This is a genomic window from Trueperella sp. LYQ141, from assembly GCF_046599555.1.
Lineage (GTDB): Bacteria > Actinomycetota > Actinomycetes > Actinomycetales > Actinomycetaceae > Trueperella.
Genome location: NZ_JBKIWQ010000001.1, coordinates 288,358 through 519,043 on the forward strand (window position 1 = coordinate 288,358; position 230,686 = coordinate 519,043).

Below are 230,686 nucleotides of genomic sequence, written 5' to 3' on the forward strand. Positions count from 1 at the left end.
GTGTGGGAACTAATCCTCATATTGGCGATACGATCATTCCCGGCGAGAATGGCCGTTTCACTGCCAGCTACGACATCGCGATTACGAATACCTCCGGTTTTACCGTTGATACCGGCATGATTCGCGATCAATTTACAGTTCCTGCTGGTCTGGTATGGGATACGGAAACCTCCACTACTGCGACGTTACAGGTTGTTTCCTCACCCGATGGCGTCACTGTTGATTCACTCGCCACGGATCTAACTGAAGATAAACTCAAGGCTAAAGAGGGCGCTGCGCTGGCGGACATTAAAGGTCTGGCTAATGATGGGAACGTCGTCTTGCGATTGACGATTCCTCTCAAGCTGGATAATTCCAGCGATAGCCAGAACAACGCACAGTCGCATGCTCAGCAGCTTGGACGCTGTGAAAACCTTGAGACTTCTGGGCAAAAGCACACCTCGAAAGCAAGCGGTATCGCCAATAGCGTGGATCTGGATAATGAAGATCTGAAGTACAGTGCAATTCCGATTGCCGACAATATCGCTTGTATTCCGGTGCGTGTGCCGCCGCCGTTTACCCCTGAGTTGCCTTCTCTGCCTTTGACGGGTGGCGGAAGTGCTCGCGATCTCTTCATCCTCACTGGTATGGCTCTTGCTGTGCTTGGCGGTGTCACCCTGATTTCCACGTCAGGTCTCCGTCGGGTGGTACTGCGTACCAATGGGAGAAACGGAAATCGCTAATCTACCTTACCTGCGTTGCCGAGCGCTATCTCACCACGAAATACGGGCACGGCACGCCTCCATAGCAGCCGAACAGGAGAGGTTGCTGAAACACACAGATGTTGGCCCCTCGGTCAACACCAAAAAGAAAGGATAATCCATGGCTCTTACATGGATGAAGCGGGCTAAGACGGTCGCTCTGGCGGGCGTCTTGACCCTCGGCCTCGGTGGCGGTACTGCCCTTGCCATCTCTGCCGGAGATTTAGGTCCGGGCAATATTGATTACACTCGCACCGGCTCGATTACTATTTTCAAGCACGAGAACCAAAGCTCTGCGTCTCCCGTTGTTGGTGACCCAACCAAGGAAGAGGATCCGATTACTTCTGCTCCGGTTGCTGGAGTAGGTTTTGCGGCTTTCCCCTTCTCAAATCTGCCACTTGCTAACGACGATAACGCCAATGCGAATTGGGGTAAGCTGAGCGCTTTGAAAGAAGCGGATATTGCTAATGCATGTTCGACAGTCAACGCAGACGGCACGGGATCGCCGACTCTTTCGGGCTTCACTTTCGATAAGGGTTTGACCTTCGATCCAACCGATACTGCTGGCAAGACGAAGCTCAGTAATCTCGCCGTCGGCGCCTACCTCGTGTGTGAGTACAAAGCTCCGGAAACGGTGAATAAGAAGGCTGCGCCTATTCTCGTGACGATTCCATATCCGGATACGGAGCGCGAAGGTGCAACCAAGCAGTGGATCTACGACGTGACTGTATTCCCGAAGAACACGGTTTCCAAGCTCTCCAAGAGCATTGAACAGCAGACCGAGCACGGTTTAGGCCAAGGATCTGAGGTTCACTTCCCAGTGACGGCAACGATTCCTGCTATCCCGGCAAATGAACAGTTCCAATACTTCGTGGTTGAAGATCCGATGGATAGCCGTTTCGACCTGAGCACTGTTGATGTTGCGTCTGTGACCCTCAATGGTACTGCGTTAGACAAGGCCGACTACACCGTTACTAAGGACGGAACAAAGGTTACCCTGAGCTTGACGCAGGCTGGTTTGACCAAGATTAAGGCTGCTGCAGGGCAAGATCTCGTGGTGACGTTCAAGGGCGTCCTCGCGTACATTGGCGACGGTAACATCAAGAACAAGGCGAATCTCTACTTTGATTCCAAGCCGGGCGACACCCCGCCGACCACCCCGCCGCCGCCGACCACCCCGCCGATTCCTTCTAACGAAGTTGAAGATCACTGGGGTAATTTCCGCCTCTACAAGCACGACGGCAATGAACCTTCCAAAGCCCTGGATGGTGCTCAGTTCGAGATCTATGACGCAAAGGATCCGTATCCAGCAGATGGTCAGTGCAAGGCTGAGCGCGCCGAGGATGCAAAGCCAATTGAGGTTAAGAACGGCTATGGATCGCGCACTGTCTTCGTGACCAATAGCGATGGTATTGTCGAGATCGATGGTCTGTTCGTCTCCGACTCGATCAACCCCACGGTTAACGCCACGAGCCGATGCTACGTCCTCGTTGAGACGCAGGCCCCTGACGGCTACATCGGCTTGAAGGACGATATGGCTGTCAAGGTTACTGCTGGTCTGACTGCTGAGGATGCGTTCGACGTACAGGTTGCCAACGAGAAGCCGGTTATCCCAGGCTTGCCGCTGACGGGTTCGCAGGCTCGCGTCATCATGGAGATCGCCGGTGTCATGCTGATCCTCGGTGGTGTGGCGATTTACGCTGCTCGTCGTATGCGTACGAATAAGGCGTAACACATTGTTATGACTGTCAGGTATGCAGATATGACCTGCATTATCTGAGGTCCTGACGAGGTGGCGAGGAGTCTGCACTCTTCGCCACCTCGTTTCATTGATTCTGCGGCTATTGGAGGGCAATGTGAGATTGCGCATCAGAGGCTACCGACCAGCACATCGCACTGATTTGCGGATACGTGCGGAAAATGTTGAGAGTGTCGAGACGGCAAAGAGGCACGATAAGCGCGGATTGCTGCGTCGAAATCAGCAGGTTCGGCGTCAGTGGCATTGGCCGTGGAGTACGTTTATTGCTGTCCTCCTGGTGGTTTTGGGGGTCGGCTCGATGGTGTATCCGAGTGCTGCGAGTTGGGTCGATCAATACAATCAGTCGCATATCATTTCCGGATACGAAAATGAGGTGCAAGCAGCCAAACCAGCAGCCAGTGAGCAGTTGGCGCTGGCGCGGCGGTACAACACATCTTTAACGTTCGGGGCAGAGCTTGAGGCACATCATAGGCTTCCCAGTGGAACCGGAACGAGTAATGACAATCAGCTCAACTATAACGATTTACTGGTGACGTCTCCGTCGGGAATGATGGCACGTCTACAGATTCCATCTATTGATTTGGATTTGCCGGTTTATCATGGCACCTCGGATGACACTCTCCTCAAAGGCTTGGGGCATTTGGAGGGGACGTCATTGCCGGTGGGCGGGGCGGATACTCATGCGGTTATTACTGGGCATCGTGGTTTAGCCTCGGCAACGATGTTTACGAACCTAGATAAAGTTGAGGTTGGCGACGATATTCGGATTGAAATTTTTGGGGAGATCCTGACGTATCAGGTACGCACTATTGAGGTTGTAGAACCGGAGGAGCAGGAGAAACTGCGGATTGTGCCTGGTAAAGATTTACTTACTTTAGTGACGTGTACGCCGCTGGGAATCAATACGCATCGTATTTTGGTGACGGCTGAGCGGATCCCCACTCCGGAGGCTGATGCAGTGACGGGCGAAAAGCCGCAGGTGCCGCGCTTTCCGTGGTGGATCGTTATTTATGTGGTGACTTTAGTTGCTGGTGGGATCATTATATGGCGTGCTGGATATAGCACCCCGACGCGGCCGAAGAAAGCTCGATAGCTCTTGATTATCAGATCTATATGCGGCCTTCCATATTCCTGTATTTATTTGAGAAATAAACATAAAGTCCGCATGTTGATATGCTGGTGATAATACCGAATTTTAGGATTCAGTGCGATATCCTGCAGCGATAATGTAAGTAATCGCAGTGAGAAAAGTTTCAATATAGAGATTTATTAAATTTATAGACCCATAAAAAGAGTTGTGGTAGCCTTCGCTTACCGCGGTTGTAATGTGAAGAATATTACATTAGGAGTAGTTGTGGGTCGTAAAAATATTGGAAAAATGGTCCTGACGGGAGTCCTTGCTTGCGGTGCGATCCTGACTACGGGGTTACCTGCACTGGCAGGAGGCATGAGTTCCACTACTCATGGCTGCTATGCACAGTGGTACAACACCTATAGTAAGGGTATGTGTGAGCTGGCGAGTACTAATGGTCGTGTGCAGCTTTGGGCAGATCAGGGATTCCAAACTGATTATTCAGGACCTTTTGTTCGCGTAGTTGCAAATCGCTATTATCGTCCGTTTGACGATAATGAAGCTCGTTTTACTGTTCGTACTGCAGAAGTGAATTGGCGAGATAACTAAAATAAGTTGGTTTTGGGTAACCCTGCGTTACCCAAAACTCGCCTGTAATTGTGAGAGGGGCTGGCCATGCAACGCTCTATATCTTCTGCGGCACATGATGAAATCCTTGGTGTCAAAGATGTCTCGTTTTCCTACGGTAAGAAGCGAGTTTTAGATAATGTTTCTTTGAGCTGCGGGCGCGGTATCTACGGGATACTCGGGCCAAATGGTGCAGGTAAAACGACGCTACTGCGGATCTTATCGACGGAGCTTGCAGCCGATAGTGGCGAACTGAGGATTCTTGGTCGATCCGTCGTCAGCTATAAAGACGCTTTAGCGGTGCGCCCACATATCGGCTATCTTCCCCAGCGTGTTGATGGCGTGGATACGTTAACTGTTCGTGAGTTAGTCTCCTATGTGGCCCACCTTCGTAAAATAAGCCCATCTCAGCAAAAATCTGACGTGATGGACGCGATCGAGATTGTCGGGCTAACAGATCGCGCCGATTCTAAAGTTAAACAACTCTCCGGTGGAATGCGGCAACGTGCAGGATTGGCATGTGCTTTAGTCGGTCGCCCGCAGTTACTTATTTTAGATGAGCCAACCGTCGGTCTGGATCCGGCTCAACGCTGGGATTTTAAGCGAATTCTACGAGAATATAGTGACGCGAGTATCCTGCTGAGCACACATATTGTTGAAGATGTTGCGGCAGTGGCTGAGGAAGTCATCGTCATCGATCAGGGCACGGTCAGATTCATTGGTTCAACAACGGATCTCGCTAGCCGTGGCGGTGATGCGCGCTATGGTGATACGGCTTTGGAGCGCGGATACTTGGCCCTGATTGATTCGGCAGCGGGGCAGCGCGATGCGTAAGATCTGCCAAAAATCTGTGACCTGGGTCGTGCTGGTCACGGTTATTTTAGAGGTTGTTATCCTGGCGATTCGCGACGCGGAATCGTGGGTTGGAATTTGGCCGAGAATGGCGGTTATCTGCCAGATTCCTCTCGTGTATATCGGGCCTATTTGGGCAGTATTCGCCGCTTTTTATGCGGTGCGAACGCAGGAAAATTCTTTCTTTGCCGTCAGTGCGGCGCTGCGTCCCTGGCGAATGCATATTGTGCGTATCGTGCGATGTTTTTGCTATTCCGTCGTGCCGTATCTGGTTGGCTGGATGTACATCCTAGCCGTGAGCTGGAATCGCTTTGGTACGGGTGGAATCTGGTGGTCGTATGTGCTGCTTGCCCTGCTGGAGCTTCTTGGAAGCGTGACGATTGGCTACGGATGTGGCATTTGGATCGGTGGATGGTTTGCTCAGGCAATCGCATTCTTCCTGAGTTACTTGTGGCTGACGGTGTCATGGGATTTTTCCGGAGCGATCGTCAATCAGACGTATGGCTATCCTGATACGGACGTCAACCGTTATAAAATTGCTGCTCTTGCGCTCTTTGTTGCCGTTGTGCTGCTCAGTGCGTGCCTGACGGCTTATGTGAAAGTCTTGGTAGCGTGCAGGTGGAAAAGTTTTTCACTGCTTGTGGTCGGCGCCAGTGGATGTGTACTTGCGATCATCGCGGCAACATTCGGCGTATGGCTGCCAGGAGATTATCTGACGCTGCGCACCGATCCACAGGCTATGCAATGCTCACATACACATCCACAAATATGCGTATGGCAAGAAAATAGCCAAAAAATGCCGGAGCTTTTATCCTACAGTGCGCAGCTTGCCACGCTTAAACAGGAATTCGGGTTCGCAATTCCCGACGTGATAAGCGAGCAAGGTTTGCCAACCGCCACCGGCGAGGCGCTTATCTTTTCGATTCGCGGTGGAACGATGTGGTTCACTACGCATGAGTGGGCATTCGGCATTGTGGATGCGTCATTCACGAATCGTTGCCCGGCAAGCTCGGAGCAAGCCTTCGCCGAACAGACGCAGGCATATCACGAACTGGTGAGTTGGATGGATTTTCGCATGCATGGCGGTCAGCCGTCACCTGTTCACGGAGGGCATCCAGACGTTGATCCGCAGGCAATGCGCCGCATGTCATTAGCTCCGCTAACTGAGCAACACCAATGGGTGAGCCAACATCTGGCAAAATTAGGTGATGCGAATGGCTGCCAGTAGCGTCAACAATTTTCTGCTGTTGTGGTGGAAAGCCCGCCGTATGAATCGAGCATGTGCGGTGGTTGCGGCGGTGGCAGTTATTGCAATCATTTTCTCGGGATCTAGCGTCGTTGTGCCTATTGTGGGCGGTCTAGGGAGTGTCCCGTTTCGCTCGTTTTCCCTGATTGTAGTGGTCGCAATTTTGGCGCGAGCAATTTTTGCTCGAACCTCTTTTGATCCGCAAGATAGCGGGCTGCTTCGCCGGATAACGATAGCGGCGGCGACGTTGGCTGTGGTGCTCGGTAGTGCAATGGCGGCTGTTGTCGAGATTATTATGCGCTTGCCTTACGCGCCAGCCTGGGCAGCTATTTTCGCTCTTTTCTTCTTTATAACAGCGCTATCGCTACGATGGATACCCGCCGATAAAGTGTGGGTCGTCGGGCCGGTCAGTTATTTTGTTGTGCTTTTCGTGGTGCTATCTCTGGTGGAGCTCTCCGGTGATGCGCATACCTTTGATAACTACAATATTTTCCTTGCGACGAGTTGGAATTGGACGGTCATTGCGGTTATCACGGTGAGTGTGATTGGTACTCCGCTTGCCGTGGCGTGGCGATATACCGCGCGGCGCAATCGCTAAAAACATTTAGTTGTTAAAACTGTGCCGGTGCTGGCTATCGGGTAATCGGGAGATTAATTGGCTTATTGCACGGTAATAAACGGCTACTGTATGGGCAGATGTCAGTTGCGGGTGCGGGTCCATTAGTTAGCGGTATGTGTGCCTGGTGCTAGAAAGCGGGCGTGATCTTCTAGTAAAGAGAGGTGTGGGGCTTACCTGCCTAGCTGCTGATCGTAGATCGCCCTCAGGTCAGCGAGTACCCCTTGCTCAGTTAAGGCAATAGGGGCGGCGGGTACTTTGCCGGTGCCGTGGCGCTGGCAGCTTGTTGCGTGGGGTGTTGGAGGGAAGATGCTGGTCAGATAGCTGCCGTATCTGGCGCTAAAAAATGTCTTGACACGATCTGTGGCAGGTGCTAAGTTCGTCAAGAACGAGGATTGTAACTCTATGGCAGAGGCAAGACCTGAGCACGCTTCGCGTGTCTCGGGTCTTTTTTTGTGCCTAAAGACGGGCACAAAGAATCTGGGCTATAACCCGATAGTCCAGGAATCTCGGCGGCAATGTTGCAAACCTATGCACCACAAGAATAGGAAAACGAATGTCCGTTACTTCGAACACTGATTGCGCTGGAGCAATCATTCGTGCCGTCGGCTCGGCAAGCAACATTAAGAGCCTGACGCACTGTGCAACTCGACTACGCTTCGAACTAGTTGACTCCGCTAAAGTTGACCAAGCGGCACTCGATGCCATCCCTGAGGTATTAGGAGGAGTCCCGCAAAGCGGTAACCGCTACCAGGTTATTATCGGTGGCGCGGTCCAAAGCGTCTTTAATCAGATCACCAACCATCCGGATTATCGGGGAGCGGGCGCGCTGTCAGACGCTGATATTAAAGCGCAAGCTCGTGCCAAAGCTAAGGGCAAGTTCCACGCAGTGGACGCCTTCTTCGAGTACCTGTCGGATTCTTTCCGTCCGATCCTGGGTGTTCTGCTCGGCGCCTCCTTGATTATTGCGTTCGCAGCCGTCATGGACGCCTTGGGCTACGTCGATTTCCGTTCTCCGGATAAGGCAGCAAGCTGGGTATTCGTCGATGCGATGTGGCGCAGCGTGTTCTACTTCCTGCCGATCATGATCGCCTACAACGCCGCAAAGAAACTCAATATTGATCCGTGGGTGGGCGGCGCTGCTATGGCAGCATTGATGACCCCCGAGTTCATGAAGCTCTCAGACGCCAAGCAGTTCACCGAGCTAGTGTGCTCGAAGAATGCCGTCCTGGGTACGGATGCGTGTACTGCTAAGATCTTTGGTCTGCCTATGCAGCTCAATGATTACGGCGGCAACGTGTTCGTGCCACTTATCATGGTGGCTATTTTGGCGGTGTTCTACAAGCTATTGAAGAAGATTTTCCCGTCGAACGTCCAGATGGTGTTCGTCCCCTTCTTCTCCTTGCTTATCATCATTCCGTTGACCGCTTTCCTCATTGGCCCGCTCGGTATCTGGCTCGGAAACGGCCTGGGCGCTGGCTTGGCCTGGATGAATACGCACGCTCCATTCGTTTTTGCGATCTTCATCCCGATGCTTTACCCGTTCCTCGTGCCACTGGGTCTGCACTGGCCACTGAACGCACTCATGCTCATCAACATCGATACCCTCGGTTACGACTTCATCCAAGGCCCGATGGGCGCCTGGAACTTCGCCTGCTTCGGCGCAACTGCTGGTGTTCTCTTCTTGTCGATCCGCGATAAAGACGTCACCATGCGCCAGACGGCAATCGGCGCTCTAGCTGCCGGCCTCTTCGGCGGTATCTCCGAGCCATCCCTCTACGGTATCCACCTGCGGTTCAAGCGTATCTACCCGCGTATGCTGGTCGGCTGCTTCGCTGGCGGTCTGACGATTGCACTGCTCAGCTTGCCTTACCACGGGGTAAAGACGAACGCCTTTGTGTTCACCTCCTTGCTAACCATTCCGGTATTTAAGCCGATGTGGGTGTACGGCGTCTCTATTGCGGTGGCCTTCTTCACCGCAATGGCTCTGATCGTCATTTCTGGTTACCGCGATAAAGAAGAAGCGGCAGCGGCTGCCAACGGTGCAGGTAGCGTTCCTCCGGCTTCCCAGGGCGCTCAGAGTACCGTCAGTACTGTGCCAAGCAAAGCAAATGATGGTTCGCCAGATGCCGAGCCGACGAATGTGGTTCTTGCTCCGGTTAGCGGGGATGTGATTCCGGTTAGCGATGTCGCCGATCCGGTCTTTTCGACCAAGGTATTAGGTGACGGAGTGGGAATTACCCCCACTGGCTCCCAAATCCTTGCCCCGATTTCTGGTTCCCTAGTCTCCGTCACTGGAACAGGTCACGCCTTCGGTTTGAAATCCGATGACGGTATCGAGGTGCTCGTCCACGTCGGTATCGACACCGTTAAACTCAACGGAAAAGGTTTCGAGATCTTGGTAACGCAAGGCAATCGCATCGTGGCCGGTGAGCCGTTGTGTAACGTTGATTTCGGGCTGATCGCCGCAGAAGGCTTCGACACCACAACGATCGTCACGGTTACGAACAGCGCTTCGCTGACGAGCGTGACGCCGTTACCGGCAACAAATGTCGCTGTCGGCGCTCCAGTTATCGACATCCAGCGCTAAACTTGCGAACAGATAACAAAAACGAGCCTGGATAAAGCGAATGAAGATCCTCCGAGTTTTCAACAACAATGTTGTTTTGGCCAGCGATGAGCAAGGCCAAGACGTCATTGCGACGGGTCGCGGTCTGGGATTCCAGGCCCGACCGGGGGATCTCGTCGATGAGACGAAACTGTTCCGGGTTTTCATTCCGATGGACGGCAGAGACTCTGACCACATGGCCCAGCTATTGTCAGATATCTCTGCCGACCATCTCTACATTATTGGCAATGCGCTCAAAGAAATTTGCGCTAGTGAGCGCATGCAGGCCAGCCCGACGTTAGTCGTGGCACTCGCCGACCACTTACAGTTCGCGCTAAAGCGGATCGAAACCGAGATGGTGGTGGAATACCCGCTGGAAGCTGAGGTTCGTCACCTCTATTCGCGCGAATACGCACAGGCTCGGCATCTGCTGGAGATCTTTAACCGTCATCTTCCCACGCCCCTTCCCGATAGTGAAGCGGTAGCAATTTCCTTACATCTCGTTAATGCGGGCTTTTCGAGTGGGGATTTATCGCAGACCTATCAGATGACCGGAGTTATCCAGCAGATGCTGTCTGTGGTGGAGGCGACCTGGGGAATGAGTTTTGATCCCAGTTCCGTCCACGTTGCGCGTTTCATTACTCATTTGCGCTATTTATTTGTGCGTATCACCCAACACCGGCAACTCGTCAGTGATCATTCGATATTGGCGCAAACCATTCAGGAAACCTACCCGCAGGCCTTCCAATGTGCACAACACCTTGGTGCGATTATGGAACTGCGGTTAGGGGCTGCGCTGACGGATGATGAATTGTCCTATTTAACCTTGCACGTTGCCCGATTGGCCTTTGATAAATAATTCCAGTTATTAAAAATGACGTTACCGCGACCCTGGTAGTGAAGCTGCCGGTTGTGGCGACCGCTGGGCTAGCAGGTGGGAGGATAAGCCGGCGTAGGCGGCGGATATACAAACCTGCACCGCAGTATAAATAAAGCGGTGCGGTGTGCCGGATAATGTCTGCCGGCACACCGCACCTGGTGCATTAACAGATAGTGCGATGCTGCTCTATGCCACGCTCACCATAGAACGCAGTAGCTCCGTCCGGTTGATCACGCCAACAAGTCGATCACCATCAGTAACCGGCACCTTCTTGACGTGGCGATCCGAGAGGGTTTCACACACCGTCTGCAAAGGCGCATCCTTATCGAGGGAGATAACCCGACGGAAAGCCAGATCCATAATCGGGATTTCCTTTAGCTCCGCGACTCGATCACTCATTGCCTTACCTTGTGCCCACAGTGCAAATACGTAGGCCATATTGATCTTGTCTTGAGATTCGCTGGAGAGTGCTCGCAGGATTGCCCCGTCGGTAACAAAGCCGACGAGTGCGCCGTTATCGTCAAGCACGGGCAGACCCGAAGTGCGATGTGAGACCATGAGCGCCAAAACATCATAGGCCGTTGCCGACGCCGGAGCGTAGAACACGTCAGTTTCCATTACTGACGCTGCCGTGGAATAGGGAGCAAGACCAATAGATGTAGAAAGCTCATCAGAAGCGCTTGGCTGTGCAGAAATTGAGGCAGAGCCACTATTGCCCTCAGGCGAAATATGCACGACGTGCGAGGGGTGCTGTGTGTGAGAGGCTTGAGCGCCCCGAGATTCGGTACGAGCCAAGGCGAAGGTCAGCAGCAAGCCGACGAAAGTTAATGCGCAGGCCACCATACACGCAACGCGGAAACCATTCGCAGCAGCTACGGCAGCCGAACTGCTTGCCGCAGAACGCTGAGCCGCCATAGAAAAGACGCCCATAAACAACGACGAACCGAAACAGCCAGCCAACTGGAAACTCGTGCCGACGATTGTGGTGCCATGCGGATACTGGTGGGTATCCAAGCGAGATAAGGCAAAGGACTGCGAAGGCCCAAGCACTAACGCGCATCCGGCAATAGTGGGCGCATACAGTGCAATGAGCATTGCTGAAGTCGTCGATGCGCTGCTACGCGATAAGCCAAAGACGCACGCCACGATGACGATCATCCCCAGTGGGACCATGATACGCAGCCCATGCTTATCGAAGATCTTGCCCGCCACCGGAGCAAGCAGACACGAAACCAGGCAGGCGGGCAGCAAGGTCAGGGCGGCCTTCAACGGGCTAAAACCGAGAGCAGATTGCATAAAGACCGGCAGGATCATATTCATCGAGAACACCGTCATCAGTGCAATAACAACGACGAGAAGCCCCAAGTTGAATCCAGTAATACGGAACGGCGACAGGTGCAACAGCGGGTGAGCACAGGTGCGTTGCCGCAAGATAAAGGCTGCCAAGATGATGATTCCAAGGAGGAAAATAATTCCGCCGGTCAGAGCCTGACCAGAGAACAGGATGGACGCCCCGTACATCGTTCCAATAAGTCCAAGGGAGGCCAAAACCGTGGAGATCACATCCAGCGTGGGATTGCTCAACTCAGCAATATCCGTCACGGCAACCATGCTCAGGGCAATGACCAAACAGATCATGATGGCAAAAGCTACGAACAGACCATGCCAGGAGGTGAACTCCAAAATACCGCCAGCGGCAATTGGGCCAAAAGCTGGGCCGAGGGTCGTCATCGCTGAGACGATCCCCATGTACGTGCCGAGTTTTTGTGGCGGCGCAACCGCGAGAGTGAGATTCATGCCCAGCGGCACAATCATGCCAGTGCCAGCCGCCTGAATAACCCGTCCGAGAATGAGGATCGGATAGCTCGGAGTAAAAATCCCGATCACTGAACCGGCAAGCAGTAGCCCGAGAGAGGTGAGCATGAGCCGACGGGTGGGGTATTTGCGGTACAAAAATCCGGTTAACGGCACAGCCACGGCGGCCACCAGCATGTATGCGGTCGTCACCCATTGAACCGTCGCCTCGTTGATCGAAAACTCGCGCATAATCGGAGTTAGCGCAACATTGAGGAAGGTTTCATTAAAGGTGGCCAGGAAGCTGGAGGTGGCAACGGCTGCCAGGATAAGTCCAGGATGCGCGGTGCGTGGACGGTGCTGCGTGTGCGAAGCCGCATGGGTCATATAGCGTAGTTCTCCTTGTTACAAAGAAATAACGCCGCAGGTAACTACGACGTTAACGCGCAAAAAATGCGCGCGTGGCACAACGTAGCATTTTTGTTTTGCGCTTCGTAAGTCAGCTATATGCCCTAAAGAAAAGCAGTTTTTCCGCTAAAAGACGCGGAATTTTCGGGATGAGGGCAAGGTAGAAAATGTGTTCTTCTTCATTTTCTATGGGGGTTGGGAGTTCGGAGTTCGGAGTTCTTTGAGGCGCCGGGAATTGCTCGTAGGCGAGAGCTATTTTGAACGACGGCAAACTACTCGTGCCGCCAGCGAACATCGCGATATTTGTAGTAATTTGCAAATAATGCAAGGTGACTTTCAAACCGAGAACTGCATATCGTCAAGTACAGCGGTTCTTCACGCGAAATGCTGACTATTCTCTAATTATTCCAGTAGCACCCGCATTTACCAGCGAACATCGCGATCAAATCCCGCTAAGGCCGCCAAAGAATCTGGATTGTGGATAAGCTCGTGAGCAGTCTCCGGGCTGACGGTAAAATCACGAACTCCCCGCGCCGCTAAATCCCCAACAATATCGGCATTACGCAAACTAGCTGCTAACACACGTGTACTACTGCCACTTAAAATATCTGCCATCTTGCCGATCGTTACAACAGGGTCACGCCCCATATCGCTGAGCCGCCCGGCATACGGCGCAATTCCCCAGCAGCCAAGTTCACAGGCAATAACTGCCTGCGCCGGATGATAGACCGCCGTCAGAAGAATAGGAGCGGGAAACTCCTCAGCAGTTAACGCCGCGATTGTCTCATAGCCAATCGGCGCAGCCGGAATTTTAACAATGACGTTCGAGCCTAGCTGTGCAATATTGCGGGCATGCTGGCTCATCTCCAAGGCGCTACTCCCAACAGCTTGGAACATGATGATCTCTATATGCAGCTCATTCAACGCGGCATAGAGATCAGGGATTTCCCGCAGGTTGCGCCCCGCCCGAGCAAAGATGGTCGGATTCGTCGTCACACCGCGAAAAATCCCGCTCCGTTGTAAAGCAGTAATGGCCGCTATATCGGCGCTATCAATGAACAACATGGCTCACTCCAATCCCTGCAGCATTGCAACAACACGGGGGTACTGGCGCCCGACGACAACGCAGTGAACCCCAGCCTGCTCTAGAGAACGTAACTGTGCCAGACCGATTCCACCATCAACACAGATCTCTTTCCCGTGGCATAACCCCTGCTGGCGCGCTCGCTCAATCTGCTGATACACCGCCGGGCAGAAGCGTTCGCCAGCCACTCCGGGCACGACGGACATGAACAACAGTTTATCTGCCGCCTCGCAGTAGCTCGCCACGATAGCGAGATTCTCCGTGTCGAGAAGATCCGTCAGTTGCACAGCAATTCCCCACCGCGCATGCTCAAGCTCGGGAAGCGAGGCATGTGCCAGCAAATGCGGATGAACAATAATGCGGTCAACTCCCATATCGTCTAACTGGCAGGCGATACGGGCACTCTCATGGGTCATGACGTGGACTTCAAGAAAACCGGCAAACTGATTACGGATTTGCCGAACCTCAGTGATTGGCCAAGAACGCGCCGGAACGGCATGCCCATCCATAAGATCCAGATGGAGATGGCTGACCCCCAGTGCGGCATATTCCGCCAGAACCTCCCCCAGCGGGTCAGCTATACGGGCATAAAGCGAAGGCCAAATCTCCAGCTTCGCGTCTCCCTCTGGCTCCGGCTCGTCATCTCTGCGTGCCTCGTCGGTTATGCGTACGCCGATAGCCCCCGCCAGCTCGCCACCGTCTGCTGGTTTCTCACAGAAATCTGACATAGCAACAGCCGGTATGCGATGAGCCACCGGCATTGAAGAAACCCGTGGCTGAAACTGAGACGGCTGCGCATTAACCGGCATGGGATTAACCGGCATGGGATTAACCGGCATGGGATTAACCGGCATGGGATTAACCGGCATGGGAAGCACCCTCGGAACAAAAAGCGGCCGATAGCTCACAGGCGTGAAGATATGAAGAAAAGGCCTCAGGCCAGGGGAGCGCTCGCGGGTGAGTTCGCGTTTTCTCCTCAGGGGCATACTGACGGCACATCTGCGTCATGGATGTGCCATGCAGTACCGCCATAGCTTGCAGCGCCGCACCGCGCGCAGTTGCTTCGGGCACGTCAACGCTCGCAACCGTGCGTTGCAGATGATCGGCAAGGAGCTGGCGATAAGCAGCAGATCGGGCACCACCACCGACGGCCAATACGCGCCCATCCGTGGCAATACCGTGATTATTCATATTTCGTACCCCGCGCAATAGCCCAAAAATAACTCCCTCGAAAGCGGAACACGCCAGCTCGGCGCGGCCGGTATCGGAGGAAATTCCGGCTAATAAACCGCGTGCATTCGGGTATTGCGGAGAGCGTTCACCGCCAAAATATGCAGCCATCACCGGGCGTGGAGCGCTAATATCAGCCGCCAGTGCATATTGGCCAAGCTCGTCAACATCAACACCAAACAGTTGCGCTATATGGTCAGTAATAAGGGTGCAATTTAAGGTGCAGACGAGCGGTTGCCAGGTACCAGTTACGCTTGCAACACCATCTATCATGCCGGAGGGGTCAATAATCGGAGTATCGCTGATCGTAAAGACGACACCTGAGGTCCCTAAACTAAAGCACAGATCTCCAGGGGTTAAGCCGATTCCGGCGGCAGCTAAATGTTGATCTCCGCCGCCGGGAGCGAGGCGAACCCCGCGGCTCAAACCCAGCTCAGCGGCGGCATCGTCACTGACCGTCACGGAAATATTCTCGACAGAACGTATCTCAGGTAAAGTAACACGCTCAGCGATTTGCTTGGCCCACTGATCGGCTATTTCCTCAGTATTGTGGCTGGCCAGATGGTTTTCATCTGGTGGCAGGCAGGTGCGCACATCTTCGCGTTCAAGGTTGATACGTAATCCGGCACGCAAACACTGCGCGATGACCTCGCGGCGATATTCGTTGGCCCGTGAATCGAAATAGCCAGTGCCTGATGCTTCGGAACGATCAGTAAAAAATTCTCCGCTGAGTCGGAAGTTCAGATAATCATGGGGCAGTAATATACGGGCAAGACGGTGGCAGGTATCGGGCTCATGAGCTGCTAAATAGGCGAGTTTGGCGACAGTAAATGCGGCCGTGGGGACGCTCCCGCAGATATTCGCCCAATAATCCGAGCCATATTCGCGAACAAGCTGTTGAATATATGGAGCGCCGGTCGTATCGTTCCAGAGCTTTGCCGGGCGAATAACCTCCTCGTGCGAATCGAGCGCGACAAGCCCGTGGCATTGCCCGCCCACCGCGATAGCGCTGATAGCGCGGGTATCAATACCATCAGCGCGCAGCCTGCTCAAACATTGGCTCAGGGCTGCCCACCACGAATGGGGATCTTGTTCTGAGCAAGGCGGAACGGCCCGTGCCAAGGGGATACGCGCCGATCCGACCACAGTAAAATCCTCGCTGCGTCGGGCTTCCACCGTAACCGATTGGGTGGAAGCATCCACCCCCAGCACCAGCGAACCTGGATTGCTCATGATTTAGCTCAGCTCCTTGCGTAGCTCATCGGCCCGTTTTCCCACCCCGCCAGCCGGATGCATATCAATAGAATCGCAGATATTCCACCCGCGTTCGGCCATGACCGCCCGCGCCACGCAATCTCCCCACAGGCTCGCAGTCAACGTCGATCCCATCCCAAGAACATTGCCCGGATCTGCCTGATCGGCAGTGTGAAGAGTGACGACAATATCGGCAACCTGCCCGAGGGAGGAATGAGTATTTTCAGTTACAGCCACAACCGTCACCCCCTTATGTTGCGCAGCCTGGCACAGTCGGACGAGTTCATCAGATTCCCCGCTCTTAGAAAACATGATGAGTAAATCCGTGGCTTGTAAGGCCCCCATCGTGCCATGCAGGGCGTCCATAGAGTGCATAAATAAGGCAGGTGAGCCGGATACGGATAACAGATGGGCCATGCGTCGGGCCACAAAAGATGAAGTGCCGGCGCCTGTGATAATAACTTTTCCGGCTAGGGCGATAATCCGACGGGCGATAGCAACAGTCGTATCGGTTAGCTGGTTAGCGACATCGCATAGAGATGCTGCTTCAATACGGGCAGCTTGCTGGGCAATCGCTAATAGTTCGTGGTCTTCCATAAGGATCGCGACCTTTCTTAATGGGTGGATGAGGCCAAGGGTGTGGGGGTTTCCGTCCACGACAACTCTCGGAGCGTGGCCTGCGTCATCGTGGAGGTGGGAACTGGGCCGTGAATGACTTTTCCACCAGCAAAGACGCAGACGGAATCGGATACCTCTAAGATCTCTTCTTCTTCGCTGGAGACGACAACGACGGCGAGCCCTTCTTGGTGGGCGAGTCGGCGCAAGAGGTGGTATATCTCGCCTTTGACGCCAATATCGACGCCTTTGGTGGGTTCGTCAAGCAATAAAATTCGAGGATTTTGCATGAGGGCGCGAGCCAGCAGCACTTTTTGCTGGTTGCCACCTGATAGGGAAACGATGGGCTGACGGGCATCGCCGCGTAATCCGAGTTCATTCAAGCGCTGCGAGGTGGCGTTACGCATTCGGCGGGTGTGTAGATAGAAATTAGTGGTGAACTGATTGAGCACAGGAAGTGCCGTGTTCTGGTAGGAATTCATTTGCGGCACAACACCGTCGTATTTTCGTTCTTCGGTGACGAAAGCTATGCCGTAGCGCATTGCATGCCGCGGGGTGCGTGGGCGGTAAGGCTGCCCAAAGACGCGGAATTCTCCGCCAGTGATTTTATCCAGACCAGCGATTGCCCGTAGGGTTTCTGAACGCCCCGAGCCGGAAAGCCCGTAGATGCCCAGGATTTCTCCGGCGCGAATATCTAGGTCAACTCCGTTCAGTGCTGGCGAAGTCACATGAGAAATCGCCATGGCTTGTTCTAAGGTGTCGCGCTGTGTGGGTGTGATCGTCCTGAGGTGTGTGCCGCTGCGAGATTGGGCATTTTCGCTGCCAGGTTCGGCGCTGCCGGCATGGGATGTAGCTATCGTGGTGTGGGATGTTGCTGCTTTGGTTTGAGATTCTGCCCCACTGCCATCACCGCCGGGTGCGCTCGCATTAGCGCGGGATTCGGCTTCACTAAGCGGATCTGTGGCATGATGGTCGGCCTGGGCATAAGCATGCCCGGCAATGGCGGCAACGACTTGGCGGCGATCAACGGTGGCTGCTGGGGCATCAATGACGACTTGCCCGTTCGTCAGGGCAACGATACGGTCAGCTACCCCGTATAACTCATCAAGTTTGTGGTTGACGATGAGAACCCCAATATTCTTATCGGTGGCCAGGTTTCGCACGTAGGAAAGTAAGTGGCTGACCTGCTCACCTTCTAGGGAGGTGGTTGGTTCATCCAGCAGCAGGTAGCGAGTTTGGCGTGAGGCAGCTATCGCGATTTCTAAGAGCTGGCGGGTCGCCATCGGGTAACTGGAGACTTTCCGGTCAACGTCAAGATCTAAGCCGAATTCTTGGATAATATCGCGTGCTTGTGCGCTCATGCGCCGCTTATCCAGGCCGCGTAGGGAGCTAATTTCTCGACCAAGAAAGACGTTTTGCGTCACGCTGAGATTACCCAGTAGGGAAAGCTCTTGATAGACGGTGGACACTCCGTGGTGGAGGGCGTGGGCTGGGCTAGTGAAAGTGACCTCTTTGCCGTCAACGATCAAATGTCCCCCAGAGTGTTTGTGAGCGCCGGAGAAGATCTTGAGCAAGGTGGATTTTCCAGCGCCGTTGTGCCCAACTAATCCAAGGATCTCCCCGGGAGCTAGCGAGAGGCTCACCCCCATGAGAACGCGCACTCCGGAGTAATCTTTCGTGATGTCGATGGCTCTCAGTCCACGGGTGCTCATGGGGGTCACCTTTCTGTTATCTCTTGCGGTGTATCGGGTTCCGTAATGGGTATCTGGCATGTGGTGGCACGATCGAGGCTGTTGAAGGAGTGTTCCTCGCAGTGCCACCAACGAGCCGAGATATGTTGCCGTTGCTCTGCAGGGTTGCGGCTTTCGCTTTGCTGCGGGACTTTAGCCCTGCAGGGCGCGGGCGGGTAGGAGAAATGACGGGTAGGCGGCGATCAGCCTACTTCGCCGGGAGCAGGGGTCTGCCCCTTGACGTATGCCTTCAGCGGGCGCAGAATCTCAGATTCGATCTTTTCGCCGTTAACAAATTTGCGGATCTGTTCGACGACGCGCATGCCGTAATCTTTAGGTTCTTGGGCTACGCAGCCGGGGTAGGTAGCCGTCAGCGGTAGTTCGGGGGCGCAGAAACCGTAAACTTTCACGTCGCGGCCGGAGGCTTGGACTGCTTCCAGTGCGCCTTGGGCTGCCGGGCCAGTGGAGGCGAAGATGGCGTTCATATCGGGGTTGCCCTGCAACATTTCCGAGGTGACGTTGAGGGAGTCGGTGACTTTGACGTTGCCGTCTACCTTGGCGACGATTTTTGCATTCGGATCGCTGGCGATTTTCTCAGAGAATCCTTCGTCGCGAATCACGACGGGCACTTCGTCTGGTTCGGTGACGAAACCGATATTGAGTTTTGCGTCTTTGCCAAAATCTGTGAGGATCTGTTCGGCAACTTGCTCTCCGCCGGCGCGGTTATCGGCCCCGAGGTACTGCATAATGCTGCCGCCCTGAGCTTGGAGGGCTTTGGAATCGACGAGAACGTTGACCGTAAAGACGGGAACTCCAGCGTCGTTGGCGGCTTTGACGATAGCTGCTGCGGGCTCAGATTTCACCGGATTGAGTGCCAGTGCGCAGGGTTTCTTTTGCAGGAGGGCTTCAGCCTGGGCGAGCTGCTGGGCATCATCGTCACCAGCGATTTGCACTTCAGCTTTGAAACCGTGGGTGGTGGCGGCTTCTTCGAAGCCTTCTTTCATTGCGACGTAGTACGGGTTCGTCTGATTGGGCAGTAGGACGGCGAGTAGGGCGCCATCTGCTTTGCACTGTTCGGGGACGCTGACCTCGCTGCTGGCTGCGCCGGTTTGTTCTTTATTGTTGCCGGTGCCGGTATCGACAGCGCCGCAGGCGGCGAGGCTGGCGAGGGCGAGGGCAGATGCGGATGCGGCGAATATGGTTTTGCGCATGTTTTCTCTCCTTGTAGGTGATGGTTCCGGTGCGGGGGCACTCGGATGAGTCGCTATGTTGGTCGTATGAGGATTGGGTTGTGAGGAGGGGTGGTATCTGTTTTGGTAGTGCGGGATTATTTCCGTGATCGTTTCGCACTGGCTGGGAGAATGGTCGTTTCCCTTTGCCTTAGCTGCGGTTCGCCCTATCTCGTGCTATCTGAGCGTTTGTGGCGGTTCCGTAGTGCTTGGCATGGAAGCGTATGTGCCGATCTGGCCTAGTAGGCGTTATGTGCCGGGCGTTGGGGGTTGTGCCGGCGGGGTTTGTGTTGTGGAGTGGGTTTCGCGAGGCGTTGGTGTGCGCTGCGTTGTGGGTTGAAGCTGCGCCGAGTCGCCTGAGCGTTGTTGGGTTGATTCGGCAGCTTGTGAAACGAGAGCGAGTGACCGACTGCCGCTTGCTGACTGAGTGGATGAGTGGGAGGTAACTCCCGTGGATGGGGTGGTATCGGGTGCGGGGATTTCGGCGGAGGTGTTTTGCCCTCGTTTGCGTCGGGCGGTCAAAGCGGATTTGTTAGTGTCGATAGCTACTCCGAGGAGGATGATGACGCCGATGACGAGGGGCTGCCAGTAGGAATCGACCCCGATAACGTTCATGCCGTTGGAGACTTCTGCGATGAGTAGTGATCCGAGGAAAGCGCCCAGCACCGTGCCGATGCCACCGAATAGGGAGACGCCGCCTACAACAGCAGATGCGATGGAGTAGAACTGCTCTGTTCCAGATCCTGCGGTGGGGTAGCCGACCATGAGCCGAGAAGCGGTGATAATGCCGCCGAATGAGGCGCATACGCCGGAGATGACGTAGACCAAAACAGTGGTTCGGGCGATGTTGATGCCGGCGAGGCGGGCGGTTTCTTTATTGCCACCGACGGCATAGATCCGAACACCAGTAGCTGTTCGTGTTAGGAGCAGGCTGATGGCAATGGCGGCAACAATAACCATGATGATGGGGATGGGAATGTGAAAGAGGGAGCCTCTGCCAAAGAAAGCAAACATGGGGTCTTCGACGGTGATGGATTTTGCGTTCGTCAAAATTTTCGGGATGGACGCAGAAATGCCGAAGGTGGCAAAGGTGACGATGAAGGGTGGCATTTTGCCGTAGTGAACGGCAAGGCCGTTAAATAGCCCGACGACGATTCCGGTTGTTATGGCAAGGGCAGCTCCGGCCCACCAGGGGAGTCCGGCTTTCATGGCGAGGGCGGCGATCATTCCGGTGAGGGCGATATTGGAGCCGACAGATAGGTCAATTCCGCCGGTTAGCAGGACGCAGGTTTGCCCGAGTGCGAGGAATGTTACCACGCTGCCGTTGAGGAGGAGGACGCTCAGGTTTCCCGGGGTGCGAAATTGTGGGGACAGCAGACCCATGATGATTGCCACCAGGATAACAACACCGAAAACGCCTAGTTCTTGAGGTACTCGTCGGCGAGCCTTCATTTCGACTCCTTCGTTATGACGTGCAGCTTCATTGCTGTGGATTATCTAGAGCATAAGCTCGCTCACATCTAATGTCAACAATTGAGCAAATATATTACGCTCATTTGAGCGCTGTAGAATAGAAGATGCTACGTATAGTAAGTAGTTCCGCGCGTATCTTGTGGTCGAGGTGTGAGTTATGGAAGCAGATGATTCCCTAACGGAAGTGGCATTAATGGTTCAAGCCGCCCGTTCGTTTTATCTTCATGGGCAGAGCAAAATTGCCATTGCTGAGCATATGGGGATTTCTCGATTTAAGGTTGCACGGTTATTAGAGGCGGCGCGCGAACGCGGAATTGTTCGCTTTGAAGTCGTTGATCCGACGGTGCAAGCTGAAGATCTGCATCGCTATCTAGCGCAAAACCTACAGGTGGAAAAGGTTATCCTGGTTCCCGATCCCGCAGGGCCAGATGAGCTGCGCGAAGAACTGGGGCGAGCCGCTGCCGGATTTCTCGGGGCATACGTGCGTGGTGGAATGAGTATTGGGGTGTCCTGGGGGCGCACCCTGGCATGTATCGGGCGTTACCTCCCACTACTTCCCCCCATTAATTTGGTGCAACTGACGGGCATGTTGGAAGCAGATGCTCAGCAGTCGCCCTTGCGTATCATCGCGTCCATTGCGGATAACCGCCCGTATCGCACTTTCGCCTTAGCTGCGCCGATGTTTGCCTCCAGTGCTCAACTGGCAGAGCGTTTGCGCAGAGAGCCCAGTACAGTGCAGGTAATGGAGCGTTATGACAGTCTCGATGTTGCCCTGCTGTCGGTTGGTTCGTGGACGGAGCGTATCACGCAGCTTGATAAAGTGCTGCCAGCAGCCGATGTGGCAGAACTAGATCGGGCCCAAGTCGTGGCGGATTGTGCTGGATTGTTTTTCGCCTCCGATGGGACGGCGGTTAAGACGGCATTAGGGCGTCGGCGCATTTCCGTCAGTGTTGAGCAGCTACGCCATACTCGGCAGGTTGTGGCGGTCGCTGGCGGGGTGGAAAAAGCTCAGGCTATCTTGGCAATGGTTCGCTCGGGAGTGATAAATACGCTGGTGACGACCACGGCCACGGCCGCCCGCATCGTCCAACTTGATAAACTCGACAGGGCGCAAAAGAAATCACCAGAACGAGCCTAACGGCTGTTTGTGGCGGTCTGTATTGCGTTATGGGCGTGTGGTTAAGGTGGGGATGAGATAGATAATGGGCGAGGTGCTGGCGAGTTCCTGCGGCAGGGTAGCTACTCAGAAAGATAAATGCATTGCAGTGCTTTCTCCGGCAATGGCAGGGCCGGCATACGGGCTGCGTGTGCATGAGCAAGCCGTTCGTCGTTTGCAGGAAATAACTGGCTGTGAGGTTGTGGAGTTTCCGACAACCCGAATGTTGCAAGCTCCTGCTGCTCAGCGAGCGCATGACGTCAATATGGCTTTTGCCGATCCGGCGATCACGGCAATTATGACCAGCGTGGGCGGCAGCGATCAGATCACCATTTTGCCTTATCTTGATGCGCAGATTATTCAGGAAAATCCGAAACCGTTTTTCGGCTATTCGGATAACACTCATTTGCTTAACTGGCTGTGGCGCCACGGGATTCCATCAATCTATGGTGGTTCGACGCAGGTGCAGATTGGGCCTGGCCCGCAGGTGGATTCCTGGCATGAGCAGTGTTTGTGCAGTGCGCTCGCTGGTGTAGATCTGGTGTTGGAAAATCCTGGTGAGAGTGAAGATCATGGTCATGATTGGGCTGATCCGCGAGCGCTGACGGAGTATGGTGTGCGCCAGCAGGTTGGCCCGTGGCAATGGGCTGGATCCTCGCGCCAGATTCGTGCGCGCACCTGGGGTGGGTGTGTCCAGGTTTTGCAGGAGATCTTTCTGGCCGATCATGCTCCGGTGGATGCGGAGTTGGATGGGGCAATTTTGTTGCTGGAATTTTCCGATGATCTGATGGAGCCGCTTGCTTTCGGCTATTTCTTGCGGGCTTTGGGGGAACGTGGTTTGCTGGAGCGATTTTCTGGGGTGATGTTGGCGCGCGTTCCGGCAACGACCTTGGATTACCAGCCGACGCTTGCGGAGCAGGAGCGGTACCGACGGGCGATGGATGAGGTTCTTGTGGGGGCGTGCCAGCGTTATGCTCCCGATGCGGTCATTTGCCTGGGTGTGCCGTTCGGGCATACGCGCCCGCAACTTCTGCTTCCGTATGGCGGGGAGGTGACGCTCGATCCGCGGGCGCAACAGGTGTGTGCACATTACAGGCGCTAACTGTTTGGGGTGTTGAATGGTCGCGAATAGCCTGTCTTGTGTAGTGGTTAATAGCAAAATTCTTGGCGGAATGGCGGATAGCGTGCGTAGGGGTCTTATGGTGTGCGGTGCTCTACTGTGGCCTATGTGTGGTGCTGGAGCCCCTCTTGATATGCCTGAGAGAAGGCGATGAGTTCTCCGGATGGTGAAGCGGTGAATCTCATTTGCGTATTTCTTATGTGATGTGCTGGGTGTGCCGTGTGGTCGGGGCTAGTTGCTGCTGTTCATATCGGCGGCGACGCAGGTGACGTCGGGAATAAATTGTGTGCTGTTCACTATTGCGATTCATCGTTAGCATGCTAGTATACTAATATGGTTGCAAAACAGCAGTTCAATATCTATCTCGACCCAGAGCTAATTAGGCAGGTCAAACATCGCGCAGTTGATGAGGGCATATCGCTATCAGCATTAGTGACGGCCGCATTGACGCATTATCTTGCCAGTGGCGAACAAACAGTGAGCGAGGAATAGTTATGAATATCAGTGTGTGCCCCTACTACTTCACCACTCAGCCCCAGCGCATGACGGATTTTCTGCGCGCGATTGGTCTGAGCCCAGTTCGCACCAGCGGTGAAGAATACACCGTCCTGCGCGGTAAAGCTGGGTCGGTTGCCGTGCACGGCGCTAGCGGGGCAGATTTTGGGCATCCTGGCGAGGCGCATCTCGTCTTACTGGTTGATGATGCCCAGACGTATGCTCAGGAGATGTGTGCCCGTGGCGTCGAGATCGAGGTGTGGGATGAAGCCTGGGGAAAGCAGGCAGGCATTATTGATCCATCTGGTGGTGGTATATGGATCAATGAATGGTGCCATGATCTCTATGGATACACCGATCAGGAAAACGAGTCACCATCGAATGAGTCGTCATCGGTAGAGGTCATGATGGTACGCTACAGCGTTGATTTTTCCGCAGATCGGAAATTCTTTGAACAGCTCGGCTTCCATAGTGCCCCAGGAGCAGATTCGTGGTGGGAGCAGATGTCTGCTTCGGATAGTTCGGGGTGGATCGGCCTGCATCACGGTGATGCGGGGCAGCTCGTTGTCCGTGAAGAAGCTGCCAATCCTGTTGGTGGCGCAGTCCCTCTCGTTCACCTGAGCTTCCAAACAACACAACCCTTAGCGGAAGTTGCCCGTCGGCTCACTCAAGCCGGTTACCCAGCGCAGGTAGTGACGGATACGGCGGCAACCAAAGTACACGTTCATGATCCAGACGGTCACCACGTGGAGATTCACCCGGCTGAGGAAAGATAGGTCCATCAGACCATTCCGTTAGAAGAGAAAACTCGTTAGGCTGTCGCCATGAGTGACACTATTTCTCGTCCAACGAAAATTTCCATCCTCGGGGCAGGGGCAGTCGGTGCCACGCTTGCCTATGCGTGTCTTACCCGAGGATCAGCGCGCGATATCGCCCTATACGATATTAACCGAGCCAAAGTTGAAGCGGAGGCTTTGGATATTGCCCAGGGGCAGACCTTTGCCCATGTATCCAATGTGTTGGGATCGGATGATCCAGAGGTATGCCGCGGGTCCGATATTGTTATCGTGACGGCCGGAGCAAAGCAAAAACCAGGTCAGAGCCGGTTGGAGCTAGCTGGTGCGACGATCGGCATTATGGAAAAAATGTTGCCCAGTATTCTCGAAGTAGCGCCCAATGCGATCTACCTGATGGTGTCTAATCCGGTTGACGTAGTGACGTACGCATCGATGAAAATCACGGGCTTACCCCGCGAGCGCATGTTCGGATCGGGAACCGTGCTGGATACCTCGCGGTATCGACTCCTGATTGCCCAAGAACTAGGTGTTGCCCCGCGCTCGATTCACGGTTATATCGTTGGGGAGCATGGCGATTCAGAGATTGCCTTGTGGTCCTCCACGAATATCGGTTGTGTGCCAGTTAAGGAATGGGGCGGTATTACCCAGCAGCGCTGTGAAGAGATAGCGCATGACGTGATGGCCTCGGCATATCGAATCATTGAAGGCAAAGGTGCGACGAACTACGCGATCGGTCTATCGGGGGCGCGTATCGTGGAGGCAATCCTGCGTGATGAGCGCACGATCCTGCCGGTATCCTCCTATATTGACGGGATCGCTGGCATTAATGATGTGTGCCTATCGATGCCGACGGTTGTCGGGCGCTCGGGCGTTGGTCGCCTAGTTGTTCCGGCGATGACGCAAAATGAGCTAGATGGCTTGCATGCCTCCGCCCAGTCGGTACGTCAAGTCGCGGCGCAGTTCGGGTACTAACTGAGGATATTTGGGTATCCCTCTTTTCCGCCCTATGTGGTTGAGGAGGGAGAGGGGTAATAGCCTGCTTCCTAAGGGGCTTTGCCTGCGGCGTGCCATGTTGTGGTCTGGAGCGGGCAGAGGGCCAGGGTGTGGAGTGGCAAGGGTCAGACCGCTCGGTATGTGGCCTCGAGTCTAGGTTTGGCGGTGGCTGCTCTCGGCTGTGATCGCATTCCTCCTGATCGGTATCGCGTGGTAAGGCGAAAGAACGACGTTCGCGGCACGATGTATGCTACATGAGCAATGCCCAGGGTGCCGCTACCAAAAGCGAATAACTGAATAACTGCTACGGCTCGCCAGTACGGATAATTTTCGCCGTGCTGGCGAGCCGTATGGTGTGGACGGCTAGGTGGGCGTCATGCATTGGGAGGACTGGCATACGCCCACCTAGCCCCGATTAGGGATACCTCAGGAGCGTGCCGGTTGCGCACCAATCTGAGATACCAACGAGCGGCGATCTTCTGGGGCAGCACCAGGGAACGCCAGAGCTGGATCATAAGGCATTGGTTTAAGCCCAGTGCGTCGGTATGCGCCAAACAAGGTGACGACAATGCTGACGAGCATCCACACGAGCAAGACGCTTACCACGCCCGTCAGCGAAACAGAGCCGCCAGCAACCAAGGTGCGCACTCCTCGGACGGTATAAGGCATGGGCAAAATGGCATTGCATACTTGCAGGAACTTCGGCAAGGTTTCGGAAGCGAATGTGCCTGCGGCAGCGCCGAGCTGCAAACACATCAGCACAAGGGAGAAGAAGCGTCCACGGAAGCCAAAGACCGCCAGGCAGGCCTGATTCATCGCCACATACGTCAGGGATGACAGGATGCTGATGAGAAGCAGGCCCATAATATCGGCCGCATGCAGATCGAGGAGCAACTCAAGGGCGAGAACGACGATAGCTGCCTGAGCGATACCGAAAAGGCATGCAGTGCTGGCTGAACGCGCTGCCGACTTCCAAAATGGCTCATGGCCAGAGCGGCGTAAATCTAAGGCAGGAATGACGAAGAAGATACCGATAGCCCCGACGTACAGTGACAGCGACATGAAGAAAGTGGAAAAGCCAATGCCGTTCGTTGATACCGGATTGAGGCGAGTGGCTTGCACGTCAATGGGTTGTGCGGCAATCTCGGCAGTATGGGCGGCTTGGGTGGTGCCCAAAACCGGAATCTTATTCGCTCCTTCGGTGAGCTTATGTTGCAATTCTTGAGATCCGGCCTGCACCTGTGTGGAGCCCTCATGCAGGACCTTCGCTCCGTCGGTTAACTGGCTCGTGCCCTGCGCTAATTGTTGTGCGCCAGAATGGGCAGTAGCTAATCCAGAATCGAGCTGTTGCGCACCGGCGGCCAGACGCTGGCTGCCGGATTCGGCAGTAGTTGATCCGGCAGCCAGCGCCGCTGCGCCACTATGAATCTGATTAGCGCCGGAGATCAAAGCAGGGGAGTTATTGTTGAGGGTCAGAGCGCCGAATCGCAACTGTTGAATTCCGGGAACGATCTGCCCTGATAGGGCGCTAGCTAGCTGATCGGCACCAGCTCCAGCGGTATCAATGCCTTGGTGGAGGGTATTTGCCCCGCTGGCGAGGGCGCTGGTGGCGTCCTTCAATGTTGTTGGATGGGCAAGACCATCGGCAGAGGGCTGCGTGCTCGTTACGATGCGCTGCACCCCGTCAAAGATAGTGGGATGAGCAGGGTCGTTTCCGGCGGTCAATGCGGAAGCAAGCTGCTGAGAGCCGGTGGCTAGTTGTGTTCCTCCAGCGGAAATCTGATTGGCCGCATCTGAGGCGGCACTAACTCCAGCAGACATCGTATCGATAGCGCGGGAGAGGTCAGCTATGCTCATACCTTTCACCGCTAGTTTGGTGCTGATTCCGATACAGACCGGATCAATCTTGCCAATGCCACTACAGGCTTGATTGAGCCCATCCGTCAGTTCTTTCAAAGACGCCAGCCCGCCGTGCAGGGATTGAGCGTCTGTGGCGCCGAGCTTATTAGCAAGTTCTTGTGCGCCAGCGCTGAGAGTGGTAGCGCCGCTGTGCAGGTCATGTGCGCCTTGACTGGCTTGGGTGACGCCAGTCAGGAGCTGCTGTGCTCCGGTGTTGAGCTGCGTGAGGCCGTTATCGGCTGCGGTCGCACCAGTTGCTAGCGCGCTAGCTCCGTCCTTCAATGTGCTAGCCCCGCCAGTTCCTGGGTGGAATTGGGCGACTAGTTGGGTGAATCCGGTGAGGAAAGACGGACGGGTTGTGCCGTCGGGGTTGGTGGAATCGACGGTTAATCCGGTGTTAACGGCATCGAGGCCGGCGGCAAGTTGTGCGGTGCCAGCAGTGTATTGCGTAATGCCCGTATCCAAACCGGCAGCACCTGTGGAAAGTCGGCGAGCGCCGTCGGCGATTTGCCCGACGCCTAATACCAACGTATCAGCACCGGAAGATAGCGCGGCGGAGCCATTTTTAAGTTCTCCGGTGCCGCTGGCCAAGGATTGTGCGCCGGTGTTGAGTTTGGTGGCGCCGGTATCGAGATCGTTTGCTCCAGCGGCAAGTTTCCCGCTACCTTCGGCTAGGGCTCCGGCGCCGGCAGCGGCCTGAGAGAATCCGTCGTGCAGTGGTCCCATAGATAGGAGGAGGGAGTCGATATATTTGCTTGCGCCTTGCGAGGCGGCGGCTTCTTGGAGCTTGAGGGCGACGGAGGAGGCCATTGTGCCGGTCAGGTAATTGACTCCATCGTCGGTATAAAGGTGAATCGTTGAGCTGACCTGTTGGGTTTGGGTTGGGTCAGACATTGCTGCCAGATGTGCTGAGAGATCTTCGGGGATGAGGAGCATGGCTTGATATGTGCCAGCTTTCAGCCCGGCTCGGGCGGATTCCTCGTCGGTGATATGCCAATCGAAACCTGCTTGGGTTTCGTCGGAGGTTAAGCGTTTGACGAGTTCGTCTCCGGTGGCGAAGGTGTGTGTTGTGCCGTCAGCAGAGCTGGATTGGGCCTCGTGATCGAGATTGACGATTGCCGCGGGGATGCGATCCATTCGGTCAAGGGGCGCCTCGTATGCCCAGGTGAGGATACCGGCGTACATAAAGGGGACGAGCGCAAGAGCGATCACAATGACGATGTTGGCAATTTTGTTACCAGCAAAACGAACCATGGCGCACCTTCTTCTGTCGGTATCGGCAAGGATATGAGAGTATCGACGATACGTAATGATACACCCCTGTATCAAGTGTGTTCGTGTTACAGTTGACACAACGGCGTGGAAGGAGCGCACAGTGGGGAAAATTGCGGAGGCCCGAGCCAAACGGCTGGCGACACCTCCCACGGCGCGTCGGCAAGATACCGCCGAAAAATTGCGCGAAACAGCAGCCCAAATGATCGCGGAAGAAGGAATGGCGCAAATCAGCGTTCAGCGAATCTGCCGGCGAGCCGGATTCACCCGTGGCGCGTTCTACTCCTCCTACCGCGATCTCGACCATATCCTGCAGGCCATCGTCGATAACCGGCTTGCCCAACTCGAAAATATCCTGTCTCGGGCAGAACAAGAAGTAGTCTTTCACTCGCCGCCGCACAATCAAGACGAAGCAGAGGCGCGCCTCATGGAAGCGGCCGAAAGAATTAGTTGTGCGCTACCATTAACCCGCGATTTTTACCTCCTGCAAGAAGAACTAAATCTGTACGGAGCACGGCACGAGATAATCGGCAAACTGATGTCCTCATACGAAGAGCGGCTAGCCCAGCACATCGCGCAGGTCGTCGATCACTCCTTGATGGACAGCGGATACCGGCTCAATATGCCCTCGCACATGTTGGGCCACTATGTATTAGCCTTTGCGGAGCGGCTCTACCGTCGGTTACTCCTCCAACATCATCACGATCAATCCGTGACGCGAGCCTCTATTGCGGTGGCGGTTCGCGGCTCTATCCCGATGTTTTTGAAGATGATCTCGGTTTATGACGGCCCAGTTGCACCCGCTGTGGAAAAATCCGTTTAGCTCGCTTAGCCAATCCGCGTAGTCATTCACTGTGCTCGCCTGGTCGGGCTATCTCGCTATCGTAGGGCAAGCTCTGGCTATGTTGCCGGTGGTGAAGCTGTGTAATAGGCATGGATTAACGCTATTGGAGTAATTCTTGCCTACAGAATATGGCTACAGATATTACGAAAGTTCTGAATTCCTTGGTAGATAGGGTATTTGAGCTAGGTAATGACGGGGGGGGGTAAGCGAGATGGTATATGTCGAATGGCGTGTTGTATCTGAGAGTAGGTGAAGCTGGTTATCGCCGGAAGCCAAGATCGTGCGGTGAAATTATCGACGTTTCCCGAAGCAGATCGTTGCTACTGGGTGTGAGTTTGGGCTGACGTAAAGCGGGCAAAAGCCGACGTGCTGTGTCGTAAATTCGGGCAAACAGGTGAACTACTGCAGGGGCACGCGGTGTGTGGCTACTGAACGGCGGTAACGGTCATCGCTAGGAAAAATTGAATAGTGCATGCTTAATAAAAACGGTGGTGGAGAGTTTCCTCTCCACCACCGAGCCAGATAGGGCGAACCGCGTGATGAAATCCCTATCTGTGGCTATATCCGCCTCCAGCAATGCGGGTATTGCTAAGAGCATGCCCTCGGATACTGAGCGTAATACCGGCTATGCATAGCGCGGCAGCGGCAGAAGCGATAGCAAAGAGTGATGCTCCGGTGTGTGGCAGGGTTGCGCCACTGACTTCTGGTGTGGCGTTACTGTGCGCCGGGAGGGTGTTGATAATGTGCGGTGTGCCAGGTGTAATCGTGTTTGGCACTCCACTGGGATGTGGCGTCGGGGATGGAGTTTCCCCAGGAGTCGGTGCAGGCTGTGGCGTCGGTACTGGAGAAATTGGTGTTGGATTAGGCGGTTGCGGTAATCCTGAAACGGAAAATGGTATGCGAACTGTCCCAGCAAACGATGCGTTGTCCATGCGTAAACCCGCTCGGTAAACGTTCATGAATATGGGTGCTGGATCTTCTCCAAGGTAGAAAGGCTGGTTTTCCAAGTTTAATGCGAGTTCAGCGGTGCTTGAATCATTGGCAGCGGCAGCGACTTTGCTGGTGACATCGCCGCGGATGACGCCGAGGAGCATATGTGAATCGCGATAAGAGCTGGTGCTGGCGAGCTTGCCATAGATTCGGATATCTTTCTCGAAACCTTGTGTGTAGTCGTTCGGATTGAGCGGGCGCAGATGGGCTTCGATGTCGCCTAGGGCAATATCAAGTAAACCGCCATAGGCATTCCATGAAGCGTTCCCGCGGAATCTCAAGACGATAGTGCCATTATCCAAGCGTTGTGCGGAGGTGTTATTTGCTGCTGGCCATATGTAATTCTTATTGCTGAATTCTAGGCCGTCAGCGAGTGTGCCACGCCCAATGTAGCTTTGCCAAGATCGCTTGATACCCCAAATGAACTGCCCATCATGGGCGGCTGGCGCAGGTGAATCTTGCCATGCGGCGTTTTCTTCCTCGACGCTTGGTACAACGTCATCATGGGGTACCTCAGGTCGGTAGATTGGCGTTGTTTGAATGAAGATAGGCCAACGTTTCGTCCAATCGGGGCGGGGTTCGTCATATATTGCATGGAATGTTTTAGCGCGTTGGTCATCATCGGGAGAGAGCCAGTCGAAGTTGATTCGGAAGTTTAATGGGGCAACATCGTCGGAAGTACCGAGATATGGCAACTCCAGGCGGGCATTATCATCCAGGCGAACAGTGGCGTTGGAAGCGTGTATGGTGAATTGCCCCCAATCGGTGTATATCGGGGCATAGAACGTGCCAAAATGTATTTCTTCGGCTGCTCCTGCGTCGCGCGATACCGTCATATAGATTTCGCCGCGGTCATGTCGGGAAATTTCTAGGCGGATTCCTGACATGCTAAAGATAGGTGATTTTTTGTCGGCTTCTGCCCCGTTCTTGTATAACGTCAGTTTCCCGGGGTACGTCACTTTTAAAACGCCGTTTTCCATAACTCCGGTGGGATCCTTGAACTCGATGTAATTCGAGACGGGGGATGCTCCGGAATCGGTTTGGAAGAGGAGATTGTCCTTAGTGGCTTTTGGTAGAAAATCTTTGATGACGGACCACTGCAAGGCATTGACGTCGATACGGTCGGTGTCTTGTTGTTGTTCTCGGATGATGCCTTGGGCGTCAGGAGTGTTGGGTTGGTATGCCTCGGCGGTTAGTGTGAAAGCACTACCTGCTTCACCGCCGTAGTTTCCGCCAAAATAAGGAGCGGCATCTTGGGTGATAGTGGGGGTAATGCCGTTGAGGTGTAGCTGATTATTTTCGATGCTGACAGGGGTGGCGAGCTCGAAAGTTGCCAGGCGAAGATCAGGATTTTCGAGATATTGGGAGGGGTTGTTCATATCTCGCGAACGGGTGTGGGCGAGTATGGAGCCGTGATTACCTTCTGTCGTGATGCGCAGATTTTGTATGGTGATGTCGAGGAAATACCCACCTTGAGAATCGGAGTGTTTTTTAAAAATATATGTGCCGGGATAGGTGATAGTGCAGTTTCCTGACGTGCTGCAGTTTCCGTAACCAGTGCCCCAATATAGTTGCTTGCGGATGATGCGAGCGCCGTTGCGTGGAGTGACGCTACCGGGAGCACCACCGTGTGGGCCGGTTAAATAGCTGTACCAGCTGTCGCGAATATTCCAGGTGAAGGTTGCTTTGGTTATGGCGTAGGGCGCTTCGTTTGCGGGGGAGTCGTCGGCGGATGCTGATACTGTATATGCGCTTAATGTGAGGATTAATGCGAGGAATAGAGTCAGGGCTGCGGAGATAAAGCGCCATACCCCGGCTTTTGCGTGTCTCATTCTTTCTCCTTGTGGGTAATGAGTTGGTGTGCATATTTCCAACTTAGGCGATCCTAACTTAATGGCGGCTATCGTGGCAAGGGTTACCTAATTTTTATAGGTAAATATATTTTTCGGCTGTGACCAGGGGGTACTGTTCTCTTATAGTTATTAAGTTAGCGACAGTGCGACAGGGAATTGTCGCGAATATTTAGGTGTACTAGCGCGGGCATGTGCATAAAAATACCCCTGGCGGCCTGGGCTGCAGGGGTATTTAGATATGCGGAATTAGTTTCGCGATTTTTGCGCAGGCAAAACTCGCGACTTTGGAACGTAGGGAATAGCGCTCAGCTTCGGATCGGGCTGATGCAAGGTGCGGAACGCCGACCAAGCAATCGCCATGATAGGAATAGCGATAACCGCACCGACGAGCCCTCCGGCAAAACCACCCGCCGCCACGCCAATAGCCACAACGACCGGATGGAGGGAAACCTGATTGCCCATAATGAGCGGCTGGAAGATATGGCCTTCAATCTGCCCGATACCGGCAATACCTAAACCGACGATAGCCATCTTGATAGCGCCCCCCGAAGCTAAAGCGACGATCATGGCAATGAACATGGCAATGGGAGCGCCAACTAGGGGAATGAATGAGCCCATTACAACCAGGACGGCAAGCGGGGCAACGAGAGGGACGCCGACGAGCAATAAGAAAATGAAACACATCGTGCCGTTTAACAGCGAGATGATAACGGTTCCGCGAGCGTAGCCGGAGAAAGCAACCCAGCCGGCATACGCGCCAAGATTGATGCGCTCGCGATTGCGCTCTGGCAGGCAGTTTAAGAACCAGAGCCACATCTTCGAGCCTTGGGCAAGCAGGCAGATGGTAACGAAAATAGCGAGAGCTAAGACGGTGGCAACCACAGCAAGTTGGCTGGCGTTCGTCAGAATAGTTGTGGCAATCGTACCGGAATTATTTTGTACCCATTCAGTACTCTCCGCAACGGCATTCGATAGCGCTTGGGTGGCTTGTTCGCGGGATATGTGCCACGGCAATGGACCGTTGCTCAGGAAATTAAAGACATCGTCGGCGCCATGTTGGAATTCGGTGGCTAGATCATCCCATTCATTTGCCACGGAAAATACGACGTAGCTAACCAGCCCGCCGAATACGGCGAAACCGCCGATGATGGCTAGCGCGGTTGCCAATGGGCGCGGCATGAAACGGTCCAGGAAGTTAACGATCGGTAGGAGAACGGAGGTCAATACACAGGCAAGGAAAACACCGAGAAATACTTCCGTGATGGTGGATAACACCAGGCAGATCCCGAAAGCGACGATCGCTATTCCGATGATGGCCCAGGAGGCTAAGCCGTATTTTGCTAACCAGTGGGGGATCCCTAAAGCGCCAGGTCGTGAGGTTGGTGGAGCGACCATGCCGTCCCAAACGCCAGCCTGTTTTTTATCGGCGATTGCGTCAAGCTGCTCGTCGGTAATTGCAGTAGATAATGGGCGCTGCTGAGAGGTATGGCTGGTCTTAGGCTGCTTGGCACTCGTATGTCTGGTTGAGCGCAGACGAGCAAAGAGTCCCATAGTTGTTGATCCTTGTCGTGATCGCGTTTCGTTTGGCTCATTCTAGCCCACCAGAGTTGGGCATTAGCTGAATAAAACTTGGGAAATATAAAGAAAAGTTGAGCCTTTTCTAAGGGGTGGCAGTGATGAACAGATCGCTGCGTTTGATCCCGTCTATATTGGCTCAGCGAGGCCTCATGTGTGTTGTGGAAAACAGGTATGCGAGGCAATCCGTCGTGAGATAATAAAGACATGGCAAATCAAAATTATCTCTCTCCAAAAGATCAATGGTTACCAGCAAAAACACGCTATGAGGATGTGCCGATTGTGCGCTGTGGGCGCTCTGGCTTGATGTTGCCGAGAATTGCTCTGGGCTTGTGGCATAACTTCGGTGATGATCGTCCGTTCCAAACGCAGCGTGAATTGGTGCGTGCGGCGTTCGATCGGGGTGTGATTCACTTTGATTTGGCAAATAATTATGGTCCACCCTACGGTTCGGCAGAGGAAAACTTTGGTCGGATCATGCGCAAAGATTTGCAGGCGTATCGTCATGAGATCATTGTTTCGACGAAAGCGGGATGGGATATGTGGCCAGGGCCGATGGGCTTTGGCGGATCTCGGCACTACCTATTGACGTCCTTAGATGAATCACTGGCTCGTATGGGCTTGGAATATGTCGATATTTTCTATCATCATCGGCCGGATCCAGATGTGCCCTTGGCAGAAACGATGGGGGCGCTCCACGATGCTGTTCGTTCAGGCAAGGCGCGATATGCGGGTATTTCTTCATATTCGGCAGCCGCAACCGCACAAGCTCAGGAGATTATGCGCGAGCTTGGCACGCCATTAGTTATTCATCAGCCCTCGTATTCTATGCTCAATCGTTGGGTTGAGGATGGGGAGCCGTCGCTGCTGAATACGGCAGCAGATGAGGGGATGGGAGTGATCGCCTTTTCCCCGCTCGGGCAAGGGCTGTTAACGAATAGGTACTTGAGCGGTGTGCCCAGCGATTCGCGCCTGGGGCGGGGTAACGTCTCAAAGGATTTATTTACCGATCAGGCTCTCGATCATGTTCGTCAGCTCAATGAGTTAGCGGCTGAGCGGGGGCAGAGCCTGGCGCAAATGGCAATCGCCTGGGTGCTGCGTGAACAATCGCATGGTTCGGTAACAACTGCCCTTATTGGTGCATCGAGCGTCGAGCAGCTTCATGATTCTTTGGGAGCAGTGGAAAATCTGGAGTTTTCCGCCGAGGAGCTGCGGGCAATTGATGAGCACGCAGTGGAATCGGGGATTAATCAGTGGTGGAGCGCGACGGCCTCGCGGAAGTAGTCGATTCTCCGGTTTCGGCCTGTGATCGGCTCATTATTCAGGTAGCTAGTGAGGAGATCGCTGATCGGCGCGGGTTGCATATTGTGGTTGCGGATGATCCTACAGGTGCCTTGTGTCGGTGGGCGTATTCCTTGTGTGTTGACGGGCGGGCGCTGCGGGTGACGATCGCGTCGCGGAGTTTACCGCAAGCTCGCCAGGCGCAGCTCTATGCTCAGCACCTAGGGGTGCAATCCCATGTGGCGGTATGTGGGATAGACGCACCGATGCGCCCCGATATGGCACTCGTTGCTCAGTCAGTGGACGTGATGATTGGGCGAACGCCGAAGTCGCACGCTGAATTGCACTATCTTGCTAGCGCACTACAGATGAGCTATTCCAATCTAGGAGCGGGCGATATTGCCGATGTGCATAGGCGAGATGTAAAGGCGATCTTCGGGGCACACAACAAGCATATGGATCGTGGGCACAATGCCGCGCTGGCGCAACACTTTTCACAGGTCTATGCGAGTCGCGGGCGCGGGAAATTTCGGGCTTTGATTGCTCGGGAGCTCAAAGTGCCTGCTCGGCCCTATCGCCCGGCGCAGGCTCACACTGCGGTGGGGCAGGTGTACGGGGTTGGTGGCGTCTTTCATGGGGCGGGCGCAGATCCTGGCGGGCAACTATTGGCGCGATGTGTCTCCCAGGAACTACCCAGGCTGCTCAATCCGCCACAGAGCGATGGCGCGGTGAAACGGGCGCTGGCGTGTGTTGATTTAGGATGCGGAAACGGCACTGTCTCGCTGGCGCTTTTGCGAACCTGGCAGGATATGCGCGCCGAAGATTCCCGACTGCGCGCATTGGAGATACTCGCTACTGATATACATTCGGATGCTGTTGCTTCGGCGGAGTTGAGTTTAGCCTCCGAGATTCGTGCGGGGCATGCGCGGGTAACCTGGGATGATGCGGCGGCGAGTGAATTATCAGGCAGCGCTGACGTCGTGGCCTTAAATCCGCCGTTTCATGCCGGATCAGCATTGGATATGACCTGCGTTCAGCCCTTGCTTGCGGCCGCAGCTCGTCTCCTGCGCCCTAAGGGCGAGCTGTATATCGTGTTCAATAGTCATTTACGCTATCGGGCAATCGTTCAGCGCTATTTTGTGGATGTATCACAAATCGCGCGGGATCGCCGCTTCACAGTGTTGCGAGCAGTGCGCGATGCGGATGATGAGACTGGGAGTGAATAGATAGCGTAGCTAAGCTACCTGCACATATAAAGGGGAGCCGAGCTACTCTTACGTTGCTCCTAGACCTCCCGCCTCACAGGTAACAGGTATCTGCGCGGCTGCTGTTCGCCATAGCTGTATTGCTGCTATAGCTGGGCGGCGTAGTGCCCCACAACAACTTTGTTATACGGCGGCAGGAGATTGCTCGGATGAAGCTCGGTAAAACAAGTGGTGGTATAAAGCCCTTGCAGTTTCCGGTAGCTGCGTGTTTTGGTAGGGCGACGGAGAACTGATAGTAAAAACCACTCAACAGGTGTGCCGAAGAAAAATGTGGTCCGGCTGGTAGCCGGACCACAGTGTCATCTAGTGAGATGAGGGGTTATGCCTTGACGTAGCCGTATCCCTCGCTTTGCAGGCGCGCAATTTCAACGATTCCAGCGGGAACGACGGTGACGTAATCGGGAATGAGCTCCCGTTTGACTTGGCGTTCCTCAAGGGCGATGGAACATACTACGAATTTCACGCCCTCATTTTCTAGACCGCGAATACGCGCCATACGGTTCGGATCGGTGTCGAGCTGAGAGAAGGATCGAACAGCGGCACCATTGGCAACGACGGTTGCTTCGTAACTTGGGTTGGCTCGCACGAAATTGCGTACAGAGCGCAGTGTGAACGGCCAGCGATCATTTTCGTTGACATGGAAGACGAGCTTGTAATCCGACATGTATCTCCCCTTTGAACAATACATTCGCACGGTATAACGACCGTGATTTCCGTTACCTCCATGGTGTAGCAAAATTAGCTTTGCGTCAAGATATTTTGGTGACTTGCTTTATGCAAATGTATAGGGTGCGGCTCGGGTAAACCGAGCCGCACCCTAGATAAATACTATGAAAACTCGCCCTACGTCAGTTGGCTCAGGGCGTAGTCTAGATCCTCCAGCAGATCCCGCACATCCTCTAATCCGACCGAAATACGCACCAATCCGGCAGTGATACCAGCGTCGATAAGCTGTGCATCGGAAAGTTGGCGGTGCGTTGTCGAAGCTGGATGGAGGACGCAACTGCGCGAATCAGCGACGTGAACCTCACGTGCAATGAGCCGCAAAGAATCCATAAAACGCACGCCAGCTTCGCGCCCGCCTGCCAGATCGATACATAGCACGCCGGAATAGCCGCCCGATAGATAACGCGTAGCTATCTCGTGATATGGCGAGGACGGCAAACCAGGATAACGCACCTCTTTAATGACGTCCGTTCGACTCTCCAGGTACTGCGCAATCTGCAGAGCGTTCTCACAATGGCGCCGCATACGGACGTCCAAGGTCTCCAAACTCAAATTCAGTAAAAAGGCCGAATGAGCAGCCGGATAAGCGCCGAAATCGCGCTGCAATTGCATGCGGGTGCGGATAATATTAGGCGCTTGCGGATAATCTCGGGTGTAGACCACGCCATGATACGTCTCGTCCGGCTCAGTAAAACCAGGAAAACGCCCGTTTGCATAGTCAAAACGCCCGGAATCGACGATCATTCCGCCTACTTGTACCGCATGACCATCTAGATACTTTGACGTGGAATGGATGACGAGATCTGCCCCATAAGCGATCGGTTTACATAGAACCGGAGTTGCAAAGGTGGCATCGACGATTAGCGGCACCCCATGTGCATGTGCGACCTGGGAGAACTTCTCAATATCTAATACCGCCATAGAGGGATTGGCGATCACCTCAGCGAAAACTGCTTGCGTGCGCGGCTCGAAAGCGGCAGATATTTCCTCGGCTGAGGCATTCTGATCGACGTAAATAACGCGAATACCGAAGCGCTTGAGAGTGTGGGAAAACAGGTTAATTGATCCGCCATAGATCTGACTTGACGCAATAAAAGAATCGCCAGCAGAACACAGGTTGACAATGGCCATGAGTGTGGCTGCTTGCCCGGAACTTGTCGCCATTGCGGCGGCGCCACCTTCTAAAGCGGCAATCTTTTCTTCCACTGCCATCACGGTGGGATTGGCAAAGCGTGAATAAATCAGCGCATGGGTTGGTTCATCGAATACGGCAGCAATTGCTTCTGATGAATCGTAGTCGTAGGTGGTGGATTGGATAATCGGCAATTGGCGAGGTTCGCCGTTGCCAGGGCGGTATCCTGCATGAATTAACTCAGTGGCATCGTACATGGCACGCTCCTTAGCGACGGGGAAAAGAAAAGTATCGTCAGTTTAATGCGCGCGTCCTGGCGGTGAATGAGATGTTCACAGCGCGGAAAGATTTGCATTGACCTTCGCCTGTGGCTATATCCATGACGGGAACCACATGTGCATATGCCAGAACCGCCACGGAATCGGAATCCCCCACCACAGCGGCAGCCAGAAAATACTTAGCGCTATGACCAGTCCTAGTGTTAGGGCAATAAGGTATCGGGCGCTTCGGGATAAGGAACGCCACGTTCGCCACTGTGGATAGGGATGGTGCTGCCCGGCGCTGGTAGCTGTTGCCCTTTTGTGTCTTAATGCGCGTGAGCCTCGCGTGGGTGATGTCAAATCGGGTTGAGATAGCAGCCAGATAGTAGTCGGGGTGGGTAAAGGGGCAGTTCGGTGGCCTGTTTCGGAATATGGCGTCGGTGCAACCAGGCGGCGGGGTAAGAAGAAAATCTGCTCAATATCGCGCAAAGTGTGAGACCGAGTCGGCAGGGATTTAGTGAGAACGGCTATCGCGAAAGTTAAGGATAGAGCGACAAAAGGCAGAATAGCCACCGCGTAGAACTGGTAAATCGTGCGTTGACTGTAAAGGAACCACGGAAGATACATCGCGCCATAACCGCTAAGAATGGCCCAGGCTCGCCAATCGCGTCGGTGCAATGCCGCCCAGATAACGCAACCCAAAGCAACCAACCCTAACCACCAGATAGCTGGATTTCCGATTGACGTGATTGCGCTAACGCAATGATCCCAGTGGCAGGAGCTGGCGGATAGTTGCGTCTCGTCGCGCCAGAAAAAACTTACCGGACGCCCCTGGATTAGCCACAGCCACGGCTGGGATTGATAAGTGTGTGGCGTGGTTAGCGTGGTGTGAAACTGCCAGGTTTGGATGTGATAGTGGATAAAAGAATTGACGACGTCCGGTGCCCAGCTAATCGGAAGCGGATCAAGAAGAGGCGGTGTGTGGGTCGCACCAATGTGCGTTACGTGCTCCAGTGCAAGACGCTGACTATGCGCCCACTGGCGCCCCCATCCATGAGGATTGATAAACCACGGCAACCAGCCAAGCAGGTATGCAAGGCAGGCCGAGGGGATAAACCAGAAAAACGCTGCAACCCCTTCGCGCACTACGCTCACCGGAAGCCACAACTGATGGTGGGTTCGCCGTCGGGCCGCGCTGCCCCACACAAAAACGGTTATCCCAAATACGGCTAAGGCATAGATACCGGACCACTTTATCGCGCAAGATAACCCCAAAAATAGCCCGCTCGCCAGCAGCCACGGGCGCGGACCACCAGGCACACCCCATCTGGGCGCTGGTTGCAGGATACGTCGATGGTTTCCGTCGGGTAGCGGGATATGGTGCACAACCACCGGACCAGCGGCGACGCGCTGCGCTATCTGACGTAAATGACTCTCTCGATCTCGCAGTAGCGCCCAAAATCCGAGGAGAACGAAAAAGGCTAACAGGTTATCGAGTAGACCACAGCGTGATAAGACGATACCCATGCCGTCAAGCGCAACAAAAAGGCCAGCACAACCCGCCAGAAAGACCGCATGGAACAGCCGCAAGGCAATACGTACCACCAGCATGACCGCCAGAACGCCGCATAGGGCAGTGGCACAGCGCCAGCCGTATCCGTTGTTATCGCCGAATAGGCGCATTCCTTGGGCGATGAGCCATTTACCGAACGGAGGATGCACCCAATAGTCTGGTTCGTGGCGCAGCGCAGAGAGGTCGCCGTGGATAAAAAGATCGTTCTGGTTATCGCCCTCCCAGCGGCGTTCATAGCCGTAATGCAGGAGCGAATATGCCCCTTTGACGTAGTAGGTTTCATCAAAAACTAAAGCGTGCGGGGAGCCGAGCCGAATGAAACGGGTAAGAGCGGCAATGACGCCAATGAGCACAGTCATCAGCCAGCCATGTAGTTTCACTTGATATGGGAGAGTGACCCCACGCGGGGCAATCCCCAATCGAGCGCATAATTCATTTTCGTAACGCTCGCGTTTCCCGCTACCAAGGAGGAAAGGCTGAGTTGGCGACATGAAGCCAGTCTAATGGTTGAGTGATTTTTCGCTGCCAAAGAACGGTAGCTTGTAATGGGCAGTAGGAGGCGGGCGCTTAGCTCGTTACACTGTCAGGTAGGACGAGGGGAAGAATCTATGGGGAGACATTCGCAGCAGCCATCCGATCATGCTGAGCGCGAGGGAGAAAATCGTGCCGAGCGTAGTAGGGAAAACTATGGATGGGACTATGCGTCGGACAATATACGCAGTGGGCAAAATCGCGGGGAAAGAAGCGAGAGTCCACGTCGTGTTGCGGCGCGAGGTGATGAGGAGCCGTCAGTTGCTATGACGCATGTTGATACGCTGCAAGCTGGGGTGCGCCTCTTTGAGGAGGGGCACACTGGAGTAAGGCACGTGGTGGCGGATCAACCATCACAGCCGGATCAACTATCACAGCCGGATCAACTATCACAGCCGGATCGCGTACCTCGCTCAGCTCAACCAGTCCACTCAGATAAGCCTCGTTCGCAGTTTGACCCCTATGGGGTGGCAGATGTTGCCGATAGTATTGGCTTGCCTGAGCTAAGTGATCCGTCGGTCAGTTCCTCGGAGATCGCGAACGCTATGGCAGATAGCGAACTAGGGGCAACTAATATTCCACCCTCGCAATGTTGTGCACCAGAGGGCGAGTTACCTAGCGCCAGCGGTGATATGCATGTTGATGCGCCGCATCGCGGCAATCCCTACCCGTGCGAGCATAATGATGAGATACGTGTAGGTGAGCACGAGGGTAATGCGTTTCCAGGTGGGCAGGACGGATCATTGTGCCTCGAAGATGCAGGCTCGAACACAACATGTATGACGCAACCATCGTCTGATACGGCATCATCGTCTGATACGGCGGAATGTTCTGATGAGCTATGCGACGACGAGCGGTATCCCGATGGGATGTTCCCGATGAGCGCGCAACGATTTGAAGAACTCGTCGGGGAGGCTCTCGACGAGTTGCCGGAAGCCTTCGCCCAGCAGCTCGACAACCTCGTCTTTCTTATCGAAGATAACCCGCTACCTGAGCATACGCCCCGCGCTGCCGGAGAAGAATTGCTTGGCTTATACGACGGGCGGGCATTGACCGATGGGGATTTCTTCGGTTATGCCGAGCCGAATCGAATTTGGATTTTCCGTGAGCCGACTTTGCGGATGTGCCGATCAGAGGAAGAAGTCGCGGAGCAGGTTCGTATCACGGTGTTTCACGAGGTAGCGCACCATTTTGGTATTGACGATGAGATGTTGCATGAAACGGGGTGGGCATAGTCCTCGCCAGAGTGCGGAGGCGTCTGCGCCGGCAGAGCAGCTAGGCCTTTTGCGAGTAGGCGAGGCAAAACGGTTGAATTGTGGCTGGTCGAGACCGTTAGGGTAATTGGGTAATTGCTGGTCAAAATGGCTGAACGGTCAAACCGCGAATAGGTCGTTACGGTTGCACGAATAGATCGTTACTGCCGGTAGGAGGGGGGCATACTCCTATATAAGCCCGCGATGATTGAGAGATGGTTGCGGGCTCGGATCCCGCAGGCATTTACCAGGTAATGCCCGCTATCCTATTTAGCTGATACTGCGGGCAGGTGTCGCTCGGCTGTCACGATGGATAGGTGTTTTATGTAGCCCTCCGTCAAGGAATCTGGTCAGCATAGTGTTGGCACAGTAGGCTACTGCCATGATCGTTTTAGCTGCCACGCCCCTAGGGAATGACGATGATGCCTCGCCGCGGCTGCGCCACGAATTAGCACACGCGGATGTGATTGCTGCTGAGGATACTCGCCGGTTACTCAATCTGGCTGGGCGTTTGGAGATTCCACTATCAGCTCGGGTGCTTGCCTACCACGAACATAATGAGCGAGAAACCAGTGCTGCCTTAGTGTCGTATGCGCAAAATGGTCAGCGCGTTGTTGTGGTGACGGACGCGGGGATGCCCTCAATATCAGATCCGGGATATCGTTTGGTGGCGCTAGCTGCGCAGGTGGGAGTGCCGGTAACAGTCGTGCCTGGGCCGTCAGCAGTGTTAACTGCGCTGGCGCTATCCGGTCTGGCTTCAGATCGCTTCACCTTCGAGGGTTTTTTGCCTCGTAAAGACGGCGAGCGTGAACGGTACTTCGCCGCTATGCGATCAGAAACCCGAACGATGATCTTTTTTGATTCCCCGCGGCGAATCACTGGCAGTTTGCGTGCAATGGCTGCCGCTTTTGGCGCAGATCGGCAGGCAGCAATCTGCCGCGAGATGACGAAAACACATGAGGAGATCCGCCGCGGTTCTCTTGGAGAGCTGGCCAGCCATGCAGACGATATTCTCGGGGAAGTGACTGTGGTGGTGGCTGGAGCGGATCCAGTTCGCCTTGCCACCGAGGAACACGTTGCTGAAGTGCTTGCCTTACATCGCGCCGGGCTGCGCCTCAAGGACGCAGCAAAACACGTTGCCCATCGAGAAAAGATAGCAGCTAACGAGCTGTATCGGCTGGCATTGGCAGCTAGCGAAGATCGCACGGCGTAATCTTTGCGAAGATCCGGCCGTACACAATCACTAGCCGGCGTTCTGCCTTCGCTCGCCTCCGTTTGCGCGTTTCTTTTTGTTTCCCCGTATCCTGCTTCCGCTTTTCGTTCCTTTCCCATATCCCAGCTTTCAGCAGATGGACGCAAGCTATTGATAGTTTCGACCTTAGGCTGGTGAGACTCTTAGATCCTGAAAGCGTCAAGCGTACAGAATGTAGCGTCGGCTCCTTAGAAGCGGTAGCCGTCGGGCTTTTAGAAAAGCTAGGCAGTAGACCTTTTGGAAAGATCTCCTAGAAGTGCTAGACGTTGAGCCCTTAGGAAAGACAGACACCGAACTTTCCAGAAAAGTAGAAAAGATAGGTAGCGCCCCCTAGAAACGCCAGACGCTGCCTCTTTAGATCCGTTAGAACTCCCGTTCAATGTCTCCGAAATCAAAATCGGCTTCATCAACGTCATCCGAGAAATCAAACTCATCGTCAACGTCAATATCAAAATCCGATAGGTCGTATGCCGATAGATCTTCGCTCAACCCAATCTGGTTAGCAATGACCTCTAGTTCGTCGTCCTCGCCATCGACAGTCAGCTCCGGATCAGATTCGTCATCGTAATCATCCATAGCGAAATCGTCGAAGTCATGCGCAGGGGGAAGTTCGTCATCTTCAAAATCTGCGGCCCCGTACTCGTCATCTTCGAGATCGTCTGGGATGCCATCGCCATCGAGATCGCCGATCTGCATATCTGACCAGTCTTCCGGATGCCAGTGCCGTGACTCGTCAGCCATCGGCTCTAAACCTGGAACGGGGATATCCTCGCCTTCGACATAAAAACCAAAAGCATCCTCAGAATCGAGCTGCTCAATACCAGCCTCATCCATCTCCTCGCGGGCAGCCTCACCAAGTTCAGGTGAAACCGGAGCAGTCAGATCGGAAAAGACACGCACCCGGAATCCCGCCCGTAAGGCATCGAGCGCGGTTTCTTTCACGCAGTGTGATTCGGCTAATCCAACAATATCCACGGCAGAAATGCTGTATTCTCGCAGAATTTGCTCTAGCGTATCACCCTCGTCGTTTGTTCCCTCAAAACCTGAGTATGCAGCAGAGTATTGCCCTTTCTTCACGGAGGCGTCCAGCGCGAGTGACGCTATTGCTTCGTGCAGCTCGGCTTCGGCAGTGTCGGCGATAGCGTGCGGCGGCCAGGAGTCAACGAAATCTGGTTCGTCACTGAAATGTTTGCCAGGATCAACGTGCCAATCCTGAGTGGTGACGATCAGGGCGTACTCATCCTCGTTATCCGTCACAAAGTCAGCAATGCGCTCGGCAACGGCATTTCCGCCGCTCACCGGCAATGAACCGCCCTCACAGAACGTCGGTTGGACATCGACAATCAAAAGAGCACGACGTGAATCAGACATGATCCCTGCCTTTCCGTAGTTCCGCGAATGTGGGGTATAACAAGTTTACGCCGCTGGCTCAGGTTTCACGCAATGGGGAGAAACGTTCTAACCTTGTATCATGGCTAAGATCCTTTCCGCAGTTGCATGGCCGTATGCAAACGGCCCGCGTCATATCGGTCACGTCGCCGGATTCGGCGTTCCCTCAGATGTTTTCTCGCGCTATATGCGTATGGCTGGTCACGAAGTGCTGATGGTATCGGGAACAGACGAACATGGCACCCCGATCCTGGTCGCTGCGGAAAAAGAGGGCTTAGATCCGCAGGAACTTGCTGATATCAACAATCGGATCATCGTTGAGGATCTGGTTAAACTCGGCTTGTCCTACGATTTATTTACCCGGACGACGACGAAGAATCACGAGCATGTAGTGCAGGAACTCTTCGTGGCGTGCCGCGATAACGGCTATATGATCGTTCAGGAAACTGCCGTCGCTATTGACCCTAAGACGGGTAATACCCTGCCGGATCGGTATATTGAGGGCACCTGCCCGTTGTGCCATTGTGCGGGAGCGCGCGGGGATCAGTGCGATACCTGTGGAAACCAGCTTGACCCGCAAGATCTTATTGAGCCAATTTCCAAAGTCTCCGGATTGCCGCCGCAATTTACCTCCACGGAGCACTATTTCCTGGATTTACCTGCGTTGGCACAGGCATTAGGGCAGTGGCTCGATGGTGTTGAAGAATCTGGTTCGTGGCGGCCAAACGTCATTGCATTCTCCCAGCATCTGTTGAAAGACATTCGTCCACGGGCGATGAGCCGCGATATTAGCTGGGGAATTCCGATCCCGGGATGGGAAGATAAGCCGAATAAGCGGCTGTACGTCTGGTTTGACGCGGTGATCGGCTATCTGTCTGCAGCTATTGAATGGGCGCGCCGCCGTGAAGCCGCAGGTGAGGGCAGTGCAGAAGATTGGAAGCTGTGGTGGACGAATCCACAGGCTCAGTCGTATTACTTCATGGGCAAGGATAATATCGTTTTCCATTCGCAAATCTGGCCGGCTGAGCTATTGGCCTATAACGGAGCTGGGGCGCGCGGCGGTCAAGCAGGTGCGCTTGGTCAGCTTAATTTGCCGACGGAAGTCGTGGCTTCTGAGTTTCTGACGATGGAAGGGCGCAAGCTCTCTACCTCGAAGAATGTTGTGATCTACGTGCGTGACGTGTTGGAACGCTACCAGCCAGACGCACTGCGGTATTTCATTTCGATCGCTGGGCCAGAAAACCAGGATGCAGACTTTACGTGGAGTGAGTTTGTCCGACGGAACAACTCGGAGTTGGTGGCCGGCTGGGGTAATTTGGTCAACCGCACAGCGGCGATGATCGCGAAGAATTTTGGCGAGATTCCTACGCCGGGCGTGCGTGAAGATATTGATGATGCCCTGCTGTCGGCTATCGAAGCTGGATTTGCGACGGTTGGCTCCTTGATTGAGGCGCATCAGCAGCGGGCGGCACTGGCGGAAATCATGCGTTTGGTGTCTGAAGCGAATACGTATGTGGCGCGCACTGAGCCGTTCAAGTTGAAAGAGCCGCACCAGCGCGAGCGTTTGGCAACGGTTTTGCACACGCTGATTCAAGCAGTGGCAGATCTCAATACGATGATGTGCGTATTCCTGCCTCATTCGTCGAACACTATTGACGCAGTGTTGGGTGGCAATGGCGATATTGCGCCTATGCCGCAGCTTGTTGAGGTGGAAGATCTGGATAATGGTCACCCGTATCCGATCATCACTGGCGATTACCGGCAGGTTCGCCCGTGGGGGCGGCAGTGGGTCGTACCCGGGGCGCCGATTGCTAAGCCGAAGCCGGCGTTCGTCAAACTTGACGAGTCAGTAGTGGCTGAAGAGCTGGCGCGCTTAGGGCTATCAGACGATACATCTGCGCCGAAGGCGTGAGGTGGCGTGCCGTTGACTACCTCGCAAAAGGATCGCAAGCGGGCCTTCCCGGATATTCCGCAGCCGCTGGCGGTCCCTATTGTGGATAACCACACGCATATCCGACGTGATCCGCCAGTTGGGCCAGATGGCGTTATGCGTCAGGCGTGCAATGAGGCGGGCATGTGGAAGCCACCGCTATTGCTGAGCAACCTCCTGGAAGCAATGGAGCGTTGCGGCGTTCGGGCAGCGATTACTTCTGGGTGTGAGTGGCCTGAGTGGGAATGGACGGTGGAGCTGGCACGTCAGTACCCACAGATTTGGGCTGCCATCGCGATTCACCCGAATGAAGCCGCAATGCACATGGGGGTGCGGGAGATTGCCCCAGATGGTTTAGAGCCGCGCGTATGTGAACATCACGCCATTGATTTAGATACTGCGCTCGCGCGGGTTGCTGAGCTGGTACGCGACGATGCGGTGTGTGCCGTCGGGGAAACGGGATTGGATTATTTCCGGACGGGTCCTGCCGGGCGGGAAGCCCAGGTGCAGGCATTTCGCGCGCATATTGAATTAGCGAAAGACGTCGATAAGCCCATGCAGATTCACGATCGCGACGCGCATGAAGATGTTGTGGATGTGCTACGTGCGGATGGTGCTCCAAGCAAAACGGTTTTTCACTGCTTTTCCGGTGATGTTGAGCTAGCTCAGATCTGTCGGGAAAATGGGTGGTACGGCTCTTTCGGTGGTAGTGCCACGTATCCTGCAAATACTGCTATTCGGCAGGCTTTTTGTGAGCTGCCTGATGAGTTGATTTTGTTGGAAACTGACGCGCCTTATCTGACTCCAGTACCGTTTCGCGGGCATCCGAATGCGCCGTGGGCAGTCGTCTATACTGCGCAGTTCTTGGCGGATTTGCGGGGGATGGATGTGGCTGATTTTTGTGCTTTGGTCGATGAGAATACGCGTTGCGTCTACGGGATATAAGTGGCGCTGTTTGCTTGCGATGTCACTGATTTAATTACTGGTAATCCGGCTTTTTATCGTTCAATGTGCGTGCTGTTTTCTTTGCTATATCCGTGAAATATTGGCGTTATATCTGGCCGGTATTGTCAGGTATCTGAAAGAGCTCAGCGGGAGCGACACGCATAGGTGAGATGTCATCTTGCACACTTTGCGTTGCAGAAGATAACGATTTGATTACAATCTATGTCGGAACACTATTCGTGACCGCTAGGAATATGCCTAGTCGATTCATGAGGAGAATACGTGGCAGCTCATAGCTCCAACCGCACCCCGAGCGTGGATTTTGATTCGTCCCGCCTTAGCGTGGCTCCTAAGCCAGGCTCGCGTCGTGCCCGTCGTATGGCAGAACGCGCCGCACAAGCGCAACTATCCACGCCATCTGCTGACACCGCTGAGATTCCCGTTCTCAATCGCGTTATCGTCGCCGGTGGGCCATCGTATGCGGAGAAGATGAACTTTGAATTGGTGACCTCCGGGGCGCGCAATCTTCACACGGGTCGGCGGCCACGCTCGAAGAATCTGCAATTGATCGGTACGGCGTCAATCGCCGTGGTTGCTGCCGGAATCGCGGTGGCTGCTCCGTTAAGTTCTGTTTCCGGGCCACTCCAGTTAGAACCCGCGCAAGCTGCTACATCTGATGCTGGGCAGCCTCAGGAAACGATGACTCCCAGTTCGACGATCTCTTTCCCTGTTACCGTCGATGGGGCGACGAAGACTTTACGCGCCACAGTTGGTCAGACGTATGCCGCGGCATTTGCCCAAGCCGGAATCTCAATCGGTGCGCGCGACGAAATCTCGGTGCCGTTATCTAGCGAGGTAACCGATCAGGCAGTTCAGATCGTCCGAGTGACGACGGCGACGGTAAATGAAGCCTTTACCGATCCGCATCCAACTCAGCGGGTAGAAACGAATGAGCTGGAAGTGGGCAAGGAAGAAGTGGAAAAGCCAGGTGCTGATGGTCAAGGCACGCGCAGCTTCACGGTGACGTACCGTGACGGTGTGGAGAGCTCACGGGTACTCACGATGGAAACCGTGACCCAAGCCGCCGAACCTCAAGTGGTTCGGGTGGGAACTCGGCCAGCCGGCACTCCCGCCCCCGTTGGTGGCGTCTCCGTGCCGGCGAACGCCACCCCCGTCTCTCCGGGATCCTCCCGAGCCATCGCCCAGAGCATGTTAGGCGGATACGGCTGGGGAATGGATCAGTGGGGTTGCTTGGATGCACTCTGGCAGCGGGAATCCGGCTGGAATTCGCTCGCGATGAATCGCTCCTCTGGCGCTTACGGGATTCCGCAGGCACTGCCTGGAACGAAGATGGCATCGGCTGGTGCGGATTGGCAAACCAACCCGGCAACCCAGATTGCTTGGGGATTGGGATATATTAGCGGTCGGTACGGCACGCCGTGCGGGGCGTGGGGCCATTCGCAGTCAGTTGGCTGGTATTAATGCCCCTGTTAGGGCCAGCGCAGATCCGTCAGCTCGCAGATATTGCGGGAATTCGACCAACAAAAACTCTCGGTCAGAATTTTGTGCATGACGGTGGAACTGTTCGCCGTATTGTGCGAGATGCTGGGGTAGGTCCCGCAGATCGGGTATTAGAGATCGGCCCTGGGTTAGGATCGCTAACTTTGGCTTTGCTGGAGGCCGGAGCTGTGGTGAGTGCGGTAGAGATTGATCCGCCGCTGGCAGCCCTGTTACCTCAGACGGTGGCGCAGTACGCTCCGCAGGATAACGAGCGGTTTGCGGTGTGCCAGGCAGACGCCTTACGGATAACTCCAGAGCAGTTCGCAGTTCCGAAAGCGTGCTACCAGGCGGCTGAGAGCGCCAGCACTGCCCGAGAAACAGGGGTCACTCACCACTTCGATCCGCAGTTTTTAGTCGCGAATCTTCCCTACAATGTGGCAGTTCCGGTTCTCCTGCGGTTAATCGAGTTATGCCCGACGATTAACCGTGTGACGGTCATGGTTCAAATGGAGGTGGCACAGCGGCTGGCAGCTAGCCCAGGATCGCGGGTGTATGGTGTGCCGTCAGCTAAAGCCGCCTGGGATATGGAGGTTCGCCAGGGGGCGAAGATCTCGCGCTCTGTTTTCTGGCCGATTCCCAATGTTGATTCTGCTCTGGTGCATTTGGAACGACGTGCTACGCCACGTCCGGAACGTTTACGGGAGTCAACTTTCCGAGTGATTGACGCGGCATTTGCGCAGCGGCGAAAGACGTTGCGGGCGGCGCTTTCCTCCTGGGCTGGCAGTGCCCAGCGGGCGGAAGAGATTTTAGTGCAGGCAGGGATTGATCCGAGTGTGCGTGGAGAGCGGCTCGGAGTAGATGACTTCATGGCGATTGCCCACACAGCAGATGCCCTTGGCAATGCCAATTCGCTACCATAAGCACGTGAAGCGCATACAAGTCTGTGTTCCCGCAAAAATTAATCTTGCCTTGCGGGTTGGAGCTCCGCGTCCAGATGGATTCCACCCGCTCGATACCGTCTTTGAATCCTTAGATATTTTCGACGATATTGAGGCCACATTGGCGCCGGATCTGTCGATGTCGATAACCGGCTTAGGCAGCGATTTGCCGTGCGATGAACGAAATCTGGTTATGCGAGCCGCCATATTATTGCGCGAACGCTATGCCAGTAGGGCGGCAGATCAGGGGTCAAGCTATGGGGCTCACATTCAGGTAACAAAACGTATTCCGGTTGCTGGCGGGATGGCTGGTGGTTCAGCCGACGCGGCTGGCACGTTATTGGCTTTGAATGAGCTGTGGCAGTTGCAGTTATCATCGCGCGAGCTCGCTGATATTGCTGGTGAACTTGGCTCGGATGTGCCTTTTGCTTTACATGGCGGCTTGGCGCATGGCACAGGTCGTGGGGAACTATTGCATGCAATTCCTCCGGGTCATATGCATAGCTGGGTGATCGTCTTAGCTCATGAGGGGCTATCAACTCCGCAGGTATTTCGGGAGTTTGATCGGCTCTACCCGCAGGCGGCAGCGCCCGCGTCCACTCAGGAGCTTCGTCAGGCTCTATCAGGCACGGATCTGCGCGCAGTCGCGGCGCTACTGCGCAATGATCTAGCTCCGGCGGCATTCTCCTTACGCCCGGAGTTAGAGCAGATGTGCCAATCCCTAAGCGATATTGGTCATGGGGTTATTGTTTCGGGTTCGGGGCCGACTATCGCCGTGCTTGTTGAACCACATGAGCTAACGGATGCTGTGAAAATAGCGCGGATGAGATTTCCAGAGCATACGATCTTAGGGGCAACTGGTCCGGCTGCCGGTGCGCATGTGCGCTAGATGGTTTCTTGCCGTGGGGCGAGTGTAATAGGGCAGATTTTTAACGAAAGGATGACAGCTAGTGGCGCATATTCTCAACTGCGAGGATGTTGCTATTTCACGTGGATCGCGGCCCATTCTTGGTGATGTCAACCTTTCCTTAGCTGACGGTAATCGGATAGGTGTCGTCGGCCCGAATGGCAGCGGAAAATCTACCTTATTGCGGTTACTGACACGGCAGTGGCAGCCAGATTCCGGGCGGGTGACGGTGACCGGTGGCACCCGAATGGCGGTGCTCAGCCAACGTGATGATTTCGCAGATGAGATCACGGTACGTGAGGCGATTCATGGGGATAGTGCGACCTTTGAATGGGCTTCGGATGCGCGGATTCGGCAGATTCATGAGGGATTAATGCCGGATGTGGATCTCGATTGGCGGGTCAACGAGCTTTCTGGCGGGCAGCGGCGGCGGGTGGCACTCACTGCCACCTTGGTTCAGGACGCGCAAGTGGTGGTATTGGATGAACCGACGAATCATCTCGATGTCTCGGGTATTGATTTCTTGGCACGTTATCTGAATGATCGCTTTGGTCGTGGGGTCGGAGCGCTGGTGGTCGTCACGCATGATCGCTGGTTTTTGGATACGGTATGCACGCAACTTTGGGATGTTGTTCCTGGGCACGATGGCCCTGGCGGTCGAGCGCCAGTAGCCGGCACTGTGCAGACCTATGAGGGTGGGTATGCGGCATACGTGTTGCAGCGTGCCGAACGTTCCCGTTTGGCGCAACAAGCACAAGAAAAACGAGCGAATCTACTGCGTAAGGAATTGGCTTGGTTGCGTCGGGGTGCGCCAGCGCGAACCTCAAAACCGAAATTCCGCATTGAGGCTGCTAATGAGCTGATTGCTAATGAGCCGCCACCGCGTGATTCCATTGAGTTAGCGAAGTTGGCGACGGCGCGACTCGGTAAGAAAGTGATCGACGTCGAGGATGTCGATTTCTCCTGGACGAACCGCGATCCGATGGTGTTGCGTGGGGTCACTATCCGGCTAGCCCCAGGGCAGCGCATAGGGATTCTGGGAGCGAATGGAGCAGGAAAATCGTCGTTATTAGGGCTGCTGAGTGGGCAGTTACAGCCGACTCGCGGGATGATTACCGTGGGAAAGACGGTCATCAGTGCCGTATTGGATCAAGATACGAGCGCGATTGATGAGATCGCTGATCGTCGGGTTGTCGAGGCGGTTTCTGATATAGCTCGTTACATACAGGTCGGGGATAAGACGCTTTCTGCGGCGCAACTTGTTGAGCAGATGGGTTTTACGCGCGAGCGGGCCTGGACTCGGGTGGCGGAGTTATCCGGCGGGGAACGTCGTCGATTGCAATTTATGCGGTTACTGCTTGGTGAACCGAATGTGCTCATTCTTGATGAGCCGACGAATGATCTGGATACCGATACTTTAGCGGCGATTGAGGACGTATTGGATTCGTGGGCAGGGACGTTAATCGTCGTTTCGCATGATCGGTATTTTTTGGAGCGCGTGACGGATACTTTGTATGCGGTGATTGACCACCAGTTGCGCCATTTACCTGGGGGTGTGACGCAATATCTGGAGCTCAGCAGCAGCGCGACCTCTCAAGCAGAGATGACGCCTAATGCGCGCACGGCAACTCAGGAAACTACGGATAAGACTCAGGGGCTGACCCGCTCGGCCTATGAACGTCAGCAGCGTAAACGTTTAGCGACGTTGGAACGCAAAATGGAAAATCAGCGGGCACTTCTTGCGCAGAATGGGAGTGCTCAGGCGCAATGTGTGGCGCAGGGGCAATATGAGGAGATTGCTGAGCTGGGGCGTCGGGCCAGGCAGATCGAGATGGAGATTGCTGAGCTGGAAACTCAATGGTTTGAGATTGTGGAAGATCTTGAGGGCTAGGCTACCGTTTAATCTCGAGGTTAAGTAAAATTTGATATATGGCTCGAGAAGAATACCCTCCAGCGCCGCGAGATGAGGTGGACGATGTCGTTGCAGCGTGGCATGCGCAACGTCCTGATTTTGATGTGGCGCCCCTTGCAGTGTTTTCCCGGTTGCTGCGAATTCACCGGCATTTTATGAAGATCCGCCGATCGGTCTATGCTCAACATGGGCTGGAAGCCTGGGAATTTGAGATGCTTGCTGCTTTGCGCCGTGCGCCCGACCATGTGCTTACGGCTGGTCAGCTGATGACGGATACCTTTGTTTCTTCTGGGACGATTACGAATCGGATTGATCGGATGCAGGCCAAGGATTTATTGCGTCGTGCGTCATCCCCACAAGATGGTCGGGTAGTCCACGTGGTTGCAACTGAGAAAGGGCTGGCGGCGGTTGATAACGCTATGCAGCAGTTACTGGAAACGGAACGTGAGATTCTGCGCCAGTTTGCCCCGGAAGATAATGTGCAGGCAGCGAACTGGATGCGTCAGATTCTCTTGGCTTTGGCTGCGCGCAATGCGCCATGTGAGGATGAATAGCTCTACCTATTAGTGTGTTTTAGCGCCTTAAGGAGCAATACTTCCTGCGCTCGGTATTAGTATCACGACGGATATAGATAAAAGATCGTGGGGTTGTCTACGGAATATTCCGTAGACAACCCCACGATCATTTTAGGTCGGCATTGGTGAGTTAAATGCTGATCTGGTTAACCGAGCTAACTTGTTGATGTGCGTTCGTGAAATTCAGTTTTGACCTGACCGACTTGACCGTTGAGTACGCTTGTGCCTGCCACGGTAGGCACCTCTTTCGGTGCCGCCTTGGGAGAGAATAAGGCTTTGCGCAAGGACATCCGCTTACCCATATGCAATACCGAGTGCGAGTACACCCGCCCGGCAAATGCTGCGAGCAGGAAAATGGCAACCACAGATATCGCCATAGAGATGATGACTTCGGTAGTCGTTGAGATTCCGTATGCGGATCGGTTCGCCATTATGAATGGTGCAAACCCAGGGATGAAAGACATCCCTTTGGTCCATATAGAATCTGGACTGTTCGGTACGAAGTACAAGGCAAGATAGAATGGCACGAACAGGAAGAGGGTTACCGGGGAGACCGCCGACGAGACTTCTTCGGCACGGCTGACGAGTGAGGCCAGTGCTGCGGTAATAGAGGCGTAGCAGAAGAATCCGAGTATCACCCAGATGATAATTTCTATCAGGTATCCGCTGATAGAAATTTGCGTCCATACTCCGGCAATATTCAGTGCCGCAACGGCACAGAGGACCAGAAGAGTTACCTGAGAGAGGACGACAATTCCAATCCCCAGGATCTTTCCAAGCAAAAGAGTCCGTGAGCGCACTGTTGACAACAGGATTTCGACGATTCGAGAAGATTTCTCTTCGACGATTCCCAGTGCCACCGTGTTCATACCCAGGATGATGGAGTAGATCAATATCATGCCTCCGGCCATGCCGACGAAGTATCCGACGGGATTGGCGGCCATGAGGTTGGTTGATGGCAGTACAACTTCACGCTCAGGAATATTGATCTGATATGCAAGATCTTGGTAGTTCTGCGCGCTGACGGTCGCTCCCTTATCAGCCATTAATCGGGCGACTGCACCAAGTTCGACGTACGGGGTGAGCTTATTGTTGCTCGATAGGGACGATTCGTGGACGATAACCGGCTGATCGAGGGTGCCGCTCAGACCAATAGCGTCGCTACCGGATTTCTTGCTCCATTCGATAATTGCCTTTTCAGAGCCATTTTCCGCAATTGGCGTCAGTGTGATGTGTGCTCCGTTAATGGCCTGTTCGAGGTACGGGGTCAATGGCTCCATTTGTTTTTCAACAAAGATGACGGGCTGTTCCGTAACGCTTTGTGGCGCTTGTGAGGAATTGTCATCGCTGTCTTTATGGAGCAGGAATTGCCCGAGGAAACCGCCACCGAGAATGAGTAGCGCAAAGACGACTGTTGAAATAATAAAGGATTTTGTGGCTGCAAGAGCGCGCATTTCGCGCTGGATAATGAGTCGCAACATGTTACTTCTTCCTCCTTCCGCCCAAGCGAGCAAACAATCCGGTTTTCTTGGGTGTTGCTTCCTCGGTTTCGGAGGATGGCACAGTGACGATTGAGCCGAAAAGCTCACTGAGTCGCGGTAAATACCTGGTAAAGGAATGTACTGGCCCACCAGCTAATGCGGCATGAAGCAGCGCTTGATCCTCGTTTCCGCGAAGCTGTGCGCGTAACGTATGGGCGTCGATAATATCGACCGATTCCGTCAGTGCTGCGATAGCCTCGGCGGTGGCGCGGGCGTCGGGGGATTGAATCTCAAAAAGATTTTCTGAGTTTCGGGTGCGCAGTTCGGTAGGTGTTCCCTCTGCGGCGATCTTCCCCATGGAGGCGATGCCGATGCGATCGCAAATACGCTCAACTAAATCAAGTTGATGGGAGGAGAAGATGACGGTTGTGCCCTGGGCGGCTTTTTCGCGTAGGGCGGCACCCATCATTTCAACGGCGAGGGGATCAAGCCCGGAGAAGGGTTCATCAAGAACGAGAACTTCGGGGTCGTGAATCAGGGCAGCGCATAACTGCACGCGCTGTTGATTGCCGAGGGAGAGATTTTGGACGTTTTCTTTGCCTCGATGATGGATACCGAGCTTTTTCGTCCAATACTCTACTTGTTCTTTGGCTCGTTCTACCGGCACTCGGTGTAGCCGAGCGAGGTAAATAAGCTGATCGTTAATTGCCATTTTGGGGTATAAACCGCGCTCCTCAGGCATGTATCCAAATCGAGCGCGATCAGCGAAACTCAGGGCTTTCCCGTCGCGAGTAACGCTTCCGTAGTCGGCATTGAGAACACCGAGCATGATACGCATTGTTGTGGTTTTTCCTGCCCCGTTAGAACCAACGAATCCGTATAGTTCACCGGGGTTAACAGTGAACGTCATTCCGTTGAGAGCGGGAACTGAACCGAATGTTTTATGGAGCTGATTGACTTCAATTGTCATTATTTGTCTCCCTTGTCTCCCTTGTCTCCCTTGTCTCCCTTGTCTCCCTTGTCTCCCTTGTCTCCCTTGTCTCTATTATACAATAGGAACGGCTCGTGCTCTAAGCCGCGCAAGCCATTCCACATCAAGTTTACCAAGTGAGCTGCAAGTTTCTCTTTGGGAACCTCCGGATTGTGAGCCCACGTCTGCCCAGTAATACCAACCGTCCCAGCGAGCATGTGTGCGTACAGCGGGGCGCTATCGACGTCAAATCCTAATTGGGTGAAGTATGCCGAGAGGAGTTCGGTTAGATAGTCGCTAATATCTGAAATGACGGTGGCGAATCGCGATCCGGCAATACCGTCCGGGGATTGGTGAAGCATGAGCCCAAAACCGTAGGGATTATCGGCAATATAATCCAATAACGCCAGAATTGTTCCCTCAAGCGCGGCGCGTGGATGGACCTCCGGGCAGAGGTTCTGATCGAGCAGTGCGCTTAATGCGCGAGTCTCGCGATCGACAATTACCTGATAAAGCCCCTCTTTTCCACCAAAGTGTTCGTAGATGACGGGTTTTGATACGCCGGCGTGTTGCGCGATCTCTTCAATAGAAACCGCATCAAATCCGTGGCTAGCAAATAGCTGACGGGCAATTGTGATGAGTTGCTCGCGGCGTTGCACTCGCGTCATGCGCGCGCGTTTAGGGCGGGAACAATCCTGAGATATAGCCGCCGTTGTGCCGTTTGCGGCAGATTGCTTCGCGGGCTGATCTGCGGAAGAGGAGATGGTTGTCATAATGGCTATTATCGCAAAATTAACAAGATGGGTTTTTGGATTGGAAATTAACGGGGAATCACTGGCACAATGTAGAGGAATCCGCCATGGTGTAACGGCAGCACACGGGTCTTTGGAACCCTTAGTCTAGGTTCGAATCCTAGTGGCGGAGCGAGAGGTGCGAGAGTCCTGAGGAGGCATCGTGGGAGAGCTGACGGCCGCGATTGTGCTCGCTGCAGGTAAAGGCACTCGAATCAAGTCGCAGATTCCCAAAGTTTTGCTTCCCATGAACGGGCGTTCCGTTCTTCAGCACGTCAACTCGGCAGTTATTGGTGCTGGGGCGGAGTATGTGGTCTACGTCGTCCGTCATGAACGCGAAAAGGTTGCCGCTCATATTGCGCAGATGAATCCTGAGGCGCTAATTGCCGATCAAGACGATATTAAAGGCACTGGGCGAGCTGCATGGTGCGGATTGGCGGCGCTTCCCGAGGGATTAACCGGATCAGTTCTCGTGGTCGCTGGCGATTCCCCGATGTTTACCCCGCAGGTCTTGCAGGAATTAGCGGGCGTCCACGCCCAAGGCAATAATGCGGTGACGGTGCTCTCTACATACGTGGCTGATCCATCGGGATACGGGCGGATTGTGCGTAAGGCGGCTGGTCCAGATCAGCGCGATGAGCGCGCCGGAGCAACAGGTGAGATCCTTGCAATTGTCGAAGATCGCGATCTACTTGACGATCAGCGGGATATTACCGAGATTGCGACGTCCACCTACGTCTTTGATATCGCTTTCTTGCGCGATTCCCTGCAAACATTGGGCACGGATAATGCCCAAGGGGAAATGTATTTGACCGACGTCGTACAGCGAGCTCGTGAGCTTGGCCAGGGCGTCGGTTCTTTTGTTTTGGATGATTCAGTTCAAGCTGAGGGCCTGAACGATCTTGTGCAACTGGCTAACCTACGTGCAGAAAAGAATCGTCGCATCGTGGCGGCGTGGATGCGTCAGGGAGTCTTTGTTGTCGATCCCGAGCGAACGATTATCGAATCTGACGTCACGCTTGAGCCAGATGCGGTTATCGAACCAGGGTCGATATTGCGAGGTCGTACCCATGTTGCTGCATTTGCGGTGGTAGGGCCATACACAGAGTTAACTGATGTTCATGTGGGTGCTCGTGCTCATGTGCCGCATTGCGTGGCGCAAGGAGTCGAGCTGAGTGCTGATGAGTGCGTTCCACCATTTAGCGTGCTCGGATCATCACTGGCAATGAAAGCTCCCGATTCGCTATCCGGGGCGATAGGGTAAAGACGCAGGCTCTGGGCCGTGCAGTCGGCCAGGAGAGAGGGATGAGAATGACGGGTATCCACACCAGCGGAGAAAAACATTTGGTCCTGGCCAGCGGGAGAGCACATCCTGAGTTGGCTCGGGCGGTCGCCGAAGAGCTTGGCATTGATTTGTTGCCAGTGACGGCGTATGACTTCGCGAATTCTGAGATCTATGTGCGCTTCGATGAATCCGTGCGCGGGTCTGACGTTTTTATCTTGCAGTCGGTAGCGGTGCCGGTAAATAAGTGGATTATGGAGGCTCTCATTATGGTCGATGCGGCCAAGCGCGCCTCCGCGAAGCGAATTTCGGTCGTTGTCCCGTCATATCCATACGCTCGTCAGGATAAAAAGCATCGCGGTCGAGAACCAATTTCCGCCCGTCTGATGGCAAACCTGTTTAAGACTGCAGGGGCGAATCGCATTATGTCCGTCGATCTCCATGCAGCTCAAACGCAGGGCTTCTTCGATGGGCCGGTCGATCATTTGTGGGCGATGCCAACGCTTGTTGAGTATGTGCGCACTCGCATTGATTCCTCGCGCTCGGTTGTTGTTTCCCCAGATGCCGGGCGCATTAAGGTGGCCGAGCAATGGGGCGCACGCCTAGGTGGAGTGCCGCTCGCATTCGTGCACAAGACCAGAGACATTAATCGTCCGAATGAAGCGCGCTCGAATCGGGTGGTTGGCGATGTGGCTGGGCGAACGGCCGTCATTGTTGACGATCTGATTGATACGGCTGGGACGATTGCCGGTGCTATCCGAGTGGTACTAGAAGCCGGTGCGAAAGACGTTATCGTTGCCGCAACGCATGGCCTGTTCTCTGATCCGGCGGTTCAACGGCTGGCAGAAAGCGGTGTGCGGGAGGTCGTTGTGACTGATACCCTCCCCATCCCGGTGGAAAAGCGCTTCCCGCAGTTGACGATTTTGCCAATTGCGCCGGTGTTGGCTAGCGCGATTGAAGAGGTATTCAACGACGGTTCAGTCACGTCGCTATTTGATGGCGCTCACTGATAACCGCAACCCCTCGGCTCGCTGCGCGGTGCAGGGCTGAGCTATACGAGGGAGCTGTAAGGGAGATAGGCAGTAGCATGGCATATCATCCGGTTGATATAGCCGATGTTTTCCGTGATGATCCGCGCTCTCAACGCGAACGTATGCTCGCTGGCGATATGTATATTGCCGATGATCCTGAGTTAGCTCGTATGCACAGGCGCGCCTTGGAATTATCCGAGCGATTTGCTGCTGAATTTCCGGCTGATCCGCAGGCGGCACAGCGTGTTGTCCGCCAGTTGCTCGGTTCGTGCGGCGAGGACGTATATATCCGGGCGCCAATATGGGTTGATTATGGCGTCAATATCCATATCGGTGCTCGGACTTTTATTAACTGCAATTTGACGGCACTTGACGTCGGGCGAATCGAGATTGGATGCGATTGCCAGATCGGGCCGCAATGCCAATTAGTGACGCCGACCCACCCTATTGATCCCGATATGCGATCGGCGAAGCTGGAGGCAGCACAGCCAATCGTCGTGGAAGATAATGTGTGGCTCGGTGCTGGGGTAATCGTGTGCCCAGGGGTGCGTATCGGGGAAAACTCCGTTATCGGTGCGGGCTCAGTGGTGGTGCGAGATATTCCGGCCAATGTGGTTGCAGTTGGCAATCCGGCCCGCGTGATACGGGTTATTTCTCCTCAAGCGGATGGGTGACGAGATAGGCCACTGAAGCGACCAGTCCGCCCCAAACGGAGGCAATAGAGATGACGAGCATAATGATGGCGGGAGTTGTCATAACAGGCTCCTTTCTTCTTCGGTTGTTGTCGTGCGATTGCTGTGGGTATGAAGGGCAAGGGCGTCATATCTTATGCTGACGGGGATTATGCGCCAGGGATTCAGTGCTACCAGATAGAGCGCCTGCGTTACTGGGCATCTTGGCTAATGTCAGAGTTCTATCGCGCTGACGTTGCCGCATAGAGTGCCCGGCAATGGCGGATTCACTATCGGATTCTGGGCGGTCGTGGAAAGCGACCGGATCGAAATGATCGACGGGAGTGCGCCACGGGCATACCACAAGAATAAAACTTGCCACCATGACTCCCGATAACATGAGCCAGCCCATCTTGTAGATGAATGATGTGGGGTAGTCGCCGTACCCGTCACGCAGTAATGAAACCAAGATGGCAACAAAGATGGTTGATAGCACGGCAGGGGCGAGTACAACCACCAGGAAGTTCCACAGTCGCGGGGCTTTTAATGTGGAAGTTCGGTTGAGATGCCCGCGCGGGATGGAGAGTTCGGGGCGACGTAGCTCACGAGAACCGTCATCGCGATGGCGGAGACGACAATGCCGATTTCGTTAATGAATTTATCCACGACGTCTAGCACATTTAATCCGTCGGTGGTGGAAAAGACGAAGATCGACAAAATACTCGTCAGCCCGCACGTGATGAGGGAGGCCAGGCGTCGGCGTATCGCAAATTTTTCCTGGATTGTAGCGGAAACGACTTGGAGCAGTGAGATCAATGACGTGAACGCTGCGATGGAGAGTGAGGCGAAGAACATGACACCAAAGATTGGTCCACCAGGCATCATGGAGATGATCTTGGGGAAGGTGACGAAAGATAGGATTGGGTCGGTTATGCCTTGTAAATCGTTGACGCCGCTCGACTGTGACTGCGCCATAAAGCCTAATGTGGCAAATACTCCGATGCCGGCGAGGATTTCGAGAGAGGAGTTGGCGAATCCGGTAACTAAGCCGGTTGGCACGAGATTGGATTTGCGCTTGAGATAGCTCGAATAGGTCAGCATGATGCCGAAGGCGACGGATAGGGAGAAGAAAATTTGGGAGTAGGCGGCGATCCATACTTGTGGGTTGCGTAGGGCGCCCCAGTTGGGGGGGTGAACAGAGCGTTTAGCCGGAGGCTGGCTCCGGGAAGGAATAGTGTGCGGATGACGAGTGCAGTAAAGATGACGACGAGCAGGGGCATGCAGATTCGGTTAATTCGCTCTAGCCCGCCGGTGATTCCTAGCGCCATGACGATGCCAGCGGCAAGCCATAGCAGAACGAGTGGCCAGAAAATTCCGGGAACGATCTCCGCTTCTGCGCCAGGGGCGGATACTTTGAGGAAAGAGGAGAGGAAAACTCTTTTGTATCGGATCCCCATGATTGGTTGACGGAGTAGAGCATATAGCGCAAGACCCATGCCAAGATGACGGAGTAGTAGGTGATGATGACGAAGGAGATTATCACCTGCAGCCAGCCGAGGACTTCAAAATTCTTGTTAATCCGGCGGAATACTGCTGGCGCGGAGCCGCGGTAGCGGTGGCCGAGGGAGTAGTCGAGAAGCAGGATGGGGATACCGGCGGTGACGAGGGCGACGAGATAGGGAATAAGAAATGCGCCGCCGCCGTGGGAGTGGGCAACGCCCGGGAATCGCCAAATATTGCCCAGGCCGATAGCAGAACCAATGGCAGCCAGGATAAAGCCGTATTGCCCCGACCACTGTTCTCGGTGGTGTGATGCGTGAGGCGTGAGTGCTGGAGGTGGTTGTCGATTTTGATGCCATGACGTACTCCTTGCGTGCTCCATAACAGTTGGTCTGACGATAGAAGAAATCCCACTCCTTGAAACTCTTGTCCAAAAAAAATGAGACACTGCCTTGCCTTGCCTTGCCACGGGCTGTTTCACCCCTGCCTCGCCGCGCGTAGAGTACCTTCGGGTATTGCGCAGGGGCGTTACAATAAGCCGCGTTTGTCTTGATAGCCGACGAGAACTGCTGGCATTACCTATTGCGAAATACCCGAAGGACTAGCGCTCGCTCGCCTCCGCATATTGCTGCTGGTTGCCAGCTTGGCTACATAGCCGCCGCAACTGACGCGCGAATAATGAATATGATGGCGATCTTCGTCGGCGCATACGCCTATGCTGAGATGTCGATGCAGCGAACAGTATCTGTGCTAATACCGCAAGAAACTGTGCTCGCTAGCCTGCCAATGCCGATTTCGTAGATAATGCCCGCAATAGCCGTCGTGCACCTGTGTATTACCCAGTGTTGGGTGTGAGATTCGCCGGCAAGCTAGCTGATTATTTGAGGGGCGCGATATAGTAATAAGGCCTCGGCGAGGGAACGTCTTGTTCCGTAATCGACGCGGTTGCCTATACTCCTCGGGTGTAGTCGCCGGTTTGCGAGGCGCTATCGCGCAGCACTAGCTGCACAGTTTGAGATACCAAGGAGTAAAGAAATGGCGTCGAAGCCAGTATTGGAAGCCACGCGGCGAGAAGAATTTGGTAAGGGTGCGGCACGTCGCATGCGCCGCGAAGGTCTTATGCCGGTCGTTGTCTACGGTCACGGTCAAGATCCGGAGCATTTCGCCGTCGATTACCATGACGCATACATGCTCGTTCGTTCCAACCCGAACGCCCTGTTCACCCTGAAGGTTGATGGCGCAAACCAGCTCGTTATGGCCAAGGATGTGCAGCGCAATCCGCTCTCGCGTCGTATTGAGCACCTGGATCTGCTCCGCGTGAAGGCCGACGAAAAGGTTGACGTGGATGTTGCAGTAGAGCTTTCTGGTGAACCGCAGTCCGGCGCAATCGCCACCGTTGAGATGATGACCATCGCAGTGAAAGCACCGGCAACGGATGTGCCGACGGCTATCGTCGTTGACGTTGAAGGCATGGAAGACGGCACCCAGGTGCGTGTTGGCGATCTAGCCCTGCCCGAGGGCGTCACCACGGAAATCGACGCCGAAGAAATTGTTGTCGTCATTGCTATTCCGCAGGAAGTAGACCTTCCGGAGACGGAAGAAGCTGACGCTGAAGAAGAAGCAGAAGAAGCTGCTGAATAATTCTGTCCGTGCGAGGGTCCAGCTATAATGCCTGGACCCTCGCATGTTTCCTACGCACGAAAACCGCGTGTGAATAAGCGGAAACACCGATTCTGCAGGAGATATGCATCCGCACAGAAGTTTTGACGCATAACCGCCGTCGTCGATAGAGCTGTGCTTGTGGAAAGGAACCCCGATGTATGCAGTAGTTGGGCTAGGTAATACCGGCGCACAGTACGAAGCTACCCGACACAATATCGGTCAACACGTCATTCACGCCTTAGCTACACGTGCGGGAACCTCCCTCTCGCTGCATAAGCCCTCCCAGACCCGTGCCGCGAGCGTACTCTATGGGGTAGCCCCCGGCAATCCCGGGCAGCGCCTGATCTTGGGGATAACCAATGGATATATGAATACTTCCGGCGGTCCGATCAAATCGTTAATGAGCTACTTCAAGATTCCTACCGAGAATCTCATTGTGGTACATGACGAACTCGATCTGCCCTTTGGGGTTCTCAAACTCAAACGTGGTGGGGGAGAAGGTGGGCATAACGGTTTGCGTTCCCTCAGCGGTGCGTTAGGCACAAAAAATTACATTCGATTGCGCTTTGGGATTGGGCGTCCCCCCGCTGGGCGGGATGCTGCCGATTATGTGCTGTCCAACTTCACGACGTCTGAACGGCGAGAACTCGATATGCTGATTGACGCTGCGGTCGACGCGGTTGAAGACGTCCTGATGCGCGGTTTGGATAGTGCCCAACTGCGTCTGCACTCTACTGCGGCGCGCTCATGATACATTGCGTTCTGGAGGTTCTTGCTGAGAGCCTAGGCAGCGGATATGCGGATGGAGTGACCGCCAATCTTGCGATGCCTCGCGGGGCATTCGCACCGACGCTAGCTCATTTTGTTCACGAGCAGCCACACACATTACAGGTGGCAGTGACGGCTTCCGGGCGTGAGGCCGAGGAACTGCAAGCTGCGCTGCGCGCTTACCTTCCGCACAGTGCGGTCGCCCTTTTCCCATCCTGGGAGACGCTCCCCCATGAACGGCTCTCGCCGCGTTCCGATACGGTCGGTACGCGCATGATGACCTTGCGGCGATTGGCTCATCCGGAAGAATTCCCACCTTTACATATCCTCATCGTTCCCATCCGAGCATTCTTACAACCGATTGCCAGCGGATTAGGGGATATTGAGCCGGTACGGATTCGTCGGGGCGATGAGTTAGACCTTGAGGATCTCATCCGTCGGCTCACTGCTTTGGCATATACCCGAGTAGATATGGTGGAAAGCCGTGGGCAGTTTGCCATCCGTGGCGGTATTGTCGATATTTTTGTGCCAACGGCAAGCCATCCAACTCGATTAGAGCTATTCGGGGATGAGGTCGATGATATTCGGATGTTTTCAGTATCCGATCAGCGTTCCTTGGAGACCTTGACGCAGGTGTATGCCTCCCCGTGCCGGGAATTGCTCCTAACCGATGCGGTGCGTTCGCGCGCCTCGCAGATCATCCCAGAATTACCTGGTGCGATCGACATGCTCGACAAAATCGCCAACGCAGTGGCAGTGGAGGGAATGGAATCTCTCCAGCCGATTTTGGTTGACACCATGCGGTTATTTCTCCATGAGCTGCCACAGCAGGCGCGGATTGCACTTGTTGAGCCAGAACGCATAAGGGCACGCGCTGAATCTCTGCATGAGACAACGGAGGAGTTCCGGCAAGCTGCGTGGAATGCGGCGGCTGCGGGCGGGCCGATTCCCGTGGAAGCTAAAACAGCGTCTTTTGCACAGATCGACGATGCGCGTAGCCAAGCGCAGCATCGCGGGCTGGGGTGGTGCGCTATTGGCGGATTCTCAGGTGCCGATAGCATATCGCTGCCATTGAATGAACCGGATAACTATGCCGGCGATATGGAGGCGGCTATCGCTCAGCTTGCCCAGTGGATTAAGGGCGAGTGGCGCGTCGTCGTGGCTGTGGAAGGCGCTGGTCTGGGGCGGCGTCTGGTGGAAAATCTTGCCGACGCGGAGATTCCCGCAGTCCTGGTTGACGATATTGACGAGCTGAAAGCTGGCGTTGTTCAGGTGCTTGTTGCCCCGATCAAGCTGGGCTTTATTGCGCCACGCGAACGCTTTGCGCTACTGGGGAGTGCCGATATTATTGGCCGACGACGAACGCGCAATGTTGAGCAGCACGCGATGCCTAAGCGTCGCAAGAATGCGGTTGATCCGCTGCAGCTTAAACCAGGTGATTATGTTGTCCACGCGCGTCACGGGGTGGCTCAGTTCGTCAAACTGGCCAAGCGGCAACTTGGATCGAATGGGACGCAGCGAGAGTATGTCGTCTTAGAGTATGCGGCGTCTAAGCGCGGGCAGGCTCGCGATGAGTTATGGGTGCCAACCGATCAGCTCGATCAAGTATCGAAATATGCCGGTGGGGAATCGCCGACGCTCAATAAAATGGGCGGGGCAGATTGGGAGCGCACCAAGGCAAAGGCGCGGGCAGCCGTCAAGCAGATTGCCCGCGAATTGGTCCGGCTCTACGCCCAACGTCGGGCAACAAAAGGTCACGCATTTTCTCCAGATACTCCCTGGCAACGCGAACTAGAAGATGCCTTTGAGTTCGTGGAAACTCCTGACCAGTTGGCAACGATTGATGACGTCAAACGCGATATGGAATCGCCAGAACCGATGGATCGCCTCATTTCCGGGGATGTGGGCTACGGAAAGACGGAAATTGCTGTGCGGGCTGCTTTTAAGGCGGTTCAAGACGGGATGCAGGTGGCGATCTTGGCGCCGACCACGCTCCTCGTCCAACAACATTTGGAAACCTTTGAAGAGCGTTATGCCGGTTTTCCGGTGCGAGTGGCGGCTTTGTCGCGTTTTGTCACCGACGCGGAGGCAGAGCGTATTCGTCAGGATCTACGTCGGGGAACAATTGACGTCGTGATTGGCACGCATCGACTTATTACTGGTGATGTGCGGTTTAAGAATCTGGGTTTGGTGATCGTTGATGAGGAGCAGCGTTTTGGGGTGGAGCATAAGGAAACCCTCAAGCAGCTCTATCCAACGGTTGATGTGCTGTCGATGTCGGCAACCCCGATTCCGCGCACCTTAGAGATGGCGGTGACGGGGATCCGGCAGATTTCGACTCTGGCCACTCCGCCGGAGGAGCGTCATCCTATTTTGACTTACGTCGGTGTGCATGAAAATAAGCAGGTCGCGGCCGCAATTAAGCGCGAACTTTTGCGTGACGGTCAAGTGTTTTATGTGCATAACCGCACGCAGTCTATCGATCGAGTGGCGGCAGAAATCACGGATATGATTCCTGAGGCTCGCGTCGGTGTTGCTCATGGAAAAATGAGTGAACGCCAGTTAGAAGAGGTCATTGCGGCTTTTTGGAATAAAGATATTGACGTCCTCGTGTGTACGACTATCGTGGAAACTGGGCTGGATATTTCCAACGCTAATACGTTGATTGTAGAAAACGCCCATCAGCTTGGTTTGTCTCAGCTTCACCAGTTGCGTGGTCGCGTCGGGCGTGGGCGAGAGCGGGCTTATGCGTATTTCTTGTATCCGCCGGAACATTCCATGACGCAAACTGCGATTGAACGCCTGCGCACCATTGCCTCCCACACCGAGCTGGGGGCAGGTTTCCAGGTGGCGTTGAAAGATTTAGAGATTCGCGGGGCAGGAAATCTTCTCGGCGGGGAGCAGTCGGGGCATATTGCCGGCGTGGGATTCGATTTGTATATTCGGATGGTTTCGGAAGCCGTTGCGCATATAACGGGGCAAGATAAGCGGAGCGAGGCGCAAAAGAGTGCGGATGTGCGTATCGAGTTGCCGGTGGATGCCTATGTGCCGGAGAGTTGGGTGACGTCCGAACGGCTACGGCTGGAGATTTACACGAAAATTGCGGCTAGTACGAGTCAAGTGCAGCGTAAGGATGTTAGTAGTGAATTGCGCGATCGCTATGGGGAGATCCCAGATGAGGTGCGCCGACTTTTCCGGCTAGCTCAGTTGCGGAATGTGTGCCGAGATGTGGGCATTGAAGAGATCACTATGCAGGGGCGAAATCTAAGATTTGCGCCAGTGGAGTTATCAGACGCGCGCCAGTCGCGATTGCGTCGGCTGTATCCACGGGCGACGGTTAAACCGGCGATTCGCACGATGCTTGTTCCGGCGGGCAGCCAGCCAGCGCGCAGTTTTAACGCGAATCATGTGCTGACGAATGACGAGTTGCTAGATTTTGTGGAGCAGGTTATCTCCTCTGTCTGTGTGGCGTCACTGGGTTCGTAGCCCTGCTTCGTGAGGGTGCGGGCGTCGTGCTCGTGCTTATGTGCGGCTCGTCTGTGTGGATATGTGATAGGACGAAAGACGGACACGAGGATGCTAGACGTGCTCTGCGCCATTCGTCCCAGAGGTGAAAACCTCCATGAGGTGTGGATAGAGAGTGTTTTTTGCGGCCATTCGTAGGACAATAGATAGCGAGTGGCTGCTTCCCCGCAGCACATGAAGATAACCCTCAACGAAGGAGTTCTTGTGGCAAATATTGAAGCCGTACACGCACGTGAGATTCTTGATTCGCGTGGTAATCCGACCGTTGAAGTCGAGGTTTTGCTCGACGATGGCCACTTCGGCCGCGCTGGCGTGCCGTCGGGCGCATCTACTGGCGCTTTTGAAGCTGTGGAGCTGCGCGATGGTGATTCCTCGCGTTACTTGGGCAAGGGCGTGACGGAAGCCGTCGCTAACGTCATTGAGCAGATGGAAGAAGAAATCGTTGGCCTCGATGCCTCGGATCAGCGCCTGGTCGATCAGGTACTGTGCGATCTTGATGGCACGGCAAATAAGGGCAAGCTTGGCGCAAACGGCATCCTGGGTGTTTCGCTGGCAATTGCGAAGGCCTCGGCAGATTCGGCTGGCTTGGCTCTCTACAGCTACCTCGGCGGCCCGAACGCACATGTTCTGCCGGTTCCGATGATGAACATCCTTAACGGTGGTTCGCATGCCGATTCCAACGTGGATATTCAGGAGTTCATGATTGCTCCTCTCGGTGCTCCGACCTTCAAGGAAGCTCTGCGTATGGGCTCGGAAGTTTACCATGCGCTGAAGTCTGTGCTTAAGAGCCGTGGTCTGAACACTGGCCTGGGCGACGAGGGTGGTTTCGCACCGAACCTCGAATCCAATGCGGCAGCTCTCGATCTCATCATTGAGGCTATTGAGAAGGCTGGCTACAAGCCAGGTGCCGATGTTGCTTTGGCTTTGGATGTCGCCTCCACCGAATTCTTCAAGGATGGCGCATACCAGTTCGAAGGTGGCGCAAAGTCCACTGAAGAGATGGTTGCGTACTACGAGAAGCTCGTCAGCGATTATCCGCTCGTCTCCATCGAAGATCCGCTCTCCGAAGATGAGTGGGATGCTTGGGCGGCGCTCACCAAGGAGATTGGCGATCGCGTCCAGCTCGTCGGTGATGATCTGTTCGTGACCAACCCGGAGCGCCTGAAGAAGGGTATTGCTATGGGTGCGGCTAACGCCCTGCTCGTGAAGGTCAACCAGATTGGTTCGCTGACGGAAACCCTCGAAGCTGTTGAGTTGGCACATCGTTCTGGCTACAAGACGATGACCTCCCACCGTTCCGGTGAGACGGAAGATACCACGATTGCTGATCTCGCTGTTGCCACCAACTCCGGCCAGATCAAGACGGGTGCTCCGGCACGTGGCGAGCGCGTCAATAAGTACAACCAGTTGCTGCGCATCGAAGAAGAGCTCGAAGATGCAGCAGTGTACGCTGGTGCCTCGGCCTTCCCGCGTTTCTCCGCCAAGTAAGTAGCGAGAGTAATCGGCGAGGCGATGTACCTCGAACATGCCTGAATGTCGCGTTGTTGCGGGCGTAATCTTGCAGCGGCGTAACCGCTAGGTAGGTAATCGTACAATGTGGGCCATAGCTTTGAAGCTATGGCCCACATGCGTATCTTTATAACCAAAAAAAATGACGAGCGATCTGCTCGTTGTAGGTATTCAGCCAGGTATATGCTCAACTAAATAGGTAAATCTGGGTGGTATCTGTGCCGTCTTGGCAGTCTCGTGGCGAGCTACGTGGTGCAAACAGTGCCCGTTGTTTGGTGCAGACAACGCCGCACCACGCATACTGTGTATGGATACGGATGTCTCCAGAGACTCGTGGTACTTTGACGTGCAATTCTGATCGCGGTTTGGAGTCTTGGGCACTAGCGCGGTGTTACAGATTGTGCTGTGGTCTTTCCAGTTCACCGTCGGTACTCAGCGTTGAGATGAGGTGCAAAACGGGAGTGCCCTGCGAATTATGCGAGATCTCTAGAGCGAGTTGAGCGGCTAAGGAATGTTCGGCTCGATATGTTCCCGATACCTCAAATAGCTCGCGGCCTATCCCGCTCAAGGTGATGACCCAGCCATATGGACCTCGGTGATATAGTGCTCAATCGTATATGTGAGTTCATCTTCTTTCGATGGGGTATCGATCTAGCCAATAACACAGGTTAGGATCGACTCCTTGGGTATCGAGAGCAAAAGTGAAGCTTGGAAAGTCAACGAAGGGTTCAGTGTGCTCTAAAAGTAAATATTGATATAAAGCGCCGATTCGTCAGGCGGCTGTCATGACGAAAATATGTTATTTGCGCTCTTTGTAACACAGAGATGAACGCAATCATGCCCTAGATTCGAGATGGCTATATAGTGCGCGCGGATGTTTTAGCAAAATGTGCGCTAACCGATAAAAGCTCGGCTCACCGTGGGGCTTCACGCCGAGAGTGCCTACAATCCGTAGACTTAGCGCTATGAGTCCTCGACGTCCAGTTCGCAAGCCTGGTGCTACCCGCCCCGGCAATGTTCGTCGTGCCTCTAGCTCACTCAATAATCCGGCTGATTATCGCGAGAATACCTCGCAACGTGAAAGCGCCAGCGCTCGCAGTGTGGCAATGAACCGCTCAGCTATTGGTGGCAACCGCCAGCGAGGCGAGGAGCCGATGCGAACGGCGCATACCCCAGGCAAAGAGGGCGATTCGCCGCGAAAGATATTACGAGGTCGTCGGCTGCCGTGGAAACGTCATCGCGCACCAGCTGCGGTAACGTCACGAAAAGCTGAAAAACCAGCGAGTTCTTCCCGTTTTTCCCGCAAATTCACTATCTCTTTTACTGATGGGGAAAAGACGCGGCAATTTTCCTTGCGGGCGCTATCCGTCATTTTCTTTGCCTTGCTGGCAGTGGTCATTATTGCGCATCCGTTGAGCCAATATCTCGATCAGCAGCAACAGAAGCGTGAAGCTTTGGCGTCTTTAGAAAAAACGACGGACCGGGTTGCCAGCCTGGAAAAGGAAATCGCTCGATGGAATGATCCGGCCTTTGTGCGTAGCCAGGCGCGGGAGCGTTTAGGTTACGTTTTGCCAGGAGAAACCCTATATCTCGTTTCTGATCCGGCGAAAGGCACAGCCGATCAGATCATCGCAGAACGCGCCAAAGAGGTCAATGACCGGCGACGTCAGGCAACTCCGTATTATCTGACGATGTGGGAATCTATTGAAATCGCAGGAAATAGTGCTGGGGCAGTGAACCCGTCGAACGTGCCACTGATTCAACCTGACAGTGAAAAATCTGAGCAAAATTCCCCACAACCGGCCCCAACGCCTGCTCAGCCCCAAGAGGCTGAGCCAGAAAATTCTCCAGCTCCGGCATCGCCTGATTCTGCTGGGTAAATCGCTAGTGGGCGATACTATCCGCTGACGCGCGCCGCGCATACGCCTGATAAGTGGCGGAAGCGTGCAGAAATGCGTGCGAGTATAGGCGCGGTAGATAGTGGTATGCGTGATGGATTTGCGTTGGTATATCTGGGCAATCGTATGTGGGTGGGAGCCATAGTTAACAGTGCATGATGATAAGCACACCATGAGCCGAGTTGCCGAGTGAGAGCCAAGACGGGGAAGCGGGTAGGCTACGTGCTATGACTACACCGCTGCACGAAATCCCAGACATTGATGAATCCACTTTGCGTAGGGTGGCCGCTCATGCGAGTGCGCTTCGTCCGGATGATGTAGCGATTCTTCGTGCGCAGTTAGGGCGTTTCCCGCGCGGTTTAGTCGGGATTGGGGCGCGCTGCGTATGCGGTAATCCAGCAGTGACGATCACCTATCCGCAGTTGCCAGATGGATCGCCGTTTCCCACATTGTTTTACCTGACCTTGCCGGAGCTTGTTCGAGATATTTCTCGGTTGGAAAGCACTGGGCAGATGGTGGAATTCAATGAACGTCTCGCTGTTGATGAGGACTACCGGCACGCTCATGAACGCGCTCATCGCAGCTATTTAGAGCGACGGTCCCTCCTGGCCGACGTTCCTCAGATTGCGAATTTCTCTGCGGGGGGCATGCCAGATCGGGTGAAATGTCTGCATGCGCTAGCGGGCTATGCTTTAGCGGTGGGAGCAGGGATCGTTCCGGTGGGCGATGAGACGCTGGCACGAGTCGGATGGGATTCGAAGGTGTGCCGTTGTGAAAAGCCGTACGGTGGAAAGGATGAGGCGTGAGGGTCGCTGGTATTGACTGTGGAACGAATTCGATTCGGTTGCTGATTGCTGACGTTCCAGGTGAAAGCGGCGCACCGCTGCGAGATATTGTTCGGCAGATGGAAGTGGCCCGATTAGGTCAGGGCGTTGATCGCACTGGAATATTCGATCCTAGTGCTTTGGAACGGGCCTTAGCCTTTGTTGAGGATTATGCGGCGCAATGCCGCGAGCACGCAGTAGAGTCCATCCGTTTTGCGGCAACGTCGGCAACCCGAGATGCCGCTAATCGGGATATTTTCCTCGTTGGCGTGCGCGAGCGTCTGGGGGTAGCTGCCCAGGTGTTATCTGGGGAGCAAGAAGCGCGAGCGTCTTTTACGGGGGCAGTATCGTCTTTGCCGGAGGGTGCCGATGATCCGATTCTGACGGTAGATTTGGGCGGCGGATCAACGGAATTGGTCTGCGGTAGCCGCAATGGCGATATATATGCTGCGGTGTCAATGGATGTTGGATGTGTGCGAATGCGTGAGCGGCATTTAACGTCAGATCCGGCAAGTGAGCAGCAGATAGCCGCCGCTCGACGTGATGTGCAGGCAGCTCTTGATGCGGCAGATATTGATTTATCGGTGCCGCGCACAGTTATTGGATTAGCTGGTTCAATCACAACGATTACTGCGAAAGTATTGGGATTGGCTGCCTATGATCCTGCTCGGATTCATGGAGCTCGGTTATCGGTATCAGATATGGATGCGGTCTGCGAATGGTTTATTACCTCTACGGCTGAGCAGCGGGCGAAACTAGGGTTTATGCATCCGGGGCGAGTTGACGTTATCCAGGCAGGCGCTTTGGTGTGGCAGGAAGTTTTGCGTCGGATTTGCCGTGATGCGGGAGCAGACGTTATTACTCATACGGTGACGTCGGAGCACGATATTCTTGACGGTTTGGCGCTGTGGGCGGCACGTGAGCCAAACCCGCCACAGCACTGAAAATTTACGCTAGCTGCACCGCGTAGTGACTACCAACCGTATAAAAAGCAGTTTTGCAGGCTGCTGGCATGCGGAAATAGTGGTCGAAAATAGGCGCTGAGTGGCTAGCTAGAATTTTGAGGATTTCCGCTTAACGTGTGCCAAAACGGTAATACTGTGTTGCTTTGGCAGATTCACATAGGAAGCGGTAACCACGTTGATCTGCTACCTGGATTGCAGCAGGTAGCTACGGCAAACCTAGCTCCTCAGTTTCTGGCGTCAGTTTATGCATTGGGAACGCAACAGGTTATACCCGCCGGCATATAGGCAGGTAGCGCCAATCCTGAACCGTTAGCGATCGTAGTGCCCTGGCCCAACTTCTGGTCTGCCGCCAGGTACTTCACCCCACGTCTCGTCAATATCGTCATTCGAGGCAATGACGCCGTGTTCTAGAACATCACGACGATGAGCGAGCTCCTCCTCGCTAGGCTTCGCGTCGTGGCTCATATGCCATTGGGCTCGCCAGCGCAACAAGAAAGCGCCAATGAACAGGGAAATCGCTGTTCCTAACAGGACGGCTACTCGGGCATGCGGGCCAGCGGGATTGTTCGCATCGAAGGATAATGTGGCGATCAAGAGCGAGACGGTAAAGCCGATACCGGCAATCATTGACACCGCCAAAATATCTCGCAGATAAAGCCCTTTTCCTAACCGGAGCTTAAAGACGTAAACCATGATCGCAACTCCGAGAGAAATTCCCAGCGTCTTGCCGACTGGCAACCCGAGGTAAATACCCATTGCGGAAGAATCGCGAAGCATTGCGCCGACGCCGCCGGAGTCAATGACGTTCACGCCAGCCGCAAAGAAAGCGAAAATCGGCAGAATGAAACCGGCAGAGTAGAACTCAAGATGCTCAGTGAGTCGCTCGGTAAGGGGGAGCTTTTCTGAGGTGCGCTGGATGGTGGGGATCGTCATTCCAAGCGCAACGCCAGCGATAGTGGCATGGATTCCTGAGGCATGCATGAAATACCAGGCGATGATTCCTAGGGGCCACAGCACATACCAGCGTAAGATACGCTTCTGGGCACACAGCCCAAAGACTGCGATCGTAAGGAAAGCCAGAGCAAGGTAGCCAAAATTCAGGTTTGATGAGAAGAAAATGGCAATGATGAGAATGCCGAGGAGGTCATCCACGACGGCAAGCGTCATCAAGAATGTGCGTAAAGCGATAGGCAATCCGCGGCCAAATAATCCTAGGACGCCTAATGCGAATGCAATATCGGTTGCTACTGGAACAGCCCATCCGTGCCAATTCGCGCTTTCCCCGTGGAAAAACTGGGTGATGACGTATACCCCCATCGGACCGGCCATACCGCATACGGCAGCCAGAATAGGGACTAAGGCTTGCCGAATATCGCGTAGAGAGCCAATAACGAATTCCTGTTTAAGCTCCATGCCGATGATGAAGAAGAATAACGCCAGAAGGAAATCAGAAGCCCAGTGTGAGACGCTCAGGTGAAGATGTAAGGCTTGCGGGCCGATATGGGCTTCAGAGATCGTGGCATATAGCTCGCGCACTTCAGAGTTGGGGAAATTTGCCCACAACAAGGCGAGAACAGCTCCGAGGATAAGGACGACACCTGCGAATGTTTCGTTCTTTAGTGCCTTGTGATAGCGGCGAGTGATTCTCATGCTGTTCCAATCCCTTTCGCGTTTCTGCTTGCCCGATTGGATTCATCGTTTCTACCTGCCATATTAATCGAACTACGCAAGCTGCGCCGAGTCAGTTTTTGATCTGGGGCTTTGGCGGGTACTCTTAGACATGGACGTTGTCGTGTGGACCTGCACGAACTGCGTTTGTGTGCTGAGCGAGAACATCGCGTGCGGCACGCCCCCATAGCCCAACGGCAGAGGCAGTCGACTTAAAATCGATCCAGTCTGGGTTCGAATCCCAGTGGGGGCACCGAAAGTGATCCCCGTGAATCTGGGGTGTGCCGGGCACATCGTATTGATCTTATGTATGGCGCGCAGGTGTCATGTGTGCGTGCTTTCCTATCGAATTTGCTCGCTGGCTATGAGGAGCTGTTCGATGAGCGCACTCGGTTTTGTGCGCAATACCAATCTTTCTTTGCCAGGATTAGCGCGTATGCTCGCCTATCGGGCTCAGGTATCGGCCTGTAATTGTGCCAGATAGGCGAGCATACGCTGCCTGTTGTATCAGTTGATGTTGTATTGTGTGCAGCCAGGTTTACCTGCGAATTAGCGAGTTATGGGCAGGTGACCTGTAGTTCAACAGAGACGTTACTCCCTTGGGGTGTGCTGGCATCGTGTTGGGTCATTGTGCCAGATATGGTGTAGCTTTTGCCGTTTTGTTGGGCTGTTATTGTGCCATTCGGATTTCCGTTGTTCCAATGCAAAGAGTTGTTCTCGTGATCGGATAGATCAAGTGCTAAAACATGGAGTTGGCTATCAATAACAGCGACATAGGGATTCGCGTTTGGGCGTTCGATCAGAATTTTCGTCTTGTGTGGGCCTTCGCTTATGCAGCGGAGGGTGTATTGCCCTGGATCTCTGCGCTGACCATCTATGCTCAATACGAAGTTTTCCGTAGCTGTGGAACTATTTGCAGGTGAGGTTTCTGCTGGTGTGCTGCCGTTCGTATTAGCGCTATCATCGGTTTCTGGCGTGTGGGTTGCGGTATCGTTCGCGCTGGCGGCAGGTGAGTTAGTTGACGTTGCAGGTGACGTAGTGCCAGATGGCGTTGATTGTGAGCATCCGGCAAATGTTGCCACGAGGGCGGTCATTGCGATTATCGCCATGCGTCGAGTCATATTCCATCCTCTCTTGTAACAATATGCGCCGCCGGATTATCCAGCGGCGCATATCGCTTTACCCTACCAGGTTTGGCGTTAACCCTGAGAGAAAATGCGCTAGGAGCGCATACTCTCCATATTCATCACATATCTATCGGTCTTAAACGTCACTCTTCTTAAAGCGCAGGAAACCAATAGCGCACATGACGACGGTGTAGCCAAAGAATATGAGAAGTGCCATCCAGCGTTCAGAAAGCAACGGGGTTCCAGTAAACGTGCTTACGCGGGAGAACCCGGTGATCGCATACGTTCCGAGGGCGGGAATCGTGAGATCTGCGAGGACCTCATGGCAAAATCTCAGCGGAATTACGCTAATCAAATCGCTTAGAGAAAACACCGCAAGCATGAGGAAGGTTGTTCCCACGGTTGAGCGCAATAGGTACCCGAGCCCTAGAGTGAATAAGGCAAGGAGAATGAGGTAGATCGTTGCGTATGCATACGGTGTAATCCCGTCAATCGCAAAATCAAACTGTTCGTTCTTAGCGGCGAAAATAGCGGTAGCAGCGCATAGCGTCGGAATAATTGTTATGAGGGATACGACAACTGTGACGAGAGCTTTGCTGCAAAACAGCCTGAGGCGTCGCGAATCACTCAAAACGGTTTGCCGCATCGTGTTTTGCGAATACTCTGAGGTGACGAGCAAGCTCCCGATGACAATGAGAACCATTGCAATGATTGAGTAACCGCCGAGGACATGCTCCCCACTGATGGTGCTGGTGTATTCGCCCTGACGGCTCATAAATGAGCCAAAAACATAGAGCGCAAAAGCGATGATGATGGAGTTACGCACTGCCGGGATTTTCGCTTTTTCCAGCTCTGCTTTGACTACCCGAGCAAAAGTCGGATGATAAGTCGATCCAGGTAAGGAGACGCTGTTGTGAACCATTGATGTCATGAGAAGCTCCTTACTGTTGGGATCCGTCGCGCGGAATCGGTGGGCTGAAATGTTGTGGCATGGTGGGGGTGTTGGTAGCCGGTGGCATACCCCCAGGAGGTGGATAGCTACCAGGTGGTGGATAACTGCCCTGCGGCGGATTGTGATACCCAGCCGCTAAGCCGGCCCCTGCACCGGGAGCACCAGCAAAGGGGGCGCCAACAGATCCGGACGCATATTCCACCTGATCGCCGGTGAGCTCCATAAATACATCCTCAAGGGAGGAATGTATCGCTGTTAGCTCGTGAATCTCGATGTTGTTGCTGAACATGAGATGGCCAATAGCTCCGCGATCATTACCAGGAATCTCAAAAGCGCCGGTGGGATAGTCGTTTGAGGATGGCAGTTCGCGAATATCGAAGTTCGCCTCTCGTAATACCCGACGAATAAGCTCGGCATCGGGGCCGGCGAGGCGAATCGTGGAATGTTGAGAAGAAGCAGTGAACTGGGAAATTGGACCATTGGCGATAAGGCGGCCACGACCAATAATGACCAGATCATCTGCCGTCTGTGCCATCTCGGACATCAAATGCGAAGAAACAAGAATCGTGCGCCCTTCAGCCGCTAGGTTGCGCATGAGCTGACGGATCCAGCGTACGCCGTCGGGATCGAGGCCGTTAACTGGCTCATCAAAGATGAGTACTCTCGGATCGCCTAGCAAGGCGCTGGCAATCCCAACTCGTTGTGACATGCCGAGGGAGAAACCGCGGAGCTTCTTACGGGCTACCGATTCAAGACCAGTCATTGCAATGACTTCTTGGACCCGTGACATAGGGAAACCGTGCGTGGCAGCGATAATCTTCAGGTGACTGTAGGGTGTGCGGCTCATGTGGAAGGCTTTACCATCCAAGAGGGCACCGACAGTCGTTAGTGGTGACGTCAAGTTACAATATTCTACTCCGCCGACCAAGACGCGACCTTTTGTTGGTTGATCCAGCCCGACGATACACCGCATCGTCGTTGATTTGCCCGAACCATTAGGACCAAGGAAGCCAGTTACTGCGCCCGGGCGAAGGGTAAAGGATAAATCGTCTACCGCCCGCGTCTTGCCGTAATCCTTAGTCAGGTGTTCAACGGTAATCATTGATACCTCCTTCAGTGATGGATGTATTCAGTCTATCGGGCGCTAACATCGGGTAAATGCGCGTCTGGGGTTAACTCCCGCTGGTCAGAGTCCTCCTGTGGGTGGATATTGTCTGTAATGGTGACGTGGGGAATTATCCTGTCATCGAACAATGAGGCGCGAGTATGGACAGCGACCATCCCGCCATTAGAATAGAAAGCAGGATGGTCGCAAACCCGTGACCAAGAATGTACAGGAGATGCTCGTGAGCAACCCGATTACGACTCGTAACCCATATTTCGCGACGCCGCAGCAGCGTCCGAACAACTATGGGGAGCAGCAGCGTGTTCAGTATGAGACTGGGTACGCCGAGCAATATGCTCCCTCAACGTATTTTGAGCAGCAGGCACCGCGCACAGATATGTTTGCTCAGGCTGATCCGTCTCGGATGACGTACACCGATGCAATGAACAAGGTGGCCATCCTGTTGGGGACGGCCCTGCTATGTGGCGTGGCGACGGTGATTTTGCTACCCGCTCAGTTATGGTATCCAGCCGCGTCTGTGACGGTCATCGCTGCGGTTGTCGTTGGTCTGATCTTGGCCTTCCAGCGTATGGTTAGCCCCGTTCTTGCCATGATGTATGCCGTGCTAGAGGGCGTGGCTCTCGGCGCTATTACTGGTGCGTTAAATCAGATCATCCCCGGTATTGCTCTGCAAGCAATCCTCGCAACGGCAATCATTGTGGGTGTTACCCTGGCCTTGCATTATTCAGGGACGATTCGCACGACGACGAAGGGTCGCAAGATGGTCCTCGTTATCGGCATGGGATACTTCTTCTTCTGCATTGCGAATATGCTACTTTCGGCTTTCGGCGTCTTTAAGAATCAGGCATGGGGCGTTCGTAGCTACGAGATCATGGGGATGCCGCTTGGCGTTGTCATCGGCGCAGCAATGATTCTTGTTGCCGCTTACATGCTGATCGCTGACTTCGAAGATGTCAATATTGCGATTGCTAATGGTGCGCCTAAGAAGTTCTCCTGGACGTGCGGTATCGCCATCGTAATGACGATTATCTGGATTTATGTTGAGGTTCTGCGGATCATCGCGATCCTGAATTCACGGAACTAGCCTTAGGGCTCTTCGGCTGTGAAGAGTCAAGGTAGATCGCTTATATGTAATGGTTTGGGTGGGTCAGCTCCGTGCTGACCCACCCAAACCATTAGTGTGTACTATCAGAATTCCTATTTCAGCTCGCGTTAGCCGTGCGCCACGGAGAGACTTTTGGCGCGAGATTGGCATGAACTGCGAGAGAAATCGTCGGTTATTCAAGAGAACAATTGGTTATCCAAGAAAGCAATCGGTTATCCAAGACAGAAAAGAGCCTTAGATAGCCGACGATTTCTCTCGGATAACTGCGTGCGGCGGCAAGGAATTAATTATCGTGAAGTGAGTTGAAATCGAAAGCGGATTTTGCCAGCCCCTTGATGTCGACGACAAAGACCAATATATCTTCGCCGGTAATTCCAGCGCGCGGATTGCCTGCTTTTCCATAGCCCTTAAATGGTGGAACTGAGATCAGCAGACGAGAACCAACCTGCTTGCCGACAATTGCTTCATCCCAGCCCTCAATGACCATGCCAACCCCGATAGGGAAGATCGACGGGGTATCGCGGTAGTAGGAGGAGTCGAAAATCTCGCCATTCCAAATCTGACCGTGATAGTCCACCTCAATCTCGTCACCGGCGCGAACTACTGGCCCATCGCCTTCAATAAGCACCTGCACGCGCAAGCCGCGAGGTGGTTCGCAATCTTGTGGGAAAGTCAGTTCTGGCAGTTCGCCAAAGTTTCCGGCTACGCTTGGCATTTTGACGTCCATATTTACCCTTTCATACGTGTGGCATTTTAAGTGTAGCGGGCGTCGTTCCAGGTAGGGGTATTGGACTAGCTGGTATGGCGTCGGATCAATCACCAGCGGCTAGCCGCCAGGATAGCTGGGAGATACGGTACGGCGAGCGGTAAATGTACATCGTCGTGCTCAAAGATAGCAGAGGGCTAATCTAATCAGCCAACGCGAAAAAAGTAGTCTTATATGCACGAGTCTTTTATACGGGAACAGCCTCTGACAGGGCGATCGCCAGTAACGCAGCTACCTTATAGCCCAGTTGCGTTATGTAGTCTGTTTGCCAGCAGTTCAGCTACCTATGGCTCAGTTGTCTTACAGTTCCCTCCGGCAGCAAGGGCATTATTGTGCTGTGGGGTAAATGGCGTGAAAAGAAGATACGTAAGACCGGAGGAAAGACGCAGCGAAAATACTGTTAACGCAGGGTGATGCTGTGGTGTCACATCCGAATAGCGATACGGTGGTGTCATATCCGAGTGCCGATCCGTACCCGCCACTCATATCGCGCAGATTTTTGCCATCAAACTCGGTATCCGAAATGATTGCCGTCATATCTCTGACAGCACACCCTGCAAGTAACACGCGGATACTAACGAGCGCGCACCACCCTGCTCAGCCGCAGAGGAGAAAAAGAAAAGAGGAGAAAGGGATCAAGGCAAACGAAAGACATGCATGGATTAATGAGGCATGGGAAAGCCCTACGGTTTAGCCTGCTATTGGCGAGCTTCTCGCTGGCGCGGCGATCTCTTAGATAGTTTCCTGCTGCCTAAGTTTCCCGCTAGCTAACCATCTATCAGATACCCCAATTACTAAGCTCATGGTCGGTTAGTTCCCGGCATGGGGCACGCTAATCCCGTTCGAACATGGCAGCGATAGCCATGCGGCACTTTGAATAAATACTGTTGATGGCTATCCTCAGCCGGATAAAAGCCGCTGGTTTGTTCCGCCGGAACGATATCCGTGACGATCGGCGTATGCCCGGCAGTACGCAACACCACGTCATACTGATCGCGACTCCACCGTGCCATCTCTGCTTGCCGCGTCGTCGTCGGAAAAATAGCCGAACGGTATTGGGTGCCGACGTCATTGCCCTGGCGGTTAAGTGAGGTGGGATCGTGGCACTCCCAAAAAGTGCGGAGAATATGCGCAAGCACATCAGGATCACGGTGGCGATAAACCACCCGCACAGTTTCTGCGTGCCCGGTCATGCCACTACATACTTCGGAATACGTCGGATTAGATGTAACCCCGCCCATGAAACCGACGCAGGTATTCTCCACGCCGGCTAACTGCCACATGATTTCTTCAAGCCCCCAATAGCAGCCGGCAGCGAGAAAAATCTCGGCCTGATCGGCGGAGATCGGATCAAGCAACGGGCAGGCAAAGATAGCGTGCAAACCAAGCGATCGCGCAATGGGCGAGGTGCGACCAACTGCCACGGGATCCATAAAATGATCCGTCCTCGGCATGTCATCGGGGAGCTCACTCAACGGCTGATCCTTTGCGTGCGGCATCTGAGCGTCATCAGCGGGCTGACGGGGAATCGGAGTATCGCCAGAGCTGGGATTAGCACCCCGCAATTGAGAGGGGTGGGAGCGAGAAACAACGCTCTGCTGCTGGGGGAGGGAAGATTGCGGATGAATCCCTTGATCTTGCGCAAGAGCCGACGGCTGACCGGTTATAGATAGCCGATCAGCGTCATCAGCCCGAGAGAAGAAATCTGGGATTCCTGCCATTACTGCAAAGGCTCGATATTGGTGATCTCCACCGTGAACTCTTTGCCGTTAGGGGCAACATAAGACGTCGTATCGCCCACTTTCTTCCCCATGATTGCTGCACCTAAGGGGGCATTTTCTGGATAGACGTCAACATCAACCCAGTCGTTCGATTCTCGCGATCCCAATAGGAAACGCTTTTCCTTGCCGTTAACCGACGCAGTAATCACCAGACCAGGAGCAACTACATCCGTCTCAGTGGGAGCCTGACCAACCTCGGCATTTTCTAGTAAGTAAGTTAGTTCCTGGATCCGCCCCTCAATCTTCGACTGCTCCTCGCGGGCAGCGTGGTAGCCGCCATTCTCCCGCAAGTCGCCTTCCGCTCGCGCAGCAGCGATACGCTCAGTGATTTCTTGCCGGCGTGTCGTCTTTAACTCGTGTAGTTCCTGGGAAAGCCGATCGTATGATTCCTGCGAAAGCCACGTCGCCTCAGCCATGATCTCATCTCCTTGAATTTCGGCCGTGAGTGTGAGTGCAAGCTTATCTTATCCTGCTCGCATGCCTAGTGCCGTGAGGGTATCACCGACACGAGGACATAGCCAACTGTGATCCCCAAGTTTTGCCCACAGCGGTCTAACTGGGTCGTACAGACACGATACGCTAAGCCTCCTATAATCGGGGACAAGAACCATGCAGGCAAACGAATCTCAGGTTCCCTGCCCTCGTCGTGCGTTATGCAAGGAGGCTCACTATGGTTAACGAACGTCGGCTTATGGCAATTCATGCTCATCCGGATGATGAATCATCAAAAGGCGCGGGCATGATGGCGAAATACGCAACTGCAGGTCGAGTACGTGTGGTGACGTGTACTGGAGGAGAACGCGGAGACGTGCTCAACCCGCATTTACGTGACGATCCACAGATTGCAGAAAACTTACCTCAGATCCGCCGGATGGAAATGGCACATGCGGCACGCGCTTTAGGTATTGAGCACGTATGGTTAGGTTTCGTCGATTCCGGGCTGCCCGAAGGTGATCCGCTACCAGAACTTCCGGCTGGATGTTTTGCCCTTACCCCGATTCATGAGGTCGTGCAGGCACTTGTTCGGGAGATTCGCGCGTTCCGCCCCCAGGTTGTAACCACCTACAACGAATACGGCGGATACCCACATCCGGATCACATTCGAGTACATACCGCTTCAATGATGGCGATTGCGGCAGCACACGATCCACATGCATATCCAGAATGTGGCGATCCGTGGCTCGTATCAAAGGTCTATTACGATTTATCCTTCACCTACGTTCGATATATGGCGTTACACAACGCGCTATGTGCCTCGGGGCACGAGAGCCCCTACGCTGACTGGCTCGCCCAGCGCGAGGGCAGCGACGGTGAGGCATGTGCTCGGATCTATGTCGCAGACTTTTTTGCCCAGCGCGACGCCGCCTTGCATGCGCATGCGACACAAATTGATCCGGAGGGCTTCTTCTTTGCCGTCCCGCGCGATCTGGAAGCGCAAGTGTGGCCCTGGGAAGACTTCTGCTTAGCATGGAGCACAGTTGGGCGGGCGGAGGCCCAAGAACGTGATCTCTTTGAACGGATTCCAGGTGTAAAACTTCTTATGTAAGCAGGCGGCAGGTAAATGGGCGCGGCGCTGTTGCGTAACTAATGACGGCGAGTAAGCCAGATTGCTGCGCAACTAAGCGTCGGATAGCCGAGAATGCTGGGCGTATGGCGAGTGCGGCGGGAGGCGGCGCGATGAGAAATTTTATCGCGCCGCCTCCCGCGAGCTATCGCAGCCCAGCTTGCACACTTCAAGCGTGAGTCAGCCGCATGGGACGCAGCCAGCCTATTTTCCTGACTCAATGAGGCGTAGCCGGTCTATTCTCCGGCGTTAGGAACCATCCGTCAGTGGCTGGGATGCGCGGCGCTTGAAGCGCCTTTGCTAGCATTCAGTTCAGCTCAGTTTAGTTCGCCTCTGTATCTGGATCGTCAGCTTTTTCTTCCTCATTCCCGTTTGGGGTAGCACGACTAGATTTTTCAGCCAAAGCGCGGGCTTTCTTCAACAGTTTCTTCGCCGCGCGCGAGGGCTTAGGGAGAGTCTCCGTCAATCGGCGAATTTGCACATCCAAATGCCAACGGGGCACCGGCCAATTCTGCTGATAGGCTTCCAGGGCTTCAATAATGAGCTCGGTGACAGCCAATCGGGCATACCACTTCTTATCCGCAGGGATAATAAACCACGGAGCATATGGCGTATTGGTACGCTCAAACATGATCTGATACGCCTCCTGATAGGCGTCCCACTTTTTACGGGTATCAATATCTCCCGAGCTGTACTTCCACCACTTATCTTTTCGGGCAAGACGTTCAGCAAGCCGCAGACCTTGCTCATGATGAGAAATCATCAACCCCACTTTAATGAGCGTAAACCCGTCATCAATAAGTGACTGCTCCCAGGTGTTGATCTCCTCGTAGCGCTTTTCGATCTCTTCCGCGGGCGCTAGCTTATCCACCCGACCGATAAGGACGTCCTCATAATGCGAGCGGTCAAAGTATCCAATCTTTCCAGCCGGTGGCAGCTTGCGGGTAATACGCCACAAGAAATGATGGGACAGCTCTTCTTCGGTTGGTTTACCAAAATTAGCAATATGTACGCCCTGCGGGTCAACCAGCCCAAGAACATGCCGGGCAAGACCGCCTTTGCCTGCGGTATCCAGACCCTGGACGATGACGAGAAGTTTGCGCGTATCCCCACTGCGAGCCTGCGCAAAGAAACGTTCCTGGAGAGCGTCAAGCACCTGACCCCGAGCAGCAAGCACTTTTTTGCTGGAGGACTTCGATCCCGAAAAACCTGGGGTGCTTGCCCGATCAAACGTCGATAGATCGAATCCTGCTGGCATGCGCAGGGCTTCACTGGCAGGGGTATTCCATGAGCCGGTACGTTTACGTGATGACATAATCATCTCCTTTGACGGTCAGTTAATGCCCCTTAATCTACTCCCTCGAATGTGAAGCGGAAAGAGGGATCGCAATATCAGAAAATGCCGATGTGAATACGGTAGGTAAGTGGGCGCTTTCGTGGAATACCTTGTGCGTGTAGGTAATGAGGTCCGACGGTAGCCCCTGTTCGGTGCTGAGAGAGAAATATGTAAGATCGTTATCTGGTAGCGCAGGCAGTGTGGCATCAGATGGCGGGCTATCAGATAGTTGGGTGTGTAGATAGTGGGCTATCGAAGTGCGGGCTTTAACGTCTGTTCTCCTATAACTCGAGAAAATACATGTGAATATATGTGCAGGGCACATAACGAAAGCAGATGCATCCGCCAGCTATATGCCTGGCGTTTTGCGCTAATGAGAGCTTTTATGTGGCATAAAGGCACAAATACGTATGCTGGCCACTACAAAAGGCTAGAACATTGCGAGAACGGAACACCCGCGCAGCAATACCGCCACCGGCACCGCTTATCGTATTCCTAATGAAAAATGGCCAGCCATACGGCAATCGAATGGCAGATATACCCCACGACGGTGCCCACATGGAAAAACTCGTGAAACCCAAAATGAGCCGGCCAAGGATTCGGCCACCGCATCGCATAAAACACCGCGCCAACCGTATATGCCACCCCGCCACACAACAGCAAAACCAAGATGGCCACCCCGCCGCTGTGAAGAAAATCTGGAAGGAAGAAAACAGCGACCCACCCTAAAAGAATATAGAGCGCAACGAGAAACCAACGCGGAGCATGAAGATGGAATACATGAATGAGCGTCCCGGTGATCGCCCCAGCCCACACGATCGTCAACACTAAAACTGCACGTCGGGCCTCAAGCAGAGAAATAGACATCGGGGTATATGTGCCAGCGATAAGAAGGAAAATATTGGCATGGTCAATTCGCTGCAATACAGCGCTGACGGAATCATTCCAGTTCCCCCGATGATAAACCCCCGAGTTACCAAAAAGGAGCACTGCTGAAATAGCAAAGACGAGGCAGCCGAGGCGAGTAGGGATCGTTGGTGCGAGAACCACCAGAGTAATACCATTGGCCAGTGCCAGCGGCGCAATTAACGCATGAATCCAGCCACGTGCGCTCGGTTTGGGCAACGCGGCATAAAACGCTTTCCGCTCTGCTCGGGTTGCCGGTGGGTGTGCCGGCGCAGTATCTTGCGTGGAGCCTTTTTCCATCACGCGGGTAGCTCTACCTGTGAGCGTGGGAGTAGCCGCATCGGGCATGACCTTGGGCGGAGTTGAAGTATGCCGAGGAGAGTCGGCGGATGAAAACGAAGAAGGTGTGCTGTCCATGATCCTTGATCCATCACGTCGGTTTGAACTGGGAACGTTGTATTTCACTGTAGTGTGTTTTATCTGCTGAGCACAGTGCGGTCTTACTCGGTAGACTATTTTCGTGGAGGGCTGATTTTGTTGACGGTTGCCAGCCGCAGAGCAGCTCGATAGCCGGCAAGGGAGCATGGATGAAAGTTCCTGAGTTTCTGTACTCAATATACGAACGCAGACTAGCGCGGGAGATTGCCCGTCCGAATATTCCAACACATGTTGGCATCATTTTGGACGGAAATCGCCGCTGGGCAAAAGCTCTCGGATCATCGGCTGCGACGGGTCATCGTCGCGGTGCAGACCATATCAGCGAGGTATTGGGCTGGTGCGAAGAAGCCGGAATCCAGATCGTCACCCTATGGATGCTGTCAACAGATAACCTCAAACGCAGTAACGCCGAATTGACTGAACTCATCGGCATTATCTGTGACGCGGTTGAGAATCTGGCGGCCAGCCAGCGCTGGAAAATCCGCATGATTGGCGATCTGACGCTAGTTGATTCCCAGGCGGCGCAACGATTACAAGCATCACAACAGGAAACATCCCAGATTGAGGGCATGACGGTCAACGTCGCGGTGGGATACGGCGGGCGGCAAGAAATCACGAACGCCGTGCGAAGCTACCTTGCAGAATGTGCACAACGCGGGGCCAGCCTAGAGGACGTCGCCCGCGAAGTAACGATCGCCGATATTACTGACCACATGTACACCAAAGGGCAGCCTGATCCAGATTTGATTATCCGTACCTCTGGTGAGCAGCGTATGAGCGGATTCATGCTATGGCAGACGGTACATACGGAACTGTACTTTTGTGAGGCGTACTGGCCAGAGTTCCGGCGAACTGACCTCTTGCGGGCTTTGCGAGATTACGCAGCGCGAGAGCGCCGTATGGGAAAGTAGCTGAACAGCCTGAACGGTACAGCGCAGACGTACTCCCGCACTATGCTTGGCCGTCAGGGGTACGCCTGGCAACTGGCAGAAATAAGGATCCCACTGCAGAAAATGCTGGCAGGTAACATTAGATCGTGAAGTAGCGCCCCAGCTCGATTAGCTCGTCGCGAGTAGGGGGATTAGCTCCGGCTCGCGATACCGTGATCCCCGCAGCGGCCACCGCATAGGTCGCTACTGAAGTTAACGTCTTTGCGGAGATTGAGCTGAGAGCATGCCCGTCGGTCCCTAATACACTCACCCGTGCTAACCCGTCAATTAAAGCTGCCATAAGGGCGTCACCTGCGCCCACGCAATCGACAACCGTTACCGAGGCAGCGGGAACACTTATGGAATGAGTGCCAGTGTATATGCGCATTCCATCAGCGCCAGTAGTGATAGCGACGAGCTTGACGCCAGCATTAAGGAATCGGGCGGCAGCCTCGTCCGGATCAATGGGATGACCGGCGAGTTCTGCTAAATCCGCAGCGGAGGCTTTAACCACATCGAGATACGGCACAAGACGAGCAATATCATCAATCACAGCTTGGGCTGAGCGGAGAATGGAAAGCCGCACATTCGGATCATAGGAAATCGTGGAATATGGGTGGAGAAGTTCAATCCACCGCCGGACGGTATCCGCGCCAGGGTGCAGGTGAGCGCCGATGGATCCAATATGGACGTGCTGCGGAGGGGCTGCAAGGAGCTCGGCAATCTCTTCAGCGCTCGTCGGTGGCTCTCGGTAAGCACAGTGGACATCGAAACGATATGTTGGCGCGCCATAGTCGTCAATTGTCGCTAATGCGATGGAGGTTGGTTCAACGACGATGGAATCAGGGAGCAGATGTACACCGGCGTTGTCTAGGTAGCGCCGAATTGTTAGCCCGTCAGCGTCATCCCCTATTCGAGTGAGCAGGTGGGCGTTGCGGCCGAGCCGTGCCAGACCGACGGCAACATTCATCGGAGATCCACCAGGATGGCGAGTCGTTGTTCCGTCTGCTCGTTTAACGACGTCGATCAGGGATTCGCCGATGACCAGGCAACTCATGACAGCCCCTCACCCTGACTCTCAGGTGTGGCGAAGTTGTGAGGATGATTCGACGCCGAGGATTGCGTTGGGGTCTTAGATGGTGAATCTGGTGCGTGCCCATTTGAGATTGGGGAGGTATTGCCATTGCCAGAGGATTCCGCTGAATGATCCGAGGTATCGAGGGCGCCAGCGGAGGTTATCCGAGCGCGATCTTGGGCGGCTTGTAAGCGTTGGCGGGCGCTATCGAGCCAGGCTTCACAGCGGCGTGCAAGGGCTTCTCCGCGTTCCCATTGGGCGATGGCCTCATCCAGCGATAAATTCCCTTGGTCAAGAATGGCGACGATACCCGCTAGCTGCGAGCGCGCCTCCTCGTAGCTCAATGCGGCTACTTCGGCATCGAGCTCGTCCGGCGTGCGAATGGCAGATTGTGGAGTGCTCATAGGCGTTCCTTTCGATCCGCAGGGGTGATCCGGTCGATAGTGATATCGAAAGACCCGTCAGCCAACGTGGCGTGGGCGACCATGCCGACGTTAGCGTCGCGCACGCGAGAGAGAACTCCGTGCGGGGTACGTAATACAGCGTACCCTCTTTGCAAAGTAGCCAGCGGAGAAAGCGCGCGCAAATGCGCAATATCTGAAGCCAGTGAGGTGCGTTGCTCGGCGGTGAAGCGGTTAATAAGCTCAGTGAGCCACTGACGCTGGTAGCGTAAATCTTCACCGCGCATATCGACCAGGCGAGTTGGCTGCGAGAATGCCGGATGTGAGCGCAAAAGCTGGACGTCGTGTGCGGCCGTTGCCAGGCGGTTCGTAATAGCGGAACGTCCACGCTGGAGGGCAGCAGCGAGCTGTTCTTTTTCTTCGCTCATATTTGGGACGACGTTTTTTGCCGCGTCGGTCGGGGTTGACGCACGGAAATCTGCAACCAGGTCTAGCAGTGGGCAATCTCCTTCATGGCCAATTGCAGAGACGACGGGAATCGGTACGGCACTGACTGCGCGCAGGAGCCGCTCGTCAGAGAATGGGAAGAGATCTTCGACGGAGCCGCCGCCACGGGCAAAGATGATGACGTCAACCTCGGCTTGTTGGGCGAGAGTGTCTAATGCTCCGAGCATCTGGTCAACGGCAGTGGGACCTTGAACGACAACTTCGCGAATATCGAAACGTGCGGCAGGCCAGCGACGGACGACGTTTTCCACGACATCTTCTTTTGCTTTGGTGTTTCGACCGCAAATTAAGCCGATTGTGCGTGGAAGAAAGGGCAGTGGGCGTTTGCGGGAGGCATGGAAGAGCCCTTCGGCGGCGAGTTGGGCGCGCAGTGCTTCGATGCGAGCCAGGAGATCGCCGGTGCCGACCGGGCGGATGTCGAATGCTTGGAGGGTGAATTCCCCTTTTCCGTCCCAAAAATCAGGTTTGACGCCGAGAACGACTCGCATTCCTTCGTGTAGTCCGGCAGGGATTGCAGTCGTCCAGATCTTCACCTGCATACTGCGGTTATCAGATGGATCTTGTAGCCGGAAGAATTGCACTTTCGCCCCAGGGCGCATGGTGAATTGGGTGATTTCCCCCTCTACCCAGAGTCGGGAAATGTGCGCAATATATTCTTTCATCTTCACAGCGAGCAGCCCTAGTGGCCAGGGGTGTTCGGGCGTGGTGAGATCAGTGCGCTGTGGAAGATGTGGCGGAATAGTGACTGGAGTCGTCATTCTTTAAGAATACGCCATTTGTGGGTGCGCCAAACAGATAGCGGCTTATCGAGATGGCAGTGCGCATTGGTGCGCTGCGATGGCAGTGGATCCGCGCTTTAGGATAAGAGCGCGTGCTGTATGCGGCGGGTAGTTTTTCTGCGATGTGTGGTAGCAAAATGCAATTTGGATAGCGGAGCAAAAATAGAAGGGGTGGGCGTCCCCGTTTAGCTTTTAGTGAAGGTGTACTGGTGAGAAGGTAGTGGTAGCACGTGAGGAATAGTGGGAGCGTGAGCATTGGAAAGTACTGCTTAGGCGGGGGCGGGCGGAGAAAGGAAATAGCGGGCGCATAATCAGGCTGTCAGGTGCAGATAGCTGAAAATGTGAGTCGCTTGGATATGCGCGGCCATGAGCGTCGGAAGTCTATTTCCTATGAAACAGGTGTAGCTGTGGATAGCTCACGGTGTGGAACCTGGCTAGGGGTATCATCGACGTTGACGCTGTGGGTGCGTAGGCTATGTCGGTAAATAGCTATGTGCTGTTGGGCAGGAATTGTTATTGTGGCTAGGAATATGTGAGGAGATGACGTCGATGGATAAAACTGCTGAGCAGGTAACTCCGATGAGCTTAGCTGGCGCTTCGGCATTTCCGCAGGATATTCCGTCGTCCCCTGCGAGGGATGGCAAGCGTATTCTCGTGGCGACTCCACGCGGATACTGTGCTGGAGTGGATAGAGCTGTTGACGCGGTGGAAAAGGCCTTAGAGCTTTATGGGGCACCGATTTATGTGCGTAAAGAGATCGTGCATAACAAATTTGTGGTCGAAACCCTCTCGCGTCGTGGGGCAATTTTTGTTGATGATACCGATGAAGTGCCGGAGGGTGAGCGCGTCGTTTTTTCCGCTCATGGGGTTTCCCCGCAGGTGCATGAACGGGCTGACGCTCGTTCCTTGCTGACAATCGATGCGACCTGCCCATTGGTGACGAAGGTGCATAAACAGGCCATTCGTTTCGCGCACGATGATTACGATATTCTGCTGATCGGTCATGCTGGGCACGAAGAAGTGGAGGGGACGTACGGAGAAGCTCCGGCTCATATTCAGATCGTTAATGGCCCGCAAGACGTCCCGAATATCCAGGTTCGCGATCCACGTCGGGTGGCATGGATTTCGCAGACGACTTTATCGGTAGATGAAACGCTGGAGATCGTCACATTGTTGCGGGAGCGATTCCCAGAATTAATTGATCCGCCTTCGGATAACATCTGTTATGCCACGCAGAATCGTCAAGGGGCCGTGAAAAAGATGGCGCCGGAATCTGATGTGGTTATTACCGTCGGTTCGGCAAATTCCTCGAATTCAATGCGGCTCGTTGAGGTGGCCTTGGAAGCAGGCGCGAAAGCGGCATATCGGGTGGATAAGGCTGAGGAGTTGCGCGAGGAGTGGTTCAGTCAGGCGCAGACGGTAGGGGTGACTTCAGGGGCGTCCGTCCCGGAGATTTTGGTTCGCGATGTGGTGGATTGGTTGAAGGTCTTAGGTTATACCGAGGTTATTCCGGTGACGACGGTCCAGGAAGACGTCCAGTTCTCTTTGCCGAAGAATCTGCGGGCAGACTTAAAAGCGATTGGTGTTGAGCCAGATCGCCCACATAAGGTGCGAGCGCGAGAGCAGCGCCCACAGACTTCTAATGCGCGCCGGACGGAGAATATCGTAGGGCATAACCGATCAGAGACGACCGCGTCTGAGTAGAGCACTATGCAGGGCTATGCTCGTTTTGCGTATCTTCCTTATCTAATTACTTTCGCGGAACTGCCGATTTTTACTTGGCTATTTTGTTGCAGAAATTGCCTTTAGTGTTGGTGCGGGCATTGAAGATCGTTCTTCTTTCTCTCATGCTGCCAGCAGTTATGTGATAGCGTTGCGGGTAACGCCCTGTTTTACGCATGTTTATATATGTGCGCACGCATTCATCGGGGAATGTGAACGTTAAAACACGGCGGCGTAGCGCACTGTTGCACACCACTAAATAGTGGAAAATTACTGCTCTCGTGTGCAAAGTTGCGCGGAAGAGGAGAATAAAAATGAGAACAAATCAGAGCGGTCATGCCGCTCGATGGAGTCGAATAATATCGGGGATTGCTAGCGGGGCACTGTTGGGCGTCGCATTAGTTGGAATCGGTGGGCACAACGCGGTGGCGGCCGATGCGACGGATCTCGTCACGAATGGTGGTTTTGAAAAAGGTCTTGACGGCTGGAAATCAGGAAAGTTTTTCCAAGAATCGGCGTCAACCATTGAGATTGTCAGCGATGACGTACATTCGGGCTCTGCGGCCGTCAAAGTGAGTAACCGGAAGGCAACTGACGCAGGTATCGTCCAGTCGCTTGCTGGAAAGTTTGTCAAAGGTGAGGAATACACGGCGACGATGTGGATTAAATCCACAGAAGACGCCACCTTTAACATGACGGTATGTGCTGGTGATTTCTCTGGATGTGGCCAGTTGGCCTCCGCTGCGGTGAGCGCGGGCACATGGACGAAGATTACCGGCAGTGCTGCCTTGCAGGTTAACGATGAGAAGCCGTCGCTTGTTATTGAGACGGTGTACAACTCAGGCAAGACGGCGGATTTCCTAGTTGATGACGTCTCTATTATGGGTACTCCGCCGCAGCCTGTGGTGCGTCCCGTTGGAAAGGCGCAAGCTGCCAAACAGATTGGGAAATCTAATCCCATTATCGACTACTGGTATGGTGCCGATCCCTGGGCGATGGAATACAACGGGCGAGTGTATGTTTATACGACGGGTGACGCCACCAAGATTAATCCTGATGGTTCCTTGACCTATGACTATGAGTACGACGCTAAAGGGAATATCAAAGATAATTCTTTCGCAGATGTTAAGACCATCAATGTGTTATCCACCGATGACATGGTGAATTGGCGCAATGAAGGGTATATCCGTGTGGCGGGTCCGCAAGGGGTTGCGCCGTGGGCAAATAATTCTTGGGCGCCTGCCGTAGCACACAAGACGATCAATGGTGCGGAAAAGTTCTTCCTGTATTTTGCTAATGGCGGCTCGGGTGTCGGGGTGTTGACTTCGGATAGTCCGGTTGGACCGTGGTCTGATCCAAAGGGAGAGCTGCTTATTAAGTGGGGAACGCAAGCGTCAGAGGGCGTGGTTTGGCTCTTTGATCCGGCGGTTCTCGTTGATGATGACGGGACGGGTTACCTCTATTATGGTGGCGGCGTGCCGGAGGGGAAGAAAGAGCATCCGAATACGGCTCGCGTCATCAAACTGGGTGAGGACATGATTTCCACGGTGGGTGAGGCCCAGCCTATTGATTCTCCGGCAATGTTTGAAGATTCGGGTATCGCAAAAATTGGGGATACCTACTACTACACGTATTGCACGAATTTCAGTCATGAAAAGACGATTGACTCTCATGATATTGGTTATGGAACGATTGGGTATATGACCTCGAAGAGCCCGATGGGTCCGTTCACCTATCAGGGAGAGATTATGCAAAACCCTGCCAAATATTTCGGGGTGGGTGGTAATAATCATCATGCGATGGTCAAGCTCGGTGATTCATGGTACATGGCCTACCATGCGCAGACGGTTGCGAAAGCCTTAACTGACGGGGGAAATCTTGATAAACCGCGAGGCTACCGCAATACTCATCTGGACCCAATCACTATTAATGCTGACGGTACGATCGCCGATATTGTCATGACGTATGACGGCTTGCCGCAGGTGAAGAATATGGATCCGTATGTTGATGGCGGTATTCCGGCTTCGACGATTGCTTGGGATTCTGGTATCCGTGACGTTTACCAGCTCAGTTCCGGGGTTCGCGTCGTTGATATTACTCCCGATAACAGCAAGGGGCAGAAGCTCACGAATATCAATAACGGTGAGTGGACGGCTTTATCTCAGGTTGATTTTGGTCAGCCAGGAGCGGCTCAAATAACTATTTCGGCGGCTGGTAAGGCTGGCGGTAAGGTTGAGGTCCGGTTAGATTCCTTGGATTCCGCGCCGGTGGCAACGGTGAATATTCCAGCCGGTGACGGTTCGACGCCGGCGGATTATCACGCGCCAATGACGGCAACTGGGGTGCATAATGTGTTCTTCAGTTTTGTGGGTGGTGCGGAGCGTGCTGCGGCGCCGGAGGCAGCAGAGCTATTTGACCTGTATTCTTATCGCTTCGCTAAAGGTGCCGCTGTAGATACGACGCAACTTCAGGCTGAGGTGGATAAGTCGCAGACGCTAAACAGCGCAGATTACACGGAGGGCTCGTGGAAGCAGTATATGGCTGCAATTGACGCGGCTCGTGATGTTTTGCGGCGGGCAGCAGAGAATAATGCAACCCAGGCGGATATGGATGCGGCGCTCGCAGCAGTTCGAGCTGTTGTGTTAGAGCCAAAGCCTGCTGATCCAGGGGATAAGCCAGTGGTTCAACCGGATAAGCCAGGGGGAACGCCGACGCATCCGGGTACTCCGACGCCGCAACCAGAGGGCACAGTTATTGCCTCAAGCCATTCTGGTGCTTCGCTCAGTCATACCGGAGCGGCAGTTTCGGTAATAGGGCTGGTTGCTGTTGCTTTGCTGATGGGTGGCGTCTGTATGACGGTAGCGCGTCGCCGTTTTTAATAGGCGGATAGCTGGATCGTTGGATGTTGAGATAACAGAGGTTATGATTCTCCGGCGGTAACAACAAGGAATCCGGTGGGGTGTGGGCAGGAATAAATTATGTGCCCCACCCCACCGCCTCATATTTGGGCATGCATCTTGCTTTAGTGAAGTCCGGTTATGCGCTTTGTGGATTGGTATTCGGGCAGGCGTCGGGGCATGATTCGCGTTCTGTGAGGAGTGCCAGTGACGCATTGAGGAAATAACTGCGCAGCTCAAAATGAGAATCTCTCTGGATTCAGTGTTTAGCTATGTCAGTTGCCTAGTAGATCGTCTCAAGATGTTATAGGGGTTTACGGCTAATGATTGGGCGTGGGTCGTATATGAGTATCGTCTAGGTGTGACGGGCAGGGCAGACCGTCGTGGTTGATTGCCTGGAACGAACGGGCGGTAGCCAGTAAGCGAGATTCTAATGATCCAATGGTTTTGTTATATTCCGATACTGATTGCCCTAGAGATTTTCCGAGTTGGTGTAGGTGCTGTAATACAACGGATAGGCGATCAAGCAATGTTTGACCGAGCTCGATAATATCGTGAGCTTCGTGGGAGATTGCGTCTGCTGCCCAGACGGCTGCAATGGAACGTAATAACGCCAGTAGCGAGGTGGGGGAAGCTAAGACGATATTGCGAGTCATTGCGTATTCCAACAACGTGGCATCGTTATGTAAGGCGTGAGATAGCAATGATTCTGCGGGTAAGAAGAGGATCGTTAATTGAGGAGAATGTGGAAAATCATTGGGGTAGTTGCGCTTTGCCAGGGAATCAATATGCCGACGTACTGCTTTGGCGTGTTGTGTGAGTAATTCGTTACGCTCGGCAGCGGCAGAGAGATCTTCGGCAGGGATCTCCATCGCTTCGAGATAGGAATCCATTGGAACTTTGGAATCAAGCGGGATATGCGCATCTCCAGGCAGATGAACGATGGCATCTGGGCGACCAGCAGAACGGGCACTAGATGAGACTTTGCTGGAGCTTGTTTGCATATCAAAATCAACATGTTCCATCATGCCGGCAGCTTCAATAATGCGCCGCAATTGCACTTCTCCCCAGGATCCGCGAGCAGATCCACTGCGCAAGGCTGCATTGAGTGAGGATGTTGTATGCGCCAGATCAATATAGAGCTGCTCTTCTCGGCGTAATTGCGCCACAATCTGTGAGTGTTGGCTGGCGGCGGTATTCTCCATGCGGTGCATGTGCGTCGTGACTTGCTCAAGTTGCTGGGTGAGAGGAGCTAAGACCTGTAAAACCTGCGTGTCGTAAGCGCTCTGTTCGCTGAGCTGCTCATTATGGCGGCTCAGCGTTTCGGCTCGGGCAACGGCTGCTGCGGCTTGAGCGCGGTATTCACTTTCACGTTCGGAGGCCTGGCGAGCCTGAGTGGCGCAACGAGAGATACCAATGAGGTATCCCATGACGCCACCGCAGACAAACGCGATGACGATAAAGAAAATTGAGAGGAAAGAAATCGTCATATCGTCAGTCTACTGGGTGTTCCATTAAGAAATTTTTACGTCAGCTCGCGCATAAGTCTGTGGATAAGCCTATCTCCTGTGCATCAACGACATACAGTATTCAGGCGCTAATTATCCTGGAGAGCACGAGTGAGTGTCATAAAGATGAACAGGAGAATAGGAGGTGACCGCTAGATGTAGGAAGCTTCGCCATCGGCGGGATTAGTTGTTGCCGCACAAGGGCGGATACTAGCTAGTCGTAACAGCTACACGGTTTCAGGGTCAGGCTCCGAGCCAACAGTTACCCGATAGCACGTATCTACTGCGCCTTGCATCCAGCCAACGAATACGCCGGTCATGATGGCTGCTACCAGCGTTCCTTCGCGCACTCCTTCAATGCCGGATAAGAATAGAAAGGAGATAGCCAGACCTGACAGAACAAAGATGACGTCATTACACACTTTGATGGTGGGTACCTTCATTCGCGTTACTTGCGAAACTGCCACCAAGATTCCTTCAGTAGGGAGGAAATACTTTTTGGTCGATACTTCGCATGCGATCCCCAGTGCCATAATGGCAACCGCGATAATCATCTGAAGGATCTGCAGTGGATAGCTTGTAGGAGTCAAATGCCAGGAGCGGCATATTGCCATGCAGCCATCAAGAATAACGGATTGAAGTAATGCTAAGGGGACCTGCACCCAGTACCATTGGGGGAAATCTTTGCGCAGCAAGGCCCACTGCAGTACCACAAGTAGTGCACAAATAATGAAATTCCAGGTGCCGAAGCTCCACCCCGTCACAAGATACAGGGCCCACATTGGCGAGCCAATAGGGGATGTACCTAGGCCGGCAAGGGTCAACAATGCAATGCCGAGGGATAGGAAGGTGATACCGACAGTAAAGAACGCAATATTTTTTATCTCACGAAGCACTCTCATACCATAGCGGGCATTTTGCGTGATGGTAACGAGAAGCGGCAGAGGTGAGCGAGATTACCATCGAGTCCGGTGCGTGGCGGTATCCACCGATAATCGTTGCGGTATGCGATGCCGGGAAGATTATATTTCATAATATCTGGCATGGTTCTGAGGAGACGCGCTGGAGTCCGGCAATGTTTTGCAGGTCAAGCGACACTCGATTACGCATTGATAGGTGAGTCTTCAAATATCAGAATTCTTTCGGAAATAATCCAGATAATTACCGCTCTATTCCCATGATCTTTCATGGTTCTCTCAGTTGAATTGTTGTGGCGGAGTGCACTAGCGTCGCCGCGATTTGATGAGAGGACCGAACGTGACACTCATGTCGAAATGGTGGCCGATAGGGGCCGGAGTTATCACCGTAATTTTGATAGCTCTAGCCGCTATGCTGCTCATGCGCAAAGGGCTATGGCGGCGCTGTGGTGCTGCGGGCGTTACCGTGCTTGCCGCAGCCAGTGCGCTAGCTGCCATCGGGCTGACGTCGAATCTTCAAATGGGCTTCTTCTCCAACACCTCAGCACTCTTTGCTCTGGCCGACGATGATACCCAGGCCTTAAAGCCGGTGGCTCAACCAGCCACCGAGGTGGCCGATGACGGGCGGATCAGTGCCGATACTGATCCAAGCCCAGATCCGCAGTGGCATATGCAAATGGTGCCTAGTGATGATATGACTAACGTCTACCGTGCGGACTGGACTGGTCCGAATTCTAAAGTGTCGTCCGTGGTAGCTGTATGGTTGCCACCGGGATACTCGCCAACTGACGGAAAGACGTATTCCGTCATCGAGTTCATGCACGGATTCCCTGGATCGTGGCGAGGGGTAGTGCGGGCATTGAACTGGGAAACCACGTATAGCAGTCTTATCGCTGACGGCACGATAAAACCCACCATTTTTGTTGTGCCTGATTTGATTAGCAATGAAGGCGAACCGGACTGCCGCGATTTCCCTGGACGCCCGCAAGTCGAGACGTGGGTGACGCGCGATGTGCCAAAAGCGATTCGATCTACGTTCCCCAACGTATCTAGTGAACGTCAAGATTGGGCCATCTACGGCATCTCGTCGGGCGCTTACTGTTCGGCGAATCTGGCGCTGCGTCATCCGCAACTGTACGGCGCAGGGATCTCAATGTCAGGCTTTGATCAGCCTTTGATGGGGGCGCTCTCACACGCCGACGCGGCAACGCAACACGACAACGTCATCTCACAGATGATCGCAACACTCAACCACCCCGCGGCACTCTACCTAGCGTCCACAGCCTCCGATCCGGATGCGATGGCTATGATCAACAATGCGAAAGCATTGAAAAACAATAACCTCAACCTACAAACCGTCGTCCAAGACGAGGGAGGGCACACGTGGAAGACATGGACAAAACAGCTACCTGACGCGTTGCGATGGTGGCGTTCAGATGGCGTACAGAACTGGGTTAAAACCGTGGAAAACCCGGCTGCACATTCCTCACAAGCTGCGGCGGCTGCCACGCCACAACCGCCAGCGGCATCGACAGCAGCTCCAGCTAATGTGACCGCCAACAATCCGGCTAATGCTACAGCTAATACCGCAGCAGGCGAAATCGACCCCGCCACAGCGGCCAACCAATTAGACGCTATTATCCCGCCATGTCCACCGTTTAGCCTGATGGGGACTGGAACCATCATCCTTGCAAGCCTCATCGCGCTCGCGCTACTACTCGCGGTGACGATACTGTTTCCTGGCTACACCCTTCGCCCGGTACGCCACCGATCCGTGCCCGGTGCGCCGCCACCTTCGCGCACCCGCACCGCACGGTTAGCGTCAGCCCATTCATCCAGCGTATCGGTTGTCTCACGGTCTCAACGGCCTCACTCCAACGCTGCGTCTATTCCGGTTGATCGTCTCAGAACGCCGCTGAGACGCCAACGCCCGCAACAACACGTGCCAACAGTGAAGCCAAAGGCATGGCGACGTCGATACGCTGTGGCTCTTGCAGCAGTCCTCATTGTGGTTATTGCGCTTGTGGTGGCGGCATTGTTGAAGTTCAACGCAGATGAACGATTCTTTACCTCATTGCCAGAGCTGATCAGTGGTCTGCCGACGATGTTCCCGTAACGGGCGTTCAGTGGTCTAAACTAGAGGGCGTGGCTTTAACAATTGGTATTGCAGGCTTGCCCAACGTCGGCAAATCGACTCTTTTCAATGCGCTCACGCGAGCAGACGTCCTTGCTGCGAACTATCCGTTCGCAACAATTGAACCTAATGTTGGTGTCGTTCCCTTGCCTGATCCGCGCTTGGATACGCTGGCACAAATGTATGATTCGGCGCGGGTCGTCCCGGCAACAGTGTCATTCGTTGATATTGCCGGAATCGTCCGTGGCGCCTCGGAAGGTGAAGGACTTGGAAATCAATTCCTCGCCAACATTCGTGAAGCTGACGCAATCTGCCAGGTGACGCGAGCATTCGCCGATCCCGATGTGACCCATGTGGATGGGTGCGTCAATCCAGCCGCCGACATCGAGACAATCACAACCGAACTTGTGCTTGCCGATATTCAGACATTAGAAAAGCAACTCCCACGGCTACGTAAAGAAGTTACCGGCAAGAAAATTGGTCCAGAGTACGTCGCCGTCGCTGAGCAGGCGTTGGAGATTTTGTCTGAAGGAAAAACTTTATATTCAGCGGGGCGTGATCTCGATCCGGCAATTTTGGCGTCTTTCCAGTTGATGACCACTAAGCCCTTCATCTATGTCTTTAATACTGACGACGAGGGGCTGGCTAATGAGGAAATGCAGCGAGAGTTACGCGAACTCGTTGCACCGGCACAGGCAATCTTCCTCGACGCGAAATTTGAATCAGAATTGGTGGAACTCAGCGGCGAGGAGGCTCGCGAACTGCTGGAATCGACGGGGCAGACGGAAGCTGGTTTGGATCAGCTTGCCCGCGTCGGCTTTGAAACGCTGGGACTGCAGACGTATTTAACTGCTGGTCCGAAAGAAGCTCGCGCGTGGACGATTCGCAAAGGCTGGACGGCACCACAAGCAGCCGGGGTCATCCACACCGATTTCGAGCGCGGCTTCATTAAAGCGCAAGTGATTTCTTACGATGACCTCATGGAATACGGTTCAGAGGCGGCGGCAAAAGCGGCAGGCAAGGTCCGTATGGAGGGCAAGGATTACGTTATGCGTGACGGAGACGTCGTTGAGTTCCGATTCAACGTCTAGTTGTGCGATGTTGTGGGGATTCTGAGTGGTGGCGTGCGCTAAGAATCATCGCTAATCCTGTGGACATGATGCCGGTACGGAAATACGTGGCATCGTGCCAGGATTAGCGGCCTATGAGGTTAAACGCAGAGAGATCTGGTCTGTTCGTAGAGGGATGTGGTCTGTTATTGCGCTGAGCTTGTGGCGTCACAGCAATAGTGCGGAGTAAGACCGGCGATATTTTGCGAAAAATTGCCGGTAGTCGGATAGAAGAACTATCCGACTTGATCTCTTGCGTGCGGTGAGTTGATCTTTTGCGCGTGGTGAGGTCGCTTTTTTGTGGGTGCCTTGATATGTGGATTTGCCTTTAGCGCACGAGCAGAGCGAGCGATACTGCTCTAATATCTCCCTTTCGTGCGATAGTTTTGCACGAGACCTTTTCGTTCGTAGTAAGGGGAAGATCGAATCCATCTTGAAAAGATACTAAGGAATTAGCCTAAGGGAATGACGAGAGGGAGTCCGAAGAGCTGGCATAACTGGAAGATAGTGACGATTAGGAGTGATCGGTACCAGTTAGAGGACCCTGCGGGTTGTGGTGTGCGTTAAAGACGGCAGCGATGTGCTTTTTGACCTCGCGACCGAAGCGATGGTGGTTAAAAATGCGATTCGATATTTTCACTTGGCGACCATCAGCGGTGTGAACTGTTATATGTACTTCGCCTCGGCTCCAGCCGCTGTCGTAGCTCAATTGTTCAATCTCGTCGTAGCGAACTCGTTCCTCTTTCTTCCGCCAGCCACTGACGTAGACGAACTCGTCTGCATAGAAAAATACTCGTTCATTCCGGACCTCTATGACCGTTGCTATTAATGCCGCCAGGCCCAGCAGCAGTAAAAGAATCGTGATGGTGATGGGTAGGAAGTCGTGGAATACATTTTTCCAGGTGCCTTTGATAATCCCTACGGTCGGTACGCCGATGACTAGCGCGGCCAGGACGAGGATTGTCAGATAGGGAGTGAAATTTGGTTTGAGGACGAACTGTGGAGTCTGTGATGTCTGTGGGGTGCTCCATGTGGAAAAAGGCTCAGATTCTTTGCTTCGGAACGGACCGTCTTGTGTATTCATGTGCTGTCACCTCGTATCTGATTGTGCTCGCCGTCTGCTGATGAGAGAACGCGCCGCCTAGGAGTGAGTTTGCCGTGCGCGCAGCGAAAGTCGGAAACGCTTCACAGTATCCAGTATAGGAGTTTACGTTCTGGCACTAGTGCATGTGGGTTTATATGAACTGACGCAGGAAGTCCGATGAATCGGGGGGGGGAAAAAAAAGAGGAGAGAGAAAGCAATACGTCGATCATTATGGGTGACGAAAAGGCGCGGCAGGATTACTGCTTGAGCACGATTTGTTGCAAATGCTTGGTAGCTGCCGGTTTGGTGTGATGAAAATGTTATAGGTGAGGTGATGACGGCACCTGGCCTCCCCGTGAAGGCGAAACGCTATCCGTTGATTGTGTAGCAATAGATGTGAGTTGCCATAGAGATAGTTGTGATAGATGCAAGCCGTAATGGCGGTAAACCTAGAGGGAACTATAACGAGGATGAGCTATCGTAGCGATGAAACGCGATAGTCGCAGGTGAAACGGCCTATATTCTAGCCCGAGATGTTCACTCATCATGCCCTCATAATTATGAGAATCTCTAGATAAATACGCAACTATATCGGCAATTGCGGTATCTTCACTGTAGAGAATGAATGATGTGGAGGTAGAAAAGTGGGTGAATCTCAAGATTTTGCTGCGTTAGCGGCAGATCCACAGACGCCATTAGAAACATTGCACTATATTGCAGCTCAGTATCCGCAGTTACGTCCGGCAATCGCATTGAACCCATCGACGTATCCGGCCTTGTTGGAGTGGTTGGGTCAGCTGGGTGATCCAGCCGTAGATGCGGCCTTGGCGCAACGAGGGAGCGAGGGTGCTTCGTATCTGAATGCCGATGAGGGTATGAGAGAAACAGCAGTTGACGCTGCAGGTAGCTACTGGGAATCTGAGAATACGGTTGTAGATTCGGCTGAGGTAGCAGGCGAAACGGCAGATACGGATGGCATGACGGAGACGTCAGTTATGCCTGCTGCTGGTGAATACTCCACAGATGATCGGTCGCTGGAAAATCTCCAATCGGCGAACGAGGGTGTAGATTCGGTTGACGCGGTGGCGTGGGAAGATGAAAAGCCTAGTGGAGCTGACGAGATGGCACATACGATGGTGAATGCCGTCGTGGCTGATGTTCCAGATATGCCAGCCGAGATGGCGACGAGTGCTGCATTAGCGGGTATGGCTCCAGATACCTCAGATATGTCGGTGGGTTCGGCAGATGTGCCGCCGCTAGGGGTGCCCTCAGCTGATATGTCAGCCGATATGCCAGTCGAGATGTTGACGGCGCACTATGCTGGGGAGGCTTCACACCAGGAGTTTTCACCCGATGAAGCGCATATAAGCGACGCTGGGGCAGCACAAACGGGTGCGCCGCAGTCAGATTCGGACTTGGAGTACGACGCACAAACGGCTGAAACGGGTAACGCCGACGTGGAAATGCTGGAAGCGGAGGCTGCCAGAGCGGGGGCGAGTCAGATAGCTGCTGCCGAGGCAGATACGGTGCAGGCAACGAGCGTTGATACTGCGACAGATACGGCACATATTGACGCTTTAGATACTGCAGAAAACACGGCAGAAGATACCGCTGAGGCAGGCGCACCCAGCGCTACCGAATGGCAGGATTACCCGCAGACCTCATATATGGCAGGCGCTATGCGAGCTGAGGAGCCGGCGAGCGCTGAGAGCACGCCGGATGCCTCGAACCGATCCACGGAATACATCCCGAGGTATTCTCCCGGATATTCAGAATCTGCGCCGATCAGCTATCCGGTGGCTGGCTCGCCGGTTGCTGCTCATGAGTACTCGGCGTCTCAATCCTCGGCACAGAACCATGCGCCAGCTAATGCAGTGTTGGCGGAAGAAGCTAGCGTTCCTGCATATCAGCAGGCGGCGTATGTGCCGCAAACGGTTAACCCATCTCCGGCATATAACGAGCAGAAAAAAGATAACTCTCGCAAGGGCCTGGTGTGGTGGATTCTGAGCGGGATCGTCATTATTCTGGGTCTGCTGTTAGCTGCGTGGCTAATTTTCGGAGGCAAGGGTAAAGATGCTGAGGATCCGAATGCGTCCCAGCCTAAGGCCACCTCATCAGTGGAGAAAACCGAACCTAAGGAAACGAAGCCAGCGTCTCCTAGCCCGTCTGCATCACAATCAAGTGATGGCAAAACAAAAGAAGATGCTGATAATGGGGATAAAACGACGCTGACGGAGGCTGACTACGCTCAGCAGATGCATTCGATTTCCTGCGTCGATATGCAGAAAATTACCCAAACGACGATGAAATATGCGAAACAGGCTGGCGATATTCCGGAAAGTGAGTTCCTCGCTTCGCCCTATGCTCAGACGATCACGAAAGAAGTGCATGAGCTAGGGGCGCGTTGTGGATCGGCGAGCGCGGAGTATCTCAGCGCTATGCTGCAAGCTCAAAGCTCTAGTAAGAATCTCGCTGAGCTCGGAGAAAAGATCAGCGCTGATTTCAAGCCGGCGACGCCGACGCCCAGCCCGAGTTCGACGAGTCAACCAGGGGCATTAGCTGGCGGTTTTTATACCCCGACAGGAAATATCTCCTGTACGTTCCCGCAAAATGATCCGCATATCGGGGTGCAGTGCACCATCTATGCCGATCAAAATGGGCAGTCAGCCAGTTATGTTCTCCAGCCGGGAACGGGAGGTACGGATAACGTCAGTGGTGGATCAGTTGTTCAGCTTGACCAATCACAATATGGGTCAACCTTTACCCATGCTGGTGTGACCTGCTCGGTAGCACGTGAAGGCGTCACCTGTACTCGCAACGGCACTTCGGATAGGATCTTCCTTTCCCGTGAAGGGCATGGAGCCTTCTAGCCGTAGGCGCGAAGAACGAGCTTGTAGAAGAACGGCAGGAGCGCTAAAAATACGACGGTAAAAAGTGGGCCGCCCCGAGAATCTCTCGGGGCGGCCCACGTGCTTGATCCGGCGTAAGCGATTATGCCGGATCAAGCACCGTTTATATCGCCAGCATGGGGATTACCGGCGACGTTGGCGCAGGGCAACCATGATGACGCCAGCGGCTGTCAGACCAGCAGCGATCAGGATGGGCATACCCACGGCAGCGCCGGTATTCGGTAGTGCGCTGGGGGCGTCGCCCTCTGCAATGATCGGCTGGCTCGGTGTAGGAGCTGGCTGTGGTTGCGGAGTCGGTTGCGGCTGAGGCTGCGGCGTCGGGCTGGGGTTAGCAAACAACACAACAGCGGTGCGTCCCGGTACGCTTATCGTGCCGGTGGCCGCATCCCATGAAACCTTGCCAATAACCGAGGCGTCCACACCGTTCGCCTGAATGTCATTAACGGTGTAGGTGCGCCCAGCAAGTTGCGCGATAGTTTGCGTCTGCGTCTGTGGCGTGGCATTAATCGCGATTAATGCGCCATCGTGAGCAGAATCAATATCGGTTGCAACTGTGCCCGGCTTATCCTCGATATGCATCAGGAGCAATCCGGGGACGGCCTGCGGCCCTGATCCGGGGAAGGTCACGCGCTCGCGAATCAACGCAGCAGATCCCAGTGAGAACAGCGGCGAGGAGGAACGTACCTTGAGTAGCTCTTGGGCCATCAGGGTCGATTTCTCCATATCCGCGTGCGTCGGCTTAAGGTCGGCGTTGCGCAGTAACGGAGCCATCCACGACCACTTTTCACCGTTCTTTGATTTAACGGGTAAGCCGTGGCCGAAGCCGTTATCCTGCATCGTCCAGTCAATAGCGTTGAAGTAGTCACCGGAGTTGTACGAATCGCGATCTAAGGACTTCGAACGCAAAATATCCGTGCCGGCATGCCAGAACACTGGCGACTGCCCCCAAGTGACCGGAGCGAGAGAGATAATGTTCATCCGCACTCGATCGTTCATTGAGGTGCTCGTCGGTAGCTTCATGACGTTCAGATCGAAAAGCGTCTCGTTGTCATGCGCATCGACGTAATTGACGTTCTCGGCCGGTTCGCTCGCAAAGCCAGCGTGCTGGCCGTTGTAATCAATCTCTTCACCGCGTTTCGTCGTGCCGTCGGCAGTGGTGAAGGAGTAATCCTTCAGATTTCCAGCCATTCCGAGACGAATGAGATCGGTGGAATGGACCAGACGGGCCTTTTGCTCATCTGGGCTGAGCTTGCCGATCCCGTTTGGATCACTGAACAGCCCGTTGCCGAAGCCTTGGAATTCGCGCACGTCGGAATCGAAGGGGCCGCCACCGTGAACAGCATCGCGCAAACGGTCATTGAATGATCCGATGCCTGTGCCATCTAGCTGCCCTTGCTTTGCTTGGATGAAGCGAGCGTTATCCGCAACTTCGCCGAAATTCCAGCCTTCGCCGTACATGTAGATGGACTTGCCATCCACGCCGTCTTTATCCAAGGTCAAGGCATCCAAGGCCGCCCGAGCCGCCTGCATATTCTTTACTGAATGGTGTCCCATAAGGTCGAAACGGAAGCCATCAACGTGGTAATCGCGTGCCCAGGTTACCAGGGAATCGACCATGAGCTTTTCCATCATGACGTTCTCAGTAGCGAGGTTGGCACAGCACGTGGAGTTTTCTACCTTGCCGGTGTTCGACAGGCGGTGGTAGTAGTCCGGCACGATCTTATCTAGGACGGATTTCTCGTCATCGCCGGAGGCTGAGGAGTGGTTATATACCTGATCGAGGACCACTTGATAGCCAGCAGCATGGAGCCCGCCGACCATAGCACGGAACTCGTACGTGCGTCCGTCACCGTTTTGGTTTTCGTCGGTGGTGTAGGAGCCTTCTGGCGTCTGGTAGTGGTACGGGTCGTATCCCCAGTTGAATCCGTCCGTATCGGCAACCTTGCTGACCGCTTCCTGCTGGTCAGGTGAATCTGGACCAGCTGCAGGAATTGTTGGAACGGCCTGGTTGGCGCGCAGTTCAGGAATGGTGGTGATGTCGAAGCTGGGCAGCAGATGAATGGTGTTCATCCCGGCAGCCGACAGATCGCGCAGGTGCTTCATTCCGGCAGAATCTGCGTAAGTGAAAGCCATGTATGTGCCACGATCTTTCTCTGCCACGCTTTGATCGGCGATAGAGAAGTCGCGAATATGTAGCTCGTAGATATTGCGGGCAGAATCGTTGCGAATCTGCGGGGCTGGCGTCGTGGCCCACTGTTGCGGGATGAGGCGCGCAGCGCTGAGATCGGTGACGACGGATTCTTTGGAATCTACCGTCAGAGCCTTGGAATATGGATCGGTTACATAGGAGTTCAACATCTTGTTTTCCACTGGGGAGTAAACCGAGACGTTCCACAGGTATGTCTTACCGAGCATATTCTCGTTTTCCGGGCTCTCTACCGTCCAGATACCGCTCTGGGCATCTTTGGAGGCCGGGATAATGATGTTGCCGTGGCCAAGATCCATCTGGATGCCCACTGTCTGTGCGGTGGGCGCCCAGAGTCGGAAAGTTGCTGAACCGTTGGGCTTTAGCGTTGCGCCAAGTTCGGCGTTGCGGGCCTGGCCAGCATAAAGAGCGTCGAGTACTGGCGCGAGCTGGATACCCGTGAATGCCACAACCTGCCCGGCTCGTTGCCCAGCGATCATGTTCTGGCCGATCAGTAGCTTTTTCACATCGTCGGTGGTCACTTTATCGGGCAGCGTGTAGGCGGTGTAGCCAGTCAAATGCGGATATTGCGCTACCGTTGCGGCGTCAAGTGGGCCTGCCGAGGTCAGATCCAGGCTTTGTGTATCTCCGGTGATGCCACCATCAACGAGTGTGGCATTGGCGTATGGGGAGTTGACCAGGGAGTATGCCACTGCCGGGTCGCCGTCCTTGGAGGGGACGAGATCTGCTGGTAGGGCGATAGTGCGCTCATTGACCCAGTAGGCGCGCAGTTGCCCGAATCCGGCGACGGATGTGGCCGAAGAGGCAATGGAGAGCACGTGGGTCTTGGGGTCATATACGAAAGTCACGGGTTTCCCGTCGGCAATTTGGAATTCATAATTTGCTCCTCCGGCAGCTCCGCCTTGCCCGTAGTTGACGTCCCAACTGCCGCCGATAGCTACTTTTGCTTCGTAAGCACCAGCGGGAATGCGGTCGGTGCGCCACAGGTATGTGCCGTCGGTTTGCGGGAAGAGGATAGGCATGCGGCAATCAGGTGCCCAGTCACCTGAGCAACCTAGGGCTTTCTGCATGGATCCGGCGACAACGACGGTTTGGTTGTCGGGAACAAGACCGGCTAGGCCGGTGGCGGGGTCAAAGTAGATATGGGCTGGAGAACCATCGGAATGGACGGCAATATTTGATCCGTTTGCTTGCCCGTTAGATCCCCAGTTTTTGTCCCACGATCCGCCTTGAGCGATCTTAAATTCGTAGTCCCCTTCCGGCAGGGTGATAGGTAGTGAGTAGATGCCGGTGGGCTGTGCCTTGAGGACTGAGGCTTCGCAGGCGGGGTCCCAGTCTTTTGCGCAACCTAATGCGGTTTGGATGGTGCCGGGGGCGGTGTAGTCGTCAGCGCCGACAGCGCCATACGCGCGTGATGTTACGCCCGTTCCCACTGCAGTGGTGGTTAGGGCGAAGATGCCGAGGCATGCGAGCCAACGGCGGCGTGTTCGCCGAGTTGTGGCATGTGTCTGCTGTGACAAAAGATCCTCCGTACTTCGTTGTTCGTCGTTGGATTGTCAGCCGTCGGTACGTTTCATGCCGGAGCCGACAGCAGTGGCGGCGGATGAAATATGCCAGACGGATTGATGCCAGCCTAAAACAGTGGGGACGGGTTTTCGAGACGGTGAAGCGAAGTTGTTATGGCTGGGTGCGTGCGCAATTGTGCCGATACGGCCACTAAAATAAGATTTTTTCTTAAAATATGCCTCTGACCTGCGGAAATAATAAAAAATCGGGGCTGTGCGGCGAAAATTATCGCACAGCCCCGATCGCGTTTCAGCAAATAATAGCGCTAATTCTGCAAGGAATGGCGCTAGTGCTCCGGCGAGTTTCTAGCTCTCGCGAGCCTTGAGGAGATCGCGGATTTCTTCGAGCAGGATGGTTTCGTCGGTCTTGACGGGGGCGGCCTCGTCTTCGCCGCGCTTCTTTGCCTCTGCCATCTTGTTGATCGGGTAGACCACGAAGAAGTAGAGGGCGGCAGCGACGATCAGGAAGTTGACCGCGGCTGTCATGATTGCGCCGGGGAGGATTTCCGTCTGGCCACCGTTCATGTGGATCGTCCACACGCGATCGAAATCTGGCTTGCCGAATAGGCCGCCGATCAGCGGCATAAGGACCTTGTCGTTCAGTGCGGCGACAATTTTAGAAAATGCGCCAGCGATGATAACGCCAACGGCTAAGTCAATAACGTTTCCACGGGCGATAAAATCGCGAAAGCCTTTCAGCATGGATAGCCCTTTCTGGGTGCATAAGTTAGTAGTGGGCGCCCGTTGCGTGCGCGATGGCCGAGATGGCATCTGGGGTGCCCAAAAATGACAATGTTGATCCTAAGGGGTGGGGTATCTCAGCGGAAGCCAGACATAGTGTGATTCCGCTTTCAAGTGAGTTTTGCTCGGTCTGTATGCGAAATCTGTTTCAAGTAAAACAGAATCGTTCTAATCTACCTGGATGTTATGAGTTTTCTTAGGCACGAAGTTGGGTGTTATCAGGCGTTTTATTGGTGTGTACTGACGGCGAATCGTGCAGTATCGGCGGAGGCAGGTGCAGGGGGGGGGAGAATAGATCAGTAGCCGGAATTGGAATCCCTGGTAATTAGAGTTAGAAGCCCCAGTAGCTGGAATTGGATGCCGGTGCTTGTAGATAGCTGGTGATTGCAAATAGCTGATGATTGAGGCCGAGCCGACGGTTGGGGTGCGAGTTGCTGACCAGGGCTACTGTCGAAGCTTGCAATATATGCCGAGGGGCGAAGTTGGGTATTTAATGCCGGCGCATAGGCGGTTGTGAGGCAATAGTAGAACGGTGATGGTAAGGAGGAGGGTGTGTGTGGGGGGGTAAGGAGAAGGACGTGAGGGCAGGGGAAACCTGGCCGCGATAGCTGCGATAAGACGAACTGCTAGTAGTCGGATCTATCTGCGCACCAGCGCTATGGGCAGCTCTCGTCGCGCTCATACTGTTGTTGTTTCTAGTGTGTACCGTTGTCGGTCCTAGTATGTACCGTCGTCAGCCCTAGTGCTTATAGGTTCTTCTTTGGTGATGTGGGCGGTACAGTAGCAGTTATGATTCACCCCATTCACGTTTATGGTTCTCCGGTTCTTCATCGCGATGCTGAGCCTGTCACTGTCTTTGATGACGAGTTAGCTCAACTTGTTGAGGATATGTATGAAACGACGATTGCTGCCCCTGGTGTTGGTCTAGCTGCCCCACAAATCGGGCTCAATAAGGCGATGTTTGTGTGGGTCTACGATGAGCATGATGGGCCGGAGCGAGGGGTGGCCATTAATCCCACTTTGCTCATTGAGCCAATCGATACCTGCGATCCAGATGAGGAGGATGAAGAGGGGTGCTTGTCATTCCCTGGGTATTCTTTTGCGCTACGCCGTTCGCCCTATGCCTTGTTAGTTGCGCAGGACGAGACGGGTCAGTGGTATGAGCTGGAAGCGGAAGGCTGGTTTGCTCGAATTTTGCAACATGAATACGACCACCTCAAAGGGCGAATCTACGTCGATCGGTTACACGGCGCCGACGCTAAAGCAGTGCGCAAGATTATGACGAAAGAGCGCTGGAACGTCCCCGGAGTGACCTGGATGCCAGGAAGTGATGAGTATGAGTGATCTGTTGGTGGCGGCGAGTAAGGCGAGTAATAGGTTGGAATAGGGCACGAGTAGGTGTTCGTGCAAATAGGGAAAACAGGAAAAGGGCAGGAGTAGCAAGGGCGGCAAAAAAGAGCAGCAAGCAGGTGTGAACAGCGGCGATGCCTCCTAGCGGTGAACTGAGAATCGTTGGCAGTGAGTGACAACTGATAGCCGAGCATGAGTGAGCAGTAAACTCGGCACGGCGCGTGCGCGTGGCGGTAACGTTCGGGAGCGGGTCCAGAAAGACTGCTACTTCTCGTTAAGTACGGGTGATTCAGTTCTAAAATATGGCATTTTTCCTTGCTGTATCAAGGAAAAGTTAAGGTGAAATAAAATACCTAAGTTTTACCCCTCCCGCAAATCTGATGGGTATGTTAACGTTAGACATAACCATTACTCCGCTTTCAATGATGAAGGTCAAACCTATGAGTATTCAGATTGCTGGAAGCCAGCAGAGCCTTGAGCTGACCCCAATCGGCGCAGCGATTTTGAGCTGGGATCCGGGCGTCGGGTATTCCGTGATTGACGGATACCGAGGCGAACAGGAAATTGCGGAGCTAGACGGCTATCGCAATGCCGTTCTAGCGCCGTGGTGCAATCGTATTCGTGATGCCCTCTGGCGTGAAGGAGAAACGCAATACGATACCCGCCCCACCTCAGGTCCAGAAGGTCTGCACGGCATGGTTTACGATCAGCCGTTTACAGTTACGCAAAGCGGCGAGGGATACGCAGTGCTCGAATGCGCCGTCGAGAATCCCACCGTATTTCCTGTTCCTGTGCAGGTATCTGTGCGCTACGATCTGACAACTCCTCGGCAAATCGGGATTCGTATATGCGTGCGCAATGACGGTGACCGCCCCGCTCCATTAGGGGCAGGATTGCATCCCTACTTCCGGATTGCTGGTCTGGATCAGGCGCATGTAGAAGTGCCCGCTGCCAAGCGTATCGTCGTCAATGAAGCCCTGATCCCTGATCCAGGTAACGCGCCCTTTGTGGATTACGAACCGGCGCCCTTTGAATTGGATGACGATTTCGCAACCACTGATCTACAGGCAGGGGAAGACGGATGGGCGCGCGCTCGTCTCGTCACCGGCTTAGCGGCTGACGTAGAAGTCGGGATGGATGTGCGCCAGCATCCCCTGGCGAACTTCCATGTTTACAGTGGCGGAATGCTTGCCCGCGATACCAATCTATCCGTCGCGTTAGAGCCGTGTACGCAGTGGGCAGACGTATTCAACCGGCCCGAGTTAGCCGAACGTATCATGACCCAGCCGGGTCAATCGCTGACCTTAGACGTCACCTATACGGCGATCTTTTAAGGCGATCCCAGGTGGCATAGCGGATCACTCGACAGAGCCAACCGCAGTGCCACCATCTAAACCGATGTGTTAAAGAACTGTTAACTATAACGAACGCAGGCCGAGGGCTTGCAGAATGGAGACAATAGATGCAGGTATTACGTGAAATGCCTGAGGAGATCCAGAAGGCCGTCGCAGCGTGCCGTCAGCGCGTAAGTGATTTGCACGGCGAGCTGGTCAAGTACAATCTCGTCGTCTGGACTGCCGGAAACGTCTCCGAACGAGTCCCAGGGGCAGACTTGTTCGTCATCAAGCCATCGGGCGTGCGCTACGAAGAACTCAGCGCCGATAAGATGGTGGTCTGCACCCTTGACGGCGAGAAGATCGACGATGGGACTCCAGCGAGCCTCGTGCCCTCCTCAGATACTGCTGCCCATGCCTATGTGTATCGCAATATGCCAGAAGTTGGCGGCGTCGTTCACACTCACTCCACTTATGCGACCGCTTGGGCAGCCATTGGCAAGCCCGTTCCGGCGATCCTGACGATGATGGGTGACGAGTTCGGGGGCGATATCCCCATTGGCCCCTTTGCGCTAATCGGTGACGATTCTATTGGTCGCGGTATCGTCGAAACCTTGCGCAATTCCAATTCTCCGGCTGTACTGATGCAAAATCACGGCCCATTCACCATTGGAAAGAATGCCGAAGCCGCAGTAAAAGCCGCGGCAATGTGCGAAGAGGTTGCTCGCACAGTAGCCATTGCTTACCAGCTCGGTGATCCGATCCCGATTCCACCTGAGAAGATCGCCAGCTTGTATGACCGGTACCAAAACGTCTACGGACAACACGATAGTGAGGAAAAGTAATGCTTGGAAACCCCTTTGAGAGCCGGGAAATTTGGTTTCTGACGGGATCGCAGGACCTCTACGGTGAGGACGTCCTCAAGCAGGTTGCTGAGCAATCGCAGACGGTGATGGGCGTTCTGGAGGATTCTCCGGCTATCCCCGTGAAGCTGGTGTGGAAGCCAGTGCTGAAGGAGCGCTCGCAGATTCTCGATGCGATTTTGCAGGCAAATGCGACGGAAGCGTGCGTCGGTGTGATTACCTGGATGCATACCTTCTCGCCAGCCAAGATGTGGATTCATGGTTTGGATGCGCTGCAGAAGCCGATGCTTTTGCTCAATACTCAGCTTGAAGAGCATCTGCCGTGGGACACCATCGACATGGATTACATGAACCTCAACCAGTCTGCTCATGGTGATCGCGAATTTGGCTTCATGGCAGCTCGTCTCGGTGTGCCGCGCACGGTCGTCGTCGGTCATGTCTCCCATGAAGACGTACAAGAGAAAGTTGGCTCGTGGGCACGTGCCGCAGTGGGTCGCGCTGAATTGCGTTCGATGAAGCTGTGCCGCTTCGGAGATAACATGCGCAATGTTGGCGTCACCGACGGCGATAAGGTAGAAGCGGAGCTGCAGTTTGGGCCGGCAGTAAATACCTGGGGTGTTAATGATCTCGTTGAGGTTGTTGACAACGTTGAGCAGAGCGCAATCGATGCCTTGCTCGCCGAGTATGAGGCAGAATATGAGCTCGCTCCAGAGTTGCGAGCTGGTGGTGAACGCCGCGAATCCTTGGAGTATGCCGCTCGGCTAGAAGCTGGTTTGCGCCAGATGTTGGAAGCTGGTGGCTTTACCGGATTCACGACGAACTTTGAAGATCTTGGCGGTCTGCGTCAGCTTCCAGGTTTGGCTGTGCAGCGTCTGATGGCTGAGGGCTATGGCTTCGGTGCAGAAGGTGATTGGAAGACGGCTGTGCTTGTCCGTCTGGCAAAAGTCATCGGCTATGGCCGCGAGGGTGGCGCGTCCTTAATGGAGGATTACTGCTACGAGTTGGGTAAGGGTCAGGAAAAGATCCTGGGTGCCCACATGCTGGAGATCTGCCCGTCCTTGACGAAGGCAACGCCTAAGGTTGAGATTCATCCGCTGGGAATTGGCGGTCGCGAAGATCCGGTTCGTATGGTCTTTGACGCCGATTGTGGCCCAGCTATGGTGATCTCGATGGTTGATATGGGTTCGCGATTCCGTATGACGTTGAACGAGGTTACGGTTGTGGGTCCGGATAAGCCGATGCCGAAGTTGCCGGTGGCCAGCGCTGTGTGGGAGCCAGCTCCGTCCATCCAGACGGCGACTGCCTGCTGGATTTATGCCGGCGGGGCGCATCACACCTGTATGACGACGAATACCACTCGCGAAGAGTGGGAGATGTTTGCGGAAATGACGCAAAACGAACTCGTCGCCATTGATGAGTCCACCACGGAAGCCTCCTTTAAGTCGCAGATCCGCTGGAACGATCTGTACTACACGCTCCTCAAGGCGTAACTGTGTATTGCTCCCCCGCTGCTAATCGCTAGATGCGGGGGAGCAACTGCACTTTAGGCACCTCGGTGCATGACAGAGAAAGAGAAATCAATGACGATTGACAAAGAGAGCGCCGCGCGGGCAATCAGCGAGGGGCAGACGAGCCTAGGTATCGAATTTGGCTCAACTCGAATCAAGGCAGTGCTCGTCAATACTGCAAACGAGATTTTGGCTGTTGGAACCTCTGACTGGGAATCAAAGCAAATTGACGGCGTATGGACGTACACGATGGAGCAGATCCACGGCGGTCTGCAGGCATGCTACCGCGCCCTATGTGCCGATGTGGATGAGCGTTATGGCGTGCCAATCACCTCGGTGGGGTATCTTGGCTTCTCGGCATTGATGCACGGGTATCTGGCTTTCGATGAAGCTGGATCACTATTAGTTCCGTTCCGCACCTACCGCAATACGATGACGGGCGAGGCTTCGGCGGAACTGACGAAACGGTTTGGGATTACGATTCCGCAGCGCTGGTCGGTCGCTCATCTATATCAGGCGGTGCTCAATGATGAAGAGCACGTATCCCGTCTGACCTCAATGACCACTCTGGCTGGTTATGCGCATCGTCTGCTCTCTGGTGAGAACATCCTCGGTATTGGGGACGCCTCAGGCATGTTCCCAATTGACGATGCGACGAGGCAATACGATGAGCGCTGTGTGGCGATCTTCGATGAGCTAGTTGCACATCGCGGATATCCGTGGAAAGTTACTGATCTGCTGCCAATAATTAAGTGCGCTGGCGAAGACGCCGGATGTTTAACCGCAGAAGGCGCAGCGATTCTCGATCCTTCGGGGGTATTGCAGCCAGGCGCGCGGATGTGCCCGCCAGAAGGCGATGCTGGTACTGGCATGGTCGCGACGAACTCGGTTGCGGTGAGCACAGGCAATATCTCAGTGGGAACCTCGGTTTTCGCCATGGTGGTTTTGGATAAGCCGCTGACCTCCTCCCATGAAGAACTTGATCCGGTGACGACTCCGGCCGGTGATCCAGTGGCCATGGTGCACTGTATTAACGGCACGGGGATACTGGATGCCATCGTCAAAGTCTTTGTCAATTTCGCCGAGCTGATCGGCACGGATAAGAAGAAGGGGGAGCTCTACGATCTGCTCTATGAGCACGCTCTTACTGGCGATCCGGATGGTTCACAGATGGTAGCTTTTAACTACCTGGCTGGGGAGCATGTGACGAAGGTTGATGAGGGGCGACCGTTGATGTACTGCACCTCAGATAGCACGATTTCCTTGGCGAACGTTATGCGCGTGAACATGATGTCATTGTTCGCTTCGCTGCGTATCGGCATGGATATTCTTACCGAGGAAGAGGGCGTCCATATTGAGCACTTCCTCGCACATGGCGGCATTTTCAAGACGCCGATCGCCCCGCAGCGGATTCTGGCTGCGGCGCTGAACCGCCGGATTGTGGTTTCCGAAGGTGCAGGTGAGGGTGGTGCGTGGGGTATCGCCATGCTCGCTAACTATCTGCGTCCCGAGTACGCCGGCAAGATGGACTTGGCACAATACCTCAAAGAGACTGTCTTTAATGACGTCGAAGAGACGGTCTTAGAGCCAGATCCGGCTGATGTTGCTGGATATACGACCTTTATTGAACGCTATCGTGCTGGGCTTGATGTTGAGGCCAGTGCGTTGCGGGCACTTCCTAAGGAATAGTTCGCGCGTCAGGGTGGGTGGCGCTGGTCGTCCACCCTGCTATTCCTTATCATGTTAACGAGAACATTTACTGTGTAGTGCGGCAACGGAGCAGCGCTACGAGGGAATGGCATTATCTGGGTAAACTGCACGGCGCATACTAGCTGCTTTCCAAGCGCTCAGTCTCAGTTCGTCTCTGTCGTCCTCACCGATCGGGATATACACAATGACAATTCACCATCGCTGGTCAATGAAGATCACGAGCTTAATAACAACTATCCTTCTTACGTTTGCCGGATTACTGTGTCTGGCTGAATCTGCACATAGTGCACCGCCATCTGGGGCAGTAGCGGAGTATCTCTTTACTGCTAAACCGGCAGATGGCACCACGGTTCCCAATACCGCTACCGGTTCTGCTTTCGGACCGGCATTAGTACAAAACCCACGCGATGATCTGTGGGGAAAAGAAGCTCTAACCTTAACTGGTGGGGCAAAAGAATCGAACGGATCATGGGTTAAACTTCCAGAAAATCTGCTGACGAATGCCTCTGCGGCAACAATTCAGATGGAACTAACCGCTTCCAATGCGATGCTCAGCGCTTTCCATTTCCTGTGGAATATCGGCAATGATCGCAATGAAGAATACCTATTCGCCTCACTGAACTGCGCCAGTAATCGTCATCCCTTAATGGGAATTCGAGTAGCCAGTGGTGAAGAGCTTATCCAATCGAGTGGATGCCCGATTCAAGCAGATACCTGGAGTTCGGTGACGATAACCATTGATGGCGACGCAGGGCAGGGGGCACTCTTTATTAACGGTAAAGAGGTCGCGCGAGGAAGCGTTCCCGCTGGCCCAAAGGCAATCGCGAACCAGTCTCTCAACACTATTGCTCGCTCACCGTGGCCCGACCCGCTTTTCGAAGGGAAGGTCGCGACTTTCCGCGTTTACGATAAGGTGCTTTCCGCGGCAGAAATTGCTCAGCTTTCAGATAGCGATGCCACATTACACACCCAAGAAATCCAAGCGGCAGCCGCAGCAACGCTAGAAAAGATTGAACTGCCTAACGAGGTAACGACCAGCTATATTGGATTGCCGACGGAAAACGGAACAATCACGTGGACCTCGGATAATCCCGCTGTTATCGAGCCCAACGGCAAAGTTAATAGGCCGATGGCTGGGCAGGGTGCCGTTGCTGTGACGCTTCATGCGAGCGCGACCCTACGGGGAATCACTGCCACGCGAGATTTTCACCTCAGCGTCCAGCCCTCGGATCAAACTCCGGAGGATTACGCGGCAGAAGTGGCCAGCTCCTACGCTATTCCCACTGTGCTGCGTTCTGGTATGACGCTTCCTACCGTCAGTGATGGAATGCTGAGCTTTGCTGCCGGCGCTGGACTACAGATTGACGCCCAGGGTGTTATCCGAGCACAAAGTACGACCGATTCGACTATCACGGCAACGATTGACGTCCGTGGCGTAAAAGTGAGCAAAACCTTTGCGGTGCGGGTTCTTGCCGAAGCAGATTCGCAGCTCCTCATCAGCTATGACCGCACCCCAACCTCAGAGATGACGGCAAATAACGCCGATATTGCCTACTCGATGCACATGGCATTGGGAAGTGATGGCACGACGTGGCAGCCACTAAATGAGAATTACGGCATTTTCTTTGCGCGAACGAATATCGCGCCAGCGAATGCAACCGACGTCGATCTGAAATCGCATCGCTCATTGCGCGATCCGGCCATGTTCTACATGAAAGATGGCAGTTACGGCATAGTGGCAGTTCGGACCAATCGCGGCAGCGACGTGCGTGACCCCCAAACGGATAACGCGATCTTATTTGCGAGTTCAAAGGATCTGCTCAGTTTTGATGAGCGGGCAAACTCTCGAGCAATCATCACTGTGCCGGAGACGAACGGGGTTAATAAGCCGAATGCCGTCTACGATTCTGCTGCGGATCGCTACATTGTGAGCTGGGTAGACGATTCGGGCGTACCAAAGTGGACGACCTACACCTCGTTATCCTCTCGGGCTGAATCATTGCCAGGGCCAGTACACGTCGGCAGTATCGACATGATCGGAACGGTGAATGCGGCCAAGATTGAGGATTTCCGTAGTGGTCACATTATTGCCGTGGAGGGGTCGCGGGTTCAGCCACTTATGACGCGCTATGGTCGTATTACCAATACTGGTATGGCGCCATTAGCCGATCAGAGTGTGCGTATTGGGGCAAGCTCGGCAGATATTGCGTTGCCAACGTCGGTGACCTTAACCTACTCCGACGGCTCAACGCGGCAAATGCCCGCTATTGATTGGGACACCTCTAAGGTCAATTTCAATACTCCGGGAACATACGAGGTAACCGGAAAGATCAAGCAGACGAACTACCCCCTGCCTTTCGCTGAGGAACGTGCCGATCCGACGGTGCGGGAATGGATCTGGAAGCACAACGGCATTGAGGAAAAGAAATTCCTCATGATCGCCACGAATGATATTTATGGCGATAACGTCTGGCAGCGCAAGCATCCACACATGCCGATTCGGATGGCGGATTCGATTGCTGCCTTGGCAGATACCCCGGGTGATCCGCAGGGATTAATTGATAAAGAAGGATTCAATCCCAAAGAATCCATCTTGCGCAAGGCAGGCGATAAGAATACTGACGGGCAGCCAATCACCGGATCTTTCTGGGCGCCAGAATTCCATGAAATCAACGGGACGCTATCCATCTTGTTCATGCCTAGCTACAACTCCAACTGGGCAGATGGTGCCTCGGCAATTATGCAGTTGAAGAAGGACGCCAACGGCGACGACATGGATCCAACCAAGGCCGAAAGCTGGACTGATCCACGGACGGTGACGCGCGCAGATGGCTCCCCGCTTTCCCAGCGTATTGACGGCACAACTGGAATGTCCCTCGATATGACGTACTTTACCGATGCTAAGGGTGCGGGCTATTACGCCTGGCAGCAGCTTGGCGCGGTGTACATTGCGAGTGTCAATCCGGCTGATCCATACCACGTCACGAGCGATCCAATGTTGATTGTTTCGCCAGAATATGCCTGGGATAACGCGATCGCCGAAGGTCCGAACGTGATTATGCGCGATGGCAAGCTGTACATGATCTACTCGGGGTCAACAGTTGGCCGGACGTACACGACAGGCCTCGCAGTAGCCGATGCCTCCGGTGCGACGAATCTGCTCGATCCGGCAGCCTGGAAGAAACTGAACTATCCAATCCAGAAATCGGGAATCTTCAACGGTGAATGGCAACTCGGAACGGGTCACGGCATGTGGTCCACTGATGAGGATGACCAAACCATGTATGTATTCCACGCCTACGCCAATAAGACGGAAGGCTACTCCAATTTCTCTGGGCGGGATACCTTTGTGCGGCGCGTACATTGGGCGGCTGACGGTATGCCAATTTTCGATATGAGTCTCGACGAGGAAGTGGCTCCAGGAACGATTCCGAGTTTCCGCGTTATCGTTACGGATACCTCGCAGCCAACTCCACAGCCGCAGCCCCAACCACAGCCGACACCGCAACCGGAACCTCAACCGCAGCCGGTGCCAGGGGCAGATCCGCAGCCGCAACCGGCTCCCACTCCGGGTAAGGAATCTCCGGTTGAGCCGGCACAGCCCACCCATCCGGAGACTCCTGGTTCGACGCTATCACATACCGGAGTTGCCGCACTACCCATAGCACTTCTCGCGTTCAGCCTGCTGCTGGCAGGGGCCGTTATGCACGGTCGGGCGCGCAGACACTGGTAAATAGCGGCGTCTGGCTCGCCAAGACGCCTACCAATGCCTGCTCTGCAAGGCATATAGAGGAGAAAAAATATGAGAAAACTACGCACGATTGGCGCAGTATTTGGCGCTAGTGTCGTGTCATTGAGCGCGATGGCAGCGCTGCCACATGTCGCTTTTGCGCAGACGGATATTCCTGAGCCGTCAGCACATTACGATATGTCGCGCGAAGGTGGCGTCCTGAAAGATGTTTCTGGGCACGGTTACGATGCCAAACTGGTAGACGTTCCAGATTCAGCTTTCTCAACGTATTCTGGCGGGAACGCGATGACGCTTGCTGCTAACGGATACGCAGTCCTCCCACAAGGTCCGGTGACAGCAACGGACAACGACTTCACGGTAGAGTTCACCGTCGGCAAAGTCGCAAATGCCAACCACTTTGCGTGGGTGATTGGCGATGGCGTCGGCCAGTGGAATACCACCAAACTCGGTAATCACGTTTTCGTCAATCCGCTCGCGCGGGATTGGAATGGAGAGATCCTTTCTGGTATTCGGGTGAAAACCGACGGCGGTAACGGGGAGATTCGGGTTAAGCGCAATGGCGTATCGATGCCCTCAGGTGAGTTCTCGACCATCACGATGACCTCCCATGCAGATACGATTCGCCTCTATCTCAACGGCAAGGAATTCACCACTGCGACCCATCCGTACCAGATGTCCAGCATTATTCCCAGCGGTCAGGTTATGGGCTATCTCGGGCGCTCCCTGTATGAGCCGGACGCGCTCTTTAGCGGCACATACTTGGATGTGAAATTCTGGGATCAGACCTTGACTCCTGAACAGGTTGCAGCCTCGGTTAAGCCGGAATCAGACCGTAAAGCAGTCTATAACGAGATGTTTATGCCGGCTGATTTTGACCAGCAGATCCGTAAGGCTTTGCTGGGAGAAAATACCTCAGCCGATCAGATTACCCATAACCTGACGCCACCGGCCTCAGTTGCGGGCTTCGATCTGACGTGGGCGTCCTCAGATCCGGCAGTGATTGCTGTTGATGGCACGATCACTCGTCCAACGGATATCGATAAGAAAGTGACGATGACAGCGACGGATTCCTCAGGAAAGACGTACGCCTACGAATTGACTGTTCCGGCCATTTCGAATGCGTCGCGCGCGCAAGCTGACGCGGATGCCTTGCGTATTTCTGCGGTAACCTATGAGAATTTACCGCTGGTTACCACCGGATCTCAGTTCGGGTCAAAGATTGCGTGGAGTAGCTCTGCTCCTGAGGTGGTTACCCCCACGGATGGGACGTATGTTGCTCCGGCAGTGGGCAGTGCAGATCCTTTCCAAGGTGGCGGGCGGGTTGTCCGTCCGGCATACGGTTCGGGTGATACCACAGTGACTGTGACGGCAACTGTGACTAACGGTAGCGAATCAGTGACGAAGAGCTACAACGTCGTGGTAAAAGAAAAGTCGCGAAAAGTTCCAGATGCGGGATATGCCGCCGCCTACTTTAAGGCTGACAATAATGAACGCATCTACATGGATTACACCAAAGAAAATAATTTCTTTACCTTCACTCCGGCGAACGAGGGCAAACCTGTTATCGTCTCAACCACGGATGATAAGGGGTTGCGCGATCCGTACATCCTGCGTTCGGTTAACGGAGATCGCTACTACATGGTGGCCACAGATCTGTGCGTGCAGTGTGGCGGCTACGATTGGGGGCGCTACCAGCAGTGGGGCAGCTTGAAGATCCATGTTTGGGAATCCACGGATTTAGTGCATTGGAATCGGACGACCGATCACGACGGTGCGTTGACGATTAATCAACCGGCTGCGGGTATGACGTGGGCACCGGAAGCCTACTGGGATGACGAGTTGCAATCTTACGTCGTGCATTTCGCCTCCCGCCTCTATGAGGATGCGGCGCATACTCGTACCGACGGGAAAGCGCGTATGTTCTACGTCCTTACTCGTGATTTCAAGACCTTCACCTATCCGCCAACCGAGTGGCAGAACACTGCTGGCGCGCGCATTGATTCGACGGTTATCAAGGTCGATGACATGTACTATCGCTTCACCAAGGCAGAAGCTGGTGATACGAACATTCCGCGCAAGGATATTATTCTGGAGCGCTCAAAGGTTCTGACGTCAAAGACGACAACGCCTGATCCGAACACTAATCCGGCAACGGGCTGGCAGTTACTGGACGCTGAAATGACGCGTCCCAAGACGGGCAACGACGGTGAAGGTCCACAGGTCATTAAGCTCAATGCCGGAGATCCGCAGAACGTTTCCGGTAATGACTACCTCCTACTTGTGGATAACTATGGTGCTGGTGGCTATCGGGCCTTCCGAATGTCCGGTGAACAACTGACGTCATCGTCGTGGGAAAACAGGCTATCGCGCCAAGATTTCTGGAAGGTGCTGCCCTCAAAGGGCTTGCCGGAAAGCCCACGTCACGGTGCATTCGTCTCCGTACCGGGGACGGTGTTGACCGCTATTGCGCATCAGAGCGATATTGCGCCGGTTGCTTCTACGACCAGTGCAACCGCAGATGGGCGGGACGTGAAGATAGCGGTAACGGCTGCTGATGGCGGGGAAGTCGTCGGAAAAGTCCATGTGACCTTCACGCCCGAGGGAAGCGATCAAGTGCAAGACCTCGGTGATGTGACTTTGGTTAACGGCGAGGCTGCGATCACTATTCCGGGTAACGCTGCCGGGAAGGTAGTGGTTGCCTACACCGGCTATACGGATGGCTTGGTGTCGCCCTCGAATACCACGGTAGAGGTGGCTAAGGGTAGTGATCCTGAACCGACGCCGACGCCAGATCCTGAACCGACGCCGAATCCGGTGCCAAACCCGGATCCAACGCCGCAACCACAACCCACTCCTGAGCCGACACCAGTTCCACAACCAGTGCCGACTCCACAACCACAGCCCAGTCCGGCTCCCCAGCCGGTGACGCCGCAGCCCACACCCCCTGCGCCATCACCCACCCCCGGACTCGTTCACACCGGCTTGGCCAGCGGTGGCATTGCCGCTATGTCGGTCCTGCTCGTATGCGGCGGTGCACTACTGGTGCGGCGCTCGCGGGCCTATAAATAATCACGGGTAAGGAAACGCACGATGTTACGTATGAAAAAAGTGCTATCCGGCATCTCGGCAATTGCCCTAGGCTGTACTGCCATAGTGGCAATGCCGCAGATTGCTCATGCTGAAACGACACCGCCCCCACCGTCGGCTTATTACGATATGAGCCATTCGGGTACAACCCTGACGGATATCTCGGGTAACGGGCATAACGCGACACTCGTCAACGTCCCCGAGGATGCCTTCACAACGATTGATTCTGGCCATGCTATGCGCCTATCCGCCAACGGGTATGCGGCTCTGCCGCAGGGAGCAATCACAGCAACGGATAACGATTTCACGGTGGAAGCCACCGTTGCGAAAGTAGCCAAAGCCAACCATTTCGCCTGGGTTATTGGCGATGGGGTCGGCAACTGGAATACGACGCAGCTTGGCAACTACGTATTCGTTAACCCGCGCGATAAGAATGACAAGATCCTCTCCGGAATTCGCGTCAAGAAAGATGCCTCCAATGGTGAAGATCGTCTTGCGCCTTACGGTGGCGCGGCGGTCACGCCAGCAGACGGTTTTTCCACCCTGACGATGACGTCTTCCGGGAATACCCTGCGCTTGTATCTGAATGGAGAACAAGTCGCGAGCGTTACCCATTCGAAGAAGCTGTCCGAGATTATCCCCTCGGGCAACGTGCTCGGATATTTGGGGCGCTCGCTGTATGCGGAGGATTCCCTATTCACCGGCACGTATCTGTCAGTGAAGATGTGGGATCAGGCGTTGAGCGCTGACGAAGTTCGCGCGTCTATGCCGAGCAAGGAAGCCCGCGACAAGGCATATTACGAGTTGTATGTGCCAGCAGATTTTAACGATCAGATTTTGCGGGCATTATTGGCATCAAATTCAGCAGCGGACAATATCACTGGTCCGGTTGCGCCACCGGCGTCAGTGGCGGGGTTCCCATTAACGTGGGCCTCCTCTGACCCTAAGACCATCGCAACGGATGGGACGGTTGTGCGTCCGGCAGACGCCGATAAGGTCGTGACGATGACGGCGACCGATCCGGCGGGCAAGACGCATGATTTCGCGCTCACGGTACGTCGGGCTATCACCGGCAATCAAAAGCTGGACGAGGCCTACGATGCGTTGACGATTATCAACGATAAAGATATGCGGTCCAATTTCTCTGTACCGCTAGTTGGTAAGCATGACGCAGCGATTAGCTGGACGGTTGTTGATGACGGTAACGGCACAATCGCCTTGGAAAAAGGGGTGCGTACCGACTCCCAGCGGGTAAAGGTTACCCGACCAGCCACGGGCGCAAATCCGGTTCAGGTCACGTTACGGGCAACCTTGACCTTGGATGGCAAGAGCATCGATAAGACCTTTGTGGTCACTGTTCAGCCGCTGCCGACACCGGCAAGCGAGCCGCAGGCATATTTCTGGTCGTACTTCACCGGAGAGGGAATGGGAGCGGAGAAAATCTCCTTCGCGGCCTCGAAGGGCAATGATGCGCTAGATTGGAATACGCTGAACAACGGGCAGCCCTATTTGGAGTCAACGCTCGGCACGGGCGGTTTGCGCGATCCGTTCATTATCCGCTCGGCAGATGGCGATAAGTTCTATCTCCTGGCAACCGATCTGAAGATTGCAGGTCTAGCAGGTGGTTTTGATACCGCGCAGAAGTCTGGTTCGCTTTACCTTGAGATCTGGGAATCGACGGATTTGATTCACTGGTCGGCGCAACGCCATGTGAAAGTATCGAGCGACTATGCGGGAAATACCTGGGCGCCAGAGGCGTTCTACTTGCCGGATATTGATAAGTATGCGGTGTATTGGGCCTCAAACTTGTACCCGACGACGAATCCAGCAGATCGCAAGTCGGTCACGTATAACCGGATGATCTACGTCCTCACGGATGATTTTGTGACCTTCTCCGAGCCGCAGGTGTGGATTGATGTCAACCAGGGGCAAGGTAAGGGCGTCATTGACGTCAGTGCTGCCAAAGAAGATGGCATGTTCTATCGCGTCTATAAGGACGAATCGAGCATGACCTTGCGCTTGGAGAAATCCACGTCATTCTTGGCTACCCACAATGGCGAATTGACGTTGCCGACCAAAGACGAGGGTGCGGGCAAGTGGAACCTGATGATTGACCAGTTCGCTGCCGGGTTGCCGAACGGGGTTGGTAATAACACCTTCCGCCAAGGGGAGGGGCCAAACTTCTTCCCGGCCAATCCAGGGGATGTCAACGGATATGCCTGGTATGTATTCATTGACCAACCCAATTATCACGGTGGCCCGAACCATTACGTTCCATTTGCAACGAAGAACAAACTTGCCGACGCTGGCGAGCGCTCGGCATGGGTTTCAGCCGCAGAAAAGCTGAAGAACAATCTTCCGCAAAATGCTGATGGCGGTAAACCGCGGCACGGCACGGTATTGCCGATTACTCGTGCAGAGTATGAGAAAGTACTGGCCGCATATCAGCCTAATCTGGCAGTGACGGCGGTGGCACCAGTGGAGGTGACGACGGAAGCTGGCACAGCTCCCGCGATGCCGGATCAGGTGCAATTGACGAAGGCTGATGGCTCGCAGGAAACTGCGAAAGTTGCCTGGGAAACGATTGCTCCAGAAAAGTACGCAAAGCCAGGAACCTTCACCGTTACTGGCGTGGCTCAGGATGCTTCGCGCTATCCGGTGACGGCAACGGTAACGGTGACGGGAACGCTTGCCGATTGGGACGGGCATAACCCGAAGATCACGACGCAGAACCTGCTTGCCGAGTATCTCTTTACTCAAAAGACGGGCACGTCGGTTCGTAATATCGTTCCAGGTGGGCAACCAGCGACGGTCGTCAACGGTACAGATTCCTTGTGGACGGGCAATTCCTTGCGGCTAACTGGTGGGGAGAAAACCTCTAAGGGGCCGTGGGTGCAACTGCCGTCGAATATGTTGACGAAGGCGCAGTCGGCCACCATTCAGATAGAAACGAAGATTGATCCAAGCGTGCTTGATAAGAACCACTTTATGTGGAATATCGGCTCAGATTCGACGGAGAAGTATTTCTTTGCCTCCACCCGTCAGACCTCGCGTACTGCGATCACCACGGGAAGTTGGAAGAACGAGTACAACGCTCAGGCGAAGAAACTCGATCCGAACCGCTGGTACTCGCTGACTGCTGTTCTCGACGGTGACGCCGGGACGCTCGCATGGTACATCGACGGGAAAGAAGTGGCGAAGGTTGCTACAGATCTGCGTCCGTCCTCGATTACTGAGCAGACTATGAGTGCCATTGCCCGCGGTCCGTACCCAGATCCGTTGTTTGCCGGTGAAGTGGCAACGTTCCGTGTTTATGATCGGGCGTTGAGCGCGCAGGAAATCGACACGATTAATCTCGAGGATGCCAAGCTTCATGCCACAGATCTGCAGGCTACGGCTGAGAAGATGCTCGCTGGCGTGTCGGCATTGACCTTCGATGATTCGACGGTGGCGCTCAATGATAAGGGCGGCGACGTGGTGTGGAGCTCGCAGTGGGATAAAGTCACGGTTGCCAACAATATCGCTCAGGTTTCTCAACCGGCTACGGGAGAGCAGCCGGTGACGGGCGAGATTCAGGCTGCGGCGACGGTGCGCGGGCAAACGGCTCAGCGCAATGTTCCGGTGACGATCACAGCAGCGCCAGCCGCGAATGATCCCTACGGCTACTTGATGGTCCACTTTATTGAGGATTCCCAAGGATATGCCGAGAAGATCTATCTGGATATTTCGCGAGGAAATAATCCGGAGCAGTGGGATCCGCTCAATGACGGAAAGCCGATTTTGGCGTCCCAGTTGGGGACGACGGGTGTGCGCGATCCGTATATCACCTATAACCCACAGACGCAGACCTACTACATTATTGCCACAGATCTACGTGTCTTTGGTGGCGATAACGGTTCAGGGGATTGTACCTCGTGGTGCCAGTGGTCTTTGCATGGTTCGACGAAGCTCAACATTTGGGAGTCGAAGGATCTGGTTCACTGGTCAGATTTGCGTCAGATCGAGATGAATCGGACCTCTGACGGAAAGCCGGCTGGTCAGTGGGGAATGGCGTGGGCCCCGGAGGCAACCTGGGTTCCGGATTATTACGGTGACGGTAAGGGGGCATTCGTCGTCTACTGGTCAACAAAGACCTTCGCCGATGACGATGTGAACCACACTGGAAAGACGTATTCACGGATCATGTGGGGTGTCACGACGGACTTTACCGAAGCCACCTACTCCTACGGCGGTGTCTTATTCGATACTGGCGGTGAGGCGATTGATACGACGATTATTCAGCACAATGGCGCAACCTATGCCGTGACGAAGGATAATTCTTTCGGCAGGGGCCTGTACCTGGATAAGACGACGGATAAGCGCTGGTGGGAGCCAACAGCTAAGTGGACGCGCATCCAAGATAAGATCGCGGCCAATTACTCTGGCGGCAATCCTGGCGGGGTAGAAGGTCCGGCCATGTTCAAGAAGCATGGTGAGGATACGTGGTATCTCTACGCCGACGTGATTCCAACCGTGGGCTACAAGCCGATGGTGACGCATGATCTCGATGCGGGCTTCCAGTACCTGAATTCGCCAGATTTCTACATGAAGGAATCGACGAAGCATGGTGGCATTATTGGTCTGACGAAGGCGCGCTATGACGCGATTCGCAATGCTGATGGTGTGCGGGTTGTTCAGCCGGAGATCTCGGTTGATGTGCCGCATAATGCGACGGATGAGCAAATTGTGGCCGCTTTGCCGCAGACGGTTGCTGTGGAATTGGCCTATGGGCGCGGTGTTACCCAGCGTCCGGTGAGCTGGACGCTGACCACTGATGAAGCTGGTACGCGTTACGCCGTGGGGGCGGTTGATGAGATCGGAGCAAATCTGAACTCGTGGACGTCTCCGGGCGTGGATCCGGAGAAGAGTTGGGGTGGGCCGACGGCTGAACGCACGCCGGTTTCGGTCACATTGCTGACGGTTCGGGCTGATCTGGTTGCCGGGGTGCCTAGCCCGCAGCCGCAACCTGAGCCAACGCCGCAACCAAATCCGCAGCCACAGCCGGTGCCGCAGCCATCTCAGCCTGCGCCGGTTACCCCGCATCCGGCTCCGAATGCGTCCGTTCCGGTGCCGCATGGGACGATCCTGGCATGGTCGGGTGCGTCGGTGCTGTGGGTAATGGCATGCGCAGTTATCTTCCTTGGCGCTGGGGCGGCGATGGTTCGTCGTCGGGAACAGAGCTAATTGGTAATGTGACGCTATAGTGCCGATGTTGGTGGTCATGGGAATCCCCATGACCACCAACTTTTTCCGCGGATGATCCACCGTTATCAAACTGTGATCTGAATTTCTGAATTTGGAGGAATAAAGGGGTAGCGGAATGCAAATGTGAATGTTAACATCGGTATAAGCCGAAAAGCTCGTCGTAGGTGATGTGCCTTTCGAAACCAGTGATTACGTCAAAAATTACTGGTTTGATCTGGTGAGGAGCTAGATCCTTCGATCACCGGGACATCGGGGTCCGGGTGAATGAATACAATGAGGAGAATTTGATGAAGAGTTCGAAGTTCCGCAAGCTCTTTAGTGGTGTAGCGGCAATCGCCCTGTCTGGTGCAATGCTCGCAGGTTGCTCCGGCGATAAGTCCGAGGGTGGTGAAAAGAATGACACCGGATCGAGCTCGTCTCAGAGTTCCGATGATGGTGGCAAGAAGCTGACGGTCGGCTTCGTTGCTGTGGGTCCGGAAGGCGGCTTCCGCACGGCGAACGAAAACGATATTCAGTCGGCATTCAAGGAAGCTGGCATTGATCTTAAGTATGCTCCGACGCAGAACAACGATCAGCAGAAGCAGCTCCAGGCTTTCGCTTCCTTCGTTGATGAAGGCGTAGACGCAATCGTCTTGTCTGCAACGGAAGCAACTGGTTGGGAAGCCTCGCTGAAGGAAGCTCAGGAAGCCGAAATTCCGGTTATCCTCGTTGATCGTGGTATCGAGCCAGATGATGACTCGCTGTACACCTCCCACATCGGCCCGTCGAACATCGATGCTGGTAAGTCGGCTGGCGAGTGGGCAGTTGCCAAGTACCCCAACGGTGCAAAGGCAATCGTTCTTGAAGGTCCGGCTGGTCTGTCGGTGGTTAACGACCGCAACCAAGGCTGGGATGAGGCTGTGAAGGGCTCGAAGATCCAGGTCCTCGAGAAGCAGTCGGCAAACTGGTCCACTGAAGAAGGCAAGACCGTTACCGAAGGTCTGCTCGATAAGTACAAGAACGATATTCAGGTTATCTTCGCTCAGAACGACGAGATGGGCCTTGGTGCTATCCAGGCTGTCGAAGCTAAGGGTCTGAAGCCGGGGCCGGAGGGTGACATCAACATCATCACCATCGACGGCACCAAGCCAGCTCTGGAAGCATTGATCGCTGGCAAGCTCTCCTACGTCATCGAGTACAACCCGATCTTCGGTAAGGAAGTTGTTGACGCAGTGAAGAAGGCCGTGGCTGGTGAGACGGTTGAGAAGCACATCATCGTTAAGTCGGCGTCCTTCGAGAAGGCTGATGCTGAGAAGGTTATCAGCACCCGTCCGTTCTAATCGGCGAGCGCAATAAAATCTCTGCTGGCTAGGGGGAGGGTGTAGAGTCTCTACCCCGCCCCCTAGCCCTATTTTGTGGGCAGTGTTGCCCCCTCGGGTACGGAGTGCGAGATGCAAGATAAAGACAGCAAAGTTGCTGTAAAGCAAGCGCAGCCAATCGTCCAAATGACGGGAATCTCTATTGAATTCCCTGGTGTTAAGGCACTAGACGGAGTTAATTTCCGACTGTTCCCCGGCGAAGTTCACGCCATCATGGGAGAAAACGGTGCTGGAAAGTCCACTCTGATTAAGTCCTTGACGGGCGTGTATCGTCCAGATGCGGGCGAAGTTTTGGTCAATGGTAAGCGCTGTCGTTTTAATGGTCCGGGCGAAGCCGAACAGGCCGGTATCGCCACGGTGTACCAAGAAGTTAATCTTTCGGCGAATCTCTCCATTGGAGAGAACATCATGCTTGGCCGCGAAGATCGCGGCATCCTCGGCATTAATTGGAAGTCTACGTTCCGCAAAGCGCATGAAGCGCTGAAGCAGGTTGGGCTAGAAGATCTCAACGTCAAAGCGCCGCTGTCTAGCGTTTCGCTAGCAGTCCAGCAGCTCATCGCGATTGCGCGCGCCACCGTTGTTAATGCCAGCGTCCTTATTCTGGACGAACCGACGTCATCCTTGGATACGAACGAGGTTGAGCGTCTCTTCGACATCATCCGCCGGTTGCGCGATCAAGGGGTGGCAATCCTCTTCGTTTCGCACTTCCTCGATCAGGTCTATGAGATCTCCGACCGTATCACCGTGTTGCGCAATGGTCGCTTCATTGGTGAAGGTGTGATTGAGGATATGCCGCGCGGAAAGATGATCTCTATGATGATCGGCCAGGAGAAATCTGCGGGCCTAATCGGAGAGAAGAAACTTACCAACGTTGCCAAGGATGCCCCCACGAAGTTGGCAATCGTTGACTTGGGACGTAAGGGTATGGTCAATCCGGTGAACTTTGAGGTTCGCCGTGGTGAGATTATGGGCTTCGCCGGATTGCTCGGTTCTGGTCGCACGGAAGTTGCCCGTCTCATTTTCAGTGCAGATAAGGCCGATTCTGGTTCGGTCACGCTCAACGGTAAGGCGCTCAAGCAAAGCTCCCCACTGACCTCACTCAAGCAGGGAGTGGCATATTCAACGGAGAACCGTCGTGACGAAGGCGTGATTGCCGCACTATCTGTTCGGGATAACATCACGATTGCATTGCAGGCAACTCGGGGATGGATGAAGAAGATCCCGACCTCAGAAGCCAATGAGATTTCGGAGCGTTTCATTAAGGCGCTCGGAATCAAGACTCCTAGCTGGCGTACTCCGGTTGGTTCGCTCTCTGGCGGTAATCAGCAAAAAGTACTGCTTGCTCGCTGGTTGGCAACGAATCCGGAGATCATGATTCTCGATGAACCGACCCGTGGTATTGATATTTCGGCAAAGACGGAAATCATGAACACGGTCCACGATTTAGCAAACGATGGCATGTCAATCATCTTCATCTCCGGTGAGATGGAGGAAGTATTGCGGGTATCGAACCGAGTAACGGTCATGCGCGATCGCAAGCAGATTGCGCAATTGGATAATACTGCGGATCTCCAGCAGGCTGACGTCGTTGCGGTTATTGCCGGTGGGGAGGTAGCGCAATGAGCAAAGAAACACAGAAAGTCTCGCGTATGGCGCGTCCCATCAAGATTGACCGACGGATGATGTTCACGGTCGTTGCCCTGGTACTCCTGATCGCGATTTGCGCTATCAAGGATCCACGGTTCTTGCAGATCGGATTGTCTGACGGGGCATTCACTGGGCCGCTAGTTGATGTGCTTCGCGACTCTGCCCCCTATTTGATGATCGCTACCGGCATGACCTTCGTTATCTCAACGGCTGGTATTGATCTGTCCGTTGGTGCGGTGATGGCTGTTGCGGGTGCCGTGTCGATGTCCTTCTTGAACAGTTCAGGTAGCGGTGTCGGTGGAGCAATTACCGCCGTCGCTTTAGCCCTGGGGGTGTCGGCGCTTATCGGCGTATGGAATGGCATGTTGGTCGCAGTTGTTGGCCTGCAAGCCTTCATCACGACGCTGATTATGATGCTCGCTGGGCGTGGTATTGCCAAGGTGATTACCTCTGGTCAGAACGTCGCCGCACAAAACGATGCCTTCGCATGGATCGTCAACGGTCGCGTCCTCGGCTTGCCGGTTGCCTGGTTGCTGGCTACCTTGATCGTTGTCTTGGTAGCAGTGCTCATGCGTCGTACCGCCTTGGGAACGCAGATTGAGGCCGTCGGTTTGAATATGGAAGCCTCCCGCATGGCGGGCATCCAACCCAAGCGGATCATCTTCTCGGTCTACATCATCTCGGCAATGCTGGCCGGTATGGCAGGTATCTTCTCCGTCGGTAACGTGATGCGTGTCGAGCCTGCGAATACGGGTATGTCAAACGAGATGGACGCTATTTTGGCTGTCGTTATCGGTGGCACCTCCTTGTTGGGTGGTCGTTTCTCGATGTTGGGTTCCTACCTGGGCGCAATGATTATTGCCATGCTGGGCAAGACGATTGTGTGGCTGGGTATTCCCAATGCTGCAACGCCAGCGTTCAAGGCGCTCATCGTCATCCTCGTATGCGTATTGCAATCGTCCTTGCTGGGTAAGCTCATTGACATGCGGAAGAAGAAGAATCCGCAGCCAGTTGAGAAACATGTAGAAAAGGCGCCGGAGCGTCAAGCAGGCAAGCATCTGGATGTCGCAGGGGATGAACCCGCTACACCTGCCGCAGTGACGAGTGGGGAAGGAGGAGCAAACGATGCGTAAGCAGCAAAAGACTTCAGCAGATAAAGCTCCGCACAAGTCAAATGTGACGTGGTCGTGGACCGTTCAGAATATGCCTAAGTTGCCAACCTATGTGGCTTTGGCAGTGTTCGTAGGTATCTTCATTGTTGGGCACGTCGTGTACGGCAACTTCTTCACGCCGCGTACCATTTCCTCGTTGCTCAATGACAACGCCTATCTGATTTTGCTCGCCGTGGCAATGACGATTCCGATTCTCACTGGCGGCATCGACCTCTCAATCGGTGCAATTATCGCCTTGAGCTCGGTCGTCGGTGCAACGATGGCAAATAAGGGAATACCGTGGATTGTGGTCGTTGTGGTCATGATCGGTATTGGCACAGTATGTGGTCTGCTGTCTGGTACATTGATCCGATACTTCGATATGCAGCCATTTATCGCGACCCTTGCCACAATGTATCTGGCGCAAGGTATTGCAGCGATGATCTCCTCCAAGCCGATCGTTATGGATAAAGAGTATGGTCTGCGATTGATCGCGACGAAGATCATGCTGTACGACGGTCCAAAGAATCAAGATCTGAAGATCTCGGTAGGTTTCTTCCTCAGCATCCTGGTGGTTGCAGTGATCTACCTGGTTATGCACCGCACGCTAACGGGTCGGACGATCTACGCAATGGGTGCTCCCGCCAAAGACTCAGCGAACCTCATGGGTCTGCGCTCGGGACGAGCACTATCATCGATCTACCTGTTGTCGGGTACGTTGGCTGGCGCCTCTGCCGTTGTCTTCGTTTCCGCAGTGGGTAAGGGGCAAAACATCCTGGGTCAAGGATGGGAGCTCAGCGCAGTTGCGGCTGCTGTTATTGGTGGAACGATTATTACGGGTGGATACGGTTACGTCCTTGGCTCTGTTGTTGGTGCTTTGGTCTACGCCACGATGAACCTCATCATCATCCGTGACGGTTCAGTCAATCCAGAAGCCACGACGATTATTACTGGTCTGCTCTTGCTGCTGTTCGTTTTGATTCAGCGCGGTATTACTACTGCGGCGAATAAACGAGCGCTACGTGGTAGCGATGCGCAGTCCGACGGACTCGTCGAAAGCACTGAAGCCGTCGGTGCTTATGAGGAGTCACAACCATAAATGCAAGGAGCATAAAACTCTAAGCAATTTCTCTCCTTTGAGGTGCGGGTACGCGCAATGATGGCGAGCAAGCCACGCGGTGCGTACCCGCACCGATATAGTTAATACAGAATTGTTAATAACTTCAGTACGATCACAGTGCGTGGGAACGCCGAATGAGAACGGAAGGAAGGCCGAGCATCGTGAAAGCTAAAGGACGTCCACCTGGGATGATGGATGTAGCGAAATTGGCCGGAGTTTCTCATCAGACTGTCTCACGAGTGCTAAATGGATCGGATAAAGTTGCTCCACATACGCGCGAAGCGGTAGAGCAGGCCATCGCAACCTTAGGCTACCGCCGTAACTCAGTGGCGCGTGCGCTTGTGACGAGCCGTTCTGGAATCATCGGGATCATTTCTTCGGCTGAGCCAGCGTATGGCCCCTCGTCGATACTGATGGCAATTGAAGTGGCAGTACGCCGTGCCGGATATTTTACAGGTGTGGCCCCCATGCTGAACTGGGATGCGGCCTCCTTGGAAGAAGCGTGCGACCATCTGCTCTCTCTAGCGGTGGAGGCACTCATCGTTATTGCGCCATTTGAGGTTGCTGGCGGAATTGAAGCCCTGCACAATATCAACGTTCCGGTTATTGTGGTTGCCGCCCAGCCAGTAAATATTAATGCCGGTCAAGTGAGCGTATGCGTCGATCAGGTCAGTGCCGTGCGGCAAGCAATGCAACATTTACTGGATTTGGGGCATCGGAAGATCGCACATATTGAAGGCCCGCAAGAGTGGTATGAGGCAGTGTGCCGCAAAGAAGCCTGGCGCAATGCGTTGAACGACGCGGGTATCTCCACGCAGTATTCCTGCGGTGGCGGTTGGGATGCGGTCACCGGCTATCAGGCCGTTGAACAGCTTTTCGCCCAGGACGCGCCGACGGCAATTTTCGCGGCGAATGACGTATTGGCTATGGGGGCCATCCGTGCCTTGCATGAGGCTGGATTGCGCGTCCCACAGGATGTATCAATTATTGGTTTTGACGATATTCCTGGTATTAGCCATCTCGTGCCGCCGTTGACCACTATTCATCAAGACTTTGAACGCCTGGCGAAAGCTGTCGTGCGAACGATGACCAGTGCTATTGATGGGGAGAAGATTGGGCAGGTCGAAGCCGTGGCGGCAGATCTCGTCATTCGGCAATCAACGGCCGCTGTGCGCAACGATTAATCGCGCACAGTCACGATTAATCTCGTATCCACACAGCGACCGTCGATAATATCCAACCGTATATTGCCAATGGAGGTTACGGGTCAATATACGGTTGCCCTATCCACCCTTGCTTCATGCACCGAGGTTATGCACGGGATCTTTTAGCCTTTAGGCCTTGCCCCTACGGCAGGCTCGCATTCGATCAATGATGGTGTTCAACGTCGCTGATGGGCGCATTGCACGGGCAAGCTCCTGGGGATCAGGATGGTAGTAGCCGGTGATCCCTGAGTGTTTCCCTTGTGCGGCCAACAGCTCCGCATTGATCGTCTCTGCCTTGCTGTTCAGTTCGGATGAGATAAGAGAGAACATCGCACCAAGCGCATGATTATCGGTTTGCTTGGCCAGCTCGTCAGCCCAGTAAATTGCCAGCCAGGCATGCGAGGATCGGGTATCTGGTTCGCCGGTGCGCCGCTGTGGGGAGCGTCCGTCATTCAAAACCCGTTCGGTGGCGCGATCTAGCGCATCGGCAAGGACCTGCGCATCTGGCTGATTGCAGGTGCGAGCTAAATGGCGCAAGGATTCGGCCAGAGCCAGGAATTCGCCGAGGGAATCCCAGCGCAGATGGTTTTCTGTGATGAGCTGCTCCACATGCTTGGGGGCGGAACCGCCGGCGCCAGTTTCAAACAAGCCGCCACCGGCCATGAGCGGAACAACGGAGAGCATCTTGGCTGAGGTGCCCAGCTCCATAATGGGGAATAGATCTGTGAGATAGTCACGCAAGACGTTTCCGGTGACGGAGATCGTATTTTCTCCGCGCCGCACCCGATCAACGGTTGCTTGCGTGGCCTCTTCAGGGGACATAATCGAGATCTCTAGCCCGTCGGTATCCTCATCAGCGAGGAATCGTTCAACGTGCTCGCGAATACGCTGGTCGTGTTCGCGGAGTGGATCGAGCCAGAAAATCGCTGGCGTTTCGCTAATGCGTGCGCGTCGAACAGCGAGTGATACCCAATCGCGGATTGGATCAATCTTGGCGATACAGGTGCGGTAGATGTCACCGGCTGCGACGTCCTGATAGAGCAGGACGCTACCATCTGAGCTGCGCACTTCGATGCGTCCGGCAGATTCGGCGATGAAGGTCTTATCGTGCGAGCCGTATTCTTCAGCTTTCTGCGCCATGAGGCCCACATTCGGAACAGTGCCCATCGTCGTTGGGTCAAATGCGCCGTGGCGCTGGCAGTCTGCAATAACGACCTGGTACACCCCAGCGTAAGAGGAGTCAGGGATGACGGCGATGGTGTCACCGGGTTGCCCGTCTGGCCCCCATACGTGCCCGCCATTCTTAATCATAGCTGGCATGGAGGCGTCAACGATGACGTCCGACGGCACATGCAAGTTGGTGATTCCGCGATCAGAGTTCACCATTGATAGTTGCGGGCCGCGCGCTAGTTCATTGTGGAAGGATTCGAGAATATCCTCATTACCCTCAGTGGCGGTCAGCCCAGATAAGATCGAGCCAAGCCCGTCGTTTGCGCTCAGGCCTAGGGCGGCAATGCGCTCGCCGTAGGTTGCAAAGGTTGAAGCGAAATAGGCGCGAACAGCGTGACCGAAGATAACCGGATCGGATACTTTCATCATGGTGGCTTTGAGATGAACCGATAAGAGGAGGTTTTCTTCGCGGGCTGCGCGTACCTGCTCGGCGAGGAATTCATCGAGAGCGACAACATTCATGGTGGCAGAATCAACCACGTCACCGCGCCCGACCGGAATACCGTCACGCAATAGTTTTTCTCCGTCTGCACCGACGAATACAATGCGCAGCGTATCGTCGGTATCGCAGATGATAGAGGTTTCGCTGGAGCGGAAGTCACCGCTGGTCATAGTGGCGACGCGGGTGCGAGATTCTGGTGACCACGCTCCCATCCGGTGTGGATTCTTCCGAGCGTAGTTCTTTACGGCAATGGGCGCGCGACGATCCGAATTTCCTTCGCGCAGCACTGGATTGACGGCAGAACCTTTTACTGCGTCATAGCGCCGACGGATTTCGCGTTCTTCGTCAGTGCTGGGATCTTCAGGGTAATCCGGCAGTGGGTAGCCGTGTTCTTGTAGTTCTGCGATGGCCCGCTTGAGTTGTGGTACCGAAGCGGAAATATTTGGCAGCTTGATGATATTGGCCAGTGGGGAGGCAGTCATTTCGCCGAGTTCTGCGAGCGCGTCAGGCTGGGCTAGCTCGGGAGGTAGCCGATCGGAGAAGGCTGCGATGATACGTCCAGACAGCGAAATATCGCGAATCTCAACGTCAATATTGGCTAATGCGGCAAAGCCGTCAATGATAGGAAGGAGTGAAGCGGTAGCCAGCATGGGGGCTTCGTCAGTATGGGTGTAAATGATCCGTGCCACGGTAATCTCCTGTGATCTTCCAGAACGCGATCTCTTGACTTCAAGATTATCGAATTTCTTTTCGGTATGTGGCGAAAAACTAATTTTTCTTGGGGTGGCAATGTGAGATTGCGCTATAAACATGAAAATAGGGGGAGAAGGTTCGCCTTGGCAATTGCTCGGTTGGTACGGTAAAAGGCGTTAAGTAGGTAAGCCTAAGCCGGAGGGATATAGATGAAACAGTGGGAGCATGGCCCTGGTGTTGTCGAATTTCCTTCCGGGCGTCGTATCCGTGGGCGGTCATGGCGCACGCCGGTTGATGAACATGCTTCCCTGTGTATCGTCCTGACCACTGGGGTTGGATCGAAATATGGTCGCCCTGGGGTTACGGGGGATGCGGCGCAGACGATCACGATTGATTGGCCGGATTATCGCCTCCCGCGTCGTGCCTCCCATGCGCGCGATGTGTTGCGCGATGCGTGGCAGCGAGCTGCCCATGAGCGAGTGGAAATCGTGTGTGGTGGCGGAGTGGGGCGCACTGGAACCGCGCTCGCAATTATCGGTGTGATGGATGGAATGGATCCGCAAGAAGCGATTGATTTCGTCAAGGAACATTACGACGAAGGATCTATTGAGAATCCGGCGCAGCGTGCTTTTGTGCGCGATATGGGTGCAGAGCGAAATTAATATACGTTAACGACGCACTGGGTGAGCTAGGTAGCTGTTGCGTGCAAGCTAGTTGTTGATGTGTGGCTGTGGGGTGTCGATACCTTGCCGTCGGTGCTTTTTGTTAATGCTGCTGGCTATTGTTTTGTTGAAGGGCGCGCCTGTTGAGGCGATGAGTATAGTTCTATTTATTACCTGCCAAATATGGAATGAACTGACGTTGGCTGTGGCTGAGGGTAGTGGGGTTTAGATCCGCGGCGGGTCTGGGCACTCGCTACACCCTTAGGTCTCGTAGAGCTCTCGTCATAGGATTCTGTAGAGTTCTTATGCTGATTTCTTATATTGGCTCGTGTAGTGCGTCCTCATATGTCGATTCTTCCTGGGTAATCAGGTTCTGCGTAAGTTGGGTAGACGGAAACCTTGGGTTGGGTGAGAGGTATAGGGCAGGGCGTCTGAAGGTTTGATAGGCGGGTCGCCTACTTAATTTGATAATGAGAGTCAATCGCTATTAGTCGGCAATCGACAATCACGGTTATCGGTCCTAGACTGAAAGGCGTGTGTAACCAGGTAAGTGAATATTTGTCTTTTCTTTCCCAATCACCGACGTCATTCCACGCTGCTGATGTACTAACTCGCCAGCTTGCAAATGCAGGATATACCCAGCAAGACGAGTGCGAAGCCTGGGCGGGGCATGATCGAGGATATATTCAACGCGGTGGATCAGTCATTGCCTGGCGAATATCAGAAGTCACCGATTACACCGGATTTCGTATTGTTGGATCGCACACAGATTCTCCTACTTTTCGCCTCAAACCGGTATCGGCAAGTGCCTATGGATTCAGCCAGGTTGCCGTGGAAGTCTACGGTGGCCCGCTCCTTAACTCCTGGCTCAACCGCGATCTGGGGATCGCTGGATTATTAACGGAGATTGACGGGACGACCCATTTAGTTCGTACTGATCCGTGTATGGTCATCCCGCAGTTGGCCCCGCATTTAGATCGCGAACAGAACTCCACCCTCAAGCTCTCTGCGCAGCGCGATTACAAGCCAATCTGGGCTTGCGGAGAACATGACATTATGGAATACATCTGCGCACAGGCCGAGGTTGACCCGCAGCGCGTTGCGGCAGGCGATCTCTTTGCCTATGAAGCTAGTGCGCCGCGCCAATTCGGCGGTCCAGATGGGACGGATTTCGTGGCAGGTGCTCGGCAGGATAATTTATCCTCGGTTTATGCCGCTTTGCGCGCGTTCTTAGGGCAATCCTCCAGCGAATCGTCGCACGATATTCAGATTTTCGTCGCCTTCGATCATGAAGAAGTCGGATCAGAAACCTTTGCAGGTGCGGCGGGCCCCTTCCTAGAATCGGTTTTGCGTCGCCTAGCCGTCCACTTATATCCGCAGGATCATGGGGATGAGCGGTTTGTGCGGATGATGGCGCTATCGTCATGCATTTCCGCCGACGCGGGCCATAGTATCAACCCCAACCGCCCGCAAAAGCACGACCCTGAGCATCAGCCAGTCTTGGGCAGCGGCCCGATGCTGAAGATTAATGCCAGCCAGCGCTATGCCACTGAATCTCAAGGCAGTGCGCTATGGTTGCGCGCGTGTTATTGGGCGCAGATTGCCAGCCAAGAATTCGTTTCGCACAACGACGTCTCATGCGGATCGACTATCGGGCACATTACAGCCACCCGACTCGGAATAACGACGGTTGACGTCGGGGTGCCGCTGCTATCGATGCATGCCGCCCGTGAGCTATCGGCCTTTTCTGACATTCTTGATCTATCTCGCGCCCTAGAAGGGTACTGGGCAGGTGTCTAAGAAGCCGATCTTTAACGCGGCCCACGCGCTTGACCGCGCGGCCCATGCTCACCCGCAACGCATCGCGATTCACTACGGATCGCGAGAGATCAGCGTCCGTGAGGCGGCTATTACGAGCCGAAAGATCGCGCAATTGCTGGCCTCAGTTGGGGTATGCCAAGGTGATCGGGTCATGCTGATCTCGCACAATTCGCCGTACCACATGCTGTTACATGCTGGGTGCGCGCGTCTCGGCGCAGTGTTTGTACCGATTTCTTACCGGCTTACCCGCAGCGATCATCAGCGCATTATTGATTTCTGTGCCCCGCGAGTGGTCATCCTGGAGGCAGAACTGGCCGATGGTGGGCCTTTTGAATCAAGCGGAACGCTCATGCATTTCGTCATTGATGACGATGAGCAGTCGCCAGCTACCGCGCAGGCAATTGCGGCAGGATTTTACTCGTGGTCTGCTGCTATTGAGGCTCATACCGGACGATTCATTACGATTGATCCGGCGGGCGCTTCGGCGCTCAACTCGCGCAATTATCCAGAAGGGCCGGCGGTTATCTTCCTGACCTCGGGTTCGGCTGGGGTGCATAAGGCCGTTGAACTTAGCCACGAGCACTTATGGTGGGCCTCGCGCAATTTCCGGGAGGGATTTGAATACAGCTCGCGGGATACCATTGCCGTGGCCGCGCCCATGACCCATATCGGTGGTTTTAATGGGGCAACCTTAGATCTTTTTTCACATGGTGGCACCCTCGTCATCTGTCGAGAATTTGATCCGCCAGCATTGGTGGAGTCACTAGCTCGCCATCGTGTTTCCGTCATGTTTGGTGTGCCAACGATGTGGCGGGAGCTGCTACAGATTCCGGAATTCGATCGGGCGCATCTGCCGGTATTCCGTCTGGCGTTATTAGGGGGTGCTCCGGTTCCCGCGCCACTATTGCAGGAATTAGCTCGACGGGGATTTGAGCCGTTAACGGTGTGGGGGATGACGGAGATCGCTGCTTCTGGCACGTATCTGCCTGCAGAGTATTTGCCGGATTATGCCGGATCTATCGGGCGCCCCTTTGCCTATATTGAAGCCAAAGTTGTTGATGATACTGGAGAACTTAGCTCAGAAGGGGAGCTGTGGGTGCGCGGGCCAAGCGTGGTCGGATCGTATTGGCATAACGACGAAGCCTCAGCCGCTCATTTTTCGGGGTCGTGGTTGCATACTGGGGATTTGGTCCGGGTGGACGAGGCCGGCATGATGTGGGTGACGGGCCGAATCTCGAATGTGATTATTTCCGGCGGAATAAAGATTAACGCCGAAGAGATCCAAGAGGTCCTGCTCGCCATGCCTGGGGTGCGTGACTGTGTTGTTCTTGGCGTGCCGGATGAGCGCTGGGGAGAAACTGTTGCGGCGGTATTCGTCATGGAAACAGGTAGTGCTATTCCGTCCCTTGCCGAGGTTCAAGAATATGCATTGCGCTCGCTCGCTCGATACAAGGTGCCGCGTGTGATGATGGTGGTAGATAATTTCCCGACGAATTCCGGTGGCAAACCTGATCGTCAGCAGATCCGGCGAATGTTTGCCGAGCTGAGCGCCGAAAATGAGCAGAGCCTCCAATAACGGGACGCTAATAAATAGTAGACAGCTATTTCTCGGGGTATTAGGTCAGGCAGTAGCGAGAAACGCTACAGGAAGTTTTCCTCACCTTTCCATGTACGGGTTGGGTACTACCGTAAAACGTCGGGATGAGGAAAACTAACCCTCCTGTTTTAGTAACCGCGATTAATGATTCAGCAACCGCGGTTAATGATATTGCGCGCTTCTTGACGAGCAATCAACGGTTTATCTGCGTCCCCTCCGACGGCGTTCAGATGCTGAGGAATCGGCCAGCCCTTGTGCCGCATGGCCCGCGCCCATAACGCACCGGAACGATATGAAGAGCGCACCAAGGGGCCGGCCATAATACCGGCAAATCCCATCTCGTATCCGATCTTCGACAGCTCCACGAACTCTTCTGGTTTGACCCACCGATCAATAGGGTGATGGAAAGCAGAGGGGCGTAGATACTGCGTGATGGTGAGAATATCGCAACCAGCCTCGCGTAAATCCTGCATAGCGGCGATAATCTCGTCGGTCGTTTCTCCCATGCCGAGGATGAGATTGGATTTGGTGATGAGATCGTGCTCGGAGGCAAAAGCGATCAGATCAAGTGAGCGATCGTATCGGAAAGCTGGTCGAATCTTTTTGAAGATACGAGGAACGGTTTCGAGATTGTGGGCAAGCACCTCGGGGCGCGATTCAAATACTTGAACCAAGGCCGGTGCGCCACCGCGCATATCGTCAATGAGGAGCTCAACGCCAGTATTCGGGCAGGTCTGATGGATAAGTCGGCAGGTTTCGGCATACAACCAGGAGGCCCCATCGGCCAGATCGTCGCGGGTCACTCCGGTAATGGTGGCGTAATTGAGCTTCATTTCCCGCACTGATTCGGCGATCCGGCGTGGTTCGTCGGTGTCGTAGGAGGTGGGCTTGCCGGTCTTAATAAAGCAGAAATCGCAACGTCGGGTACAAATATCGCCACCGATAAGGAATGACGCTTCCCGATCCTCCCAGCACTCGTAGATATTTGGGCAATTGGCTTCCTTGCATACCGTGTGCAGCGAGGCGGCGTTCACGCGGTTGCGCATATCTTCGTATTCTTTGCCGACGGTTGCGGTTGTTTTGATCCATGAGGGCTTGTTCTCGATGGGGGTTTGGGCGTTGCGTTGTTCAATGCGTAACAGTGGGCGCGAGCCAGGGGTGGGAGTTTGCGCGGTGCGCGGGTCCATAGTCATTGTTCCTCCCGATAGTCAGAAACGGTATGCGGATGCCAGGGCGTGCCGGTGGCGTTAGGAAGATTGAGCGGATGACGGTGAGCGGCCGCCCATAATTGTGAGATAGATTGCGGCGAGGCGATTGTCAGATCCTCGTGCGTTCGCTGTTGGAGCGGGGCGTAGGCCTGAGATAGCTGTGGGATGAGATACTCGGCGGCAGCCGTAAGTGAGGTCGATATTCCGAGTTGTGCCAGGGAAGTGACGCCTGCGTCGGCTAGCCCACACGGAATAATTCGCTGGAAATGAGCTAGATCAGTGCTGACGTTCAAGGCCATCCCATGCATGGTGGTATTGTCTGCGAATTTTATTCCGATAGCACAGATTTTCGCGTCTTGCTGCTGCTTTTGCAGTATCCATACGCCGGAACGGCCGGCAACTTGGGCGGTATCAAGCTGGTAGCCGAGGCGTAGCGCCGCCATGATGGCCTCTTCAGTACGGCGAACAAAACGTACAACATCTGCTGGTGGCTGGACGGAAACGATGGGGTAGATAACGAGTTGACCAGGGCCGTGATACGTTACAGAACCGCCACGATCCATACGGATGACGGGGAGATCGGTATGGGGAATATCGGCGTCGGCAGTTCGGCGTCCGGCCGTAAAGACGTGATCAGCCTCCCAGACGATCAAGGTATCTGGTTCGCGATGACGGGATACCTCGTGATGGAGGTAACGTTGGAGACGATCTATCGTCATATAATCCTGGGGTCCGTCGGCAAGAAGATTCACGATACGCACGGTAATTAGCCTAGTTCGCACGGGTAAATGAATTCGAGTCTCGAAATGTGATACTTGCCCAATGGATTTGGTGAATAGGTGATCTTGAGCAAAGAATTAGTAAAAATAGTCTTACTGAAGTGCAATCGAATTCCGTTCCGGTATAGACTTCCACAGCAGAAGAGACTATATCTATTGCATCTAGACACAGACCGACATCCGAACGTCCAGCGAGGCGCCGGGTGTCGAACGGGAGAAAGCCTCGCATGACAAAATATCTTTTACGGCGACTGCTGAATTATGTGATTCTACTGGCAGTTGCAGTGACTATTGCGTACTTCCTAGCTGGTACTCAGCTAGATCCGCGGTCAATGCTGATTGAAAACGAGCTGACCAAGATGGGCAACAAAACCTATCTTGAGGTTGTCCAATCGGTTGATGCGCGGTTGAACGGATGGAATATCAATCCGCAAATGCCAATTCTTGAGCGCTACACCAATTGGCTGGGAATGGTATTTGGTCATTGGGATTGGGGAACCTCCCCACTGGGTGCTTCGGTTAATGAGCAAGTCTCTAACCGTATTTTGCTTTCCCTCCAGCTCGTGTTCCTGGGTTTCTTCATCGGCATTGTCGGTGGCGTGTCCATCGGTGCGTGGGCGGCTGTTCACCAGTACTCCATCCCGGATCGCATTATCACGATCGTTGCGATGCTTATTATCTCCACGCCGTCAATGGTTATTGCGGTGTGTTTGCAGATGATGGCGGTGTGGATCAATACCACCTTCGACATCAAATTCTTTGAGTTCATTGGGCCGATCTCGGCTATTCCGCCAGACGGTTTCTTCCCGCAGCTTCTGAATCGACTCCAGCACTTGTTGCTGCCGACGATTGCAATTTCGGCTGGCGGCTTGGCAACGTACTCGCGCTATCAGCGCAACCTCATGCTCGATACGTTGGGCGCGGATTATGTGCGCACGGCGCGTGCCAAGGGCCTGCGCTTTAGCACTGCGATCCGCAAGCATGCGCTACGCACCTCGCTCATCCCGATCGCGACCTACTTCGCCTTCGGTATCACCGGCCTCGTGCTCGGTGCCGCCGTCACCGAACAGGTCTTTGGCTGGGAAGGCATGGGTATCTATGGCGTGAATACGATCCAGCAGCAAGATATCAGTGGCACAGTGGCGGTCGTCGCCTTCTCGGGCGTCGCAACCTTGAGTGGAGCATTCCTCTCTGATGTTTTGATTGCAGCCGTCGATCCGAGAGTGAGGGTTTCCTAATGGCACACAGCACTCCTGAAGAAGAGCTTGTCGTACACAAGCAGCTATCCCCGATGGCGGATGCAACGCAATTGGAAGCAGTTCGTCAAGAACTCGCAAACCAGGTAACCCAGCGCAATGCCAAGATGAAGCGTTACTCACGTCGGCAGATCGTGGCACGCCGATTCTGGCGTAACCGCACGGCTGTCCTGGGCGTTATCGGTCTGATTTTGATTTTGGCATTGGCGATCTTCGGTCCAATGTTCTCTCACTGGTCATTCATGGAACGTGACCGAGGTGTCTATCTCGTTGAACCGGATTCGGTGCATTGGTTTGGTACCGATAAGCGCGGTCGCGATATGTTTGCAATGACGCTGGAAGGTCTGCGTAAGTCCATTGTTATCGGCTTCGCGGTGGCCTTGATCCAGACGGGATGGGCAGCGCTATTTGGCTCTGCAGCGGCGTACTTCGGCGGGTGGATTGATCGGGTTGCCACCTGGATTATTGATTTGATGCTCGTCGTGCCGTCCTTCTTGATGATCGCTATTATTTCTAACCGCTTTGGTACGCAAAAGTCGGGCGTGTTCTTGTTCGTTTTGCTACTGGCTGGTTTTGGCTGGATGCTTACCGCTCGTGTGGTTCGCTCGCTGACGATGGCGGTCAAATCGCTGGATTATGTTTCGGCTGCGAAGTATATGTCCGTTCCGTCGTACACGATCATTACGCGCCATATCTTGCCGAATATCTCCTCGCTGTTGATTATTGATTTCACCTTGGGCGTGGCCTCAGCCGTGTTGTCAGAGACGTCACTGTCCTACTTCGGATTTGGTGTGAAGGATCCGCAGGTGTCACTGGGCTCGCTCATTGGTTTAGGGCAATCTGCTGCGCTGACGCATCCGTGGTTGTTCCTCCCACCAGCACTCGTGCTCGTCGTCATGCTGGTATCTGTGAACTTCGTGGGTGACGGTCTGCGCGATGCATTGGATCCGTCCTCGAAAGCTGGGGGAGGCAAAGCATAATGGCAGGTAAGGAAACCACCGAAACGAAGAAGACGACGATGAAGAAAACCCGTTCGCGTGAGCACAATGATCCGTTACCGGAGCCGAAGCCAGGTGTGCCGGTTGTTGAGGTAACCGATCTGCACGTTCGTTTCCCCTCTGAAGATGGCATCGTACATGCGGTGCGCGGCGTAAACCTGTCGGTGAATGCCGGTGAAGTGCTCGGTATCGTGGGTGAATCCGGCTCGGGTAAGTCCGTAACCTCAATGTCTATTATGGGATTGCTTGATCCTTCGGCCCGGATCGAAGGATCGGTAAAGGTCTACGGCACGGAGATCTTAGGCAAGCGCGATTCGTACATGTCGAAGATCCGTGGCAAGACGATTGCGATGGTTTTCCAGGATCCGCTTTCGGCATTGACTCCTGTGTACACCATTGGCGATCAGATCATCGAGGCCTTGCAGGCGCATTCTAAGATCTCCGATGAGGACGCCCGTAAGCGTGCAATTGAGCTACTCGATACGGTTGGTATCCCGAATCCAGAGATCCGCGTTCGGGCTTTCCCACACGAGTTTTCTGGTGGTATGCGCCAACGAGCCATGATCGCTATGGCTATTGCCAACAATCCAGATTTAATTATTGCTGATGAGCCGACGACTGCTTTGGATGTGACGATTCAGGCGCAGATTCTCGATGTATTGCGCAAAGCGCAGCGGGAGACGGGTGCTGCCGTCATTATGATTACCCACGATCTCGGTGTGGTTGCTGGTATCGCTGATAAAGTTGCGGTGATGTACGCCGGTCGTGTGGTGGAACGCGGATCAGTAGACGAGATTTTCTATCACTCGGCAATGCCGTACACGATTGGTCTGCTTGGTTCCTTGCCGCGTTTGGATTCGCGCAAAGAAACCCAGCTTGCCGTGGTGGAAGGCAATCCGCCTTCAATGCTTTATGAGCAGACAGGATGCCCTTTCGCTGCCCGCTGCCCAGTTGCAGTGCGGGAATGTTTGGATGGCGAGCCGGAGCTGACGCAAGTTAAGAATGACTCTCCGGGGGTGCCGCACCAGGTGGCATGTATCCGTGCGCATGAGATTCGTGATGAATCGAAGAAGTACATTGATATTTATCCGCTGCCCGATGCGATCCTTCCGCCCTTTGACGGTACGACGCGTGAAGAACGCGAAGAGGTACTGCGCATTGAGAACATGAAGAAGCATTTCCCGCTGATGAAAGGCTCGGTATTCCGCCATCAGGTGGGAACGGTACATGCTGTCGATGGCATTTCGTTAGATATTCGTGCCGGTGAAACCCTGGGTTTGGTCGGTGAATCTGGTTCCGGTAAGACGACCACCCTGATGGAAGTGCTTAACCTGGTCAAGCCGCTGGAAGGAAAGATCGTCGTTCTTGGCGAAAATACCGAGAATATGACGAAAGCTGATCGCAAGCGGGTGCGCACAGATCTCCAGGTCGTATTCCAAGATCCGATGGCTTCCCTCGATCCGCGTATGCCGGTGTTCGATATTATTGCCGAGCCTTTGAAGTATGCGGGGTGGAAGAAAGCGGATATTGAGCCGCGCGTTAAAGAACTGATGGAGATGGTGGGTCTAGAGCCTGCTCACGTCAATCGGTATCCGCGCAACTTCTCAGGCGGTCAGCGCCAGCGTATTGGTATCGCGCGTGCCTTGGCAGTTCAGCCGAAGTTACTGGTGCTTGATGAGCCGGTTTCTGCTTTGGACGTTTCCATCCAAGCTGGCGTTATTAACCTGCTAGATGAGCTGCGGGCAAAGCTGAACTTGTCCTACCTGTTTGTTGCCCACGATCTTTCGGTGATCCGCCACATCGCGGATCGGGTAGCAGTGATGTACCTCGGCAAGCTGGTTGAGGTCGGCGATGTGGATTCGGTATTCGAATCGCCGCGTCACCCGTACACGCAAGCTCTGCTTTCGGCTATTCCGATTCCGGATCCGGTCAAGGAACGTAACCGCAACCGAATCTTGCTCCAAGGCGATTTGCCTTCGCCAGCAAACCCGCCAAAAGGTTGCCGTTTTGCTTCCAGGTGTCCAGTTTATGAGACGCTTGGGGAGGCAGATCGGGGTCAGTGCGATAGTGCACATCCGGATTTTGTTACCGAGGGTCCGGATCACAAGGTAGCGTGTTATTTCCCGCGAGAAATCAACGTTTTCTAAGGGAAGAGCCGGGGAGTTAGCCGATGATGAAATCGAGCTAGCTCCCCGCTTTTTTGTTTGCTATCTCACCAAAATTTGGCGAACCGACGATAACACTTCGATAACGGCGCGGATGGAGCTTTGCTGAAAATCGGAAGTTTACTAACCTAAAAGTCATGTACTTTCACATGTCCGGTGAAAGTGGGGTCCTAGAGGAGGACAGATATGCGAAAGATGAAAGCAGGCTTTGCTCTGCTCGCTGTCGGAGCTTTGGCTCTGAGCGGTTGCTCGGGCTCTAAGGGCGGCTCCGAAGGTGGTAAGGGTGGCAGCTCCGAATCGAGCAAGGAACTGCCCGTTTCCGATTACAATAAGGTTGATCCGGCTGAGCTCCAGGATGGCGGCACGTTGAAGCTCGCCTTCGATGCGTATCCGGAGCAGTTTAATCCGTTCCACGTGGATGGCAACACGGTTGATATTGCTTCCACTTTGGCTGCTTTTGTTTCCCCGATGAACTGGCTTTACTCCAAAGATGGTGGTTCGTTCGAGCCGAACAAGAACTACGTTGAGTCTTACGAGTTCAACGACAAGGGCGAAGGCGATGCCGCTATGGTTGTTAAGCTCAAGCTCAACCCGTCGGCAAAGTGGAACTCGGGTACGCCGATTACCGTTAACGATTACATTGCTACCTGGAAGGCATGCTCGCACCAGGTAGAGGGTGTTACCTGTGCATCTGACGATGGTTGGAAGCAGATTTCCTCCATCGAACCCGGTGCTAATGAATTTGAAGTTGTGGCCAAGTACTCCGAGAAGTACCCGGATTGGTCCGCGAACTTCTCCACGGTTGGTCCGGCTGCTGGTTTGTCCGATCAGGCAACCTTCGATACCGGCTGGCTCGATGCTGTTGCTTCGGAGAAGTTTGGTACTGGTCCGTTCCATATCACCAAGGGCGATCCGGCTACCAACGTCATCACCTTGGAGCGCAACCCGAACTGGTGGGGTCCCAAGGCAAAGCTTGACACGGTGACCATCTCGATTCTGAAGCCGGAAGCTAAGGCTCAGGCTTACGCCAACAAGGAACTTGATGTGCTCGACATGATCGTCGATTCTTCCACCTATGCGACCGCAAAGGGACGCGACGATGGTGCAATCAAGATGTCCACCTCGGTGCAGTGGCGTCACCTGACCTTCAACTCCCGTGCAGAAGCACTCAAGGATAAGAAGGTTCGCCAGGCCATTCTCAAGGGCATTGACACCAAGGACATCACCGCTTCGGATTTGGCAGGTTTGCCGTCTGCAGAGATGAACATGCACTTGGGTAATCACTTCTTCATGCCAGATCAGCCTGGTTACGAGGATAACTCTGTCAAGTACGATCCAGAGGGCGCAAAGAAGGATCTTGAGGCTCTCGGCTACAAGCTCAACGCTGCTGGCTACTACGAGAAGGACGGCAAGACCCTGGGCTTCAAGTTCCTGCGTATCCCAGACGTTCCGACCTCGGCAAACGAAGGCGCTATGCTCACCGATATGATGAAGGAAATCGGCGTTAAGGTCGAATACACCGACATCGAGAGCAAGAAGTTCTTCTCCAAGGTTATTGGTGGCGAATATGAAGTAACCGCATTCGCATGGAATGGCACCCCGTACCCGATGGCAAACATTGGCCAGATCTACGGCAACCCCTTCGATGAGAAGGGCGAATTGGTCAACTCCAACTTCACCGGCTTGGACGTTCCGGAGATCGACAAGCTCGTGGGTGAAGTCGCGAAGGAAACCGACGTTGAGAAGCGTCGCGCGCTGACCAACGAAGCGGATAAGTTGGTGTGGGAGAACGTTATGAACGTTCCGCTCTACTACCGTGCGAACATCACCGCTATTCCGGCGAACTTGGCGAACTACGGTTCGACGGCGTTCGAGTCTCTTCCGGTTGAGAACATCGGTTACACCAAGTAATTGATCTGGCTAACGTTGTAAAACGTAGCGAATAGTGAACCGGCCCGCGTTAGCGGGCCGGTTTTCTTATGCGCTGTGAAGTATTAGACGCTGAAATCCTTTGACCATGAGAATCAATCTCACTAGTATGTGAGAATGGTTCTCACCGTATGGGCAGGTGCCTAATCTGCGATGAGGGCTGCATGGCATGAAACATATAGCTAGAAAGGCCCGCTGTGCACACGCTATTCAGGAAGTCTCCGCGATTGAGCGGCGCAGTAGCGCTCTGTTCTGCGTTACTACTCGCGATGTTTACACAGACGGCACACGCTGCTGACAAGCTCATTATCGACTCTGGTCACGTCGATGCCTTTAACGTCATCTCGGATGACAACGGGGCATTGGTACTCAACCTGAAAGAAGATGTTACGGGCCTGCATGTCCAGCGTGATCCACAATCCGTCATTTTGCACGTCAAGCCGGAAGCCTGGACGGAAGAGAGCGCCTCTCTGCCGGAAATTGGCGAGCCAGGATACTATCTCCCACTGACGCAAAACCCGAACCTCGTCTGGCCCGGATGGGATACGCTGGGCGTTGCCAAAGCAGGGTATAACACGATCAACATTGACTTCGTGAACGTCACTGGCCCGGGAAAGATCTATCTGTTTACGAACCAGACTCTAGGCGGCATTCGCCCGATCCTCGCCGATAACGGCTACACGCTGGAAAGTGGGGATAAGATCGTCCAGCAGCAGCCAGCTCACACCCATGCCCACTGGTTATTCACCAAAGAGGGCACCTACACCATGACGGTTAAAGCGCATGGCGAGCTAAATGGTAAGGACGTTGAATCTAATACTGCGACCTACACCTGGACGGTGGGTAAGGAAGCAAACCCGCAGCCGAACCCAGCGCCACAACCCACCCCGGATCCAGCTCCACAGCCAGATCCGAAGCCGCAGCCGGCTCCAAATCCGCAGCCGAACCCCGCCCCGCAACCACAGCCTAATCCGGCCCCGCAGCCGGCTCCTGCTGCTCCGGCTCCGGCAGCAAACACCCCGGCGCCCTTGCAGCCTGCGCCACAGGCGAATCCAGCTCCCGCTGCTACCTGTTTCCCCAAGCAGGTCGGTGGCGCTGGGTCGGATACACTCTTGCCGCGCGTGAAAGATGATCGGAGCGTTCCGGCGGTGTGGCGTGATCCCAAGGAGCTAACCTTCGGGCTAACGGATACCGCACAGGCAACGACCCCGAGCAATATTGGCAACATCCCTGCCAATACAAAGGTATGGATGATTAGCTCGACGCAACAGCGCGGAGTTCCGTGGCTGGGCGCAAATACGCAATCGGAAAGCCTGCTGACCAAGACGACCGGCACGACTACTTTCACGCTGTCGTCCTTCTCGGGCCCGGGCGCAATGGAGGTGTACACCTCCGGTAACTTCGGTACCATCGTCGGTCAGCGCTGGTTTAGCGCAAGTAACGGCTCAGGAAGTGGCTCTATTACCATCCCGCGCAATACCCACGTCCACCCCAACTGGGTGTTCACCCAGCCTGGTACCTATCGCGTCGGTATTACCATGACGACGACAACCAGCTCAGGAGCAAAGCTCTCTGGATCAACCGTAGTGACCTTCATTGTCGGAGGTTCCGGCAACGTGACGGAAGGGCACTTCGATCTGGGCCCAGAAGTCGGTGCGGCTGGTTCAAAGACGGTATGGCAGACTGCTGACGGCAAGCCCTGCCAGCCTACGGCGGTTGATCTCAAAGCCGCTGGAATCAAGGGCGGCGCTGCCGGAATGCCGAGCACTGGCGCTAACTCAATGACCGGCCCGTTAGCTGTTTTAGCGATCGGCCTAGCCGTTCTCGGTATCGGTATGCTGCGTTACCGTGGTGCGGTAGAAAAGGTAGTGGTACGTGCTTTCTAGACGTATCCGAGGAATAGCAGTAATTGGTTCACTCGCGCTGGCATTAAGCGGCTGTGCCTCTCAGGCTATACCGCAGCGCGATGACGGCATTACCGACGTGGTTGCCACCACGCCAATTATTGCTGACCTGGCACGTCACGTAGCTGGGAATCGCGCCCGAGTAACATCACTGATGCCCTCGGGCGCCGATCCCCACACCTATGAGCCGACGCTGCGCGACGTGCGCAATATCGCCAATGCTGATTTAGCGCTGACGAACTACATGCTGCTTGAAGAGCACTCGCTCATCCGTGCGGTGGATGCGAATGTGCGCGATGGCGTGCCAGTGATTACCCTCGCGGAGGACGCTGCCCGCTATGGAGCAAACCTCATTCCACTTGTTGAAGATGTATCGCTCGATACCATCTGGCTGGGAATGCGCGTTATTGGGAACGGCGCAAACTTAGGGGCAAATCGTGCCTCCGAGGTTCGACTATCGGTTCGCGATGTGCGCGGGCCAGGAGATGCGGCGGCATTTTTGACGACCACGTTTGGCCAGCCAGATATCATGATGAACTCGGCTGACGGTTTTGATGCTTCTGACGGATATGAGTCGGATACTGCCACCTTGCCCGTAGATGCCCATACGCATTTATCCTGGTCGTTTTCCGAGCCGGGAATCTATGAGATGGATTTTGCTGCCCAACTCGTCGTTGATCGGACTGAAAAACCCATTGATATTGCCCAATCGACGATTACGTTTGCGGTGGGAGTAAATCCGCCAGCCGGTAAGACCTTGCTCGATCATGGGCACGAGGACGTCTCCGTCGATCTGAACAACAAATCGATTGTGTTGCACGGCGATTCAATGGAATCAACGGCAGCAGCGCCCGCGTCCGTGGCGACGAGCTACGATCCGGCAAAGACGGTTGTGGTTGTGCCCTCGAAAGCACTCCAGGAAATCCCTGCCAGCGCCGATTTTCGTTTCCTTGGCCGGCCTGGCACGCAGACGTACATGTTGCCGCAGGCGGTTTTGGGCAAGCACGTCCACGGAGAGATTGATCCGCACCTGTGGCATGACGTCTCCAACGCCATTGCCTACGTCAAGCTCATTCGCGATTCCTTGATTTCGGTTGATCCGGAAGGAGCTGCTGAATACAGTGCTAATGCTGACGCCTATTTGGCTACCTTGTCGCAGCTTGACGAGGAGGTTAGGGCAACCATCCAATCCATTCCGCCGGAACGTCGGCACCTGGTGACAACCCATGATGGCTATGCCTATCTAGGTAAAGCCTATGGAATTGACGTGGCGGGCTTTATCACCCCGAATCCGGCGATTGAACCATCTGCGCGGGATCTCATTGCCCTGACGAAAACCTTGCAAAATCTGCATGTGCCGGCAGTGTTCCTCGAACCGAATCTGCCTGCCCACGCCACCGATCTGGTGGAAATCGCTAAACGCCTCGATATTAAGGTGTGCAAGATTTACGGCGACGCTTTTGACAGCGACGTCAACTCCTACGAAGAACTTATGCGTGCCAATGCGCGCAGTTTGAAAGAATGCTTGGCGCCGTAGCGCGCATGCACAACAGAAAGCAGAGAAAGACGTGAGAAAACGATCCGCTCGATGGTCTATTGCCGGCGTACTCGGCGCCACATGTGCCGTTTTGGTTGGAACGATTGGAACGCCAGCGCTTGCTGCGCCGAACGGGGAGGGCGACGATCCGGCCTTAGCCCAGACGGTAACGAATGATGAAGTGGTTGCGCCGACGGGGAGTGCAACAGTGATCTCCCAGGGGCACGTCGATATGGGTCCGTTGATGGTCGATGGCAAGCTGCAGTTCTATGCGCGTGACGATACGGCCGATCATCCAGTGTGGCGCAACCTCGATGATGTGGTGTTTTCCCTGGGGGACGCAGCAAAGCAGGTCCTGCCGGAATCTGGAGAATATAACTTCACTGGCGCCCAGCCAGGGCAGACCGTCTATGCTGTGCCGCAAAACCAGATCCCTGGTGTGGTGTGGTTGGGATGGAATACCCAATCTCCGGCGGTGACGGAAAACGTCCAGCGGGGTGTGACTTTCGAATACGTCGGGCATCAAGGTCCGGGGGCGTTCTCGGTGTTCTTGCAGTCCGGTGGATTTGGCCAGCCGCAGTTGCTGTGGGATTCCCAGAAGAATGAACTGCAGCCTATCTGGGTTGATCTCAAGACCCATACCCACGCTAACTGGGTCTTTACTGAGCCAGGCGTACATCTCGTCCGGATGCAGATCAAGGTCAAGATGCTTGACGGTACGGAAGCGAGCGCGCCAGCCACGTTACGCTTCGCCGTCGGGGTAGATCCGGCACAGGCCCGCAACGCTACCTGGGATGAGAGCCAAACTCAGCCTAAAGCGGCCGACGACAAAACCGCCACCGAGACGAAGCCGAGCGCACAAGAGCGCAACGAACATTCGATGAACACCGTCACGATGGTCACGATCGGGCTATTTGCGGCAGCACTCATCCTGGCGTTGGCAGCGATTATCATCCGCAAGCGCAATGCGGCAGCTCGGGAAGAAGCTAGGAGAAATGCATGACGGCTCATCCGATGGAGATTCGCGATATCGCCGTCGATTTATCGGGGCGCCCGGTTTTGCATGATATTACGGTCACGATTGAAGCCGGTTCCTTTGTGGGCTTGGTGGGTCCTAACGGCGCTGGAAAAACGACCCTACTGCGCACGATCTTGGGGCTTATCCCAGCGCGTTCCGGGCAGATTCGCGTCTCTGGCATTCAGGGAAAGAAAGCCGTAGAAAAGATTGGCTATGTTCCCCAACGTCACGAATTTGCGTGGGATTTTCCTATCAATGTTCATGACGTGGTGCTCACCGGCCGAACGGCACGTATCGGCTGGCTGCGCGGAGCAAAGAAAGCCGACTACGCCGCGGTATGGGCAGCCCTGGAGCGGGTGCGGATGACGGATTTGGCCACTCGGCCCATTGGGGAGCTTTCTGGTGGGCAGCGTCAGCGAGTTTTGCTGGCTCGGGCGCTCGCCACAAATCCTGATATTTTGCTGCTTGATGAGCCGTTTACGGGCTTGGATATGCCTAGTCAGGAACTGTTGCTCGAACTGTTTAATACCTTGGCCGCCGAGGGAACTGCTCTGCTGATGTCCACACATGATCTTGGGACGGCAATGGATGTGTGCTCGCACCTTGTTTTGCTCAACCGCACGGTTATTGGGGCGGGGACGCCTGCAGAGCTATCGGATCCGAAGTTATGGATGACGACCTTTGATGTGAAGCCGAATTCGCCGTTGCTGCGGACTGTGGGGGTGACGCGATGATTTCGTTCATTGATTTCTTCTCTGATTTAACTAACCCCGTCCTGTCTTTCTTGCCGAAAGCGCTACTGGTATCTGTGCTTTCCGCTATCGTTTGCGGCGTTGTGGGGACGCACGTGGTCTTGCGGGGAATGGCCTTTATCGGTGACGCAGTTGCGCACGCAGTGTTCCCTGGTATTGCGATTGCTTTCGCGTTACAAGGCTCGATGTTGCTCGGTGGCGCTGTGGCCGGTATTGCGATTGCCTGCCTCGTGGCCGTCTTTTCGCAAAATCGTCGGATCAGAGAAGATACTATTATCGGTATTTTCTTCGCGGGCGCTTTTGCCTTGGGCATGATTATTATTTCCCGAGTTGACGGTTATAGTGCCTCGCTGACCTCGTTCCTATTTGGATCTATCACCGGCGTTCCGGATTCAGACATTATCTTGGTGGCGGTTGTTGGATTTATTGTGGTGACGACGTTACTCGTCCTGAATAAAGAAATCGTTACTGTTTCCCTGGATCGGGAGACGGCTCGCGCCCAAAATCTGCCAGTGTTCTGGCTGGATTTGGTCCTGTACTTTACCGTGACTGCCGCTGTGGTGATCTCCGTGCGCACAATCGGCAATATTCTCGTCCTCGCGTTGCTGGTTACTCCAGCCGCTGCAGCGCGGTTATTAACGGACAACCTGAAGTTGATGATGCTGTATTCAGCCATTATTGGTGCATTGTGCTCCTTCCTCGGGTTGTATCTATCCTGGTCGCTCAATCTCCCCACGGGAGCAACTATCGTCTTGTGCGTGACGGTGGTTTTCCTGCTGGCGTGGGTGTTTTCACCCAAGCAGGGGCTGATTGCACAACTACGAACATCTTCCGCAACCACACCTATTGCGCGGTTTTCGCGTATTAGAAAGGCATGATCGTGACCTCTTATCGTTCCTCCTCTCGCTGGTTAGCCGCACTAACTGGCACGATGAGTCTCATTCTTGCCCCATTTTTTGCCCAAGCTGATGACACGAACCGACCGGAGCATCGCCCAGGTGAGCCGGTTCCCGGTGTCCAGTTACCCGCCGATCTGACGATGACTGTCAACGGCAAAAAGGTTCCGCATCCGTGTGCGGGAAAGAAGCTGCTGTATCAGGCGCATATTGATGCCACCTACGTCACTAAGCACAATGGCAAGCTCGCGGTGATGACAGTGGATGGCACGCAGGTTCGCCCATCTAACGAGGTATGTCTCCGGTTGGCTCCCGATGCGGTCAACGGGGAAGAAGTCTCGCGCATGGTGGTATCCACGGATCCAAAGACGGCTTTCCTCGGGCAGCCTGGTCGTATCCTGTGGCATGCGCCGTTCCAACGCCAGCAGGATTGGCGGCCGATTTGGGCGGGATTCGGGGCTTTCGATCCTGAGCATGAATGGGAAGTACCGACGGATTACGTCGGCAATACCGTGGATTTCAACCTGGCCGGTTTTGATGGCCCGGGAGATATGGAAGTCTTTAATTATGAGGCCGGTTGGGCAGAAGCTGGCCGTTCATTCTCCTCGCGTGATATTCGCCGGACGACCTTCAATGTCGGCGGTCATGTGCACACGAATTGGACTTTCTCCGAGGCGGGTATCTACCACCTGACGTGGGTCGCTGAAGGTAAGCATTATGATGGCACGATCGAACGCAGTGATCCGACGGATCAATATTGGCTCGTCGGCCCAGATGAAGCGGTTGGTTTGCCAGCGGGAACGACAACTCGTTTGAACCAGATCAGCCATTCGGCAGAAGATCGTCGGGCGGAAATGGGCTTGAGCCAGCCGGAGCATCCGGAGCCGGTGGCGCCTAAACCTGCCGATAAGCGCTATGAGTCGAATCCAGAGGCGGATAAAGCTGCCATTGAGAATAACTGGTTAGGAGATTCGAGCGCGAACACCGTCACCTCAGGGGTTAATCATTTTAAGACGGCGATAGACGCGGCAAAGAGCACGTTGACTATGAGCGTTATGAGCGCTGCTGGTCATAATTACGGCGATTCAACGGTTGTCGAAGTTCCGGATAGTGCCATCCAATGTCTATCGCAGGACGATCCCTATTTAGGGAAGTTTGCCCGCCGCAGTGGCGGTAACCAGGCATGGATCACTCCAACGGTTGGTAATGCCACGACGCCCAGTTTAGGCGTGGATCTATCTGGAAATGATTTCTCTGGTTTAGGGTCGATGAAGGTGACGTTCAACTTTGTCCCCGAAGGTCCAGAAGGCAGCATGGCTATGGTTGGTCTGGATCAGGGCAAGGGTCTGATGCCGTTGACAGTGACGAATGATCCGCGGTCAAAGCCGGTTCAGATGATTGAACCGAAGGCGTATCCGCTTCAGTTCGGCTTTACTCGCCCGGGTGTCTATCCGGTGAGTGTGGATTCTCAGGCATGGAAGACGGACGGGCAGAAGGCCTATAGCTTTGCCAATCTCTATTTTGTGGTAGGTAATTCCGCGATTAACGAGCTGCGTAAGGCGCAAGGGCGTACTCCTTTGCTGGAGGTGACCCCTGCTGGTAGCTGCTCGCAGCCCACTGTGCATGGTGCGAACCCGGATGAGTATCCGATTCCATCAAAGGGGGATACGCCTAATCCGAATCCAAACCCGAACCCAAATCCCAATCCTAATCCGACGCCAGATCCGAAGCCGGATCCAAATCCAAACCCCAATCCCAACCCGAACCCTAATCCGACACCGGATCCAAAGCCCAATCCCAACCCGGATCCGAAACCGCAGCCGGTAGAACCAGATTCTCCGGAAGTTGCCGCGCTCAAGCAGCAATTCATTGATGCGTGGTCGGATATGATCCCGCAGCATGTGGTTGAACGTGGGCATATGGATATGGCAGCGGCAACGGAGGGTGATACTATATCTACCTTCCTCAATGATGGGGAGAATCCGGCGCATGTTGTGCGGCGAGAATCCGGCACATTCGCCTTTGCGGTGCGCGATCGGGCACGAATTGCTCCGAAGGATACCTTGACGGCAAAGTATCCAGAATTTGCTGAGGGGTTGTGGGCGTTACCGCAGACCCAAGATCAGGCGTTGCCGTGGCTCGGGTTCTCAACTCAGGAATTCGATCACTCTCGATTGCAACCGAATACCGGAACAACGATTCGACTGCAGAATTACACGGGTCCTGGCCGTATGGTCATGGGCTACATGGGGGTTACAGATTTTACCCCGACGATTGATTCCGCTGATCCGCAATCCCATCTGGAATATGTTAAGCCGACGCATGACCATCAATACTTCCTCTTCTCAAACGAAGGGGTGTATCAGATGAACTTCCTCTACGAGTGGACGGACGCCACTGGGCAAAAGATCCAGCAGCCATTGCGGGTGACCTTCTTAGTTGGCAATAAGACGGTCAAGATGGGTAGCCAGATTATCGCTGACCAAAAGTTGCCCGAGATTGTCAACCCGGACCCACAGCCGGCGCCCGATCCGGGGCCTGATCCGACGCCGGATCCCACTCCAGATCCGCAGCCAACTCCGGATCCAGCACCTCAGCCGAATCCGCAGCCAGCGCCCAACCCGACGCCGGCACCGCAACCAGTGCCGAGCATACCGGCACCTGATAATGCCAATGGTGCGAATCTCGCTCCGGTTCCGACCGCCGAAGCAAACAATGCGGTGAGTGCGCCACTTGGTGGTGGCTTCGTTGCTACCTTGCCGACAATGAGCGGTACGCTACCGAATACGGGCGGCACCTTGCCTAATAATGCTGACGGTCAGGCGCCTCAGGCGGAAGGGCAACTCTTGGCTCAGCCCAATCCATCAGGTATGCCGCAGCCGATGACCGCCAGTGCCGAGCAAAACGGCAGTAGCGCAGATGGTCAGGCAACTGCGGCGAGCGCGCCAGTCGTACAAGACAATATGTTCTGGCATGGTCTGGTACTCGGTGTCGGTATCATGTGTCTACTATTTGGACTATTGTTCTTTGCCTTGGCAGTACGAAAGAATCGTCAAAGCTAAGAAAATCGGCGAAAAATAGCGAATGCCACTGAGGCGCTGGGCTCTATGTTAAGAGTCACAAGGCCTCGGTGGCTTTGCTTTTAGGGGGGGGTGATACCCTGATGGACATGAACAATGAGATCTCACAGTAGCATTTCGCTGCTGTACTAAAACCGGAATTGAACTGCGTATTTATCGCAGGTGGCGGTCGGCACGCCATTTCCTTGCTCCGTACTGAGGTCTTTTATTATGTCTGCTTTTTCTCACTATTTTTCTCGTTGTTTCCCGTTCGCGAAGTCTCGCAAGGTAGAACGTCGCCCCCGTACAATCGCTGATCGCGTCGTGGTTATTGGGCGCGAACCGCGCTATCGCCTGCGATTCTTCTATATGTGGTCCTCGGATGGTCTTGAATTATCTCGGCCGATTCACTCATTCTTTTGGAATAACATTCGATTCTTCTGGTTCTCCACCATCTTTGCCTTGTGCCAATACATTGGCGGCATCCTCATGACGTGGAGTTTTGCCCTGCTAATTGACGCTGGTCTGCAAAATGGATTAACCAGTCAGCTCATTGAGCCACTGGGAATCTTCTGCGTCTGTTGGATTATCCGTCTGATCGGAATGGGTGCGGAGCTAACAAACCAAATATATTGTCGTGGGGGTGGCACCGGCGTATGCCTTAACGTCACGAAAAAGATTCTTGGTATTCGCCGCGGCGGTCGGGAAAAGATTCCCTCCGGCGAGATGGTCTCGGCGATCTCCACCGACGCGAACCGTATCTCTTACTTCCTATACTCCTTGCCGGACTGTGTGGCGCAAATCCTTGCGTATATTTTTGCTGCCGTGTTCATGCTGCGAGTCTCGGTTCCGCTCGCCCTTATCGTCTTAGTGGGTTTCCCATTGGCCGTCCTCGGCATATCTATGATTATGAAACCCCTCCAACGGCACATTAATGCGCTTCGCACGGAAACCGGGAAATTGACGACCTTGGCCACCGATGCCGTTGTTGGTTTGCGTATTCTGCGAGGTGTCGGCGGAGAAGATGTCTATGTTAATCGCTATGAGAAACAGTCTGATCGGGTTGCCCAACACGGTATTGCCGCCGCGCCCCTGCGATCCTTACTCGTCGGTTTGAAGGCCTTTGCGCCGGAACTCATTATCGTCATCGTCGTTAGTTATGGAATCTGGCAGATCTATCTGGGGAAAATGACGCACGGCGAACTGGTGCTCTTCTATGGGTATTGCGCGTATATGGCTGCGCTTTTGGAATATCTGACCATGATAATTCAGTCCTATACCGACGCACGTGTTTCGGCAAAGCGACTGCAAAAGATTGCCAGTATTACTCCGCTCGTGGACGATTCCCAGGTAGATACTGAGCTGACGCGGCACGTGCCACGAGATACGGATGGGAATATTCGCTGGCAAGAAGCCCACCTGGTTGATAGCACCTCGCATGTGAAGATTACTCCTGGGCGCTATACCGTTGTGGTTTGTGCTGATCCGGATATTAGCGGGCAGTTAGCGCAGCGGCTGGCACGCACGGACGATGAATACCTCGTTACAGCCCGCTGGTCGCAATCGGCGGATATTCCGCTGACGGCCTTTTCTCTCGCTGAGGTTCGTTCGGGGATTGTGCTTTCGGATGCGGTTGCCCAGCTATTCCAAGGGCGGCTGCGCTCAAATCTGGAGGGCAATAATGCCGCTTGGCCAATTGCCCGTGACGTCTCCCATCAAGTCCGAGATAACGGGGATGGCTCAGGTGTGGCGCAGCGGCAACATAAGGATAATCCGGTGGCGCTGCCGGAAAATGAGCTCCTTGCCGCTATGCATACTGCCGACGCCCTCGACATTATTCATGGTTTAGACGGCGGCTTAGACGGGCATATTGCTGAGCGTGGTCGATCGTTATCCGGTGGGCAGCGTCAACGAGTGGCATTGGCTCGAGGGGTTGCTCGGCAAGCGCCAGTATTGATCCTGATTGAGCCGACCTCTGCCGTGGATTCTCATACGGAATCGCGTATTGCCGAGCGCTTGTATCAGGAACGATCCGGTCGTACTACGGTGGTTATTTCGGCGTCTCCGTTGCTTTTATCCTGCAGTGATGAAGTGATTTTCCTGGATACCGACGGGCGAGAAGTTGCTCGCGGAACGCATCATGAGCTGCTGGCTCGTTCTGATTATCATGCGGTCGTCAACCGGGCTGCGGCTTATACCTCTGGAGACGAGAAGGACGGTGAGAACTGATGAAGCGACTCCCTATCGCTCAGAATTACACGATTATGCGCCGCATGCTGGCGCTGTTCATGCAGTTCCGCCGCGAGTTCCTGATCGCTACCTGCTATCAGATTATTGTCGCGGTAGCGGCGGTCATCACCCCGTGGGTGATCGGTAAAACTTTCGATGCGGTAGCTGAAGGAACCTCGTTATCCGTTATTCGGGTCTATATTTGCGTACTCGTCGTCGCGATGGTGCTGAATTTTGTTTTCACCTGGTTAGGGGAATATCGCAGCCGAGTATTAGGGGAGAAGGCCTTTTGCGTTATTCGCGTGGATCTAGTCCGCACTCTGATGCATTTGCCGCTATCGGTCGTTGAGGAGGCGGGGACGGGCGATCTGCTGGGGCGGTCAACGACGGACGTCAGTCGAGTGGAAGGTATGGTGCGCTACGGCCTGGTGCGCTTATTGGTTACCACCCTGGAGGTGGTGGTGATTGCCATATCGTGTATTGCTATTGATTGGCGTATTGGTCTAGTGGCAATGATCGCTTTTCTTCCGCAGTACTTCGTCGCCCGTTTCTATCTGCGCCGTTCAATTGCCGGATATTTAGCAATCAGCTCGATTCATGCGGAACTTGCCGGGGATACTGCTGAATCGGTAGAGCATTCAGCCAGTATTGATGCTTTCGCTATGCAGGAGTATCGAGAACGCCGCACGCGCGTTATCATGCAAGAAATCTGGGATAACGACCGCTATACCGCGTGGATGCGGGTGATGTTCTTGGTGGGGACTTTCTTCGTCGTTAACGTCCCGACGATTATTGCCATTGTGTGGGGAGCGGCCCTGATTGGTTGGGGTGGAGCGAGTATCGGAGCGGTTGTGTCGATTGCGCTTCTCGTGCGGCAAGCTAATACGCCAGTGGAAATCTTCTGTTGGTGGATTGACGAATTGCAGTACAGCATGGTGGCATTAGCGCGGATCTTTGGCGTCAGTGAGGTACTGCCAGATCGCACTGTGACGCAGGCAATTCCCGACGGTGATCGCATTGAGATACGTGACGTCAGTTTCTCCTATCATGAGGGCGATCCGGTATTACACGAGGTATCCTTGGCAATTCGGCCAGGGGAGCGGTTAGCTATTGTTGGCCCATCGGGGGCTGGAAAGACGACTCTCGGGCGTCTCATTGCCGGTATTAATCCGCCAGATCACGGTGAGATCTGTGTCGGCGGAGTCAACGTCATGGAATTAGAGGAGAAGCTTCTTCATTCGACCGTCTCGCTCGTCACCCAAGAAAATCACATCTTTTCTGGGACGATTGCTGATAATCTGCGATTTGCTCGCGCGCAGGCCACGGATAGTGAGTTGCGTGAGGCGCTATTGGCTGTGCATGCTCAGTGGATTGACCAGCTAGAAGATGGGATAGAAACCGAGGTCGGATCGGGTAATTATGAACTGACCCCTGCCCAAGCTCAGCAGTTGGCATTGGCGCGCATCGTATTGGTTGATCCCGACGTGGTGATCCTCGATGAGGCTACCTCTTTGCTTGATCCGCGTTCGGCGCGTTCTGCCGAGCAGGCCTTGAATCAGGTATTGACAGGGCGAACCGTGATCTCGATTGCGCATCGGCTCTATACCGCTTATGACGCTGACCGTATTGTGGTCATGATTGATGGGCGGGTTACCGAAGTTGGCTCGCATCACGAGCTCGTTGCGCAAGGCGGGGAATACGCTAAGCTCTGGCAGATGTGGCAAAGCGAGTGAGGTCGCTATATAGCGGCTAATCGCCATACCAAGACGGCAAGGGTTACGCCCAGTAAAGCCAGTGGGATGATCTGCCAGCGCGCGGTTGTCTGCGTCGGCCACGGGGTATCAAGCTGCGCGCTGAGCTCTCGGCGTAGGGAGGAATGGCGAGCAATCTGTTGAGCGCGCATTGTGATGAGATCGGCGGCAAAGGGGACATCGCAGTATCGGTGTTCTGCTCCGGAATCTGCCCAGGTTAATGACGTGGGATCCTTGCGTTGTTTTTTGCGATCTCGCCACGAGTTCGAGAATAAACCGACGTTTGAGGGCACTGCCCATACGCTGATTTTGCGATGTGAGCGGGAGTAAAGATATAGCCCCCAACGGTTTTCGGCATAGGAGAAATCTGCCCAGGGGATGTGGTGCTCGCGAAATAGGTTGATAACGTGGAGCCCGCCTGGCCCAATAACAAGACGTGGATTCCAAAACATTACCCAAGCCAGGGCAAGCATGAATAGAGTGGCAGGCAACGTCCATATAAGTTCATGTATGCCACCGTGGATCATGCCGGCGATGAGTAAGATACCGGCGGCTACTGCAATGAAAATGCTGTAGAAGCGTGAGGATGTTCCACGAAGAGTTACGGTCATAGCTCTTATCTTTCAGGTCGGATCTACCTGAGTCAATAATCTCGCAATAATGTGCGATAGTGTGCGGTGATAAGTGCGGTATTACTGGGGCTCGCGCCGCCCCGGCATTTTCTCGTGGTATGCGCGTATGTGTGCGTTACTCACGGCGTTGTTTGAGAATTTTAGATTTAGTAGCCTGTGCTCTTTTGCGTTTGATTTGTTTTCTGTTCGGGGTTATCAGGGCTGCTCGCGCTGTAGTTGATAGCAGGAAAAAACGAGTGCTCGCGGCCGAGATCGGGCGGGTGCTTGGGTCGTAGGTAAGGAAAGCAAAGGGCGGTATTGGCCAGGCGGCTCCTTGGCGTCGGTGATCTCAAAAGCGTTACCCTGCCGATAGCGCTGCATGCGTCTGTAAGCGCAACTGTGGACGACTCCCTATGGTAGATGAGCCTTAAGCGGGGCGGGGAGTGAATATAGCGCATAGTTGCGGATGAGATGTGCTACTGCGCGAATACCGCTGATAGTGGATGTGGCCCTTGGCATAGCCGCGATTCTCGATGGGGTAACGGGTGAGTGTTAGTCTCAAGAGAGAAGTTTGACAGCAGCGGAGGGCTCATTTTATGCGTACACGCCCCTGGTTTCAGGTAATTATTGGCTTGCTGTGTGGTGTCGTTGCTGGTAGTGCGGCAACGATTGTTCATACTGGCCCGATTGATCGGCCGCTCTATGGTTTGGCTTTAGCGACGGCGATCGTCATGTGTGGGGCGTGGTTCTGTATGGAGTTGGGGGCGCGTTGGTGCTTTGCTAGTTATACCCTGACCGCCTATGCCACGGTGGCATGGTGGTTATATCTGCCGCCACGTGACGATCTTTTTCAATCCACGCAGGCATGGGTGTCAAATGCTTGGATTGGTTTGTGTGTATGCGGGTTACTACTGCCTGCGGCAATAACTTATATTGCGGCATATCGTCGTAGCTCGCGAGTATCTGGGCAGCGCGGTAGTGAACCAACCGCGCCATCAGATATTTCCCGTTCTGATTTTTCCTCAACTGCTCTCCCCTCGGAATCTTTCGGAGCTTGCGGTGGTTCAACGGAAAATCCTTCGCAGGGCAACAGTTCGGTATCGTAGCTGATCATCCGCGGTGGAAAGTGGAGGCGTCAGAGCGTGATTCTGGTGATACAATGCGGTTTTTCCCACTCTGATCGGTAGAATCGTAGCTGGCGATAATAAGGAGTATGCATCGTGAGTGAACTATCCGAGGCGGAAGCTGCAGTTCCGCAAGAAAACAGTTCAAATCGGCCACGGCGGAAGCGGCGTCTTAAGATCTGGCTGTTTGGCAGTTTGGCTGTTGTGATCGTTCTTGCGGGGTTGTACGTCGGTGCTGCGTATCTGTGTCGGGATCGCATTGCGGCTAATGTTTCGGTTGCCGGAGTGAACCTGGGTGGAATGACGCGTGAACAGGCCGAAAATGAGCTTCGTCAGGGATTGAGCCAAAAGTTGACGGCTCCTCGCCAGGTGGCATTTACCGGAAATGCTAAAACGGAAACGATTGATCCTGCGTCTTTTTCGCTTGCGGTTGATTATGACGCAACCTTAAATAAGCTGGTGGGTTTCTCGTTTGATCCGCGGCGGCTTTGGGCGCATGTGACTGGATCACAGAACGTGGATGCCGTTGTGACGACGGACCGTGGGCAGTTGGACGCTCAGCTTGTTCGAGTGGCTGGAACCTTTAACGTCGCTCCAGTTAATGCACAGTTAACGCTGTCTGGCGGGAATGCGACGGTTACTCCGGCTACGGACGGGGTTGAAGTCGATGTTCCAGCTTCGCGCGAGGCGATTGCTCAACAGTGGCTCACCTCGGATGGTCCGATTACCCTGCCGCAGCGAGCCGCGCAGGCAGCTATTACGACTGCCGACATGGATGAGTTCGTTCGTTCGCAGGTGACGCCGTTGTTCTCTGCTCCAGTGACGGTCAATGTTGAAAGCAAGCAGGTATCGGTTTCGCCTGAGCAGATTGCGCAAATGGTGAGCTATTCGCCGCAGGCGGATACCCCAAAGCTGGCAGTCGATCAGCAAAAATTGGGAGAGATTCTCAATCAAGCGGCGAGCGAGGTTTTGACTCCGCCGATAGACGCGAAGATCACGATTCAAAATGGCGCTCCGGTTATTACTCCTTCGCAACCGGGGAAGGTCATTGATATTGCGAAAGTCGGTAATGATTTACTGGCGGTATCGGCCAATGCGCAGCGCACGATAAATGCTGCCGTGACTGAGCAGGACGCGGCATTTAGCACGAAGATGGCTGAGTCTATGGGAATCAAGGAGGTCGTCTCGGAGATTTCCACCCCGCTGACCTCCGATTCGGTGCGAACGATTAACCTTGTTCGCGGTACTGCCGTCATTAATAACACGCTTGTTAAGCCAGGGGAGCGGTTCAATCTTGGCCAGGCGCTAGGGCCCGTTGATACGGAACATGGGTTTGTTTCCTCTGGTGTGGTTGTCAACGGGTTTAACTCTGAAGCGATGGGTGGAGGGCTTTCACAGCTATCGACCAACACCTTCAATATTGGGTATCGGGCGGGAATGGTTGACGTCGCGCATACCCCACACTCGAAGTATTTTTCTCGCTATCCGGCAGGATTAGAATCCACTCTGTGGGGCGATCAGATTCAGATGATTTGGGAGAATAACACCCCTTACGGTGCGTTGATTGAGGCGTGGGTTTCGGACGGTCAAGTTCATACTCGGCTGTGGTCAACGAAGTATTGGGACGTCAAAGTCTGGCAGGGCGAGAAGCGGAACTTTGTTAAACCGACGACCCGAGTTAATCCGGCAGCCGATTGTGAGCCGTCGGGCGCCGGTGGCGATGGCTTCACCATTACGGTGGGGCGCACCGTCTCGCTAAATGGGGCTGTGCATGAGGATTCTCAGTACACTTGGAGATACGAACCAGTTGATGCCGTCAGGTGTGGATAATAGCTCGCGGATTACCAGTAGGTAATTTCCTGACGCGGCAGCAAGGAAGAAAAATAGCTAGCCAGATTTTGATGGTGCGGCAAACAAAGGAAGGTTCTTATGACGTACATCATCGCCCAGCCCTGTGTTGATGTGAAGGATCGGGCTTGTGTGGATGCGTGTCCAGTGGATTGTATTTACGAGGGTCTGCGCAGTTTATATATCCATCCTGATGAATGTGTGGATTGCGGGGCGTGCGAGCCGGAATGTCCGGTGGAGGCAATCTATTTTGAGGATGATTTGCCGAAAGAATGGTCGGTGTACCACCAGGTCAACGAGGAATTCTTCACTGATCTGGGATCGCCGGGTGGCTCTATGATTTCTGGGCCAATTGAGCGCGATCATCCATTTATCGAGGCTTTGCCTAAAGATATTAATAAGCAGTAGTAGAGAACGGCTGATTCTGCGGGGTTGCCGGTGAGTGTGCTATGACGTTTTATCCAGATAATGTGCCGGATTTCCCGTGGGATACCCTGGCTGAGGTTCGACGCCAGGCAGCCCGTTATCCCGAGGGGGTCGTCGATTTAACGATTGGCACTCCAGTTGACGATACCCCGGCAATGATTCAGCAGGTATTGGCTCAAGCAAGCAACGCCCCTGGGTATCCGCCGGCTATCGGGATTGAACGCCTGCGCGAAGAGATTATTCGGTGGCTGGCTCGTCGGCGCGGTATTACCAGCTCAGTGGGCGTTATCCCCACCCTGGGTTCGAAAGAGCTGGTGGGGCTACTGCCAGCGCTGTTGGGTATTGCTGTGGGCAGCCGTATCGGTATTCCGGCAATTGCGTATCCGACCTATGAGGTTGGTGCGCGGCTAGCTGGCTGTGAGCCGGTGATTGTCGATACGGAAGCAGATCCGGCGAGTTGGCCGACGGATCTCGCGCTCCTATGGGTGAACTCTCCTTCGAATCCGAGTGGGCATGTGCTTGATGTGGCGCAACTGCGGGCAATTGTTGCTTGGGCGCGTGCCAATGGGGTGATTATTGCCAGCGATGAGTGCTATGCCGAGTTGTGTTGGGATGTGCCCTATTCTCCCTCGCTTTTGGCGGACGAGGTCTGTGGCGGTGATCCGAGCCAGTTACTGATGCTGTATTCGTTATCGAAGCAGTCGAATCTTGCGGGGTATCGAGCCGCGTTTATGGCCGGTGATTCACAGCTTGTTGCGGGCGTTATCGAGTTGCGCAAGCATTTGGGTTTTATGATGCCAACGCCGGTACAGCAGGCGATGGCGGTGGCGCTCGCCGATGATGAGCATGTGCGGGTGCAGCGAGAGCGGTATCGTCGCCGTCGTGAGGTGCTTTTGCAGGCGATGCCGGAAGCGGGATTGCGTCATGATCCAGATTCGGTGGCGGGTCTGTATGTGTGGGCGCGTGTGGCTCAGGCGGATTGGGCGTGTGACGGCTGGGATATTGTGCGTGCGTGTGCTCAATTAGGTATTGTCGTCGCCCCAGGTCATTTCTATGGTGATGCTGGTCGTAGCTGGGTTCGGATGTCGTTAACGGCCAGTGATATGGATATTGCGCGAGCAGCTGAACGACTGAATTTGCTTTCACACCTTTTGCAAAACGCAATTTAGATATATCTTGATTCTAAGAGAGTTTGTCATTCGCACTCGCGATATGGCTGACACTGGATATTTACTCTCCATATCTGCCGGTGGCATGTGGAGAAATAGCGCGAAAAGGAGACGCCGATGTCTGAAAACGCGACTTTGCATATTGACGGCACTGATCTTGAACTCGAACGCGTCCGTGCAGTAGAAGGCAATGACGGTTTTAAGATCAACACGATGTTGGGCCAGACGGGAACCGTAACCCTCGATCCGGGCTTCACCAACACTGCTTCATGTACCTCTGAAATTACTTATATTGACGGGGACGCGGGTGTGCTGCGCTACCGTGGCTACCCAATCGAACAGCTTGCAGAGAAATGTTCTTTCCTGGAAGTGGCCTATCTGCTGATTTACGGCGAGTTACCTGACGCGGGATCACTGTCCGCCTTTATTCGTCGGATCAAAAAGCACACGCTTCTCCATGAGGATTTCCGCAGTTTCTTCACTGCCTTCCCCTCGTCTGGTCATCCGATGTCGATTCTGCAAGCCGGTATCGCTGGTTTAGGAACCTACTATCAGGACACTCTCGATCCGAACGACGGCGAGCAGCGAGATCTGGCCTCCGTGCTGTTGATGGCTAAAGTGCCGACGATGATTGCCTACATCTCTAAGCGGGCAACCGGGCTTCCGCTACTATATCCAGATACGACGAAGTCCTATACGGAAGATTTCTTGCGTATGACTTTCGGGTTGCCGTATCAGAGTCACGACGTTGATCCGACCATCGTCAATGCGCTCGATAAGCTACTTATTTTGCATGCGGATCATGAGCAAAACTGTTCTACCTCCACTGTTCGTCTGGTCGGTTCCTCGCGGGCCTCAATCTACGCCTCGGTTGCCGCTGGTGTAGGCGCACTATCTGGCCCCTTGCATGGTGGCGCGAACGAGGCTGTCTTGCTCATGCTTGATCATGTGCGTGAATCGGGAATCAGTATTAAAGAGTTCGTTCGCCAGGTTAAGGATAAGACGAATGACGTGAAACTGATGGGCTTCGGTCATCGCGTTTACAAGAATTATGATCCGCGGGCGAAGATCGTTAAGGGCTTGGCAGACGATATCCTAGGCAAGCTCAAAGGCGATTCGGAGCTATTTGATATGGCTCGTGAGTTGGAGCAGGTCGCACTGGAGGATTCCTACTTTGTTGAGCGCCGCCTCTATCCGAACGTGGATTTCTATACGGGATTGCTCTACAAGGCAATGGGCTTCCCCACAAAGATGTTCACCCCGTTGTTTGCCCTGGGGCGTCTGCCTGGCTGGATTGCACAGTATCGCGAGCTGATTCTCGATCCGGCACAGAAGATCGGTCGCCCGCGGCAGGTGTATGTGGGCAAGGCGAGCCGAGATTGGATCTCTATGCAGGAACGCTCCAAGCAGGGGCGTCAGTTTGAAGAGGATATGGATTACATCGTCTAGTCGCTGACGCGTCACAACGTGGCATAACGTAAACGGTGGCTGTGCAATATCATTGCCGATTGCACAGCCACCGTTTACATATGTGGTTGTTACCTGCAGGTAGCCGCGCCATCGCTGGCGATATGAGCCTGTGGAGCGGTGTGCTGCTGGCGGCGCGAGGCGGCATAGTTTGCTGTATGCGTTAGGGGAGGTAGTAGGCGCGGTTATCCCAAAAATCTAGGATGGAATATCCTAGCTCGGTGAGTAAGGAGCGCAGCAGGGGGAGCGAAATCCCAACGACCCCGTGGTGATCTCCTTCGAGTCGGTCAATAAAGGGGCCGCCTAGCCCGTCAATGGTGAATGATCCGGCGACTCGTAAGGGTTCGCCGCTGGCAATGTAGGCCTCAATTTCCACATCGCTGAGTGTGCCGATGTGGACGGTGCATTGGGAGACGCCCTGAACGGTCGTGCCACTGGGAATGTCGATGAGGCAGTGCCCAGTGTAGAGTACGCCGCTGCGCCCGCTCATTGCCCGCAGGCGCTCGCGGGCAATGAGCGCCGTGGCAGGCTTGCCGACGATCTGCCCATCCATGTCGAACATCGAATCGCATCCGAGGACGACACGGGCGCCGGGTAGCTCCTCGGCGAGCTCTGGGGTTGCCGTCAATGTTTGGTAGACCTCGCGAGCTTTGGCGCTAGCGAGCGTGCAAACGACCTCCGCCGCGTGGTGGGGTGTGGGTAGCGAGTTGATGATGGTCTCCTCGTCCACGTTGGAAACGTGGACGAGGGGAGTCATGCCGGCGGCGCGCAGGGTTGCGCGCCGTGCGGGTGAGGCCGAGGCGAGCAATAACCGATAGGGAGGGGTATTGCTCGCTTCGTGAGTGGCTTCGGCTAGCTGTTCAGATGTGACCATGTGTTAATTCCAGTTACCTGTTCCGGGGCGGTTACTCTCGGGTAGGTGGCTGTAGTCAAACAGACAGCCACCTACCCGTCTAACTCGTCGGACTACAGAGAATCCGAAGTGATTACCGCCAATTGTGTTGCTGCTGTCGGGAGTGGTGGATGGCTCGTGGGAATATGCCCCGTCCCACGAGCCGTTGTACGGTTGGATGAATATTTAGGCGCGGTTTAAGGTGTCGCGCAAAATATCCAGACCAACAGATCCCACGCGCAGGGCAGACATGTGCCAATCTTTCAGGTTGAATCCAGGCTTCTTTTCCGCTTCGGCGCGCAGTTGCTTCCACAGCCGATGCCCGATCTTGTAGGCGGGAGCCTGCCCGGCCCAGCCGAGATACCGATTCAATTCGAAGCTGAGGAAGGAGTGGTCCATCGCTACGTTATCCTTGAGGAATTCCCAAGCTACGTCGCGGTTCCACGTCGGATTAATATGCTCATAACCAGCAGGGGCAGGCTTTTCCAGATGCACTCCGATATCGAGAACGACGCGAGTTGCACGCAAGCGTTCCCCGTCTAGTACGCCGAGATAGTCACCAGGATCGCTGTGATAGCCCAGCTCAGCCATTAGACCTTCAGCATAGAGTGCCCATCCTTCGCCGTGACCGGAGTTCCAGCACAGGAGGCGACGCCAATCATTGAGGCTGTCGCGAATATAGGTGGCCATGCCAAGCTGCAGGTGATGCCCAGGGACCCCTTCGTGATAGACGGTCGTCTTTTCTTGCCAGGTGTGGAATACCTCCGTGCCGTCTGGGACGGACCACCACATGCGCCCTGGGCGCGAGAAATCATCGGAAGGTCCGGTGTAGTAGATTGCTCCAGTTCCGGAGGGAGCGATCAGGCACTCAAGTTTTTGCAGTTCGGTAGGAATGTCAAAATGGGTGCCATTGAGATCGCGGATTGCCTGGTCGGAGGTTTCCTGCATCCAGCGGGTCAGCGCCTCCGTTCCGTGAATTTGCCGGTTAGGATCGGCGTCAAGCCGCTTCATTGCTTCGGGGATGCTGACGTCAGGTCCGTATAGGTCACGCACGATAGCTTCTTGGGCGTGGATAATGCGCTCAAGCTCGCCGATACCCCATTCGTAGGTTTCGTCAAGGTCAACGTGTGCGCCGGTGAATGAGTAGAGTCGGGGCGCGTAGCGTTCATATCCGAAAGCCTCGGATTCGACGGCGCTGGGGAGGATCTCGGTGCGCAAAAACTCGGCCAGTGAGCCGTAGGCGGCTTGAGCCTGACGAGAGTTTGTTTCTAGTTCCTCCGCCAATTGAGGGAACTTCTTAGCCCCTCGGGCGGCTAAGCTGGCCAATGCGGAGCTGTCGCTGGCTTTGCCTTCGGCTTGGGAAATTGCGAGCTCTACTTGTTTGCGCGCTTGTTTGGGGCCGTGTTCGCGCCGTTCAATAAGGGTTTCTTGCCATCCGCTTAACGCTGGGCCGATGTTGCCCAGGCGGCGGGCGATGAGCTGCCAATCCTCAAGGGTTTCGTCGCCCATCATGTCAAATATCTCTTGGCAGCCTTGTAGCGGGGTAGCGATGACGTTGATTTCACCAATTTCGCCATGTTCGTATTGGGAAATCTGGTATTCCAGGTCCTCGGTTAATGCGGCTTTGGTAACGCGGTCAATCTCGTCAACCGGATCGAGCGCGCTGAGGCGGGCGAGGGTGTCGCGATATACGTCGTTGTCTTTTTGTAAGCCAGCGGGGGAAAGATCCGAGAATGTTCCTTCGTCGGCGCTACCGCGACCGAGGGAGGTGACGAGTTCGGGGGAGATCGTAGTCAGAGTTTCTACGTACTGGTTAGCACATTCATCAATTGGCGTTTGAGCGCGAGATACTGTTGTCATATTGCCAGTGTAGTGCGGTGTTTGCAGGCAGCCAAAGGGGCGTGGGTATTGGGTGTTTACGCTCATGTTGGGTGCTCTAAGTGAAGCGGATAGCAAGGGAGGCGGATGTGCTTAGGTGCGCCAGATTGGAAGCGGAATAGATAAGACGGGTTTACAAGGGTGCCGTAGTGGGAGCTATCTGTGGGCGCAGGCCGTCATTTTAGTAAATGAGCTGGTCATAAGGATGATAAGTGAGTGATAATGCCCTGACGAGCTGTATGGAAAGTGGTAAAATCCCAGATCGTCATATAAAAAATTGCTTCGTATTTGCTCTTGGAAACAAGACGACAAAGCATTAAGGTATTACTGTGACCCAGAACACAACAGAATCGGGCTGTGGAGAGGATGAATTCGCTGCGTCGGCGCAACCAACCACCGTCGAACGCCATGTGAATCGCCTACTGGGCGGCCCGGCAAAATATCACCTGCGTGAGGCGGCAGAGCTAACAGGTATGGATACCGACGCCACGCGCAGATTTTGGCGTGCCATGGGATTTCCGTACATCCAAAACATTGATACGCGGCAATTTACCGAATACGACATTGACGTCATGCGTGCCCATCAGGAGATGGTCAATGAAGAAAAGATGGACGAGGATACCCAAAACTCGCTCATCCGCGCCCAATCCCATCTCGCTGATCGATTGGTGCTCTGGCAGTACGAAGCCTTAGTAGAGGACGCAGAATCGCGCTACGACCTCGATGAGGTTGCCGCTCGCTACTGGGTGCTCGATCATATCGACGAATACGAAGAATTCCTCATCTACCAGATGAAATATGCCTGGCGACGGCACCTGGCCGCCTTTGTACGTCGCTCTGAAGTTGAACTGGAAGATATGCGCGTCGATTCAGATACTATGCCGTTGACCCGTGCCCTAGGATTTGTCGATCTGGTTTCCTTCACTGATCGTTCTGGGCAGCTTTCTCCCCACCAACTCGTCGATTTCATTCAGACCTTCGAATTTACCTGCCGCGACGTCATATCCTCCTTGGGGGCACGAGTAGTCAAAATGGTAGGAGACGCCGTACTCTATATCGCTGACGATCTTGCCACCGGAGCAGAAGTCGTCTCAGGGATCGTCGATGCACTGCACAGTACCCCGAATATGCCCGAAGTGCGCGCATCATTGGTGTGGGGCGGGATCGTATCGAGATTCGGTGACGTCTTTGGGCCAAACGTCAATCTGGCCTCTCGGCTGTGCTCTGTTGCCCCTGAAGGAGCAATTCTGGTTGATCGCGGGACGGCTGAGGCACTACGAGAGCTAAACCCGCACAAATACCAAATCGTCGAATTCGTCGCGGCAGAATTACAAGGAATCGGCTACATTGAATCGGCGCGGCTCTACGTCGCCAAAGAGGAATAGCTAAAGCTATCGAAAACGCATCCACGCGAAGAAGGATGCAGCACTTGCCATCTTGCGCACCGGCTGATTTTTCTCGGAAACTGGCTAGAGATAACTCTTTCCTTACTTTTGCCACAGAGAATCATTGACTACCATGGTTGTTAGTAGCGGAAAGTGAGGCAGCAGCGTGACCAAAATTCTCCTTGTCGAAGATGACTATGCAATCTCGGCCCCGCTTGTGCGGGCATTTTCCCGAGAAGGCTACGAAGTACAGCCAGTTGAAACTGGCCAAGCGGCGCGCGAGGCGATGAGCAACCCGGTTGATCTCGTCGTGCTTGATCTCGGATTACCGGATATGGACGGCCTAGATGTTGCCCGTGCCGCGCGGGCAGAAGGAAAAACCTTTCCGATTCTCATCCTGACTGCACGTTCAGAAGAAGTAGATATGGTCGTCGGGCTCGATGCCGGCGCTGACGATTACGTGACGAAACCATTTAGGCTCGCTGAATTACTTGCCCGCGTGCGGGCCCTGCTGCGGCGCTCCCGAACCCAAGAAGGAGACTCACAGATTCTCACCGCCCAAGACGTATCCGTCGATATTGACGCGCATCGCGCCTACGCTGGAGGAAACGAACTGCAATTAACGGGCAAGGAATTTGAGTTATTGACGGCCCTACTGCGCGAAGCTGGCAGCGTCGTCAGCCGAGAACAGCTCATGCGTCAAGTATGGGACACAGAATCTGATACCTCCACGAAGAAATTGGATATGCATATCTCCTGGCTGCGTCGCAAACTCGGCGATGACGTCAACGCCCCGCACTACATCACCACAGTGCGCGGGATGGGATTCCGTTTCGAGGTGTAGGCAGCAGTGCGTCGGCGGGCAATCGTCATGACCACAACGGCAGTAGCCGTGGCGGTACTTATTCTGGGGATTCCCGGCGCAATATTTGCAATGTCACTCAGTTGGCATCAGACGCAATCAGAACTCAACGATCGGGCTATCTCTGTTGCCAGTGTCGTCGATCGGCTTGATAAAGAACAGACCCATATCACCGCTCGTCTGCTCGACCGTATGACAGAGCAAAGCCGAGAAGACCTGTATATCGAAGTCGAATACCCAGATACTGTGGTCGTAGTTTCCGGTGAAAACCCCGGAGAACAATCGCTACATGCAGAAGTATTCAGTGCAACCGGAGCAGTTGTCTGCGTCGCCTTACCCCGTGCCGTACTCATACGCTCAATGGTGTGGATGGGAATAATGGCATTAGGGCTAATCACCTTAGCTTTTGCGGTAGGTGTGCTCGTGGCGCTGCGGCAATCTCGGAAAATCTCGGCACCGCTGATATATCTCGCTGCCGCTGCCGAACAACTGGGCGCAGGAAAAGTGCGCCCACACATTAAAAAATCTGGGATTGAAGAAATTGACCTGGTGAACGCGGAGATCTCCCGAACGGCAGAACGTATGGCCGGGCGTCTTGCAGCAGAACGCCAATTTGCTGCCGATGCCGCCCACCAGTTGCGCACACCCCTGGCGGCCCTGTCAATGCGAATCGAAGAGATTGAATACCTAAGTGATGACCCAGCAATTGCAGAGGAAGTTCACAAGAGCTTAGAGCAGATAGACCGGCTCACCGGCGTCGTTGACGAACTGATGGCAACCTCGCAGTCAGAAGCAGGCGGCACAACCGAGGCAGTCTCCGTCAGCCGGCTATTCGCCCGTCAAGACGATGAATGGAAGAAAGCCTTTAGCCGTGCCGGGCGCAACCTGGTATTCGATGCGGCAGACGTAGGGGCAGTACTGGCAACGCCCGGATCACTCGCCCAAATCCTTGCCACATTGATCGAAAATTCCTTGAAATACGGGGACGGAACAACTACCGTGCGGGCATTGCGCGCAGGAAAGACCGCCATGCTCAAAGTCAGCGATGAAGGTCGCGGCATTGACGCAGAGCAAGACGAAGACATTTTTGAAAAGGGATACTCTACGGGCGGATCAACCGGAATTGGTCTTGCAGTAGCCCGAGAACTCGCTGAGATTGATGGTGGTCGTCTGGAATTGACGCGCCGCACCCCAGCAGAATTCACTCTGACTGTGGCGGCGGTGCCCATCTCATTCGACCCAGATCGCATTTTGCCGCAGGGCGCAGTGCTGACGGTGGGAGCGCGGCGCACCCGACGCTAGCGGAATAACCACGAAGGAATACTCGCTACTGTGCAACAGAGGCAGCCAGCCGGAGCTATTTACGGCTGGTGAAGAAGCGCTCCATTTTCACAAGCTGATAGGTGAAATAGACGGGTGCCGCAAGCCATACCGGTGATAAAAGCCACTGAATGTTGCTCGTGAGCGTGATAGTGAGTCACAGCGATAGTCGCTTAGGAAAACGTGGCAAAGCTGAAGCAAAAATGCGAATGTGCCGATCATACTGGCATGCCGAAACTGGTCTGCGTGCTCCCAGCGGATTATCGGGCAAGGCGCTTAGTGAATATCAGGTAGCGATAACACAGATACCGAAAGATCGTTCCGAAAAACAATCCGACAATATTGGCAGAGATATTGTCAGCAAGTGGCGTTGTCAGGTGGAGAACATAGCGAGACACTGCCAAACATCCGAGCGCAATGAGTAAGCCGGCAATATTGACGAGGAAAAACAAAGCGAACTCTGTGTGTGCCGGTTTATCGGAGCGGGATCGGAACGTCCAGGCGCGGTTCGCCAGCCAGGAGAAGATGATCGATATGATGACGGAGATCGTCTTTGCGGTCATCGGAGGATCGCCGGGTAGGTGTATCCGATGCGAATATGCCAATAGGTTGAACAGTCCAACATCGACCACATAGCTGCCCAATCCAATAAGGCAGAACTGGGTGAACTCCCACAGCCATTGGCGGTTAGTTTGCCCGCGCGCCAGACGTGAAAGACGCAATGTGAACCGAGGCATAAGCAGAATCAGCGCAGATTAAAAGGACGCGAATTCGTCAGCGCGAACTGTTCCATCGCGAACATCTGCCCAGAATTGTTCTGCCTGTGGAGCGAGAAGCACTGTGGATTGCCCATTGCTTAACACGTACGACAGATCAGCAATCGGAGGAGCGCCAGATAAACCATCGGGGCCAATAGCCTCGCGCAGTGCAAGCCCCGCTTTTGCAACGGTCATAAGTGAAGCGTCATTATCCACTGTCAGGACGCCCGCGGCAGCCCCCACAAGCTCGCGTTGCTTTCCAGGATTGAAGAACAGCCCAGGAGAGAGCGCGGCGTCAATAATTTTGGCAACCACTTGGCGTTGACGTTGATTGCGGCCAATATCCCCGAGCGGATCAGAGTAGCGCATACGTGAGAACGCCAGTGCAGTTTTTCCGTCTGCGTCATGGCATCCAGCCGACCACTGCAAACCAGAAAGCTCGTCATTAACGTCGTAATCTAAGCACAGATTGATTCCTCCGACGGAATCCGCCAGGGAGGATACGCCGTCCATGCCGATCAAAATGAAATGGTCAATTGTCAATCCGGTTAAGGATTCGACCGTCTTGACCAAATATTCAGGACCGCCATAGGCATACGCGGCATTCAGTTTGCCCATATCCTGCGAATCGGCATAGGTGACGAGGGTGTCACGTGGCAACGAGACGAGAACCGTCGGACCAGATTCGGGCTTATGCAAAAGCATGATCGTATCGGCCCGCATGCCAGTTGTGCCATCATTGACAGCGGCATCGCGCTGATCTGATCCAGCGATGAGATACGTTGTTCCCGGGGTATCTGGTGCGTTTGATAGCGCGGCAACGTGATGTAGATGTGAGTTACCGTAGCGGTACAGATAGATTCCCCAGCTAACGGTTGCAATGACGAATACGAGAAGAACCGTCAGCGTGATCTTAAGAGCCCGGAATCGGCGACGAGGCCGTGGGCGTACCGGCTGTGGTGCACTGTGATCGGGGTTGGATTCCGAAAAATCAGGTGAAGTAGAGGAGAATAGCGCGGCTCCTGAAGCTGGCCCGTGAGCATTATGCGACGGTGGATAGCTGACGGGTGTGCTGCCGGCTTGTGAGTGTGCGTAGCTTCCGCTTGCCGCCCCGCTGTGCCTAAAGGGAGAGGTGCGCGGGGGGATAGCGCGGGGAGGATTTTCTGGTGAATAGGCCGGCGGATAGGCTGAGGAAGACGAAGGCGCTGAATTATTGCGCCCCTGTGGAGTGAAAGATGGGGGTTGACTCGTAGGAAGATCTGAGCGTCGGTACACTGCAGTATGCTCCGGCGTGCTGGAGGAGGAAACACCTGAACGCTGACCAGATAACATAGACCGACGGATCGGGCTTTGCGGGCGCTGATTCTGGGCGGGATTCTCGAATCGCTGCGAGCTGCTCTGCGAACGCATAGCGCCATTATCGCGTGAGACGCGAGGTGCGCTCTGTTCATTCCCGCGCGAATCATTGCGATGGAAACGGGCAGGATCTCCAGTGCCGTGTGGATCGCGTGCAGAACGGATAACAGGCGGTTGGGCTTGTTGGGATTGCGCCCGCGTATGACTGCGCGCGGCGTTATTGCGCGGCAGGTTTGTGCCTATTATGCGCGGAGAAGAGACTGAATTTGCCTGCGATTGGGGATGGTCTGCGGAGCGCTCTGAGCGGTTGGGGTGCTGTGAGCGCCCTGAGCGTGAGAAAAGAGACGAGCCATGTGAGCCGGTGCCCGCCGAGGCAGATGACGCTGAGCGTCGAGAAGCTGGAGGCTGAGGGCGAGAGACAGGCGCAGAAGCGTTCGGTGAATCCTGGCGCGGTGAATCTTGACGCCCCACGGATTGAGCGCCATCACCGGATGGTCGTGGTCGACGTTTACGGGGCTCAAAAGATGGAGGCTGATTCATCGCGGCTCTTTCAAGGTGCTACCGATAGACTGAGTAAACTCATTCAGCTCGGCTTCTGTGCCGTTAATAATTGGGCTTTGCCCGTTAATATCTGTTGTTTCAGGAAGCGGCTTATCTTGGGCGAGGGCCTGCCAAACTTTTTCCGCTTCTGGCGTCGGTGCAACTCGGTTGCCATCTGCTGCTGGCCCATACGGCATAGTGATGAAGTTGAGATCGTCAATCTTTAGCCCGCGCAGCGAATATAGCAAACCACCGAGGAAAGTAATATCTCCCATGCCGTCGGAAGTATCGAGATTCTCTGTGACGTTGTGCAGAACGCGGTACAAACTCGGCAGGTCAGAAGCTAAATTCATATCAAAAACTTTTTTCGCAATCGCTTCGAGGAGCTGATGCTGACGGGTAATGCGTTGCAGATCAGAGCCATTGCCGATTTCTTTACGTGCGCGAGCAATCGCAAGCGCCTGATCCCCGTTGAGGGTGTGGCAGCCCTTGCTTAAATCCAGCCCGGCAGCGTCATCATGCAGATCTTCTGAGAAACACATATCGACTCCGCCGAGGGTGTTGACAACCTGTTTGAAGGTAGCAAAATTGACGACAATAAAGCCGTCGATAAATACGTTCGTCAGTTTTTCCACCGTGCGGATCGTGCAGGCCGCGGCAGCGCCGACGTCATCGCTTTGCCCGCCGATAGCGAATGCGGCATTGAACATGGTGTCATACTGCGGGGAGGTTACTTTCCCGTTGGGTAAGGTACATGAGGGAATATCTACCAGGGTGTCGCGCGGAATAGACACGATATCGACTCGGGAGCGGTTTGCAGAAATATGCATAATCATTGCGGTATCGGAGCGCATGCCTGATACTTCGCCAGCCGCACCAGCACCGTCAATATCGGCAGCACCTTCGCGCACATCGGAACCGAGCAGCAAAATATTTAGCGGTTTGCCCGCTTGCTGATCGGATGGAGCAGCAACCGTGGGGCGTTCACTGCTGGTTAGATATGATTCCACTTGATGTTCAGTGATAGATGATTGCAGACCGTGATACAGCATGCCTACTGCTGTTCCGACGCTCAACGTCACCGCTAAGACGCATAAGAGAAAGATGCGCAGGAATCGACGTGGGCGCCGCGCGGCGTGACCGTGACGGACGGCGCGATGTGATCGTGCAGAGGCTGCATTTTTGGTCATACCCTCGATCTTAGTTGCCCTATCGCTCAGGGGTGAGAAGCAAGGTAGGAGTGCGTTGCGATTAACGTTTGTCGATATACTGCTAGGGGTTGTTGCGATTATTCATTGAATGTGATGGGGTGCGCTGTGCAGATTCGGCTCGTGACGGTGGCCTTTAATCCAGGGCCAGAACTGGTGACCATGTGTGAGTCAGTGCCAGCGGCATGTGGATCGGCGCAGTTATCGGTAGAAATCATTATTGTCAACAATGGTGATAGCAACGAATACTGTGATGAGTTGGAACGTCGTGGCTGCCAGGTCATTAATGCTGGGGAGAATTTAGGTTTTGGTCGTGCTGTCAACCTCGGTGCGCGTGGCTGTCAGGCAGAGTGGATCCTCGTCGTCAATCCTGATGTGGTATTCGCTGAGGATGCGATTGCAGCGATGCTTGCGGCTAGCCAGTTTTACCCGCGCGCGGGGGTGTTGGGGCCCAAAATTTTGACGCCTGAAGGTGAGATTTACCCGTCGATCCGGCATTTTCCGCGTTTGATTTCGGGTACGGGGCATGCGGTGCTAGGGCGAGTTTGGCCAGGAAATCCCTGGTCGAAAAGCTATCGTTCGCATGGTGCAGTGGATGCGACTCATGCGGTGGATTGGCTATCGGGTGCGTGCCTGCTCATTCGCCGCCTGGCTTTTGAGCAGATCGGCGGATTTGATACGGATTTCTTTATGTTCTTCGAGGACACCATGTTGGGCGAGGATATGCGCCGCCACGGGTGGGAATCGATTTATGTACACGACGCGACGATCACTCACGATCAGAGCGTCTCGTGGCGAGATCACCCGGAGCCGATGATTCGCGCCCACCATGACTCGGCATACACCTATCTATCGAAAGTGTATGCCCGCCGTGCGCATGCTCCGTTGCGTGCAGCCTTGCGTACGGGTTTGAATGCTCGCCGATCGCTGCATATTCGCGCTGCTCGTCGGCATCAATCGCAGGAAGATCCTGGTAACAACCGCTCACGGTAAGCGGGCAGAACCCCACGTATTGATGCGAAAGCAACCGCGTTAAGAGTAAAGCGATCGTGGAGCTCGGCGGTAGGCGGGTATGTGGAGGATACGGTTCAGCTTATGCCGTGGGGCGTACTTTTCGCTTAACAAAAATATTTGCCAGGTGTTCCGTCGCTCTCCGGGTCATAGTGGCGCGGCTATGCGCAGCACGGCAATAGTTATGCGGTGTGTTTTGGAGCGGCAGCGTCATTGGTTAAGTGGCATGCGCCGGTGTGAAACGCCAGCGAAGCGTGGATTGGCGAGAGCTGCGAGCCGAGCGCGGGGAGCTGGCGTGGAATATTGGGCAGAAGAAGCGCTGACGGCGGGCGTTATTCGGGCGAGTAAAATATGTGGAGGATACGAGTGGCTGCGAGGGTGCGAATCGAGGGCATTGGCTCGCCAGGACGATAGCGGTAGAGAAAACTGGTTGATGACACGTGCAGCGATACGGCATCCGAAGAAAATATGGGCTGCTCGTAGGGCTGGTAGCGGATAGCGGTGAGGGATAGTCGCGGGTTCGCGCCAATTACTGCAGGTAATCTCTGAGCTGCCGTTGTGCTGATTAGGGTTTTCCGTAGCCGAGAAAGTGCCAAGGCGAGAGCACGGTCGGAGAGACCATGAGCAAAGATGATGCGACCGGTAGATCTGTATATGCCCTCCCGATAGCAACTACCTCTGATCGGGAGAGGCTATTTCTGATTTGGGTAACGCCCGCCACGCCCAAGCAGACCATCGCGCAACCCACGTATCAGGCAACGAGTGCGCTCCCGACGCTGATCTGCCAAAAGAGCATTAAATGCGCTGTACTTTGCCATAAAAATGACGTATCCCATGCGCCACGGCCAGGATAAGAAATCGGAGCGGATAAGAAAAATGGTGTTGCGCATGAGATAGTAGCAGCGCACCGGGGAATGAATATGGACGGGCTGGTTTCGCCCTGGCAACATCACGGTTTCCTCGCCGAGGCTATGTTGCAGATGGGCATTAGTATCGACGATTGTATGGTAGCCGCGCCGCTGCGCTCGCAGGCACCACTCCAGATCGACATGGTCGATAAAATACGACTCATTCATCGGGCCAATATCGAGAGCAGCTCGAATATCAATCAAACAGCCAGAGGCTAATAGGAAGGCAGCATCGATTGAGCTAGCCGCGAGTTCCTCGGCACGAGCGCGGCGAGGGCCAAGACGACGAGAAACGTAGACGAGCTCATCGCCGCCAGGTTTATCTTCGCGAATATACGGCCCGCAGGCGGCTGCGTGCGGATGGCTGCGTAAGTGCTGACGTAAGCGCGTAACCATATCGGCCGCCGGCAGGGAATCCTGGTCGAATAAAATGACATATCGGTAACCGGCATCGCGCGCCCACAAAATCCCGAGATTTTGAGCATGCGCGATGCCGGTATTTTCCGGTAAAGCAATGAGGTGTGCGTCGAGCTCGACGCACACTGCCTCCAGTTGCTCGCGATTGCGAGAACCGTTGTCAATGACGACGAGCCCGCCAACTTGTGCGCGCAAGGCGCGCAGGAGCGCTGCGGTGTGCTCAGTGGGCTGGTAGGTGACCACGAGCCCCGCAACGTCATGCGTCATATCAGTGGCCTGCCTCGCGGTACTTTGCTTCGACAGCTTCTTTCTGCGGGCGCCACCAGGATTCATTCTCGCGGTACCAGGCGATCGTATCGCGCAGACCATCGCGGAAATCAGTGAAGCGCGGCTGCCAGCCCAGCTCGCTAACGAGCAAGGAGTTATCGATGGCATAACGCTGATCGTGACCAGGGCGGTCGGCAACATGCTCGAAATCGTCGGGCGAGTACCCAAATTCTTCCAAGATCATCTGGGTAACCTGCAGGTTCGTCAGTTCGCCATTAGCTCCAATGAGGTAGGTCTGGCCGATACGCCCGCGCTCGACAATATCCCAAACAGCGGTGTTGTGATCGAGCACGTGAATCCAATCGCGAACCTGTTCGCCCGTGCCGTACACGCGCGGTTTGATTCCGTCAATCAAATTAGTGATCGTGCGCGGGATGAACTTCTCGATGTGCTGGTAGGGCCCATAGTTATTGGAGCAGTTCGAGATCGTTGCCTGCACGCCGAAAGAGCGAACCCAGGCGTGAACGAGATGATCTGAACCAGCTTTTGAGGCCGAATATGGCGAGGAGGGGATATACGGATCGCCCACTTGGAATTTACGATCCTCGCCGAGTTCCAGATCGCCGTAAACCTCGTCGGTCGAAATATGGTGCAACCGCCCGCCATACTTACGCACAGCCTCCAAAATCCGGTATGTACCGATAAGGTTGGATTGTATGAAGGGCCACGGGTCACGCAGGGAGTTATCGTTGTGCGACTCAGCAGCGAAGTGGACGATAACGTCAGCCTCAGCTACCAGTGGATCAATAACATCCGGCTCGGAAATATCGCCTTCAACGAGCGTGACGCGATCCAAACCAGCAATGGAATCCGGATTTCCGGCGTATCCAATTTTATCCACGACGACAACCTCGGCCTCTGGACGGGTGGATACCGTGGTATGGACGAAGTTTGCGCCAATAAAGCCAGCGCCGCCGGTTACAAGAACTTTCATGAGCGTTCCTTTTCTGTTTCAGGGTTCTGCAGATGGTGTCCTGGAATCTCAGGGTAGTCGGTTGGGACTGGATCGGCATCCATATCAACCTGGTTCGTCGAATTATCGTGTTCGACAGTCACGACGTCTACTGCTAGCGTCCCCTGCGGAGCAGCTCCATGTAAGACGGCATGCGCAGGGTCAGGATCGACGTGGAATTGCCCCTCGCGCGTCAGCGTGTGCGGATGCGTGCGGGCAATAGCAAGTTCGCGGGAGAGATCAACGATCCGGTTTTCTAAGATATTGACCCGTCGGAATGACACGACGGAATATGACAAAAACGCGATGACCAGCAAATACAGGAGTAGATCCGTCCCGCGCCCAACCCCTAAGAATTGGGCAACGCTGGTCATAATTTGCGGATAAATAATAGAAATGACGGCCAGCAATACGAATACCAACAGTAACAGCCGCCGTAGTGCAACATTTCTCGTCGTTTGTGTGCCGCGGATAAGAGGAATACAAACGATAAGAACAACAGTGATCAAGATGATCTTTATAAGCATTTATCGACTTTCATTTGGCGCGAACAGCATGTCGGTTATGATGTTGACTCCGTTGAGAAGGCTTTGACCTTTAGCGCGAGAATAATCCGTGTAATCGATAGTAACGGCTTCTTCTGCCCAGGGCACATCAATTCGGGCAAGCTGGTGAATGATCTGCGAAGCGTGAGCCATGCGATGCATTGTGAGATGAAGCTGGGCGGCCACATCGCGGCGTAAGACCCGCAGCCCGTTGTGGGCGTCACTAAGATTCATGCCGGTGCGCCAGCGCGTCACCCGCGCGGCGGTAGTTAAGACGCTTTTCTTGATAAAACCTGCTTGGTGGGTGTCGGTCAGAAAACGTGAACCAAGGACGAAACCAAGCTGTTCGCGATCTGCACGTTCCACCATGCGTTGCGCATCGGAGGTGCGGTGTTGCCCGTCAGCATCAAAAGTGACGAGGTAGCGGGCATCGGTGTACGTCAACAGCCAGGTGATTCCCGTCTGCAGAGCGGCCCCTTGCCCCAGATTGATGGGGTGGTCAATCACAATAGCTCCAGCTTGTCGGGCGCGTTGGGCACTGGCGTCGCGTGAACCGTCATTGACGCACACGATATTAGGGAAAATATGCCGAGCTGCACGGACCACATCGCCGATTACTTGAGCCTCGTTGTAGAGCGGAATAACGAGCCAACTCACCTGTGAAAGGTCCCGAAAAGTCCCGCTATTCATGCACTATATTATGTCATAAGGTTTGTCCGATCATGGCATGGAAGGAAACCTATGGGGCAAGGGCCACGAATCGTTGATTCTGCGGATGTCTCCGAGCAAGCTGTTATCGGTGATGGCTCAGCTATCTGGCATTTAGCTCAGGTGCGGGAGCACGCGCAGCTTGGCCGTAACTGTATCGTCGGTCGCGGTGCGTATATTGGCGAAGGCGTCCATATTGGCGATAACTGCAAGATTCAGAATTACGCCTTAGTTTATGAGCCAGCCCAACTAGCCGATGGGGTGTTCATCGGTCCGGCTGTGGTGTTGACGAACGATCACTACCCGCGAGCGATTAATCCTGACGGGTCAATTAAATCCGCAAGCGACTGGGAACAAGTTGGCGTGACGATTGAAAGCGGAGCAGCTATTGGTGCTCGGTCGGTGTGCGTCGCTCCCGTGCGTATCGGGCAGTGGGCGCTGGTTGCCGCCGGATCAGTTGTGACGCGGGACGTCCTTCCACATGAACTTGTCGCGGGAGTGCCGGCTAAACATCTCGGATGGGTCGGTCATGCCGGAGTGAAACTAGAGGAACAATCTGACGGCACACTGCGTTGCCCGCATACTGGAGATATATACGAGCGCTCCGGTCAAACAATTCGAAAGGTAACAGAATAATGGATCTCCAGATGATTCCGGCTGCAAAGCCCATTATTGGCGAGGAAGAACGGCAAGCAGTCGATGCTGTATTAGCCTCTGGAATGTTGGCGCAAGGCGAGCAAGTGGCTGCCTTTGAGGAGGAATTCGCTACGCAGCTCACTCCCGGAGCGGACGTTATTGCCGTCAATTCTGGAACGTCGGCGCTCCATATCGGCTTACTTGCTGCCGGTATTGGGGCAGGTGACGAAGTAATCGTCCCCTCTTTTACCTTTGCAGCGACGGGAAATTCGGTGGCACTCACCGGCGCACGTCCCGTCTTTGCCGACATTGAATTGGATCACTATTGTCTGGATCCGCGCTCTATTCGCGAATCGATTACGGAGCGAACGAAAGCCATTATGCCGGTGCATTTATATGGGCATCCGGCAAATATGACGGAGATTCGGCAGATCGCCGACGAGTATGGGCTGATGATTTTTGAAGACGCGGCCCAAGCTCATGGAGCTAGCCTGCATGGGGAAATGGTGGGTACCTTTGGAACGTTTGCCGCTTTCTCGCTGTATCCGACGAAGAATATGACCTCCGGTGAAGGTGGCATGATCTCCACCGCTGATACCGATGTTGCCCGTCGTTGTCGTCTGCTGCGCAATCAAGGTATGGAAACGCAATACCAAAATGAGCTTGTGGGGCTGAATAACCGAATGACGAATATCCACGCCGCAATTGGGCGTGTTCAGCTCGGTAAACTTTCCGGATGGACGCATCAGCGCCAGCGCAATGCCGAGTTCTTGACGCAGAACCTTGACGGGGTTATCACTCCGGCGGTTGCTGAGGGAGCGGTACACGTCTATCACCAGTACACCATTCGGGTGGAGGACGATCGCGATGGTTTCGCGGCAGCCTTGCGTGAGGAGTATAAGGTCGGCTGTGGCGTCTACTATCCCATTCCGAACCATCGCCTGCCATCGCTTGCCCCGTATGCGCCTGGGTTGGAGCTGCCGCACACTGAAACGGCCGCCCAGCATGTTATTTCTTTGCCGGTTCATCCTTCGCTCAGCCAAGACGATCTTGAGCGTATCGTCAGGGCAGTTAACGCGCTGGCAAAGGCTGGTGCGTAGTTATGACCTTGCGCTATGGTCTGATCGGTCTTGGCTCGATGGGGCGTCATCACGCTCGAAATATTCGGGCGATGGAGGGCGCACAATTAGTCGCGGTCGCAGATCCCTACGGTGATAAGTTCAACGTTGCGGGGGATTTAGAGGTTTTACCAGACGTCGAATCCATGATCGCAGTGGGGATTGACGCGGCAATGGTGGCTGTGCCCACGGGGCAGCACGCCGAGGTTGCCTTAAAGCTGGCAGCGGCAGGCGTTCATACGATGGTGGAAAAGCCTTTAGCTTCAACCATTGAAGAGGGTAAAGCTCTTGTTGATGCCTTTGAATCCGCTGGGTTAATTGGGGCAGTGGGGTATGTGGAGCGTTGTAATCCAGCCCTGTTGGAGATGCGCCGACGGATTGCCGAGGGGCAATTAGGTAAGGTGTATCAGATCACGACGCGCCGCCAGTCACCATTTCCGGCACGGATTGCCGACGTAGGAGTCGTCAAAGATCTCGCCACTCACGATGTGGATTTGACCGCCTGGGTGGCAGGATCGAAATATCAGACGATTTCCGCACAGACCGCATGCCGAGCTGAGCGAGAGTACGAGGATCTGGTGTGTGCCTCGGGTCGGTTAGAAAATGGTGTTTTAGTCAACCACCTCGTCAACTGGCTAACCCCATACAAAGAACGGCAGACGGTTGTTCTCGGGGAAAAGGGCGCATTGGTTGCCGAAACGGTGATGGGCGATCTGACGTTCTACGAGAATGCTGCCGCGCCGCTCGGATGGGATCAACTCAAGACGTTCCGTGGAGTTTCCGAAGGGGAAGTTGTTCGATACGCGCTGAATAAGCGCGAGCCGCTTGCCGTTGAACATGAGCATTTCCGCGATGCGATTTTAGGTAAAGCCTCCGAACACGTCACCATGCGCGAAGCCTTGGAAACAATGCAGGTTATTCAGGCCATATTAGATTCGGCGCGAGAAAACGGAAAGGCAATCGCGCTATAGAACCTCAATAGCTGGATACGAAAACTCGATAAACGAAAACGGGCGAGCGACGAGCAGATCGTATGCGCGAAATATGCTGTGTTCAGCGCTCACTCTTAGCCGAGATTCGAGTAATCAGATCATGGGCTGCCCGACGAGCCACCTGAGTTAAGGACAGGTTCTGGGCAGCCCATTGTGATACTGCGCGACGCCTAGAGGCATTGATAGGTAGGGCTGCCAGTTCGTGCATTGCCTGAGCGATTGCGTCGGCGTCGTATTCCACCCCGTATCCGATGGGGTGGTTAGCGACACGTGTTTCCACAAATTCTCGCCCCACTCCAATGCCGGCATATAGCAGCGGCGCGCCGCACACTGCGCCCGAGTAGAGCTTGGTGGCAAAAGCGAAATCGTATCCAGCCCCGGGGCGTACTGAAGCCAGCGCGGCGGTAGCGCCTTGCAAGATCGGGGCACATTCACGGGCCGGACGGGTTGGCTCGATGGTGACCTGTGAGCTGATACCGAGTTCCTCAGCGCGCTGGCGGATCGTGTCAATATGGGCGCCGCCACCAATAAATCGCAGTCGTGCCGGTAACTGATCCTGCGTCGGTACTCCGCGTAGGAATCGGGCGAACGCCGTGACGAAGATTTCTGCGCCATGCCATTCGGAGGCCGTTCCGGCATAGACGAACTCGATAGGAGCTGGGGTGCTGGCAGTCGTAGCAGATGATTCCAGGGCTTCCCAGGGGCGTAATCCGGCGCAGAATTGCCTGACGTTGACGCCATTTCCAATCATCGACACACGCTCGGTGATGCCTAATTCTGCGAGCCGTTGTGCAACCCCAGGGGAGACGGCGAAAACGAGGGCGGCACCCCGCCAGGCGAAGCGTTCAATACTGCGTACTACCTGGCAGACGATTCGAGGTGCACCAGTTTGTGCGGCAGCATCGGACCAAATATCTGCAGCATAGTAGGCGTATGGGGTGCGCTGCAGCAGGCAACCAAGGCGGGCAAAAAATCCGGTTGTTGGTGGCGGTTCCACGATAACCGCGTCAAATCGTCGCGATGTGATAAGGCGGAAAAACATTGGAATGTCAAAAGAAAGATATGGCAGGTATCCGCGAACATAATGCTGGGCGTCCCGTAAAACGGGGGCTCGCCGCACCCGATATCCGACGTTTGAATCAGTTGTTTCCATGCCGCGAGGTGGGCGAACCGTAATGACCTCAACGTCATGACCGGATTCGTGGAGATATTCAGCTAAGGCTTCTAGCCGAAAAGAGGCAGCAGAGGTTTCCGGCGCGAAAATACGGCTGACAATGGCAATACGCATGGCAGTCCTCTCAACGGCGAGTGCTCGTAGCGGCAGGAAATCTCATCTTTCCCAAGGATAGCGAGTCTAACTGCGGCTCGCTACAGCGGCATGGCGCTCGCACATAAGATGGAATGTGATGATTCTGCTCAGCCAAGAGCAAATCCCTCTCATGTGGGTGATATACGATGTGTATGATCTCGCAGCGAGGCTGCGATAATAACGTGAGGGCGACCTTTTCTGTAATGAACAGACGGCGGAAAGCGACGACAGATGAAAGACGGTTATCTTAACCTTAAACGTGCCTTACCCTATCTGCCGGCTGGGGCCTCACGCTACATGGTGGTCTACATGATTATCGCCTCAGTGCTCAACGTGATGGATATTGCAGCGCTGATGGCTTTAGCCTTTTCAGTTACCTACATTATGAATCGGGAGCCAATCGTCGTCCCGATGCTGAAATGGGAGTTCGGGCCGGATGCATACGTCTGGGTCATCGTGGTGATTTCCGCCGTCATTTTGGTAAAAGCTCTGTTGTGTTTGGTGCAGCAATGGTTTGCCACCCGCAAATTTGCCAGTTTTGAAATGCGTTTAGGTGAGCAGCTTTTTGACGCGTATCTTGGCGCGCCGTGGGTCGAACGTTTGGGTCGATCTACCTCAGAGTTGGTACGAATGGCTGACGTGGGAGTTGCGGCGATTAATGCGGGATTATTACTTCCTTTCATGAGCTTGCCGGCGATGCTGGTGTCGGCTGCGGCAGTGATCGTCATTTTGCTGGTTGCCCAGCCAGTGACGGCCCTGGTGACCCTGCTGTATTTAGGGGTCATTGCCATGCTTATCTACTTTTTGTTGTCTCCGCGCACACTCGAAGCAGGAAAAGTAAACAAACGCTACTCCTTTAAGGCTGCCGGTTTAATGACGGATATGGTGGGGGCCTTAAAAGAGGTCACTTTGCGGGATAAGTTCGCGGAAGTGGCTGGCGTTGTGCAGGAGTCACGATTCCGTGCCACGCGCGCGCGAGCCAATATTCAGTTCCTCGGCTCGGTGCCGCGTTTCATTATGGATTTCGCTCTGATTGGCGGGTTACTCGTCATCGGCGGCGCACAGATGCTGGTGACGGGTGATATTGATAGCGCTATTAATGCAGTGGTGCTGTTTGCAGTGGCTGCGATTCGGTTAATTCCGTCCTTGGTGTTTTTCCAAACGACGGTGAACCTGATGAACTCCAATGCCTCGCAGGTGGCGGCAATCTTGGGTGATATTGCCGATGCGCAGCGGTATATGGCGCGGGCAAAGGTGGCTGGTAAGCAGCCTTTGGCGCACGAGCCGCGAGAGTTGGTTCTCGATGGCGTCTCTTTTACCTATCCGAATCGCACTGATCCCGCTATTGAGAATATCTCTATGCGTATCCAGATGGGCAGCTCGGTGGCTTTCGTCGGGGAATCTGGATCGGGTAAATCCACCCTCGTGGATGTGATACTCGGCTTGCTAGAACCACAGCAGGGCACAATCCGGATTGATGGGCAAGATATTGACGATGTAATGGCTGACTGGCGCTCGCGCATTGGGTATGTGCCGCAAGATGTTGCACTATTTGACGGCACAATCGCCCAGAATGTGGCTTTAACCTGGAAGGGTGAGATTGATCGGGAAAAAGTTATTGCGTGCCTGAAGAAAGCCCAAATGTGGCAGACGACTCTGGCGCGCCCCGGCGGTTTAGATGCCCCTATTGGGGAGCGCGGTATCGGGTTATCGGGTGGGCAGCGTCAACGCCTCGGCATTGCTCGGGCGCTGTACTCTGATCCAGATATTCTGATTTTGGATGAAGCGACCTCGGCACTCGATACAGAGACGGAAGCAGAAGTAGCAAAAGCTATCTCGCATTTGCGAGGAGAGATGACGATGATCTCTATTGCGCACCGATTGTCCACAGTAAAGGATTGCGATGTGCTGTTCTTTATGGATCGAGGGGCAATCGTCACCAGTGGAAGTTTCCATGACGTTGTGCGGGCGGCACCGGCCTTTGCTCGCCAGGCTGCGCTCGCTGGCCTATTAGGTGAAGGCGATCCAGGCCTTAATGAGTAATCGCTGTAGCGAATGATATAAGCAGGGATAGATAACAGTGTATGTGCCACCCGTCATGGGCAATACGCCAGCAAGAAGGAATAAGGAGCGCGATGGGCATTACGACGGAAATCGTTATTCCGGTTCATGACGCAACTCGCCCGATTCGGCGGGCTGTGAATTCCGTGTTGGCGGCTTCGGGGGCGCGCGCGATCGTTGTGGCGCACAATATTGATCCGACCTTGCTGGATATTCCAGATGGGGAACGGGTGCGGGTTGTGCCGCTATCTGGGGATGTTGAACGCCCAGGAGCGGCTTTCGATGCGGGTATTGCTGCTGGTGATGCGCCCTGGGTGGGCATTATGGGATCGGATGACTGGTATGCCGACGGGGCGCTATCAGCTATGCTTCGCCGCGCACGCTCGGATCGGGCGGATGGGATTATTGCCCCGCTACGGTATCAGTTTGCGAAAAGTAACCAGATCAAGCCTGTGACGGTGCGGCGTCGGAATCTGGAAGCGGTGCGCGATCGCCTGTTTTATCGCACTGCGCCGTTGGGGATTTATCGTCGGGATATTCTGGCAGATCCGCAGTTACGTTTTGGGAATCGCTATCCTACCGGCGAGGATATTCGAGTTAGCACGCAGTTGTGGACGGCGGGGTTATCCCTGTCCTATTACTGGAATGACCCCGCGTATGTGGTAGGGCGAGACGCGCAACGGCGGGTAACCTTCACCCCGCGTCCGGTAGCTGTTCTCGGTCAGCCGTGTCGGGATCTTTTTGATGAGCCTGCTGTTCAGGTATTGGGGGCAGAGCAGATCCATGCGCTTGCAGTAAAAATTGCCCGAGTGCATATCGTCGGCATAGCGGTTCAGCGCGATAGCGAAGCGATGTGGGCGCCTGACGATATATGTTGGCTGGCGGATTTTACTCGCCAGTTGCGCGAGATTGATCCTGACGTATGGCGCCCTTTGAACCGTCGGGATACTGCGGTTCTTGCGGCAGTGGAATCAGGGGAAATCTCCCAGATTATGGCGGCAATTCGCGCATGGAATCAGGGGGCTTCGCGTAAAGATCGCATATTAGCCAGATCGTTGTGGGATTCGCTGCGCCAACATGATACGAGTGTGCGTTGGTATGCGGCAGTTGCCGGAGTGCGTATGCGCTCTGTGGGCTATGGGCGCGCCAGGACTGAATAAGAGTGCGGAAATATCCGGTGGGGTGCTGGAGTTAACGGATAAGGCTAATCCTTAACAACAGCAGGAGCACTCATGGGAGGCGGTTAGTTGCTAGCCGAATACGCCGATAACTGGTGAGATACCTTTGCCTCTATCCAGGACTAGCAGCCAAGCGTATATAGGGGAAATCATGGGTGGCGCGGCGAATGTTATCTATTGGTCAGATGCGCTAGGGCTAGGAATTGAGCACGAGTAATCGGCAAATGATACACGCCTATACGTGGCAGGGCGTGAGAAGCCAAACAGATCGGTGCGTGTGGATAGCACCGGCAGCGGCGCGTGGATTACGCAGCATTGCGCGTAGTAGACGCTATACGCCGGTTGCACAGCACGGATATGTAGTGGATGAATCGGCGGCGCCAGCCTTAGTTAATGCCGAATAGCTAATCAGTTAATGGCGAATACGGCCAGCCTGCTGTGCTGCAGCACGGTAGGCCGACTGCAGGATGGGAACATAGGGATCGGCCACGTGGTAGCGCAACGCCCAGGTATCGGCGCGCATGGCGAGGCTCGCAGCAAGCGGATCGTCCAAGGCAATCCGCACTTGATCGATCATCTCGTCGATAGTTCCGCCGTATATCGGTGGTATCTGCCCATCATTTGGGCGGGGGATTCGGTGCCCTAAGGCACCAATAGGAATTCCCATTGCCATCGCTTCAAACTCAGAAACACCGAGCATGGGGCAGGCTTGACCAATAGCGACGGTGGCGCGAGCAATCCAAGAAATAAATTGGGCGTGGCTCAGTTTGGGTAGCAGATGCACGCCAGCGCGGCGGGCTTGTGCAGCGGCGACCCCCCAATCAAGACCCTCCAGGCGAACCTGTGGAAACGCAGAACGCAAGGCAGCAGCAAGCTCAATATTTGCCGATGCCCCTTTAATATCTTCCCATCGGGAGACGAATACGATGGTTGGCTGTTGGGTGGCAGAATACTGCCAGGGGGCGAGAGAATCTGGCTCAATAAATGCAGGCATGAACTCTGCATCGCTACGAGCGGTTTCGGCATTTTCGCGCGTATCAATAGAGGTGTAATAGACCTTGACGGCCTGATCTATTGCGCGCTGTAAAGTAGATTTTCCGTTTTTCTGTTCGCGTTTCCAATGCACCCGAATATCCGTCCCGTGCAAATGCAGAAAATAGGGGCGTTTAGGGGTGAACAGGTTTTGCGCTTGGGCGAGGGCAGTGCCGAAGTGGACGTGGAGGACGTCGCAGCGCTGCACAGCGAGGGAGTTGCGAGGTAGCAGGGCCATCTGGTGGGCTGCCGCAAAATAAGGATGATGTGGGTGAGGTGGGCGTACCGCGTCGGCACTCAGATAATCCCAATGTAAGGATTGACGTGCGGCAGCCCGCACAAGGGCAGCGCCGACGCCAGCGCAGTCATGAAAATGTAATACCCGTGGTTCGCCCATTATTGGCCTTCTCACTGTATATGTGGATGACGCTGCCTCAGCCGCAAAGAGGTGGATGAGGCGGAATATGATCGTATCGCGATCATAGAGTTGTGGATTGTTGCCACGACTGTACCACAGCCGTGACCGGATCCCAGCGCGCCGTTCGGCTTGTGGATAACAGGGCGTATTGCGGTGCGCTAAACCGATAGAGTTCGTTGAGATAGATGTAGTGTTATCGGTATTGGTCTAGCAGGGGAGATAGAGAGAACATGACGTGGTTAAGTCATATACCGTTGCTTCTCGCAATGCTCATCATCTCCTGCTTTCCATGTTGGGGGTGGCTGCGTACTGTCCTTCCTGATAATGCTCGGTATTCGCGATCCCTCCTGGCTTTTGCGGTTGCCCCGCTGGGAACTTTTGCGCTGATTTCTGTCATTGGTTTTATCTGCACTCCTGCTCGCGGTTTAGGGTATGTGCCTAAATATGTGCTGGCAGGGCTGTGCGCTTTAGGCGTGATGGGATTGGCAGTGCAATGGTGGCAGCGGCGATCGGGCGGCTCGGGTGGGCATGCACGTCGTTGCCGTATCTCAATACCGATTATTGCTGCTATGGGTGCGGGAGTTGTTGTAGCGATACTCCCGTTGCTCATTGCGGCGCGTATTACTGACCCGCTGCAACAGTGGGATCCGTCATTCCATTACAACGGGGTATGGACCATCCTGCACACCTCCAATGCGTCAATGACCTCTGCTATGGGGCCGCTGTTTGACCTCACGGGGAAAGCTGCGGTGTATTACCCGGATGCGTGGCATGCGTTTGCGGCATTATTTGCTACGCCGCAAACGGTGATCTCCACGGTGAATCTTACGTCGATTTTGTTGTGCCTATGGTGGGTCGTGGGTATGGTTGCCCTGGCTGACGTCATTCTTGGCCCGAAAGCTATGCCAATTGTGGCGATCATCAGCGGAATCTCGCTAGCTTTTCCAGCGGATTTCATTTCCAGCTATGCGCAATGGCCAAATGGAACATCTATGGCTCTCCTGCCAGCTCTCCTCGCCTTCGCATGGGTTATTGGGCGGCAGTGGCGGGACGTGTTGTGTGGGAACGCGCCAGTTCGCCAGGTAGCCGCTGGGAGTGTGTTATTTGCCGGTGCGGCAATCGGTGCATTATGTGTTCACCCGATTTCTTTCTTCAACGCCGTAATGATCGCCGTTGTTCCTGCTGTGGGAGCGACGGGGAAAACCTTGTATGCGGTCTATCGGGAACACAGATGGCCGGCCGCTATTTTCGGCACGGCGGCTCTCATCGCCGCGCTTGGCTTGTGCGCCTATGCCATGTTTAATCCGCGCACAGCGGGGGTATCGCGGTTCGTGCGGTCAACGTCCTGGATAGACGCCATGTATCACCCGATCGTGCCGGTTCCCCCGTTGCCGGTGCGACCGGGATTGATCGCTGCAATGATATGCCTGGTTGTCATGCTGGGCTGCGGAATCTGGTATGCCTGGTCTGCTTACCGTTGGCTGTGCGGGAGCTGGCTAGTATGCGTCATTATCCTGGTATTGGCCTATGCCCCAGATTTCGGGATGAAGTTCCTTTCCGGGCCGTGGTATTCCGATCCGCGCCGGATCATGGGCGCGATGCAAGTGGTTGTTGTCCTGCTATCTGGCTATGGTCTGGTAAAGATTGCTGAGATTGTGCAGCGCATTGGCAGCCAAAAGCAGAAATGGTCGATGCTGCCTGGGGTGATCCGCCGAGTTGGCGCCTCAACCGTAATAATAGGATGTTTGCTTATCGCAAGTGGCGGTGGGGCACTAGATGCTCGAATCGCTGGGGTTGCTCGGGTTTATGATCCGCAACAGTTAGGGCCAGCGGGGATGGCATCGCGCGCAGAATTAGAGATGATTTCCCGAGAAGGCGCACAGCTTCCAGCAGATGCGCTTGTCGTGGGAGATCCGTCATCGGGTGTCGTATATTTTCCGGTGTTAGCGCAACGCCGGACCGTTTTCCCGCAGCTAACTTTGGCGGAAAAAGATGCAGATGTGCGCGAGCTATCCCAGACTTTCCGCAATATCCACAGTGATCCGTCGGTATGCCAAACGATTCGTCGCGTCGGAATTACGCATTTCTATGCCGATACGGACGCGCCATATTACGCCAAAATGCGCTCTGTACGTATGCCTGGTTTTTATGGGGTTGATGTGACGCACGGCTTCCGGCAGATTGCCCGCGTTCCAGATGAGCACGGCGGATATGCGACGTTATATGAGATCACGGCGTGTTCTGGTAGCGAGGGGAACTAGTGCAGGGCTAGCGGAAAGTGCGTTGAGTAAAGCGGTGGAAATCACCGCATGGAATTGGCGGGCTAGTTCAGGGCAGATGCGCGATGACGTATTCTGGAATTACCGACGTATGAGGAGTAATAAATGCGTATTGCCGTCGTTGCGATGGGAAAAATTGGCTTGCCGCTGGCAGTGCAGTTTGCGGATGCGGGTCATGAGGTGATCGGAGTAGACGTCAATGCCGATACGGTAGCGCAGATCAATAGCGCTCGCGAGCCGTTTCCGGGGGAAGCTCAGTTACAGGAGAAGCTCTCGCAGCTAGTTCCGGCTGGGAAATTACGGGCGACGACGGATTATGCCGAAGCGATTCCTGGAGCTGACGCGGTTGTTGTCGTCGTTCCACTGTTCGTTAACGACGAGACGTGGCAGCCGGACTTTACCTGGATGGATAGCGCCACCGCCTCGCTCGCCGCACATTTATCGGCGGGAACGCTGGTTTCTTATGAGACGACTTTGCCGGTTGGAACGACTCGGAATCGCTGGAAGCCAATGATTGAAGAGATCTCCGGTTTGGTTGAGGGCACAGATTTTCATGTGGTGTTCTCCCCAGAGCGAGTACTGACGGGTCGGGTTTTTGCGGATCTGCGTCGCTATCCCAAACTGGTTGGAGCTTTGAGTGAGCAGGGTGCGCAGCGGGCGATTGAATTTTATGAGTCGGTTTTAGATTTTGATGATCGCCCAGATTTATCTCGGCCTAATGGGGTATGGGATATGGGGTGCGCCGAAGCGGCCGAAATGGCGAAACTTGCAGAAACCACCTACCGGGATGTCAATATCGGTCTGGCGAATCAGTTTGCAGTCTATGCCGATAAGGTGGGAATTGATGTGCAGCGCGTGATTGAGGCGTGTAATTCCCAGCCGTATTCGCATATTCACCGGCCAGGTATCGCGGTGGGTGGGCACTGTATTCCGGTTTATCCACGGCTATATTTATCCACAGATCCGGATGCGACCATCGTGCGCACTGCGCGGCAATGTAATGCGGGAATGCCAGAGTATGTCGTCTCGCGAGTAGCGCAGGTCTTGGGGTCGCTACAGGATATGAGGGTTGCTGTCCTTGGGGCCTCGTACCGTGGAGGGGTAAAGGAGACGGCTTTTTCTGGGATTTTTGCGACGGTTGCTGCGCTGCGGGAACGTGGCGCTCGGGTGCTGGTGCATGATCCGATGTATTCGGCTAGTGAGTTAGCGGATTTCGGATGGGAAGCCTATGAGCTGGGGCAAAGTGTTGACGTGGTTATCGTTCAGGCAGATCACCAGCAATATCGAGAGATTACGGCGGAGCAATTCCCTGAGGTTAAATTGTTGTTTGATGGCCGTGGAGTGACGAATCCCCAGTTGTGGCAGGGAACGCCTCGTCTGGTGGTAGGTAACGGGGCTGATCGTTAGCGAGTACTCGCATTGCCGCCAGCAGCGGGTAGTTTTGCAGGAGTGGCAATACGGGCAGCCGCTCGTTGAGTAGATGCGCTAATCGTTTATTTTGTTTACTCGGGTCGCTTATATAGCCTCATAGCTCGTAGCGCTCATAGCTGCGCGTCATGTTTTACGGTGTTATTGCTGCTGATGATGCGCATAACCGGAGGCTGCTATCCGCATGATTGCTGTTGCAGATTGCGCGGCGGTGGCGGGAAGAGAATGCATTGAGCAGTTTTATGACTGGTGCAGTGCGGTGTGTTATCGCTGATTGTGGTTCACTAGCGAAATGACGTGGGCATCTTGTCGTTATTTCGCTATCAAAGGTCTCGTGGATAGAGCGGCGATTAATCGCTTGTTTCCGCGTTGTCAGCTGCTCGGCGGCCACGCCTTTCTGAAGCGGCCACGTGTTATGTGAGTGAGGCGCATGTGGTGAGCTGTGTGCCGTGTGGGCGGCGTGGATGGCGTTTTCATCTGCTGTTGTTGCCGGTTCAATGCGTGGCAATATGAAGAATACGCAGGTGCAGAAGAGCGCAAAACTCATGGTGCTGATTGTTGCAACTACGGTAAATGGCGGCGCCCATTCGGGCCACCACGTTTGACCTGTAATGGGGTCGTGATAGAAGCGCTGATAGATAGCAATGAGGGTGATGAGAAAAGCCATAGTCAGTGCTCCCACACACACAATCGCGTGATTGCGGGTGAGGAACGCGGGGCGAGCATTCCAGCCAATGAGCACTACCGCCAAAATAATCATAGGAGCGAGGTAGCGAGATTGGACGAAATATTCGATTGGGATATTCCGTGATGACGCTATACTCAGTGGCCAGATTGCTATATTGACGATAATGACAAGAATTCCAAGGAGCTGAGTCCAGCGTATCTGGCGAATTCCGTACCATAAGACGGTTATCGTGACGAATCCTGTGAGGATAGGAATAGTTATAGGTACGGGCAGATCCATCCAAGAGAGATTGGTTGTCCCGAAGATTCCCGTCCATAGGGTTACTAGATTGATGGCATTATCATGCAAAAGCCCATGTGAAGACGAATCTTTGGAGATGGCTGTGGAGAAAAGATTAAAAACATTGGACAGATCCACGTATGCAGCAATAGTTGGATGTTGTAGTGCGGCAATGCAGATTAAAGCAAATATGGCTATCCCGACGGCATAAAAGCGTAATGCCTGACGGGTAAACCGTATTCCGGCGAGCACGCCAATAAGGACGGCAACCATGCAGTACATCCCGGCGTCGGTGCGAGTTCCAGCGGTAACCAGCAATGTGATGGCGGCAAAGAAAATGAGTGCCCATTTTCGCCATCCGTGTTGTTGGAACATTGAAGCGATGGCGGCGAAAATGATGAGTGGACTATAGAAAGCCCAGGCACTGGGGTTGATAGATGCCACGGTGAAAGCAGCTAATGGGATCATCGTTATGGCAACGCTTATCCACACAATAGGGCGGCGTCGGGCCGGAAGTAGGGCGATGAGAGTGGCTAATGCCAAACTGACGGCGATGATATTGACGAATCGAATATTGCGGAAGGTTTCGCTTGTCTCGTTGCCGACAAAGAAATGTTGAACGGCATAGTACACCTGCGGATAGGATCCCTGAAAGTTTCCTATGTCAGTCTCAATTAAACCATTGCGAGTATAGGGCGGAAGTAGTTTGGATGCTGAGGCGGAATATGAGGAAGAATTTGGGGGTTGGGCTGCGGCTGATTTTCCGGAGCTGGCGGTGGAATCCGTCTGGGCTCGGGGAGTGCCTGCAGAGTCTGCGGAAGCCTCATCGTAAGAGTAGAAAGCGTCATTATTTTCAAATAGGCAAACTGATCCCCGATAGGGCTTAAAAGCGAAGCAGACAGATCCGGTGGCGTCTGCTCGTAGGTATCGAGTATGGGGGCTGTTTCCAGCTTCGCACATCCCTTTTTCGGTCCCTTGACCGCAATAGATGGAGGCAAGGTGATATTTAGAATCCGGCTCACCAAATGGGGGAGTGGTGATGGCGAAAGCCCCGAGGGCAATGATGAGGAATGTGGGGATGCTGAGATAGATAGCGCAACGCCACCACAGGTGGTGATGTGACGTTGTTCGGGGGCGGCTCGCGCAGTCACCGCGTTCTATCTCAGACATGCCCTCCCCTTTAGATGATTCTTTAGCTTAATCAACTATCAGGGATTTTCCTAGAAGTAGCGATATGTGTATGAATACAGTTGCCCAGTGTTGGAAATGGCGTAGAAGCGATGTTCGTTGCCTGAGGAGCTGGCTCGGGCGATCTGAATATAGTTAGCAAAACCACGTCCGATCTGGGTTTTTGGATCGCTTCCGCGAGCAATATCTGGGTAGAAGAATAGGCGTCCGGATGGTTCGATGACGATCGCGTCGGATAAACCGCTGTCATTCCAGTCCCCGACGCCGAGTGCTCCGGCAAGGTCGCGATAATTGCCGGAATCGACGCGCGAGGTAGTGAACATGCCCGCGCCATTGGTGGCGTAGGTGTGGCGAGTACCGTCAGGTTTAATGCCGATAAAGCTCGGCTTGCCATCAATTCCAGCCGACACCCCAAAGATGTAGGCAAAATTCCAGCCGTGGCCAATTTGCCGCCCGTCTGTGACGGTGTTGTTTGCCGTTCCGCGGTAGAGGTAGAGCCGGTTGTTCGAGTGCAGGCCGATAATGTCGTTGTAGCCGTCGCCGTCGAAGTCGAATCCGGTAAATAGTTGGGTCATTCCGCCCCAGCCGCGCCCGATTTGCCGCGGGCGATTAAATAGGTCGCGCCCGACTCCTTCGTAGAGCATGAGCTCGCCGGTGGGGGTACGCAAAATGAGGTCATCGTATCCGTTCCGGGTGAAGTCGCCCATTGACCATACGCCGCTGGCTGGCCAGCCGCCACCGATAAAATGTGCTGAATCGAAGTGTAGGCTCGCTGGAGTTCCCGCAGATCCGCCAGTGTTCGTGGCATTAATTTTTGCGGCTACCTGCGCGCGAATCTGGTCGAGGTAGTTATAAATTCTTCCGGGGCACGCTGTCGGGCTGATATCGCGATGCCCGTTAATTGCGGGAATGGAGGTGCGCTTTCCAGAGTAGGCCGTGAACGTGAAAAGGCCATAGGGATTGACGTGGGAGCGGCTGAATTGCCACGCGATCACGTCGGATATGCGGTTAAGAACGATAGATGAGGGGTCAATGAGGGTGTAGTCGCCCATAACGGAGACGCCCACTGATCCGGTGTTTCCGGGGGCGGCATGCCCGCCGATGACCATTTTTCCAGCTGGTGCATTGAGGGAGCCAGTGCGTCCTTCGTAGACGGTTCCGTACTTGTCAATGAGGAAGTTGTAACCGATATCTCCCCATTCTAGGACGTTCGTGTGGTAGTTCCAGATGGCTTTGACGATCCCTGGTGCTTGTTGCGGGGTGTAGTCGTTGGAGCCAGCCGTGTGGTGTACGACAGCTCCGGATAGGGGGACGTAGTTGGCTGGCCAGGTCTCACTCACGGCAGGTCCGCCCCATTGGGTGCGCGTGACGATTGCGGGGGCGCGCACTGTGTTCTGAGCGGCCAGAGGGCGGGTAGTTTCAGGGCTGGTGAGCAGGCTTTCTGAGGCGAGAGAGCGATGCGATTGCGCTGACAGGGATGGGGAGGCTGAGGAATCTGCGTGCTGGGTGGCCGGATGTGTTCCCAGTGGGGCAGGTGTATTGGGCGAGTCGAATGTGTAGGCGGGGCGCGGGGAGCTGAGAAGTTCAGAAACCGCGCTGCTGTTTTCTGCTGCCGATAATTCGGTATGTGGTGCGGGGAGGATCGGTGCCGGAGTGATGGTGGCGTGATCGGTTGTTCCTTCGCTACCTGCTCCGGTGTTGAGGGCGACGGTGGTGTGCTCTGGATCTAGTGTGCCTCGGGTGCGGATTTGGATACCTGTGGCACCGGCTGCCATGAATGGTTCAGTGGCGGTGACGCCGTTTTCTCCTTGTTCGATTTCTAGGGTGTACCACTGGGTCCAGGTGCGATTGATGAGAACGCGCAGGTCTACTTGTTGGGGGCCGATGCCTTGCCAGTGAATACCAGCTACTGCGAATTCGTCGGTTTGTAGCGGTGCGGTGATAAAGGAGTAGTCGTCGGTGGTGAGGCAGTGCCCGTCATTTTCTGTTGTGCTGACGGGGGCTGGGGCAGGTGCTTGGGGTGCTGAGGCTGTGGAAGTGGTGGATGGGGCTTCGGGATCTGGTGTTGTTGTGTTTGCGTTGTGTTTTTCGGAGGTTGTTTGTGAGTTGGATGTGCCGAGCTTTTCTGAGGGGTGTGTGGTGCTCTTAGGGCTGGTTGTGGTGGTGTCCGAAGGTTGCGGGTTAGGGGTTTCTGCCGTGGTGGGGGTAGGTGGTGCTGGTGGAGTGCTGGCGTCATCCTGCGTGGCAGGGGTATTAGGTGTTTGCGCGGATTGTGCGTCTTTTGTATTGAGTGGCGCGGATGCTGGGTTGTTGGCGTGAGGTGCCGAAGATGGCGGTGAACCGGCCGAAGAGCTGGTGGTATCTGGAGTGGTGGAGGTATCTGCCGGCGTGGATGTGCGTGGCGGGGTGGGATCCGAGCTCTGAGGGGTGGGCGCCGTGTTTAGTTCTGGCTGCGCCAAAAGGGATGGCGAGGCTGGCGGTGCAGGCGGTGCGGATGGCGTAGTCTGCGGTGTGCGTGGCGTCGTATTCGGCGTGATTGGTGGCATGCCTGTTGCCTCGGGGTGTTCTGCTCGATGGGTGGGCGTCTCGTTAGAGGCGCTGCTCGCGTTTTCGGTCAGATGGAGTTGTGTAACCGAGTTGAGGCTGAACGTGTATGCAGCCGGTTCTTCCTCTGCGTGGGCGACGCTGCCCAATGTTGGCAGGAGGAGAAGGGTTGACGCCAGAGCGAGTGTGCGTTTCATGCCAAGACCTTTTGTGTGTGGGTAATAGGCATGCAAAAGCGGGTAAAACCCCGCAAATTGCCTACCTTTAACAGCAATCACAATAATAACGTATGTAACAGTCTTGAGCTAGGGGAGTGTGAGGATTGCAATGCCTGAGACGCGGTGTTAGCGATCCGTCCGATTCACTGGGATCTACGCTAGGATAAGCGCAGAAGTTTAAGGAGAATAAAACATGCGTTGGACGGTTATTGGAGCTAACGGAATGCTCGGCACGGACCTCGTACACATGCTCAAAGAGCGCGGGGATGACGTGGAAGCACGAGATATTGACACTATTGACATCACTGATCCGGCTTCCGTAGAGAGTCTGAGCGAAACCGACGTCATCGTCAACTGCGCGGCATATACCGCAGTGGATCCGGCAGAAGAGCATGAAGATGTGGCATTCCACGTCAACGCCACCGGCCCACAGCTTCTAGCTCGGCGAGCGGCACAAATTGGTGCGCGTCTGGTCCATATCTCGACTGACTACGTTTTTGCTGGCGACGCTGACTCGCCCTACGGGGAATACGCCCCGATTGCGCCACGCAGTGCCTACGGGCGCACGAAAGCGGCTGGTGAATGGGCAGTGCGGTGTGAGACTGCTGATTTCCTCATCGTGCGTACCGCCTGGTTATACGGTGAGCATGGAAAATGCTTCCCGAAGACGATGGCAACCCTCGCACAGTCCCATCCGACGCTATCGGTTGTCACAGATGAAGTAGGCCAGCCGACATGGACGTGCGATCTAGCGGATCTCATTATCCGCTTGGTCGATGCGGGAGCGCCGACGGGAATTTATCACGGCACCGCATCGGGGCAGACGAGCTGGCATGGCTTTACTCAGGAGATTATCTCCTCTATCGGAAAAGATCCCCAGATCGTGACGGAGACAACGGCGGCGGCATTTAATCGTCCGGCGCCACGTCCCTCATACTCCGTCCTCGCCCACGATTCGATCAGCGCAATTGGCCTAGAGCCCATTGGTGATTGGAAAGAGCGCTGGGCAGTGGCAGCTCCCGTGGTTTTGGGAACCCGCGGCGAATAACTGCGCACTATCTTGCTCGCGCACCGCGACATAGGATAAACCGCGACGAAACTCAAATGGTGGGTTGGGTTTGGCAAAATTATGAGGCCAAACCCAACCCGCCATTCATATAAAGCGATGTGCCGGTGCAGCTATGTCGCATATAGATACCTACATGCGACACGAAAAGAAAAGTGGTTGTCTGCCCGCGCTAATGAGCGGGCAGACAACCACCGGATCACAATATCTAGCTGCACCGGCACTCCTTATTGGTACATGGTGCAGTGCAAAATGTGGTTTGTGGGTGTGGTTCTCAGCCGAGAACCACACCCACAAACCACAGGCAATCTGCCGATCTCAACCGTCATTACCGGCTGAGATCCTGCGTCGTTAACTAACGATGCTATTTAACAACGGCAATCAACGATTAAGCAGCCCTAATAAATATTCGCCATATCCAGACTTGCGCAAAGGCTCTGCCCGCTCGGCAAGCTCTTCGTCAGTCAGGAATCCCATATGCCAGGCCACTTCCTCAGGAGCGCCAACCTTCAAACCCTGGCGTGCCTCAATGGTTCGCACGTATGAAGTGGCGTCGGCCAAGGAATCAAAGGTGCCGGTATCCAACCAGGCAGTCCCTCGGGGGAGCACCTCTACTGAGAGCTTCCCACGCTCCAAATAAACCTTGTTGACGTCGGTAATCTCGTACTCTCCACGCGGGGACGGCTTGAGATTCTTCGCAATCTCCACCACATCATTGTCGTAGAAATATAGACCAGGAACAGCATAATTCGACTTCGGCTTAGCGGGCTTTTCCTCAATAGAGATCGCCATATGATTTTCATCGAATTCCACGACGCCATAGCGCTCTGGATCGTTGACGTGATAGGCAAAGATAGCTCCACCGTCGGGGTCGGTGTTGCGGCGTAACTGAGTACCCATGCCCGGACCGTAGAAGATATTATCGCCAAGAACCAGCGCCGCCGGCTCATTACCGACGAAATCCGCACCCAATACAAAGGCCTGAGCAAGACCATTGGGATTCTCTTGGACTGTGAATTGCAAGTTAATACCGAACTGTGATCCATCGCCGAGTAACCGCCGGAACTGGTCGGCATCTTGCGGGGTTGTGATGACGAGAATATCGCGAATTCCAGCAAGAATTAGCGTACTCATCGGATAGTAGATCATCGGTTTGTCATAAACAGGTACTAACTGCTTGGATGTACTAATAGTAATGGGATGAAGACGAGTGCCGGATCCGCCGGCCAAAATAATTCCACGCATAGGTCCATTGTGACCTAAAAATTATTCTTATGGGTAGCAACATACATGTGTGGCGGAAGGAAAGTTGCTGTTATGCGCGAAGCACAGGCTAATGTTCAGGAACGTTCTGCGCTCATTGCCGTGACGCTTTTCCCGCTTATCATCGTATCGGCTGCTATCTGGGGATATTTTTTCCCAGCCACTGCGCAACATTTGAGCCCTATTATTGCGCCAGGGTTGGGATTTATCATGTTCACGATGGGGCTGACGTTGACGCTCCATGATTTCGCCTTAGTTGCCCAACGTCCGGTGGCGGTCGTGCTTGGCGTGGCGGCGCAGTATCTCATTATGCCGCTGGCTGCCGTTGCTGTTGCTCGTGTGCTCAATTTGCCGTCGGGGCTCGCGATTGGGGTTATTCTCGTAGGATGCTGCCCTGGTGGGACGGCCTCGAATGTGGTCACCTACCTGGCACGAGCCGATGTTGCCTTATCCGTCACCCTCACTTCGGTGACCACCTTGCTTGCTCCAGTGATGACGCCACTACTGATTCAGCTACTAGCCGGAGAAATGACGGATATTAACGCCGGGCACATGGCACGCAGTATTGCAACAACGGTTGTTATCCCAGTGCTAGGCGGAGTGCTGCTGCGCTGGATCTTCCCAAGGGTTATTACCTGGATGCTGCCGATTCTGCCGTGGATTTCGACCATCGGTATTTCGATTGTGGTTGCCGCACTCGTCCCGCCGGCGGCGCCGATCCTTAAACAGGCTGTAGGGGTCGTCATTATCGCGGTTGTCGCACATAATCTACTAGGGCTTGTGTGTGGGTATTTTTTGGCTAAAAGCGCGAGATTTTCTCCGTATGTGGCGCGCACAGTGGCAATTGAGGTGGGAATGCAGAACTCCGGGCTGGCTGCGACCTTGGCAAAAACCCATTTTGTGACCACTCCGGAAGCGGCCCTACCGGCAGTGATCTTTTCTGTGTGGCATAACATCTCCGGGGCAATATTTTCCTGGTGGAGCCGATACCGCGATACGGTTACCCCTGCGCATTAATAGCCGCGTTAACGCTCCGGCTGGTAACCCCTATGGGCGGTACCTGAGCTATTACTGCTAATAGCCAGGGCACTAATAGCTCAGCTATTAATAGCTTCTGCCTATATTAATAACTTCTGCCTATATTAATAACTTCTGCCTATATTAATAACTTCTGCCTATATTAATGACCCTGGCAGTACTCATACTCCCGCGGTAGTGGTCTACACATTGTAAAAGCTACGATTTATCGCCGCCCGCGTCGGTGCTGGCATAAACCAAAAAAATGGCGATCTCGCACCGCGAGATTACGTTAGATAGATACATCTACTCGGCGGCACAGCTAAACAAAACTAACCGTCTGAGAGTGACGAAAGCCAATCTGCACAAACCCCTATGCTGGCCGGTAATTAAGCGCGATAGCCTGTTCTGCATGGCAAATATCGGCGATATTGCGCGAGGGGTCAAGGATGATGATCGTGCTGGCACTAGCCAATCCAGCTAGGGTGAGGCAGATACTTTCGGTAAGGCACCCGGTGCTCATGGCATACCTCCGTGGCTCAGGGCGCCAAGATGAAGCACCGCTGCCTACCTGCTCAGCGTGTTGAGCTAACGCGAGCGGGATCGTAACCGATAGTGGCACACTGCTCGGCTCAATTAGTGGAACGTCAGCATAGCCATATACATCGGCGATCCCATCCCAGATGCCACGTGGTAACTCATCAGGCCACTGCAAAGCAAAAGGATGACGCGAGTCAAGTGCAACGATAGGGGCGTCAGTATATAAATCCGCGCGGGCAAGATCAGAAAGAATATATACCGATGACGGTAACTGTGCTGACGGGCTAGTGCCGTCAGGAAATATGCATAACGGGAAATCTTCTTGGAGCTGACCGGAAACCTCGTTGGTAACTGGCGGAACAATGCGCAACGGAGAACCACACGACAACGCGGCGATGGCCCACAATACGGATCGCCAGTACGGCACAGTTGCAAGAGTGACTGCACTATCGCCGCCTATCTCGCACTCGTCACTGAGGAAGTTCATCACCTTAGCCAGGTGATTGGCTACGACTTTGCCAGATAACTCGATGCGCTCATATTCGTTGTACCAGATGAAAGCCGGGCGACTACCCAGGGCAAGTGCCCCGCGATAGCAGGCTGCTGGGGTCACTGTGAGGCAGGCAGTATCGGGCAGCGATTGTGCTGATGACGCCGCCGGTATAGTGACTGAATCTGGTATCGAAGCAGGACTTGACGTTGCGGGTAGCGCGGTAGTTTCTGCTGAAGCGGATTCGCACGGGTTGGAGCTCATGCGTCCTCCTCCGGTGCAAAATACGGAGTCTGGAGGGGTTGGGCGGCAGCGCAACACATCGCCTCAAACATGAGATCGCAGACCTGCGGGGTGCCACCGGCGAGATAGGAGGCGTAGGCAAAGGGGCGGCGATGGTGGATACGACGGGCATCGTCAACGCCGCGGAACACGCCACCGGCCCGCTGAATAAGGGCAATACCGGCGCCAATATCCCACGGCTGCGTCCCCATTGCGAATGTGCCGCCGCACACCCCCTCAGCAACATACGCAAGGCTCAATGCGGTGGATCCAATACGGCGCATAGATTTGGCGTGAGTGAGAAGCAGATCGTATCCACGCGCTGCACCAACCCGATCCTCAAGGCGTTCAGAAGGGAAAGACGTGGTGATGAGCATATCGGATATGGGGGCTTGAGAAGCGGTAATAGTGACGCCATTGCGGTACGCACCGGAATTGTCAGCTCGGTATAGCCGATCGCAGGTGGGCTGATAGATGACGCCAGCAATAACCTCATCGCCGCATATTGCACCGATAGAGACGCACCATATATCCAGGCCAGAAGCAAAATTTGCGGTACCGTCAATGGGGTCAAGGAGCCAGATAATATCGTCTGGAGTGGGGGTACGAGGGCGGGCGTCGCGCCCAATAAGTTGGCCTTCTTCCTCGCCGAGGATAAGTGAATCCGGGGCATGCTCCCACAGGCAGGCGCGCAATGCGTGCTCGGCGCGGCGATCGTGGACGGTCACTGGGTCATGGAAGTTGCGCTTCCATTCAACCTTTCCAGGATTGTCGAATGCGGTGAGTAGCATATCGCGCACTCCGCGAGCGGCTTTCTCGGCAATATCGGCTAGTTGGCAGGCAGCTATCATGTGCCTATCCTGCCATGAGGTGAGCGAGGCTGCTGCAGTTGGGAAGAGGCCGGATAATTTCTCACAGTTTTACTTGATTGAAAACGACGTGTGTGGTCAATATGCGCCAGGGGGGAAGTGATAGTCGGGAGCTCTGCTAGGTGCGAACAGAGGGCAAGAATAACATAGCGCTCGCGCGGTGTTTTAGTGAGTTAGCAATAACCCATCTCAGAACTCATACGGTAGTCGTATTGCTCAACAGTGGTGGCGATATTATATCGTCGGTGAACGTGGGCGATGACACGCCGAATAGATCGAGAAGTTCGATAACTCGCCTTGACTTTATCTGATTACACGCGTGTAATTTATGCTAGGCAACTTTGAATTGGAGGATGATTATGCGGCAGTCCACGGTGACTACCCCGTTGCGAACGGCTGATCGTTCGCTCGATCCTCGCATTGCGCAGAGTTTGATGGAAGGCATCTTCGATCTCGGATACGGGTTCGCTCCGGAAGCTGATTTGAGCTGGATGGAATCTGCGTTGTGCGCGCAGACGGATCCCGATATCTTCTATCCAGAAAAAGGTGGATCGACGGTTCCGGCCACAACGATTTGTAATAACTGCTCGGTGCGCGCCGAGTGCCTTGAGTACGCCGTCACGAATGATATTCGCCACGGAATCTGGGGCGGAACCTCGGATAATGATCGCAAGCGAATGGCTCGCGAACGTAAGGCGGCACGTGGCTTTCGGCGATAATGGATAGCGTTGTTCGCGAAACCGTCACGGCCGTGGTGATATGCCATGACCGTGACGTTTCATATCTGAGCACAACTCTGGCTGCATTAGCGCAGCAAACTCACCAGCCCGACCACATCCTCGTTCATATTCCGAGCCACAGTTCTCCGGCTGTCGCCCACATTCACTCCCAGTTGCCGGTAGCGGCCCCGAATGTCAGCATCGTTGCGCAACCAGCAGAGACGCTCGGCGCTGCGCTACATGATCTGGAAATCCCAGAAAGCCAATGGATCTGGATCCTGCATGCGGATTCTGCGCCTGAACCATCGGCTCTGGACGCCCTCCTGCGTGCAGGAGAAAGTTCTAACCGCATCGGTATCGTCGGCCCAAAGCAAATCAGTTGGGAAGACCGCGATGGCGCACCCGTCTTATATGAAGTCGGTATTCGGGCCACGCGCAGTGCTCGGCGTGTGCCGGAAGTTGAACCAGATGAACGCGACCAAGGGCAACACGATTCGCGCACTGACGTGCTCGCCGTTGGCAGTGCCGGCATGCTGGTACGCCGGAGTGCTTGGGATGAGCTTGGCGGTTTTAACGAGTATCTCGGTCCCTTTGGTGAAGGTCTGGAGTTTTCCCGACGTGCTCGCCGCAGTGGGTATCGAGTTGTGGTAGAACCACAAGCTGTACTGCGCCACGCCCGGGTGAGCCTGGGAACGAATCCGGAACACTCCTTTGGTCGCCGCCGTGCTGCACAGCTTTTCACGGCCATGCTTTCCGTGCGAGCTATTCTGTTACCGCTTCTCGTCATCGGTTATCCCCTCGTCGGCATTGCCCGCGCGCTAGTGAGGCTCATCTGCAAAGAGCCTGTGCTGGCTTTCGGGGAGCTGCGCGCCGGATTCTCCGTCCCCGCGCGCCTGGGCGCAATCCTGCGCTCCCGTCGCCAGATTGCTCGCACGGCAATGCACGGGATAGATGTTGTGCGCCCATTAGAAGCCCGCGCCAGTGATATTCGAGCAGCACGGCGCGAATCGCGGCGTTCCAGGAAAGAAGCTCGCTGGCTGGCGCAAGCACCGGATCCTCTAACGCGAAAACTTGCGGCAGATCTGGCGCGGCACACTCGCCACGGTTTCGCCCTCGTCTTGGTGGTGACGTCTCTCTTTTCCCTCGTCTTTTTCCTCCGATTTTTCTCCTCCGGTGTGCTTATCGGCGGGGCACTAACTGCTGACACCGCGACGGGCACTGATCTCATAAGCCTTGCCTGGCATGGCTGGATGCCCAGTGGCGATGGGTATAGCCGCCCTCTAGACGCCCTGTGGCTACTCTTATCGCCATTCCTTCTCATAACCTCCCCGTGGTCAGTGACGCTGGGATCCCTCATCACGGCACTCGTATATATCGCGCCGATCTGCGCCGGAGCGAATGCCTATATCTTTGCCGGACGGTTAACAAAATCCTGGGTTGCGCGCACTGCGCTATCGCTAATCTGGGTGGTATCTCCGGCATTTACTGACGCATTGAGTAACGGGATCATAGGAGCGGTCCTCGTTCATGTTCTCGTCCCATTATGGGGATATGCGCTATGCCGTATGTGGGATGGCTCGATTGTTTTTACTGCAGTGGCAGCCCTCAGTTTTGCGGTACTGACGGCCAGTGCGCCAATCTTCCTCCCACTAGGTATCCTCGTCGTAGTGTGCGCCCTAGCGTGCAAACCACGGCATAAGAGCTATTGGCCGTGGTCTGTGCTGCTGGGAGTGCTGGTACTTCTTCCGCAGTTACTCCAGGTACGCAACCCTGTAGCGTTCTTCTTCTCCCAACCAGGTCGCGCTTTCGGTTCGGACAGCCTACAAAATCTGGCTCGGGCAGCGCATACCTCGCCACTATTACTCGCTGGTTTAACGATTTTTGCGGTGGTCAGTATTTTGGCCCTGTTGCGCCTCCACCGCATGTGGCTCATCCGGATCGGCTGGCTTATCATCGCCGCCGGAATGGCGCTAGGATCGCTTGCAGCCCGGACAACAGTTGCAATGAGTGAGGGCGTGAGCCAACACAACGTCAATGGGGATGCCCATATCGGCTACACCCTCGCCTGGTGGGGGATGGTCATTGCCCTTGGCGCTGGTTCGCACAGTCTGCTAACGACCTTGCGCAATCGTAGCTTTGGGCTTGCCCACATCATAAGCGGGGTGGCGATGATGGCAATTCCGATTGCAATTATTACCACTGCGGTAGCGACGACAACCTGGCATGTGGATCATTCCTCGCTCGGACGTCAAGCGCCTCAAGTACCAGCATTGAGCCGAGAAATATATGCGCAACATCAGCGAATCCTGGTTGTTGAAAATACCTCTGCCGGAATCTATGCCCAGGAATGGTCAGGAAGCGGCAAAGAACTGCACGAGTATTCAATGGTTGACACGCTAGACCGCTACGACGCGGCGAAAGCTGCGCACAATTCCTCATCTTCCCTACCAGCGCCGACATCCGGAGAAACTGCTGGCAAGGCTAATAGCGGGAAAACAGATCCGGCACTTACGCCAAACACCGACGTGGATAATCCCGCTTCCGCACACGTATCCTCACAATCTACCTCAGACCATTTTGGGCAGAGTGGGGATGACAGCGCGCAGCGCGATCTACAGGATGCAATTTTGGCCATGCTCGCCGGTTCCGCGGATGCTAGCGAAAAATTGGCAGATCACGCTATCGCGATGGTTCTCGTCCCGCCCGCTTCTGCGCAAAGCTCAGCCCAGCTACGGGCCGATCTGGTATCGACCCTGCACGCCGTGTCGGGTCTGGAATTCATCTCAGATGGTGCTGCTGGAACGTTTTGGCGGGTGAGCGCACCTAGCGCACTGGTGCGTATCGGGGAGCAGCCGGTTGCAATGACTGGGCGTTCCTATGATGCCAGTAGCGTTTCACCGATTAAAGCCGCCGCGGGTGAGCGCACAATCCGTCTTGCCCAACGGGCAGATAGCCATTGGCAGGCATATATAGATGGGCAATCCCTTGAGCCGCGTTCGGCAGCATGGGCACAAGAATGGATTATTCCACCTGGTATCTCGGGCACGCTCGATATTGTGTACGTCAATTGGCAGCAACGCCTCCTCGTCGGTGCAATTGCGCTGTGTGCTGCTATTAATCTCATTATTGCCATGCCGATACGCCGTCGTCGGGGAGGGATTGAATGAATCGTGTAGATCTTGCCCGACGCGCAGGCAAACGTCTATGGGCAATGGCGACGGGAGCTGCCACAGTTGCGTTAGTCGGGGCAGTGGTTGTGGTGACGCACGCCAGCGCGCCGCCGACCACGATTGATCGCCTCCCGCACGCTCTCCCGCTGCCACACACGGAGGCCGTACTGGTATGCCAAGGCGGTATTTCGCGCACTATTGACACCGGTGTAACCGCAACACAGATCGCAGAGAAACTTGGCGGTTGGGCAGGGGCATATTCAACAACACCTGCCCAGCTAGATGCCACACCGATCGCTGCCAATACTGTGCTCAGCGCGGCAGCATTGACGAAGAATGATGCCGGAATGACGCAGCTAACTGGCGATATTGTGGTTAATGATTCTGGGGTGGCGGCCGGCGCCTCAATCCACAGTGCGGTAGCCGGAGATATGCGCGGAGTGGCTGTGCGCCCGTGCCAGTGGCCAAGCAACTCTGTCTGGTTAGTTGGTGGCTCCACGAAGGTCGGATCGTCAATGCAGCTCAGCATCTCTAATCCGATGGCTACTGCGATCAATATCGAGATGACGGCCTATGCGAATACTGGCCTCTTAGATCTAGGAGGGCACTCGCATATAACCCTGGCTCCGAAAACGACGCAGACGCTCCTCCTTGACGGAGTATTACCTCCAGCAGATGATATTGCGCTGCATTTGACGTCTAATAGTGGTCGATTCGCTGCGTCGGTTCAGACGATGCAGCTTGTCGGAGCACAGCCTGCCGGAATTGATGTCGTCACAGCAGGAACTTTCGGGCGCGATCTCGTTATTCCGGGATTGGTCGTTCCTGGCGTGGAGCAGTCAGCGACGAATCGTAGTTACCTGGCTGATCCAAACTTTTCGGCATACGTGCGGGTGGTTAATCCGAATGCCACCCCAGCACAAATCTCTGTCATTGTCATCGACACGACGGGCGAACACCCGCTGCCTGGTGCGGAGGGAATATCGGTTAGCGCAAATAGTGTGCTGAAGTTGTCATTGGCTGGAATATCACCAGGGGATTATGCCCTGAAGATCACCTCCGATTCGGATATTAGTGCGGGAGTTACTGCCTCGCAGGCCGGTGACGGCGGTGTTGACGTGGCATATTTGCATGCTGTTACGCCAGTTAGCGATGGTATGGCAACGGTTGGTCCAACCCAGGCTGTGCTGGTGCTAGCTGGCATGGGTTCAGCTACCTGGCAGGCCTTCGATGAGGCAGGAACGCAAATCGGTAAAGAGGCTATCGAGTTAGCACATGTGGAAGAGGTAAAACTTCCACAGGAAACGAAATATGTGCGTGTGACAGCGAACTCGCCGGTGTATGGGGCGGCTATGCTGTCTGGCCCCTCGGGGATCTCCTGGGTGCCCGTGAATCAGGATGCGGCCCAAAGTCGTTCGGTACGGCTGACGGTTGCCCCGTAATCATTTCCTGTTGGCTAACCGCCCTTTTCCCTGTTACCTAGATCATGAGCGGGCTAGCGATAACATGGCTCAAAATGAGGATCTGAGCGTCAGCCAAGACGGAAGAAAATAGCGATTACTCCGTTGCCGTCTCATCTTCGCTATGCCCACCGTCAATAACGGCAAAACGCGGGCGAGTACGCGGCCCAGGGGAAACATCCGTGCGTGGGCGGCGAATTTCTCGTTGGGCAGGCTGTGGAGGGGGAACATCGCGTTTTGAGGTTTCTCGGATCGCGTCTGCCAAAGCGAGTAAATCATCAGGGGATGGCGGGGCGTCATCAAATTCTGTTACCAGCCGAATCATATTCCACCCGACGGGGACGGTCACTGTCTCAGCGTGATGTTTGCACAGATCAAGCGCGCCAGGTTGCGGAACCGGAGAGAGCGGGCCAAGAACGCCAGTGGCTTCCCGATAACCGTACGTCATAGTAGCGACGGCAGGCTCCTGGCAGCGATCTCGGCAACAGGTTCGGATAGGACTCACGCACATAACCTTAGTCATTTCCCATGCAGAATGCGTGAAGCGTTAGGGTAGGTCTATGCAGATTATCCCTCGACGCGCTCATGCACGGCGACGCGACCGACACGGGCGTGGTATTCCTGGTCCTATTTTGCCGATGTCAGTTCCTGCATGGCGGACTCGTGCAGACTGTTTTGATGATTTAATTGCCTGGGATTTGGGCACGTTTCGGCGGCATTTGGGCGAACGGATGGACCATATTGATTTTGCGGTGATGGATGCCCCGCAAAATGATCCGGCACCGTGGGAGGAAAGCGTGCCCTTGGCTCGTTATCTGCCATTTGAACGTCCAGCGCGTATTCATGGTCGGATCATCTTCTACCGAATGCCAATTCTGCATGCCATGCGAGATGAGGATGATCCGCGCTTATTTATCCATTCGATTGTTGTGAGCCAACTGGCCTCAGCGCTGAACGTCGATCCAGATGAGATCGACTATCTGTAATGGTGGATATTTTTCTCTAATACCGCGCGAGAGGTAAGGGTACCGCGCATAGCTAAGAGCTGGTAGCGCCAATAACGGCATAGGAAATGCAACTGCCAGTGAAAGCGAAAATATGTTGAATATGTTGAGGCTTCCCGTCGCATCTGCGCAGTGAACGAAAAATAACGTAATTGCACACAGGTGATCCCGCCACGGCTATCCCATTGACCTGGCGCGTATTGATTCAGTAATAGCCGACTGCGGATATGCGCTGTTGAGCGCGAATCTGGCGGTCTCTGGAGAGTTGATAACGCTGAAATTCGACGTTATAACGGATTACCGTCATCGCCTCAAGGAACAGCTCGGGCGGAGTCCCCCAAGGCGGAGGAGGGGAAACATAGCGTTCACAGGCTGCGGCTAAGGCCCGCCCTTGAGAGATCCGAGCCTGCGCAGTGAGCCTATCGCGGTTCTTCAGATAATCGGCGATATTGAGCGATAAGCCGGTAGGCAGTGGGCGGGTTTGCGCATTATTTGCCCACATGATTAGGGAATCCGGCATTCGCGCTGGCGGCATCCAGGAGGACATTTTGGGCCAGCGTACAACGTAGGCATCTGCCAACATATCGCCCCAGCGTGCGCCACGACGGGAAAATAAACAGACGCAGGAGGCGGCGACCCCCAAAGTTAATAACACCTCAACGATCCCGACAATGGAACGAATAAAACATTGGGAAGCGGTGATCGTCCCGCCATCGGAACGCACTACCCGAGTGCGAGTCAGGAGCTTTCCAAGCGTCCACCCCTTGCCCCAGAATGTGACGAGAGCAGGCAAAATTACAAAGACAACGGCAATGGAAAAAATACCTATCGCAGTATTTAACGCTATGGACATAGAGACCGAAAGCGGGTTGAGAACATACCAGGATAGAAGCACGAATAATAGGCAATACACGCTGTAATCGATAAAACCCGAGACAATTCGGGAATAGCCAGTGGCGGCCGGCAGCTCAAGAGCAACGCCCTCGCCAGTGATAATACTGGTATCACTCAATGACGTATCTTCGTAATATCCGACTCTCACCCTACTAGGCTACCCGTCATGCCCGAAATCTTTATGGCACTCTAGGAGGATGGAGAGTTTAGCGTATGCCAAAGCGCATGAAGGTCAGTGGCTTCGGTTGCAACAACTTACTCGCAAACGTCGGTTAAACGGCTTAGAAAGCGACGAGTTTGTGAGCTTATATCAAGCCTGTGCCACTCATTTAGCGAAGATCCGGACATCTGCTCCCGATGCGGATATGATCCTGACGTTATCAGCGATTACTGCGGCAGCGCGCGCTAAACTCACAGACCATTCGCGCAATCGCAGCAATACATTCCGGTATGCACTAACGAGAACATATCCGTATGCCATCTATCGGCTGCGCTGGTGGATTCTCGCTTTAGTGTTGGCCACGCTAACGGTTGTGGCCGTGGTGCTCATTAATATGCGGGTAAATCCAGCAGCTATTGCCGAGCTAAATGAATCAGGAAATTTACGGCAGTACGCCTACAACGACTTTGAAGAATATTATTCGCACTACGCCAGTCAAGATTTTGGATTACAGGTATGGACGAATAATGCTGCGTTATGCGCTGTTGCTTTAGCCGGTAGCCTGACAGGAGTAATCCCGCTGTGGATGTTCCTTATCAACTCGCTCAACATCGCTCATGCGGCAGCAGTGATGGCGTATTACGGGCAGGCGGATGTGTTTATTTTCCATATTGCCGTCCACGGATGGCTGGAGCTATCCGTGCTTTTCGTGGTGTTAGCAGCAAGTTTCCGGCTGTTTTGGAAGCTGATCTCTCCGGGGCATTTACCGCGGGTTCGGGCGCTCGCGGCTGAGGGGCCGCATTTGTTGCGCCTTGTCGTGGCAATGGTTGTGTTATTAGCGATTTCGGCGGTAATCGAAGCCTATATCACGCCGTTGACGGCACCGTGGGCTGCCAAGATCGCGGTTGGGGCGTTGGTAGGCATAACGTTCTGGGTGTGGGTTTTCGTCTTTGGGCGGCGGCCAGTTGTGGTGGAAGAACCTGTTGCTTACGTGGGGTAGTTTGCGTGGAGATTGCCCGCTGGATGAGGAAAAATGATTGCTGTACGTGATCGTCTCGTGCTTTATGTGGTAATTGGGTTGATCGCCTAGCTGTTCTCTTAACTTATATGAATCCCATTGGGCGTATTGCGCCCTGTTTGTGTGTGGGGGAAAAAAAGAGAGCTCTAGTGCTTTTCGTGCCTTGAGCTAACCAGATTTCCAGGTGCTTGTGTGTGTATCTGTTGGGAATGCGCGGGCGCATGGTTGCCGGTCGGCATAGCCTGGCATACACGTCGGAAAATAACCACATATGTGCAGGCGAAATCCGCTAGGGCTTTCACTGAAATCGCCTTGCCCGTCAGCCTTTCCCTCTATGCAATATCGCTACTAAGCAGGGGTATTCTGTTTTACTCTTTGATACGGCAAGGTACGTGTGCCCTTCCCTCAAAAAGACTAGGAAATGCGAGGGAAAATGGGTAGCCCTAGCGGAATCGCAGACCTTAGTGATGAGCAGCTCGTAATGGCTCGGTAGCGGCTCGGTGTTTGCGTCAGCATTTTAATATACGAACCGCTCCACGTTTTAGAGCTTGCCGTGGGCTTTTAATGCAATGTAGCGATCAACGACGGCGGTTGGCAGGCAATCCGCATCTGCTCGAACCACATGCGCACCGGAGTTTTCTAGTATGCGCGTGAGGTTGGCGTTTTCTACTCGGGAGCGTTCGTATGCGGCACGTTCGTAGGCGTCATCAACTGTCAGGTTTGCATTATGTGATTGCTGCTCCGATGAGGTGGCAGCCGATGAGGAATCTGTTGCCGCAGCGATCATTACACTGTGCCGTTGGCGCAATATCGGCAGCACATCAAGTAACCCAGAAGATACCGTTCCACCATTGAGTGTAGTGGTGATAATGATGAAAGCTGGCTGCGTTCCTAATTCTCGAATGTACGTTGGCAGCAAGCTCCAATCCGTAGCGCGCAGTGAAGGTTCCACATCTGCGATAACCTCACCCATGCGATGAATCAGTCGAGATGAGTTCTCGCCGGTGAGCCGCGCTCTGACCTGATCGTCAATAGCCAGAATACTGACGCGATCACCGGCCTTTTGCGCTAATGCCCCCTCAAGTAAAGACGTCTCGATAAAGGCATCGAAAGCGGGGTGGTCATTAATGCGGATCGCTCCACCGCGACCACAATCCAGGACGATAATGACGTGTCGATCGCGTTCAGGCCGCCAGGTTCGCACGAGTGTTTGCCCGCGTCGAGCCGTTGAACGCCAGTCGATTGCTCGCACATCGTCACCGGCAACATATTCACGCAGCGAATCGAATTCTGTGCCCTCCCCGCGTACCAAGAGCAAGGAACGCCCGCCAAGCTCTCGGAGCTGTTGCAGGCGAGAGGGGAGGTTCTTCCGAGAAATAAATTCCGGCAGTATCCGTAACTGCCAGGAGGTTGAGACGGTTTGTTGCCGCCCAGCTAGGTGTAACGGACCATACGTGCGGATTGTTATTGCGGAAGAATGTAGTGTTCCACGCCGTTGTGGCCTCAACGTGCTGTGCAATATGCTGCGTTGGCCAGGGCTCAACACAAAGGAATGGCGTGAGGGCGAGAGCATGCCTGAAGGCGGCCATGCGTCACGAATCATGCCACGAATAGTTGAACGCCCCGTATGCGAAAGTATTAGGGTGCGAGGGGTGCTCTGACCTACTCGGGTAGAAGCCGGCATTTCGTCGTCAATATACACATGCGAGGGAGACGGAGCGCAGAGCACATCAAGACATACGGCAACAGCGAGTATGACGGTTAGAAGCAGCGCCCAGCCGGCATCCCGCACGATTCCCGCTAGCACGATACCGCAACCCGAGAGGGCAACAGCGAGAGGGCGAATAAACATCAGCGTGGCACCGGCACAGTGTTGAGCACGGATTCGAGCACGCCCCGCGGCGTAATACCATCAAGTTCAGCCTCGGCATGGAGCTGAATTCGATGTGCCAAAGCGGAGCTTGCTAAGGCTTTGACGTCATCAGGGGTTACGTATGAACGCCCAGAAAGCCATGCCCAGGCGCGTGCGGCATGAAGTAGGGCAGTAGCACCACGCGGCGATACTCCCAGCGCTACCGCTGGCGTCTGCCGAGTTGCCCGCACAATATCAACGATATAATCCAGGACGCGAATATTAACATCAATGTCTGCCACTTCTTGTTGGGCCTGAATGATGAGGGATGCGTCAGCTACTGGGGTGATGTGCGCGGTTGATAGATCATTGGGATCAAAATGCGCGGCATGCCGACGCAGGATCTCAACTTCTACCTCGCGCGGGGGCAGAGGAAGCTCAACTTTGAGAAGGAAACGATCGAGTTGGGCTTCCGGTAGCGGATATGTGCCCTCGTATTCCACCGGATTTTGGGTGGCGACCACCATGAACGGTGAGGGTAATTCTTGCGGATTGCCGTCCACCGTCACATGGCGTTCTGCCATTGCTTCAAGTAATGCTGCTTGAGTTTTTGGCGGGGTGCGGTTGATTTCATCGGCGATCAACAGGTTGGTAAAGACTGGCCCTGGGCGGAAAGAGAATTTTGCTTCGGAAGAATGATAGATCAAAGAGCCCGTCAGATCGCCAGGCATAAGATCTGGGGTGAATTGCACGCGCTTAGCCTCTAACTGCACACAAGCTGCCAAAGCCCGTACAAGTAAGGTTTTTGCGGTTCCAGGTACGCCTTCGAGCAGAATATGCCCATCACACAGTAGCCCGACGAGGAGGGCGCTGACGGCGTGATCCTGCCCGACGATTGCCTTGCTGATTTCGTCACGAATGTGCCGAAAAGCAGCGCCGGCATCGGATAGCGGAGCTGGGGGTGCGGCAGGCTGATCTGCCGTCGGGCGAAATACTGCGTTTTGGGGAGGAAAATCAGTAGACATGAATATCCCTTTCGAGTTGTTCGAGTCGGGCGGTCAGGATAATGAGGTCGCGATCAGTGCTGATCGGATCGGTGAACAAGATACGTGAAACATGCTCGGGAGCATACCCGCTAGCAGCAACAACTGCGTTGACAATCGTTTGAGGATCACTGGTTGGGGTGAAGCCGCAGCGTTGAGCGATTCTGTTGAGAGTGCCGATTCGGAGGGATTGAGCAGCATGTTGGCGATTGTGCCCGCGAGCGTAGAGGCGCGCTCGCCCGTGGTCGGTTTCGCGGGCGGGCACGATGACGGGAATAGGTTCGGCAACGAGCGGCCCGAAGCGCCGTCCTCGCCATAATGCTAACCACAGGAATGTCAGCAATGCTCCACAGAACGCTGGCACTGCCCAGTCTGGCAAGGCGAGGGTTTGCGAGTGGTCCTCGCTGGGGGTCTTATCGGGTTGATCGACCCACAGGAGCGACGGATGCTTACCGAGTAGTCGTAATGCGAAGGCGGCGTTGCCATCGCGGTTTAGCAGTGAGTTCGTTAAAAACGTGCCGGAGGGCAGGAGTGTTATATGGGGGTAATCGCGGGGTGTGATCGCACCAAACCCTTGGGCAATGGGGAAACATCCTGAGACGGCCTGGGGATCATCGGGGATAAATGTTGCGTCGATTCCGGATACGTACTGCGCTGCCTGGGCGTCTGAGTTATCACAGCGTGCGGGGACGTGGTTGGTGGGATCCAAACCGATGATGCGTCCCGAAAAGGACGTATCATCAAAGGCGATCGCAGAATCGATAAGGACGACGTGCGCATTGGTATTAAGTAGATACTTTTTAAGCTGTTCTACGTATGCCGTTTGGAAGTAGCCGACTAAGACGATGGTGTGATCCTCGCCGGTGCTGGCGAGAGCTTCTTCGGCACTGACGCTGGTTACTTCAACCCCATGCTCGCGCAGGATGCTTGCCAAAGCCATCGTTCCGTCCGGGCCAGACGAATCAATGGAATATGCAGACTCGTCATGCGGGACGCGGAAGAAAAGCAAACAGATAAATGCTATGAGGACGATAAATGTGAAGAAGAAAATGGTCTTTCGAGAGGATTGCGTGCGCGCAACAGCGAATCCGGAAGAGGTACTCATGGGCGAGCCTCCGTCCGAGCAGCGATGGTATGAAGCTGGTGTAGGGCGGTGACGATAGCTGGGGTAGCAGCGCCTTTCCAGTAGCAAATATCGTTAAAGTACAGTGCGCTGTTATTGAACAAATCGCCGTGCCCTAACACCTGAGCACCAGCCGAGGCGGCTTCTAATGGCGTCATCCCTGGGATAAGGCGCACGATTCCGCGTTCATCAAGCAGGCGAATAATGCCGCGATACCGTTCAATGACGGCGAGATTCAGATCGCCGCTCTGTTCGGCAGCATCGGCTGCACGGAACAGGGTGTGGGAATTGCGCATATCGTCAAATAAGGCAACATGTGCGGGGGCGTCGGCACTCTTGCGCATACTCCGGGCATTGCGGGCAATGAAATATAAGATAACGATGGCGGCGATACCCACAACGATCAAGATGAAGAGGTTGCCGTAACCATTTTCCGAGGGCGATAGGCGCTGTAAGAGCGAGGTGAATCGTTCCCCGATCCATCGGGCGATGATAGCCAAAATGGATTGAGTGTCGTCGTACTTTGCTTTTGCGAGTTCGTGTTCGGCCCATTGCTGAGCGTCGTCAGGACTCGGGGTAAGCGGATCGAAGAGCCAAGGCATGCCGAGCATTAGAGGTTATCCTCGGGTGAATCGGTAGCGATATTAGCAGGATCGGGGGTAGCTAGAAGCCATTGGGGGCGATCGCCGGACCACGGCTCATTATCGCTTTGCTGTGAATTACCCTTTCCGGATGTTGGCACCGAAAATACGCCAGGAGTATGTGGCGTGCTTGCTGGCGGTGTGGCGTATGGAGTATGAGACCAGGAGGCGTCGGGCGCCGTATATGGCCAAGGAGCTGTGGCGGGATAAGGCGAGGGATTGTTCATAGCTGACGGATCTGCATACATGGAGGAATTTCCAGGAAAAGAGCCGTTGGCAGGGGAATCATATTGCCCGTATCCGTAGCTGGCTTCGGCAGGTGCGGCGGTGGGGTATCCCGTCGTTGCTGATGGAGGCGCGCCATAATCGGGCGCTGTGTGAGACGGTGGATAGGGCGCGGTAGCGGGCGTCGCCGGAGCCGGATAAAAGCCCGCGTTGGGATTGGCCGTCGCATGCGCACCGCCGTGCGGGTAGGAGGGATATACCCAGTTTGCCGGGGACGCAGAAGCTTGCGCAGTGGCGGCTTCGTGTGCTGCCTGTTGACCCGCTTCGTAGAGGAACTGTTGGTGGAATTGCTCGCGACGCATGCGCATATTGATATACACCATATTGATGAGGGTGTTGTAGATCGGTGAGACGATACCGGCGAAGAGCAGCATCGTCACGCCGGTGAGCAGCGCGTTGAGAACGCTGGAATCAGGGTTGTATGCGCCTACGAATGACGTCATAAAAAGTGAGGTGGAGCCAGCAATCAGCATTAGCACGCCGGTTGCGACGGTAGACAGCACAGAGGAGAGGATGACGATGGCGATGAATACCCCGATGAGATAGCCCAATGAATGTTTAGTGAGATTCCACGAGCGGCGGATAGCTGCAATAGGGCCAATATCTTCAATAACCATTGTCGGTAGCACCGCGATGAAGCGAGCAAAAATGAGGAAACTCCCAATAAGTGAAGCGAGGGTGGCAATGATGGTGAAAATAATGATTGCTACGGGATGAAGATCCGCTAGGGATCTAACACTGCCAAGGAAAAAGACGAAAAATAGCAGGGAGCACACTATTATTGCGGCGAGTAGCACAACGCAGGAGATAAGCGTCAGCACGATGAAACGGCCGGTAAAGCGCCAAAATCCGCTGCGAGCACTGCGAAATGTGGCGCTGAGAGGCATCTTCGTTCCACGCATAGAAGCAAGCGTGACGCGCGCCCCCGCAATCCACGTCAACATTCCAGCAATCATGCTTCCGATGGAGAGAATACCGACAGGAATCGTCACCATATTGAACGTGGAATTAAAGGAATCGCGAATGGGTAAGGATCTGAGCACAAACAGGCAAGCGACGTAGCCGGCCAATACAACGAGATGTACGACGATAGGGAAAACAATGAAAGCGACGGGGTTGAAGCGAATTAGCCGGACGGCAGCGTCAATGGTTTCTCCGACGGATAGTGGGCGCATCGGGATAACCGTGCGCCATGCGGGTGCGCGCTTGCCAATATTGTCTGAGGCACTCCCGTATTGGCCATAGCTCATCCCGGAGGTGTTCGCGTGACCGTTGGGTGGAGGAAAGAATTGGCTCGTTGACATGATCGCTTCCTTTGTTGAGTGCTGAGCACAGCTTATCTAATCTGCTTGGGAGGAAATAACGGGTCGCATCCGTCGGAAGTAGGAGCTCCTGATATAGTGTTCTCAGTGCTAACTAGCCAATCAGGTGTAGAGAAGCGGAGTGCAATGGCAGCGCGCATTTTGGTGGTAGACGACGATCCAGGTATCTCTGAGATGGTGGCGATCATCTTGGAAACAGAGGGATATGAGGCGATGACGTGTGCGCATGGCGATCGGGTCATGCCGTTGTTCCGTGCCGAGCAGCCTGATCTGGTCCTTCTTGATGTTATGCTTCCTGGCCTTGATGGGGTTTCGGTATGTCGCCAATTGCGAGAAGAATCTGACGTTCCCATCATTATGATGAGTGCGAAGACGGATTCGGTTGATGTGATTGCCGGTTTGGAAGCTGGGGCCGATGATTATGTGACGAAGCCGTTTGAGAACTCGGTGTTAATTGCCCGAGTGAAGGCGCGCTTGCGTCGGCAAGAGCCAGAAAGTGAAACCCTCTCTATTGGCGATATTGTGTTGGATTTGCGCGCTCATGAGGTCCGACGGAATAACGAATTACTACATTTGACGCCCCTGGAGTTTGATTTGTTGAGCGTCCTTGCCCGCAAACCGCACCAAGTTTTTAGCCGCGAGGAGTTGTTAGAACAGGTCTGGGGGTATCGTCATTCGTCTGATACTCGGCTGGTCAACGTCCACATTCAGCGTCTGCGTTCTAAAATTGAGCGAGATCCGGAAAATCCGGAAGTGGTGTTGACGGTTCGCGGCGTAGGGTATCGTGCGGGGCGTATAAACGGTGAGTGAGCGCTCCGGCGCTGCGCGAGTAGCGCTTGTCGCTCGTCGTCTGGGGCGTATCCGGCAACGATGGGATTCTTCGCTATCGCTACGAGTGATGGTGTCGATTATTTGCGCAGGTGTAATCGGTATTATCTTGATCGGCTCGGGGATCTCGGCGCAGATGCGCGATTCGGTTTTTGACCGCGCGGTTGATTCAAGTATTGAGTTGTTTGCCAACGATGTTCGGTTGGCGGAATCCCGGTTTGCTGCCTCCGCTCCGACGGTTGGTCGCACCCAAGAAGTTGCCAATGAGCTGGTGTCTTCAATGTATGATCCAGCGCGTGGCACTCTAGGGGCAGTGTTGATCCGTTCGGCTGGGCAGGATCCTGTTCCCACCCAGATCTATGAGCCAGCCACCGCTTCGGCAACGCAGGTGCGTTCTTTGGTCAGTGCTGAGTTGCGTGCGACGGTGACTCAAGCGGGCAAAATTGGCTGGCAATCCGTCCAAATTGCCACTGAGGATGAAACAGTACCCGGCATTATTGTGGGCACGACTCTGACGATCCCTGGATCGGGGGTTTATGAGTTATATACGGCGTATTCCATGCAAAGCCCGAACTCAATGATTCATACGACGGCTCGAGTAGTGTGGATCTCCGTCGTTGCCTTTCTACTTATTCTGGGATTGATGACGTGGGCTGTTATGCGGTGGGTGCTGTCGCCCGTCCGTCAAGCATCGCGCAATGCGAAAGCATTAGCTGACGGAGAATTCCATACTCGCATGACGGTGCGCGGCACGGATGAAATCGCACAGCTTGCTCGCTCTTTTAATCAGATGGCGGAGTCGCTCGAAAAGCAGTTCACTCAGATGGAGCGTATGTCTCGCGTGCAAACTGAGTTCGTTTCGGCGGTTTCTCATGAATTGCGTTCGCCGGTGACGACGGTGCGAATGGCAGGGCAGCTCATCTATGACAAGCGCGAGGAACTGCCTCCAGCATTGCGCCGTTCGGCGGAATTGCAGTATAACCAGCTATTAAATCTGGACGCGACGCTGGCGGATCTATTGGAGATTTCGCGCTATGACGCCGGAGGGATGACGCTAGCGACGAAAACCGTTGATGTGGCTGATATCGTCCGTGAAGTTATTGATATGAGTGAGCCCCTGGCGCAAAATAACCACACGCGGATGGAGTTTTCAACTGACGGAGATACGGTTGCAGAGATCGAGCCGCGTAGGATCCAACGGGTGGTCCGAAATCTTGTGGTCAATGCGCTGGAACATGCCGAACGCAATCCGGTGCGTATCCGTGTTGTCGGCAATGACACCGCAGTTGCGGTTGAGGTACAAGATAATGGTGTAGGTTTATCTGCCGAGCAAATTATTCACGTATTCGAGCGTTTTTGGCGGGCAGATGCTTCGCGGGTGCGCACTTCGGGTGGTACAGGTCTAGGTTTGACCATTGCTCGAGAGGATGCCCAGATTCATGGTGGTTCGCTGGATGCTGCGGGAGAACTCGGTGTGGGCTCTACGTTCTTGCTTACCTTGCCCAAGGTGCCGCATGAGTCGTATCTTGCGCCGATTACCTTGCGTGCCCCGCAACCATTGGCAGTGCCGACGGAGTTGATCGTTGATGCGCAGCCAGTTACCCAGATGGAAACCCCATACGTTGGTCTGGAATCTCAGCTAACAGTTGACGATAGTGCGCAGGAACGTGCGGTTAGTGTGGCTATCGATCAGGAGGGTCAGGAGGTGCAAAGCCCAGGTGCGGTCGCCGTCGGCGAAATGGACGTACCGCCGCAAGCTGAAATGGCATATCAGGAGGAAGCCGCTGAGGTCGAATCGAATTCGGTTGCGGGTACGCGGGACGATTTGGGTATTGCTTCGCATGATTTCGTCGGTCAGCATGACGGTGTAGTAGCTGTGCAACCAGCGGAAAAGAATCGGATAACGCCACAGGAGGAAGAATGAGCCGCTTTCGGATCCTCGTTGTGCTGTGCGCACTGATTTTTTCTGGCTGTGCGTCAATTCCCACCGATGGCGCGCCGCAGGAAGTTGATCGACCAAAAGATGTTGTCGGTGGGGTGGTGCTTGACCCGAAAGGTCCGACGCCGGGATCTTCGCCGGAGAATGTGGTGTCAGATTTTTTGCGGGCAGCCGGTGCTGGGTTATCAACGGATTATTCTGTGGCGCGGCAATTTCTTACTCCGGAAGCTGCCGAGTCGTGGAATCCCACGAGCTCAGTGCGGGTGTATCAGGATTCGCAAAATCTGGCGATGTCGCAAACTCGCAGTGGAGCGATTCGTATTTCAGCTACGGCACAGGCCACTATTGACGACAGCGGCCGTTACACCACTGCGAATGCTGATGCGATTGTCAATAGTGAGTTTTCGTTGATCCGCAATGCGGCGGGTGAATGGCGGATTTCGCAACTGGATGATGGGGTTATTATTCCCAGCACGATCTTCCAGTCGCTCTATCATGAGACGCCGTTATATTTTGTGACGCCTGATCGTGCAGCCTTGGTGGCTGATGTGCGCTGGTTCCCCTCTAATGGTTTGGCTACTCGAGCTGTGCAGGCGTTGTTGCGAGGGCCTTCGTCGTGGCTGGCTGCGGCGGTCTATTCGGCGGTACCTACCGATACCGCCTTGAGTGATTCGGGCGTGACGATCTCTGATGGTATTGCTCGGGTTGATTTATCGAGTCATGTTGCGTCGCTGTCGTCAACTGATCTGGTATTGCTTGACGCGCAAGTGTCAAAAACGTTGTCGAATTTATCGGGGATTCAACAAGTGCAGTTGACCTCGCAGGGTGTGGGATTAGATATTCCGAATCGGATTGATTTGCCGTCCTACCCATACGCAAGTTATCTGTTGGCAGGGGTAAGCGCAGGAGTTCCCGTCACTATTACAAAGACCTCCCAAGACGCAATCACTTCGGTGGTGCAAGATATTGGCGCGCTCGCGACGAGCTATACAAATCCTCAGTACGCGGCTGCGGTATCGACGGATCGGAGGCGAATCTATCGCATAAACATGGAGACGGGGGATACCCGAGTGCTCCTGGATGGTCAGAATCTGGTGACGCCGTCAATCGATGCTGACGGGTGGGTGTGGAATGCTGAAGCGAATTCCGCGAAACTGATTGCCGTCAATCTCACCACTTTGGAGCGGGTGGATATTAATGTGCCGTGGCTTGCGGGGGCGACGATACGTTCTTTGGCGATGTCACGTGAGGGTAGCCGTCTCGTTGTGGTGAGTGCGAAGGATAGTGTTGCTGCGGTCAATGCGGTGGCGGTTAATCGCAGCAATGCTGGTGTGCCAACAGAAGCAGGGGATCCGATTCGTTTTGCTCCGCAGCTTTCTGATGTGATTGATATTGCGTGGGTGAGCGATTCGCGATTGGCGGTTTTAGGTCGGCAGGCGTCAACGTCGAATTTTGCGGTGTATATCGAGGGTATTGGTGTGCCGTCGAGTTCGTTGTCAGCTATTGAAAAGGTGGTTGCACTGACGGCTGGTCGCGGTACGGATTCTATTGTGTTGCAAAGTTCGGATAACCGTCTGTATTCCTTTGATGGGGCGGGGTGGACGAAGATTGCCGATAATGTGACTGCTCCGGCCTATCCGGGGTGATCTGTGTTGTGTGCGGCGCGTGCAGATAAGCGCATACGTTGTAGCGTCGGTGCGCGGTGCTGCTGAGTTATCTGTTGTCACCAATAAATGCCTCTGGGCAGGGATAGCTGTAATTGTTAGCCCTATTTTGCGCATCTTGATAAAGCTGTGGGTGCGTAGATCGCTGTGAAATGGGTGGCTGGTCAACCCAGATCTTATCGACCTTTCAAAGTTGCCGTTCAGACGTGGGGCAACACTGTGGTCTCCAGGGGCAAGCCCGTTCTGAGCGTTGACCGCGTTCATTATCAGTTGCCGCGAGATGGCTAGTGTCTACAGATCGGGTAGGGTTTTCCTAAGTTTTCCACTGCTTTGCGTGCCGGCAGGGAAATCCACAATAGCTATTGGCTGCTACTAGGTGACGTGTGCATGTGAAAAACTCAGGCATGGGTAAGAACGTGAGGGAAGCGTGGGCTGATCAGCGGAGGGTCGGCGCATGCCATCGCGCCTGGCAGACCACGCTTGATCTGTGTTTCCCGCGTTGGTGTGCTGGATGTGGGGCGTATGACGAAGATCTGTGTGAGCAGTGCCGATCGGCTTTTGGCAAGCGTTGGGATCGGGTTGAGGAGCACTTGCCGTATTTACAGCTTGTTTCCCCGATTGATGGGGAAATACGCGCACCTTTTCCGGTGGGAGCTCTAGGGGAGTACAGCGGTGTACGGTCAAGAGCGATTGTTCGTTGGAAAAATACGGTGGATCAGCGTTTGGATGAGGCGTTCTATGATGTAGTGCTCTCTCGTAGCGGATATGACGAGATCGCGTTGTGTTGGCCGCATGTCATCGTCCCAATGCCATCGTCGCGGCAACGTATTCGTGCGGATCGTTATGTTGTTGGCGTGCTCGCGGCGGCGGTGAGTGCGGCAATGGGGGTGCCAGTGACCCCGATTCTGTTCTCCGCACATACCTCGTCGTGGCGGCACAGAATACGCGGCGATCGCCGGCTTTCGCGGCCAGCGCAATTTTATGATCGTCGAGTGAAGTCGAAGCTTATTAAATGCTGCGCTGGTGCCGATCTCAGCGGGTGTGACGTGTTGTTAGTTGATGATGTCGTCACTACTGGAGCGACGGTGTTGGGAGCCTGGAAAGCTGTGCAATCGTGCGGCGGTCGGGTGATTGGTGCGGTTGCGCTGGCCGCGGCACACAATCCACGGCAATTGCGTGGGCGAGGTCACATGTGAGCGATAATTTCGTATAATGGAGATACCCAGAAAGAACGTGCGAGCTTATCGCTACTATCGTCGGGAAGCTGGCACATTCAAGAGATAGGAGTGGTTAGCGCCCGGCTTTCGGGCAAACGTTCATGGGGTACAGCCATATTAGGGCGTACCGTCCACTTTCGGTCATGGCCAAGGGAGGTCATCATGGAAATCGTCGTCACGGGTAGAAACACTGAGGTTTCCGGAAGGTTCCGCGAGCATGTGGAAGAAAAACTCAGCAAAATTGAGCAGTATGCTCCACGGGCACAGCGTGTTGAAGTAGAGGTTACGCATGAGCCGAATCCGGCCCAAGCAGATACCTCGGAGCGCATTGAGATTACCGTTCGTGATAAAGGGCCGGTAGTGCGTTCAGAAGCCAGCGCGTCGGATCGTTTTGGTGCACTAGATTTGGCTGCCCAGAAAGTTTTTGAACGTTTACGCCGCAAGCATGAGCGTCGGAAGGATCGCCGTAAGGGTGAGCGTCGCGAGGAAGCGCCTGTTGATTTGCCGATTGATGAGTTGCTTTCCAAACCAGAAGATGTTGAAGCTCCAGAGGAAGCAACCCCCATCCCCACTCATCTAGGTGAGGCAGTGGAGAGCCCGCTGGGAGATTCTCCGGCGATTGTGCGCCAAAAGCTCTATGCGGCTCGGCCAATGTCTATTGAGCAGGCGATTGATGAGATGGAATTGGTGGGTCATCCTTTCTTCCTGTTCATTGATGAGGTTACTGCTCAGCCGTGTGCGGCATACCGTCGTCGGGGCTGGACGTATGGTGTTATCCGTTTGGATGCGACAACCAGCTCCTATGGCCCCGGAGACCAGGGCGAAGCCTAATATCGGGTGTGCCCTTGCTGCTGTTGCACGTGAAGTTATGAGTAATGGCGTATAGCGGCACTAGGGTTCATATACGCTGACGGATGGCGGGTGACGAATTGGTCACCCGCCATCGCGCTATGCTGGGAAGCTGTTGGCAACTGAATTAGGATGTCATGTGCGCGTATTGGCGGCGTCTTGCTCCGGCGCGCTGACGTGTTACGGCCGTGCACCTGGTAGGTTAAGCGCGAATAACACAGATGAGAAGAGCTTAAGAAGGAAGAGGTAGACGTGGCAGACCGACCGCTTCACGTTGCTGTCATTGGGGCCGGACCAGCCGGCATCTATGCGTCCGATATTCTGTCGAAATCTGGGGTAGAGGTGCGCATTGATCTATATGAAAAGCTCCCGGCTCCCTATGGTTTGGTGCGGTACGGTGTTGCACCCGATCATCCGCGTATTAAAGCCATTATTAATGCGCTGTATAACGTCTTGCAGCGGGGCGATATTCGTCTGGTTGGCAATGTGGAAATTGGTCGGGATATTAGCGTGGATGAGCTGCGGGAGCGCTACGACGCGATCATTGTGGCCACAGGTGCTGACCGCGACGCGCCATTCAATGTTCCCGGTGCTGACCTGCCGGAAGTCTATGGGGCGGCGGATTTCGTCTACTGGTATGACGGTCATCCAGACTACCCGCGCACATGGCCGTTAGAGGCTCGGGAAGTTGCGGTTCTTGGCGTGGGAAATGTGGCTCTCGACGTCGCGCGTATTTTGGCTAAACAGCCTGACGATCTCATGTCTACTGAGATCCCGCACAATGTGGAAGCCGGCTTGCGGCAGTCGCCGATTACGGATGTTCATGTATTTGGTCGGCGCGGGCCGGCTCAGGTGAAGTTCACGCCGATGGAGTTGCGCGAGCTAGGGCATGTGCCTGACGTGGATATCATCGTCTATCCAGAAGATTTTGACTATGACGATGGTTCACAGGCGGCGATGGAAAACTCGAAGATGACCCGTCAAGTTGTTGAACAGCTAACGGAGTGGGTATTCCAAGAGGAAGAGGATATGACAGCATCGCGTCGTATCCATATTCATCTGCTTCAGCAGCCGGTTGAGATTCTCGGCGAGGATCACGTCAGCGGTATTCGGATGGAGCGCACTGAACTGTGTGGCGATGAGACGGTACGCGGAACGGGCGAATACATTGATTATCCGGTGCAGGCAGTGTATCGGGCGATAGGTTACTACTCGTCACCGATTGAGGGGCTCCCATTTGATACGGTGCGTGGAGTCGTTCCGAATACGGCGGGGCGGGTGTTGAGCGAGCCTGATGGGCAAGTGCTGACTGGTATGTATGCGACGGGTTGGATTAAGCGTGGCCCGGTGGGGTTGATTGGCTCAACGAAGTCCGATGCGCAGGAAACGATTGGTCATCTTCTTGATGATTATCGGGCTAATATGTTTTCTCCGACGGCAGATGAACTGGGCTGGGAGTCTATGCAGACGATCCTGGAGAGTCGGGGGATTCGCTATACCACCTGGCGCGGTTGGGAGCTGTTAGAGGAATATGAGAAGGCGCTCGGTGCTCAAGAAGGGCGTGAGCGTATCAAGGTTGTTGAGCGGGAGACGATGACGGCAATATCTCGCGGGGAACCGCATGATGGCAAGCTCTATTAACTGTTTAATGTGACGATCTGTGCGGGCTTGCTGGCGGTCGTGCTACGCCTTTCCTCATCGGTGCAGTGGGGATGGACGGCTCGTGAGGTAATGAGCCGTCATCGCGAGTGGTGATCGTAGCGCAGGTGCAACGGTTGCGAAGATGTGCCGTTAGGAACTGTCACAGTACAACTGTGGCCCTGCCGGAAAATTCCGGCAGGGCCACAACTATTTTCAGTGCGTGGCGCAGTTAGCTATTAGCTATGCCTGCGGGCCACCGTAAGGTGCTGGCGGGGTCTGCGGACCTTGTGGTGCCTGCGGAGCCTGAGGGTTCTGCGGCATGTGAGGGGCCTGCGCACCCTGAGGTGGCATTCCGTAGTAGCGCGGCGGAACCGGCAGACGTGGCGTTTCCTTGCGCAGGATGAGAAGGATACCTGCGGCCAGAGCGACGAGCGCGGCAAGCAGGGTGAAGATCATGCCAATGCCGATGCCGGCATCGCCGCCTACGTAGCTAATGGCTTCTGAGGCGTCGCCGATCCTGCCCATGTCGATAAACATAATCAGCACGGTAATAGCGGAGAGGACGACCGTAGCGATACCGAAGATCTTGGTGCGTGCGTACTGCTTAGCGAACAGAATTACTCCGCACAGAGCACCGATAGCAATTCCACACAGCAAAGTGAAGATGCCATCGCCGCCGCCGTCGCTGCTAACGCCGCTGTAAGAAATGGAATCGCCGAACGCCGAAGCGCTGACCCAGGGCAAGAATGCCGAGATAAAGATAACGATTCCGGCAACGAAACCGGCCCACGTCACCCATGGTTGCTCAGCGATTGCATGTACCTTGCTTGCAGCGTTAGGAGCGGCGTGGCCTCCGTAGGGCTGCCCTGGCGCGGAATATGGCGGCTGGGTGGGAGCTGGCTGCTGGTAATAGCCGCCAGCTTGAGGCCCTGGATATGGTTGCTGGGGCGGTTGTGGAGCAGGGTAGCCACTGTTCGGCGGCACGGGAGCGCCGGCATTGTGTGGAGCGGGATACCCCTGCTGCTCGGGAGAGTGGTTATTTTCGCTCATATTATTCCCTTTGTTGTGCTTATTTGTTTTGTGTTATGCAACGGCGTGCACAGCACGGAGCGCGTAGCGTAAACCACAACTGCTCCTTGGCTAAGTATTGCACACCGCAATGCGATGATACGATGGTATCCACTTTTTAGTATTGTCGCGTCTTATCGGTAGTTAACAAACTGTAATGCTACGTCGAGTGGAGCGTTTTTCAGCAGGGCAATCGTGGCCTGGAGATCATCGCGAGACTTTGACGAGACGCGCACTTCATCTCCCTGGATATTTGCTTTGACTCCCTTTGGCCCTTCGTCGCGAATAAGTTTCGTGATCTTCTTGGCGTTTTCCTGGCTAATTCCAGAACGCAGCGCGCCGATGAGGCGGTATTCTTTTCCGGAGGCTTTCGGCTCTCCATCTCCGACGTCAACTTGTTTGAGCGATAGACCCCGACGGATGAGTTTCGTCTGTAGGACGTCCCACACGGCAAGCACTCGATCGGATGAATTTGCCGTCATTGTAATGCTTTCTCCGTTGCGTACGACGCTTGCTCCGACATTGCGGAAGTCGTAGCGCTGTGAGATTTCCTTTGCTGCCTGGTTGACGGCATTGTCAACTTCTTGAACGTCGTACCGGCTAACGACGTCGAACGAGGAATCGGCCATGAGGTTTCCTTTCTCAGCATTCGTAATGCGTATGCATATGCAGTGTATTGCACGTGACGGGTCTGTGGTAGTGCAGTGCTAATGAAAATGGGTGAGATTCTAGTGTATTTCTAGATTTTTCTGCAGTGCTGAGAAGGAAAATAAGGGCGGTGGCAGGAGTGGGGCGTATGGGGAATACGACGGTTGCTGCGGCGCAGAATGTGAGCATTACTGCACCGCGGTTATTGGGTTTGACATACACGGGGGGAGAACTGCTAATCTCAGTATTCGCGTGCTTGATATGCAGGCACACTGGCAGGTTTCCCGAGCGGCCAAAGGGAGCTGACTGTAAATCAGTTGCATTAGCTTCGGGGGTTCGAATCCCTCACCTGCCACGGCTACAGCGTTGGCGGTGCAATATTTCGCACAGTTGACGAGGTATCGCACCACTATAAGTGGTGGTATGCTAGCCAGGGTTGCCCCGATAGCTCAGTCGGCAGAGCGTCTCCATGGTAAGGAGAAGGTCAAGGGTTCGATTCCCTTTCGGGGCTCGTTTCATTCTTATGAGAATGGTTCACGGCGAGGTAGCTCAGTTGGTCAGAGCGCACGAC

Annotated in this window: 169 protein-coding genes, 5 tRNA genes and 1 pseudogene (2 of these 175 running past the window's edge); 108 read left to right on the plus strand and 67 right to left on the minus strand. The window is 54.5% G+C overall.

Going from position 1 to position 230,686, the window contains the following annotated elements; genetic code table 11:
• The 9 genes from ACLHIJ_RS01205 to ACLHIJ_RS01245 form a co-directional block, all read left to right on the plus strand.
• Positions 1-722 carry the 3' end of a hypothetical protein gene (locus tag ACLHIJ_RS01205; protein WP_411298304.1) on the plus strand. Its footprint begins 2,986 nt before the window's first position, so only the last 722 of its 3,708 coding nucleotides appear in the window; its start codon lies off the left edge, out of view; the stop codon is at positions 720-722.
• Positions 723-861: 139 nt separating this feature from the next.
• Positions 862-2,472: a SpaH/EbpB family LPXTG-anchored major pilin gene (locus ACLHIJ_RS01210; protein ID WP_411298305.1), complete on the plus strand. Its 1,611-nt coding sequence runs from the start codon at positions 862-864 to the stop codon at positions 2,470-2,472.
• 124 nt (positions 2,473-2,596) lie between these two features.
• Entirely contained in the window at positions 2,597-3,592 is a 996-nt protein-coding gene (locus ACLHIJ_RS01215; RefSeq protein ID WP_411298306.1) for a class C sortase, read from the plus strand.
• A 261-nt stretch (positions 3,593-3,853) separates the two neighbouring features.
• Positions 3,854-4,180: a hypothetical protein gene (locus ACLHIJ_RS01220; RefSeq protein WP_411298307.1), complete on the plus strand. Its 327-nt coding sequence runs from the start codon at positions 3,854-3,856 to the stop codon at positions 4,178-4,180.
• Between the two features lie 66 nt (positions 4,181-4,246).
• Complete coding sequence (locus tag ACLHIJ_RS01225) at positions 4,247-5,032, plus strand: ABC transporter ATP-binding protein (RefSeq protein ID WP_411295962.1); 786 nt, start codon at positions 4,247-4,249, stop codon at positions 5,030-5,032.
• A gap of 16 nt (positions 5,033-5,048) precedes the next feature.
• Entirely contained in the window at positions 5,049-6,278 is a 1,230-nt protein-coding gene (locus tag ACLHIJ_RS01230; RefSeq protein WP_411298308.1) for a hypothetical protein, read from the plus strand.
• A complete protein-coding gene (locus ACLHIJ_RS01235) occupies positions 6,265-6,894 on the plus strand; it encodes a hypothetical protein (protein WP_411298309.1) in 630 nt (209 codons plus the stop codon). The genes ACLHIJ_RS01230 and ACLHIJ_RS01235 overlap by 14 nt, the downstream gene beginning before the upstream one ends.
• A 574-nt stretch (positions 6,895-7,468) precedes the next feature.
• Positions 7,469-9,502 carry a glucose PTS transporter subunit IIA gene (locus tag ACLHIJ_RS01240; protein ID WP_411298310.1) on the plus strand — a complete coding sequence of 678 codons (2,034 nt, stop codon included), beginning with the start codon at positions 7,469-7,471 and terminating at the stop codon, positions 9,500-9,502.
• A 40-nt stretch (positions 9,503-9,542) separates the two neighbouring features.
• A complete protein-coding gene (locus tag ACLHIJ_RS01245; protein WP_411295958.1) occupies positions 9,543-10,379 on the plus strand; it encodes a PRD domain-containing protein in 837 nt (278 codons plus the stop codon).
• Between the two features lie 207 nt (positions 10,380-10,586).
• Here the strand turns inward: ACLHIJ_RS01245 and ACLHIJ_RS01250 are convergent, their stop codons facing one another.
• The 8 genes from ACLHIJ_RS01250 to ACLHIJ_RS01285 all read right to left on the minus strand — a co-directional run bounded on the left by ACLHIJ_RS01250 (position 10,587) and on the right by ACLHIJ_RS01285 (position 21,196).
• On the minus strand, positions 10,587-12,581 hold the full coding sequence (locus ACLHIJ_RS01250; protein ID WP_411298311.1) for an MFS transporter: 1,995 nt from the start codon (positions 12,579-12,581) through the stop codon (positions 10,587-10,589).
• 444 nt (positions 12,582-13,025) lie between these two features.
• Complete coding sequence (locus tag ACLHIJ_RS01255; RefSeq protein WP_411295956.1) at positions 13,026-13,667, minus strand: transaldolase family protein; 642 nt, start codon at positions 13,665-13,667, stop codon at positions 13,026-13,028.
• Between the two features lie 3 nt (positions 13,668-13,670).
• Positions 13,671-14,594: a hypothetical protein gene (locus tag ACLHIJ_RS01260; protein WP_411298312.1), complete on the minus strand. Its 924-nt coding sequence runs from the start codon at positions 14,592-14,594 to the stop codon at positions 13,671-13,673.
• Positions 14,545-16,149 carry a xylulokinase gene (locus ACLHIJ_RS01265; protein ID WP_411298313.1) on the minus strand — a complete coding sequence of 535 codons (1,605 nt, stop codon included), beginning with the start codon at positions 16,147-16,149 and terminating at the stop codon, positions 14,545-14,547. Before ACLHIJ_RS01265 ends, ACLHIJ_RS01260 begins: the two co-directional genes overlap by 50 nt.
• Positions 16,150-16,152: 3 nt before the next feature.
• Positions 16,153-16,767 (minus strand): SIS domain-containing protein, encoded by a 615-nt coding sequence (locus ACLHIJ_RS01270; RefSeq protein WP_411298314.1) that lies wholly within the window; start codon positions 16,765-16,767, stop codon positions 16,153-16,155.
• Positions 16,768-16,784: 17 nt separating this feature from the next.
• Complete coding sequence (locus tag ACLHIJ_RS01275) at positions 16,785-18,497, minus strand: sugar ABC transporter ATP-binding protein (RefSeq protein ID WP_411295952.1); 1,713 nt, start codon at positions 18,495-18,497, stop codon at positions 16,785-16,787.
• Between the two features lie 221 nt (positions 18,498-18,718).
• Positions 18,719-19,726, minus strand: coding sequence for a substrate-binding domain-containing protein (locus ACLHIJ_RS01280; RefSeq protein WP_411295951.1), 1,008 nt, complete (start codon positions 19,724-19,726; stop codon positions 18,719-18,721).
• A gap of 267 nt (positions 19,727-19,993) precedes the next feature.
• The gene (locus ACLHIJ_RS01285) at positions 19,994-21,196 is read right to left on the minus strand and encodes an ABC transporter permease (RefSeq protein ID WP_411298315.1); all 1,203 of its coding nucleotides are present in this window, start codon (positions 21,194-21,196) and stop codon (positions 19,994-19,996) included.
• 178 nt (positions 21,197-21,374) lie between these two features.
• Between ACLHIJ_RS01285 and ACLHIJ_RS01290 the strand changes: the two genes are divergently transcribed.
• The 5 genes from ACLHIJ_RS01290 (at position 21,375) to ACLHIJ_RS01310 (ending at position 25,757) form a co-directional block, all read left to right on the plus strand.
• Entirely contained in the window at positions 21,375-22,355 is a 981-nt protein-coding gene (locus tag ACLHIJ_RS01290) for a sugar-binding transcriptional regulator (protein ID WP_411295949.1), read from the plus strand.
• A 64-nt stretch (positions 22,356-22,419) separates the two neighbouring features.
• Positions 22,420-23,475, plus strand: a complete 1,056-nt coding sequence (locus tag ACLHIJ_RS01295; protein ID WP_411298316.1) for a S66 peptidase family protein — start codon at positions 22,420-22,422, stop codon at positions 23,473-23,475.
• A gap of 351 nt (positions 23,476-23,826) precedes the next feature.
• Positions 23,827-23,985, plus strand: coding sequence for a ribbon-helix-helix protein, CopG family (locus tag ACLHIJ_RS01300; protein WP_411295947.1), 159 nt, complete (start codon positions 23,827-23,829; stop codon positions 23,983-23,985).
• A 2-nt stretch (positions 23,986-23,987) separates the two neighbouring features.
• A complete protein-coding gene (locus tag ACLHIJ_RS01305) occupies positions 23,988-24,764 on the plus strand; it encodes a hypothetical protein (protein ID WP_411295946.1) in 777 nt (258 codons plus the stop codon).
• A gap of 48 nt (positions 24,765-24,812) precedes the next feature.
• A complete protein-coding gene (locus ACLHIJ_RS01310) occupies positions 24,813-25,757 on the plus strand; it encodes an L-lactate dehydrogenase (protein ID WP_411295945.1) in 945 nt (314 codons plus the stop codon).
• 447 nt (positions 25,758-26,204) lie between these two features.
• Here the strand turns inward: ACLHIJ_RS01310 and ACLHIJ_RS01315 are convergent, their stop codons facing one another.
• Positions 26,205-28,931 (minus strand): YhgE/Pip family protein, encoded by a 2,727-nt coding sequence (locus tag ACLHIJ_RS01315; protein WP_411295944.1) that lies wholly within the window; start codon positions 28,929-28,931, stop codon positions 26,205-26,207.
• Between the two features lie 121 nt (positions 28,932-29,052).
• Between ACLHIJ_RS01315 and ACLHIJ_RS01320 the strand changes: the two genes are divergently transcribed.
• Positions 29,053-29,772 (plus strand): TetR/AcrR family transcriptional regulator, encoded by a 720-nt coding sequence (locus tag ACLHIJ_RS01320; protein ID WP_411298317.1) that lies wholly within the window; start codon positions 29,053-29,055, stop codon positions 29,770-29,772.
• Between the two features lie 569 nt (positions 29,773-30,341).
• Here the strand turns inward: ACLHIJ_RS01320 and ACLHIJ_RS01325 are convergent.
• Both ACLHIJ_RS01325 and ACLHIJ_RS01330 read right to left on the minus strand, forming a co-directional pair.
• Positions 30,342-32,615, minus strand: coding sequence for an HtaA domain-containing protein (locus ACLHIJ_RS01325; protein ID WP_411298318.1), 2,274 nt, complete (start codon positions 32,613-32,615; stop codon positions 30,342-30,344).
• Between the two features lie 267 nt (positions 32,616-32,882).
• A complete protein-coding gene (locus ACLHIJ_RS01330) occupies positions 32,883-34,187 on the minus strand; it encodes an AI-2E family transporter (protein ID WP_411298319.1) in 1,305 nt (434 codons plus the stop codon).
• A 231-nt stretch (positions 34,188-34,418) separates the two neighbouring features.
• Here ACLHIJ_RS01330 and ACLHIJ_RS01335 point away from each other — a divergent pair, with 231 nt between their 5' ends.
• Both ACLHIJ_RS01335 and ACLHIJ_RS01340 read left to right on the plus strand, forming a co-directional pair.
• The gene (locus ACLHIJ_RS01335) at positions 34,419-35,495 is read left to right on the plus strand and encodes an aldo/keto reductase (protein ID WP_411295940.1); all 1,077 of its coding nucleotides are present in this window, start codon (positions 34,419-34,421) and stop codon (positions 35,493-35,495) included.
• A complete protein-coding gene (locus ACLHIJ_RS01340) occupies positions 35,465-36,718 on the plus strand; it encodes a class I SAM-dependent methyltransferase (RefSeq protein ID WP_411295939.1) in 1,254 nt (417 codons plus the stop codon). Before ACLHIJ_RS01335 ends, ACLHIJ_RS01340 begins: the two co-directional genes overlap by 31 nt.
• A 358-nt stretch (positions 36,719-37,076) precedes the next feature.
• Here ACLHIJ_RS01340 and ACLHIJ_RS01345 read toward each other — a convergent pair whose 3' ends face one another.
• The 3 genes from ACLHIJ_RS01345 to ACLHIJ_RS01355 all read right to left on the minus strand — a co-directional run bounded on the left by ACLHIJ_RS01345 (position 37,077) and on the right by ACLHIJ_RS01355 (position 40,939).
• A complete protein-coding gene (locus tag ACLHIJ_RS01345) occupies positions 37,077-37,421 on the minus strand; it encodes a DsrE family protein (RefSeq protein ID WP_411295938.1) in 345 nt (114 codons plus the stop codon).
• A 179-nt stretch (positions 37,422-37,600) separates the two neighbouring features.
• Positions 37,601-38,872, minus strand: a complete 1,272-nt coding sequence (locus tag ACLHIJ_RS01350) for an O-acetylhomoserine aminocarboxypropyltransferase/cysteine synthase family protein (protein WP_411295937.1) — start codon at positions 38,870-38,872, stop codon at positions 37,601-37,603.
• Between the two features lie 114 nt (positions 38,873-38,986).
• On the minus strand, positions 38,987-40,939 hold the full coding sequence (locus tag ACLHIJ_RS01355; protein ID WP_411295936.1) for a dolichyl-phosphate-mannose--protein mannosyltransferase: 1,953 nt from the start codon (positions 40,937-40,939) through the stop codon (positions 38,987-38,989).
• Between the two features lie 117 nt (positions 40,940-41,056).
• Here ACLHIJ_RS01355 and ACLHIJ_RS01360 point away from each other — a divergent pair, with 117 nt between their 5' ends.
• Complete coding sequence (locus ACLHIJ_RS01360; protein ID WP_411298320.1) at positions 41,057-42,214, plus strand: metallopeptidase family protein; 1,158 nt, start codon at positions 41,057-41,059, stop codon at positions 42,212-42,214.
• 400 nt (positions 42,215-42,614) lie between these two features.
• Positions 42,615-43,445, plus strand: coding sequence for a 16S rRNA (cytidine(1402)-2'-O)-methyltransferase (gene rsmI, locus ACLHIJ_RS01365; protein ID WP_411295934.1), 831 nt, complete (start codon positions 42,615-42,617; stop codon positions 43,443-43,445).
• A gap of 402 nt (positions 43,446-43,847) precedes the next feature.
• Here rsmI and ACLHIJ_RS01370 read toward each other — a convergent pair whose 3' ends face one another.
• Positions 43,848-44,855, minus strand: a complete 1,008-nt coding sequence (locus tag ACLHIJ_RS01370) for an isochorismatase family protein (protein ID WP_411295933.1) — start codon at positions 44,853-44,855, stop codon at positions 43,848-43,850.
• Positions 44,856-44,955: 100 nt separating this feature from the next.
• Here ACLHIJ_RS01370 and metG point away from each other — a divergent pair, with 100 nt between their 5' ends.
• The 7 genes from metG to ACLHIJ_RS01405 all read left to right on the plus strand — a co-directional run bounded on the left by metG (position 44,956) and on the right by ACLHIJ_RS01405 (position 53,559).
• Positions 44,956-46,785, plus strand: coding sequence for a methionine--tRNA ligase (gene metG, locus ACLHIJ_RS01375; RefSeq protein WP_411298321.1), 1,830 nt, complete (start codon positions 44,956-44,958; stop codon positions 46,783-46,785).
• Between the two features lie 12 nt (positions 46,786-46,797).
• Positions 46,798-47,748, plus strand: coding sequence for a TatD family hydrolase (locus tag ACLHIJ_RS01380; protein ID WP_411295931.1), 951 nt, complete (start codon positions 46,798-46,800; stop codon positions 47,746-47,748).
• Positions 47,749-48,030: 282 nt separating this feature from the next.
• A complete protein-coding gene (locus tag ACLHIJ_RS01385; RefSeq protein ID WP_411295930.1) occupies positions 48,031-49,230 on the plus strand; it encodes a G5 domain-containing protein in 1,200 nt (399 codons plus the stop codon).
• On the plus strand, positions 49,230-50,168 hold the full coding sequence (rsmA, locus tag ACLHIJ_RS01390; RefSeq protein ID WP_411298322.1) for a 16S rRNA (adenine(1518)-N(6)/adenine(1519)-N(6))-dimethyltransferase RsmA: 939 nt from the start codon (positions 49,230-49,232) through the stop codon (positions 50,166-50,168). The genes ACLHIJ_RS01385 and rsmA overlap by 1 nt, the downstream gene beginning before the upstream one ends.
• Before the next feature lie 4 nt (positions 50,169-50,172).
• Complete coding sequence (locus tag ACLHIJ_RS01395) at positions 50,173-51,075, plus strand: 4-(cytidine 5'-diphospho)-2-C-methyl-D-erythritol kinase (protein WP_411298323.1); 903 nt, start codon at positions 50,173-50,175, stop codon at positions 51,073-51,075.
• Positions 51,076-51,136: 61 nt separating this feature from the next.
• On the plus strand, positions 51,137-52,984 hold the full coding sequence (locus tag ACLHIJ_RS01400; protein WP_411298324.1) for an ABC-F family ATP-binding cassette domain-containing protein: 1,848 nt from the start codon (positions 51,137-51,139) through the stop codon (positions 52,982-52,984).
• Between the two features lie 38 nt (positions 52,985-53,022).
• Positions 53,023-53,559: a MarR family winged helix-turn-helix transcriptional regulator gene (locus ACLHIJ_RS01405; protein WP_411295926.1), complete on the plus strand. Its 537-nt coding sequence runs from the start codon at positions 53,023-53,025 to the stop codon at positions 53,557-53,559.
• Positions 53,560-53,735: 176 nt separating this feature from the next.
• On the opposite strand, the gene ACLHIJ_RS01410 is transcribed toward ACLHIJ_RS01405, so the two are convergent.
• From ACLHIJ_RS01410 to ACLHIJ_RS01420, 3 genes are read right to left on the minus strand one after another with little or no spacing between them, the layout of a single operon-like run.
• Entirely contained in the window at positions 53,736-55,061 is a 1,326-nt protein-coding gene (locus tag ACLHIJ_RS01410; protein WP_411298325.1) for an ABC transporter permease, read from the minus strand.
• A 1-nt stretch (position 55,062) separates the two neighbouring features.
• Positions 55,063-56,031: an ABC transporter ATP-binding protein gene (locus tag ACLHIJ_RS01415; RefSeq protein WP_411295924.1), complete on the minus strand. Its 969-nt coding sequence runs from the start codon at positions 56,029-56,031 to the stop codon at positions 55,063-55,065.
• A complete protein-coding gene (locus tag ACLHIJ_RS01420) occupies positions 56,031-56,804 on the minus strand; it encodes a TetR/AcrR family transcriptional regulator (protein ID WP_411298326.1) in 774 nt (257 codons plus the stop codon). Before ACLHIJ_RS01420 ends, ACLHIJ_RS01415 begins: the two co-directional genes overlap by 1 nt.
• Positions 56,805-56,884: 80 nt before the next feature.
• On the opposite strand from ACLHIJ_RS01420, the gene ACLHIJ_RS01425 reads away from it, so the two are divergent.
• The 4 genes from ACLHIJ_RS01425 to ACLHIJ_RS01440 all read left to right on the plus strand — a co-directional run bounded on the left by ACLHIJ_RS01425 (position 56,885) and on the right by ACLHIJ_RS01440 (position 59,809).
• Positions 56,885-56,955 (plus strand) — tRNA-Gln (locus tag ACLHIJ_RS01425).
• A 30-nt stretch (positions 56,956-56,985) separates the two neighbouring features.
• Entirely contained in the window at positions 56,986-58,086 is a 1,101-nt protein-coding gene (locus ACLHIJ_RS01430; RefSeq protein ID WP_411295922.1) for an NTP transferase domain-containing protein, read from the plus strand.
• Between the two features lie 47 nt (positions 58,087-58,133).
• A complete protein-coding gene (locus tag ACLHIJ_RS01435; protein WP_411296004.1) occupies positions 58,134-59,114 on the plus strand; it encodes a ribose-phosphate diphosphokinase in 981 nt (326 codons plus the stop codon).
• A 77-nt stretch (positions 59,115-59,191) separates the two neighbouring features.
• The gene (locus ACLHIJ_RS01440; RefSeq protein WP_411295921.1) at positions 59,192-59,809 is read left to right on the plus strand and encodes a sugar O-acetyltransferase; all 618 of its coding nucleotides are present in this window, start codon (positions 59,192-59,194) and stop codon (positions 59,807-59,809) included.
• Here the strand turns inward: ACLHIJ_RS01440 and ACLHIJ_RS01445 are convergent.
• Both ACLHIJ_RS01445 and ACLHIJ_RS01450 read right to left on the minus strand, forming a co-directional pair.
• Positions 59,784-59,891: a methionine/alanine import family NSS transporter small subunit gene (locus ACLHIJ_RS01445; protein WP_411295920.1), complete on the minus strand. Its 108-nt coding sequence runs from the start codon at positions 59,889-59,891 to the stop codon at positions 59,784-59,786. The genes ACLHIJ_RS01440 and ACLHIJ_RS01445 overlap by 26 nt on opposite strands.
• A 63-nt stretch (positions 59,892-59,954) precedes the next feature.
• Positions 59,955-61,688 (minus strand): annotated as a pseudogene (locus tag ACLHIJ_RS01450) (sodium-dependent transporter).
• 653 nt (positions 61,689-62,341) lie between these two features.
• Here ACLHIJ_RS01450 and ACLHIJ_RS01455 point away from each other — a divergent pair.
• The 4 genes from ACLHIJ_RS01455 (at position 62,342) to eno (ending at position 68,749) form a co-directional block, all read left to right on the plus strand.
• Positions 62,342-62,947 (plus strand): 50S ribosomal protein L25/general stress protein Ctc, encoded by a 606-nt coding sequence (locus ACLHIJ_RS01455; protein WP_411295918.1) that lies wholly within the window; start codon positions 62,342-62,344, stop codon positions 62,945-62,947.
• A 175-nt stretch (positions 62,948-63,122) separates the two neighbouring features.
• Positions 63,123-63,719, plus strand: a complete 597-nt coding sequence (gene pth, locus ACLHIJ_RS01460) for an aminoacyl-tRNA hydrolase (RefSeq protein ID WP_411295917.1) — start codon at positions 63,123-63,125, stop codon at positions 63,717-63,719.
• On the plus strand, positions 63,716-67,222 hold the full coding sequence (gene mfd / locus ACLHIJ_RS01465) for a transcription-repair coupling factor (RefSeq protein ID WP_411298327.1): 3,507 nt from the start codon (positions 63,716-63,718) through the stop codon (positions 67,220-67,222). Before pth ends, mfd begins: the two co-directional genes overlap by 4 nt.
• 243 nt (positions 67,223-67,465) lie before the next feature.
• A complete protein-coding gene (gene eno, locus ACLHIJ_RS01470) occupies positions 67,466-68,749 on the plus strand; it encodes a phosphopyruvate hydratase (RefSeq protein WP_411295915.1) in 1,284 nt (427 codons plus the stop codon).
• 412 nt (positions 68,750-69,161) lie between these two features.
• On the opposite strand, the gene ACLHIJ_RS01475 is transcribed toward eno, so the two are convergent.
• The gene (locus ACLHIJ_RS01475; RefSeq protein WP_411295914.1) at positions 69,162-69,338 is read right to left on the minus strand and encodes a hypothetical protein; all 177 of its coding nucleotides are present in this window, start codon (positions 69,336-69,338) and stop codon (positions 69,162-69,164) included.
• A 397-nt stretch (positions 69,339-69,735) separates the two neighbouring features.
• On the opposite strand from ACLHIJ_RS01475, the gene ACLHIJ_RS01480 reads away from it, so the two are divergent.
• The 3 genes from ACLHIJ_RS01480 (at position 69,736) to ACLHIJ_RS01490 (ending at position 72,436) form a co-directional block, all read left to right on the plus strand.
• Positions 69,736-70,650, plus strand: a complete 915-nt coding sequence (locus ACLHIJ_RS01480) for an FtsB family cell division protein (RefSeq protein WP_411298328.1) — start codon at positions 69,736-69,738, stop codon at positions 70,648-70,650.
• Between the two features lie 245 nt (positions 70,651-70,895).
• A complete protein-coding gene (locus tag ACLHIJ_RS01485; protein WP_411295912.1) occupies positions 70,896-71,474 on the plus strand; it encodes a DUF501 domain-containing protein in 579 nt (192 codons plus the stop codon).
• Positions 71,471-72,436, plus strand: coding sequence for an exopolyphosphatase (locus tag ACLHIJ_RS01490; RefSeq protein ID WP_411298329.1), 966 nt, complete (start codon positions 71,471-71,473; stop codon positions 72,434-72,436). Before ACLHIJ_RS01485 ends, ACLHIJ_RS01490 begins: the two co-directional genes overlap by 4 nt.
• Before the next feature lie 330 nt (positions 72,437-72,766).
• Here the strand turns inward: ACLHIJ_RS01490 and nhaA are convergent, their stop codons facing one another.
• The gene (gene nhaA / locus ACLHIJ_RS01495; protein WP_411298330.1) at positions 72,767-74,107 is read right to left on the minus strand and encodes a Na+/H+ antiporter NhaA; all 1,341 of its coding nucleotides are present in this window, start codon (positions 74,105-74,107) and stop codon (positions 72,767-72,769) included.
• A 198-nt stretch (positions 74,108-74,305) separates the two neighbouring features.
• On the opposite strand from nhaA, the gene ACLHIJ_RS01500 reads away from it, so the two are divergent.
• Positions 74,306-74,378: transfer RNA gene (locus ACLHIJ_RS01500), tRNA-Leu, on the plus strand.
• 77 nt (positions 74,379-74,455) lie between these two features.
• Entirely contained in the window at positions 74,456-74,596 is a 141-nt protein-coding gene (locus ACLHIJ_RS01505; protein ID WP_411298331.1) for a hypothetical protein, read from the plus strand.
• A gap of 86 nt (positions 74,597-74,682) precedes the next feature.
• Here the strand turns inward: ACLHIJ_RS01505 and ACLHIJ_RS01510 are convergent, their stop codons facing one another.
• The 3 genes from ACLHIJ_RS01510 to ACLHIJ_RS01520 form a co-directional block, all read right to left on the minus strand.
• Entirely contained in the window at positions 74,683-75,246 is a 564-nt protein-coding gene (locus tag ACLHIJ_RS01510) for a lipoprotein LpqH (RefSeq protein WP_411298332.1), read from the minus strand.
• A gap of 142 nt (positions 75,247-75,388) precedes the next feature.
• Complete coding sequence (locus ACLHIJ_RS01515; protein WP_411295907.1) at positions 75,389-76,183, minus strand: ABC transporter permease subunit; 795 nt, start codon at positions 76,181-76,183, stop codon at positions 75,389-75,391.
• 10 nt (positions 76,184-76,193) lie between these two features.
• Positions 76,194-77,306 carry an ABC transporter ATP-binding protein gene (locus ACLHIJ_RS01520; protein WP_411295906.1) on the minus strand — a complete coding sequence of 371 codons (1,113 nt, stop codon included), beginning with the start codon at positions 77,304-77,306 and terminating at the stop codon, positions 76,194-76,196.
• A 244-nt stretch (positions 77,307-77,550) separates the two neighbouring features.
• On the opposite strand from ACLHIJ_RS01520, the gene ACLHIJ_RS01525 reads away from it, so the two are divergent.
• Positions 77,551-78,414, plus strand: coding sequence for a Bax inhibitor-1/YccA family protein (locus tag ACLHIJ_RS01525; RefSeq protein WP_411295905.1), 864 nt, complete (start codon positions 77,551-77,553; stop codon positions 78,412-78,414).
• Between the two features lie 304 nt (positions 78,415-78,718).
• Here the strand turns inward: ACLHIJ_RS01525 and ACLHIJ_RS01530 are convergent, their stop codons facing one another.
• The 3 genes from ACLHIJ_RS01530 to greA form a co-directional block, all read right to left on the minus strand.
• Positions 78,719-79,162, minus strand: coding sequence for an FKBP-type peptidyl-prolyl cis-trans isomerase (locus ACLHIJ_RS01530; RefSeq protein ID WP_411295904.1), 444 nt, complete (start codon positions 79,160-79,162; stop codon positions 78,719-78,721).
• A gap of 839 nt (positions 79,163-80,001) precedes the next feature.
• Entirely contained in the window at positions 80,002-80,922 is a 921-nt protein-coding gene (gene msrA / locus ACLHIJ_RS01535; RefSeq protein ID WP_411295903.1) for a peptide-methionine (S)-S-oxide reductase MsrA, read from the minus strand.
• Positions 80,922-81,398 (minus strand): transcription elongation factor GreA, encoded by a 477-nt coding sequence (gene greA, locus ACLHIJ_RS01540; RefSeq protein WP_411295902.1) that lies wholly within the window; start codon positions 81,396-81,398, stop codon positions 80,922-80,924. The genes msrA and greA overlap by 1 nt, the downstream gene beginning before the upstream one ends.
• A 254-nt stretch (positions 81,399-81,652) precedes the next feature.
• Between greA and mca the strand changes: the two genes are divergently transcribed.
• Positions 81,653-82,528 carry a mycothiol conjugate amidase Mca gene (gene mca / locus ACLHIJ_RS01545; RefSeq protein ID WP_411295901.1) on the plus strand — a complete coding sequence of 292 codons (876 nt, stop codon included), beginning with the start codon at positions 81,653-81,655 and terminating at the stop codon, positions 82,526-82,528.
• 340 nt (positions 82,529-82,868) lie between these two features.
• On the opposite strand, the gene ACLHIJ_RS01550 is transcribed toward mca, so the two are convergent.
• Together ACLHIJ_RS01550 and trhA are read right to left on the minus strand one after the other, a co-directional pair.
• Positions 82,869-83,861 (minus strand): PPK2 family polyphosphate kinase, encoded by a 993-nt coding sequence (locus tag ACLHIJ_RS01550; protein ID WP_411298333.1) that lies wholly within the window; start codon positions 83,859-83,861, stop codon positions 82,869-82,871.
• 516 nt (positions 83,862-84,377) lie between these two features.
• The gene (gene trhA / locus ACLHIJ_RS01555; RefSeq protein WP_411296003.1) at positions 84,378-85,088 is read right to left on the minus strand and encodes a PAQR family membrane homeostasis protein TrhA; all 711 of its coding nucleotides are present in this window, start codon (positions 85,086-85,088) and stop codon (positions 84,378-84,380) included.
• Between the two features lie 19 nt (positions 85,089-85,107).
• Between trhA and ACLHIJ_RS01560 the strand changes: the two genes are divergently transcribed.
• A complete protein-coding gene (locus ACLHIJ_RS01560) occupies positions 85,108-85,275 on the plus strand; it encodes a hypothetical protein (protein WP_411295899.1) in 168 nt (55 codons plus the stop codon).
• Between the two features lie 100 nt (positions 85,276-85,375).
• Complete coding sequence (locus ACLHIJ_RS01565) at positions 85,376-86,137, plus strand: isoprenyl transferase (protein ID WP_411295898.1); 762 nt, start codon at positions 85,376-85,378, stop codon at positions 86,135-86,137.
• Positions 86,138-86,255: 118 nt separating this feature from the next.
• Here ACLHIJ_RS01565 and ACLHIJ_RS01570 read toward each other — a convergent pair whose 3' ends face one another.
• From ACLHIJ_RS01570 to xseA, 3 genes are read right to left on the minus strand one after another with little or no spacing between them, the layout of a single operon-like run.
• The gene (locus ACLHIJ_RS01570; RefSeq protein WP_411295897.1) at positions 86,256-87,212 is read right to left on the minus strand and encodes a carbohydrate kinase family protein; all 957 of its coding nucleotides are present in this window, start codon (positions 87,210-87,212) and stop codon (positions 86,256-86,258) included.
• A complete protein-coding gene (locus ACLHIJ_RS01575; RefSeq protein ID WP_411295896.1) occupies positions 87,209-87,634 on the minus strand; it encodes an exodeoxyribonuclease VII small subunit in 426 nt (141 codons plus the stop codon). Before ACLHIJ_RS01575 ends, ACLHIJ_RS01570 begins: the two co-directional genes overlap by 4 nt.
• A complete protein-coding gene (gene xseA / locus ACLHIJ_RS01580) occupies positions 87,631-88,896 on the minus strand; it encodes an exodeoxyribonuclease VII large subunit (RefSeq protein ID WP_411295895.1) in 1,266 nt (421 codons plus the stop codon). The genes ACLHIJ_RS01575 and xseA overlap by 4 nt, the downstream gene beginning before the upstream one ends.
• Positions 88,897-89,496: 600 nt before the next feature.
• Between xseA and ACLHIJ_RS01585 the strand changes: the two genes are divergently transcribed.
• Together ACLHIJ_RS01585 and ACLHIJ_RS01590 are read left to right on the plus strand one after the other, a co-directional pair.
• Positions 89,497-90,621 (plus strand): 4-hydroxy-3-methylbut-2-enyl diphosphate reductase, encoded by a 1,125-nt coding sequence (locus ACLHIJ_RS01585; RefSeq protein ID WP_411296002.1) that lies wholly within the window; start codon positions 89,497-89,499, stop codon positions 90,619-90,621.
• Between the two features lie 332 nt (positions 90,622-90,953).
• Complete coding sequence (locus tag ACLHIJ_RS01590) at positions 90,954-93,518, plus strand: family 43 glycosylhydrolase (protein ID WP_411298334.1); 2,565 nt, start codon at positions 90,954-90,956, stop codon at positions 93,516-93,518.
• Positions 93,519-93,856: 338 nt separating this feature from the next.
• Here ACLHIJ_RS01590 and ACLHIJ_RS01595 read toward each other — a convergent pair whose 3' ends face one another.
• A complete protein-coding gene (locus ACLHIJ_RS01595) occupies positions 93,857-95,026 on the minus strand; it encodes a DNA recombination protein RmuC (protein ID WP_411295893.1) in 1,170 nt (389 codons plus the stop codon).
• A gap of 245 nt (positions 95,027-95,271) precedes the next feature.
• On the minus strand, positions 95,272-95,940 hold the full coding sequence (locus tag ACLHIJ_RS01600) for a YczE/YyaS/YitT family protein (protein WP_411295892.1): 669 nt from the start codon (positions 95,938-95,940) through the stop codon (positions 95,272-95,274).
• A 370-nt stretch (positions 95,941-96,310) separates the two neighbouring features.
• Here ACLHIJ_RS01600 and ACLHIJ_RS01605 point away from each other — a divergent pair, with 370 nt between their 5' ends.
• Positions 96,311-98,077, plus strand: a complete 1,767-nt coding sequence (locus ACLHIJ_RS01605) for an alpha/beta hydrolase (RefSeq protein WP_411296001.1) — start codon at positions 96,311-96,313, stop codon at positions 98,075-98,077.
• A 29-nt stretch (positions 98,078-98,106) separates the two neighbouring features.
• A complete protein-coding gene (gene ychF / locus ACLHIJ_RS01610) occupies positions 98,107-99,186 on the plus strand; it encodes a redox-regulated ATPase YchF (RefSeq protein WP_411295891.1) in 1,080 nt (359 codons plus the stop codon).
• Between the two features lie 532 nt (positions 99,187-99,718).
• Here ychF and ACLHIJ_RS01615 read toward each other — a convergent pair.
• A complete protein-coding gene (locus tag ACLHIJ_RS01615; RefSeq protein ID WP_411295890.1) occupies positions 99,719-100,288 on the minus strand; it encodes a hypothetical protein in 570 nt (189 codons plus the stop codon).
• Between the two features lie 644 nt (positions 100,289-100,932).
• On the opposite strand from ACLHIJ_RS01615, the gene ACLHIJ_RS01620 reads away from it, so the two are divergent.
• Positions 100,933-103,158: a hypothetical protein gene (locus ACLHIJ_RS01620; RefSeq protein ID WP_411298335.1), complete on the plus strand. Its 2,226-nt coding sequence runs from the start codon at positions 100,933-100,935 to the stop codon at positions 103,156-103,158.
• A gap of 162 nt (positions 103,159-103,320) precedes the next feature.
• On the opposite strand, the gene pulA is transcribed toward ACLHIJ_RS01620, so the two are convergent.
• Both pulA and mscL read right to left on the minus strand, forming a co-directional pair.
• The gene (pulA, locus tag ACLHIJ_RS01625; protein WP_411298336.1) at positions 103,321-106,923 is read right to left on the minus strand and encodes a pullulanase-type alpha-1,6-glucosidase; all 3,603 of its coding nucleotides are present in this window, start codon (positions 106,921-106,923) and stop codon (positions 103,321-103,323) included.
• A 351-nt stretch (positions 106,924-107,274) separates the two neighbouring features.
• The gene (gene mscL / locus ACLHIJ_RS01630; RefSeq protein WP_411295887.1) at positions 107,275-107,670 is read right to left on the minus strand and encodes a large conductance mechanosensitive channel protein MscL; all 396 of its coding nucleotides are present in this window, start codon (positions 107,668-107,670) and stop codon (positions 107,275-107,277) included.
• Positions 107,671-108,498: 828 nt separating this feature from the next.
• Here mscL and def point away from each other — a divergent pair.
• The 13 genes from def to ACLHIJ_RS01695 all read left to right on the plus strand — a co-directional run bounded on the left by def (position 108,499) and on the right by ACLHIJ_RS01695 (position 133,016).
• Positions 108,499-109,053 (plus strand): peptide deformylase, encoded by a 555-nt coding sequence (def, locus tag ACLHIJ_RS01635; RefSeq protein ID WP_411298337.1) that lies wholly within the window; start codon positions 108,499-108,501, stop codon positions 109,051-109,053.
• Between the two features lie 446 nt (positions 109,054-109,499).
• On the plus strand, positions 109,500-110,393 hold the full coding sequence (locus tag ACLHIJ_RS01640; RefSeq protein ID WP_411298338.1) for an aldose 1-epimerase: 894 nt from the start codon (positions 109,500-109,502) through the stop codon (positions 110,391-110,393).
• A gap of 128 nt (positions 110,394-110,521) precedes the next feature.
• Positions 110,522-111,238: an L-ribulose-5-phosphate 4-epimerase gene (locus tag ACLHIJ_RS01645; RefSeq protein WP_411295884.1), complete on the plus strand. Its 717-nt coding sequence runs from the start codon at positions 110,522-110,524 to the stop codon at positions 111,236-111,238.
• Positions 111,238-112,746, plus strand: a complete 1,509-nt coding sequence (araA, locus tag ACLHIJ_RS01650) for an L-arabinose isomerase (RefSeq protein ID WP_411295883.1) — start codon at positions 111,238-111,240, stop codon at positions 112,744-112,746. The genes ACLHIJ_RS01645 and araA overlap by 1 nt, the downstream gene beginning before the upstream one ends.
• Positions 112,747-112,836: 90 nt before the next feature.
• On the plus strand, positions 112,837-114,453 hold the full coding sequence (locus ACLHIJ_RS01655) for an FGGY-family carbohydrate kinase (RefSeq protein WP_411295882.1): 1,617 nt from the start codon (positions 112,837-112,839) through the stop codon (positions 114,451-114,453).
• A 205-nt stretch (positions 114,454-114,658) separates the two neighbouring features.
• Complete coding sequence (locus ACLHIJ_RS01660) at positions 114,659-118,207, plus strand: family 43 glycosylhydrolase (protein WP_411298339.1); 3,549 nt, start codon at positions 114,659-114,661, stop codon at positions 118,205-118,207.
• 69 nt (positions 118,208-118,276) lie between these two features.
• On the plus strand, positions 118,277-121,294 hold the full coding sequence (locus ACLHIJ_RS01665; protein ID WP_411298340.1) for an immunoglobulin-like domain-containing protein: 3,018 nt from the start codon (positions 118,277-118,279) through the stop codon (positions 121,292-121,294).
• A 21-nt stretch (positions 121,295-121,315) separates the two neighbouring features.
• Positions 121,316-126,535 carry a LamG-like jellyroll fold domain-containing protein gene (locus ACLHIJ_RS01670; RefSeq protein WP_411298341.1) on the plus strand — a complete coding sequence of 1,740 codons (5,220 nt, stop codon included), beginning with the start codon at positions 121,316-121,318 and terminating at the stop codon, positions 126,533-126,535.
• A 308-nt stretch (positions 126,536-126,843) separates the two neighbouring features.
• Positions 126,844-127,875, plus strand: a complete 1,032-nt coding sequence (locus tag ACLHIJ_RS01675; RefSeq protein WP_411295878.1) for an ABC transporter substrate-binding protein — start codon at positions 126,844-126,846, stop codon at positions 127,873-127,875.
• 111 nt (positions 127,876-127,986) lie between these two features.
• The gene (locus tag ACLHIJ_RS01680; RefSeq protein ID WP_411295877.1) at positions 127,987-129,537 is read left to right on the plus strand and encodes a sugar ABC transporter ATP-binding protein; all 1,551 of its coding nucleotides are present in this window, start codon (positions 127,987-127,989) and stop codon (positions 129,535-129,537) included.
• A complete protein-coding gene (locus tag ACLHIJ_RS01685; RefSeq protein WP_411295876.1) occupies positions 129,534-130,694 on the plus strand; it encodes an ABC transporter permease in 1,161 nt (386 codons plus the stop codon). The genes ACLHIJ_RS01680 and ACLHIJ_RS01685 overlap by 4 nt, the downstream gene beginning before the upstream one ends.
• Entirely contained in the window at positions 130,687-131,811 is a 1,125-nt protein-coding gene (locus tag ACLHIJ_RS01690; protein WP_411295875.1) for an ABC transporter permease, read from the plus strand. Before ACLHIJ_RS01685 ends, ACLHIJ_RS01690 begins: the two co-directional genes overlap by 8 nt.
• Positions 131,812-131,993: 182 nt before the next feature.
• On the plus strand, positions 131,994-133,016 hold the full coding sequence (locus ACLHIJ_RS01695) for a LacI family DNA-binding transcriptional regulator (protein WP_411295874.1): 1,023 nt from the start codon (positions 131,994-131,996) through the stop codon (positions 133,014-133,016).
• 150 nt (positions 133,017-133,166) lie between these two features.
• On the opposite strand, the gene ACLHIJ_RS01700 is transcribed toward ACLHIJ_RS01695, so the two are convergent.
• Entirely contained in the window at positions 133,167-135,398 is a 2,232-nt protein-coding gene (locus ACLHIJ_RS01700) for an NADP-dependent isocitrate dehydrogenase (RefSeq protein ID WP_411295873.1), read from the minus strand.
• 213 nt (positions 135,399-135,611) lie between these two features.
• Here ACLHIJ_RS01700 and ACLHIJ_RS01705 point away from each other — a divergent pair, with 213 nt between their 5' ends.
• The 3 genes from ACLHIJ_RS01705 (at position 135,612) to ACLHIJ_RS01715 (ending at position 139,461) form a co-directional block, all read left to right on the plus strand.
• Complete coding sequence (locus tag ACLHIJ_RS01705) at positions 135,612-136,064, plus strand: protein-tyrosine phosphatase family protein (protein WP_411295872.1); 453 nt, start codon at positions 135,612-135,614, stop codon at positions 136,062-136,064.
• A 534-nt stretch (positions 136,065-136,598) separates the two neighbouring features.
• Complete coding sequence (locus ACLHIJ_RS01710) at positions 136,599-137,864, plus strand: M18 family aminopeptidase (RefSeq protein ID WP_411295871.1); 1,266 nt, start codon at positions 136,599-136,601, stop codon at positions 137,862-137,864.
• Positions 137,857-139,461: a class I adenylate-forming enzyme family protein gene (locus ACLHIJ_RS01715; protein ID WP_411298342.1), complete on the plus strand. Its 1,605-nt coding sequence runs from the start codon at positions 137,857-137,859 to the stop codon at positions 139,459-139,461. Before ACLHIJ_RS01710 ends, ACLHIJ_RS01715 begins: the two co-directional genes overlap by 8 nt.
• A 170-nt stretch (positions 139,462-139,631) precedes the next feature.
• Here ACLHIJ_RS01715 and ACLHIJ_RS01720 read toward each other — a convergent pair whose 3' ends face one another.
• Positions 139,632-140,675, minus strand: a complete 1,044-nt coding sequence (locus tag ACLHIJ_RS01720) for a lipoyl synthase (protein ID WP_411295869.1) — start codon at positions 140,673-140,675, stop codon at positions 139,632-139,634.
• Complete coding sequence (gene lipB, locus ACLHIJ_RS01725; RefSeq protein WP_411298343.1) at positions 140,672-141,451, minus strand: lipoyl(octanoyl) transferase LipB; 780 nt, start codon at positions 141,449-141,451, stop codon at positions 140,672-140,674. The genes ACLHIJ_RS01720 and lipB overlap by 4 nt, the downstream gene beginning before the upstream one ends.
• A gap of 245 nt (positions 141,452-141,696) precedes the next feature.
• Between lipB and ACLHIJ_RS01730 the strand changes: the two genes are divergently transcribed.
• The 12 genes from ACLHIJ_RS01730 (at position 141,697) to ACLHIJ_RS01785 (ending at position 160,945) form a co-directional block, all read left to right on the plus strand.
• Entirely contained in the window at positions 141,697-142,707 is a 1,011-nt protein-coding gene (locus tag ACLHIJ_RS01730) for an ABC transporter permease (protein ID WP_411295867.1), read from the plus strand.
• Entirely contained in the window at positions 142,707-143,705 is a 999-nt protein-coding gene (locus tag ACLHIJ_RS01735; RefSeq protein ID WP_411295866.1) for an ABC transporter permease, read from the plus strand. The genes ACLHIJ_RS01730 and ACLHIJ_RS01735 overlap by 1 nt, the downstream gene beginning before the upstream one ends.
• A complete protein-coding gene (locus ACLHIJ_RS01740) occupies positions 143,705-145,870 on the plus strand; it encodes a dipeptide ABC transporter ATP-binding protein (protein ID WP_411295865.1) in 2,166 nt (721 codons plus the stop codon). The genes ACLHIJ_RS01735 and ACLHIJ_RS01740 overlap by 1 nt, the downstream gene beginning before the upstream one ends.
• A gap of 204 nt (positions 145,871-146,074) precedes the next feature.
• Positions 146,075-147,799 (plus strand): ABC transporter family substrate-binding protein, encoded by a 1,725-nt coding sequence (locus ACLHIJ_RS01745; protein ID WP_411295864.1) that lies wholly within the window; start codon positions 146,075-146,077, stop codon positions 147,797-147,799.
• Between the two features lie 287 nt (positions 147,800-148,086).
• A complete protein-coding gene (locus tag ACLHIJ_RS01750; protein ID WP_411295863.1) occupies positions 148,087-149,703 on the plus strand; it encodes a TIGR03773 family transporter-associated surface protein in 1,617 nt (538 codons plus the stop codon).
• Entirely contained in the window at positions 149,693-151,258 is a 1,566-nt protein-coding gene (locus ACLHIJ_RS01755; RefSeq protein WP_411295862.1) for an anchored repeat ABC transporter, substrate-binding protein, read from the plus strand. The genes ACLHIJ_RS01750 and ACLHIJ_RS01755 overlap by 11 nt, the downstream gene beginning before the upstream one ends.
• Positions 151,259-151,289: 31 nt before the next feature.
• Positions 151,290-152,261, plus strand: a complete 972-nt coding sequence (locus ACLHIJ_RS01760) for a choice-of-anchor M domain-containing protein (RefSeq protein WP_411295861.1) — start codon at positions 151,290-151,292, stop codon at positions 152,259-152,261.
• Entirely contained in the window at positions 152,258-153,010 is a 753-nt protein-coding gene (locus tag ACLHIJ_RS01765) for an anchored repeat-type ABC transporter ATP-binding subunit (protein ID WP_411295860.1), read from the plus strand. Before ACLHIJ_RS01760 ends, ACLHIJ_RS01765 begins: the two co-directional genes overlap by 4 nt.
• Positions 153,007-153,906, plus strand: coding sequence for an anchored repeat-type ABC transporter permease subunit (locus ACLHIJ_RS01770; RefSeq protein WP_411295859.1), 900 nt, complete (start codon positions 153,007-153,009; stop codon positions 153,904-153,906). Before ACLHIJ_RS01765 ends, ACLHIJ_RS01770 begins: the two co-directional genes overlap by 4 nt.
• Positions 153,907-153,908: 2 nt before the next feature.
• Entirely contained in the window at positions 153,909-156,986 is a 3,078-nt protein-coding gene (locus ACLHIJ_RS01775) for a choice-of-anchor M domain-containing protein (RefSeq protein WP_411298344.1), read from the plus strand.
• A gap of 228 nt (positions 156,987-157,214) precedes the next feature.
• Positions 157,215-159,212, plus strand: a complete 1,998-nt coding sequence (locus ACLHIJ_RS01780) for an ABC transporter transmembrane domain-containing protein (RefSeq protein WP_411295857.1) — start codon at positions 157,215-157,217, stop codon at positions 159,210-159,212.
• On the plus strand, positions 159,212-160,945 hold the full coding sequence (locus ACLHIJ_RS01785; RefSeq protein WP_411295856.1) for an ABC transporter ATP-binding protein: 1,734 nt from the start codon (positions 159,212-159,214) through the stop codon (positions 160,943-160,945). The genes ACLHIJ_RS01780 and ACLHIJ_RS01785 overlap by 1 nt, the downstream gene beginning before the upstream one ends.
• Positions 160,946-160,950: 5 nt before the next feature.
• On the opposite strand, the gene ACLHIJ_RS01790 is transcribed toward ACLHIJ_RS01785, so the two are convergent.
• Positions 160,951-161,574: a PH domain-containing protein gene (locus ACLHIJ_RS01790; RefSeq protein ID WP_411295855.1), complete on the minus strand. Its 624-nt coding sequence runs from the start codon at positions 161,572-161,574 to the stop codon at positions 160,951-160,953.
• A 596-nt stretch (positions 161,575-162,170) separates the two neighbouring features.
• Between ACLHIJ_RS01790 and ACLHIJ_RS01795 the strand changes: the two genes are divergently transcribed.
• From ACLHIJ_RS01795 to ACLHIJ_RS01815, 5 genes are all read left to right on the plus strand, one after another.
• Complete coding sequence (locus ACLHIJ_RS01795) at positions 162,171-162,680, plus strand: hypothetical protein (protein ID WP_411295854.1); 510 nt, start codon at positions 162,171-162,173, stop codon at positions 162,678-162,680.
• A 114-nt stretch (positions 162,681-162,794) separates the two neighbouring features.
• Positions 162,795-164,528 carry a VanW family protein gene (locus ACLHIJ_RS01800; RefSeq protein WP_411295853.1) on the plus strand — a complete coding sequence of 578 codons (1,734 nt, stop codon included), beginning with the start codon at positions 162,795-162,797 and terminating at the stop codon, positions 164,526-164,528.
• A gap of 99 nt (positions 164,529-164,627) precedes the next feature.
• Positions 164,628-164,954 carry a ferredoxin gene (gene fdxA, locus ACLHIJ_RS01805; protein WP_411295852.1) on the plus strand — a complete coding sequence of 109 codons (327 nt, stop codon included), beginning with the start codon at positions 164,628-164,630 and terminating at the stop codon, positions 164,952-164,954.
• A gap of 41 nt (positions 164,955-164,995) precedes the next feature.
• A complete protein-coding gene (gene dapC / locus ACLHIJ_RS01810) occupies positions 164,996-166,141 on the plus strand; it encodes a succinyldiaminopimelate transaminase (protein ID WP_411295851.1) in 1,146 nt (381 codons plus the stop codon).
• 117 nt (positions 166,142-166,258) lie between these two features.
• Complete coding sequence (locus ACLHIJ_RS01815) at positions 166,259-167,590, plus strand: citrate synthase (protein WP_411295850.1); 1,332 nt, start codon at positions 166,259-166,261, stop codon at positions 167,588-167,590.
• Between the two features lie 181 nt (positions 167,591-167,771).
• On the opposite strand, the gene ACLHIJ_RS01820 is transcribed toward ACLHIJ_RS01815, so the two are convergent.
• Together ACLHIJ_RS01820 and ACLHIJ_RS01825 are read right to left on the minus strand one after the other, a co-directional pair.
• Positions 167,772-168,482 carry a Maf family protein gene (locus tag ACLHIJ_RS01820; RefSeq protein WP_411295849.1) on the minus strand — a complete coding sequence of 237 codons (711 nt, stop codon included), beginning with the start codon at positions 168,480-168,482 and terminating at the stop codon, positions 167,772-167,774.
• A gap of 204 nt (positions 168,483-168,686) precedes the next feature.
• Complete coding sequence (locus ACLHIJ_RS01825; protein WP_411295848.1) at positions 168,687-170,360, minus strand: DUF885 domain-containing protein; 1,674 nt, start codon at positions 170,358-170,360, stop codon at positions 168,687-168,689.
• 347 nt (positions 170,361-170,707) lie between these two features.
• Here ACLHIJ_RS01825 and ACLHIJ_RS01830 point away from each other — a divergent pair, with 347 nt between their 5' ends.
• From ACLHIJ_RS01830 to ACLHIJ_RS01840, 3 genes are all read left to right on the plus strand, one after another.
• Entirely contained in the window at positions 170,708-171,763 is a 1,056-nt protein-coding gene (locus ACLHIJ_RS01830; RefSeq protein WP_411295847.1) for an adenylate/guanylate cyclase domain-containing protein, read from the plus strand.
• 166 nt (positions 171,764-171,929) lie between these two features.
• Positions 171,930-172,607, plus strand: coding sequence for a response regulator transcription factor (locus tag ACLHIJ_RS01835; protein WP_411295846.1), 678 nt, complete (start codon positions 171,930-171,932; stop codon positions 172,605-172,607).
• A 6-nt stretch (positions 172,608-172,613) separates the two neighbouring features.
• The gene (locus ACLHIJ_RS01840) at positions 172,614-173,927 is read left to right on the plus strand and encodes an ATP-binding protein (protein ID WP_411298345.1); all 1,314 of its coding nucleotides are present in this window, start codon (positions 172,614-172,616) and stop codon (positions 173,925-173,927) included.
• Positions 173,928-174,205: 278 nt separating this feature from the next.
• On the opposite strand, the gene ACLHIJ_RS01845 is transcribed toward ACLHIJ_RS01840, so the two are convergent.
• The 3 genes from ACLHIJ_RS01845 to ACLHIJ_RS01855 are packed head-to-tail and all read right to left on the minus strand — an operon-like array spanning position 174,206 to position 177,789.
• Positions 174,206-174,682, minus strand: coding sequence for a GtrA family protein (locus ACLHIJ_RS01845; protein WP_411295844.1), 477 nt, complete (start codon positions 174,680-174,682; stop codon positions 174,206-174,208).
• A gap of 18 nt (positions 174,683-174,700) precedes the next feature.
• Positions 174,701-176,599, minus strand: a complete 1,899-nt coding sequence (locus ACLHIJ_RS01850; protein WP_411298346.1) for an LCP family protein — start codon at positions 176,597-176,599, stop codon at positions 174,701-174,703.
• On the minus strand, positions 176,596-177,789 hold the full coding sequence (locus tag ACLHIJ_RS01855; RefSeq protein ID WP_411295842.1) for an LCP family protein: 1,194 nt from the start codon (positions 177,787-177,789) through the stop codon (positions 176,596-176,598). Before ACLHIJ_RS01855 ends, ACLHIJ_RS01850 begins: the two co-directional genes overlap by 4 nt.
• Before the next feature lie 126 nt (positions 177,790-177,915).
• Between ACLHIJ_RS01855 and ACLHIJ_RS01860 the strand changes: the two genes are divergently transcribed.
• Entirely contained in the window at positions 177,916-178,800 is an 885-nt protein-coding gene (locus tag ACLHIJ_RS01860; protein WP_411298347.1) for a glycosyltransferase family 2 protein, read from the plus strand.
• Positions 178,801-179,510: 710 nt separating this feature from the next.
• Here ACLHIJ_RS01860 and ACLHIJ_RS01865 read toward each other — a convergent pair.
• From ACLHIJ_RS01865 to ACLHIJ_RS01880, 4 genes are read right to left on the minus strand one after another with little or no spacing between them, the layout of a single operon-like run.
• The gene (locus ACLHIJ_RS01865; RefSeq protein WP_411298348.1) at positions 179,511-180,410 is read right to left on the minus strand and encodes a glycosyltransferase family 2 protein; all 900 of its coding nucleotides are present in this window, start codon (positions 180,408-180,410) and stop codon (positions 179,511-179,513) included.
• 1 nt (position 180,411) lies between these two features.
• On the minus strand, positions 180,412-181,404 hold the full coding sequence (gene rfbB, locus ACLHIJ_RS01870) for a dTDP-glucose 4,6-dehydratase (RefSeq protein WP_411295839.1): 993 nt from the start codon (positions 181,402-181,404) through the stop codon (positions 180,412-180,414).
• Positions 181,401-181,949: a DUF2304 domain-containing protein gene (locus tag ACLHIJ_RS01875; protein WP_411295838.1), complete on the minus strand. Its 549-nt coding sequence runs from the start codon at positions 181,947-181,949 to the stop codon at positions 181,401-181,403. Before ACLHIJ_RS01875 ends, rfbB begins: the two co-directional genes overlap by 4 nt.
• The gene (locus ACLHIJ_RS01880; RefSeq protein WP_411295837.1) at positions 181,950-182,657 is read right to left on the minus strand and encodes a glycosyltransferase family 2 protein; all 708 of its coding nucleotides are present in this window, start codon (positions 182,655-182,657) and stop codon (positions 181,950-181,952) included.
• A 51-nt stretch (positions 182,658-182,708) separates the two neighbouring features.
• On the opposite strand from ACLHIJ_RS01880, the gene ACLHIJ_RS01885 reads away from it, so the two are divergent.
• From ACLHIJ_RS01885 to ACLHIJ_RS01895, 3 genes are read left to right on the plus strand one after another with little or no spacing between them, the layout of a single operon-like run.
• Positions 182,709-183,311: a DapH/DapD/GlmU-related protein gene (locus ACLHIJ_RS01885; protein WP_411295836.1), complete on the plus strand. Its 603-nt coding sequence runs from the start codon at positions 182,709-182,711 to the stop codon at positions 183,309-183,311.
• Positions 183,311-184,411 carry a DegT/DnrJ/EryC1/StrS family aminotransferase gene (locus ACLHIJ_RS01890; RefSeq protein ID WP_411295835.1) on the plus strand — a complete coding sequence of 367 codons (1,101 nt, stop codon included), beginning with the start codon at positions 183,311-183,313 and terminating at the stop codon, positions 184,409-184,411. Before ACLHIJ_RS01885 ends, ACLHIJ_RS01890 begins: the two co-directional genes overlap by 1 nt.
• A 2-nt stretch (positions 184,412-184,413) precedes the next feature.
• Entirely contained in the window at positions 184,414-185,400 is a 987-nt protein-coding gene (locus ACLHIJ_RS01895) for a Gfo/Idh/MocA family protein (protein ID WP_411295834.1), read from the plus strand.
• Between the two features lie 82 nt (positions 185,401-185,482).
• Here the strand turns inward: ACLHIJ_RS01895 and ACLHIJ_RS01900 are convergent, their stop codons facing one another.
• Entirely contained in the window at positions 185,483-186,709 is a 1,227-nt protein-coding gene (locus ACLHIJ_RS01900) for a glycosyltransferase family 4 protein (RefSeq protein WP_411295833.1), read from the minus strand.
• 252 nt (positions 186,710-186,961) lie between these two features.
• Between ACLHIJ_RS01900 and ACLHIJ_RS01905 the strand changes: the two genes are divergently transcribed.
• Positions 186,962-188,773 carry an ABC transporter ATP-binding protein gene (locus tag ACLHIJ_RS01905; protein ID WP_411295832.1) on the plus strand — a complete coding sequence of 604 codons (1,812 nt, stop codon included), beginning with the start codon at positions 186,962-186,964 and terminating at the stop codon, positions 188,771-188,773.
• A 92-nt stretch (positions 188,774-188,865) separates the two neighbouring features.
• On the plus strand, positions 188,866-189,951 hold the full coding sequence (locus ACLHIJ_RS01910; RefSeq protein ID WP_411295831.1) for a glycosyltransferase family 2 protein: 1,086 nt from the start codon (positions 188,866-188,868) through the stop codon (positions 189,949-189,951).
• 430 nt (positions 189,952-190,381) lie between these two features.
• Here ACLHIJ_RS01910 and ACLHIJ_RS01915 read toward each other — a convergent pair whose 3' ends face one another.
• A complete protein-coding gene (locus ACLHIJ_RS01915) occupies positions 190,382-191,398 on the minus strand; it encodes a glycosyltransferase (protein ID WP_411298349.1) in 1,017 nt (338 codons plus the stop codon).
• Between the two features lie 251 nt (positions 191,399-191,649).
• Here ACLHIJ_RS01915 and ACLHIJ_RS01920 point away from each other — a divergent pair, with 251 nt between their 5' ends.
• Positions 191,650-193,680: a DUF6541 family protein gene (locus tag ACLHIJ_RS01920; RefSeq protein WP_411295829.1), complete on the plus strand. Its 2,031-nt coding sequence runs from the start codon at positions 191,650-191,652 to the stop codon at positions 193,678-193,680.
• 123 nt (positions 193,681-193,803) lie between these two features.
• Complete coding sequence (locus tag ACLHIJ_RS01925) at positions 193,804-195,105, plus strand: nucleotide sugar dehydrogenase (RefSeq protein ID WP_411298350.1); 1,302 nt, start codon at positions 193,804-193,806, stop codon at positions 195,103-195,105.
• 154 nt (positions 195,106-195,259) lie between these two features.
• Here the strand turns inward: ACLHIJ_RS01925 and ACLHIJ_RS01930 are convergent, their stop codons facing one another.
• Positions 195,260-197,263 carry a DUF2142 domain-containing protein gene (locus ACLHIJ_RS01930; protein ID WP_411298351.1) on the minus strand — a complete coding sequence of 668 codons (2,004 nt, stop codon included), beginning with the start codon at positions 197,261-197,263 and terminating at the stop codon, positions 195,260-195,262.
• A 50-nt stretch (positions 197,264-197,313) separates the two neighbouring features.
• Positions 197,314-200,022 (minus strand): N-acetylmuramoyl-L-alanine amidase, encoded by a 2,709-nt coding sequence (locus ACLHIJ_RS01935; protein ID WP_411298352.1) that lies wholly within the window; start codon positions 200,020-200,022, stop codon positions 197,314-197,316.
• A 214-nt stretch (positions 200,023-200,236) separates the two neighbouring features.
• On the opposite strand from ACLHIJ_RS01935, the gene rfbD reads away from it, so the two are divergent.
• The gene (gene rfbD / locus ACLHIJ_RS01940) at positions 200,237-201,091 is read left to right on the plus strand and encodes a dTDP-4-dehydrorhamnose reductase (protein WP_411295825.1); all 855 of its coding nucleotides are present in this window, start codon (positions 200,237-200,239) and stop codon (positions 201,089-201,091) included.
• Positions 201,092-201,490: 399 nt separating this feature from the next.
• Here rfbD and rfbA read toward each other — a convergent pair whose 3' ends face one another.
• Positions 201,491-202,354, minus strand: a complete 864-nt coding sequence (gene rfbA / locus ACLHIJ_RS01945) for a glucose-1-phosphate thymidylyltransferase RfbA (RefSeq protein ID WP_411298353.1) — start codon at positions 202,352-202,354, stop codon at positions 201,491-201,493.
• A 72-nt stretch (positions 202,355-202,426) separates the two neighbouring features.
• Here rfbA and ACLHIJ_RS01950 point away from each other — a divergent pair, with 72 nt between their 5' ends.
• The gene (locus ACLHIJ_RS01950) at positions 202,427-203,389 is read left to right on the plus strand and encodes a bile acid:sodium symporter family protein (protein ID WP_411295823.1); all 963 of its coding nucleotides are present in this window, start codon (positions 202,427-202,429) and stop codon (positions 203,387-203,389) included.
• Positions 203,390-203,762: 373 nt separating this feature from the next.
• Here ACLHIJ_RS01950 and ACLHIJ_RS01955 read toward each other — a convergent pair whose 3' ends face one another.
• Together ACLHIJ_RS01955 and ACLHIJ_RS01960 are read right to left on the minus strand one after the other, a co-directional pair.
• Positions 203,763-204,683 carry a TIGR03089 family protein gene (locus ACLHIJ_RS01955; protein ID WP_411298354.1) on the minus strand — a complete coding sequence of 307 codons (921 nt, stop codon included), beginning with the start codon at positions 204,681-204,683 and terminating at the stop codon, positions 203,763-203,765.
• A complete protein-coding gene (locus ACLHIJ_RS01960) occupies positions 204,680-205,552 on the minus strand; it encodes an inositol monophosphatase family protein (protein ID WP_411298355.1) in 873 nt (290 codons plus the stop codon). Before ACLHIJ_RS01960 ends, ACLHIJ_RS01955 begins: the two co-directional genes overlap by 4 nt.
• 452 nt (positions 205,553-206,004) lie before the next feature.
• Between ACLHIJ_RS01960 and ACLHIJ_RS01965 the strand changes: the two genes are divergently transcribed.
• Genes ACLHIJ_RS01965 through ACLHIJ_RS01975 form a run of 3 tightly spaced genes read left to right on the plus strand, consistent with a single transcriptional unit; the run spans position 206,005 to position 210,901 of the window.
• Positions 206,005-206,289, plus strand: coding sequence for a WhiB family transcriptional regulator (locus ACLHIJ_RS01965; RefSeq protein WP_411296000.1), 285 nt, complete (start codon positions 206,005-206,007; stop codon positions 206,287-206,289).
• On the plus strand, positions 206,289-209,456 hold the full coding sequence (locus ACLHIJ_RS01970) for a glycosyltransferase family 2 protein (protein WP_411298356.1): 3,168 nt from the start codon (positions 206,289-206,291) through the stop codon (positions 209,454-209,456). Before ACLHIJ_RS01965 ends, ACLHIJ_RS01970 begins: the two co-directional genes overlap by 1 nt.
• Entirely contained in the window at positions 209,453-210,901 is a 1,449-nt protein-coding gene (locus ACLHIJ_RS01975; RefSeq protein WP_411298357.1) for a DUF5719 family protein, read from the plus strand. Before ACLHIJ_RS01970 ends, ACLHIJ_RS01975 begins: the two co-directional genes overlap by 4 nt.
• 115 nt (positions 210,902-211,016) lie before the next feature.
• Here ACLHIJ_RS01975 and ACLHIJ_RS01980 read toward each other — a convergent pair whose 3' ends face one another.
• Complete coding sequence (locus ACLHIJ_RS01980) at positions 211,017-211,424, minus strand: DUF3499 domain-containing protein (RefSeq protein WP_411298358.1); 408 nt, start codon at positions 211,422-211,424, stop codon at positions 211,017-211,019.
• A 55-nt stretch (positions 211,425-211,479) separates the two neighbouring features.
• Between ACLHIJ_RS01980 and ACLHIJ_RS01985 the strand changes: the two genes are divergently transcribed.
• A complete protein-coding gene (locus ACLHIJ_RS01985; protein WP_411295817.1) occupies positions 211,480-211,905 on the plus strand; it encodes a metallopeptidase family protein in 426 nt (141 codons plus the stop codon).
• A 223-nt stretch (positions 211,906-212,128) separates the two neighbouring features.
• Here ACLHIJ_RS01985 and ACLHIJ_RS01990 read toward each other — a convergent pair whose 3' ends face one another.
• Positions 212,129-212,965 (minus strand): RDD family protein, encoded by an 837-nt coding sequence (locus ACLHIJ_RS01990; RefSeq protein WP_411295816.1) that lies wholly within the window; start codon positions 212,963-212,965, stop codon positions 212,129-212,131.
• A gap of 49 nt (positions 212,966-213,014) precedes the next feature.
• Between ACLHIJ_RS01990 and ACLHIJ_RS01995 the strand changes: the two genes are divergently transcribed.
• The gene (locus tag ACLHIJ_RS01995) at positions 213,015-213,977 is read left to right on the plus strand and encodes a stage II sporulation protein M (RefSeq protein ID WP_411295815.1); all 963 of its coding nucleotides are present in this window, start codon (positions 213,015-213,017) and stop codon (positions 213,975-213,977) included.
• A 559-nt stretch (positions 213,978-214,536) separates the two neighbouring features.
• Here ACLHIJ_RS01995 and ACLHIJ_RS02000 read toward each other — a convergent pair.
• Genes ACLHIJ_RS02000 through ACLHIJ_RS02020 form a run of 5 tightly spaced genes read right to left on the minus strand, consistent with a single transcriptional unit; the run spans position 214,537 to position 220,243 of the window.
• Complete coding sequence (locus ACLHIJ_RS02000) at positions 214,537-215,847, minus strand: DUF58 domain-containing protein (RefSeq protein WP_411295814.1); 1,311 nt, start codon at positions 215,845-215,847, stop codon at positions 214,537-214,539.
• On the minus strand, positions 215,847-216,872 hold the full coding sequence (locus ACLHIJ_RS02005) for an AAA family ATPase (protein WP_411295813.1): 1,026 nt from the start codon (positions 216,870-216,872) through the stop codon (positions 215,847-215,849). Before ACLHIJ_RS02005 ends, ACLHIJ_RS02000 begins: the two co-directional genes overlap by 1 nt.
• Positions 216,862-217,995, minus strand: a complete 1,134-nt coding sequence (locus ACLHIJ_RS02010; RefSeq protein WP_411295812.1) for a DUF4350 domain-containing protein — start codon at positions 217,993-217,995, stop codon at positions 216,862-216,864. Before ACLHIJ_RS02010 ends, ACLHIJ_RS02005 begins: the two co-directional genes overlap by 11 nt.
• Entirely contained in the window at positions 217,992-218,615 is a 624-nt protein-coding gene (locus ACLHIJ_RS02015; RefSeq protein WP_411298359.1) for a hypothetical protein, read from the minus strand. The genes ACLHIJ_RS02010 and ACLHIJ_RS02015 overlap by 4 nt, the downstream gene beginning before the upstream one ends.
• A gap of 8 nt (positions 218,616-218,623) precedes the next feature.
• Positions 218,624-220,243, minus strand: coding sequence for a glycerophosphoryl diester phosphodiesterase membrane domain-containing protein (locus ACLHIJ_RS02020; RefSeq protein ID WP_411295810.1), 1,620 nt, complete (start codon positions 220,241-220,243; stop codon positions 218,624-218,626).
• A 144-nt stretch (positions 220,244-220,387) separates the two neighbouring features.
• Here ACLHIJ_RS02020 and mtrA point away from each other — a divergent pair, with 144 nt between their 5' ends.
• The 6 genes from mtrA to ACLHIJ_RS02050 all read left to right on the plus strand — a co-directional run bounded on the left by mtrA (position 220,388) and on the right by ACLHIJ_RS02050 (position 228,399).
• Positions 220,388-221,071, plus strand: coding sequence for an MtrAB system response regulator MtrA (mtrA, locus tag ACLHIJ_RS02025; RefSeq protein ID WP_411295809.1), 684 nt, complete (start codon positions 220,388-220,390; stop codon positions 221,069-221,071).
• Positions 221,064-223,013, plus strand: a complete 1,950-nt coding sequence (gene mtrB / locus ACLHIJ_RS02030; protein ID WP_411298360.1) for an MtrAB system histidine kinase MtrB — start codon at positions 221,064-221,066, stop codon at positions 223,011-223,013. The genes mtrA and mtrB overlap by 8 nt, the downstream gene beginning before the upstream one ends.
• Complete coding sequence (locus ACLHIJ_RS02035; protein ID WP_411295807.1) at positions 223,010-224,674, plus strand: LpqB family beta-propeller domain-containing protein; 1,665 nt, start codon at positions 223,010-223,012, stop codon at positions 224,672-224,674. The genes mtrB and ACLHIJ_RS02035 overlap by 4 nt, the downstream gene beginning before the upstream one ends.
• A gap of 422 nt (positions 224,675-225,096) precedes the next feature.
• Positions 225,097-225,888: a ComF family protein gene (locus ACLHIJ_RS02040; protein WP_411298361.1), complete on the plus strand. Its 792-nt coding sequence runs from the start codon at positions 225,097-225,099 to the stop codon at positions 225,886-225,888.
• Between the two features lie 183 nt (positions 225,889-226,071).
• The gene (hpf, locus tag ACLHIJ_RS02045) at positions 226,072-226,740 is read left to right on the plus strand and encodes a ribosome hibernation-promoting factor, HPF/YfiA family (RefSeq protein ID WP_411297584.1); all 669 of its coding nucleotides are present in this window, start codon (positions 226,072-226,074) and stop codon (positions 226,738-226,740) included.
• A 270-nt stretch (positions 226,741-227,010) separates the two neighbouring features.
• Positions 227,011-228,399 carry an FAD-dependent oxidoreductase gene (locus ACLHIJ_RS02050; protein WP_411298362.1) on the plus strand — a complete coding sequence of 463 codons (1,389 nt, stop codon included), beginning with the start codon at positions 227,011-227,013 and terminating at the stop codon, positions 228,397-228,399.
• A 240-nt stretch (positions 228,400-228,639) separates the two neighbouring features.
• Here the strand turns inward: ACLHIJ_RS02050 and ACLHIJ_RS02055 are convergent, their stop codons facing one another.
• Together ACLHIJ_RS02055 and ACLHIJ_RS02060 are read right to left on the minus strand one after the other, a co-directional pair.
• Entirely contained in the window at positions 228,640-229,449 is an 810-nt protein-coding gene (locus ACLHIJ_RS02055; RefSeq protein ID WP_411298363.1) for a hypothetical protein, read from the minus strand.
• A 152-nt stretch (positions 229,450-229,601) separates the two neighbouring features.
• Positions 229,602-230,096, minus strand: coding sequence for a YajQ family cyclic di-GMP-binding protein (locus ACLHIJ_RS02060; RefSeq protein ID WP_411297587.1), 495 nt, complete (start codon positions 230,094-230,096; stop codon positions 229,602-229,604).
• A 293-nt stretch (positions 230,097-230,389) separates the two neighbouring features.
• Between ACLHIJ_RS02060 and ACLHIJ_RS02065 the strand changes: the two genes are divergently transcribed.
• The 3 genes from ACLHIJ_RS02065 to ACLHIJ_RS02075 form a co-directional block, all read left to right on the plus strand.
• A tRNA-Tyr gene (locus ACLHIJ_RS02065) sits at positions 230,390-230,470 on the plus strand.
• Between the two features lie 83 nt (positions 230,471-230,553).
• Positions 230,554-230,626 (plus strand) — tRNA-Thr (locus ACLHIJ_RS02070).
• Between the two features lie 27 nt (positions 230,627-230,653).
• Positions 230,654-230,686 (plus strand) — tRNA-Met (locus tag ACLHIJ_RS02075); it runs 41 nt beyond the window's last position.

Coding starts and splice junctions, on each gene's coding strand:
- ACLHIJ_RS01790 (WP_411295855.1), bottom strand. CDS start 161,574: ATGACCGTAACTCTTCGTGGAACATCCTCACGCTTCTACAGCATTTTC.
- ACLHIJ_RS01480 (WP_411298328.1), top strand. CDS start 69,736: ATGAGTCCTCGACGTCCAGTTCGCAAGCCTGGTGCTACCCGCCCCGGC.
- ACLHIJ_RS01875 (WP_411295838.1), bottom strand. CDS start 181,949: ATGCTTATAAAGATCATCTTGATCACTGTTGTTCTTATCGTTTGTATT.
- ACLHIJ_RS01255 (WP_411295956.1), bottom strand. CDS start 13,667: ATGTTGTTCATTGATAGCGCCGATATAGCGGCCATTACTGCTTTACAA.
- ACLHIJ_RS01225 (WP_411295962.1), top strand. CDS start 4,247: ATGCAACGCTCTATATCTTCTGCGGCACATGATGAAATCCTTGGTGTC.
- ACLHIJ_RS01660 (WP_411298339.1), top strand. CDS start 114,659: ATGACAATTCACCATCGCTGGTCAATGAAGATCACGAGCTTAATAACA.
- ACLHIJ_RS01985 (WP_411295817.1), top strand. CDS start 211,480: ATGCAGATTATCCCTCGACGCGCTCATGCACGGCGACGCGACCGACAC.
- ACLHIJ_RS01370 (WP_411295933.1), bottom strand. CDS start 44,855: ATGTCTGATTCACGTCGTGCTCTTTTGATTGTCGATGTCCAACCGACG.
- ACLHIJ_RS01455 (WP_411295918.1), top strand. CDS start 62,342: ATGGCGTCGAAGCCAGTATTGGAAGCCACGCGGCGAGAAGAATTTGGT.
- ACLHIJ_RS01735 (WP_411295866.1), top strand. CDS start 142,707: ATGGCACACAGCACTCCTGAAGAAGAGCTTGTCGTACACAAGCAGCTA.
- ACLHIJ_RS01265 (WP_411298313.1), bottom strand. CDS start 16,149: ATGAGCAATCCAGGTTCGCTGGTGCTGGGGGTGGATGCTTCCACCCAA.
- mca (WP_411295901.1), top strand. CDS start 81,653: ATGGTTAACGAACGTCGGCTTATGGCAATTCATGCTCATCCGGATGAT.
- ACLHIJ_RS01855 (WP_411295842.1), bottom strand. CDS start 177,789: ATGACCAAAAATGCAGCCTCTGCACGATCACATCGCGCCGTCCGTCAC.
- metG (WP_411298321.1), top strand. CDS start 44,956: ATGGCTAAGATCCTTTCCGCAGTTGCATGGCCGTATGCAAACGGCCCG.
- ACLHIJ_RS01420 (WP_411298326.1), bottom strand. CDS start 56,804: ATGACAACCATCTCCTCTTCCGCAGATCAGCCCGCGAAGCAATCTGCC.
- ACLHIJ_RS01280 (WP_411295951.1), bottom strand. CDS start 19,726: ATGCGCAAAACCATATTCGCCGCATCCGCATCTGCCCTCGCCCTCGCC.
- ACLHIJ_RS01975 (WP_411298357.1), top strand. CDS start 209,453: ATGAATCGTGTAGATCTTGCCCGACGCGCAGGCAAACGTCTATGGGCA.
- hpf (WP_411297584.1), top strand. CDS start 226,072: ATGGAAATCGTCGTCACGGGTAGAAACACTGAGGTTTCCGGAAGGTTC.
- trhA (WP_411296003.1), bottom strand. CDS start 85,088: ATGGAAAAAGGCTCCACGCAAGATACTGCGCCGGCACACCCACCGGCA.
- ACLHIJ_RS01680 (WP_411295877.1), top strand. CDS start 127,987: ATGCAAGATAAAGACAGCAAAGTTGCTGTAAAGCAAGCGCAGCCAATC.
- ACLHIJ_RS01885 (WP_411295836.1), top strand. CDS start 182,709: ATGGGGCAAGGGCCACGAATCGTTGATTCTGCGGATGTCTCCGAGCAA.
- ACLHIJ_RS01305 (WP_411295946.1), top strand. CDS start 23,988: ATGAATATCAGTGTGTGCCCCTACTACTTCACCACTCAGCCCCAGCGC.
- rfbD (WP_411295825.1), top strand. CDS start 200,237: ATGCGTTGGACGGTTATTGGAGCTAACGGAATGCTCGGCACGGACCTC.
- ACLHIJ_RS01670 (WP_411298341.1), top strand. CDS start 121,316: ATGTTACGTATGAAAAAAGTGCTATCCGGCATCTCGGCAATTGCCCTA.
- ACLHIJ_RS01640 (WP_411298338.1), top strand. CDS start 109,500: ATGAGTATTCAGATTGCTGGAAGCCAGCAGAGCCTTGAGCTGACCCCA.
- ACLHIJ_RS01890 (WP_411295835.1), top strand. CDS start 183,311: ATGGATCTCCAGATGATTCCGGCTGCAAAGCCCATTATTGGCGAGGAA.
- ACLHIJ_RS02020 (WP_411295810.1), bottom strand. CDS start 220,243: ATGTCAACGAGCCAATTCTTTCCTCCACCCAACGGTCACGCGAACACC.
- mscL (WP_411295887.1), bottom strand. CDS start 107,670: ATGCTGAAAGGCTTTCGCGATTTTATCGCCCGTGGAAACGTTATTGAC.
- ACLHIJ_RS01720 (WP_411295869.1), bottom strand. CDS start 140,675: ATGACTATGGACCCGCGCACCGCGCAAACTCCCACCCCTGGCTCGCGC.
- rsmA (WP_411298322.1), top strand. CDS start 49,230: ATGCCCCTGTTAGGGCCAGCGCAGATCCGTCAGCTCGCAGATATTGCG.
- ACLHIJ_RS01345 (WP_411295938.1), bottom strand. CDS start 37,421: ATGTCGGATTACAAGCTCGTCTTCCATGTCAACGAAAATGATCGCTGG.
- ACLHIJ_RS01795 (WP_411295854.1), top strand. CDS start 162,171: ATGCGTACACGCCCCTGGTTTCAGGTAATTATTGGCTTGCTGTGTGGT.
- def (WP_411298337.1), top strand. CDS start 108,499: ATGATTCACCCCATTCACGTTTATGGTTCTCCGGTTCTTCATCGCGAT.
- ACLHIJ_RS01570 (WP_411295897.1), bottom strand. CDS start 87,212: ATGAGTTGCCTGGTCATCGGCGAATCCCTGATCGACGTCGTTAAACGA.
- ACLHIJ_RS01930 (WP_411298351.1), bottom strand. CDS start 197,263: ATGTCTGAGATAGAACGCGGTGACTGCGCGAGCCGCCCCCGAACAACG.
- greA (WP_411295902.1), bottom strand. CDS start 81,398: ATGGCTGAGGCGACGTGGCTTTCGCAGGAATCATACGATCGGCTTTCC.
- ACLHIJ_RS01565 (WP_411295898.1), top strand. CDS start 85,376: ATGAAAGTTCCTGAGTTTCTGTACTCAATATACGAACGCAGACTAGCG.
- ACLHIJ_RS01360 (WP_411298320.1), top strand. CDS start 41,057: ATGGGGAGACATTCGCAGCAGCCATCCGATCATGCTGAGCGCGAGGGA.
- ACLHIJ_RS01575 (WP_411295896.1), bottom strand. CDS start 87,634: ATGAGCACTCCACAATCTGCCATTCGCACGCCGGACGAGCTCGATGCC.
- pth (WP_411295917.1), top strand. CDS start 63,123: ATGTATGCAGTAGTTGGGCTAGGTAATACCGGCGCACAGTACGAAGCT.
- ACLHIJ_RS02005 (WP_411295813.1), bottom strand. CDS start 216,872: ATGTCTACTGATTTTCCTCCCCAAAACGCAGTATTTCGCCCGACGGCA.
- ACLHIJ_RS01845 (WP_411295844.1), bottom strand. CDS start 174,682: ATGCCTCGGTTCACATTGCGTCTTTCACGTCTGGCGCGCGGGCAAACT.
- ACLHIJ_RS02010 (WP_411295812.1), bottom strand. CDS start 217,995: ATGAGTACCTCTTCCGGATTCGCTGTTGCGCGCACGCAATCCTCTCGA.
- ACLHIJ_RS01965 (WP_411296000.1), top strand. CDS start 206,005: ATGGAAGGCATCTTCGATCTCGGATACGGGTTCGCTCCGGAAGCTGAT.
- ACLHIJ_RS02015 (WP_411298359.1), bottom strand. CDS start 218,615: ATGCCTTGGCTCTTCGATCCGCTTACCCCGAGTCCTGACGACGCTCAG.
- ACLHIJ_RS01655 (WP_411295882.1), top strand. CDS start 112,837: ATGACGATTGACAAAGAGAGCGCCGCGCGGGCAATCAGCGAGGGGCAG.
- ACLHIJ_RS01645 (WP_411295884.1), top strand. CDS start 110,522: ATGCAGGTATTACGTGAAATGCCTGAGGAGATCCAGAAGGCCGTCGCA.
- ACLHIJ_RS01440 (WP_411295921.1), top strand. CDS start 59,192: ATGGCATATCATCCGGTTGATATAGCCGATGTTTTCCGTGATGATCCG.
- ACLHIJ_RS01880 (WP_411295837.1), bottom strand. CDS start 182,657: ATGAATAGCGGGACTTTTCGGGACCTTTCACAGGTGAGTTGGCTCGTT.
- ACLHIJ_RS01895 (WP_411295834.1), top strand. CDS start 184,414: ATGACCTTGCGCTATGGTCTGATCGGTCTTGGCTCGATGGGGCGTCAT.
- ACLHIJ_RS01315 (WP_411295944.1), bottom strand. CDS start 28,931: ATGGTTCGTTTTGCTGGTAACAAAATTGCCAACATCGTCATTGTGATC.
- msrA (WP_411295903.1), bottom strand. CDS start 80,922: ATGGCAGGAATCCCAGATTTCTTCTCTCGGGCTGATGACGCTGATCGG.
- ACLHIJ_RS01705 (WP_411295872.1), top strand. CDS start 135,612: ATGAAACAGTGGGAGCATGGCCCTGGTGTTGTCGAATTTCCTTCCGGG.
- ACLHIJ_RS01915 (WP_411298349.1), bottom strand. CDS start 191,398: ATGGGCGAACCACGGGTATTACATTTTCATGACTGCGCTGGCGTCGGC.
- ACLHIJ_RS01290 (WP_411295949.1), top strand. CDS start 21,375: ATGGAAGCAGATGATTCCCTAACGGAAGTGGCATTAATGGTTCAAGCC.
- ACLHIJ_RS01410 (WP_411298325.1), bottom strand. CDS start 55,061: ATGTTGCGACTCATTATCCAGCGCGAAATGCGCGCTCTTGCAGCCACA.
- ACLHIJ_RS01355 (WP_411295936.1), bottom strand. CDS start 40,939: ATGTCGCCAACTCAGCCTTTCCTCCTTGGTAGCGGGAAACGCGAGCGT.
- ACLHIJ_RS01995 (WP_411295815.1), top strand. CDS start 213,015: ATGGAGAGTTTAGCGTATGCCAAAGCGCATGAAGGTCAGTGGCTTCGG.
- ACLHIJ_RS02060 (WP_411297587.1), bottom strand. CDS start 230,096: ATGGCCGATTCCTCGTTCGACGTCGTTAGCCGGTACGACGTTCAAGAA.
- xseA (WP_411295895.1), bottom strand. CDS start 88,896: ATGACGACTCCAGTCACTATTCCGCCACATCTTCCACAGCGCACTGAT.
- ACLHIJ_RS01235 (WP_411298309.1), top strand. CDS start 6,265: ATGGCTGCCAGTAGCGTCAACAATTTTCTGCTGTTGTGGTGGAAAGCC.
- fdxA (WP_411295852.1), top strand. CDS start 164,628: ATGACGTACATCATCGCCCAGCCCTGTGTTGATGTGAAGGATCGGGCT.
- ACLHIJ_RS01445 (WP_411295920.1), bottom strand. CDS start 59,891: ATGACAACTCCCGCCATCATTATGCTCGTCATCTCTATTGCCTCCGTT.
- ACLHIJ_RS01865 (WP_411298348.1), bottom strand. CDS start 180,410: ATGACGCATGACGTTGCGGGGCTCGTGGTCACCTACCAGCCCACTGAG.
- ACLHIJ_RS02035 (WP_411295807.1), top strand. CDS start 223,010: ATGAGCCGCTTTCGGATCCTCGTTGTGCTGTGCGCACTGATTTTTTCT.
- ACLHIJ_RS01530 (WP_411295904.1), bottom strand. CDS start 79,162: ATGGACGTCAAAATGCCAAGCGTAGCCGGAAACTTTGGCGAACTGCCA.
- ACLHIJ_RS02000 (WP_411295814.1), bottom strand. CDS start 215,847: ATGTTTATTCGCCCTCTCGCTGTTGCCCTCTCGGGTTGCGGTATCGTG.
- ACLHIJ_RS01685 (WP_411295876.1), top strand. CDS start 129,534: ATGAGCAAAGAAACACAGAAAGTCTCGCGTATGGCGCGTCCCATCAAG.
- ACLHIJ_RS01955 (WP_411298354.1), bottom strand. CDS start 204,683: ATGAGCTCCAACCCGTGCGAATCCGCTTCAGCAGAAACTACCGCGCTA.
- ACLHIJ_RS01900 (WP_411295833.1), bottom strand. CDS start 186,709: ATGCGTATTGCCATTGTCAGCCGTATTTTCGCGCCGGAAACCTCTGCT.
- ACLHIJ_RS01745 (WP_411295864.1), top strand. CDS start 146,075: ATGCGAAAGATGAAAGCAGGCTTTGCTCTGCTCGCTGTCGGAGCTTTG.
- ACLHIJ_RS01960 (WP_411298355.1), bottom strand. CDS start 205,552: ATGATAGCTGCCTGCCAACTAGCCGATATTGCCGAGAAAGCCGCTCGC.
- rfbB (WP_411295839.1), bottom strand. CDS start 181,404: ATGAAAGTTCTTGTAACCGGCGGCGCTGGCTTTATTGGCGCAAACTTC.
- ACLHIJ_RS01250 (WP_411298311.1), bottom strand. CDS start 12,581: ATGACCCATGCGGCTTCGCACACGCAGCACCGTCCACGCACCGCGCAT.
- ACLHIJ_RS02055 (WP_411298363.1), bottom strand. CDS start 229,449: ATGAGCGAAAATAACCACTCTCCCGAGCAGCAGGGGTATCCCGCTCCA.
- ACLHIJ_RS01415 (WP_411295924.1), bottom strand. CDS start 56,031: ATGACAATTGAAGTCAATCAGCTCCATAAAACATTCGGTTCAGTTCCC.
- ACLHIJ_RS02040 (WP_411298361.1), top strand. CDS start 225,097: ATGGGTAAGAACGTGAGGGAAGCGTGGGCTGATCAGCGGAGGGTCGGC.
- ACLHIJ_RS01520 (WP_411295906.1), bottom strand. CDS start 77,306: ATGATTACCGTTGAACACCTGACTAAGGATTACGGCAAGACGCGGGCG.
- ACLHIJ_RS01970 (WP_411298356.1), top strand. CDS start 206,289: ATGGATAGCGTTGTTCGCGAAACCGTCACGGCCGTGGTGATATGCCAT.
- rfbA (WP_411298353.1), bottom strand. CDS start 202,354: ATGCGTGGAATTATTTTGGCCGGCGGATCCGGCACTCGTCTTCATCCC.
- ACLHIJ_RS01740 (WP_411295865.1), top strand. CDS start 143,705: ATGGCAGGTAAGGAAACCACCGAAACGAAGAAGACGACGATGAAGAAA.
- ACLHIJ_RS01350 (WP_411295937.1), bottom strand. CDS start 38,872: ATGTACGATGCCACTGAGTTAATTCATGCAGGATACCGCCCTGGCAAC.
- mtrA (WP_411295809.1), top strand. CDS start 220,388: ATGGCAGCGCGCATTTTGGTGGTAGACGACGATCCAGGTATCTCTGAG.
- ACLHIJ_RS01510 (WP_411298332.1), bottom strand. CDS start 75,246: ATGACTCGACGCATGGCGATAATCGCAATGACCGCCCTCGTGGCAACA.
- ACLHIJ_RS01590 (WP_411298334.1), top strand. CDS start 90,954: ATGAGAACAAATCAGAGCGGTCATGCCGCTCGATGGAGTCGAATAATA.
- ACLHIJ_RS01595 (WP_411295893.1), bottom strand. CDS start 95,026: ATGACGATTTCTTTCCTCTCAATTTTCTTTATCGTCATCGCGTTTGTC.
- ACLHIJ_RS01665 (WP_411298340.1), top strand. CDS start 118,277: ATGAGAAAACTACGCACGATTGGCGCAGTATTTGGCGCTAGTGTCGTG.
- ACLHIJ_RS01815 (WP_411295850.1), top strand. CDS start 166,259: ATGTCTGAAAACGCGACTTTGCATATTGACGGCACTGATCTTGAACTC.
- ACLHIJ_RS01310 (WP_411295945.1), top strand. CDS start 24,813: ATGAGTGACACTATTTCTCGTCCAACGAAAATTTCCATCCTCGGGGCA.
- ACLHIJ_RS01210 (WP_411298305.1), top strand. CDS start 862: ATGGCTCTTACATGGATGAAGCGGGCTAAGACGGTCGCTCTGGCGGGC.
- ACLHIJ_RS01335 (WP_411295940.1), top strand. CDS start 34,419: ATGGCAAATCAAAATTATCTCTCTCCAAAAGATCAATGGTTACCAGCA.
- ACLHIJ_RS01435 (WP_411296004.1), top strand. CDS start 58,134: ATGACGGGTATCCACACCAGCGGAGAAAAACATTTGGTCCTGGCCAGC.
- ACLHIJ_RS01785 (WP_411295856.1), top strand. CDS start 159,212: ATGAAGCGACTCCCTATCGCTCAGAATTACACGATTATGCGCCGCATG.
- ACLHIJ_RS01825 (WP_411295848.1), bottom strand. CDS start 170,360: ATGACAACAGTATCTCGCGCTCAAACGCCAATTGATGAATGTGCTAAC.
- ACLHIJ_RS01300 (WP_411295947.1), top strand. CDS start 23,827: ATGGTTGCAAAACAGCAGTTCAATATCTATCTCGACCCAGAGCTAATT.
- ACLHIJ_RS01950 (WP_411295823.1), top strand. CDS start 202,427: ATGCGCGAAGCACAGGCTAATGTTCAGGAACGTTCTGCGCTCATTGCC.
- ACLHIJ_RS01920 (WP_411295829.1), top strand. CDS start 191,650: ATGACGTGGTTAAGTCATATACCGTTGCTTCTCGCAATGCTCATCATC.
- ACLHIJ_RS01615 (WP_411295890.1), bottom strand. CDS start 100,288: ATGAATACACAAGACGGTCCGTTCCGAAGCAAAGAATCTGAGCCTTTT.
- ACLHIJ_RS01780 (WP_411295857.1), top strand. CDS start 157,215: ATGTCTGCTTTTTCTCACTATTTTTCTCGTTGTTTCCCGTTCGCGAAG.
- ACLHIJ_RS01750 (WP_411295863.1), top strand. CDS start 148,087: ATGTTTACACAGACGGCACACGCTGCTGACAAGCTCATTATCGACTCT.
- ACLHIJ_RS01270 (WP_411298314.1), bottom strand. CDS start 16,767: ATGGAAGACCACGAACTATTAGCGATTGCCCAGCAAGCTGCCCGTATT.
- ACLHIJ_RS01330 (WP_411298319.1), bottom strand. CDS start 34,187: ATGGGACTCTTTGCTCGTCTGCGCTCAACCAGACATACGAGTGCCAAG.
- dapC (WP_411295851.1), top strand. CDS start 164,996: ATGACGTTTTATCCAGATAATGTGCCGGATTTCCCGTGGGATACCCTG.
- nhaA (WP_411298330.1), bottom strand. CDS start 74,107: ATGAGAATCACTCGCCGCTATCACAAGGCACTAAAGAACGAAACATTC.
- rsmI (WP_411295934.1), top strand. CDS start 42,615: ATGATCGTTTTAGCTGCCACGCCCCTAGGGAATGACGATGATGCCTCG.
- ACLHIJ_RS01850 (WP_411298346.1), bottom strand. CDS start 176,599: ATGAATCAGCCTCCATCTTTTGAGCCCCGTAAACGTCGACCACGACCA.
- ACLHIJ_RS01675 (WP_411295878.1), top strand. CDS start 126,844: ATGAAGAGTTCGAAGTTCCGCAAGCTCTTTAGTGGTGTAGCGGCAATC.
- ACLHIJ_RS01325 (WP_411298318.1), bottom strand. CDS start 32,615: ATGAGACACGCAAAAGCCGGGGTATGGCGCTTTATCTCCGCAGCCCTG.
- ACLHIJ_RS01910 (WP_411295831.1), top strand. CDS start 188,866: ATGGGCATTACGACGGAAATCGTTATTCCGGTTCATGACGCAACTCGC.
- ACLHIJ_RS01405 (WP_411295926.1), top strand. CDS start 53,023: ATGGCTCGAGAAGAATACCCTCCAGCGCCGCGAGATGAGGTGGACGAT.
- ACLHIJ_RS01285 (WP_411298315.1), bottom strand. CDS start 21,196: ATGAAGGCTCGCCGACGAGTACCTCAAGAACTAGGCGTTTTCGGTGTT.
- ACLHIJ_RS01820 (WP_411295849.1), bottom strand. CDS start 168,482: ATGGTCACATCTGAACAGCTAGCCGAAGCCACTCACGAAGCGAGCAAT.
- ACLHIJ_RS01275 (WP_411295952.1), bottom strand. CDS start 18,497: ATGAGCACCCGTGGACTGAGAGCCATCGACATCACGAAAGATTACTCC.
- ACLHIJ_RS01245 (WP_411295958.1), top strand. CDS start 9,543: ATGAAGATCCTCCGAGTTTTCAACAACAATGTTGTTTTGGCCAGCGAT.
- ACLHIJ_RS01585 (WP_411296002.1), top strand. CDS start 89,497: ATGAGCTTAGCTGGCGCTTCGGCATTTCCGCAGGATATTCCGTCGTCC.
- ACLHIJ_RS01515 (WP_411295907.1), bottom strand. CDS start 76,183: ATGACATCAATGGTTCACAACAGCGTCTCCTTACCTGGATCGACTTAT.
- ACLHIJ_RS01935 (WP_411298352.1), bottom strand. CDS start 200,022: ATGAAACGCACACTCGCTCTGGCGTCAACCCTTCTCCTCCTGCCAACA.
- ACLHIJ_RS01730 (WP_411295867.1), top strand. CDS start 141,697: ATGACAAAATATCTTTTACGGCGACTGCTGAATTATGTGATTCTACTG.
- araA (WP_411295883.1), top strand. CDS start 111,238: ATGCTTGGAAACCCCTTTGAGAGCCGGGAAATTTGGTTTCTGACGGGA.
- ACLHIJ_RS01770 (WP_411295859.1), top strand. CDS start 153,007: ATGATTTCGTTCATTGATTTCTTCTCTGATTTAACTAACCCCGTCCTG.
- ACLHIJ_RS01295 (WP_411298316.1), top strand. CDS start 22,420: ATGGGCGAGGTGCTGGCGAGTTCCTGCGGCAGGGTAGCTACTCAGAAA.
- ACLHIJ_RS01240 (WP_411298310.1), top strand. CDS start 7,469: ATGTCCGTTACTTCGAACACTGATTGCGCTGGAGCAATCATTCGTGCC.
- ACLHIJ_RS01765 (WP_411295860.1), top strand. CDS start 152,258: ATGACGGCTCATCCGATGGAGATTCGCGATATCGCCGTCGATTTATCG.
- ACLHIJ_RS01925 (WP_411298350.1), top strand. CDS start 193,804: ATGCGTATTGCCGTCGTTGCGATGGGAAAAATTGGCTTGCCGCTGGCA.
- ACLHIJ_RS01550 (WP_411298333.1), bottom strand. CDS start 83,861: ATGTCATCACGTAAACGTACCGGCTCATGGAATACCCCTGCCAGTGAA.
- mfd (WP_411298327.1), top strand. CDS start 63,716: ATGATACATTGCGTTCTGGAGGTTCTTGCTGAGAGCCTAGGCAGCGGA.
- ACLHIJ_RS01905 (WP_411295832.1), top strand. CDS start 186,962: ATGAAAGACGGTTATCTTAACCTTAAACGTGCCTTACCCTATCTGCCG.
- ACLHIJ_RS01485 (WP_411295912.1), top strand. CDS start 70,896: ATGACTACACCGCTGCACGAAATCCCAGACATTGATGAATCCACTTTG.
- ACLHIJ_RS01605 (WP_411296001.1), top strand. CDS start 96,311: ATGTCGAAATGGTGGCCGATAGGGGCCGGAGTTATCACCGTAATTTTG.
- ACLHIJ_RS01690 (WP_411295875.1), top strand. CDS start 130,687: ATGCGTAAGCAGCAAAAGACTTCAGCAGATAAAGCTCCGCACAAGTCA.